This window comes from Brevibacterium renqingii, from assembly GCF_017808105.1.
GTDB lineage: Bacteria > Actinomycetota > Actinomycetes > Actinomycetales > Brevibacteriaceae > Brevibacterium > Brevibacterium renqingii.
This window is the reverse complement of the sequence record NZ_JADBHF010000002.1, coordinates 1-226,156: the sequence shown is the minus strand read 5'-3', so window position 1 is coordinate 226,156 and position 226,156 is coordinate 1. Positions and strand designations below refer to the sequence as shown.

The window sequence follows — 226,156 nt, the reverse complement described above, 5'->3', positions numbered from 1 at the left end:
GCCGTCGAGCAGGGTGGCCTCGTGGACCTGTGCCACCGAGGCGGCCGCCAGGGGCTGCGGATCGATATGCGCGAACACCTCGGCGATCGGTCGCCCGAGCCGGTCCTCGACGGCCGGTTCGATGACCGACCAGGGTTCGGGGGTGACCTGCGTCTGCAGGGTCTCGAGCTCACGGACGAACACGGGCGGGAGGATGTCGCGGCGGGTCGAGAGCATCTGCCCGAGCTTGACGAAGGCCACCCCTGCCTCGGCGAGGGACTCCTTGAGCGCTCGGGCGGTCTTGACCGCACGCCCCGGCGAGTCACCGCCGAATCCGCGCAGCTGGGAGCCCAGCCCGTGGCGGGTCGCGATGGACAGCACTTGGGCGTAGCGGCGGGCACGGCGGCGACGGGACTTCCAGCCGAAGAACACCGACTGCGGGCTCGGCAGGCTTCCGGTCGGGAATGCGGCTTCGACCATCACCAGCGCCCCGACGCCGAGGGCGAAGATCCAGCCCATGGCCAGCAGCACGAACAGAGCCGCCACACCGGGCGTGAGTTCGAGGCCGCCGTGGTTCTGGCCGGTTCCGGCCCGGTAGAGGTACTGGACGGCGACTGCCATCCCCGCGCTCATGACGAGGCCGACGACGATCGTCCGCGGCCAGCCCGTGGGCACTCCGACCACGCGTCGGACGACGGTGGCGGCCAGCCAGGACTGGAGGAAGAGGAAGACGAGCGAGGCCGCGCTCAGCAGCGCGTACCAGCCGAAGTCCAAGGCTTCCATCGATGCCCCTCCCGATCGGTCGGTGTCCCGAACAGCGTCGAACCGCTCGCCCCCAGCCTAATGCTTCATCGGTCCGCGGGATCAGCGCCGCGTCTCGGGGCGCCTTCGAACCAGAACCTCTGGGCGAACCGGCGCGCTGTGCAGGTGCGGCCGACTCTCAGGCGCGACCGCGACGGCCCGGCAGGCCGATCCGGCGGGCCCAGACGAGCACCCAGGCGGCGCCGGCGATGGCGAACAGTCCGGGGAAGAGCACTCCGAAGCGCAGGGTCGACAGCGTGATGATCAGCGACAGCAGGGTCGGGCCGCCGAGTTTGCCGCCGTTGTTGAAGATCGCCCAGATGCCGAGGAACCGCGGCCGCCCGACCGCCGGCGACAGATCGGCGCCGATGGTCATGTTCACCCCCGCACCGAGACCGTTGCCGCAGGCCATGACGACCGCGGCGATGACCATTCCCCGCAGATCCGGCAGCGCGACCATGATGACGAACCCGGCGCCGAAGATCGTCAGGCACGCGGCGAGGGTCGCGACCCGTCCGAGGCGGTCCTTGATATAGGCGCCCACGAACATGACGATGAGCTCGAGAGCGGCGCCGAGGGCGATGATCAGTGAGATCGAGGACTTGTGCAGCCCGATCTCGACGCCCCACAGCTGGATGACCACGGGCTGAGCGGCGCGCGCGGCCGCCAGAGCGATGATGGAGACCCCGACGAGGATCACAGCCCTCCACCGCACGTCGAGCGGTTCGCGGTGGCGCCCGTGAGCGCGATCAGAAGGGCCGTGAGTCGCCGAGTCGCGGCGCACGCCGGGCCCGCCGAGGTCGGGGACGCGGGCGACCGGCAGGGCCATGACGACGATGGCGGCGACCGCGGAGAGGCCGGAGAAGACGAACACCGACCACAGCGGGAAGACGAGCATGAGACCGGCCCCGACCATCGGCCCCACGAGGTTGCCCACCCGCTGTGTGCCCCCGAGCGCCGTCATCGCCTTCGCGAGATGGGCCGGAGGCATCACCTCGGCGACCACGGCCTGCCGAGCCAGACTCCAGACATCGGAGACCGGAGCGAAGAGCATGAGGGCGACGGTGTAGACGAGGAGCGACGCCGGTGAGTCCCAGAGGAAGGCCGCGACGACGGTGCCGAGGACGATGACGGCGACGATCGTGGCCGCGAGCATGGCCCGGAAATCGCCGAGGCGGTCGATGAGGATGCCGGCCGGAACCGTGGCCGCCAGAGAGACCGCGCCCATGATGCCGACGATGGCGGCGGCGAATGAGGTGCTCGACCCCAGATTCAGAGCGCCGAGGACGAGGATCGGGAGGATGGAGCCCAAACCGACGGCGAAGAGCAGCGAGGGCACGAGCACCGGCCACATGATGGGTTTGAGCACCCCTCAAGGCTAATCGACCCGCCGCGCGCGGCCGTTCCGCGCACTGCACGGGGCCCATGCACTGCACGGGGCCCGCGCCGTGCGTGAGCCGCACTGCACGGGGCCGTGCGCGAGCTGCCGGTGCCGCTCGAGTCGGATTAGACTGGCCAGGCAGATTTCCTGATCGTCCGGAGGACCCCATGGTCGGTGCGCTCCCCGCAACGCCCCGCTTCCACCTGAGACCGATGCGCCCGCGCGATCCCGAGGAGGACTCCCGGGCCGCGAGCTCACTCGAGCTCTTCTTCGATCTCGTCTTCGTCATCGCCGTCTCGATCGCCGCGTCTCACCTGCATGACACGGTCACGGCGGGCAACCTCGGCGACGGGATCATGAAGTACCTCCTCGTCTTCTTCGGCGTGTGGTGGGCGTGGATGAACTTCACCTGGTTCGCCACCTCGTTCGACACCGACGACTGGCTCTACCGGGTGCTCACGATCGTGCAGATGGGCGGAGTGCTCGTCCTCGCCGCCGGGATCGAACCGGTCTTCGCCCGCGGGGACTTCCTCGTCCTCATCCTCGGCTATGTGCTCATGCGCATCATCATGGTCACCCAATGGCTGCGCGCCTCGCGGCGGGCGGGATCGGCCAGGAGGGCGACGTTCGTCTACGCCGGGGGAATCGCCGCCGCGCAGGTGCTGTGGGTGGCCTGGCTGTTCATCAGCGATCCGGTCGTCTCAATGGTGGCCCTCATCGCCCTCATCGTCCTCGAAGTCGCGATCCCGACCGTCGCCGAGGCGCTGAGCTGGACTCCGCTGCATGCCCACCACATCGCCGACCGCTACGGCTGCTTCACGATCATCGTCCTCGGCGAGAGCCTGCTGGCCTCGGCGAATGCGGTGTTCGGGGCATTCGCCGACATCGAGGACATCGTCCCGCTCATCTCCCTCGGTGTGCTCAGCCTCATCGTCACCGCGGCGATGTGGTGGATCTACTTCTGGCCGCCGCATCATGAGGCGCTGTCGGGCATGCGCGGCACGCTCGCCTACGCCTACGGCCACTACTTCATCTTCGCCGCCGCGGGCGCCTTGTCCGCCGGGGTCGGCATCGAGGTCGACTCGCAGCTGGGGCGCAGCGCCCTCGACCCGCTGCTGGCGACGTTCACGGTCTCGGTGCCGATCGTCGTCTTCGTCCTCGGGGTTTGGCTGCTGGCGATCCGCGGCAGCGCCCACTGGGTCATCAACATCGTCGTCCCGGTTTGCGCGGTCCTCGTCCTCCTCGACCCGATCATCCCGATCCCGACGTTCCTGACGACGATCTTCATGATCATCATCGTCATCGCCCTCGTCGTGTGCCCGCCGAAGGACGGGCAGTCCCGATTCGACGCCGAGGTGGTCGCGGGCTGAGACCGGACCTATCGGTTCGCGTTCGAAAGTGAGACGCTGGAGCCATGACTGTCGATCCGCAGCACGTCGTCCCGCCCTATCTCCTCGACGCCCTCGCCGAACGCGGAGGCGAGAAGTTCCCGCGCGCCGCATCCGCCGCCCGCAGCTGTCGGATGTCCGATCAGAGCAGTCGGAGCCTGCGCCAGGTCGGACTGCGCTACACGCCGCCGGCCGATCTCGGCAAGGACGTCTCCGAGATCGGGGAATCCGCCCGTCCCTCGTCTCATCAGGAGGTGCTCGGACAGTCCGGAGCCGGCCCGCACCGCCTCATCCACGATGCGCAGAACACCGAGGTGCTGCCCGGCGAGCTCGTCCGGTCCGAGGGGCAGGGCCCGGTGGACGACGCAGCGGCCAACGAAGCCTATGACGGTCTCGGCGCCTCCTACGCCCTGTTCTCCGACGCCTTCTCGCGCGATTCCCTCGACGGGCAGGGCATGCCGCTCATGGCCAGCGTCCACTACGGCAAGGACTACGACAACGCCTTCTTCGACGGTCGCCTCATGGTCTTCGGCGACGGCGATGCCGAGGTGTTCACCGGGTTCACCGGCTCCGTGTCGATCATCGGCCACGAACTGTCCCACGGCGTCATCAGCCACACCGCCGCCCTCGAGTACTCCGGCCAGCCGGGAGCGCTCAACGAGCACTGCGCCGATGTCTTCGGGGCCCTGACCGAGCAGCACGCGGCCGGGCAGAACGCCGAAGACGCCGACTGGCTCATCGGCGCCGGGATCTTCACTCCCGAAGTGACCGGACGCGCGCTGCGCTCGATGATCGAACCCGGCACCGCCTATGACGACGACGTCCTCGGCAGGGATCCGCAGCCGGGTCACATGGACGACTTCGTCGTCACAGAATCCGACAACGGAGGCGTCCACCTCAACTCCGGAATCCCCAATCGTGCGTTCGCCCTGGCCGCCACGGCCGTCGGCGGACCGGCCTGGGAGAGCCTCGGACCCGTCTGGTACGGGGTGCTCACGGGCGAGGAGATCACCGCGAGCACCGACTTCGCCGCGTTCGCTGAGCTGACCATCGCCGAGGCGGCCGAACAGTTCGGAGAGGGATCCGACGTCCACGACGCCGTCATCTCCGGGTGGGAGGCCGTGGGGATCTCGCACGGGGCCTCGGGCCGGGGAAACATCGGGAGCAGCTGGTGAGCAGCGACGGGCCCGAGGCCGGACAGACTCCCGAGCAGGCAGGCGACGGGGGAGGCTACGGACGTCTGATCGTCGAGCGCTCCGGCGGGATCGCCGGGATGCTCATGGTGTGGGAACTCGACATCGACTCCAGCGGTCGCCGTGATGAGATCGGCAGACAGGTGGCCGAACTGCCCTGGACCGACGCCGCACGAGCCGCCGAGGCACCCGGGGCCGACGATCCCGGTGCTGCGGGCAGCGCCGGGGCCGATCGATTCGCCTACCTCATCGAGAGCAGATACGGGTCGGTGCGCTTCGGCGAAGGGCAGATGCCGCAGGAGTGGCGACGCCTCGTCGACGAGGTCCGTGAGAGCCCCGAGGCGCACAGGCGGCGACCCCGGCGAGGCTGAGCCTGCGACCGGGATCGAGTCGGTCCGTGCGACAGGCGAGCCTGCGACATGGCCCTATGCTGGAGTCCATGACCGAGAACAGAACGACTGCGGAGAAGAACGAACGCGATCTCGAGGACGAGATCCACACGGACCTCAAAGAAACCATGACCTACGGGTCCTACCTCGATCTCGACCGCCTCCTGGGCGCGCAGCACCCCGTCAGCAGGCCCGAACACCACGACGAGATGCTGTTCATCATCCAGCATCAGACCACGGAGCTGTGGTTCCGGCTCGTCATCCACGAACTCCTCGACGCCCGGAGACTCATCGCCGAGGATGAGCTCCAGACCGCACTCAAGCGCATCGCGCGCGTCAAACACATCCAGAAGACCCTGACCGAACAGTGGTCGGTGCTGGCCACGCTGACCCCCAGCGAGTACATCGGCTTCCGCGACCACCTGGGCCGCGCCTCGGGCTTCCAATCCTGGCAGTACCGGGCTGTGGAGTTCCTCTTGGGCAACAAGAACCGGGGCATGCTTCCCGTCTTCGACGGTGAGCCCGAGGCGCAGGCCCGACTCGAGCAGTATCTCAACGAACCGAGCATCTACGACGAGTTCCTCGCCTGCTTGGCCAGGCGCGGACTCCCGGTGCCCGCCCGACTGCTCGAACGTGACGTCAGCGTCGCCCACACCTTCGACGAGGAGCTTCTCGAGACCTTCCGGATCATCTACGAGAACCCGCAGAAGTACTGGCAGGAATACGAAAGCTGCGAAGAGCTCGTCGACCTCGAGGAGAACTTCCAGTTCTGGCGCTTCCGTCATATGCGCACGGTGCTGCGGATCATCGGCATGAAGCGCGGCACCGGCGGATCGAGCGGAGTCGGATTCCTCCAGAAGGCGCTCGACCTGACCTTCTTCCCCGAACTCTTCGACATCCGCACCGGCATCGAGAACGGACCCGGGATCAGCCCCGAAGGCATCTGAACCCGGCTCGCGCCTCAGCCGAGGATGAGCTGCCTGACCTGCGCAGAATACGGAGAGTCGGGATCGATGACATCGGCGTGGTCCGCTCCCGGCAGCTCGGTGCGGGCGGCGGGGAAGACGCGGGAGAATCCGACGTCGACGATGCCATCGGCGTCCCCGTGGATCGATCGGACCTCGACCCGGGCCGGGATGAGCGCCGCTCGCGAACGCGGGTCGTGGCGCAGATAGGCCGCCAGATCCTCCTCGGGGCGGACTCCCATATAGTCGAGCACCGCTCCGTCGGCGAGGCCGCCTACCACCTCGCGCAGGAGGTCGGTCACCGGCGCCAGCGGTCGCAGACGGATCCGCGGCCCTGCCTCGGGCAGATGTCCGGCCCAGGCGAGCACGAGGCAGCCGCCGGCCGAATGCCCGGACACGACGAGGTTCTCCCGCGCCTGCCGACCGACGCCCCAGTCCGGCAGTTCGGCGCAGACGAAGTCGATGGCCGCGGTGACATCGTCGAGCGGGTGCGGCTGCCCGCCGGATCGCCGGTATTCGACGAGGGCGACGAGCACCCCCGCCTCGGCCAGCGCCGCGGCCAGAGGTCGGGCATGAGCGAGATCCGTGCGGGGACGGAAGTAGCCGCCGTGGACGAAGATCACCGTCGCCGAGGCGGTCGCCGGGTCGCCGTGGACCTCGACGTACTGCTCGGGGGAGCCGCCGTAGTCGCGGCAGACCACGTTCGCGTCCGCGGCGAGGGCGGCGCCGGCGGCGCTGAGTTCGGCGATGCGTTCGTCCTCGGTGCTCATGCCTCGGCCGCTCCCGTGCCTCCGGACGTCTCGCTCGCGGCCTCTCCGGTCGCCTCGGCGGCTCCGGCTTCTCCTGCCTGCCCCTGGGACTCTGTCCGGCCTGCCCTCTCGACGAGGTCGCGCACGCGGGTGAGTTCGGGCAGCTTCGGGTCGAGGGCGTCGCCGGAGGACTGGCCGCGCAGCCGGCGCCCGACCCAGGGCCCCAGATACTGCTTGGCCCAGCGTGACTCCTCACTCATGACCTCGCGGATCGCGCGGGTCGGGCGGGCGGGGATGCCGAAGCCCTCGACCGGCAGGGAGTGGCCGCTCTCGAGTGTGGCCAGGGCCTGTTCGGCGACGAGATGGTGGCCTTTGGGAGAGAGGTGGATGCGATCGTCGGCCCACATCTCGGCGGCATAGAGCGAACGCAGCCCCCAGACGTCGATCATGTGGCAGCCGTGCCGCTGGGCGATCGACCACAGGTGGGTGTTGTAGACGCCGACTCGCGGACGCACGGCGCGGATGATCGGCGTGCTGAACTCGGTGTCGAAGCCATTGCACATGAGCACTTCGATGCCTGCCTCGCGCAGAGCGATGACAGCGCGTTCGAACTTCGCGGCCAGCGCATCGATATCGGCCTTCGGGCGCAGGCAGTCGTTGCCGCCGGCGCACAGGCTGACGAGATCGGGTCTGATCTCGAGGGCGCGCGGGACCTGTTCGTCGATGATGCGGTCGAGCAGGCGACCGCGGATCGCCAGGTTGGCATAGGACACATCCGGGCTGCCCACGGAGGACTCCGTGAGCATGAGTGCCAAGCGGTCGGTCCAGCCGCGGTAGCGGTCCTCCCCGTGCGGGTCGGGATCCATCAGCCCCTCGCTGAACGAGTCTCCGACAGCGACGTATGAGGTGATGGTCTCGAGCATCAGGGATCCTTCTCTCTTCGGCGTTTCACCCGGACCACCCAGACTATACGCAGGCGCGGCGATCCGGTCGAAACAGCACGTGGCGTAGACTCGTCTGCGCAGCCAGACGTCGTCGCCGACCACCTCGCTAGGAGCACAATGTACCGTTCGGTTCCGGTCCCCGCCCCCACAGATCTCGTGATCACCAACGCTCGGATCGTGCCCGTGGCCGACGAGAACGGCAACCGGGCCGAGGCGATCGGATCGGGCACGCTCGTGGTCAGGGACGGCCGCATCGCCGAGGTCGTCGCCGGATCGATCGAGTCCCCGCGGATCCCGGCCGACGCCGAGGTCATCGACGCCGGCGGTCGCTGGGTGCTGCCCGGCTTCATCGAGGCCCACGGCCACCTCGGCGTGCACGAGGACGGCGAGGGCTGGTCCGGCGATGACACGAACGAGATGACCGACCCCAACGGGGCCGGTCTGCGGGCCCTCGACGGCATCGACCCCACCGATCTCGGGTTCAAGGATGCGCTGCGCGGGGGAGTCACCTCGGCGCTCATCAAACCCGGTTCCGGCAATCCCATCGGCGGACGCACGGCCTTCGTCAAGACCTGGGGTCGGATCGTCGACGAGATGCTCGTAACCGAGGACCTGTCCGTGAAGTCCGCGCTCGGCGAGAACCCGAAGCGCGTCTACGGCGAGAAGAAGACCACCCCCTCGACGAGGATGGGCACCGCGAAGATCATCCGCGACGCCTTCGTCGAGGCGCGCAACTACCGCGCGAAGCGCGACCACGCAGAGTCCGAGGGCACCCCGTTCGACCGCGACCTGGTCAAGGAGACGCTGGCCGATGTCCTCGACGGCAAGCTCGCCTGGGATCAGCACTGCCACCGTGCCGACGACATCGCCACGGCCATCCGCCTGGCCGAGGAATTCGGCTACCGGCTGGTCATCAACCACGGCACCGAAGGCCACAAGATCGCCGACTACATCGCCGCCAAGGGCATCGACGTCATCCTCGGGCCCCTGATGACCTCACGTTCGAAGGTCGAGCTGCGCGACGGGACGCTGGCCACCGCCGCCGCCCTGGCCAGAGCCGGTGTGCGCATCGCGCTGACCACCGACCATCCGGTCATCCCGATCAACTTCCTCATCCACGAGGCCTCGCTGGCCGTCAAGGAAGGTCTCGACGCGGTCGTCGCCATCGAGGCGCTGACGATCAACCCGGCCGCGATCTTCGGCCTCGAGGACCGTCTCGGTTCCCTGGCCGTCGGTCGTGACGCCGATATCGTCATCTGGTCGACCGATCCGCTCGACCTCGACGCCCGTGCCGAGCAGGTCTTCGTCTCCGGCCGCAGGGTCTACGAATTCGATGCCGAGACGGGGACTGCGAACATCGCCGACCCACACGGCCCGACACTCATCAGCGAGCCGTGACCGACGAGAGTCTCGAAGACGCCACCACCGCCGAGGTGCGGGTCGAGGATCCCGCGGCGCCGGGCCCGGTCCGCGGTTCGTCCCCGGCTCCGACGGCGAACGGCAATCCTGAGGTCGGATCCCAGGCGCTGCGCGAGATGCTCGAGCGCACCCGTCTGCAGCGTTTGGCCGAACTGCGCGAGGCCCCCGACGGCACGCAGCCGGAGGACGTCGCGAAGGCCGCGGCTGCGAAGGCGGCGAAGCCGACCCGACAGGGCGGGCGAACGAAGCCGCGCACCGACCACCGCGGTGCCTCTCAGCGCATCGCGCAGAGGGTCGCCCGTCGCACCGTCGGGAAGCTGGTCTCGGGCACCACGGCGAACACCCAGCCAGTGCCCATCGTCACCGCGCTCAAGGGCACTCCGTATCAGGCACCGGTGCAGGCCACCGAGCCGAGCGAGGACGAGGCGAGGATGGTCCTCGACCTCGCCGCCGATATCGCGGCGATGATGATGCGCGCCGGCGCCGGCACCAGCGATGTCGAGGTCTCCGTCATTGCCGCCTGCACCTCCTGCGGGCTCGACACCGTCGAAGTGGACCTGACCTCGAACACTCTCGTGGTGCACTATTCGACCTCCGACGGTCGCCTCCTGACCGTGATGCGGGTCAACCGCGGCGAGTCCACGCACTATGCGAAGCTCGCCTCGGTGCACAAGCTCGTCACCGACCTCGTCGACGGTCGAGTCGAGTTCAACGAGGCGCGCAACCGCCTCGACGCCATCCGCTCCCAGCGTCGTCCGTTCCCGCAGTGGTTCACCACCGGTGCCTGGGGCCTCATGGTCGGGGCTCTCGTCCTGCTGCTCGGGGGAGGGGCCCTCGCGGTGCCGCTGGGAATCATCATGGCCATCCTCATCTTCCAGGTCGGCAAGCTCCTCGGGCGCACGCACCTGCCCTCGTTCTTCATCACCGCACTGCAGGCCGCCTCGGCGACGCTGATCGCGACCATCGCCGGCGATGTCGGCATCATCGCCTCTCCGCAGTACCTCGTCGCGGCCGGCATCGTCCTGCTCCTGCCGACGCAGTCGCTGTACTCGGCGGTTCAGGACGCGCTGACGAACTTCCCGCTCACGGCGGCCGGGCGCGTGGTCGGGGTGTTCATGACCTTGGCCGGCATCGTCTCCGGCATTGCGCTGGGCATCGTGTGCGGGCAGGCGATCGGGCTCAGCCATATCGAAGTGCTCGTGCCGAAGACGAGCCCCCATGTGGTCACGGCGATCCTGTCGATGGTGGCGGCCGCCGTGGTGTCGATGTCCGGTGCCGTGGCCATGTCGGCCAGGCGGCGCTTCATCCTGCCGGCCGCGCTGGTCGGGCTGGCTTCGCACATCACGATGATGTCGCTGACCCTGCTGCAGATCGACAATGTGCTGGCCAGTCTGCTCGCGGCCACCGTCACCGGGTTCCTGTCGCGGCCGCTGGCCCTGCGCCTCGGTGCGCCGGCCGTCGTGCTCATGATCCCCGGCATCTACACCCTGCTGCAGGGTCTGTCGATCTTCACCGCCGTCTACCAGATCGCCTCGGAATCCGAGAACGTCTCCTTCGCCGTCGGACTGTCCTCACTGTTCACCGCGATCCTCGCGAACGCGGCCCTGGCGGTCGGAGCGGTGCTCGGCAGCTATCTGGCGCTGCCGTTGAAGAACCTCAAGAGCCGCAGCTCCGCGGAGGAGACCGTCGAATCGGTGCGCAGCGGAGAGGCGACGACCACCGTCATCGACTCCGTCCAGCCCGGGGCCGCGAAGTCCCAGCCGGGCGCGGGCAAGACGCCGTCCTGAGCCGCTCGGGCCGGGGCCGGCCGCGACAGACCACGGCCGAGGCTGACGTCGACCGGGGCCAGGCGCGACCGGCCACGGTCGAGGCCGACGTGGTCCGGCGGCCGCCGGGATGCGGGCTGGGCCCTGACGATTCAGACCTGGGCCGGCAGTGCCCAGTCGATGGGCGCGATGCCCTTCTGTGCGAGCAGCTCGTTGGTGCGTGAGAACGGGCGGGAGCCGAAGAAGCCGCGGCTGGCCGACAGCGGCGACGGGTGCGGGGATTCGATGATGGCCACCTCGGCGGTGCCCGATGTCAGCAGGGGAGCGAGGTTGCGGGCGTCGCGACCCCAGAGGATCGCGACCAAGGGCTGATCCCGCTGGGTCAGCGCGACGATCGCCTTCTCCGTGATCTCCTCCCAGCCCTTGCCGCGATGGGAGGCGGGCTGGCCCGGAGCGACGGTGAGCGCGCGGTTGAGCAGCATCACGCCCTGCCTCGACCAGGCTCGCAGATCCCCGTGGGCGGCCGGAGCGATGCCGAGATCGGCCTCGAGCTCTTTGAAGATATTGCCCAGCGACCTCGGCAGCGGGCTGACGCCGGGGTCGACGGCGAAGGACAGTCCGATGGGATGACCGACCGTCGGATAGGGGTCCTGGCCGACGATGAGGACCTTCACTTCGCCAAGCGGTTCGGCGAAGGCGCGGAAGACGGAGTCGCCGGCGGGCAGGTACTCGCGGCCGGCTGCGAGTTCGGCGCGGAGGAAGTCGCCCATCGCGTGGATCTGATCTTCAGCTCCGGCCAGAGCGCGGGCCCAGTCGGGGGACATGATCTCGGTCATCGGAGGTCTCGTCATCATGCAGGCGAGTCTAGTGATGCGCAGCGGTTAGAGTGCATCTGACCCGTCGCGGGTGATATCGGACGCGGGTGTGCACGAAGCGCAGATCGGGTGTGCACGATCGCCTATCGAACCGGTGTTCTGCCCGCAGACGGCACGCGTTATGCTCGGCCTGAAGGAGTTCATCGTTGAACGAAAGGACCGCAATGTCGGAATTCCCCGAGGCCAAGAACTGGAAGATGCTCATCGGCGGCGAGTGGGTCGATGCCGCCGACGGCGACGTCACCGACGTCATCACGCCCATCGACCGCAATGTCGTCATCGCCAAGGTGCCCAACGGCAAGGAAGCCGACGCCGATCGTGCCGTCCAGGCCGCGCGGAAGGCCTTCCCCGAATGGGCTGCCCTGCCGTTCAAGGAGCGCCAGAAGAAGCTGATCGCCTGCGCCGATGCGCTCGACGCGGCCTCGGAGGAGCTCGCTCAGCTGACCGCGATCGACACCGGAAACGCGATTCGCACCCAGGCCCGCCCGGAGACGGTCGTCCTGGCCGACCTGTTCCGCTACATGGGCGGAGTCGCCGGTGAGGTCAAAGGCAACACACTGCCCGCCGGAGACAAGCAGCTGCAGTACACCAAGCGCGTCCCGCTGGGCGTCGTGGCGGGCATCCTGCCGTGGAACTCGCCGCTGATGATCGCGGCCTTCAAGACCCCTGCCGCGCTCGCCGCCGGCAATACGATCGTCCTCAAGTGCGCCGAGGACGCTCCTCTGACGATCCTCAAGATGGCCGAGGTCATCGCCGACATCCTGCCGGCCGGCGTGCTCAACGTCGTCACCGGCAAGGGCTCCGTCATCGGTGAGGCGCTCAACGTCCACCCCGATGTCGACAAGGTCTCGTTCACCGGTTCGACCAGCGTCGGGCGGCATGTCGCCGAGGTGGCCGGCGGTCGCCTCGCGCATTCGTCGATGGAGCTCGGCGGCAAGAGCCCGAACATCATCTTCCCGGACTCGAACGACGACGACACGCTCGAGCAGGTGCTGCTGTCCACGCGCTTCGCCCGTCAGGGACAGTCGTGCACCATGGGCTCGCGGCTGTTCCTCCACGAGGACATCTACGACGACTTCCTGGCCAAGCTCGTCGACGCCGTGTCGAAGATGAAGGTCGGCGACCCGCGCGACGAGGGCACCGACATCGGCTGCATCATCAACCAGAAGCAGTACGACCAGGTCGCCAGCTACATCGAGATGGGCAAGTCGATGGACGGTGTGGAGATCGCCTATGACGGCTCCGAGTCCCTCGAGGTCGGCGAACCGGGCTTCTACCACGCCCCCGTGATCTTCTCGAAGGCGAGGAACGACTGGCAGACCAGCCGCGAAGAGATCTTCGGCCCTGTCCTCTCGGTCATCCCGTGGAAGGACATCGACGAGGTCATCGACATGGCCAACGATTCCGACTTCGGTCTCGCGGCCTTCGTCTTCACCAAGGACGTCGACGCGGCTCTGACCATGGCCAACCGCATCGAATCCGGCTGGGTCCAGGTCAACCAGGGCGGCGGACAGCTGGCCGGTCAGTCCTATGGCGGCATGAAGACCTCGGGCTTCGGCCGGGAGGCCTCGCTGGAGGGAATGCTCGAAGGCTTCACCCAGATCAAGCAGGTCAACATCCGCATCCGCTGAGCCGACACGGTCGCCGAGTCGAACCGCCTCGGCGAGTGCACAGCCGTCCACCCCGTCGCCATCGTCATCGACCAGATGCGGTGCGGCGGGGTGAGGCCGTTTCGGGCCCGGTCGGTGTCGGCACTGTCGCGGCTGTCGTGCGCCGACTGCGCTGTCGCACCGCTGGCGGGAGTCGGTACCGCCGGGGCTGTCGCGCACCGCCGGTGCTGTCGTAGCGCCGTAGCGCCGGGGCTGTCCCACCGCCTGCGGGAGTCGGCACGCGCGACGGCCGCGAGCGAGCTCACAGCCGCGGCGACGCGCCGGAAATTCCTGTCCCGCCGATCGGGCGATAATATAGAAGTCCAGTCATCTCTCGAAGGAGCACACCCTCTATGCCGTCGAACAACGACACCTCAGAACTGAGCGAGCTCGAGGTGGCCGTTCTGGAGTTCGAGCGGCGGTGGTGGAAATACGGCGGCGCCAAGGACCATGCGATCCGTGAGCGCTTCGATATGTCGGCCACCAGCTACTTCCAGATACTGAACTCGCTTCTGGACAACCCTGCAGCTCTGGCCAACGATCCGATGCTGGTCAAGCGCCTTCGCCGGATCCGCAGCACGCGGCAGAGCGAGCGCGCCCAAGCCCGCGTCTCGAGGTAGACATGACTGACGAATTCGACGAGATCGAGCCCGGCCGGCGCAGCGGTGCCCATCGACAGGAATCCTCCGCGTCGTCGAACATCGGTGCCATCTCGCTGGTCATCGTGCTCGCACTGGTTGCGGTCCTGCTCGTCGTGGCCGCCATCAACATCATCTTCTCGTCGATGGGCAACCCCGAATCGAAGATCGCCGATCCGCCGGCCTCGGAGTCGGCCTCGGCCGAGCCCTCGCCCAGTGAGAGCGAGGTCAGCGTCGCCGACGACTCGATCACCGTCGATGTCCTCAACGGCTCCGGTGTCTCCGGCGCTGCGAAGAAGTTCTCCGAGGCGGTCGAGGACAAGGGCTGGACGCTCGGCCAGGTCGGCAACTACTCGACGAACCTCAGTGACTCGACCGTCTACTACAAGGGCGAGGAGAACGCCTCCCAGGCGAAGCTCGTCGCCGAATCGCTCGGAGTCTCGGCCACTGAGGCCTCCGAGGACTTTGACGCCGATGTCACCGTGGTGATCTGCTCGGACATCGCCGACCGCGGTCCCGAGCCCAGCGAGGGCGCCGAGTCGGCGGAGTCCGGCGACGCGAACGGCTGATCGCTGTCTCCAGCGACGCGAGCGGCTGATATAACGAATCTATAACAGTCGTGAACGGCCCGAAGCGGGATGCGCTGCTGCGGTAGAGTGACACCAGCTAGGCAAGCACAGCACCTTGTGTTCTATTCGTGCTTCACCGAGATTATTCTCCCGAGGTCAATGAGAGAAGTCGCGGGGTCGGTTGAGTTTTACTAGCTTCCGTATTCCAGATGCGGTCGCACGATCGCGGCTGAAATGCGGGATTTCAATGGCACAGCACTGTATGGAGAAGTAATGGCACAAGGTACCGTCAAGTGGTTCAACGCCGAAAAGGGCTATGGTTTCATCACCCTCGAAGGCGAAAACCAGGACGTGTTCGTCCACTGGAGCGCAATCCAGATGGACGGCTACCGCTCTCTCGAAGAGGGCCAGCAGGTTCAGTTCGAAGTAGGAGAAGGACAAAAGGGTCCTCAGGCGGAGTCCGTCACCCTCCTCTGAGACTGACTGCTGTAAGCATCTGAGAATGATCGCTGTCAGCACAGTTTTCTGATCCGCCGCGGACGGGCACCGGTTCCATCGGTATCCTTCCGCGCGGGGAAAGCGCCGAGCAGGCAACTGCTCGGCGCTTTTCAGTTGCCTGGGCGGGTGCGAGGTGAGGGAAGTATCGCCGAGAGCTCGGTCTGCGACTGACAGCCCGGTATGCAACCAGAGCTGTCAGTCGCAGACGGAGCTCTCGGCAGAGTCGTCAGTCGCAGACCGAGCTCTCGGCAGCGAGCGGGTGCCAGACGTTCGCGTTGGGCCGAACTGCCGACGTGGTGTCGCCGAACCGGTCATCGCTTCGACCGCCCCGGCTCTCATACGCCCCGAGAATCCGCGGAGGCTGGTCGAGGGACCGCCGATCCGACCAGCCTCCTGCGCCCAGCGAGTGCCTCGCCGCACTACTCGGTGCCCGTGACTGCAGGTGACGAATATTTGCACTCGCATGGTGAGAGTGCTAAATCTAGTACTGGTGAAAACCGATGGGTTCCCACCAGTCGTCTCGAGAGCGTGGTCCTTATGTGGAATGGAACATATGGGCTCACTCTCTGCCGTCGCGGGCGCTGACGACTGCTCTGGATTCCCACTTCACTCCATCAGGGAGGATCTAAGCCGCTATGGCAAAGATGATTGCATTCGACGAAGAAGCTCGTCGGGGACTCGAAGCTGGCCTCAACCAGCTCGCGGACGCGGTCAAGGTGACCCTTGGGCCCCGCGGTCGCAATGTCGTGCTCGAAAAGCAGTGGGGCGCACCGACCATCACCAACGATGGTGTCTCCATTGCCAAGGAGATCGAACTCGAGGACGCCTACGAGAAGATCGGCGCCGAGCTCGTCAAGGAAGTCGCCAAGAAGACTGACGACGTCGCAGGCGACGGAACCACCACCGCTACCGTGCTCGCTCAGGCTCTCGTCCGCGAAGGCCTGCGCAACGTGGCAGCCGGTGCTGATCCGCTCGGCCTCAAGCGCGGCATCGAGAAGGCCGTCGAGGCCGTCACGTCTGTCCTGCTGAACAACGCCATCGACATCGAGACCAAGGAACAGATCGCCGCCACCGCCGGCATCTCCGCAGGAGATCCCGCCATCGGCGAACTGATCGCCGAGGCCATCGACAAGGTCGGCAAGGAAGGCGTCGTCACCGTCGAGGAGTCCAACACCTTCGGACTCGAGCTCGAGCTGACCGAGGGTATGCGCTTCGACAAGGGCTACATCTCCGGTTACTTCGTCACCGACACCGATCGCCAGGAAGCTGTCCTTGAGGATCCCTACATCCTCATCGTCAACTCCAAGATCTCGAACGTGAAGGACCTGCTGCCCGTCCTCGAGAAGGTGCAGCAGTCGAACAAGCCGCTGTTCATCATCGCCGAAGACGTCGAGGGCGAAGCCCTGGCCGTCCTGGTGCTCAACAAGCTCAAGGGCACCTTCAAGTCCGTGGCCGTCAAGGCACCGGGCTTCGGCGACCGCCGCAAGGCGCAGCTGGCCGACATCGCCATCCTCACCGGTGGCCAGGTCGTGTCCGAGGAAGTCGGGCTGAAGCTCGACAGCGTGACCACCGACCTGCTGGGCACCGCCCGCAAGGTCGTCATCACCAAGGACGAGACCACCATCGTCGAGGGCGCAGGAGACGCCGAGGAGATCGCCGGACGCGTGGCACAGATCCGCGCCGAGATCGAGAACTCGGACTCCGACTACGACCGTGAGAAGCTGCAGGAACGTCTGGCCAAGCTGGCCGGCGGCGTTGCAGTCATCAAGGCCGGAGCCGCCACCGAGGTTGAGCTCAAGGAAACCAAGCACCGCATCGAAGATGCCGTGCGCAACGCCAAGGCTGCTGTGGAAGAGGGAATCGTCGCCGGTGGCGGCGTGTCGCTCATCCAGGCGGGCAAGACCGCTTTCGCCGACCTCGCACTCGAGGGAGACGAAGCCACCGGTGCCAACATCGTCAAGGTTGCCATCGAAGCTCCGCTCAAGCAGATCGCCACGAACGCCGGCCTCGAAGCCGGTGTGGTTGCCGACAAGGTCGCCAACCTCGAACCCGGATTCGGCCTCAACGCCGCAACCGGTGAGTACGAGGACCTGCTGGCCGCCGGCATCAACGACCCGGTCAAGGTGACCCGCTCTGCCCTGCAGAACGCCGCCTCGATCGCCGGTCTGTTCCTCACCACCGAGTCGGTCGTCGCCGATAAGCCCGAAAAGGCCGGAGCAGGTGCGGACGCAGCTGCCGGCATGGACGGCATGGGTGGAATGGGCGGCATGGGCTTCTGATAGCTCCCGTCGCTCGAAGAGCCGTGCCGGTGCCCGTAAGGACGCCGGCACGGCTCTTTCGCTTCCGTAAGGACGCCGGCATGGCTCTTTCGCTTCCGGGAGGGCGACCGGTTCGGTGGCGAACTGCCTGAGGCTGCTCAATCCCACGGGTTGTCGCGGTGATGGCGGCGACCGGAGCGTCGCCTGCGCCGCTCGTCGCGACGCGATATCTGACCGGGGGAGTAGGGCGGGATGGGCGGGTGCGGCGGCTGCAGCCCACTGCCCAGCTCGGGTTCGTAGTCCTCAGCTGAGTGCTCGCCCTTCTCGATTTCGCGTCGAGCTTCGGCATCGCCGAGGTGGGCCCGCGCTCGCCTCGTCAGCTCACGCTTGCGATTGCGGATGATCTCGTCCTTGTGAGCGATGCGGGAGATCCCGCCGAAGAACATCGGAACGATGACGAAGATCGGCCAGAAGAAGATGAACTGTCCATTGGCGAGCGATGTGAACGCCCAGATGGCGAGCATGAAGCCCGCGGGACCGGCGATGATGCCGAGCATGGATCCGCGCACCCGATCCCGGTAGTACTTCCGGGCCGCGGCATCGATCTGCTCAGGAGTGATCGGCACTCGGTCGGCCTCGAGGCGTGCCAGGGCCTGTGCCCGCCCCGCCTCGTCGAGTTCGTCGGATGTGAGCTCCGCCGGATCGGGGAGCACGAGATCGTCGACGAGTTCGGGGATCTCGCCCAAGGTCTTGAGCTTCGCAGCGGCCTCGGTGCGTTCATCGAATTCTGAGACGTCGAGCTGCCCGAGGGCATACGCCTCCGAGAGCACGTCGGCGACCACCGCCCGATCGGCGTCGGAGGCTCGGACCTGCCCATATGATCGGGGATCTGCGCTGAAACGCGACCACAGGGGACGAGCGTTCATGTTCCCTACTCTAACCCCGCCGCCAAGGTCGGACCTGGGCCAAAGGATGGAGAGCACTCGACTAGACTCGACCCCGTGGAACCCGTGGTCGTGCTCATCCTCTTCGCCGTGTTCCTCGGGGCCCTGTCCCAACGCGTCACGGGGATGGGGTTCGGGCTGGTGAGCGGTCCTTTCCTCGTCCTCCTCCTCGATCCGTTCAGCGGCATCGTCCTCGTCAACATCTGCGGAATCGCCGCCGCACTCTCGGTCTTCGCCCGCACCTTCGCCGAGGTGGAATGGCCGCCGCTGCGGCAGCTGGCCCTCGGTGCGGTGATCGGGACGGTCCCGGGAGCTCTGCTGGCCTCCAGCCTGCCCACTCCACTCCTGCAGATCCTCATCGGCTCGCTCATCGTCCTCTCACTCATCAGCTCGCTGACCCTTGGCAGGCTCGGCCATCGGATCCCCGCGAACTTCGGCACCCGTATGGCGACCGGACTGCTTTCCGGCGCCATGTCGGCCGCCGCCGGCACCGGAGGACCGGCAGTCAGCGCCTACGCGGTGCTGACGAGCTGGGAACAGCGGTCCTTCGCGGCCACCCTGCAGCCGTTCCTCGTCGTGGGGACCACCTCGGCGGTGGTGATGAAGGTGATCGTCAACGGCGGGGTCTGGCCGGATCTGGAGATCGGCACTTGGTTCGGATTGGCTCTCGTGCTCGTCGCGGGCCTCATCGGAGGTGACTGGCTGTCACGGCGCATCGAGACCTCGATCGCCCGGACCGGGATGCTCGTCCTCGCCTTCGGCGGGGGCATCTCCGCGCTGGTCAAAGGGGCTGCGGCGCTGGTGTGAACAGGAGCGCGGACTGAGCGGTTGCAGGGCACAGGTTCAGACGCCTGTCAGACTCATCGGGCATACTGTTCGAGGACAAAGTCAGCCGGGGGAGGCATGGATCGTGACCGAAGTATTTCTGTTGCTGCTCGTTGTGCTCGGGGCTGTCTTCTTCATCGGCCACCGCAAGGAGAAGCAGCGTCAGCGGGAGCTTCTCGCCGCCGAGCTCGAGCAGGTGAAGAGGACCGCCGAGGAGGACGTCACCTCGTTCGGCGAAGAGGTTGCCGAACTCGATGTCATCACCGCCGGGGTCGAACTCGACACCGGGGGAGCGCAGGACTACAAGCAGGCGCTGGATTCCTATGACATCGCCAAGGAGACCCTCGAGAAGGTAGACGAACCCTCCGACATCCGCAGCGTCACCGAGGCGCTCGAAGACGGCCGCTACGCCGCGAAGTGCGTGCGCGCCCGCGTCGAAGGCAAGCCGCTGCCCGTGCGCCGTCCGCCCTGCTTCTTCAATCCCCAGCACGGCCCTTCGGTCGAAGACATCGATTGGGCCCCGGCCGGCGGACAGCTGCGCCCCGTGCCCGTGTGCGCCGCCGACGCCGAACGCGTCGCCGTCGGCGCGGATCCGGCCGTGCGCAAAGTCGTCACCGCCGACGGACACACCCGTCGCGCCTACTGGGAGGCCGGCCCCGCCTACGCCGAATACAACCGCGGCTACTTCAACTCCTATGCTGGCTCCGGCCTGCTGCCCGGCGTCCTCATGGGTGCCATGATGTTCGGCGGAATGGGCGGCGGCTGGGACGGCGCCTACGGAGCCGATATGGGCGACGGCGGCGGAGACATGGGAGGCGACGGCGGTGGCCTCTTCGGCGGTGACGGCGGAGACGGCGGCGGCCTGTTCGGAGACGGCGGCGGCTTCGACATCGGAGACATCTTCTGATGGACACCATCGAGATCCGCGGCGAGTCGATCAAGCTCGGCCAGCTGCTCAAACTCCACGGCGTGGCCGAACACGGTGCGATGGCCAAAGACATGATCGCCGACGGTGAGGTCACCGTCAACGGCGAGGTCGAGACCCGCCGCGGCGCGACGATCCGCCCGGGCGATCGGGTCGCGGCCCTCGGCGAGGTCATCGAGGTGGCCACGGAGTAGCCGACACCGGTTCGAGGGAGTGGAACACCCACTCGACACGAAGGAGGGCGTCCCCGCGGGGACGCCCTCCTTTCATCCGGTGCTGCGGCCGGTCATTCGAGCTCTGGGGCCGCCGGGGTGTCGTTCATGCCCGGAGCGTCCCAGAGGGCCGACCAGTTCGAGGTGTCGTCCTCGAACGGCAGCTCACCGGCGAGGATGCCCTTGACCTGGATCTCCAGGGGATTGTCCCGCTGCTTCGGTCCCGACTGGACGAAGGGATAGAACGTGCCGCGTTTGTACTGATAGACCAGGGCCATGCGGCGGCCGTCGGGGTGGACGAAGTACACGGTGGTGCACAGCAGCATCGTGTCGAAGCCCTGGCTGACCAGCGCCGAGTTCACGGCGTGGATGTTCGTGACGAGGTTGACCACCTCGGCGTTCGCATCCGAGACGACCTGCCAGGTGAAGCCGTAGCCGTCGTTCTCCTGCCGCACCGAGGCGGCCGGATCGGAGCCGATGAGGGCGACGCTCTCGGACTCCGCCGTCTGGAATGCGGCCCCCTCGACCTGTCGGAAGGCGACGGCGCCGACACCGGTCGGGGTGAAGCCGGCGGCCGCCTGCAGGGTCAGCGCGGCAGGCGGCAGGGCGAAGAGGTCGTCGAGGTTGGCTCGCTTCGGTTTGGTGCGGCCGAGCAGTGCGTCGAAGAAACCCATGGGACTCCTAGTCGGGATGGTGCGGTGGGATGAGCCGGTGTTCGAGCTGACGTCACTCGGGGCGGGAGAGCTGGGCGGAGATCTTCGCCAGCTGATCGAGGCGCTTCTCCAGCGACGGGTGGGTCGAGAAGAGCTGGCCGATGGCGGCCTTGCCGCTGACAGCCGGAATCAGAGCCAGATGGTTCGCCGAGGCGGACGAACGCAGATCCTTCTCCGGAATCTTGCTCATGTCGCCGCTGAGCTTCGTCAGCGCCGAGGCCAGGGTCGAGGGCGCGCCCGTGAGGATGGCGGCAGCTCGATCGGCGGCGAGTTCCCGGTAGCGGGAGAGGCTGCGGATGAGGATGAAGGACAGACCGTAGACGACGGCTCCGACGAGGATGAACAGCAGCTGGATCGGGATGCCGTTGTTATTGTTGTTCGACCGTCCGAAGCTCATATAGTAGCCGGCTCGCATCATCAGGGCGGCGACGACGCCGGTGACTCCGGCGACGGTCATCACAGTGACGTCTCGGTGGGCGACGTGGGAGAGCTCGTGGGCGAGCACCACTTCGACCTCGTCGCGGTCGAGCTTCTCCAGCAGTCCCCGGGTCACGCACACCACGGACCGCTCGGGGGAGCGTCCGGTGGCGAAGGCGTTGGGGATCGACGAATTCGATACGGCGACCCTCGGCTTCGGCGAATCCGAGAGCTGACAGAGCCGGTCCACGATCGTGTGCAGTTCGGGCGCCTCCTGGACCGAGACCTCCCGGCCGCCCATGGCCCGCATGGCGATCTTGTCGGAGAAGTACCACTGGAAGAAGAACGCGCCGGCGCTGACGAGGACGGCGATGATGACGCCGCCGATGCTCTGGCCGATGATCCACCAGATCGCCAGGATGAGCACGACGTAGATGAGCCCATTGAGGAAGATCGTCCATCCCATCCGCATGGTCAGGCCGTTGTCCTTGACGAAGCGATTCTTCATCGTGATTCCTCTCTGGGAGTGGCAGAACCGGCCCACTGTCTCGTGTGAAGACAATGGGCCGGGTGCATCGTTGTGGTATTCGGTCTCAGGCCGGGTCCGGGATGAAGCCCTCGCCCGTGAGCAGCTCGGCGATCTCGGCCAGGGTGGCGTCGACGAACGGGATGACGACATCGGAGGACCCGAGGTAGTCATCGGAGACGGGGCTGCCATTGGCCTTGACGTATTCCTGGAGGGAGTTCAGTGCGCTTCGCACGGCTTCCTCGTTGCCGGCATTGACGGCGTCCTCGACCTGGTTGTCGTACTTCTGGAGCAGATCCTGATCGACATCGGCGACGTCGAACTGTCCTTCGCCCATGATGCGGATGATCATGCCTGGTCATCCCCTTCGAGCGACTTCTGCTGCTCCTTGTCGGATCCCGCAGGCAGGGATTCGCGCATCCGCTGCAGCTCCATCTCGACGTCGCTGTCGCTGGAGAGCGCATCGAGCTGCGCGGTGATGTCGTCCTTCGAGGTGCCCGTGACGTCCTCGAGGGCACCGGAGGCGAGCAGTTCGTCGACGGCGCCGGCGCGGGCCTGCAGCGAAGCCGTCTTGTCCTCGGCACGCTGCACGGCCATTCCGACGTCCCCGAGCTCTTCGGAGATGCCGGAGAAGGCCTCGCCGATCTTCGACTGGGCTTCGGCGGCGTTGTACGTGGCCTTCAGCGTCTCCTTCTTCGTGCGGAAGGCATCGACCTTGGCCTGCAGGCGCTGCGAGGCCAGGGTGAGCTTCTGCTCCTCGCCCTGCAGACCTTCGTGCTGGCTCTGCAGATCGGTGATCTGCTGGGTGAGCCCGGACTTGCGGGTCAGGGCCTCGCGAGCGAGGTCCTCACGACCGATCTCCATCGCCTTCTGAGCCTGGCCGGAGAGCTTGTCCTGCTGCTGTTCGAGCTGGTTGATCTGCAGCTCGAGACGCTTGCGGCTGGTGGCGACATCGGCAACACCGCGGCGGACCTTCTGCAGCAGCTCCAACTGCTTCTGGTACGAATAGTCAAGGGTTTCGTTGGGGTTCTCGGCTTTGTCCAGAGCCTTGTTGGCCTTGGCGCCGAAGATCGTCGCGATCCGTTGGAAGATGCTCATCCGTAGTCGACTCCTGCATTGGTTTGGCCCGACGCTGCCAAGCCGATCCACTCCGATCCGGAGATTCTTGGCCAACACCGCCGCGAACTATCGTTCTCAGCCTACTAAGAAAGGCTGATAGTTTGCCAGACGCCGACCACGAGAACGACGAGACTCTCGCGGCGAGATCGCGGGTGGTCAGGGGGCGAAGAGACGCGAGTTCGCGGCTTCGACCTCGGAGTACTGGCGGGCCGCTGTGTTCAAGGCCGCGTGGATGGAATCGAGGGACTCGAAGAGCTGCTTCTGCGCACCCTCCCACTGGTTGATCACGGCCTGGAAGTTCTGGGCCGCACTGCCGCGCCAGCATTCCTGGAGAGCGAGCAGATTGCGCAGCATCGTCTCGGACTCGGAGATTAGGTTGCGGGAAGTGCCCGCGGTCGCGGTGGCAGCGGACTGGACGCGTTCGGCATCGACTTCGAAGCTCATGATGACTCCTGGAGGCTGGGGTTCGCTTCTCCCACCGCATTCGGGTGGGTCGAGGCCAGTGTGGACAGGGCGGCGGGCGCCGCCAAAGGGAACGGAGAGAGGGTGTGGACAGCGTTCGGCTGTCCACACCCTCTGCATGGTCGAGTCGTGGCCGTGTCCCCAGATCTGAGCGTCCGAGTCCGCGGCAGCTGCTACTGCAGCACGAGCGTCACATCGAGCGTCTGCTCCTGTCCGCCGCGCACCACCGTGATCTCGACTGGGGTGTTCACCGGCTGGGCACGGACGAGAGCACGCAGGGCGATGGCATTGTTGACCTTCGTCCCGGCGACCTCGACGATGTCGTCGCCGTCCTTGAGCCCGGCCTTGGCCGCGGGCGAGCCCGCCTGGACCGACTGCACCTTCGCGGTGCCTCGGGTGATTCCTCCGTTGTTGATGTGGCCGTCGGTGAGCGTGATCCCGAGGAAGGGATGCAGGGCCTTGCCGTTGGCGATGAGCTGATCGGCGATCATCACGGCCTGGTTGGCGGGGATGGCGAAGCCGATGCCGATCGACCCCGACTGCTCACCTTCACCGGCCTGACTCAGCGAGGCCGCGGCCGAGTTCACTCCGATGAACCGGCCGTTGCCGTCGACGAGGGGGCCTCCGGAGTTGCCCGGGTTGATCGCGGCATCCGTCTGGATGGCGTTGGTGATCGTCAGCTCCTTCTCCTGCGAGCTCGCATCCTCACCGATGTTCTCCGTCGACACCGGACGGTCGAGGGCTGAGACGATGCCCGTGGTCACGGAGTCTGCGAGACCGAGAGGGTTGCCCAGCGCCATCACCGGATCGCCGACCTCGAGCTTCTTCGAATCACCGACTTCCAGCGGCTTCACGCCGTCGGGCACCTGCTCGAGCTTGATGATGGCGATATCCGTCGACGGGTCGCGACCGACGATTTCGGCCTTCGTCGTCTCACCGTTCTTCATGGTCACGGCGATCTCACCGCCCGGGGTGTCGGCGGGTGCGACGACGTGGTTGTTCGTGATGACGTGCCCCTGATCGTCATAGAGCGCGCCCGAACCCAGGCCCTGCACCTGACCATTGGTGCCGACCTGGATCGACATCACGCTGTCCGAAGTGTCCTCCGCGACCTGGGTCCAGTCGGGGGTCTCGATCGTCTGTTCGGCGACCTTGCGCGGCTCATCGCCCTGCAGGGCCGAGAGTGCGTAATTGCCCCCGAATGCGGCTCCGCCGCCGAGGAGAGCGGCGATCAGCGCGATCGCGATCGTCGCGCCCCACCCGGGGCCCTTCTTCTCTCGCCGAGGCGGCTGCTCCGGCCCGAAGGGACCGTATACTCCCGGTCCGCCCGGGCCGCCGGGCCCTCCCGGACCAGGCTGGGAGCCGATGCCCCCAGGCTGAGAGCCTGCAGGCGGCGGGTAGGAGCCCGTTCCCTGAGGATAAGCACCTGCGGCTGCCGGGTAGGAGCCGGTTCCGGTCGGCTGGGCGCCGGGAGCTGCGTCCGTGGGCTGGGCGCCGGGCGCCGCATAAGCGGGCTGTTCCCCACCCGCCGCGTAAGCGGAATATGCCTTGGCTGCGCCGGGATGCGCAGAGCCGGGTCCTGGATAGGCGGGCGGCTGCTGCGCCGCGCCGGGATACGCCTGCGGTCTGCTCTGATCGGAGTGCTGGGCCTGCTGCTGTTGCCAGGGCTGCTGATGGCCCGGCTGCTGTCCGCCCTGCGGGTAAGAGGACTGCTGCGGGGGCCGGTTCGTCTGCTCGCTGTTCTGTCCGGACGGATGGCCGCGTTCACCGGAGTGACCGTCCACCGGGTTCTGCGTCCGAGTGGGCTGGGCCTGGCCGGGGCGGCTGTCCTGCGGCGGGTATCCGGTCTGCGGGGAGGAGTGCGCATCGGGCCGTCGTTCGGGCGGTGCGACGGGCGGACTGACACGGGCGGGGCCGCCGGAGCTGGCCCCGGGAGCGCCCGAGCCGCTGGTCCCGGGGGCGCCGGCACCGTTGGCCCCGGCGGCGCTCGTTCCGCCGGCGCCGCCCGCGTCGCGCGGTGCGGCCGAATGGTTCGGGAATGTGCGCGGGACCTCGGCGGACGAGCCGCGTGAGCGGCCGGCAGACGGGCCACGGCGGTCGGATGCCGGTGACTCGCGCTCATCCGGGTTCGGGAACGTGCGGTGGTCCTGGTCCCCGTGCTGTCCTCGGCTGGGGGACGTCTCGCCCGGCTCCTGGGGATGATTGTTCTCGCTCATCGCTCGTCCTTTCGTGTGTCCGCAGCGGAGTCGCCGGTTTCGGAGATGGGCAGGTCGATGCGGAACGTCGCACCGCCGCCCGGGGTTTCGTGGACGGAGATCGCGCCGTGATGGTTCTCCACGATCGCCTTGACGATCGACAGTCCCAGACCGGACCCTCCGGTGTCCCTGGTCCGGGAGACGTCGAGGCGGTAGAAGCGTTCGAAGATCCGCGGCACCGATTCCGGGTCGATGCCCTCGCCGTGGTCCCTGACCTCGAAGCGGACCCGTCCGTTCGGGAAACCGCGCAGAGAGTCATCGACCGTGATCGAGCCCGCCGCCGTGACATCGGGGACGATGCCCGCCGGCTCCTGGGCATCGGCCTGATCGTTCCCGGTGGAGTCGCCTCGGCGGAAGATGCGGACCCCGCCGGTGACGAATCCGCGTTCGCGGGTCTTCTCCTTCGCTCCGTTCCGACCGTTCTGTCCCGTGGCCTCGCGGCTTTCGTCGGTGCTCTGGGATTCGGCTTCCGGCGCGCCCGGCAGACCGACGACGCCGACGGCGAATTCGATTGCGGCGTTTTCGGGAGTATGACGCACGGCGTTGCCGGCGAGGTTGACGATGACCTGGCGGATCTTCGATTCGGATCCGCGGATCATCGGCACCGGCTGCGCATCCTCCCCGTCGAGTCCGATGAAGCTGATGTCGCGGTCCGGTGCCTGGGCCGCGGCATCGGCTGCGGCATCGCGGACGACCTTGTGCAGGTCGATGGGACCGATCTCGGCAGGACGCTGTTCGTCGAGTCGGGCGAGGACGACGAGGTCGTCGACGAGCACGCCCATCCGTTTGGCCTCGGACTCCATCCGCTCCATGGCGTTGGCGACGTCCTCGGACTTCGTGATCGCACCCTGGCGGTAGAGCTCCGCATAGCCGCGGATCGTCACCAGCGGTGTCCGCAGCTCGTGCGAGGCGTCGGAGACGAACTGGCGGATGCGCTTCTCGGACCGGGTCTGGCCGTCGAAGGAGTCCTCGATGCGTCCGAGCATGGTGTTCAGCGCCGCCGAAAGACGACCGAGCTCGGTGTTGCGCGGATAGACGGGCACACGCTGGCTGAGGTCACCGCCGGCGATCCGTGAGGCGGTCTTCTCGATGTCGCGCAGCGGTCGGAACGTGTTGTTGATCGCCCAGTAGCCGACTCCTGCGACCATCGCCAGGGCCAGCAGCCCGATGCCGACCATCGTGTTGCGGGCGCGCTCGTTGATGTTGTCGATCTCGCGGTCGAAGGGCACCGCGATCGACACGAGCACGTCGGTGTTCTTGACCTTCATGGCGCGGGCACGCCACTGAGAATTCGTGCCGGCGACGGTGAACGGCTGGCCGCCCTGGGCGTAGACCTTCTGCTCGTTGATCTTCGGCAGGATCGGTCGGTTCTCCGGTTCCGGGGCGACGGGGTCGCGGATGGGTTCGCCGTCGGTGTTGTAGAACTGCACATAGAAGCCTCCGGGCAGGAGGCTGCGCAGCTGGTCCCAGGAGTTCGAATCGAGCGTCGTCGACGACGGCGCATCTTCGGCGTCGTCGGAGTCCGACCCGGACTGCAGCTCGGCCGGTTGGAACACATCATGATAGGCCTGTTTCGCCAAGGTCTCGGAGGCGCTGATGAGGCGTTCGTCAGTGCGCTGGACGAGGCTGTCGCGCAGGTTCTCCAACACCCATGCGCTCGTCCCCGTGAGGACGAGCAGCATGAGGAGCATCATGATGGCCAGCAGCTTGGTGGTCAGTGACCATTCTTCCCAGAAGCCGGGCCGGGTGGGGCGGGATTCTTTTGCCACGTATGTAATCTATCGCCCTTGCTTGGGCGACTACTTGGATTCCGGTGTGCGCAGCATGTAGCCGACACCGCGCTTGGTCTGGATCATCGGGGTCCATTCCATCTCGACCGGGTGGCCGGCGGCGTCCGTCTCCGGGGTGACGTCGATCTTGCGGCGCAGGTAGGAGATGTAGGACTCGACGATGCCGGTGTCGCCGCCGAAGTCGTACTCCCACACGTGGTCGAGGATCTGCGACTTCGACAGCACGCGGTTCGTGTTGAGCATGAGGTAGCGCAGGAGCTTGAATTCGGTGGGGGAGAGGTCGATGAGGATGCCGGAGCGGCGGACCTCGTGGGTGTCATCGTCGAGTTCCAGGTCGCCCGCGACGATGACGGCGTTCTCCTCGTCCTCGAGGCTGCGGGTGCGGCGGAGGACGGCGCGGATGCGGGCGACGACCTCTTCGAGGCTGAAGGGCTTGGTCACATAGTCATCGCCGCCGACGGTCAGACCGGTGATCTTGTCCGAGGTGTCGTCGCGGGCGGTGAGGAAGACGACGGGTGCGTTCATGCCGATCTGGCGCAGGCGTCGGGTGACGGTGAAGCCGTCCATGTCCGGCAGCATGACGTCGAGGACGAGGAGGTCGACGTCGGTCTGCTCGGCCAGGCGCAGCGCCTCGGCTCCGTTGGCGGCCGAGACGACGTCGAAACCGGCGAAGCGGAGACTGGTCGACAGGAGTTCGCGGATATTGGGCTCATCATCGACAACGAGCAGGGTGGCTTCGATGTCGGCATCGTTCTGTGCTGTAGTCATGGAACCAGTCTGAAACCCATTTCTGGGAGTCGGCTGGAGGTCAGCTGAATGCGATTGTGAAGTCCGACACAGAAAAGTTCTCAGGAAAGTCGATTCTGACCCCGAGCGAGGCCAGCGCTCTCAGGAACGCAGGGATGATTTCACGGAAAAAGGTGGTCGCGGTCAGCTCGCGCTCAGAAATCCTCGCCGAGGTGGCCGTGCGGATTCGTGCGCTGCTGACTGCCGTACGGGTTCGTGTGCTGCCGAGCACCATGGGGTCTGTGCCGCTGTCCGGAGGAGTTGCGGCTCCGTGCTGGAGAGCGCGGGCCAGAGATGCTGAAGCGCAGAACGCGGTGCGGGCGGCGGCGGTCGTACTGCACCTGCCCCATGGTGCCGAGCACCGTCGGGCGCTGCTGGACGAGATGACGGGCGAACCTGGCCCGGCCGGCCTCGTCGACGAACCGGATGGTGGCCAGCTGCGGGGCGGCGCCGCGAGGGAGGACGCCTGACCAGTAGTCGACGACGACGCCTTCGGCCAAGCCGATGTTCGGGCCGGGCGATCTGCGCAGGATGGGGCGGCGGGCGCTGCGGAACGCCAGCAGGGACAGGAGGCAGAGCGTGATGCCGGCGATGATCGAGGCGACCTGCCATCCGGGTGCGGCGCTCAGCATGGCAGGGGTGAAGCAGAGGCCCAGTCCGGCGCCGACGCCGATCGCCGCCAGCTGATAGCGGAAGAAGCGCGAGAGGCTGCCCCCGGTGCGGACGCGGCCGAGCGCGGCACGGATGAGCGCATGGCCGATGAGAATGAACGCGAGCGTCGCCGCGAGAGTGAGGCCGAAGAGGGGCAGGTTCGCGTCGAGGTCCTCGCCGGGGACGGCGAGCAGGACGGTCATCGGTGAGATGGCGAAGCCGGCTGCCATGCTAGTCGTGGCGAGCATGCCGGCCGAGCCGCCGGCCAGTCTCCGGGCGCCGGTGATGGGCAGGGGCTGCAGGGACATGGCCTGACCGTTCATACGGACTGTCGGGCGCGGAACGCGGCGACATGGGTGCGGTTGGCGCAGCCGCCGGTATCGCAGAAGCGCTTCGAGCGGTTGCGGCTGAAGTCGGCGAGGTAGGCGCGGCAGTCCTCGGCGGCGCAGCGACCGAGCCGGTCGAGGTCCCCGGAGCGGATGAGGTCGATGAGGACGAGTGCGACATCGGCGGCCACGCGGTCGGCGAGACTCGCTTGAGCGCCCGTGGCGTGCAAGTGCCAGTCCCAGCCGTCGTGTTTGACCAATTGCGGCACGGAGCCGGAGTCACTGAGCGTGAGATTGATCTCATCGACGACCGCGATCGTGCCGGCTTCGACCTCGTCTTCGGTCTCGGCGTCGATGCTCGAGTCGAGGGCGGCGGCGAATCTCGCACGCAGGCGCACCGTCTCCTCGATGTCGGTCTGTGTGGCGACCAGCGGGCCTGAGAAGTCGTGTCGGGCCGCGAATTCGCGGAGTGCGGCGGTCGTCGTCAGCTCGTCGCCGTCGGCGGCGACGTCTCCGGAGGTGTTGAGGAGGTCGACGAGCATCGTGAGGTTCGCGCGGATGTCATAGGCAAAGGTCATAGCGGAGCCCATTCTGCCACAGCATGTAAGTACCAAAATGCATTTGACTCATTTCATTTTCGTGATCGATACTGAAGCAGTACGACGGGTGTGTGCGAAGCCGCCCCCCGGTCCCGCGAAGCATGCAGCGTGCATACGCCGACGTCGAGTCACCTCGGCCCGGGACCCGTCCGTCGTCCCACCCATCCGCGCATCAGCACTTCAGGAGGTCAGGTATGAGTCGTTCCGTCATCGTGGGGTTCCTGCTCACCCTTGCCTCCGCGTTCTTCTTCGCGGTCTCGGGGCCGATCGCGAAGACGATGTACGCGATCGGATGGACCCCGGGGTCGGTCGTGCTCATCCGTCTGGCCGGCTCGGCGGTCCTGCTGCTCATCCCCACCCTCATCGCACTGCGCGGCAGGTGGGACGAAGTGCTCAGGCACTGGCGCACCGTCGTCACCTACGGGCTGGTCTCGATGGCCGGCGTCCAGGGCTTCTACTTCGTGGCCGTCGAACACCTCACCGTGGCCGTGGCCCTGCTGCTCGAGATGACCGCGCCGATGCTCATCGTCTTCTGGATCTGGGCCCGGACGCGGACGAGGCCGGCGACGGTGACGTTCATCGGGGTCGTGGTCTCGATGATCGGACTCGTGCTCGTCCTCAACCTCCGCAACTCCTCGATCAGCCTCTTCGGCGTCGTCATGGCGATGGCCGCAGCAGTGTGCCTGGCCAGCTACTTCCTCGTCTCGGCGAAGGACACGATCACCATTCCGCCGGTTGCGCTGACCGGACTGGGAATGGGGATCGGCGCACTGGCGATGTCGCTCATCGTGCTCGTCGGGGTCATGCCCGCTGGCGCGGTGACCGCCGATGTCGACTTCGGCGGGATCGCGATGTCGTGGATCGTGCCGATGTCGATGATCGTCGTCTTCACCGTCGGCGCCTACATCACCGGCATCCTCGGGCTGCGCTACATCGGCGCGACCGTCGGCTCCTTCGTCAACCTCGTCGAGGTGCCGTTCTCCGTCATCGTCGCCTGGCTCGTGCTCTTCGAGATGCCCGCGCCGATCCAGCTCTTCGGCGGTGTGTTCATCCTCGGCGGCGTCGGCTTCATCAAATGGGGCGAGGCCAGGCTGGCCCGCCGTGTGGCCCGGCGCGAGGTCGTCGCCCGGTCGGGTGACGCCGCCCTCGTCGAGGCCTGACCGGCAGTTCTCAGCGGACCTCGATGCTGTAGCCGTAGCCCTGCTCGGTGAGGAAGCGGCGGCGCTGCGCGGCGAAGTGCTCATCGACGGTATCGGCGGCGACCACGGTGTAGAAGGTGGCCGAGCCCTGATCGTCCTTCGGCCGCAGGATCCGCCCGAGCCGCTGGGCCTCCTCCTGCCGCGAGCCGAAGGCGCCGGAGACCTGGATCGCCACCGAGGCGGCCGGCAGATCCACGGAGAAGTTCGCGACCTTCGAGACCACGAGCACCGGAATCTCGCCCGACCGGAATTCGCGGAAGAGCTCCTGACGCTGTGATTCCGGGGTCTGGCCCGTGAGCACAGGCGCGCCCAGTTCGGCCCCGATCTCCTCGAGCTGGTCGAGGTACTGGCCGATGACGAGGATCTGCGCATCCGGGTGGTCGGCGACGAGTTCGGACACGACCGGCAGCTTCGCATCCGAGGTCGCGGCCAAGCGGTACCGGTCCTCGCCGTCGGCGCGGGCATAGGCCGTCCGCGTCCCAGCGTCGAGGCGCACCCGCACCTCATGGCAGGCCGCCGAGGCGATGTAGCCGAGTCGTTCGAGCTCCTTCCACGGAACCTCGTACTGCTTGGGTCCGATGAGGGAGAACACCTCGTCCTCCCGCCCGTCCTCACGGACGAGGGTCGCGGTCAGGCCCAGGCGGCGCCGGGCCTGCAGGCTCGCGGTCAGCCGGAAGATCGGTGCCGGCAGCAGGTGCACCTCGTCATAGATGACCAGCCCCCAGTCCTTGGCGTCGAGGAGTTCGAGGTGGAGATAGGAGCCCTTCCGCCTGGTGGTCAGCACCTGGTAGGTGGCGATGGTGATCGGACGGATCTCCTTCGTCGATCCCGAGTACTCGCCGATCTCGTCCTCGGTCAGTGTGGTCCGTGCCAGGATCTCGTCCTTCCACTGCTTCGCGGACACCGAGTTCGTCACGAGGATGAGCGTCGTCGTCTGCACCCGCGACATCGTGGCCACCCCCACGATGGTCTTCCCCGCCCCGCAGGGGAGCACGACGACTCCGGATTCGCCTGACAGCGACTGGTCGATGGCCTGCCTCTGGTAGTCGCGCAGATGCCACTTCCCGCCGTGGGCGTCATCGGACAGATCGATCTCGTGGGCCTCTCCGTCGACGTAGCCGGCATGGTCGGAGACCGGGTGGCCCAGCTGCAGCAGAGCATGCTTGAGCTCGCCGCGCTCCGAAGGATGGACGAGCACGGATTCCGCGTCGATGCGCTTGCCGAACTTGCCGACCAGATCGGGCTGTTCGCCGAGCTCATCGAGCAGCTTCGTCTCCGTCGAGGTCAGCGTCAGCCCGTGGAGCGGATGGTCGATGAGGGTGAGCACACCGAAGCGGTCCATGATGTCGACGATGTCGACGAGCAGTTCGTGCGGGACCGGGTACTTCGCGAACTCGAGCAAGACGTCGACGACGGACTCGGCGTCGTGACCGCTGGCGCGGGCGTTCCACAGTCCCAGCGGCGTGATCGTGTAAGTGTGGATGTACTCGGGGGTCCGTGACAGCTGCGCGAACGGGGCGATCGCCACGGCCGCCTCGACGGCTTGGGGGTGTCCCGATTCCAGCAGCACAGTCCGATCGGACTGTACGATCAGCGGACCATTCATTCAGACTCCCTTCCAGAGCGCGATGACACCAGAGGGGACAACGCGGACATCCCTCGAATTGTTCCCCTTCCCCGGCACGAGGTGGCAGCGGCGGGCCTCTAGGCGGTGAGGAAGGGTCAGGGGCGGGGCTCGGCGGGCTCGACGCTGACGATGCGGGCGATCGACAGGGACGCCTCGGCGCCGGTGCTCGTGACCGTTCCGCGCACCCGCCCGGCGTTTAGCGTGGCCGGCAGCATCTCGATGGCGCGCTCGCGTCCCTGCGAATCCGCGATCCGGATGAGGACCCGATGCTTGGACTCGGCGGCCTCACGGAGGCGATCCATGAGCCCCAAGGGCTCGTCCGTGCTCGCCGGCGCCTGCGTTCCGGTCGGCGAAGAGCGCAGGATCCGGATGTACTCGCCGAGGTGGCCGTCCGTCACGCGCGGACGCCTCCGCACGTTGACCTCCGGTTCGGACTGGGTGATGACCCGTCGCCTGCGCGGGGGCGTCCCCGCCGAATGGAGCAGGGCGTGATGGTCGCCGGCCTCGAGCAGGTGCATGGTCCGCTCCGGTCCGAGCTGGGCGATCGCCACCGTCGGGGCCAGTCGTTCGAGACCGGCGGGCAGCATCGCCTGATCGGAGAGGATGACGTCGAGGTCGACCGGGTCGTCGACGATGAGCACGGCTCGGGCTCCGGCCACGCGGACCCGGCGCAGCTTCGACGCGGTGTTGCGCACGAGGAAGTCCAGGGTCGAGGGCAGCTCCTCGACGCTGATCTCGGCGAGCTCTGCCAGAGCGTCCTCCGGGCTCAGCCCCGTCTGCATGCTCGCCTCGATCGTCTCTGCGTCGATGCGGTAGACCGTGCCCTGACCGCGGGCCTCGACGACCGCGAAGCGACGGAGGATGTGATGGACCCGCGGTTCGATCGGCCCGGTCGCCACGGCCGTGAGGTCGGACTGGATGAGCACCTTGTCCACTTCGCTTCCCAGTCCGTCGGTGACGGCGGCGATGACGTTCCCGGGCACTTGGACGGCTTCGAGGCCGATGCCCAGCGGTTCGATCGACGGGTCCTGGCGGGCGTGCTCGGCCATCGCCGTGTCCAGACCGGCGGCCAGGAGGAGGCCGAAGCGGCTGGGCCCGAAGTGCTCGGACTGCTGCAGGGGAGTGGTCGCCAGGCCCAGGCTCACGCACGTGTGGAGCACGGATTCGGTCATGGCGAGCTCATGGGCCTGCAGGAGCGGATGCCGGCGCAGCACCTCGGCGTGGATCCACTGCGCCGACCGTGCCGTGCCGAGGCCGATGTCGTGGAGGACGCTGAGGACGCTCAGCCGCAGCATCGGCATCGCCGGCACGGACTGCGCAGAGCCTTTGAAGAGGGCCTTCTTCGGCGAGGCGAGCACCGTGAGGCGTTCGTTCTCGCTCGCCCCGGCCGCCAGCTGCGTGGCATCGAGGGGCTCGCGCAGCCAGGCGCCCACGAGTGCGGCCCAGAGCTCGGCGCGATCGCCGGCGAGGGCCGAGTCGGCGTCGTCGGCGGCCGTCCACTGCGGGTCGAGGGCGTCGTCGAGGACGCCGATGAGGTGGAGGGACTTCGCTGCCAGCAGCAGCGTGATGGTCTGCTCGAGTCCCAGGTCGAGGGTGCGGGCGAGCCGGGACACGTCCCGTTTGGAGATCCCGCCGCTGGTCAGCCGGGAGATCGGGGCGACCGCGAGTTCGTCGACGAGGCCGCGCAGGGATGAGATCACCTCGGCGACGGCGGCCTGTTCGCTGTTGTGGATGAGCGGTCGGCCGATCGTCGCGGTGCTCGGATCGACGGAGGCCGGATCGATCTGCCACGGTCGGGCACGGGCGGATTCGGCCGCCGAGGTCGGCAGGAGGGTGATCGCCTCGGACTGGATCCGCCAGACGCCGCTGCCGGACGTCGGCCAGGCCAGGCCGAGGTCGCGCAGTCGGGGCAGGGCCGCCTCGGCGCGGGCGGGATCGATATGGGGATTCTCACCGACCGCGATCTCCGGTGTGGTGCGGGCGGCCGTGGCCAGGCTGATGAGGACTTCGAGCTCCTCGGCGTCGAGGGCCTCGATGCCGCGGGAGACGCCGATGCGCGAAGACGCAGCCGCCGCGAGGGCGCCGATCGTCGGTGACTCGGGTTGGAGGAGGTCGCGTCGCGTCCGGACGAAGGACTCGAACTCGACATCTGCACTGTGGGACAGCCACTGGCTGAAGGTCATTGACATCGCAGCTCAGTCTATCGCGAGGGGTACAATGGAGGGGCAGAACAGGAACAGGGATCACAGGGAAGGACGCGCATTGTCAGCCAATCGAGTCGACACGGCAATAGTCGTCGCAGCGGTTGCCGCCGCCGCCATCGGAGCGCTCGGCCTCATCGGTGTCCTCGGCCAAGCGTGGATGGGTCTCACACCCAGTCCGTTCCTCACCTATCTGCCCATGCTCCTCTTGCCCATCGCCATCGCTCTGGCCTGCGTGACCATGGTCCGCGCGGCACTCAGACGCAGACAGACCGAGGTGGGCCGCAGCTGATTTCACCGCCCGTGCCGCAGAACCCGGACAGGGGACCGGGCACGGGCCGAGCACACGCCGAATGAACCCGGCGTCGAGCGATACCGGCACCATCGGAACGGCCACGATCGCCTCCCCGCCGAGGCGGCCGGACCCGCAGTCCCGCCGCGCAGCCCCCACCCCCGGGAGCGCACGGAACGACTGAGCCTGTCCCCGCTGGATCGCACGCCCGGGCCTCTCTGCCGTCACCGAGACGGACGACGACGGCGGCTTGCCGCCCCCGACACACCGGACTCGCCTCAGCCGGGCACACTCGCCCGGTCCAGGCACCAGCACTGCCCGCTCTTCGCAGCGGGCGCCATGAGAAGAAAGGACATCATGCCCACCGGACGCGTGAAATGGTTCGATGCCGACAAGGGCTTCGGCTTCGTCATCGCCGAGGACGGCTCCCAGGCCTTCCTCCACTCCTCCGTGCTGCCCGAGGGATTCGACGTCACGAAGGGCACCCGACTCGAATACGACGTCGTCGAATCCCGTCGCGGAGCACAGGTGCTCAAGGCCCGCCCGCTCGGCACTCCGGGCAAAGTCGCAAAGGCCCGCCGACGCCCGGCCGTGGACATGGCGGTTATGGTTGAAGATGTCATCAAAGTATTGGATGACCTCAATAACGGACTGCAGCACGGCCGTTACCCGGACCCGACGCATGGGAACAAGGTGGCCAGCCTGCTGCGGGCGATTGCCGACGATTTGGAGTCCTGATGTCATCGCTGTTCAGTGATTGGCTGGCCCGGCAGACCGCCGCGCCCGCCGCCGTGTCCGCGCCCGAGGCGGACAAGGCGGACGCCGCGAAGACCACGAGACCCGCCCGGGCTGCGAAACCGGAGAAGATCGTCCTCGACACCCAGCTGGCCGCGGCGATCGACATCGCCCGGTCCGCCATCGCCGAGGCGGCCGGGGCCTCGGTCATCGGCGAACACCTGGGAACCGTGGCCGAAGGCACTCGCCTGGTCACCCACTACTTCGTGTGCACCGATCCGGTCTATCGCGGGTGGCGGTGGGTGGCCGTGCTCGCCCGCGCCCCCCGCGCGAAGAAGGTCACGGTCTGCGAGACCGCACTGCTGCCCGGCCCCGATGCCCTCATCGCACCCGAATGGGTGCCCTGGGAGGAGCGTCTCGAACCCGGGGACATGACTCCGCGGGACACCCTGCCCAAGCTCGATCGGGACCCGAACCTGCAGCCGGGATTCCAGCAGACCGAGGACAACTCGGCCGACAACGTCGACCAGATCCCGAACTTCGAGTTCGGGCTCGGCCGCGAACGGGTCCTGTCCTCCGACGGACTGTCCGCGGCAGCCAGCCGCTGGGAGCATTCGGAAGCCGGTGGGGAGGGCGAATTCGCCGCCCGCGCGGCCGGCCACTGCGGCAGCTGCGGCTATCTCATGCCGATCGCCGGTTCGCTGCGCCAGAAGTTCGGCGTCTGCGCCAACGCCTGGTCGCCCTTCGACGGTCGCGTGGTCGGGCTCGAATCCGGCTGCGGGGCGCATTCGGAGACCGACGTCCGGCGCCCCAACCACGATCCCGCCGAAGCCGTCGTCGACGACTATTCGGGCGAACTCGAGTACCAGGAGGGCTGAGCAGCCAGATGTCCCAGACGTTCCGGTCGCTGTCGGAGCCGAACTATCGGCACTGGTTCGCCGGTGCCCTGATCTCCAACACCGGAACGTGGATGCAGCGAACGGCGCAGGACTGGATCGTCCTGACCATGCTGACGGACAACAACGCCTCGGCGCTGGGCATCACGATGGCCCTGCAGCTGGGCCCGCAGCTCATCATGTTCCCGTTCGCGGGCAACCTCGTCGACAAGTTCGACAAACGCCGCCTGCTCATGGTGACCCAGGCGCTGCTGGGAACCATCGGACTCGTCCTCTTCGCGCTCGTCATCACCGACGTCATCGTCCTCTGGCACGTCTACGTGCTCGCCTTCACCCTCGGCATGCTCGCGACCTTGGACAATCCGGCCCGGCAGGCCTTCGTCTCCGAGCTCGTGGGGGAGAAGCTGCTGCCGAACGCGGTCAGCCTCAATTCGGCGTCCTTCAACGGCGCCCGCATGATCGGACCCGCAGTGGCCGGTGTGCTCACCGCACTCATCGGCGCCGGTCCGGTGTTCCTCATCAGCGGTCTGGGATTCGCTGCGACGCTCACGGTCCTCCTCCGTCTCGACAGGTCCCGGCTGCATCCCTCGGGCCGCAGGGGGCAGGGCGGCGTGCTCGGCGGTCTGAAGTACCTGCGGCGGCGTCCCGACATCACGATCGTCCTGGTCGTGCTGTTCATCATCGCGACGTTCGGGTTCAACTTCAACATCTACACCTCCACGATGGCGAAGATCGAGTTCGGCAAGGACGCCAGCGGTTTCGGTCTGCTCAACTCGGTGATGGCGATCGGCTCGGTCACCGGTGCGCTCGCCTCGGCGAGGCGGGAGAAGCCGCGGCTGCGCTTCATCTTCGGCGCCGCCGGAGGCTTCGGCCTGGCCGTCGGTCTGGCCTCGCTGATGCCCAACTACTTTCTCTTCGCCGCCTCGCTCATGTTCGTCGGCTTCGCCTCGCTGACGATGATGACCTCAGCGAACGCCTATGTGCAGACGACGACTGCCCCGAATTATCGGGGCCGCGTGATGGCGATCTATGCGGCGGTCGTCATGGGCGGAACGCCCATCGGCGCGCCCCTGGCCGGCTGGGTCGCCGATATGTTCGGTCCGCGGATGGCGCTCGTCGTCGGCGCCGCCTCGGGGATCATCGCCTTCGCCGTCGGCCTGCTGTGGATGATCACGGCGAAGGAGCTGCGGGTCCACCGCGATCCGAAGTCGCGGATCCGACTGCACGTGAGCTACCACGGCCGACCGTGATGTGCGCAGTCGCTGATGTGCTCTCTGTGCCTGATGTAGGTTCGCTCCCTGATGTGCGCACGGTGAGGACGGGGCACGGGCGGCACCGAGCTTCGTCGAATAGAATCCGGAGGACGACCTCGGCGATGGGAACGGACGGACTGTGAACACTGACATCATCACCTCGGTGCTGGTGGGCCTGGCGATCCTCGTCGGCTGCCTCGGCATCATCGTGCCGGTGCTGCCCGGATCGATCCTCATCGGCATCGCCGTGCTCGTCTGGGCCATCGTCATCGGCGGCCCCATGGCCTGGATCGTCTTCGCCATCGTCGCCGTGTTCGTCGCGGCCGGGATGAGCTCCTCGCTCGTGCTCACCGGCCGGAAACTCAAATCGATGGAGGTGCCGAACACCTCCGTGCTGCTGGGCGGAGTGCTCGCTGTGATCGGCTTCTTCGTCATCCCCGTGCTCGGGCTGCCGATCGGATTCGTGGCGGGGCTGTTCCTCGCCGAATATGCTCGCCTCAAAGAAGCGAAGACCGCCTGGACGTCGAGCTGGGAGTCGATCAAGGCGATCGGACTGGGCGCGGGAATCGAGTTCGTCCTCGCGCTGCTGGCCGCCATCACCTACGGCATCGGAGTACTCATCCACTTCATCGGGTGAAGCGCCGGGGCGTGCCTCATCCCTCGCTGTCAGCGGGGGGCACGAAACCAGCGCGGCGTCACGTCTCGTTCGCGAGTGCAGTGCGGCGTTCCGCCTCGTTCGCGGCAGCTTGTACACGTCAGTTTGCACCCGGAGCGGCTTCTCCTACAGGTGCTCACGCATCACGCACCGTCAGTGCGACGCCACCCCGTTGCACCAGGGTGGTGTGCGGGCAGAGGTGAGGGACGCTTCAGGCAGCTCAACGCACTGCGGCGGCGGGACGGGTTCGGGCGGTGAAGCCGGTGTCCTGACTGCAGGTATTCCGAGGCCGGCGCGCGCCGGCTTATTTCAGGGCGTCGACGACGAAGTCGAGGCAGGCCAGCAGCGCCCTGACGTCGGCCGGGTCGACCGAGACGAAGGTCGCGATGCGCAGCTGGTTGCGGCCGAGCTTGCGGTAGGGCTCGACGTCGACGACGCCGTTGGCGCGCAGCACAGAAGCCACGGCTGCGGCATCGATCGAGTCGTCGAAGTCCACGGTGGCCACGACCGATGAGCGATCGGCCGGCTCGGCCACGTAGGGGTGGGCCGCCTCGGCGGCGTCCGCCCAGTCATAGACGAGTCCGGAGGTCTCGCGCGTCCGCTCGGATGCCCAGGCGAGGCCGCCGTTGCCGTTGATCCATTCGATCTGCTCGGCGAGCAGCAGAAGAGTCGCCACCGCGGGAGTGTTGTAGGTCTGATCCTTGCGCGAGTTCTCGATCGCGGTGACCAGATCCAGCGAGGCCGGGATGAAGCGGCCGGAGTCCTTGATCTCCTGTGCCCGGGCGATCGCGCGCGGTGACATGAGAGCCACCCACAGGCCGCCGTCGGAGCCCATGTTCTTCTGCGGAGCGAAGTAGTAGACGTCGGTCTCGGCGATGTCGACGTTCAGTCCGCCGGCGCCCGAGGTCGCGTCGACGACGACGAGAGCGTCGTCGGCGATGCCGGCCGGACGTGCGATCGACGTGGCCACACCGGTCGAGGTCTCGTTGTGCGGCCAGGCGTAGACGTCGGCGGCGAGAGCACCGGAGGCCGCCTCGGCTGGGGAGGAGACGACTCCTGCCGCGGCCAGGGCCTCAGGGCTGGGGATCGCCGAGGTGCCGGGGTCGGCGGCGAGCACGAGCGAGGACTCGAGGTGGGGTGCGGTGTCGGTGGCCTTCGCGAACTTCTGACCGAACTCGCCGAAGGTCGCATGCGCGGCGCGACTGCGGACGAGGCCGAAGGCGGCGACGTCCCAGAACACGGTGGAACCGCCGTTGCCGAGCACCACCTCGTAGCCCTCGGGCAGGCTGAACAGCTCGGCCAATCCGGAGCGGATGCGAGCGACGAGGCTCTTCACCGGCGCCTGACGGTGACTGGTGCCGAGCACCGTCGAAGCCGCCTCGGTGAGTGCCTCGACCTGAGCGGGGCGGACGCGGGCCGGGCCGGCTCCGAAGCGTCCGTCGGTGGGCAGGAGTTCGTCTGGGATCGTAATCTTCGTCGCAGTCACGCTCGATATTCTACGGGCGGCCCGCCCTCGTCCCGGCACCAGCCCGTCATCCGGATTCAGAGCGCTCCGTCCGGTGCTGCCGGTGTGCTCCCCGGCTCGGGAGTATTCGCCGACCGGTTCCGCGATGACTCGGGCCCGCGCCGCGACGTAGAGTGAGGGCATGACTGAGCCCGTCGATCGCCTGCCGCAGACCCGGAAGTCCTACGATTCCGGCATCTTCGACCACCCGGACACCTCTCCGCTGACCCTGTTCAGACAGTGGTACGACGCAGCGGCCGAACACGTTCGCGAACCCAACGCGATGACCGTCTCCACCCTCGACGAATGGGGCCCGAGCTCACGCATCGTCCTGCTCAAGGGTCTCGACGAGCGCGGCTTCCTCTTCTTCACCGACTACGACTCGGCCAAGGGGCGGCAGCTGCGCGCCGATCCCCGCGTCGCCGTGAACTTCCCCTGGCAGGACATGGAACGTCAGGTCCGCATCCGCGGCCTCGCCGAGGTGGCCTCCGCCGAGGACTCGGACGCGTACTTCGCCGTCCGCCCCCGTGGTTCGCAGATCGGTGCGAATGTGTCCAAGCAGTCCCAGCCGGTGGCCGATCGAGAGCAGATGCAGGCAGAATACGACGCCGCCGCAGCCGAGTTCGAGGGCCGGGACGTGCCACGGCCCGAGCACTGGGGCGGGTTCCGCGTGCATGTCTTCGAGATCGAATTCTGGCAGGGCCAGCAGAACAGATTCCATGACCGATGGGTCTTCCGCCGCTCGGACGGCAGCCATGAACCGGCCGATCTCGCCGATGCCTCGGCCTGGTCGGCGCTGCGTCTCTATCCTTGAGGTGTAAGACAGTCGAGCACCGTCCGGTGTAAGACTGCTGAGCACCTTGAGGTGTGCGACCGCAGTGCATGGGAGCACGCCCAGGCGATCGCACAATAGGCCATCGCACAACAGGCCATCGCGCAATACAAAGGAGTATCCATGACCCAGACGCCCCAGCCCGCCGGCACGGCCCAGCACGGGCCCGACGCCGTCTTCGACAATCTCATCGGCGGCAGGAGAGTGCCCAGCGATGAGCGTTCGACCAACCGGAACCCCTCGGACCCCTCCGATGTGATCGGCCGCTATGCCCGGGCCGATGCCGCCACCGTCGCCGAGGCGATCACCGCGGCAGCTGACGCCGGCGCCGATTGGGCGGACTTCCCCTCCCAGCAGCGCTTCGCGATCCTCGACAGGGCCGGTGACCTCATCGCCGAACGCGCCGACGAACTGGCCGACCTGCTCGCTCGCGAAGAGGGCAAACAGCTCGGCGAAGCGAAGGGCGAAGTGCTGCGGGCGGCCCAGATCTTCAAATTCTTCGCCGGCGAGACCATCCGCAACACCGGCGAGATCATCGACTCGGTCCGCCCCGGGCTCGTCGCCGAGATGACGCACGAGCCAGTCGGAGTCATCGGCATCATCACCCCGTGGAATTTCCCGATCGCCATTCCCGCCTGGAAGATCGCCCCGGCCCTGGCCTTCGGCAACACCGTCGTGTTCAAACCGGCCGAACTCGTGCCGGCCAGCGCCTACGCGCTCACCGACATCCTCGTCGAGGCGGGCCTGCCCGCGGGCGTCCTCAACCTCGTGATGGGCCCGGGCTCCGTGATCGGGGGCGCGCTGACCACCTCGGCGCAGGTCGACGCCGTGACCTTCACCGGATCAGTCGGCGTCGGTCGTTCGGTCATCGCCTCGTCCGCGGCCCACCAGTTCAGGGTGCAGGCCGAGATGGGCGGGAAGAACCCGCTCATCGTCTTGGGCGATGCCGACCTCGAAGCGGCCGCCGATGCCGCCGTCAACGGCGCCTTCTTCTCCACCGGCCAGCGCTGCACCGCCTCCTCGCGGCTCATCGTCACCGCAGACGTCCACGACGAGTTCGTCGCCCTGCTCAAGGACAAGATGGCCGCGCTGATCGTGGGCGACGCTCGAGCAGATGGTGTGGCGATCGGGCCTGTGGTCTCGCAGACGCAGCTCGACCAGGATCTCAGGTACATCGAGACGGCTCGGACCGAAGGCGGTGAGGTCACCGGCGGCGAACTCATCGAATCCGACACCGGCGGCTACTTCCTCGCCCCGGCTCTGGTCACAGGCACCAAGCCCGGGGACACGATCAACGTCGACGAGGTCTTCGGCCCGGTCGCCTCGGTGATCGAGGTCGCCGACTACGAGGAGGCGCTGGCCGTGGCCAACGACACCGAGTTCGGCCTGTCGGCAGGCATCTTCACCTCGTCGCTGAAATATTCGTCCCACTTCAAGCGTTACGCGCAAGCCGGAATGGTCATGGTCAATGCTCCCACTGCCGGTGTGGACTACCACGTGTCGTTCGGGGGACGGAAGGGCTCGAGCTACGGACCCAGGGAACAGGCGCGGGCGGCACGCGAGTTCTACACCGTGCACAAGACGGCCTATGTCAACGCCGGCTGAGCCTGCCTGGACGGGCAGGAAGATATGATTGATTCAAGATAAGATTGACTGAGTTCGCAATGGCTGCGGGATCGCGGGACGGTCGAGTCGCCGTTGCCGGGTCGCGGGACCTTAAGAATGATGGACGCCTGAATGGTCCGCAGTGACCAGGAGACGAAGAGTGGAGTGGCTGGTCAGAAGTGAACGACCTCATTGATACAACCGAGATGTACCTCAAATCGATCATCGAGCTCGAGGAACAGTCGATCGTGCCATTGCGTGCTCGGATCGCCGAACGTCTGGATCACTCCGGGCCCACCGTCTCCCAGACCGTGGCCCGGATGGAACGCGACGGCCTGCTCCACGTCGGCAACGACCGTCACCTCGAGCTCACTCCCGAGGGCCGTCGGATCGCCACGGACGTGATGCGCAAGCACCGGCTGGCCGAACGGCTGCTCGCCGACGTCGTCGGGCTGGAATGGGAACTCGTCCACGACGAGGCCTGCCGGTGGGAGCACGTGATGAGCGAGCAGGTAGAGCGCAAGCTCGTCGCGCTCCTGCCCGAGACCTCCTCCGGCCCCTACGGCAACCCGATCCCCGGACTCGACGTCATCGGCGGGGACGCATCGGAGACCACTGAGGTGGTCGATCTCGCCACCGCTGTCGGCCGCGATGGTGCGAAGAGCCTGAGGATCGCCTGGCTGGCCGAGCCGCTGCAGGTCGACGTCCACCTGCTCCAGCAGTTCCAGGTCGCCGGAGTCCTGCCCGAGAGCGAGGTCGAGATCTCCCGCAACGGCGAATACATCACCGTGCAGGTTCCGGGTGCGCAGGACGTGCTCGACCTGCCGCTGGAGACGGCCTCGCACGTCTTCGCCTACCGCAAGTGAGCGCATGAGCGTTCGGCAGTGACCGCGGCGGGGTCTGCCTTCGGTAACGAAGAGGCGGACCCGAGAGTCTCGATTCGTTACAAACCAGTGTGATCCGTGACCCAGGGAGTGCCTCCGCACCCCCTGGGTCACGTCGTATAACGGTCAAATGTTACGAAATTTTCGACGAGTTTCAGGCCTATGACCTGGAGCTTTATGGAAAACATCACGGTTTCCCTCCCGTGGTTGTGACAGAAACGTGACAATTGATCACCGATTGGTTACAGTTGTGGAGGTCGTTCACGCAGAGACGACTTCGCAGCGAGAGCCGAACGCCACGCTGGCTGCGAGCAACCAAGGACCGACAGTGGCGATTGGCCCGGAAAGCCAATAGGTACGAGAGGGAAAACGTGGCAACTAAGCAGCATGGCCGCCGCGCCGCCGATGCCAAGGTCAAGACTCCGCTGACCGAGCTCACCGAACTTCTGAATGCCAACTCCGGCGTCTTCGGACGTCGCGCAGCAGTCGTTGCTGCCAGCGGTGGCCTGCTCACCGCAGCAGTGATGCCCGCCGCCGGTCAGGGCGCCGACGACAAGGCCGCCGTCTCCGCCGAGGCCGAGACCCAGACGCAGGTCGAGTTCAAGAACCAGACCGTCACCATCGGCGATGACTCGAAGGACAAGAAGTCCGAGAAGAAGGACGACTCCTTCGGCGTCGAGAGCAAGGCCATCACCGCTGAGGCCGCTCCGAAGCCCGAGCCGAAGCCCGCCCCCGCCGAAACCTCCACTCCGGAATCCGACTCCGATGAGTCGGCCGGAACCGCCGATGAGACCGCCAACAGCGGTTCGTCCGACTCGGGCAAGAGCGACTCCAAGGACTCCGGCTCGGATTCCGGTTCGATCGACGGCTCGAAGGCCGAGCAGGTTCTCGCCTGGGCAGCCAAGGGCGTCGGAACCCCCTACGTCATGGGCGGCACCAGCCAGAGCGGCTGGGACTGCTCCGGTTACACCTCGTGGGTCTACAGCCACGTCGGTGTCAACCTGCCCCGCACCTCCGGTGCTCAGAAGGGCGCCGGACAGGTCGTCTCCCAGTCGGAGGCCAAGCCGGGCGACCTCATCTGGCACCCCGGACACGTCGGCATCTACGCCGGCGGCGGACAGATGTACGACGCCGGTTCCCCGAGCTCGGGTACCTCGAAGCGCAGCTACAGCTGGATGGGCAACGTCACCTTCATCCGCGTTCTCTGATCTTCTGCATCGACAGCTCCCCGTTCGACTCGACGGTCCTCGAGTCGGGCGGGGAGCTTTTGTGTGTCCGGAAGCGATCCGACGCCGAGGCGGTGCTCATTTCGCCGGTGCCGCGTGGCTCCGCCGTCGGGCAGGGTGAACGGAATCCGAAGTCTCTGTGACTCGAACCCTATGAATTGGGTCACAGGCGCTCGCGGCGTTACCCTGGAGAGGGTTGAGTTCCAAACGCGGATCGGGCCGAAATGCTCGAACCGGACAACGGTGAGGAAAGCAGATGGGGCACAGTCGAATAGTTCGAATAGCCGCTCCAGTCTCTGGCGCGGAGTACATACATGTCTCCGTGCCCTCTTTCCAGGCGTCGTGCCCATGAGCACGGCGCCTTTTGTGTTCCCTGGGGCCGGGGCAGCCGGTTTCGGCCCGCAAGAGATGAAGATGAGGGGCGAGATATGAAGACTCTCGTGCTGAATGCCGGATACGAACCGCTGTCGATCGTGCCGTTCACACGGGCCGTGGTGCTCGTGCTGACCGGCAAGGCGACAGTGCTGGCCGCAGAGGACATCCCGGTGAGATCCGAGCACGTGAGTCTCGATCAGCCCTCCGTCATCCTGCTCACCCGCTACGTCCGCCCGCCGAACAACCGTCGCGTCTCGCTGTCGCGCCGAGGCGTCCTGCGCCGAGACGGCCACCGCTGCGCCTATTGCGGCAAGGCGGCCTCGACGGTCGACCATGTGCTGCCGCGCTCGCGCGGGGGAGTCAACAGCTGGGAGAACCTCGTCGCCTGCTGCCGCGAGTGCAACAACCGCAAGGGCAATCGCACCCTGGGCGAGATCGGCTGGACGCTCGGCTTCCGTCCGCAGGAGCCCCGGCTCGGTCAGCTGTGGATGCGCGGCATCGAGAAGCCGGTCGAGAAGTGGCGGCCGTTCCTCGAGCTCTCTCGCGCCGCGTGAAGGCTCGCGCGGCACGGAGGCTCGCGTCGTGTGAACTCTCGTGCCGCGTGAGGGCTCGCGACGTGTGAGCCCTCGTGTCGCTCCGTGGTCCGAGCATCGTCGCAGATGAACGCTGGTGCCGTCCGTACTCTGACCGGATTCGGATAACGATGTGACATAGGGCAAGTTCTCTCTGCGATTGTGTTTTAGGGTGGGGGCAAGAGAAGTCCGCCTCGACACAAGGAGCTTGCGATGAGTGAGCAGGACCGCACCCAGAACCCGGACAGCGCGCCGGCCGGCGAACCCGAGGCCGTCATCGTCGGAATCGACGGCTCCCCACCGAGCCGCAATGCCCTGGCCTGGGCGATTCAGGAAGCACGCTCCTTGGACAAGCCGATCCGCCTCGTCGGGGCCTACACGATCCCCAGCGTGGCGGCAGCCGCGATCGACGTGTCGTATGTGCCCATCGACGACAGTTCGATCCGCGCGGCCGTGACGAACACGCTCAAGGAGGCCGCCGCGGAGGTCAAATCCGCAGGAGTGCCTGTCGAAGCCGTCATCGAGATCGGCGACGCCGCAGGCGTGCTCATCGACGAATCGAAGACCGGCTGTCTCACCGTGGTCGGCTCGCGCGGTCGCGGCGGATTCGCCGGACGGCTGCTCGGCACGGTCTCCAGCGCCCTACCCGCCCACTCGGCCTGCCCCACCGTGGTGGTGCCCACCTCGTGGCAGGAGACCGGGGAACGGCACGCGCACCCGACGTCGTCCCGGCCGATCCGACAGGACGGTCGAGAGATCGAGGAATACGATCCCAACGCCGAGGCGATCGAAGGACTGCGCTTCGACGGGAAAGTCGTCGTCGGCGTCGACTCCCTCGGCGCCGACTCCCCGGCTCTGTGGAAGGCCGCCCGACTGGCGGTCCGCCGGGGATCCGCACTGCACATCGTCGCGGTGATCACGACGACGGTGATCGGTCCCGAATGGCTGCCCAGCACCGCCGATCTCGAACGGCTCGTCAACGAAGGCGCGGACAAGCTCGTCGTGGCCAAGCAGCGTTTGGCCGAGGAGTTCCCGGACCTCGATGTCACCTGGACGCTCTTCGACGGTCAGCCTGCCGAGGTGCTCGTGCGGGCATCGGATACGGCCGAGGTCCTCGTCATCGGCTCACGCGGTCGCGGCGGATTCGCCGGCCTGCTGCTCGGATCGACCTCGCAGTCGGTTCTGCCCTATTCGCAGTGCCCGACGATGGTCGTGCGCGTGGCCCGCGACCAGGGCAGACGCAGACAGCACGAGGCCCCTCCCGAGCCGGGTCTCTAGGCAGCTCAGGTCCCAGCCGGCCGGCCTCGAGCGCGCCGGAAGCGGGACCGCGACGAAAACACCGAGGCGGTCGATCGGAAAGGATCGGCCGCCTCGGTGGGTGAGATCGAAGTCGAGTGATCGGTCTGGCGCCCCCGGGCAGATTCGAACTGCCGACACCCGCTTTAGGAGAGCGGTGCTCTATCCCCTGAGCTACGGGGGCGTGATGGTCGTCGTCAACCACGATCACCCAGTGTAGCGTAGAAGAAACCTCAGTGTTCCACGGTGTGCCAGCACCTATTGTGAACAGTTTCTCGTTAGGGTCGAATTGTGTCGGATTCCGTTGCAGACGAACAGTTCCCAGAACTCGGAGATGTCTTCGCCGAGTGGAAGAAGCAGGCCGCCCATCTGGGCGGTCGCGACACCATGCTTCATTTCCGGGACTCGCGTGACGGCAGCATCGACCTATCCGGCGCACATCCCTCCGGGCTGGCACAGCTGCTGGCCGGCCGTGCGACACGTCTGTCGAGCCTGATCCGCGATCACGACATCCTCGCCGATGCCCGCCGTCGTGCGAAGTCCATCCGCTCGAAGGCCGAGCAGCTCCACAACGAGCGGGGAATCCGCACGGCTCATCTGGCGATCGGGTTCGCCTCGTGGACGGAGAAGGACGCCAAGTTCAAGTTCAACGCTCCCGTGGTCATGCGCCACATCACGCTGGTTCCCCGTGGTTCGCGCGTCGAGGACTTCGAGATCGTGCTGGGCAACGAGATCACGATCAATCCGGCTCTGGTCCAGCACCTCGCGGAGGAGTACGACCTCGACATTCCCGTCGCCGAATGGGTCGACGCCACCGGGGGACCGCACGGCTTCGACCCGGGTCCTGCTCTCGACCGGCTCCGCGATCTGGCGCAGTCGGTTCCCGGCCTGCGGATCAACCACCGCTTGATCATCTCGACGTTCGCGAACATCGCGAGCCCCTTCTCGACCGACCACCTGCCGACCCAGCACCCCGTCCTGCGGGCGCTGGCCGGTGACGAGGAGGTGCGGGCCGCGCTCGGCGGCCCCTCGTACGTGCCGCAGGCGTCGGCTGCCCCTGCTGGGGAGACCGAATCGGCGGCGACGACCGAGGCCGATAGCGCGTCGGCAGGTGCGAAGGCACCCGAGTCCGGCGCCGAGGAGGCGGGCCAGCCGCCCGCGGACGACTCCGCTGCCGCCTCGGCCGACGAGGAAGAGGAGTACGGTCAGCCGACCGTGCCGATCACCAACGAGCCCCTGCCCGCTTCGGAAGGCGAGTCCGATCCAGCCGCGCCGGCGGCCGCCGCCGCGACCGAGACTCGATCCGATGACGAGGCGTCGGCCGCCGCGGCCGACACGGACACGGCAGCCGAGACTCACACGACGGCCGAGACCGCAGCCGAACCCGACGCGGATGCTGACGCCGACGCGACGGCCGAGACGGCATCCGAATCCGATGCGGGCACGGAGGTCGAGGACGAGGACGTCGTCCCGGCCGCGCTCAAGGAGCCCGTCACCCCGCTGCCGGATCGGAAGCCCCAGGAGGAATTCCTCGTCATCGATGTCGACGGCGACCAGCAGGCCGTCGTCGATGCCGCGGTCTCCGGACAGTCGGTCGTCGTCGACACCCCGCCCGGGACGGGTGCCACTCAGGTCGCCGTCGCCGTCGCCACGACACTGGCCCACACCGGCAAGAGCGTGCTGTTCCTGGCCCAGACCTCCGATGCGCTCGACGATTTCTCGTCCCGCCTCGGCGAGGTGGGACTGAGCGACTTCGCCGTCGACACCCGTGAGGGCGCAGAGAACATCCGCAAGCAGCTCATCGGACTCATCGGTTCGGCGGAGAAGTCCGAACGTCCGGACCTGTCGAAGCTGCTCTCCGATCTCAACGAGCAGCGGGCCACTTTGGCCGACCACGTCTCCTCCCTCCACCGCAGGCGCGAACCCTGGGACGTCTCCGTCTACGAGACGATGCAGCACCTGGCCGAGCTGACCTCGGGCGAGAACTCACCGCAGACTCCGGTGCGCTTCGACGAGGACATCCTCGGCGCTAGCGAGGACCGGCGGAGCGTGCTGCGCGGCAAACTCGGCGAACTCGCCTCCCTGGGCGCCTTCACTCTCGACGTCGAAGACACCGTCTGGTTCGGCGCCGACCTCAAATCCGTCGACGAGGCCGAATCCGCCCGCACCGTGGCGGAACGCATCGGCCGGATGATCCCGGACCTCGTATCCGCGACCGAGCCCGTGCTGGCCAAGGCGAAGCTCAACCCCCGCCGCAACGTCGATGACTGGGCGCGGGCGATCCGCGTGCTGCTGCGAGTGCGCAAGACCCTCGACAGCTTCGCCCCCGATATCTACGACCATCGCCTCGACGACCTCATCGCCGCCACAGGCACGCCCGAGTACCGGGCCGAGGTCGGCATCGAGATGGGCATGATGCAGCGCCGACGCCTGAAGAAGTCCGCCCAGGAGTTCCTCCGGCCCGGCGCCGAGGTCGCCGACCTCCACTCGGCCCTCATCGACGTCCGCGCCCAGCGCGTGATCCTGCGCGATCTCGCCGGCCACGACGGTCGCCCGCAGATTCCGCGCGGCGTGCTCGAAGCCGACGAGATCCTTCAGAGCGTCGAAGCCGATATGGCCAAGCTCGCGCCGATCCTCGAGACCACCCCGGACGGCGGCGACCTCGGTTCGATGCTCATCGAGGAGCTGCAGGCCCGCACCGAGGCGATGGGCCGAGACTCGGAGAACCTCGCCGAACTGCCCGAACGCTCCCGCCTGCAGCGGGAACTCGACGCCGAGGGCCTGACCGACCTCATGGCCGATCTGCGACGCCGCAAAGTCGACGACGCACTGGTCGGCCCCGAATTCGACCTCGCCTACTGGGCCTCCGTCCTGCAGACCATGGCCGGCGAGGATCCGGCGATCGGCCGGCACGACGGCGCCGCCCTGCACGAGGTGGCCGAGGGCTTCCGTGAGAACGATCGCGCCTTCGTCGCCGCCGGAGCCTCACGCCTGCGATTCAACCACGCTCAGTCGTGGAAGCGCGGCATCGACGCCGATCCGATCGCCGCCGGCGTCGTCAAGCAGGAGCTGCTGTCGAAGCACACCTCGGTGAAGAGGATCTCCACCCAGGCGCCCGAACTTCTCACGACTCTGGCCCCGGTCTGGATGGGCAGCCCGTACACGGTCCCCGAACTGTTCTCCGCCCTTCCGCTCTTCGACGCCGTCGTCATCGCCGATGCCGGCCGACTCTCGGTCGCCGACGTCGTTCCCGGCATCACCCGCGCCCGTCAGGTCATATCGCTCGGCGACTCCCGACTGCTGGGCCCGCGCCCGTTCTCGATCGCCGTCGATCGCTTCGGGATGGACGATGGGAACCACCCGCGCTCCGTGCAGGACCGCCTCGGCGAGTTCCTGCCGCGGATGCGGCTGTCGAACTCCTACCGCCTGTCTCCGGTGGGGCTGATCGATCTGGCCAACCGGCACTTCTACGATTCGACGATCTCGACGCTGCCGACGGCGCACACGGGTGAAGGCAGCGGTCTCGAATTCTCCTATGTGGCCGATGGTCGAGGCCCCACGGATATCGGCACCGGTCGGGTCGAAAGCCCCGACGCCGAGGTCAAACGCGTCGTCGAGCTCGTGCTCAAGCACGCTCGGAACCGGTCCAGGGAGTCCTTGGCCGTCGTCGCCCTCACCCCGCACCATGCCCAGCGTGTCGCGACCGCGATCTCACGGGCGATGAAGGACCTGCCCTATGTGGCCGCGTTCTTCAGCGATTCGTCGAAGGAGCCCTTCGTCGTCACCGACGCCGAACGCGTCCAGGGCATGTCCAGAGACGCCGTGATCTTCACCCTCGGATTCGGACGGACCGTGCACGGTCGCGTCATCCACGACCTGGGCCCGCTCTCCGGGACCGACGGACGACGCATCCTCGCGGCCACGATGACACGGGCGCGGAAACGGCTGACCCTGGTCTCGAGCATCGAGGCCGAGGATTTCGACCGGAACAAGCTCAGCGGGGGAGCGGTGATGCTGCCGCGCCTGTTGGATGAGATGGCCACCGGCGGCGTCAGCCAGCCCGGCCCCCACGGCGAGGTCTACGATCCGCTGTTCAACGACATCGCCGACCGTCTGCTCCAGCTCGGCGTGGTCGCCCACGAACACTACAACGGCATCGATCTGGCTGTGGCGAACTCGGCCGAGGACGAGCACGGCATGATCATCGCCGTTGCCGGTGACGGCCCCGAATACGCCTCGATGCGCAGCCTGCGCCAACGCGACCGGGTGCTGCCCGAGCAGCTGGCCCGTCGCGGATGGAAGTTCATGCGCGTCTGGTCGACCGACGCTTTCGTCGACCCGCAGACCGAGGCCGAGAAGATCTTCGAGGCGTGGCGCGCGACCGTGGAGACGATGAGTCCGCAGGCCGTGCTCAATGCCGCCCGGGCCGCCTCCGTGGTCGTGGGGCGTACGGGCAGCCGACCGAAGCTCGTCCCCGGACTGCCGATGCACAAGTACTCCGCCGAGGGTCTTGATGAGATGATCGACTGGATCCAGTCCGATGCCGTCGTCCGTGGGGACGGGGAGATCAAGGATCTCCTCCGCACGGCTCTGGCTCAGAAGGGCAGCTCCAGCCGCGGCGATTCCCAGCTGCAGGCCGCCGTCGACCGCTATCGTGAGCGTCATGCCCAGGCGAAGAAGGTCACCGGCTCCGAGGTGTTCATCCCGAGGTCCGGTTCCACCGGACCCGTGGAGGACGAGATCCTCCCGACCTTCGACACCGGCAAGATCCGCGCCGATGAGCTCCGGTCCGCCGGTCTCGTCGAGACCGCGAGCAATGAGCAGGTCGCCGAGGCGGAGGCCGCGTCCGATGACACCGCCGACGAGGCTGCGGACAGTGCAGCGGATGCAGGGGGTGTTCCCGCTGAGTCGACGGCTGGTGCTGAATCCGGGGGCAGTGCTGAGTTGGGCACCGATGACGAGTCCCGTGCTTCCGCTGAGTCTGAGGCGAACGCCCGCTCAGGTGCCGGGCCGAAGAACGACGATGCCTGAGAGGCCCGACGAGGCTGCGAAGCTGAACGAAGCGGAGCCGGCCGTCGAAGTCGCGGAATCCAACGGGCCGGAGCGGTCCGACGCCGACGTTCACTCGACGGAGTCGGACCCCGCGGACGAATCGGGATCAGACGCCGAGGCCGAGCAGCGGCGTCTGGCTCGTCTCGAGGCGGCCAAGCGACGCTATCGCGCGACGCTGCGCAACGAGGCCGAAACGGGCGGCGGGGGCTTCAGCGAGGACTACTACCGGTCACAGAAGCCGCCGCACTGGTCATAGGCAGGCACCTTTGCCGTTCCTAGATAGACGCACATGCCGTTCCAAGATAGACGCACGTGCCACAGGACATGAGAAGGGTCCGTCTCCCACTGGCGGGAAACGGACCCTTCGTCATTCGATGCGCCGGGTGGTGAGCTTCTCTCACCCGCTCGGCAGACGGTTTCAGTGACGCGGCGGCTGGTTCGGGTCGACCGGACCGGCTTCGCTGGCGGGACCTTCGGCCGGTCCGCCGGCGGTGGCGGTCTGGTTGCGCAGGATCTCGCGGATGTCGCCGAGCAGATCCTCGGTGGTCGGAGGAACCTCTTCCTCGGGAGCTCCGCGCTTGCGCAGCTCGTTGAGCTTGTTCATCGGGACGATGATGATGAAGTACACGATGGCGGCGACGATGAGGAAGTTGATGGCCGCGGTGATGACCGCACCGATATCAAGAGTTGCCTCTGGCACGCCTTCCTTGAGCGGGATGGTCAGAGCCGGACCCTCGGCGCCGCCGACGGCGGCGATGAGCGGGTTGATGATCTTGTCAGAGAATGCGGTGACGATGGCGGTGAAAGCGCCGCCGATGATGACCGCCGTTGCGAGTTCGACGACATTCCCCTGGAGAATGAAATCCCTGAAACCCTTAAGCATTAGAGAAACCCTTTCGGTGTGATTCTTCACTGAAATGCTATTGAGAATTGCTCAATTACGTTCCAATGGTACACAGGACTAACACGCAGTCAGCAGATTTTCACTGCGAGTCTCAACACGCTTCTGTCGGCGCATTCAGCCTGAATGGGAAAGGCTTTGGGTCGGTCGTGCGGCGTCTGCGCTGATGAAAACCATGCATCCGGGGGCCTCCAGACCCAGATCCGGGTGCCGACCGCGGGGCTCAGCGGGGCAGAATTGCGAAGCTGATCGGCAGGCCGGCGAATTCCGCGACGCGACCTGCGTCCTCGGCAGAGAGGATCACAGATACAAGTTGACCTGATTCTGCGGCTATTCCCTCTGGCTTGTCGACGAGGCGGGCGATCGTCACCTTTTCGACGACGACTTCCGAACCTCCGTCGGGCAGTGAGGAGAACAGGCGAATCCTCTGCCCCGGCTGCAGGAGCGCGGCAGAGGCGTCATCGGCAAGGCGTATCGGCATGAGCAGATCCCGGCTGCCCTCCGGCAGGGCCTGCTGGTCGAGCACGATCGACTCGGTCAGGGGAGAGCCTTCCGACAGGCCGGCCGAGATGTGCCGACCCTCCACCTCGGCGATGGAAGAGAACGCCTTGTCGGGGACGAGATCAGGTGGGAAGTCCGTGAGAGCGAGGTCACCGGCGTCCAGCTCGGAGCCGGGCGCCAGGTCCGTTTTCGCGACGACGACCGCAGTTCCCGCTTCGTTCGGGGTGAGCGCCCAGACGACCAATGCGCAGGCGCAGGCGAGACAGAGCGCTGCGATTATGCGCTGCGGTCGGATGCGAGAGGTCCGCACCCAATTCGAGGATGTGCGTCGGACGCGCTGGAGGATGCCCATGCAACGAGCCTGAGACGGTCGTGCCGCATGGGCAAGAACACGAACTCAGCCTGTGGACGGACAAGAGCCGTCCACAGGCGAGCGACGTTCAAGTGGCGAGCGAGCTCAGCTCGCTGCCGGAGTGCTCGCCGGTGAAGATTCCGAGGAGCTCGAAGACGCTGAACTCGAATCCGAGGTCGAACTCGTCGAGTCCTTCGCTGACGAGGAGCCGGAGTTCGACGAGCTGACCGTGTTCGCATTGGACGAGCGTGAGTCGGTGGCGTAGAAGCCCGAGCCCTTGAAGCTGATGCCCACTGTGCCGAAGACCTTCTTCAGGCGACCCTGGCATTCGGGGCAGATGGTGAGTGAATCGTCGCTGAAGTCCTGATGAATATCAAAGGCATGACCACAGCTTTTGCAGGCGTAGGAGTAGACGGGCATTCGAGACCTTTCTTCGACGTCAAGATTATAGTGCACGTCGAGCCGTCGCATGCGCATCGGTCCCGGATATGCACAGGGTTATCCACATATCAACACGCTCGAGTGGACTCTGATTCCCGAGGAATGCCGCCGGAGGCGGGGGAGGGAATCACGTGGGGTGCCAGGGCGGTCGAAGACGAGTCAGCTGTCGTCGAATGTGTGGAGGCCGCGCTCGGTGACAGCCGCCGGGATGCGCAGGTCCCAGTCCTCGGCGACCAGACCGGGCAGCTCGAGTTCCTCGGGGAAGCAGACGCCGAGCACACGGGGTCCCTTCGCCAGCGGTGCCGCTCCAAGCGGGCCGAAGGTCCGATCGTAGAAGCCGCCGCCGTTGCCCAAGCGCGCACCGCCGGTGCCGAAGCCGAGGGCGGGGACGAATACGAGGTCGAGACCGACCTCTGATGAGAGCAGCTGTGCGGGCGTGAGCAGGCCCCCACCCTCTTGCGGTTCCCGGATGCCCCACCTGCCCTGCGGCTCCAGACCCGCCATCGCCCCCGTGACCCGACCGAAGAGCAGAGGCGCGCCGACATCAGTCACCACTGGCAGATAGACGATTCCTCCGGTCGCGAGGAAACGGTCGAGGGCAGGGTCGAGGTTCGGCTCCCCGGGAAGAGCCGCATACCCGAGCAGAGATCGCACCGGTTTCGCCCGAATGACGTCCCATGCGGATGCGGCGACTCCCACAGAAGAGCGGGGGCGGCTGGCGCGAGCGGAACGGATGCGGGACCGCAGCTGCGCCTTCGAAGATCGTGGTTCCACGACATTCAGAGTATCCGCCGGCAGCGGATTAGTTAAGATGACTTCATGAGTGATGAAGCGCAGCGCACCGTTCGCAAGGCCGTGATCCCCGTCGCCGGTCTCGGAACTCGGTTCCTCCCCGCGACCAAGGCGACCCCCAAAGAGATGCTCCCCGTCGTCGACAAGCCGGCGATCCAGTACGTCGTCGAGGAGGCCGTCGATGCGGGACTCGAGGACATCCTCATGATCACGGGCCGGAACAAGCGGCCGCTCGAAGACCACTTCGACCGCGTCGACGGCCTCGAGGCCGCCCTGGCGAAGAAGGGCGACGATGAGAAGCTCGCCGCCGTCCGCCACCCCTCGGAGCTCGCCGATATCCACTATGTGCGTCAGGGAGATCCCAAAGGCCTCGGGCACGCCGTGCTCAAAGGCCGACAGCACGTCGGCGACGAACCCTTCGCCGTGCTCCTCGGCGATGACCTCATCGACGAGCGCAGCCCGATCCTGCCGAAGATGATCGAGGTCGCGGAGCAGACCGGCGGCAGCGTCGTCGCCCTCATGGAGGTTCCGCCCGAAGCGATCCACCTCTACGGCTGCGCCGCCGTCGAGACGACTGAGGACGACGAGGTCGTCAAGATCACCGGTCTGGTCGAAAAGCCCGCCCAGGAGGAGGCTCCGTCGAACCTCGCGATCATCGGCCGCTACGTGCTGTCTCCGGAGATCTTCGATGTCCTCGAGACCACCGGTCCCGGACGCGGCAACGAAATCCAGCTCACCGACGCCCTGCAGGAGCTCGCCGGCGGGTCGGACGGGCACGGTGTCTTCGGCGTCGTGTTCAAGGGCGCCCGCTACGACACCGGCGACAAGCTCGACTACCTCAAGGCCGTCATGCAGATCGCCTGCGCCCGTGAGGACCTCGGCAAGGACCTCAAGAAGTGGCTCAAGGACTTCGTACCCACACTCGACTGACCGAGACCTCCGGGACGACCGAGACAGCGGGGCCGAGCGAGACATCGACCGTGGAACCTGAGAGCGAGGGCAGCCGTGTGTGGCCCGTCATCCTGACCGATCGGCAGTCCGATATCGTGCTGCGCCCGCTGCGACGCCGTGACGAACCGCAGTGGCGGGAGGTCCGCCGCTTCAACCGTGACTGGCTGCGGCCGTGGGACGCGACGCTGCCCGCCCCCGGCCAGGAGCTGCCGGGCTTCCGCAGCATGGTGCGGATGCAGGACAGGCAGGCCAAACGCGGGCAGAGCGTACCCTTCGCCATCGAAGTCGACGGCGCTTTCCGCGGCCAGATCACTGTCTCGGGTCTGAGCTGGGGGTCGATCCTGTCCGGTCAGATCGGCTATTGGATCGATTCGCGTGTGGCAGGTCGCGGCATCACTCCCATCGCTGTGGCGATGGCCGTCGACCACTGCTTCTTCACGCTCGGACTCCATCGCATCGAGATCAACATCCGCCCGGAGAACACCGCCAGCCTGCGCGTGGTCGCCAAGCTCGGCCTGCGCGACGAAGGACTGCGGGTCAGGTACATGCACATCGACGGCCAGTGGTGCGACCACCGCACCTTCGCCGTGCTCGCCGAAGAGGTCCCGCACGGTCTGCTCGCCGCCTACCGGCACGGGCAGGCCGGGGAAGCGGTTCGCTGACTCGGCCCCTGGTGAGAAGCTTGCCGCAGCACCGGACGCGGGTCGCGCGGCAACGTCCGACATGCACCTGGGAATTGCGTGAACTTCGAGCCGGTTCGACCGACACACCTTGCGCCTTCACGTCTTCGTCGAGGCGCGCAACTTAGGGTGGCAGTGTGGACACCAGCATCATCGTCGTCATCGCCATCGTCGTGGTCTTCGCCGTTGCTGTGCCCGCAATGATTCGGAAGTCCGCGACGGAACTCTCGCGCGCCGAAATCGACTCGGTCCCCGACAACGCGGCCGTCGTTGCCGCTGAGGCGCAGAACCCCGGACACGACCATTCGGAGCGCACTCAGGTCTTCCACGACAAGCCCCGGAAAGCGCCGTCGGTTCCGACCCCGGAACATGCCCCGGCCGCCGAAGCACCGGCCCTGAGGCTCTCGGTCGTGACCCCCGAATTCGCTGTCATCGACGGCAGCGCCGACACGACCGACACCGTCGCCGAGGCTGAGCCCTGCTCCCAGCTCGACAGCATGCCCGTGGCGGTCGGAGAGACCCACGCGGCTTTCGTGTCCGACCACGCGGCCGCCGACCACGCAGCGACCGGGCACGGTCTCGTCGGTGGTCGGAACACGGGCGGCAACGTCCGGATGCTCCACCCCGCCGTCCACGCCGTATTCAACGACAGCAGCCGCTCGACCGGACAGCCGGGCAGGCAGAGCGGGCCTGCCCAGATGGACTCTGCGCATGCGCGCCGCGCCGGCGGCGGTGATCCGCAAGCGACGATCCGCCCCGCCGCACGAGGTGGGTCCCCACGGACCGGAGAGCCTCGCACGGACCGGGGCGGTCGCCTCGGCGAGGGTGCTCGGCCGAGGCGAGCAGACGATCCACAGATTTCCAATCCGACCATCGGAGCCGATGAGGAACATGCGATGACTGAGCAAGCAACGTCCCTGCAGGACTCCCTGAAGTCGCTGGCCACGATGGTCCGGGGATTCGCCCTGGTATTCCTGGCCTCGGTGCTCGGCATTCTCGTCACGAGCGTGCTCGCACTGTTCTCGGTCGTCCACATCGCTCTGGCCGGAGTCTTCCTTGGCCTCGGCGTCGTCTCCCTCCTCATCGTGCGCACCCTCAACCTGCGCAGGCGCGAGATCAGGAAGCGTCTGCGCGGGCTCGAGCGGACATCGACGACGAAGCCCCAAGCGAAACCGCGGACCGCTCCCGCTGCGGAACCGGCCGCGCCTGTCACGCAGCGGCCCGCTCCCGCGCAGAAGCCCACCGCCGGAGTGCAGGAGCAGCGCAGCGTCGCGACCTCCGCGAACCGGACCTCGGCACGCACGCACACCGCCCGGACCGCGCCGCCGACGTCGAGCGGAACCGCCGCGCGGATCGCGGCCGCAGCTCATGGGGCGAACGGATCGACGAAGGCCGCACAGGCCCGCGCCGCGATGCAGCGCAGCACCGAGGCGAAGAAGGTCCGCGAAGAGGCCGACACCGGCGAGATCCCGCTCGTGCGCATCCGCAAGGAAGCCACAGAGGGCCACACCACCCGCCAGGTGCTGCTCACCGGTCCGATCCCCGTCGTCGAGGAGGACACATCCGCCGAGGCGTTCGCTGAGTCAGGGAGCGACACCGCTGACCGGTCCGGCGAGAAGACGCGGTCCGGCGAGAAGACGCGGTCCGCGGAGCAGGCACCGGTTTCGGAGAAAGCGGCGAGCGAGTCCATGGAAACCGCACAGGAGGAGCCGACGGAGACCGGATCGGCTCCGGTCTCACTCGGGTCCGACCTCGTCGGCGACGAGTCGGGCGCGGCAGAGACCGCGGCGAACGAATCGGACGGCGAGGCCCGTGCGGCACTCGATGCGGCGGCGCCGAAGGTCGACGACCCGTTCATGCAGCGCTTGAAGTCACGCGACGGCTGGTCGCCGACGCCGTTGCCGGTTCCCAGCTACGTCGACGCCCCCGAAGCTGAGCACCCGGTGCCCTCGGCCTCGGCCGCCGATGCGAGCTCCTATGAGACCGAGGCACGCAGCCGCGAGGACATCGCCGCCCAGTTCGCCGCTGAGCTCGGCTACCGTCCCGAGCTCAGCGACTCAGCCCGTGAGGAAGGCCCGCTCGAGCACGGTCGGAAGGCGATCAGGACGACGAAGGCCGCCGATCTCGGCGCCGTCAACGACGTCCTCGCTCGCCGTCGCGCCTGAGGGGGCACGACGCACCGTCAGTGCCTGAACACCCCGGTCCCCCGCGGTGTTCTGCTGCTCCTACGTCGTTTCGGCGCCGGCGGTGCGGGATGCCGACGACGAACGGCCCCGGCCCGGACTCTGCAGAGACCGGGCCGGGGCCGTCGGACGTACCTTATGAACGCGGCGTCGCCACGTACTTGATCTCGAGGAACTCCTCGATCCCGACGCTTCCGCCCTCACGGCCGAGGCCCGACATCTTCACGCCGCCGAAGGGCGCGGCCGGATTCGAGACCAGACCGGTGTTGAGGCCGACCATGCCCGCTTCGAGTCTCTCGGCCAGACCGAGCGCACGCTCGAGGTTCTCGCTGAACAGGTAGCTGGCGAGTCCGTACTCGGTCTCATTGGCCAGGGCGATCGCCTCGTCGTCGGTGTCGAAGGTGACGATCGGTGCGACCGGCCCGAAGATCTCGGTGGTGCGGATCTCGCAGTCGGCGGGCACATCGGTGATGACGGTCGGATCGAAGAAGAAGCCCTTGCCCTCGATCTTCTGGCCGCCCGTGAGCACCTTCGCGCCCTTGGCCACGGCATCGTCGACGAGGGTGGCCACCTTGTCCAAGGAGTCCTGATCGACGAGAGGGCCGACCTCGGTGCCCTCGTCGAGGCCGTTGCCGACCTTCATCGAACCGAGCTTCTCGGCCAGTCTGGTTGAGAACTCCTCGGCCACGGAGGAGTGGACGAACAGACGGTTGGCCGCGGTGCAGGCCTCGCCGCCGTTGCGCATCTTCGCCAGCACGGCACCGGTGACGGCCTTGTCGAGGTCGGCGTCCTCGCAGACGACGAACGGGGCGTTGCCGCCGAGTTCCATCGACGTCTTCATGACATTGTCGGCGGCCTGCTTGAGCAGGTTGATGCCGACCTCGGTCGAGCCGGTGAAGGTGACCTTGCGGGCGATACCCGACTCCATCCACGGGGTGACCACGCGGCGGGCCGAATCGGAGGTGACGATGTTGAGCACACCTGCGGGCAGACCCGCCTCGTTGAGGACGTCGACGAGCATGAGCGAGGTCAGCGGGGTCAGCTTCGCGGGCTTGAACACCATGGTGCAGCCGGCGGCGATGGCCGGACCGATCTTGCGCGTGCCCATGGCCAGCGGGAAGTTCCACGGGGTGACGAGGATGCAGGGGCCGACCGGCTCGCGGGAGATCATGAGGCGATTGTTCCCGTCGGTCGATTGCATGAAGTCGCCGCCGACCCGCACGGCCTCCTCGGAGAACCAGCGGAAGAATTCGGCGCCGTAGGTGACTTCGCCCTTGGATTCGGCGAAGGGCTTGCCCATCTCTGCGGTCATCACGGCGGCGATGTCGTCGGAGCGTTCGATGAGCAGTTCGAAGGCGCGACGCAGGATCTCGGCGCGTTCGCGGGGTGCGGTGGCGGCCCAATCCGCCTGCGCGTCGCCGGCGGCCTTGATGGCGGCCTCGGCATCGGCGGCGGAACCGTCGGCCACGGTGGTGATGACGTCACCGGTGGCGGGGTTGTGCACGTCGATGGTCTTGCCGCCTTCGGCCTCGCGCCATTGGCCATCGATGAACAGTCCGGTGTTGAGTTTGTCGATGATCGGCGTGATGTCCATGGCTGCTTCTCCTCGGTTGTCGGTCAGGAACGGCCGCCTCGTGGACGTCTTCGGACCTCGGAGCGCAGCCGTGACCAGTCTAGTGTCGTGCTCGGAATCGTGCTCTGCGAATTTCGTTGCCCGAGATCGACGTTCGACTGCTGGGCCCGGACAACCGGGAACCGGAGCGTCCCGGCGCCGCGGCTGTCAGCTGTCGAAACAGGTCCCCGCTGCGCAGACGAACTCGGGAAAGCCAGAGTCCGCGTGCGGCAGAGGTCAGGCGGCGTACTCGTCGAATTCCGTGTTCTTCTGCAGGAAGCTCATGACATAGGAGCAGGTCGTCCGGAACTTCAGTCCCGCCTCGATGCTGGTCTCGAGCGCGAAGCGCACGAGGTGACCGGCGAGCCCACGTCCGCCGTAATCCGGCGAGACCTCGGTGTGGGTGAAGGTGCGGACGGGGGAGTCGGCGGTCTCGTCGGCGCTCGGCTCGCGGTCGATGTAGTCGACGAGTCCGATGACCTTGCCCTCGTGGGAGACGGTGAAGCGCTTGTTCGCCGCATCCTCGGCGAAGGTGAAGGTCTCTCCTGAGATCTCGAGTTCCATGGTGATTCCTTTCGACGGTGGCGCCTCTGCGGTGCTCCGCGGCCGTGCCGACGAGTCGGCACTTCTGTCAGCCGGACGAGTCGGCTGTCCTGTCATCTGACACTATAGGTTCGTCACCGGTGAACCGACTACCCTGGTGGGGCACACAGCATCGGACGGAGGACCCCTCCCAGCCGGTGCCCACACCGAATGTTCATGAAGGAGTCGGTCCCATGTCCTCACCCACCCCGGTCACCACGGTCGATGCGCACGAGCTGATCCTGCGCGAAACCGGGTACGAGGTCGCCGAGCTCACCTCCGCCGACATCGCCGACTATGTCGCGCTGGTGTCCTCGGCCTACCGCGGAGAGGGGTCGAAGCAGGGGTGGACGACCGAAGCGGACCTCCTCGGCGGCCAGCGTCTCGATGTGCAGATGGCCGAGGACATGCTCGCCGAGGCGGATTCCGTCATCCTGCTCGCCCGGGACGCCGAAGGCCGGGCCGTGGCCAGCGTCTACCTGCGCGAGCCGACAGACGGTGAGGCCTACCTCGGGGTGCTCGCGGTCTCCCCGCTCGGCCAGGGGCAGGGTGTGGGCTCGGCGCTCATCAACCTCGCCGAGGCCTGGGCGGCCGAACGCTGGGGTGCACACTCGATGCGGATGAGCGTGATCGGCAAACGCGCCGAACTCATCGCCTATTACGAACGTCGCGGCTACGAACGCACCGGAGAGATCGAACCCTTCCCCTACGGTGACGAGCGCTTCGGGGTGCCGAAGTCCGACGATCTCGAATTCGTGCTGCTGCTCAAGTCGCTGAGCTGAGGGGACAGCAGCTGAGTTAAGGGGCGGGAGGCTCGGACAGCCGCTGAGCTGAGGGGCGGGAGGCTCGGGCAGCAGCCTCGCCGGACCCTGGCCACTGTTCAGATGTAGGAGACGTGGTGTTCGACCAGCGGCACACGCAGTGGCGTGACCGGTTCGCAGGTCGCCCCCGAACGACTCAGAACATCATCGCGGGCACGACGAGTCCGCCGACGAGGACGACCGGGCCGATGATGACCATCGACATGCCGAACTTCACGAGGATGCGGGTCAGACGCGGCTTGTCCTCGACCGGGGCGGTGGCGACGACGGTGGCGCCGAGCGTGGAGAACGGGGAGACGTCGACGACGGCCGAGCACACGCCCAGCGCCGCGATGAGCGCCCATCCGGGGACGCCGCCGGCCGCGATGAGAGGCAGCGCCAAGGGAACCAGCGCCGCGAGGATGCCCGTGGTGGAGGCGAATGCGGACACCAGGCCGCCGACGACGCAGAGGACGAATGCGGCCAGGAGCGGCGACCCGATCGCCTCGGCGCCTTCCCCGAGAAGGTCGACCGCGCCCATGTTCTGGAGCACGCCGACGAAGGTGATGATGCCGCCGACGAGGAGGACGGTCGACCAGTCGATCTTCGGCAGCGCGGCCTTGCCGGTCCTGGGATCGATGAGCGAGAGGATCGCGCCGAACATGAAGCACAGCAGGCCGATGTCCGGTTCCTTGCCGATCGCGGCCAGCACGACCACAGAGCCGATCAGACCGACCATCAAGACGACCGTGAGGATCTGCACGAAAGTGAAGGGGGAGGAGTCAGCGGCCTCTGAGGTGCTCGAGGAGTCGAAGAGCGCTTCGTCCTCGTCGTCTTCGCCGAAGGCCACGCTCGTCGCCGAGGCCGACCCCCGTGAGATCGTCGCCCGTCCACCGGATGCGTGCCCACCGGCAGCGTGCTCACCTGTCGCCGAGGCGCTTCGCTGCGCACCGGTGTCGGACGGGACCGCGGACTTCGAGAACAAGGAGCGTCCGTACATGAAGTACGCGACGGTGAGCATGACGAGGTAGACGACGACGGCGATGCCGAAAAGCAGGAACGGCGAGAGGTCGATGCCGGCGCCGCGGGCGGTGGAGTAGGTGACGATGCCGTAGAGGCTGGTCGGGGCGAAGCCGCCGGCACCGATCGCGAAGCAGATCGCCAGACCCATGAGCGCATAGTCGACTTCGTACTTGCGGGCGACCTGCATGCCCACCGGCATCATGACCAAACCTGCCAGAGGGGCGCCCATGGCGGCGATGGCCCCGGTGATGAGGAAGAACACCAGGGGCAGGAGCACGGCCGAGGACCCGACGCGTTCGAGGGCCCAGTCGATGATCTTGTCGACGGTGCCGTTCTCCTGCGCGATGGCGAAGAAATAGGTGACTCCGGCCAGCAGGATCATGATGTCGAGGGGGAACTCCGCGACGATGTCCTCGACGGCCATATCGGTGAGCAGCAGCCCGGTGCCGGCCGCGCCGACGAGCATGAGCACGCCGATCTGCACCCCGCGGACCGCGCCGATGGCGAACAGGGCGATGAAGATGAGCAGGGCGATGATCTGAGTGAGCATGATGTCCTTGGAAAGGCTGAGGCAGAGCTGAGCGTCGCTGGGGGTCCGCTGAGAGACACTATCAGCGTTCCCTGCCGGGACAGGGGCGTCGGCACCGTGTGGCCGGAAAATTCCCGATTACCGGAAAATCGCAGGACCGCCGAGGTGGGGCCGTCTCAGCCGAGCACGTTTCCGCTCGTGGTCGCCGGAGTCCGCAGACGGGAGAACGCGCCGAGGTCGAGCTGCCCGCCCGTGCGCTCGAGCGGGACCTGCACCGGATCGGCATCGTGGTCATGCCCGCCTTCGACGGCATCGATGAGGCTGCCCATGATCTCGCCGACCAGCGGGGCGTTCTTGAACTGATTGCCACTCGTGCCCACCGCCTGGTAGAAGCCGGCGGCTTCGGACCTGTCGTAGATCGGGGTCCAGTCGGCGGCGACGTCATAGACTCCGACGACGCCACGCGCCCGGTTCGGGACGGAGATGTCGTTGAAGCGCTTCGCGGCCCGCAGCGCCTGGGTCTCGAACTGTGCGGAGCGCACGGTCATCGAGACGCTGTCGGGGTCGGCGATCCACTCGAGTTCGTCGCAGTCGGGCTCCGTTCCGCCGATGAGCAGCTTCCCGCCCACCTCGGCGCGCATATAGGTGCCGATCCCCGCATCGAGCAGGGCCGGGATCGAGGAGCCGTCGGAGCGGGTGACCGTCGATTCGGCCGGCAGGGTGTGAACCTCCTGACGCAGAGGCGTCAACGAGACCCCGTGGTCCGAGCCGACCCCGGCCAGAGCATTGAGTCCGGCCGACCATGGTCCGGCGGCGTTGACGACGACCTCTGCGGTCAGCGTCCGCCCGTCGGCGAGGCCGACCACCCACCGGCCGGCCCCGGTCGCGGCCCCCTGGCTGAGCCCGGTCACCTCGGCGCCGTAGACGAACTCGGCACCATGGCGCCGGGCGGCAGCGGCGAAGTTCTCCGTGGCCAGCACCGGGTCGGAGATGTACCCGCCATCGGGCGTGAAGAGCGCGGTCGCGCGTTCGCTCGTCTCGGCGAGGAAAGCCGGGTCCTCGGGACGCACGGGCGGATAGTGGTTCGCCGTGTCGATGCCGGGCAGTTCGCGTTCGAGATCGGCGGCGGTCCAATCGGCGAAGGGGATGCCGAGGGCGGTGAAATCGTTACGGATCGTCGGCGGAAGCAGGCCCGGGATGTCGAGGACGGCCATGCCCGTGCGGACGAAATCGGCGACGGGTTCGGAGCCGGCGGCACCGACATAGCTGCGCAGATCGGTCCAGACGTGTTTGGACTCCCAGGCCAGAGCCATCGAGTCGCGCAGCGAATAGGTGAACCGCACGATCGCGCTGGTCGCAGCCGTCGAGCCCTGCGCCGGTCCCGACTTCTTGTCGAGCACCGTGACCGCATAGCCTCGCTTGGCCAGGGAGAAGGCGATGGAGGCGCCCATGACGCCGCTGCCGATGACGACTGCTCTTACTGCCATGACCTGTCCCTCCGCTGCCGGTCGTGGTCTCATCGTAGCGAGCCCGCGGTGCTCGAGGCGGACGGTCCCAGCACGTGAACGCGGTCCCACCGTTCAGCGGTGGGGCCGCGCTGCGGATCAGGGCGAAGGCTCTCAGGTCAGCAGGAGTGCTCCTCCGAGTCCGATGAGAGCGACGATGACTGTCACCGAGGCGGCCAGACCGATCGGTCCGGCACCGAGGTTCTTCAGCGACCGCCACTGGACACCGCGGCCGAGGGCGAACATCGCCATCGCCAGACACACCGTCTGGATCCAGCTCAGTCCGGTGATCGCGGACTCCGGCAGCAGGCCGAAGGTGCGCAGAGCGGCCATGACGAGGAAGCCGATGACGAAGAGCGGGACGATCGGAGGACGTGCGGCCTTCTGCGGCTTCTTCTCGGTCCTCGTCGACACCGTCCCCGAGGAGGCACCGTCGTCCGTCGGCGAACCGGCTGCGGCCTCGGTGGTGGCCTCGGATCCGGCCCCCGCCTCGGCGGTGGTCGACTGCGCAGTCGTCAGCGCCTTCTCCTCGCTGCGCCGCACCGCATAGCTGAACACGGCGACGGTGGGAGCGAGCATGATGACGCGGGCGAGCTTGACGAGGACGGCGATCTCGAGGGCCGCGGGACCGATGATGCCGCCGATGGCGACGACCTGGGCCACCTCGTGGGTGGAGGCACCGCCCCACATGCCCGCGGTCTCCGGGGCCAGGCCGAACGCCGTGGACAGGGCGGGGATGATCGCGATCATCAGTGTGCCGAAGAGGACGACGAGGCCGATCGCCGCGGCCACGTCCTCCTTCTTCGACTTCAGGGTCGATTCGACTCCCGCGACGGCGGCCGCACCGCAGATGCCGAAGCCGCAGCCGATGAGCACAGCGAGGTCCTTGTCGACCTTGAAGGGGCGGGCCAGGCCGAGTCCGGAGACGATACCGACTGCGACGATGACCGCAGCGAGGACGAGGACGAGCCAGCCGAGGTCGAGGATGTCGCCGAGCACCACCTGCGCACCGAGGGCGACGATGCCGAGCCGCAGGAGCGGTTTCGCCGCGAAGTTGAGACCGGGGGAGAACGTCTCGGGCAGATTGGGCACGAGATTGCCGAGCAGGATGCCGAGCACGATGGCGACGAGGAGTGGGGAGAGGACGGGCTGGAGCATGGAGATGGGCCAGGCGATGGCGGTGGCCGCGGCGGCGACTGCCAGCCCGGGCAGCAGAGAGACGATTCGATTCATGACTTCAGTCTGACAAAGCAGCAAGCAGCGCAGTAGACGGCAATTCCTTCTCAACCCATATCGATCTGATATGTCATGATTGTCATATGCACGACCTCGGGGATATGAAGAGTTGGCCCGAGCTCCAGGCTCTGGGACTGCTGGTGGCGCTCAGCGGCAACGCCCGCTCGATCGGCCAGGCCTCGGCCAAGCTCGATCTCGCGCAGCCGAACGCTTCGCGCAGCCTGCGCAACCTCGAACGCGATCTCAAGGTGCCGCTGCTGCGGCGCTCGCCGCGGGGAACCGAACTCACCGTGGAGGGGCAGGCCGTCGCCGAATGGGCCTCGAAGGTCGTCGAAGCCTATGGCACGCTCAACGCCGGCGTCAGGGCGATCCAGGAAGCCCGAGCCGGAACCGTCAAGGTCAGCGCCTCGCTGACGGTGGCCGAATACCTCATGCCCCACCACCTCACGACCTTCCGGGCCGCCCATCCGGAGATCGGCATCGGACTGTCCGTGGAGAACTCCGCGACCGTCATCGACCGGGTGCGACGGCAGAGCTGCGATCTCGGGCTCATCGAGTCCGTCTCCCCGCCGGCCGACCTCAATACTGCGGTCGTCGGCCGTGACCGTCTCATGATCGCCTGTGCCCCGAACTTCGCCGCAGCGTGGACGAAGCCGATCGGCGCCACGGCGCTGGCGGAGGTCCCGCTGCTGGTCAGGGAGCTCGGCTCGGGCACGAGGGAGGCCATCGACTCCGCGCTCTCCGCGGTCGGCGGGGTGCGCGTGGCCGGCGAGTACGGATCGAACTCGGCGCTGCGGATCGCCGCGGCCACGGCCGTCGCTCCCGTGGTGCTGTCCGAACTGGCGTTGCGCGACGACTTCCGCGCGGGCCGCCTGCTGCCGCTTCCGGTCGCCGACGACGTCGACCTCTCGCGCGAACTCCACGCCGTATGGCCGCCGACGAGGAGGCAGTCCGCCGGCGCGCGTCTGCTCCTCGAGCACATGATCAGCAGCCTCGGCTGAGCGCGGGGGCGATCGCACCTCTATATTGGGCACATGACATCGCCTGAGCCCGCAGCAGCTGCCCGTCCTGATCTCGCCCCGGACACCATCGTCGTCGAAACCGGTCGTCCGGATCGTGCCGACGGCGCTTCGGTGAACCCGCCGATCGACCTGTCCTCGACTTTCATCAGCTCCGGTGACATCGAGTCCTCTCCCTATGCCTATGCTCGCTTCGACACCCCGGCCTGGACGCCCTTCGAGGAGGCGCTGGCACAGCTCGAACACGCGGCGCTTCCCGGCCTCGTCTTCGGCTCCGGGCTGGCGGCGATCTCGGCGGTCATCGGCCTCGTGCCCGCCGGCGGCACGCTCATCATTCCCACGCACAGCTACCAGGGGGCACTGGCCTCTGCGGCGCAGATCGCCGACCGGCAGGGCTTCGCTCTCAACACCGTCGACATCGCCGACACCGAGGCGGTCATCGCCGCCCTCGATAAGGCGGCTGCGAAGGGGGCGCCCGCCTCGGCGGGGGAAGGCGAGCCCGGGGCCGCCTCGGCGCCTGCTGGGGACGCGGCGCCTGCTGGGGATGCGGCGGATGCGGGGGTCGGCGGTTCCGGTGAGGGGCCGGGGATGCTGTGGATCGAATCGCCGACGAACCCGATGCTCGAAGTCGCCGATGTGCCGGAGCTGATCGCGGCGGCCAAGGAGCGCGGCTTCCGCGTCTGCGTCGACAACACCTTCGCCACACCGCTGCTGCAGACCCCGCTCGACCTCGGCGCCGATATCGTCGTCCATTCGGTGACGAAGTATCTGGCCGGGCACTCCGACGTCGTCCTCGGCGCGGCACTGACAAGCAGCGATGATCTGCGTGAACGGCTGCACACCGAACGGTCGATGCGCGGAGCGATCGCCGGGCCGTTCGAAGTCTGGCTGGCGCTGCGCGGTCTGCGCACCCTGGCCGTGCGCCTCGACCGCGCTCAGGCCAATGCCCAGGCCATCGCCGAACGCCTCGCCGCCCATCCTGCCGTCGTCGAGACCCGCTATCCGGGCCTGCCGAACGATCCCGGCCATGCTCGTGCGAAGGCGCAGATGAACGGGTTCGGCGCGATCATCGCCTTCACCGTCGACACCGCCGAGAAGGCCACCGCCATCGCCGAGGCGGTCCGACTGTGGACTCCGGCGACCTCCCTGGGCGGGGTGGAATCGCTCATCGAGCGCAGGCGGCGCCACCCCTCGGAACCCGAGTCGGTGCCCGAAGGGCTGCTCCGGCTGAGCGTCGGGATCGAGAACCTCGACGACCTGTGGACCGACCTCGCGGCGGCTTTGGGCTGATGGGCCGGATGCCCGACTACGTCCTCGACCGCCCCGTCGAGGACGACGTCGACGAGTTCTTCGCCATCGACTCCGACCCGCGTGTGTGGACGCACCTGCCGAGCGGACGCATGACGGAGAGGGAAGAGGCCGAGGCGATCCTCGTCAAGCTCCAATCCCAGTGGGAGCTCGACGGGCTCGGACCGTGGATGGTCAGACAGGCCGTCGGCGGAGAGCTCGTCGGCCACTGCGGGTGCTCGCTGCGCGGGGTGTCCGGGCCCGGGGCGTCCCACAGCGAACCCGGGGCGTTCTGGAACCTCGGCTACCGCTTCCGCCCCGAAGCGCAGGGGAACGGCCTGGCAACGGCGGTCTCCCGCGATGCCATCGATGCGGCCGGAACCGTCGATGCCGACCTGCCGGTCGTGGCCTATCTGCTCGAGCACAACATCGCCTCGGCGGTGGTCGCCCGCAAACTCGGCCTCGAGATCGTCCACCGGGCTCCGGACGCCGGCAATCCCGACGCGGCGGCCGTGCGCCTGGTCTTCGCCGATCGCGAACTCACTGCCGCCCAGCTGGACGCGACCCTGCGCTGAAGCTGCACCACGCATCGTCTCCTGCGGGTGGATCCATCACGATTTGCGGCCGAATATCGCGGTGGATCCACCCACAGAAGACATCCATGCGCCTCGCGGTGCGGGCTTGTGCTCCGCCGCTCCGTACTTCAGCGCCCCATGCGTCAGCGGCGAGTGCCCTGGCACAGCGGACTCGTGGCTCTGAGTGCCACGGGCTCGTGGCTCTGATCACCGCGGATATGTGACGCGGATCAACTTAACGTACGTTAAAGTGAAGCCCGTGGAAGCTCAGCGAAGCACGAGCGCCACGGAAGCAGCCTCGCAGACGTACGAAGGAGTCGCATTGTCCACCAGTGTTCTCACCGAGGTCAGTGGCGATGTCACGACCATCACCATCAACCGGCCCAAGAGCCTCAACGCGCTCAACCAGGCGACGTTCCAGGCCATCGGCGATGCCGTCGCCGAGGCGGCCGCGAACTCCCGCGCACTCATCCTCACCGGCAGCGACCGGGCGTTCAGCTCCGGTGCCGACCTGCGCGGTGAAGCCGGATCGAAGGAGAACATCGAACTCGACCGCGCGAACGCGATCATCCGCTCGATCACCGAAGCGCCGATCCCAGTGATCGCCGCAGTCTCCGGACCGGCCGCCGGGATCGGCTGCTCCCTGGCGCTGGCCTGCGACTACGTGGTGATGAGTGAGGACTCCTATCTCATGCTGCCCTTCACCAAGATCGGGCTCATGCCGGACGGCGGTGCCACGGCACTCGTCGCCGCCTCGGCGGGTCGTCATCGGGCCATGCGGATGGCGCTGACGGCGGAGAAGCTTCAGTCCGCCGACGCTCTCGACTGGGGACTGGCCAGCGAGGTCGTCCCCTCCGGTGAGCACCTCAGCCGTGCCGCTGAGCTCGCCGCCGCCTTCGCTCAGGGCGCGCCCCAGGCGTTGGCCGCGTCGAAGCAGGCGATCAACCGATCGAGCCTGACGTCCCTCGATGACGCATTCGGCCGCGAGGAGACCGGGCAGACGGACCTGCGCGCGACCGAGGACTTCGCCGAGGGAGTCGCTGCCTTCGTCGGCAAACGTGCACCGGTCTTCACCGGGAAGTGACAGTGGAGCCGACGCAGGCAACCGGTGCCGTTGCTCCTTGATAACGTTCCGGCCCGATCTGCGCTCGGCGATCCCTTCGGGGATAGTCTGACGGTGACGATCGCCCACCGATCAATCGGCGATCACGGACACCCCCTGCCGCGACCACGGGGCCGAGGCAGGAACTGATCGCGAACAAAGGAGTCTCATGCTGACCGGAATCCCGTCCACCCTGGGCGACAGCTATCAGCTCAACACCACCACTCTCATCCGCCACGCGGCCACCGTCTTCGGCGAATCCGAGGTGGTCTACCGCCGCTCGGACGGCTCATGGGGCCGGTCGAACTACACCGAAGAGTTCAAGCGCATGGCGCAGCTGGCCCATGGTCTGGGCGAACTCGGCATCGGCGCGGGATCGATGGTCGGCGTCATCGACTGGAACTCCCGCCGCCACCTCGAGCTGTACTTCTCCGTCCCCGGCATCGCAGCGACCATGCTCCAGCTCAACCTGCGCCTGGCCCCGGAGGACCTCGCCTTCGTGGTCAGCCACTCGAAGTCCGACTGGATCTTCGTCGACGAATCGCTCCTGCACGTTGCCGAATCGCTGGCTCCGAAGCTCGACGTCAAGGGCTGGGTCGTCATGACGGACAAACCCGCCTCGGAGATCGAGACGAACCTGGACAATGTCGTCTTCTACGAGGACCTCATCGCCGACAAACCCGAGACCTACGACTGGCCGGTCATCGACGAGACGACCGCCGCCTACGCCGGATACACGACCGGAACCACCGGTCGTCCGAAAGGCGTCTACTACTCCCACCGGTCGATCTATCTGCACACCATGGGCGGACTGGCGGCTCTGCATGCGGACTTCGAAGACTGCGTCATGCCCATCACCCCGATGTTCCACGTTCTGTCCTGGGGCTTCCCGCAGAACGCCGTGGCCGCAGGTTCGAAGCTCGTGCTGCCGGGCAAGTTCGCCGCCGAGGAGTTCGGCGCCATCGCACAGGCCTTCATCGAGGAGAAGGTGACGCTGGCCAACGGCGCTCCTGCGATCTTCTCGCCGATGCTGGCCATGATGAAGAAGATGCCGCAGGCGCCCGACCTCAGCGGCGTCCGCCTCGTGTCCGGTTCGTCCGAGCCGCCGCTGTCGCTGATGCGCGGGTTCAAGGAGATCACCGGCGCCGAGGTCATCCACGGTTACGGTGCCACCGAGACCACGCCGCTGGCGACGACGAACTGGAAGCTCAAGCCCGGCATGGACCTCAGCGAGGAAGAGGGCTGGGACCTCAAGCGCAGCCAGGGCCTGCCGATCATCGGCGTGGAGATGAAGATCGTCGACCCGGCGGGGGAGGAGCTGCCACGCGACGGCCAGTCCATGGGCGAGATCCTCATGCGCGGACCGTGGATCACCGAGTCCTACTACAAGCTGCCGGACAATGCCGAGAGGTTCCTCGACGGCTGGTGGCGCTCGGGCGACGTCGGCGTCATCGACGAGCACGGTTACCTGAAGATCACGGACCGGCTCAAGGACGTCATCAAATCCGGTGGCGAATGGATCTCGTCCATCGACATGGAGAACGGGATCCTCGACAACCCGAACGTCAAGGAGGCCGCTGTCATCGGCGTTCCCGACGAGAAGTGGGACGAGCGGCCGATCGCTTACGTCGTGGCAAATGACGGCGCCGAGGTGACCCGTGAGGACATCATCGCCACCCTCGGTGAGCGCTTCGCGAAGTGGCAGATGCCCGATGAGGTCAACGTCGTCGATGAGCTGCCGCGCACCTCGGTGGGCAAGCTCGACAAGAAGCTCCTGCGCAAGAACTGGGACGAGAGGTGAGCTGAGCGGGGCATTGCTTTAGACAACGGCGGAGCGCCGAGACCACGGTGTGTGCACAGGGGTCTCGGCGCTCCGCCGTTGTCTCGGTGAAAGAAGTTCCCCGCAGAGGAAGGGCTGGCTCAGAACAGAAGTCGGCCCTCAGAACGCTCAGGGGTGGTGGAGCAGGTAGGTTCCGCCTTTGAGGCAGGTGTCGATGACCCAGCCGTCGGCGATGAGGCCGGTGAGTGCCTCCCGCAGCGCGAGCCGCCAGCGACTGGCCAGCTCGGCGTCCTGACCGCGCAGGTCCTCGATGTCCGAGGGGAAGTCGAGGGTGACGAGTTCGGTCTCCTTCGGCACCTCGCTGAGCAGAGGCGTTCCGTCCTCATCGGCGCGCAGGCAGGAGAAAGCCGAACCAGGATCGGCGGTCGACACGCGTGCGGGCCGGTCGAGAGGCCAGGAGACCATCATGCGATCACTGGCCTGGCCGGAGTTCACGCCGTCGCGCATCTGGCCGTAGAAGTCTTCGAGGTATTCGACCATGCCGACACCGAGGCGCTGGAAGTTGAAGTAGGCGTTGCGCGCCACCAGCGGATCGAAAGTCCAGGTCATCTCCGTGATGCCGAGATTGAGGCACCACAGACGCTGATGCAGCTTCATCGCTGATCCGGCACCGCGGCCGATGACCTGATGCCGCACGCCGGCGATGTGCGAATGCATGACAGTGCCGAGGGGCTGACCGAAGAAGCCGATGGTCACGCCGATCATCTCGTCGGGTTCGTCGACGCTGTAGGCCGCGGAGACGTAGTTGCCGGCGTGCGCGAAGGCGATGATGAGGCTGGGTTCGAAGACGTTCGCACCCGTCTCGTCGACGTTCCAGACCTCGTCGAGCAGCAGGGACGCCCTGGCCGCCTCGGTGGGGGTGTGGATCTCCCGCACCTCGATGCCTGCGGTCTCGGCCGCGGCGGCGTACTCGTCCTCGGCCAGGGCGATGATCTCCGAGTCCACTGTTCTCAGTCCTGCGTTCGCTGTCATGGTGACATTGTGCCATCGAAGCGTGCGGTCCGGCGGGCGCACACGGTCACGATTCGCACGCGGACCACGGGCCTCCCGCACCCCTGAGCACAGGTATAGCCTGGAGGCATGAGCACTGCAGTCGCTGTCATCGGTGCCGGCACCATCGGCCGGTCGTTCGCCTATCTCTTCGCTCGCAGCGGATACACGGTGCGGGTCTTCGACCCCCGCGACGATCTCGCCGAGGTGGTCGCCGGGCTCCAGGCCGATGTCACCGCCGATGCGTCCGCCCGCGGCGAGGTGGCGTCGCAGGTCGGGACCGTCGAGGAGGCCGACACCGTCGAGGCCGCGGTCGACGGCGTGAGCTTCGTCCAGGAATCCGGGCCCGAGGACCCCGAAGCCAAACCGGCGCTGTTCTCTCAGATCGCCGAGGCGGCCCCCGCCGATGCCGTGCTCGCAACGTCCTCGTCGACGATCCCGGCATCATCCATCGCCGAGCACCTCGACGCTTCGGCGGCGCCGCGGGTCATCGTCGGTCACCCCTTCAACCCGCCGCACCTCATGCCGCTGGTCGAAATCGTGCCCTCTCCGGTGACCTTGGCGGAGACGGTCGCATCCACGGTCGAGTTCTATCGCAGCTGCGGTCGTGAACCTGTTGTGCTCAAGAAGGAGGTCCGCGGCTTCGTCGGCAACCGCCTGCAGAATGCGCTGATGAGAGAAGCGATCTCGCTCGTCCAGAACGGGGTGGTCTCGGCACCCGATCTCGATGCGGTGATGAAGAATTCGCTGGGCCTGCGATGGTCGGCCGTCGGCCAGTTCGAAGGCATGCACTTCGGGGGAGGAGAAGCGGGGATCCGCGGCTTCATGGACCATATCGGTCCCGCGTTCGCAGCGATCGACGATCTGCCCGTCGACGTCGATCCCGCGGCGATGGGCGAGGTCTTCGCGCAGGTGGAGCAGGCCTATGGGCCGGCTCCGACCGCGGCGGCCGCCGAGGCCCGCGATCGGATCCAACGGGCCGTGCTCGACGCGCGCGGCCTCGATCACTGACTTGCCGTTTGCGACGGGATCCGGCGGACCGTGCTCGACGCGCGCGGCCTCGATCACTGACGGGCGCGGAGCCCGAGCCGACGAGCCCTCAGGCGCAGAGTTTCAGACCGCGGCCTGGTAGAAGTACGTGGTGCGCTCGGCGATGAGGCCGTCGGTGTCGAAGAGGAAGAAGTCGGCGAATCCCACCGAGGTCTCGGACCCGTCCTTGAGCCGGCCGTTGAACACGCCTCGGCTCGAGGCCCTGTCACCTTCGACGAGGATCTCCTGCAGGGAGTGCGCTCCGGATTCGATGACCCGCTCGCCGTGGTAGAAGTCCGTGATCTGCCGCCCGACCATCGTCGGATAGCCGGGGCGGTCATAGCTGGCATCGGCGGCGAACAGTGCCGAAGTGGCGTCCGCATCTCCTGCATCGACGGTGGTGTAGTAGCGCTTCACGAGTTCAGTCACACTGGCCATGCCCTTACCGTAGCAGTGTCGACCTGCTGATGATCGTCCGTCACAGTGCAGAACGTTGCGGCGCAAGCCGATGCAGTGCCCGATCCCCATAGCGCAAGCCGATGCAGCGCCCAATCGTCGCAGAGCAAGCCGTCGCAGCGCACAGAGAGCGCCGGCGAACTGACAAGATGCTCAAGAAGTCGTCCCGGAGGTGGTTGAGCGTTGCCGTCGCGGGGTTTCGGCCATAGCGTGGGAGGAGACTCCCGAGCCACCCCGAAGAGAAACGAGGACAGTCATGACCACCGTCTACCGCGTGACCAACCCGGCGACCGGCGAAGTCGCCGAAGAGTTCGCCACCGCCACCGATTCCGAGATCCTCGCCGCTCTCGACCGCTCAGCGACGACCTTCACCGAATGGAGCCGGACGCCCGTGGCCGAACGCGCCGCGATCCTCGCCCGCGTCGCCGAGATCTACTCCGAACGCGCCGAGGAGCTCGCTGAGGTCATCAAGCTCGAAATGGGCAAGGCCGTGCCCGAGGGCAAGGGCGAGGTCGGGCTGTGCAGCCTCATCTACAAGTACTTCGCCGACAACGCCGAGGCGTTCATGGCCGATGAGCCCCTGCGCGGGCCCAAGGACGCCACCGCGATGATCCGTCGCAAGCCCGTGGGGTCGCTGCTGGGCATCATGCCCTGGAACTTCCCCTATTACCAGGTCGCCCGCTTCGCCGCGCCGAACCTCGCCCTGGGCAACACGATCCTGCTCAAGCACGCCCCGCAGTGCCCGCGCTCGGCGCAGTTCATGGAGGAGATCTTCATCGAGGCCGGTCTGCCCGAAGGCGCCTACATCAACATCTATGCGAGCAACGAGCAGGTCGCCGACATCATCCTGCCCGATCCGCGCAACCACGGTGTGTCCCTGACCGGCTCGGAACGCGCCGGTGCGGCAGTGGCCGCCGAGGCGGGCAAGAACCTCAAGAAGGCCGTGCTCGAACTCGGCGGCTCCGACCCCTACATCCTGCTGGATTCCGAGGATGTGAAGGAGTCCGCGAAGACGTTCTTCAAGACCCGCATGGGCAACACCGGTCAAGCCTGCAACTCGCCCAAGCGCATGATCGTCATGGACGACCTCTACGACGACTTCGTCGCCTCCATCACCGAGGAGGCCAAGAAGAGAACCCCCGCCGACCCGGGCGAGGACGGCTCCCGCCTCTCGCCGCTGTCGTCGGTGGCCGCCGCCGACCGCTTCATCGAGCAGGTCCAGGACACCGTCAGTCAGGGAGCGACCCTGCTCGCCGGAGGCAAGCGCTACGAGGGCGGCGGCGCCTACGTCGAACCCGTCGTGCTCACCGATGTGAAGAAGGGGATGCGCGGCTACTACGAGGAGCTCTTCGGCCCGGCCATCATCGTCCACCGGGTCAGCAGTGAGGAAGAGGCCGTCGAGATGGCCAATGACACCCCGTTCGGCCTCGGCGCCGCTGTGTTCTCCGGCGATGTCGAGAGGGCCGAGCGCATCGGTGCCCAGATCGATGCGGGCATGGTCTTCCTCAACTCGCCCGAGGGCACCCGAGAGTACCTGCCCTTCGGCGGCGTCAAGCGCTCCGGCGTCGGACGTGAACTCGGACCGCTGGCCATGGACGAGTTCGTCAACAAACAGCTCGTGTACAAGCAGCACTGATGCGCCCAGCTCCCGACCGGTCGCACTGATCGGCACCGGTTCGGGCGGCTCCCTGCTGGACTGCCGGGCACCGCTCACTCAGGGCGCTGTTCCCTATCGGGGGACAGCGCCCTGATTGTATGCTGAGACGGTACACAGCTAACTCTCAGCGGGAGGTCTCCCCATGTCGGCACCGAAGCCGTCGTCCCAGGTCAACGCCGCAGCCTCAAAAGGGATCATGCGGCCGGTCAACCGGTTCCTCGAACAATGGATCCCATCGGCACTGACCTTCGCCATCGTTCTCACACTCATCGTCGCGGTCCTCGCCCTCATCTTGACCGATGCCGGTCCCGGAGAGGTCGTCATCGGCTGGGGTGATGGATTGGCCGGCCTGCTGGAGTTCATGACGCAGATGTCGCTGATCCTCCTGCTCGGCCACATCCTCGCCAACACCGGGCCGGTGCGGAAACTGCTCGCCCGGCTCGCCCGCGTACCGGGCAATGCGACCTTCGCCTACGTCTTCGTGTTCCTCGTCGCCGCGCTCGCCAGCCTCATCACCTGGGGCCTCGGCCTCGTCGTCGGGGCGCTGCTGGCCCGCGAGATCGCAGTCCAGTCGCGCGAACGCGGGATCAAGGTCCACTTCCCGCTGCTGGTGGCCGCCGGCTACTCGGGATTCGTCGTCTGGCACATGGGGTACTCGGGCTCCGGTCCGCTCACCGCGGCGACCCCCGACTCCTTCCTCTCCGAATCCCTCGGCGGGAAGACGGTGCCCGTGACCGAGACGATCTTCTCCGGCTGGAACATGCTCGCCATCCTCGGCGTCATCGTCGTCTGCGGCCTCCTCTTCCTCCTCATCGCACCCAAGCCCGGGGCACCGGTCTACGAACTGCCCGCCTCGGTGACCTCGGAGAAGCAGACCGAAGTCGACGAGGAGGTCGTCACCCCTGCCGACCGCATCGACGCCTCGCGCATCCTCACCCTCATCGTCGGCCTCGCCCTCGTCGTCTACCTCGTCATCCACTTCGCCCAAGGCGGGGGACTGACGCTGGACATCGTCAACTGGTCGTTCCTTGCGCTCATCCTGCTGCTCGTGCGCCACCCGTTCGAGCTCATCCACCTGACGAAGGAGGCCGCCTCCAACGTCGGCGAGATCCTCCTGCAGTTCCCGCTCTACGCGGGGATCCTCGGCATCATGTCCACCACCGGACTCATCGCGGTCTTCTCCGACGCTCTCGTCTCGATCGCCAATCCGACCTCGTTCGGTGTCCTCGCGCTGCTCTCAGCCGGCCTCGTCAACTTCTTCGTCCCGTCCGGAGGCGGCCAGTTCGCCGTGCAGGGCCCGATCATGCTCGATGCCGCGAATCAGCTCGGCGTCGACCCGTCGATCGCGATCATGGCCGTGTCCTACGGTGATCAGTGGACGAACATGCTGCAGCCGTTCTGGGCCCTGCCGGTGCTTGCGATCGCCGGTCTGAAGATGCGCGACATCCTCGGCTACACGGTCGTCACGTTCCTCGGCTCGGGGGTGGTGATGGCTCTGGCGCTCTTCCTCGTCTCTCTGTGACACCCGCCCTGTGACTGCCGCCGAGTCCGGTGTGAGAGACGCAACCTCCCCTGTGGAGTGCGAGCGCCCGGGAAAGTGACCGTAAGTGTCTCTGTGGTAACCTCCACTGTTGGCCGTCCCCTGAGCGAGGGAAGGCCGTCGAGGTTCGAACCCTCCACTACGCAACAACCGTTGATCATGCCCGGTTGCGCACACTGTTCGACCGGGACCGATGCCACGACGCCACCGCGTCCGGATAAGGAGCAGAAACATGTCAGCATCAGTCGATAGCTCTCCCAGTGGGCCGAAGGGAGATGCCAAAGCCTCGTTGCCGCCCGTGAATAAGCGAGTATTCATCGCTGCAGCGATCGGCACCCTGGCCATCACCGTCTGGGCTCTCATCTCTCCATCCAACGCCGAGGCGGTGCTCGGCGCCGTGGTCGGATGGACCTCCGACTGGTTCGGCTGGTTCTACGTCCTCCTCGTCCTGGCCGTGCTCGTCTTCGTCATCTACCTCGCGGCCTCCCGCTACGGCAACACGAAGCTCGGTCCCGAGCATTCGAAGCCCGAATTCGGGCTCGTCGCCTGGGCGTCGATGCTCTTCGCCGCCGGCATCAGCACCGACCTCATGTTCTTCGCCGTGGCCGAACCGGTCACGATGTACCTCACCCCGCCGAGCACCGAGCCGGAGACCGTGGACGCGGCCCGCGAATCCACCGTGTGGGCGCTGTTCCACTACGGACTCAGCGGGTGGGGCCTCTACGCACTCATGGGCATGGCCCTGGCGTACTTCGCCTACCGGATGAACATGCCGCTGGCGATCCGCTCGGCACTGGCCCCGATCTTCGGCAAGCGCGTGCAGGGCACTCTGGGCGAAACCGTCGACCTGGCCGCTCTGCTGGGTACGATCTTCGGTGTGGCCACCTCGTTGGGCATCGGCGTGGTCATGGTCAACGTCGGTCTCAACACGGTCTTCGGTCTGCCGATCGGCACCGCCACCCAGATCGGAATCGTCGTCGTCGGCGTCGGCGTCGCCACACTCTCGGCTGTCTCGGGAGTCGACAAGGGCATCAAGTTCCTGTCGATCCTCAACGTGGTGCTCGCCATCGGACTGAGCCTGTGGGTGCTCGTGGCCGGCAACACGAAGTTCTTGCTCAACGCCCTCGTGCTCAACGTCACCGACTTCATCCGCCTGTTCCCGAACATGGCCGGGCAGACCTTCGCATTCGAGGACACGGGAACCTGGATGACCGACTGGACCCTGTTCTTCTGGGCCTGGTGGATCGCCTTCGCCTCGTTCGTCGGACTCTTCCTCGCCCGCATCTCCCGCGGCCGGACCATCCGCCAGTTCGTGCTGGGCACCCTGACCATTCCGTTCATCTACATCTTCATGTGGATCTCGATCTACGGGAACTCGGCGCTCGACCTCATTCGCAGCGGTGACAAGGAATTCGGCGAGAAGACCATGCTCAACCCCGAGGGCGGGTTCTACGAACTGCTGTCGAACTATCCGGCGTTCGCCTTCATCGCCGGACTGGCCACGCTCACGGCGCTGCTGTTCTACGTGACCACCGCGGACTCCGCGGCCCTGGTGATGGCGAACCTGTCGTCGAACCTGCACAATCCGCAGGAGGACGGCCGTGCCGGACTGCGCATCTTCTGGGCCCTGGCGACCGGTGCACTGACCGTGGCGATGCTGCTCGTCGGCGGCATCGGAGCCCTGCAGAATGCGACGGTGATCATGGGTCTGCCCTTCGCCTTCGTCGTCATCCTCGTCATGATCGGCCTCTACAAGGCGCTTCGGGTCGAAGCGAACAGGGTCGACAGCGTCGACACGAGCCTGCCCGCCTCGCTGGCCCGCCGCTCCCGCGGGCCCGGGAACGAGACCTGGCAGAGGCAGCTCGGACGGGTGCTGTCCTTCCCGAACGCCTCGCGGGCCCGCGAGTTCGAACAGCAGGTCCTCATCCCGACCCTCGACGAGGTGGCCGCGGAGATGGAGGACCGCGGCATCAGCTCCCGCTGCGGTCGCGTCGATTCCGAGGGAGCGTTCGTCGACGACGGCGAACTCATCCAGTTCGAGGTCGACGGCGCAGGGGAGTTCCCGTTCCGGTACCAGATCTGGCCGCACAAGGTCAGTGTTCCCTCGTTCGGCGGGGTCGTCCCGCGCGGCACCGAGGACTACTACCGCATGGAGGTCTATCTCGACGGCGGCGCCGGCCAGGGCTACGACATCATGGGCTACTCGAAGGAGCAGATCATCGATGACGTGCTGGACAAGTACGAACGCCACGTCGAGTTCCTGCAGCTGCAGGAGAACATCGCCCACGGAGAGGACTGAGGCCCTCAGCCGGCGAGCACCTGTCGCAGGGTGCGGGCGACCGACAGGGCGGTGAGCCCGCTTGTGGCGGGGTTCTCCGGACTCGGCGTCGACCGGATGTCGAAGGCGAACTCGCCTGCGGCACCGGCGGCGCGGATCCGGTGAGTCGATCTGCTCTGCCCGGCGACAGCGTGGAGCTCGACCCGCACCCGGCGCAGGGAGGCCGCGAGCAGAGCGGCGTCGCTGCGGGAGGAGGCACTGCTCTGATCGGTGACGCTGTCCGCATCGGTGGCAGTGTCTGCGCCGGTTCCGATGTCCGGCAGCCCGCGCGTGGCCCACGCCAGCGCCACCGCGATATTGACGTTCGCGGGAAACTTCTCGATCGCCTCGGCGGGGTCGCCGGCGAAGACCGTCAGCGGACCGTCCTCGGGACGAAGCTCGCGCAGCCTGTCGGCCTCTGCTGTGGTCATCCACGGTCGGATCAGACCCGTGGCCTCCTTCGACGTGGTGATCTCGACCGTGTCGAGCGCATCGGCCTGCGCTGCGGCTTCGAGCACGTCGAGACCGCCGATGGCGCCATTGGTCACCAGCAGTCGACCGGGTCCGGCGAGGAGACCCGCGCGTGTATCGGGATCGGCCAGCGCTCCCACGCTCGTGAGGACCAGGGGCCGGCCCGCGACGACGACGGCCGGACCGAGCTCGGCGGCGGCCGGCACTCCGGCGCATTCGACGACGACATCGAAACCGGCGAACAGCCTCGGCGAGGGTGACTCGGTCACCGTCTCGGACAAGCGATCCGATGGTGCACCGGAACGGTCGGAGAGGGCGGCCAGGTCGACGATCTCAGCGCCGTGGTTCGGACGATCCGCGTGTTTGGACGGATCGGAGACGAGGGCAGTCAGGTGCACAGTCCCGGCTCCGAGTTCGGGCGCGAGCAGCTGAGCGACATGGCGACCGATGGCGCCGAATCCGAGGAGCAGCACAGTGGTCATGGCCGCACCCTAGCCGAGCCGGCTGACAGTCGGGTCAGTGCGACGCGATACGGTTGCAGGATGGACGAGGAACCACAGGCGAACGCAGGCGGCGCAGTGGTCGGCGAGGACGGGAAGGCCCGCACCCCCTGGGCCTACGGTGATCCGATGCTGCTGAGCTACTACGACACCGAATGGGGCATGCCGATCCACGACGAGGCCGGACTGTTCGAACGCATGAGCCTCGAAGGCTTCCAGGCCGGCCTGTCCTGGCTGACGATCCTGAAGAAGCGGGAGCGATTCCGCGAGGTCTTCGCCGGGTTCGACCCCGAGGCCGTCGCCGAATTCGGTGAGCCCGAGGTCGATCGGCTGCTCGGCGATGCCGGGATCATCCGTCACCGCGGCAAGATCGCAGCCTGCATCAACAACGCCGCACGCGTGCTCGAACTGCGGGACGAGGGCGGGCTCGACGAATTCCTCTGGTCGTTCCAACCCGCCGAGACTCCGCGACCGCGCACCGTCGCCGAGATCCCGACCACCGGAGCGGAGTCCGAAGCGCTGTCGAAGGCGCTGAAGAAGAAGGGGTTCCGCTTCGTCGGACCAACCACGATGTATGCGCTCATGGAGGCTATCGGAATGATCGACACCCATCTGCTCGACTCCCACCGCCGAGGTGCCTCCGGGGTGTGGTCGGCATGAACGACATCCGTGTCTCCGCGCTCGTCCTCCTCCATCCGCACAGGGAGGAGCTGCTCATGGTCCGCAAAGCCGGCACCACCTCGTTCATGCTCCCCGGCGGCAAACCCGAGTCGGGGGAGTCCGCCGAGGAGACCATCGTGAGGGAGATCGAGGAGGAGCTCGGGCTCGGACTGCGTCCGGATCGGCTGCGGGCTTTGGGCACCTTCACCGCCGTTGCTGCGAACGAGGCCGACCACCGGGTCATCGGCGATGTGTTCTGCTATGAGGGTCTTCCGGACCGGTTCGACGTCGACGACATCCGGCATCTGGCCGAGATCGCCGAAGCCGGATGGTTCCCCATCGACCCGCTGCCCGCGGACACCGCCGCCCGTCAGTTCGCCCCGCTGACCCGTGACCAGGTGATCCCCGCGCTGCATGCCGCCGGCCGGCTCGCGGGCTGAATCGCGAGGTCCACTGAGGCCTGCGGGCCGAAGCCGAAGTGCGGCTGAAGCCCCGCAAACCGGTGAGCCGCGAGGTCGGTGAGCCCGAGGTCGGTGAGTCTCGGCCGGGCGTCTGCAGAGGGCAGCGCTGCGGGCGGCACCGTCATCAGCCCATGCGACGCTGGAACTCGAGGTCGAGTGCGAACAGATGGAGCGCATGCACCAAGGCGAGAGCGGCGATGAGGAAGCTGAGGACGATGTCGAAGACGCCGAAGTCCGTGAGCGCCGGCGGACTGATGTAGCCAGGGGACTGCAGGAGTGTGCAGCCGATGACGACCGACCCGGTGAGGATGGCGATGAGCCCGGGGACCGTTGTTCTCCCGGCCGTCGCCAGGCACAGCAGGCCGGTGGTCAGGAGCAGCACGAAGAGAGCGAAGACATCGACGCCGCGACCGATGACGAGGACTTCCTGCCAGAGGTTGCCGTAGGTGGTCGTGCTCTCGGCCGCGGGGGAGTAGTAGGGGAAGAACGACGCGGTGATGACCAGCAGAGACAACGGTCCGTAGAAACGGGCGTAGACGGAGTTCGTCCTGCGGATCCGGGCAGTGAGTTCTTCGACTCTGGTGGTGCGTTCGGATGCGACCGTCGACGGTCCTTCGTTCTGGGGCTTCACTGCCGGCTGCTTTCGAGATCCCCGGTGCCGGGAATGAGCGCGGCAAGGCCGACGATGGGTGACGTTGTCTTGCCGGAGCCGGCGATGGGTGACGATGCCAGGACGACGAGTGCACGTCGGAACGGCATGAGCATCGGAGTCCTCCAATCACGGGATGAGCAGAGCAGGCGAGACGAGCAGAATGAGAATGGGCGCGCTCGCAGACGGTTAGCCGAAGTTGAGTGCACCGGCAGCCGAAACATATTCTGGAAATTTACAGCCGGGTGTTAGGCAGGAACAAGGAATAGGTGAGACTCAACCGCCATGCCCGCCAAATTTCACGCAATCGCACAACAGGTTCTAATTCCGATTGTGCTTTTCAGCCGGATTTGTGCGAACTCGGAACCGAATGCTCGGAATTGCCGCTCTCCTGCGCCGCACGCCCGAGGCTGTATGAGAGCTCCTGCAGGCACTCACGGAGCTCTGGGCTGTCGACGACGGTGAAATCGAGGTCCAGCCGCGCCAAGGACAGAGCCATGGTCAACACGTTCTGCCCGCCGATGGTCACCAGCGAACGTTCGCCATCGAGGGGTTCGACCGTCCCTTCGGCGGAGGCGAGCCTCGGCGTCACCTCGGAGGCCGGTGCATCGACGATGACTGTGGCCGAGTGCCGCCAGCGGCGGCCGGAGATGTGCCTCTCGACGTACTCGCCGATGTCCTCGGCAGGGAGCGGGCGAGGTTCGAAGCGGGGACCGCTCGGGGTCTTCGGCGAGATGCGTTCGGCGAGGAAGATCCGCCAATCGCCGGCGTCGGGGTCGAAAGTGAGCAGGTACCAGCGGTGCTGGCGGTTGACGACCCGATAGGGCTCGACCTCGAGGTGGGTCTCCCTCTCCTCTGCGCGGGCGACGGGGCCGTCGCTGTGATAGACGAAGCGCAGGCGTTCGCGGCGGTGGCAGTGGTCGATGAGTATGACGATGAGATTCGGATCGACGATCGGCATCGGCTGATTCCCTGCGACGGGAACGGTGAAGTGCGCGAGGTTGTGCACCCGGGCGCGCACCGCGGCGGGGAGGATGTTCTCGAGCTTGGCCAATGCTCGCGCCGACGTCTCTTCCATACCGCCGATGATGCAGCTCAGTCCCGAATGCAGACCGACGGCGACAGCCACCGCTTCATCGGAGTCGAGCAGCAGAGGAGGGACGGCCGAGCCGTAGGGGGCGAGCCGGTAGCCGCCCTCGTTTCCGCGTGTGCCTTCGATGGCGTAGCCGATTTCGCGCAACGCCCCGATATCGTTCCGGACGGTGCGCGGACTCACGCCCAGACGATCTGCCAACTCCCCGCCCGACCAGGTGCGGGGCACCATCAGCAGTGACAATAACCCGAGCATCCGTGCTGCAGTCTGTGACATCTTCAGCTGTCTTCCGACGTTTAGGAAGACCTCCTGCCTGATCTCAGAATAGCATCGTGCAGATAATTTCGGGGCTGGTCGAAACAAAGAGGTGGCCGCCCAGAATTCGGAGGAACAAAGAGGTTTATGCGAAATCAGCAGAATACTCATATTGTTTCGGCTCCTGCGAATCCGGATCCTGCGAATCCGGAGTCGGAGTTCGTCATCCGTGATTATCTCGGTCTCTATTCGTCTGCGCGGAAGAGGGACAAGGGCTGGATCCTCGATGAGATCATGATCCTCACGGGCTGGTCGCGTGATCATGCACGGCGTCGTCTCGCTCAGCTTGCCGCCAGCGAGGACGGCAGCGGGCCGGCAGTGGATGGGGCGACCGGCCCGCAGCTGAGGTGCTGCAAGTATTCGGCCGAATCCCGCGCCCTGCTCGTCAGGGTCTGGGAGTGGTCTGGATATCAGAGCGGCAAGTACCTCGCTGCGGTGATGCCCTCTCTGCTCGACGCGGCGGAGCGACATGGGGCACTGGTGCCCGGACGCGACGGGTACAGCAGGCAGGTCCGTGCCGAACTGCTGTCGGTCAGTCCGGCTTCGATCGACCGGTATCTGCGCACCGCCCGGGGCAGCGACTGCTTCGAACGCAGGGTGTCGACGAAGCGGTCCACCAATCCCAGTGTGGGGTTTCTCGACCTCGCTTCCGGGGCGAACGAGGCGGAGCCGGGCTTCTTCCTGGTCGACACCATCGCCCACGCGGGCCCGACCCGGCCGCGCAACTGCCTCTTCACCATCAACGCCACGTGTCTGCACACGGGATGGGTCTTCACCCGCAGTCTTGCGGACAATGATGCCCGTGCCACCGTGGACCTGCTGGCGTGGTCGCTCGATGAAGTCCGCGGCATCCCCTTCTGGGTGAATGCGATCGAGCTGAGCAACGAGGCGGCTGCCGTCCACGAGGCGGTCGGTCAATGGGCCGATGGCCTGGACATCCACTTCAGTCCCGTGTTCAAGGATCATCGCCGTGATCGCCTGCCCGAGGCCTCGCGCCATCAGCATCTCGTCCACGAATACGGCAGCATCCGCCGCTATGACACGGATGAGGCCAGATCCGCACTCAATGAGCTGTGGCGGACTGTCGGTGACCGTCTCAACTACTTCACCCCTACGCGCAAGCCCGTCGGGTGGGAGGATGACGGTCGCGGCGGGCACCGGCGCATCTACGACGAGCCGAGCACGCCGTTCCAGCGGCTGCGGGCCGCCGGAGTGATGTCGCCGAGGCAGGAGGATGAGCTCATCGAGTATGCGAACGAGCTCGATCCGGCGTCGCTGACCGAGGAGATCGTGTTCTGGCAGAAGCGGTTGCGGGAACTGGCGGCCTGACAGCGACGAGGCTGAGTGGAATGGATGTCGTAACCTCGGACTATGAGCTCTGTTCCCCACAGCCAGCGGACCTACACCCCGGCCCTGCTGGGCCTGGTGTGGTCCGCCATGTTCGGATTCTCTGCCTTCTTCTTCAGCTATTCGACGATGGTCACCATCGCCGCGGCGAACGGACTCTCAACGGTCACCGGCGGTTCCGTGCTGACGACGATGATGATCGGCGTCATCGCCGCTCAGCCCTTCGCGCCATGGGCCGGGCGAGTGTTCGGGTTCAAGGGATCGCTGCTGTTCGCGATCGTCCTGCAGTTCCTTGGTCAGCTCCTCGGCCTGTTCGTCGCCCCGGCCCTGCTGGCGCTCGTGCTGGCAGGCGTCTGCGGAGGTCTCGGCTTCGGACTCTTCGTCGTCCTCGCCAATGCGGCAGTGCCTGCGACGACGCCGGCGGGTCGGATCGGCAAGGCGCTCGGGTTCTTCGGCGGGATCACCTCGTTGGCGGCAGCCGTCGGCGCGCCATTGGGACTGTGGTTGGTGGAGACGATCCCGATCTGGATCTTCCGAGTCATCGTCTGCGCCTGCCTGCTGCTGGCCGTGCCCACGGTGGTGAAGTTCGTGCCCGGCCGGTCGCCTCGGCGGGAGAACAGGGAAACGGACGCGTCGAATGCCGATGACGATGTCAGCATTCGATCCGGACGCAATGAGCAGCGGAGCCTGCGGTGGGCGGGGCGCCGGGCGGGCGAGGTCCTCGGCCTCGTCCTCATGCTCTCACCGTTCCTCGTCGGCATGGTCGTCTTCGGGCTCATCGTCGGCTTCGGCCCGGGTGAGGACGTCGCCGGAGCGGCTCTATTCATTGCGGCCATGCAGGTCTCGGCGGTGATCGGGCGCTTCGTCGCCGGTGCTGTCGCCGACAGCTTCCCGCCCTTCGCTCTCAACGTCCTCGGCCTCGCGCTCGCCGCGATCGGTCTGGTCTGCGCCGTGGTGCTCTACGGTGGGTTCCTGTTCGTGGCCATGTTCATCATCGGCTTGGGGCTCGGCACCATGCAGTCGGCGAGCCTCGTCATGGCCTTCGCCGCGGTCTCTTCGCCCAGCCGCGCCAGCGTCGCCTGGAACATGAACTTCGACGTCGGTCTCGCCATCGCCGGTGTGCTCGGCGGCATAGGCTTCACCTACCTCGGTTCCGCGTCGACGTTCCTGCTCTGTGCGCTGCTGCTGATGCTGGCCGGCGCGCTGTCGTGGATCGCCCGGACCGTGGAGTCGCGGCGCCTGCAACGCAGCTGAGGGGTGCGGCGGATGGCTCGCAGAAGGAGGAGCCAACCTCTGGGAGGGCGGCGAGCTGTCGGATGAACGGCGGTCGGCGACCGGACTCGGTCAGTGCTGCTCGGCATCGTCGTCCAACCGGCCCAACAGTCCGGCTGCGGCCCGCGTATAGTCGTCGATCCAGCGATCTGATCGGCAGGGGAGCCAACGCCAGCCGTCGGGCTCGCCCGACTCTGCGGCCGGTGAGCAGCTCCGCCCGCTCGAGCACTCGAATATGCTGCAGAACGGTGGTGCGATCGAGAGCGGGAAAGGCTGGCCAGGACTCTGGTGGAGATCACGGAGAGGTCGTGGAAGCTCACCGAAGGCGGAGCGCAGGGGGCATTCGGCAACTGCATGGGCTGGACCGGGATGCTGTCGGCGCTCAAGGTCTGGATCGAACACGGGATCAACCTCCGCGAGGGCTACTACAGTTAGTCCTCGCGATTGTGCGCCTTTTCTGCCGGAGGTGGAGTTCGCGCGCCTCGGGGACTCCGGGCCCGGAGTCCGCGCAGCTCAGGGACGAGCACTGCGGCGACGGCGGCGAGGAAGATCAGCTGCAGGACGGTGCGCGGGAGGAGCGTGTCGTCCCAGGGCGGATCCTCTGCGCTGAGGGCCAGATGCACATTCGCCGGAAACATGAGAAGGAGCATCAGGCCCAGTCCGATCGCTGCCCAGATGCGCGTCGGACGAAGGAGGAGCCCTGCGGCGCCGAGGACCTCGAGGATCCCGGTGATTGTCACGAGTGCCGCAGCGGCCGGAAGCCAGGGAGGGACCATGGCGATGAGAGACTCGCGCATGCCCACGAAGTGAGAGATGCCCGTGACGGTGAACATCACTGCCAGACCCCACCGGATCGCCACCGGCCAGGGCTTGAGTCCTGGCCGGGCCAGATGCCCGATGGCGCGGACGAGTGCGGTGGTCAGCAGCAGGAACAGCAGCGGTGCCACGAAGTCCTCCCGGAGCAGTGCTGAAACGGATGACAAAAGCTTGTCACTGACAAGATTGGCATCTCGAGAGTATCTTGTCAATGAAAAGTTTGCTCGGGTAGGATCGGAGTGTGACGTATCATCATGGGGATCTGCGGCGGGCGCTGCTGGCGCAGACCGCCTCGGCGATCGCCGAGGACGGCGTGGCGAGGCTGAGCATGCGTGCCCTTGCGAAGCGTGCCGGTGTCTCGAATGCGGCGCCGACCTATCATTTCGGCGACAAGGCCGGGCTGCTCACCGCACTCGCGGCAGAGGGGTTCGACCTCTTGGCCGAGGCGATGGCCGATGCCGGCGACGGCCAGGGGCACGTGGCGCGAGGGGTCGCCTATGTGGAGTTCGCGCTGAGGTGTCCCTCGCATTTCACGGTCATGTTCCAGCCGCGGCTGCTCCACGACGATGATCCGGAGCTCGTGGCCGCTCGGCAGCGAGCGTGGGGCGCGCTCTCGGTCGGGGTCGATGAGGTCCGGTCGGGACCGGATGCCGACTTCGGAGTAGCCTCCTGGTCGCTCGTCCATGGCTATGCCACCCTCGTACTCAGCGGGGCGATCGAGCCCGACGATGCGCTCAGGCAGGCTCGCGCCGTGGCGGCCCATCTGGTGTCGGAGGCAGACGGACGAACCTGAGTCCGCGGATCGGTGATCTGTTTGGGCCCTCGGCTCAGCCGCCGGTCTGCATCCGAGGAGTCAGCGACCCGTCGACTTCTTCTGCCCCGGCTCGAGGCCATGGGAGTTGCGGCTGAAGAATGCTCCGATGATGCCGAGGATCCCGACGCTGGCGGCGACGAAGAACGCGACATTCGCTCCGTGGATGGGACCGGCTGCACCGTAGGTCTCGGGATCGCGCGCCGCGGAGGCCATGATCGTCACCAGGGCAGCTGTGCCGACCGAAGCGGCGATCTGGCGCATGGTGTTGTTGAGCGCGGTGCCGTGCGGGATGAGATGCGAGGGCAGCTGGTTCAGTGCCGCCGTGGTCACCGGCATCATCACCATGGCCACGCCGAACATCCGTACGGTGTTGACGATCGCGAGGTAGAGGAACGAGGTGTCGGGCTCCAGGCGGGCGAACATGAACGTCGTGCCCGTGAGCAGAGCGAAGCCGGGCACGGCCAGCCACCTCGCGCCGATCGCATCGAAGACGCGACCGGTCACCGGTGACATCAGTCCCATCACGACTGCGCCCGGCAGCAGGGCCAGGCCAGATTCCATGGCCGAGAACGTGTTCATGTTCTGCATGTACAGCGGCAGGACCATCATGCCGCCGACCATGACGATGAACACGCACATGCCGAGCAGGGTGTTGAGGGTGAACATGCGATAGCGCAGGATGCGGAACTCGAGGATCGGCTGCTCGAGCTTGAACTGGCGGAGGATGAAGAGCGTCAGTGCGATGGCTCCGATGACCAGGGGGACGAGCACCTCGCCGCTGACCCATCCGGCGTCACCGGCGGTGCCGAAGCCGAAGAGCAGGCCGCCGAAGCCGAGTGTGGAGAGGATGATCGAGAGGACGTCCAGGCGCGGGAAGGTTCTCTCGGTGACGTTCTTGAGCATGAAATAGGCGATGACGAGGTCGATGATCGCAATCGGCAGCATCATGTAGAACAGGGTCTGCCAGGGCAGGTGGTCGACGATCCAGCCCGAGAGGCTGGGGCCGATGGCCGGGGCGAAGGCGATGACGAGGCCGAATGTGCCCATGGCCGAGCCGCGCTTATCCACCGGGAAGATCGCGAACAGGATCGTCTGCATCAGCGGCATGATGATGCCGCCGGCCGAGGCCTGGATGACGCGTCCGATGAGCATCACCGGGTAGACCGGCGCGATCGCGCAGATGAGGGTGCCGACGATGAACAGCCCCATGGCAGTGAAGAACAGGCCGCGCGTGGTGAACTTCTGGATGAGGAACGCGGTGACCGGGATCATGATGCCGTTGACGAGCATGAAGCTCGTTGTCACCCACTGAGCGGCGCCGGCGGTGATCTCGAAGTAGTGCATGAACGCCGGCAGGGCGGTGTTGAGCAGGGTCTGATTGAGGATGATGACGAACGCACCGGAGACGAGGACGGCGAGGACGATGTTCCGGTTGATCGGGGCGCCCTCTGCTGCGTTCTGCTGGCTGCTGTCTCCGTTCGTCAATGGCATCCCCTCGCCCGTTCATTCGCTGCGTATCGTCTCTCAGGCCAGCGGCGACGGCTTCACGCCGTCCCGCTGATCCGGCCCCTCATTGCGCACAGAATTTCAATTCCCAAGTTATATAACTGTCTCATGCAGTCTAACGCACGGTCCTCGCCGAGGCGGCCCCGGGTTGGTGTGATTTCGTCAACGTCGATGCCTCAGTGGAGGGCGTCGGCACGCGGGCGGGTTTCGAAGGGAGAAGGCGGAGCTCTGCGTTGCGCAGATGGGGGAGGGTGCGGTGCGCGGTCGCAGCCATTCCGTTCAGCCATGCCTCGGTGATCTGCAGGACATCCCCATGTGCCACGAGGACGATGTCCGAGGGCGCATTCGCGCGCAGCAGCTCTTCCACCAGGCTGCGTGTGCGGAGCGCGACCTCGGCCGGCGTCTCGACCCCGGACGGAAGGGGGCTGCCATGCGTATCCGCGGCCCACACCCCGTCGTAAAGAGCGGAGGAGCCTCCTTCGAGCGATCCGAAGTCCCGCTCTCGCAGGCGGGTGTCGACGCGGGGCTCGCCCGTGCCCCAGATCTCTGCGGCGATCTCAGCGGTCTCCCGTGCGCGTGCGAAGTCGCTCGTGACGACGAGTGCATCGACCGCAATCGGATTCGCTCGCGCGCTGGCGGCGGCCTGTTCTCGGCCCAGCTCGGTCAGCTTCGCCCAGACGAACGCCTCGGTACCCGGACGGCTGACGATGATGCCCTCCTGATTGGCGCGACTCTCGCCGTGTCGCAGCGCCCAGAGCCTTGAGGTGCCGTTCTGTCCATTCGACAATGCTGATCAGCTCCTGACGTGTCGGTTCTGCTTTCGACGGTTCGGTGCTCGGCCGTCTCTTGCGTGAGTATGGCGTGGAGATGAATTCTCGTGCAGCCCGTGGATCTCGCCCCGCGATCGCTTGTGCGGCTCGCTTTCGCCAGTGTAGCGTTTAAATCGATTTAACAGCCTGGTTTTCGGGACGTTGTGCGTCCCGAAGCGCGCGCTCAGAGACGACGAGGTGGCAGGACATGAATTCCGACGGCTTCGACAGCCCCAAGACCAAACGATTCCAACGGAAGGTGACTCTCCTTTCTGCAGGCGGAACCTTTCTCGACGGGTTCGACCTGACCGTCATCGCAGTCGCTCTCCCCATGATCGCCAATGAATGGGACGTCGGTGCCTGGGAGAAGTCGCTGATCACCAGCTCGGCGATCATCGGCTCATTCATCGGCGCTGCCGTGCTCGGCAATCTCACCGACCGGTTCGGACGCAAGGCGATGTACGTCATCGACCTGGTCGCCTTCGTCATCTTCGCGGCGCTGACCGCGTTCTCCCAGGACGTCTGGCAGCTCATCATCTTCCGGTTCCTGCTCGGCGTCGGGATAGGAGCCGACTATCCGATCTCCGCGACCATCGTCTCCGAATTCGCCTCCAAGAAAGGGCGAGGGAAGCTCTCCACTTCCCTCGGCGCAATGTGGTTCGTCGGTGCTGTCGTCGCCTATCTCGTCGGACTCGCAGTGCTGCCGCTGGGAGACTTCGCCTGGCGCGCGCTGCTGCTGGTGGGAGCGGTCTTCGCGCTCGTCGTCTTCATCTTCCGCGTGCAGCTCCCCGAATCGCCGCGCTGGCTCCTCGCGCACGGGCGAGTCGAAGACGCCAAGAACGTCGTCGAAAAGGTCACCGGCGTGCGCCCGACCCAGGCGGAGATCGCGGTCGACGACCAGCCCAAGCCGGGAGAGTCCGCGAAGCTCTTCGTCGGCATTCAGCGCCGACGCACCCTTTTCGTCTGCGGGTTCTGGTTCTGCTACGCCACCGCCTACTACGGAATCTCGATGTACACACCGACCATTCTGGAGCCGTTCACCAGCGGCTCCCACGTCAGTGTGATCATCGGGTCCGGAGTCATCGCGCTCCTCGGGCTGGCCGGTTCCGTCATCGGCATGAACCTCGTCGACTCCTGGGGACGGCGTCCGCTCATCATCACATCGTTCGCCGGTCTCACAGCCGCCCTCATCGTGCTGGCATGCGTTGTTGGGCCGAGCTTCGGCTTCCTCGTCGTTCTGTTCAGCATCGCCGTCCTGTTCGCGAACTCCGGCGGCGGCATCCTCAACTTCGTCTACCCGACCGAGCTCTTCCCGACATCTCTGCGGGCGACGGGATCGGGCCTGGCGACCTCGGTGAGTCGCATCGGATCGATTCTGGGCGTGCTGGCGTTTCCGAACCTTGTAGCTGCGTGGGGGAACAACGCGGCGCTCTGGGTATTCGCCGCCGTCGGCGCGGCCGGTCTGCTGATCTGCGTGTTCATGGCTCCGGAGACGAAGAACCGCAGCCTGGAAGAAATCAACCTCGAGGAGGCCGCCCGTGTCTGAGCAGAACAGTCTCCCAGTGGTGACCTCGGTCGAATCGACGCTGGTCCCCGGCGAAGAGCGACCGTACCGTCGGCTGCACCGCGGCCCGGGCGAGCCTCACCACGAGCGCCGAGACCTGATGCCGGAGGGCTCGGTCGGAGAATCGAGAGCCGATGAGAGGTCGATGGCCGGACTCATCCATTTCACCGACTTCCAGATCGCAGATCTCGCCTCTCCGAGCAGAGTGGAGTTCCTCCAGCGGCTCGTCGGGGAGAAGGACTGGGAGCGGATGCTGCCCGCGTATCGCCCACAGGAATTCATGTTGGCCCAGGCGATCGAACTCATCGTGCGCAGCATGAATGCCTTCGCCGCGGAGGATCCCGAGAGGTGGGCTCTCGCGCTCACAACCGGCGATAACACTGACTCGGCACAGCACAATGAACTCACCACGTTCCTCAGCTGTCTCGAGGGCGGGCGGATCGAACCCGCCGTCGGCACCCGGGGATTCTCCGATGCCCCCGTGGGCCTGGGCGACGACCATTACTACAATCCGGAGCCGTGGTCGGAGGACGTCTGGAAGTCAAGCCTCGGTCTGCCCACGTATCCCGGCGCAGTCGCCGACTCGGCGCAGCCGTTCGACGCCGTCGGCCTGAAGGTTCCCTGGCTGAGCTGCTTCGGCAATCACGACTGCCTCGTGCAGGGACGTGCCGCACGACCGGAGGGCTACGACGAGATCCTCACCGGTCCGTCCAAACCGGTCGACCGTCCCGCAGACGCTCCGAGCGGTGACAAGCTCTCCGCCTATGTCGAGGACCCCACATGGGTGTCGACTGGCCGCGCTGACGAGATAGAAGCGCGGGACGACCGCCGAATGGTCTCGAAGCGGGAGTACATCGAACAGCACCTCGCCGCTCCCGGGACGCCGAGCGGCCACGGCTTCACCGCGGACAACCTCGCCACAGGGCATGCCTACTATGTCTACGACGGGCTACCCGGGATCAGGATGATCGTCTTGGACACCACCAATATCGCCGGTCACGTCGACGGCTGTGTCGACGATGCTCAATTCGCCTGGCTGGAAGAGAGACTGACCGAAGTGCACAGCCGCTATCGCGCGGTCGATGGGAGCACTGTGCAGGCGAACGGTGAGGATCGCATCGTCGTCATCGCCTCCCACCACGGCCTGTCGACGATGACGAATGACTTCGGTGGCGAAACGTCGCCTGACGGTGAGGAGAACGGAAAGCGTCACCTCGCCGCCGACGTCGAGGAGCTGCTCCATCGGTTCGGCAATGTTGCGCTGTGGCTCTCGGGCCACACTCACATCAACAAGATCACTCCGCGTCCGGGAGCGAGCGGCGGATTCTGGGAAGTGTCGACTGCGTCCATCGCAGAATGGCCGGTGCAGTTCCGAGGCATCGAGATCTTCGCCGGCGCCGAGGCGATCAGGGTGCGGACCACGATGGTGGATTCGCAGGTTCCGGCCGCGCCGGACGGCTCTCTCGATCTGGCCGATCTGGCGTCGTTGCATCGGGAGATCGGCGCAAACGATCCCGGCTCCGTCGGCGGTCTCCACGCGCAGGGCTCGCCAGCCGACCGCAACCAGGATCTCCTTGTCCCGGTGTCGCCCGAGCTGCTGAGGTCCTTGGCTCGGGAATCGCGATGAGGCGAGAGTGCTTTCCGCCTGCTCCGCGGTGATGAGAAGATGAACCGTCGAGACGAGGAGGATGGAGTGGCATCAAGGCGCTCTGGAGCACGCGCGGGGCGACGGCCCACAGTGCGGACGGTGGCTGATGCCGCAGGAGTCTCGCCGTCTCTCGTCAGCTTCGTGTTCAACGAACGTCCCGGGGTGTCCGAATCGACGAGATCACACGTCCTCGAAGTGGCAGCGGAACTCGGCTATCAGCCCGATCCGCGAGCACGCGAACTGCGCACCGGCAAAGCGATGACGATGGGGCTGGTCGTCCGCAATGTCGCGAATCCGTTCTTCAACGAGCTGCTCATGGGGATGCAGGAGAACGCCGAACCGGACGGCGTCTCCATTCTCGCCACTGATACGCAGTTCGATCCGGCACGGGAGGACGCACATGTCCGATCGCTGGCGTCCCGGAGACCTGCCGGGCTGGCGATCGTGCCGGTCGGCGACGCCGCCGCGGTGAAGCTCTGGCAGAGGCTCCAGCCGGACACGCCCCTGGTCATCGTCAATGCCACCCTGGCCGCCGCACCGGAGGTTCCCCACATCACTCCGGACGACGTCTCCGCGGTGCGTCTGGCCTTCGACCATCTCCAGAATCTGGGACACCGTCGCATCGCCCTGCTGTCGGCACCGGCCGATCTCATGCCCGATCGCGATCGCTTCGATGAGTACCTGCGTCTGTGTTCGGTCCGGGGCCTGGATCCGATGCCGATTCATGCCTCTCTCCGCGGTGACGGGCTGACCGACCACTTGAGAGGCGTGCTCGCCGCTGCGCCGGGTCAACGGCCCACCGCCATCATCACGAACTCGGACCACACCGCCGCCTACGTCTACCATGCGGTCAGACAGCAGGGGTTGTCCGTCGGAACCGATGTCTCCGTGGTCGGTCATGACGACTTGTCGACGTCGGCCCTGCTCCAGCCGGGGCTGACGACGATCAAGGCGGATCTGCGCGAAATGGGTCGGCAGACATACCTCCGACTCACCGACTCGACCTTGGGCAACCACCGCGAACCCGTGACGCTCGTCGTCCGCGGATCGACGGGGCCTCCTCGGCGGGCCTGAGATCATCGCCCCCGAGCGTGGGGTCACGGTTGTCTCCTGCGGGCACATCCGGCCCGATCCGGGCCGGCATTTCGAAGTGGATCCACCCGCAGGAGACATCGATGACGCCGCGAGCCCCGCGCGAGCCGCGGCTTCAGGTCAGCCGCGTGGGCGGTGACTGCGTCTTCGTCGGATCGGTCTCCGGAAGGTCGCCGAGGACGGCGTCGATGCGTGCGAGCACCTCGGCGTCGAGCTTGACCCCGGCCGCGCCGACGTTCGATTCGATCTGCTCGGGGCGGGAGGCTCCGACCAGTGCGGTGGCGACATTGTCGTTCGCCAGCACCCAGGCGATCGCGAGCTGCGCCATGGTCAGGCCCAGATCGGAGGCGATCGGCTCGAGCCCGGCCACCGTGTTCAGGGTGTCGTCGTTGAGGTACCGGCTCTTGATCATGTCCGCGCCGCCGCCCTTCTCATCGGTGGCGCGCGATCCCTCGGGGAAGGCCTGACCCGGCTTGTACTTGCCGGTGAGCACACCCTGGGCGATCGGGGACCATACGACCTGGGAGATGCCCAGTTCCTGCGAGGTCGGGATCACCCGTTCCTCGATGACGCGCCAGAGCATGTTGTACTGCGGCTGATTCGATACGAGCTGGATGCCGAGGTCGCGAGCCATGTGATGGGCGGCTCGCAGCTGATCGGTGTTCCATTCGCTCACGCCGATGTAGAGAGCCTTGCCGGCACGCACGATATCGGCGAAGGCCTGCATGGTCTCTTCCAGCGGCGTCTCGTAGTCATAGCGGTGAGCCTGATAGAGGTCGACGTAGTCGGTGCCGAGCCGACGCAGGGACCCGTCGATCGACTCCATCATGTGCTTGCGCGACAGCCCGGTGTCGTTATGGCCCTGCGGTCCGGTCGGGAAGTAGACCTTGGTGAAGATCTCCAGCGATTCGCGCCGCTGTCCGGCCAGCGCATCGCCGAGGACCTGCTCGGCCACGGTGTTCGCATAGACGTCGGCGGTGTCGAAGGTGGAGATGCCGGCGTCGAGGGCGGCATGCACGCACTTCGTCGCCGTCTCGTTCTCCACCTGCGAACCGTGGGTGAGCCAGTTGCCGTAGGTGATCTCGGAGATCTTGAGTCCGCTGTTTCCCAGATATCTGTGCTCCATGGCTTCAGCCTACGACGGCCCACAGCCTCATGAAACCCCTCTGAACACCGGCCTCAGTCCTCGAGCAACCCGCCGGAGTCGCGGCCCGGGGTCGACGGGGCGGCGTTTTCGGAGATGTGGCCGCGCAGAGTCCGGGCGAAGGACTCGGCATCTCCCGAGCGCAGATGGCGAGTCAGCGCCTCGTGTTCGACGATGATCTCCTCGCAGCGTGCGAGCAGGTGGCTCCTGGCCATGAACAGGGTGAAGCGGTGACGATCGGACAGCTGCGAGTACATCTCGAGCATCACTCGGTTGTCCCCGGCTTCGACGAAGCCGCGGTGGAAGGCGAGCGTGAGGTCGATGAACCGGGCGATGTCCTCCTCGGCGAAGGCGGCACGCTGCTCGACGATGGACTCCTCGAGGCGATCGGCCAGACGCTGCCGGAGGGCGTCCGGGGCACGGTCGACCGCGGTCGTCTCGAGGACGTACCGTGCGTCGGCGAGTTCGGCGATCGTGCGCGCATCGACGCCCTGGACGATGGCCCCGCGCTTGGGGTAGATGAGGATCCAACCCTCGTCCTGCAGTCTGGCCAGTGCCACGCGCACCGGGGTGCGGCTGACTTCGATCTCCGCGGCCAGGGCCGCCTCGCCGAGCATCGTCCCCGGAGCATGGACGCCGTTGAGGATCTGGCTGCGGATCACCCGATAGGCACGTTCGGCCGCGCTCAGCGTCTCCTTCTTCGCACTCATCAGTGTCCTCCGCTCATTCCCCGGCCCGGGAGCGCTCGGTCACCGTCTCCTGCTCCGTCGGCTCGGCGGCCGCTGCAGTGCCTCGGCCCGGCCAGCGCATGTGCGGGACGGCGCGGATGGAGAAGCCGACGGCGATGACCAGGACGAATGTGGCCATGAGATTGATCCAGAGAAAGCCGCCGGCGCCGAGGACGGAGCCGGCCATGGCGGCCATGACCGCCCCGCCGAGGTTCATCGCCGAATCCGAGGCGCCCTGCAGCGGCACCTTCGCATGGGCCGGCACCGAGGCGGTCAGCAGAGCCGAGCCGCCGATGAGGAACATCGACCAGCCCACTCCGAGCAGGGACAGGGCGATGCTGAGCAGGATCATCGATGACTCCGGGGCCACCGCATCGATGACGCCGAGGACGATGGTGAGGGTGAAGATGCCCGCGCCGCCGGCGATGACGAGGTCCGGCCCCCATTTGTCGGCCATCCAGCCGAAGACGGGGGAGAGGGCATACATGCCGGCGATGTGGATGCTCACGACGATGCCGATCGCCCCGAGGCTGAATGCCTGGTGGTCCATGTGCACCGGGGTCATGACCATGACATTGGTCATCATCATCTGACCGGCGATGATCGTGATCATCGCGAACAGCGGCACCGGTCGGCCCATGGCGAAGCGCAGTGCTTCGCCGAGTTTCATCGGCGCGCGGGCGGCGTCGGCGGTGGTCGCATTCACCTCGGTGGCGGTGGACGCGGACCCCTTCGCCGAGGAGGCCGTGCCGTTCGCATCGTCGTCCTCGTGGCCGGGGTGAGCGGTTCCCGCGGTGACCGATTTCGTCAGCGTCGAGGCCGACAGAGTGGCCAGGGCGAAGGCGACCATCGAGATGAGGTAGGGGCCGGCCAGACCGTTCATCCCCAACGACTGGCCGAGGTGGGCCCCGGGCGCTGTGAAGCTCGGGCCCAACACCGATCCGACGGTCGTCGCCCACACGACCAGCGACATCGCCCGCCCCGCCGCTGCGGGATCGGCGAGATCGACGGCGGCGTAGCGTGCCTGCAGGCCCGAGGCGGTCGATGATCCGCACATCATCATGCCGAGCATGAACAGCGGAAGGAACTGGAGCGCGACGCCGATGAGGACGACGACGGCACCGAGCGTGCCGATGCCGAAGCCCAAGGTCAGGGCCGTGCGGCGGCCGGACCGACCGGCGAGGACGGCAAGGGGATAGGCGATGAGTCCGGCACCGAGGATGACGCTCATCTGCGCGAATCCGGCCATCGAGGTCTGCCCGGAGATCTCCTCGGCCAGCAGTCCGCCGACGGCATACCCTGAGGCGATGCCGGCTCCCGAAAGGAGTTGGGCGGTGATCAGCTTCGCCTGTTCGCGAGCACGGCTCGTCATCGATGCCTCGTCTTCGTTCTCGGGGTTGGAGTGTTCGGGTGGTGCCGGGCACGCACGGTGTCGGGCTGGGCGTGCACCAGCCCAACCTATCTTGCATGCATCTTGGATACAAGATGGAACGGAAGGCTTCACCGAGGACAGGGGGTCGTCGACGGCCCGCAATGGCCTGAGTGTCGGACGGTGGGCCGGGACTATTGGAAAGTGGACGGGGCGCGGCCGATCTCGCGGGAGAATGCGGCCGAGAACGCCGCCGGTGAGGAGTACCCCAAGCGTTCGGAGACGTGGGTGATCGAGTGGGTGCTCAGCAGGCGCAGACTCACCAGCACGCGCGCTCGGGTCCGCCATGCCGCCGGGCTCATTCCGATCTGCGTCCTGAAAGCGCGATCGAGGCTGCGTTCGCTCATCCGCATCTGCTGCGCCCAGTCCCGGTTGCTCAGCCTCAGGCTCGGGTGTTCGAGATAGTCCGTGCAGGCCTGGCGCAGAGCGGGATCGCGGGGGAGGGGGACCTCAAGCGGCACCGCCGAGGCACGCTGGAGTTCGAGCAGGGCGAGGGCGAAGACGTGGTGCTGGTGGGATGACATCGACTCGGCGAGTTCGAAGGAGTCGGCCGAACGCAGCAGCTCGCGCAGCAGGGGCGTGACCGTGATGACCGTGCATCTGTCCGGCCACCAGGGAACACTGGTCGGTTCGATGTAGAGACTCCATGTCGTGACGTCGAGGAACCGCACGAGGTGGTCGGTCCCGGCGGGGATGAGCACGGCCTGGTGGGTGGGAACGGTCCACGAGCCCTCCTGGGTCTCGACGAGCATGACGCCCGTCGAACCGTAGAGCAGCTGCGCCCGCCGGTGCCGGTGATAGGGCAGCACGGTGTCAGGCGGATACCGGGTCCCGACCGGCAGCACCTGCCATGGGTGGGAGTCGACGTCATCGATCGCAGGAGTGCGCACGGCTCGATCATAGTGGCGAAGTCTCGCAAGAACACGACAGACTGTCGATTGCCGGCCTGGCGACGGTGGGTTGGAATGGACGAGTGGAATTTCTCGGACTCATCCTCATCGGCTGCCTCGTCGGTCTGACGACGGTGCTCTTCGGGTTCGGCGGCGGCTTCGTCACGGTCCCGATCATCACACTCGTCGATGCGGACCTCGGCGGCGACACGGCGCGGGTGGCGGCGGCCACCTCGGCGCTGGTGATGCTCGTCAATGCCGTCGTCGCGACCGTGTCGACGAAGCGATCCACTCTTGCCCACCTCAAGGGACGGTGGTGGCTGCTGGGGCTGCTGGGCCTCGGCGGGGCGCTCGGGGCCTTCGGCGGCAGGTTCGCCCCGGAAGCGCTGCTGCAATGGGGGTTCGTCGCCTATATCGCGGCCACCGCCGTCGATCTTCTGGTGCGGCCGGGGTTCTTCCGCCGCCGCGTAGCGGTCATCGAGGCCACCAGCGAAGGCGGGCGAGGGATCTCCGCGGTATGGGGGATTCCGATCGGCGGCCTGGCATCGTTCCTCGGCGTCGGCGGCTCGGTGATGACGGTGCCGATGATGCGCCGGTCCGGGGCGACGATGACCGTGGCCACAACCCTGGCCAACCCGCTGACCTTGGTGATCATGTCTCCGGCCGTGCTCGTGACGATTCTGGCACCGGCCTCGATCGAGGCGCCGGGCATCGTCGGGGCCCTCGACCTGTTCTCGGCTGTTGCACTGCTCATCGGAGGGCTGCCGATCATCGTCTTCCTGCGCCGGAGGGTGCCGAAGATTCCGGAGATCCTCCATGCCTGGGGCTATTTCATCCTGCTCATCACCGCCGGGGTCGTCGTCGCGGTGGCATGACGCCGGTCATTGCCTGCTCGTGCCCGCCGAGGGGACCACTTCGCGTCGACGGGACCGATTGTGAGGAGTCCTCTCGACGCGAAGTGGTCCCCTCGATGACGCGCGGCCCGTCTCAGCCGTCCCAGCGCCGTTTCCGCAGCACCGGCGGCAGGCCGAAGTAGATCGGCGGGCGAGCGGATGCCGAATCGCCGGCCGCACCCGGATCGCAGCCATCCGCCGGTCCCAGCGCCCACGCGCTCTCCCAGCTGATGAGTTCGCCGGCATGGCAGACGGGGTCGCCGCCGCTCGAGGGCGGTTCGGCCCACAGCCACATGTTGATCCCGAATTCGATGAGCGTGAGTCTCTCGTCGGCCTCGCGGTCGGAGTTCTCCTTCACGAGGGCTCGGCGCAGCCGCTCCGAGGCCTCCTCGAGCTCGGTCCATCCGTCCTGTCGGTGCGGCAGGAACACCCACGTCCCCGCGGGGACGCGTGCCGGCACGAGCTCCTCGAGTCCGATGACCTCGACCGAAGGCACGTCGGCATCCGCCCCGGCCACTGACCCTGCTGCCTCGACATCGGCCCGTTCGTCAGACCGCGACGTGAAGCCTTCGAGCAGTTCGCCGAAGCACGCTCGGGCGACGTCGGGAGAGGGGGCGACGACGAGCACATGAACCGCCTCGGCGCGCACCTCCTCGAGGGTGAGGTGGGTGAACACGTTCGCTCGCATCTCCGCGAGCACCTGCGTCCAGTGCCCGGGCACGGCTGCCTCGGCGACGAATCGGCTGGAGCGTGGGCGCTCCTCATCGTGGCGCATCGTTCCTCCCCTCGCCGAGGTCGGTCATCGTCCCCTCCCATCATGCCCCTTCACCCCGCCGGCGGCCACGACCGCGTGACGTAACGAATCGATCACTTCGTCCGCGTGAATGGCGTCGCCGGTGCACTGCGGGTCTAAGATCGTCCAGGTGGATCGGGAGTCGGCAACTGGGCCGACCTCGATCCACGACCGTGTTCATACTCCACCTGCCGCCTGGCTCCGAACATCACGACGGGAACCCGATGCACTTCTCTTCCCCCTCTGACCTCGCCTCGACGCGCCTATCCGCTCGCGTTCTCCTCGCGCTCGTCAGCCTCCTGACCATCGCCCTTCTGGCCGGATGTGCCGAGGGAAGCGATGCGAACGCCGGGGGAGATGACGTCTCGTGGTCGACGGAGGAGGACCCGACACCGCAGGAGACCCAGGGTTCCGGTCCGGCCGAAGACGCCGAGGCGGCCGTCGACGAGGGCGAAGACGGCACGGGCACCGAGGACAGCGAAGATGTGGGACGCGCCGGCGGCTCGGCGACGGGCACGGCAATGGCGATGCTCGACGAGCTCGCCGTCAAAGGGCGCGCACCGAAGACCGGCTACGATGCGGACCTGTTCAAATGGCGCTCTGATGCCGACCACAACGGCTGCGACACCCGCAACGATGTGCTCCGCCGCGATCTGACCGACATCACCCTCAAGGCCGGCACCAAGGGGTGCGTCGTCATCGCCGGTGCCCTCGACGACGAATACAAGGGCGAGAGCTACGCCTTCGACCGGAGCCCGAACAACATCGACATCGACCACATCGTCGCCCGCTCGAACGCATGGCAGACCGGGGCGGCGAAGTTCGACGAGGAGACCCTCAGGGAATTCGGCAACGATCCGCTCAACCTCCTCGCTGTGAGCTCGAGCCTCAACCGGCAGAAGGGCGACGCAGACGCCGCGACCTGGCTGCCGCCGCACAAGGCTTACCGCTGTGAGTACGTGGCTCGCCAGATCGCGATCAAGCACAAGTACGAGCTGTGGGTCGTCAAGGCGGAGAAATCGGCGATGGAACGTGTGCTCTCCTCCTGCGACGAGCAGCCGGCGTTCGCAGACGACGTCTCCTGGCCCGGCCCCGGCGACGGCGACAATGTCACCACGGAACAGGAGACGAAGAAGCCGGCGGAATCGAAGTCCGAACGCTCCTCCGGTTCGACGTATTTCAAGAACTGCACCGCCGCGCGAGAGGCCGGCGCCGCACCGGTCCGCGAAGGCGATCCGGGATATGGCAGGCACCTCGACCGTGACGGAGACGGGATCGGCTGCGAATAGTCGCCAGCACCGACCGGCCGCTCGCTGAAGGCCCCACCTGACCGCAGAGCAGCCATCCCCTCGCGGAGGCTCCCCGGTGTGTGCTGGATCTCAACGGCTCGGTAATCTGAGTGCTGACCCGTTGCTCTGACGCTCCGCTGCCGTCAGGGGCTCAGCCTGTATCGCCGACGATGAGGAGACCGACCATGTCCGGACTGGACACCGCCCTGACACCTCTGCGCTTCCTCGAGAGGTCCCTCGAAGCCCACCCCGAACGTGAGGCGATCATCGACGGGCCCCGGCGCTTCACCTACCGGCAGATGGCCGACACCGTCCAGCGCCTGGCTGAAGGGCTCAAACGCCGCGGACTCTCCGACGGTGACACCGTGGCCGTGCTCGCGCCCAACAGCGCCGAGGCGCTCATCGCTCACTACGCGGTGCCGCTGGCCGGTGGTGTCCTCGTCATGCTCAACACCCGCCTGGCCCCTCCGGAGGTCGACTACATCCTCGGCCACAGCGAGGTGAAGTTCCTCTTCGGCGATGCGGGGCTTCTGCAGCCCGTCGTCGACGCCGGGGCAGCGAGCGGAGTCGAAGCCATCGTCGTCCACCCGGACGAAGACGGAGCACCGGGCGAGCTGAACTCGACGGATGGTCGGATCGAAGCCTATGACGACTGGACCGCCTCGGCGCCGGAGAGTCCGCGGGTGTGGGAAGTCGAGGACGAAACCGCGACGATCACCGTCAACTACACCTCGGGCACCACCGGCCGGCCGAAGGGCGTCATGTACACTCACCGCGGCGCCTACCTCAATTCGCTCGGGGAGGTCATCACCCAGGACTTCGCCCCGCTCACCCGCTGCCTGTGGACGCTGCCGATGTTCCACTGCAACGGCTGGTGCACGACCTGGGCGCTGACCGCGGTCTCGGGCACGCACGTGTGCATCCGGGCCGTGCGCGGCACCGAGGCCTGGCGGCTCATCGACGACGAGAACGTCACCCGCATGGCCGGCGCCCCGGTCGTGCTCAACACCATCGCCGGGGCCAAGGAAGCCCACGACATGGACGGCGCGCTGTCGATCACGACCGCCGGAGCTCCGCCCTCGCCGACGACGATCGCTCTGCTCGAAGACCTCGGCATCGAGGTCATCCACGTGTACGGGCTGACCGAATCCTACGGACCCTACTCCTCATGCGAACCGCAGCCCGACTGGGTCGGCCTGCCCGTCGACGAGCGCTCGGCCCTGAAATCGCGGCAGGGGATCGGCATGATCAGCGCTGACCGCATGCGCGTGGTCGAACTGCGCGACGATGATGTGCTCAACGACGTTCCGCGCGATGGGACGACGATGGGCGAGATCGTCATGCGCGGCAACAACGTCATGAAGGGCTATCTGGGCGCCCCGGACGCCACTGCCGAGGCCTTCCGCGGCGGCTGGTTCCACACCGGCGATCTCGCCGTGATGCACCCGGACGGCTATGTGCAGATCCTCGACCGGGCCAAGGACATCGTCATCTCCGGAGGCGAGAACATCTCGACGATCGAGGTCGAACAGGCGATCGTCGCCCATGACAGCGTCGCCGAGGCGGCCGTCGTGGGCGTGCCCGATGAGAAGTGGGGCCAGCGGCCGCTGGCCTACGTCGTGCTCAGATCCGGCGCCGAGGTGGACGAAGCCGGGCTCATCGCGTTCGTCAAGACCCGCATCGCGTCCTACAAGGCACCGAGCGCCGTCGAGTTCGTCGATGCCCTCCCGACGACCTCGACCGGAAAGATCCGTAAGAACGCACTGCGGGAGCGGGCGCAGGGATAGACCCCGCCGGCCCAGGACAGGCAGCTCTGGCCGGCGAGGTCGGTGCTGCCCGGCCTTGCCGGCCTACCGGCTACTCCCCGGCGCTGGGCAGGGGGACGTTCTGCAGGCGCAGCTGACCGCGGGAGAGCTGCTTGCCCGTGGCCGAATCGCTGATGACGACTTCCCACAGCTGCTGGGTCCGCCCCTGGTGCAAGGCGCTCGCTGCGACGTCGACCCGGGCGCCCGTGCTGGGGCGGAGGAAGTCGGTCGCGTTGTGGACGCCGACGGCGAACTGCCCGGATTCGGCCACGGCGAAGCTGCCGCCGATGCTGGCGGCGCTTTCGACGATGGAAGTGTAGACGCCGCCGTGGACGACGCCCCATGGGGTGTGGTGGTCCTCACCGAGTTCGGCATGCCCCCGCACCGAGGTGGTCGTGACCTCATCGACAGTGAATCCGATGGCGTGGACGAACCGACTCGAGCCCTCCATGGAGACGCCGGCAATCGAAGTGTCCTGTGTGCTCATGGTGCCCCTTCGGTCTGGCTGAATGTTCTTGAGTCAGCCTACCGGCGCTGATCGGCGTCGAGAGCTCGTCGAAGGCGTGGGCGGCGGCGGGGAAGGGCCGATCAGGTCCTGACGCCCTATCCGATGAGGCTCAGGCACTCGGTGATGATGCCCGAGAGCCTGCGCGTGTTCGCTGCGAGCTCGGAGCCGGCCGGACTCTGCGGAGTGGCCAGCAGGAGCGAGCGGGAGAAGGCCGGATCCTCGATCGGCAGCAGGGCCACTCCCGGATGATGGCCCATCGAGGCCAGCAGCGGGACGACGCCGATGACCATCTCCGCGGCGATCATGCCGAGCATCACCGAGTAGTCGTCGGTGCGGAACTCGACCTCCAGCTGGTGACCTGCGGCCTTGAAGGCATCGACGACGATGATGTCGATCGGGTCGTCCCGAGTCGACCCGAGCAGCCAGTTCTCGTCCTGCAGCCCGACCAGGGTCTCCACATCGATGGACTCTCGGCTCGCGAGAGGATGGGAGGCCGGCAGTGCCAGGTGCACGGGTTCGCGGAACACCTCGGTCGTGCTCACCGTCTCAGTGAAGGGCAGGTCGTAGCCGGGCACCGAATAGAGCAGCACGGCATCATAGTCGTGCTGGTTGACATGAGCGACGAGCTGATGGATCTCCTCGAGGGTGCTGTCGATGTGCAGCCCGGCGAGCTTCGACTTCTTGACGATCGAGGGCAGCAGCGCCGAGGCGGCCGTGGGGAAGGTGCCGAACTTCATCCGCGACAGACCGCTCTGTGCATGCGCGCGCACATCGTGCAGAGCCCGCTGTGACAGGGTGAGGATCCGCTGGGCCCGGTCGAGCATGATCTCCCCGGCCGCCGTCAGCGTCGACCCCCTGGTCGAGCGCTCGACCAGAGTGGTGCCGCAGAGTCTGTCGAGGTTGCGCAGGTGATAGTCGACCGAGGGCTGGCTCCAGCCCAGCTGCTTGGCCGCGCGGGCGACCGAACCCGTCTGAGCCACGGCGGTCAGGGCCTGCATCTGACGAAGATCGAGCATGCCCCGATCCTACGCCGTCGCAGCCCTTCGCTCCATACACTCTATGGAGCGAACCAGGGATCTGGGGGATTCCTCCCATGGATCTGATGCGTGACGATAGCCCTATGTTGGAATCGCTCACGGATACATCAGGCGCGCAGCACCGCCTCGGGGACCACCACCGCTATCGTCTCGACCAGGACCAGGCTCCGTATTCGGCGGCCCTGAGCGCACTGGCGGCCCGCGATTCGATCAAACTCATGGTCCCCGGCCACGGCGGCACCGACGCCGGCATCAGCGACCTGCTCACCGACTTCATCGGCGAGAAGGCCGTCAGCCTCGACGTGCCCATGCTGCTCGAAGGCATCGACCTCGAGGACGACTCCCCGTTCGCCGACTCGCTGGCCCTGGCCGCCGACGCCTGGGGAGCCCGCCGCACCTGGTTCCTCACCAACGGCGCTTCCCAGGCCAACCGCACCGTCGCGCTCGCCGTCGCTGGCCTCGGCGAGAACGTGCTCGCCCAGCGCAGCGCCCATTCGAGCTTCAGCGACGGAGTCGTGCTCGCCGGCCTCCACCCCAGCTACGTCCTGCCCTCCGTCGATTCCGCCAACGGCATCGCCCACGGTGTCTCCGCCGGCTCCCTCGAGGCGGCCCTCGGCCTGGCCGAGGACGAAGGCCGCCCCGCCTCGGCGGTCTACATCGTCTCCCCGAGCTACTTCGGCTCCGTCGCCGATGTCCGCGGCCTGTCCGAGGTCGCCCACGCTCACGGGGCGCCGCTCATCGTCGACGGCGCGTGGGGCCCGCATTTCGGTTTCCACCCGAGCCTGCCCGAATCCCCGGCCCGCCTCGGCGCCGACCTCGTCATCTCGAGCACCCACAAGCTGGCCGGGTCGCTCACCCAGTCGGCGATGCTCCACCTCGGTGACGGGCCCTTCGCCGTGGTCCTCGAACCCCTCATCGCCCGCGCGATGACGATGACGGCCTCGACCTCCTCCTCGGCGCTGCTCATGGGCTCACTCGACATCGCCCGGCGCGCCCTGGCCACCGGAGAGGATCGGATCGGCGCCTCGATCGACACGGCGATGCGCTTCCGCGAGCTGCTGGCGACCGATGAGCGCTTCGCCGATGTCGGCGAGGGCTTCGGCGACTTCCCCGACATCGCCGAGACCGATCTGCTGCGCGTGCCCATCGACGTCTCCGCCACCGGAATCAGCGCCCACTGGGTCCGCGACAGGATGATGACCGAGCACGATATGTACTTCGAGATGTCGACCGACACCACGCTCGTCGCCGTCATCGGCGCCGGCAAGACGCCCGATGTCGACGCCGTCTTCGCCACCCTCGTCGAAGTCGTCGAATCACCCGAGGGCCGGGCCGAGGCCGCGCGAGGAAACGCGCGGACGGACTTCCCGGAGCTGCCCGCCCCCGGACGGATGCGGGTGCGCCCGCGTGAGGGATACTTCGCTGCCACAGAGATCGTGCCGGCCGCCGAAGCCGTGGGCCGGATCTCCGCGGACTCGCTGGCCGCCTATCCGCCGGGGGTCCCCAATGTCATGCCCGGAGAGGAGATCACCGCCGAGGTGGTCGACTTCCTCACCGCGGTCGCCGCCTCCCCGTCCGGCTTCGTCCGCGGAGCCGTGACCTCGGCCGTCGACAGCTTCCGGGTTCTCAGGGACACGGCTGGCCAGGAGGAGTTCCCCGATGCTTGATCTGCTGCTCACCGACGCCCGTGTGCGCACCTTCGACCCGAACCGACCCTGGGCCGAAGCGGTCGGCATCACCGGCGGACGCATCGCCTACGTCGGCGATGCCGCTGACGCTCCCGCCGCCCGTGAGACCCGCCGCCTCGGCGGCAATCTCCTCACCCCGGGCATCATCGACAGCCACAATCACCTGCTGCTCGGCTTCGACCCCGACGCCGTCAGCCTCGAAGGCGCGGAGACGCTGACCGAGGTGCGCTCACGCATCAGCCGCCTCGCCTCCGAATGCCCCGACCTCGACTGGGTCTGCGCGGAGAACGCCGTCTACTCCATCGTCGACGACCGCCGCCCCAACGCCGATGACCTCGCGGGGCTGACCGACCGCCCCATCTTCGTCACCACCTACGACCAGCACTCCGTATGGCTCAATGACGCCGCCCTGACCGTCCTGGGCATCCACGACGGTGCCGACATCGCCTGGGGACGGCCCGAACGGGATTCCTCGGGCCGCGCCACCGGCTGGGTCACCGACTTCTACACCTCGGCGATGACGAGCGCGGGCCTGGCCGCACTGCAACGCGACATCCCCATGTACTCGCCCGAGCGCCGGTACAAGAAGATCCTCGGCAGCCTCGACATGGCCACCCGCTCGGGCATCACCACGGTCATCGAACCGCAGGTTCCCGTGGCCGAGATCGGACTGTTCGAGCGCGCACTCAATGAAGGCCGGCTCTCCTCCCGCGTCATCGCCGCCCTCTTCCATCCCGTCGACTCCGCCCCCGAGTTCCGGCAGGAGCTGCGCACCGCCGTCGACGAGGCCCCGCGCAGCGACCGCCTGCGCTTCGGGCCGATCAAGCTCTACGCCGACGACGTCATCGAACCGCACACGGCCTGGATGCTCGAGGACTACGCCAATCGGCCCGGACTGCGCGGCCACCCCTCGGCCCCGATCGGCGAACTCAGCCGCATCGTCACCGAACTCGACCGCCTCGGCTTCCAGACCCACACCCACGCGACCGGCGACGGGGGAGTCCGGCTCGCCCTCGACGCCATCGCAGCGGCACAGGCGACCAACGGAACCCGCGACCGACGTCACGGGATCGTCCACGTCGAATGCCTCGACCCCGCCGACCTGCCGCGGTTCGCCGACCTCGGCATCACGGCCGCGATGCAGCCCCGCCACGCCTCACCGGACCTCATCGAAGGCACCTGGATGGACAACGTCGGCGAGCAGCGCTGGGACCGCGCGTGGCGCGTGAAGTCACTCATGAACAGCGGAGCACATGTCGCACTGTCGAGCGACTGGCAGGTCGGGGAGATGGATCCGCTCGTCGGCATCTACTCGGCGCTGACCCGGGCGGGACTCGACGGGACGAGCTCGTGGACGCCCGATGAGATCATCACTCTCGACCAGGCACTCTTCGGTTACACACACGAAGGCGCTTGGGCCTGGCACGCCGAGGACCGCCTCGGCGTCATCCGGCCCGGAGCCGACGCCGATCTCGTCGCGTGGTCGGCCGACCTCTACGGCCTCGATCCGTCCGCTCTGCTCGAGCAGAGGGCCGACCTCACCATCGTCGGCGGACAGATCGTCCATGACACCGGCGGCGACCAGAGCGAACAGGGACTCAACCGCATCGACATCGCGGCGAAGACTCTCAATCCCGACCGCAGCTGCTCGGGACATGGGCACTGATGATGGTACTTTGTTGTTGAACCACTATTCAGTTAGGAGATCGATGTCGATCAAGGAGTTGTGTCAGCGCAACGTCGAGGCCGCCGAGGAGGCTCTCCTCGGGATCAGCCACCGGATCCATGCCGATCCGGAGCTCGGGTTCGAGGAGTTCCGAGCAGCCCAGCTGCTGAGCACTGAGCTCGAGCAGCGGGGGTTCGCTCTCGAGCGCGGGCTCGCCGAGATGCCCACGGCCTTCAAGGCCACCCTCGGCGACGGTCCGCTCACCGTCGGCGTCTGCGTCGAATACGACGCCCTGCCGGGGATCGGCCATGCCTGCGGGCACAACGTCATCGCCGCGGCCGGGATGACCGCGGCCTTCGGGCTGGCGCCGCTGGTCGATGAGCTCGGCATCACCCTCGTCGTCTTCGGCACCCCGGCCGAGGAGAACGGCGGAGGCAAGGTCCTCCTCCTCGAGGCAGGAGCCTTCGACGGCGTGGATCTGGCGATGATGGTCCACCCCTCGAACAAGGAGCAGTCGCGCACGCACTGCCTGGCGATCGGCGAGCTGCGGGTCCGCTTCATCGGCAAGAACGCCCATGCCTCTGCGGCCCCTTATGAAGGCATCAACGCCGCCGACGCCGCGACTCTCACGCAGGTGGCCGTCGGCCTGCTGCGGCAGCAGCTGCATCCGGGCGATCAGATCCACGGCTTCATCTCCCACGGGGGCGAGGCCGCCAACGTCATCCCCGCCGAGACCGAACTCGTCTTCAACTTCCGATCCCCGAAGCTCGAGACCCTCAACCGCCTCGAGCAGCGCATCCGCGCCTGCGTCGAGGGTGCGGCCACGGCGACAGGATGCCGCTTCGAGGCCGACAGCGATGCTCCGGCGTACTCGGAGTTCAACAACAACGACGTCCTCGCCGATCTCTACAAGGCCAACGCCGAGGCGCTCGGACGGGTCTTCGACCACGAGGACGACACCTCGCCGGTCGGGTCGACGGACATGGCCAACGTCTCGCGCGTCGTTCCCGCGATCCACCCCATGATCGACATCGACTGCGGACCGGCAGTCAACCATCAGCCCGAGTTCGCCGCACACTGCGTCAGCGCCCCCGCCGATCGCGCGGCGATCGAAGGCGGGCTGTCGATGGCGTGGACGGTGATCGATGTCGCCACCGACGAGGAGGCTCGGCGCAGCTTCTCCGCCGACCGTCAGCATTCGCTGGCGGACTGAAACGAACAAAGGAGTTCACCTGTGAAGTACTGGCTCATCGGATCGATTCCGTTCATCGGGGTCTTCCTGCTCACCTGGCTGCCGTTCATCAACGGCCCGCACCTGTGGTTCGGCATGCCCGCGATCTTCGTCTGGCTGACTCTCTTCAGCACGATTCCGGTCACCGCGGTCCTCATCTACTTCGAGAAGACCCGCCGCGACCTCGGGGGTGACGACGAATGAGCATGACAGTCATCGTCGGCCTCCTCGGCATCGTCCTCATCGCCGCCTTCGGTTTCATCGGACGTCGACGTCCGGTGAAGAACATCGAGGAGTGAACCGTCGGCGGACGCAACTACGGCGTCCTCACCGCCTGGGTGCTCCAGGCAGGCGAAACCTTCACGACCTTCACCTTCCTCGGCACCGTCGGCCTCGTCGTCTCCATCGGCGCCTCGGCCTTCTACTCGATCCCCTATGTGCCCCTGGCCTACATCGCCATGTACTGGGTCGGTCCGAAGCTGTGGCGCAAGGCGAAGGAGATGGGCTATCTCACGCAGGCCGACTTCCTCCGCGGCAGTTACAACAGCCCGACACTCGGCTGGCTCACGGCCTTCTTCGGCATCCTCTTCCTCCTGCCCTATCTGCAGCTGCAGATCACCGGACTCGGCATCGTCATCTCAGTGGCCACCGGCGGTGAGATCAACGAGAACTTCGCGATCGTGCTGTCCTTCGTCCTCGTCATCGGCTTCGTGCTGTGGTCGGGCATCCGGGGAGTCGCGCTGACGTCCTACCTCAAGGACGCGCTGATGATTGTCGTCGTCCTCGGGCTCACGATCGTCATCCCCTTCCACTTCCGCGGCGGACTCGACTTCGGCGTCGAAGAGGTCCTCGACAAGATGCCCGAGATGCTGTCGGTCCAGCCCGGCGAAGTCGGCATCCCCTGGGTCGTCTCGAGCATGGCCATCAGCATCATCGGTGTGATGTTCTACGCCCTGCCCCACACCTGGCCGGCCCTGATGTCGGGCCGCAGCGAGAAGGTCGTGCGCCAGAATCTCATCTACCTGCCCATCTACAACATGCTCGCCTGCATCCCGATGCTGCTCGGCTACACCGCGATCCTCGCATTCGGGCTCAGCCAGGACGGCGATCTCGCGATGCTGAAGATGGCTGCCGCGGCGCTGCCGGACTGGCTCACCGGAGTCGTCCTCGTCGCGGCTGCCTCGACGGCCATGGTTCCGGGTGCTGCCCTGCTCAACGCCATCGCCCCCTTGGCCGTGCAGAACGTGTTCATGATCAAGGGCGATAGGAAGAAGATCGCCTACAACCGGATCTTCGTCATCGTCTTCGGTCTCGGCGCGCTCGTCCTGGCACTGACGATGCCGAATCTGCTCGGGATGATGCTTCTGCTGACCTACAGCGGTTCGACCCAGGTCGTGCCGGCTATCATCGGCGCGGTGATCCCGCGGATCACGCTGCACAAGGCCTCGGTCATCAGCGGCCTGTGCTCGGGGCTGTTCATCGTGCTCCTGTTCACGTTCTCGCCGATCCACGGCCCGAACATCAACGAGGGCATCAGCGGCCTGGCCGTCAACATCGTCGTCCTCGCCATCGTCGAGATCGCGATCCGGGCGACCTGTCCGCGCGTTCCGGTGGCTGTGCCCGAGAAGGCCGAAGAGGTCGTCTGACCGACTGCTGCCGCCGCAAGGTCCCTGCCGCCGGCACCGCACCGGTTCCCGCCGCCCCGCACCGAGAGCATGCTCCCGGTGCGGGGCGGCGGAGGTTCAGGCGAAGATCGCGAGACCGAACACGACGAAGATGATGAGGTGGGCGACGCCGTGGACGGCGGTGACGCGTCTGCCCGCGAACGCCGTGATCGACACCAGGAGGGTGATCCCGAGCAGCAGCAGGTTGATCGGCGATTCAGCGAGCACGATCCGCTGATCGGTGAGCATGCCGATGACGAGCACAGTCGGAATGGTCAGCCCCACCGTCGACACCTGGGCCCCGTGGCACAGATTGCTCACCCGCTGGATCTCGCCGTTCCACGCAGCCCGCACCGAGGTCAGCGTCTCCGGCAGGAAGACGATCATCGCGATGATCACCCCGGACAGTGCCACAGGAGCGCCGAGGCTGCCGAACCCGTCATCGAGCAGTGCGGCCATATCGTGGGAGAGCAGCACGATCGGCAGGACCGTGGCCACCAGCAGTGCCAGGCGGAGGATGATCTCGAGACGGTGGACCGAGAGGATCTCGACGATTCCCTGCGTTTCGGCCCCCTCCTCGACAGCCGCCTCGGCGGGGGAGGTGCGCGGTGTCGATGGTCCGGGTGCGACGCGGGGATCGACCTCGATGAATTCCCGGGCCTGCGGGCCCATCTGCCGGTAGAGGAAGAAGGCGTAGATGCCGACCGTGGCGATGATGATCGGAATCTCCTGCCAGGTCTCATAGCTGCCGCTTGAGCCGATGAGCGCAGGTACGGCGAAGGCGAGGGCGACGAGGACGATGATCATCGACAGGTAGTTCGAGACGCCGGTGCGGTTGTGGACCATGCTCCCGTGACGCCATCCGCCGACGAGCAGACAGAGACCGACGACCGCGTTGAGGATGATCATCGATACCGCCATGACCGAGTCCCGCGCGATCGTGGCGTGGTCGCCGGGACCCAGCAGGACCGCGGCGATGAGGATGACTTCGATGAGGCAGATCGACAGGGTGAGCACGAGGGTGCCATAGGGATCGCCGAGGCGACCGGCAAGGTGCTCGGCCTCGGTGACGACGCCGAAGGCGCAGACGAGGATGACTGCGACGATGACGACGAGCGCGGTGACGAGAACGGGCCCGGCGACCGGGGGATCGAGCAGTGACCCAGTGAGCTGGATGGCGATGAAGGCGCCCCAGCCGAGGACGAGGCGAATGATCGCAGTCGGCGTGACGATGCTGCGGAGGGCCGCGGACATGAGGGGTGTTTCCTCTCTCTGAGGCCGTCCTCATCGTGACTCTCACGCGACCGGGTCGTCCCGGCCGGTTCCTTCCGCTTCCAGAGTATCCATCGGGTGCGTGCCCCTCAAATCCGGGAGCTGCGGCCCCGCGGGCTCGGCTGCGGAACCGGCGGCGAGAGACGATCTGGTCGAATGCAGCGAAATCCGTGTGCCCGTTGCTCTCGACTGCGCCGAGGAGCTGTGGAGATAATTGGCCATGACTACGTTCGCTGGCGGCGAGGATCTCTCGGGCGCTGTTTTTGTCGATGCAGACCTGCGCGGCGCCAAGTTCGTTGAATCAGACCTGTCGAGGGTCGTGATCCGCGGGTGCGACGTCGGGGGAATGGAAGTCGACGCTCCGTGGCTGAGGTTCGGTGAGCCGATGATCGTCAACGGAGTCGATATCGGCCCGTTCGTCGAAGCGGAGCTCAACAGGCGCTTTCCGGGACGTGAAGAGCAGACGGCTGAATCACCGGAGGCACTGGTGGAGGCGTGGGCCAAGCTCGAGACAGCGTGGTCTGCTGCTGTCGAACGCGCACGCACGATGCCTCCCGGTGCCGTCGACGAGACAGTGGCCGGGGAGTGGTCGTTTGCGCAGACCCTTCGTCACCTCGTCTACGCCACCGACAAGTGGCTTCCAGGCGGCGCACTGCAGTCCGGCAAGGACCCCCATCCCCTCGGGCTGAACCACGCTGCTGTCGACGTCAGCGCCCCACCGTCTTTCGAAGAGGTGCTGTCCGTTCGCGCCGATCGTCAGGCCCAGGTGCGTGCATTCCTCGCGGCCGCGACGATCCGACTGCTCGACGAGGAACGTCCGAGTCCGAATGATTCGTCGCAGCCGGAGACCGTCCGCAGGTGCGTGCAGGTGATCCTCGAGGAGGAGTGGGAGCACCTGCGGTTCGCGACGCGCGACCTCGATGCACTCGATGCCGGGGGCGTGTGAATCGGGCGATAGTCCGATCCTTTTGCTTCAGGCGAACCGTTTCCTCGGCGCCGATGAACTTCGCGCTTGCAGCTCTGATCGAGCGGGTCAGCGCCCGTCTCGAGGGTCGCCGGAGCGGTCTGCCTCAGGCCTCGGCCGAGACCGATCTCGCTCCTGAGCTCCGCTTGCCGCGGGCGTTCTTTCTGCCGGTGGAAAGAAGGCGGTCGATGCTGAGGCGGCCCGGACCTGCGGCCGCGATGAGCAGCGCTCCGGCCGCCAGCGCTGCGACGAGTTCCCAGCCGCCCTGATCGACGAATGGCACGGGCATGAGGTGGACGATGATGAGTGCTCCGATGAGGTCTGCGGCCAAGAGGACGCCGACGAGCGGAGTCAGTGCGCCGAGGATGAGCAGCGCGCCGCCGATGAGTTCGACGAAGGTGGCGAAGGGTGCGGCGATGTCGGGAAGGGGGACTCCCATCTGCGAGAACGATTCAGTGGTTCCGGCGACGGTCCATTCGTTGAATTTCTGCCAGCCATGCGCGATGAAGATGGTGCCGAGGCCGGTCCGGGCAATGACGGTGATGATGTCGCGGGCGATGGTCGGGAATCCGGTCGTAGCGTACACAGCGTTCTCCATGATTGGTTGAAATGCAGGAGCCGGTCAGAAGCCGTAGGCGGCGTCTGCGGCCTCTCGGATCTCCGAGTAGGTGCGCGTGAGCACGATCGTGTCCTCGGCGAGCCGGTCGAGGCGCTGGATCACATCGTCGTTGACGATCTGATTCCGATGCAGATCCTTCTCCTCGACGAAGGCGTAGGGCTGGACGACCTGAGCCTTCATATAGGACAGGATCGGCTGCAGATGCTGCTGCGGGATGAGGTAGTGCTTGGCCGAACCGGCCGTGGCGACCATGCTCACCACTTTGTCCCGGAAGGCGTTGACCGGCAGCAGATCGAAGACGTTCTTCAGCGTCGCAGGGATGGAGGCCTGGAAGATCGGGGTGCCGATGATGATCGCATCGGCCTCCATGAGGGCACGAGTGATGCGACCGGTGTCACCCGTGTACTCGGTGTAGTTGCGACCGTCGCTGAAGACCATGTCGACCTCGGCGAGATCGATGAGCTCGATCTCGACCTCGGGCTCCTGCTTCATCACGGACTGCGTGATGTACTCCATCACGGTGCGCGTCTTGGTTCCGACGTTCGAGCTGGAGAGGGCGACGACCTTCATCAGTTAAGCTCCTCTGTCTTCGTGGCTGTGTACTTCTTCACGGCCGGGATGATCTCCGAGCCGATGGTCTCGATCTGCTTCATCACCTTGTCATAGGGCATTCCACCGAAGTCGATCTGCGCCAGGTAGCGCTGGTGGCCGAAGACCTCGTGCTGGTGGAGGATCTTCTCGATGACCTGCTGCGGGCTGCCGACGTTGACGATGCTCGCGGGGTCGGCGCTCTGGGCGAAGAGCTGCTTGGGCATGCCCTGGCCGTTGACCCGCTTCATCCCGTCGTTGACGTGGGGGTAGAGCTCCTTGAGCGCATCCTGCGAGGTCGGCGCGGTGTAGAGGAAACCGGCCGTGGCGACCGGCAGGGTGGCCGGGTCGTATCCCTGATGGCGGGCGGCCTGACGGTAGGCGTCGACGGTCGTCTTGAACACCGAGGTGGTCCCGCCCAGATGCGCCATGACCATGGGCACACCGGCCAGGCCCGCCTTGATCGCGCTCGCCGGGGCTCCGCCCACGGCGCGCCAGATGGGCAGGGACTCCTGCGCGGGGCGGGGGAGGACCTCCGCATTGTTCAGAGGTGCCCGGAACTGTCCGCTCCAGGTGATATGCCGATCCTGGTTGATCTTCTGGAGCAGATCGAACTTCTCCTCGAAGAGCTCCTCGTAGTCGCGCAGATCGTAGCCGAGCAGTTCGAACAGGCCCACGCGGGAGGCGCGGCCTGCGACGAGTTCGGCGCGGCCGCCCGAGATGAGGTCGATGGTGGCGAAGTTCTCGAACACCCGCACCGGATCGGAGGTGCTCAGGATCGTCGAGGTGCTCCCGATGCGGATGGACTTCGTCGCCTGGGCGATGGCGCCGAGGATGACGGCGTGGGCCTGGGAGGCGAAGTACTCCTGATGGCTCTCGCCGAGGCTGAAGAAATCGAAGCCGGCATCTTCTGCGGCTTCGGCGTAGCCGATGAATTCGCGGATGCGCTCCTCGTCGCTGACCCGTGTGCCGGCGACGGGGTCCGGCAGATGGTCGCCGAGGGAGTAGACCCCGAACTGCAGGCCCTCACTCGGGTCGATGCTGAGCTTGTCCATCATGTTCATGGCGTCGGACATGGTGTTTCCTCCTGTGCTGATCGAATGTCACTTGCCATGTCAACTGACAGGGTTCGAGGATTATTCCCGCCATTCCGATCGGAATCATTCTCCCGTCGGGGAGTCTTCGCTGCGGCGCGTGCGGCTGGAGTCGTAGAGCTTCTTCATCAGCGCGTGCAGCTGCCGCTTCTCGTCTTCGTCGAGCGCATCGAACATCGCCGACTGCTGTGCCACCTGCGCAGGGTAGGCACGCTCGATGACCTCTCTGCCCGCCTCGGTGAGTGAGATGTACTTCGTCTTCCATTCCTGCTCGCGGAGAATCAGCCCTTCGCGTTCGAGGCGGGCGAGCATGCGGGAGATGCCGCCGCCGCTGACGGTCAGGCCGTCGGCGAGATCGGACTGGGTGATCGGCTGGAAGTTGCGGATGTGGGCCAATGCTTCGAACTGGGCGACGGTGAGTCCGAACTGGTGCAGGTGCTCATTGGACAGGTGGTTGCTGTTCTCGACGAAGCGGACCATCCGCAGCCAGATGAGCGTGCTCAGCGACAAGTCCTCCACTGTGCCTCCTCGTGCTGCCCTTTCGATATCGGTCCGATCCGCGACCGACACCGCTTGCGGTGTCTCACCTCATCGATCATACGTGTACGCCGCTGACCGGCTGGCCCGCCTGTCGCGCAGTCATGCGTCCGCGCAGGGGCGGGTCAGCCTCGGCGGCGGGACTCGACGATGTCGGCGGGGCCGAGCTTCTCCAGCGCTGCCACGGCCAGCAGCACGATGACGACGAGGAAGATGAGCACGACCGCGACAGCATAGCTGTGACCGGTCCGGGCCACCTCCTGCCAGAGGCTGCCGTACGGAACCGAGCTGTCGGGTTCCGATTCGTAGTAGGCGAAGAACGTCAGAGCGAAGGTCACGATGCTCAAAGGTGCGTAGAAGCGGGCGCAGGCAGCACCGAGGCGCTGCTTCCACGCGTCGATCTCGGCGCCCTGACCTGTGGTGATCGCCTTCGGAGTCGTCATCGGATCCTCTCTCACGTGTCCGGTTCTTCGGATACCATCGTCCGGACCCGGCGGTGAGAGGGCAACGGTCGACGAGACTCATGTCGATGCCCGCGAAACCCGGCTCTCGCCTCGAGACTGGTCGTTCTCGTCGGTTTCGGGCGGCGAGTCCGGACCAGGAGGGACCGGCGGACGTGCCGCATTCCGTTCGGAGTCGCGGGCGAAGGCGAGGACGATGCCGACGCCGGTCAGCGTGGCGACCAGCGACGAGCCGCCGTAGGACACGAGCGGCAGCGGCACCCCGATGACCGGCAGCAGGGTCGTCACCACTCCCATGTTGATGAGTGCCTGCCCGACGATCCAGGCGAGGACGGTCGCGCCCAGGATCTTCGTCCGGCGGTTCCGGCTCATCAGTGAGGCACGGATGAGCCCGACGGCGATGAGACCGAACAGGGCCACGACTGCCAGTGTACCGATGAGGCCGATCTCCTCGCCGACGATCGCGAAGATGTAGTCGTTGTGGGCCTCTGCCAGCCAGAACCACTTCTCGCGGCTGGCCCCGAGACCGACTCCCGTCCATCCGCCGGAGGCGAGGGCGAACAGGCCGTGGTTGGACTGCCAGTGCTGGCCGAGTGCCTCGGCCTCGCTCTGGGAGTCACCGGCGAACATCGCCCGCACCCGCGCCATCCGATACGGGCTCGAGACCACCAGCAGTGTGACGCCCACGGAGATGACGCCGAAGGCGATGACGAAGTACCGCTTCGGCACCCCGGACACGAACAGAGCCGCCAGCCCCATGAGCATGAGCACCAGAGTCGTGCCGAGGTCGCCTCCGATGAGGATGAGCCCGGCTGCGACGATGACGGGACTGAGAGTGAGCAGGAGCGTTCGGGGACGGTAGCGCTGGGAGGTCAGACGCGTGAGAGCCACGGCGAACCAGACCGCCAGGATGGGTTTGAACAGCTCCGACGGCTGCGCCTGCAGGCCTCCGATCCGCAGCCAATTCGTGCTTCCGTTGACCGTGGTCCCCAACCCCGGCACCAGCGGGAGAGTGAGCAGCAGCAGACCGGCGCCCATCAGCGGCCACGCACACCGCTCCCAGACCCGGACGGGGGTGAGTCCGGCGAGGACCATCATCGTCAATCCGGCCACGGCGAAGACCGCCTGCCGCGCGAACACGGAGAAGGAGGAGGCCCTGGACCCGTCATACGAAGTGATCGACGTCGCCGAGAGCACCATGAGCAGTCCGAGGCCGACCAGGCACAGGCAGGCCGCGACCAGCATCGTCGTTCCCGGCAGCAGGCGCGGAGGTCGCCAGAGCATCCCGCGCAGGAAGCGCGTCTTCATCGTCGACTCGGTGTGTGCCGAGCCCATGCTGCTTTCCCGACCGACCATGAATCCTCACTGATCTCGTCCCGCTGTGACCGACCACCATTTCAGGAGTCCGCCAAAGCTGCAAGTCCAGCTGTAGTCAGGTTTCGGCCGGACCGTGCAGAGGCGTGGGACGTACGATGGAGACGTGAGCACTGCAACGAACGTGACCGACTCCGCCGACGACGACCGGGACGATGTCCTCCTGGGCACCGGGCGGTCCGCCGCCGTCATCATCGCCTCCACCTCGGCAGCCAGGGGAGAGGCGGCCGACACGACGGGGCCGATCCTCGTCGACTGGCTGCGCGCTCGCGGCTATGAGACCCCGGATGCCACGGTCGTCCGCGACGGCGAACCCGTCGGCGAGGCGCTGCGCGAACTGCTCATCGACACCGCCGCGGACGCACGTCCCCGGGTCATCGTCACCAGCGGCGGAACCGGGCTCGCCCCCGATGACCGCACCCCGGAATTCACCGCCGAACTGCTCGAGCGGCAATCCCCGGGCCTGATCTACGCCATGTGGCGCAAGGGGCTGGAATCGACCGCCTCGGCGGTGATGAGTCGCGGAGTCGCCGGCGTGCGCGGACGCAGCTTCGTCATCAACTTCCCCGGCTCGAAAGGCGGGGTCAAGGACGGGATCACGGTCATCGACGAACTCCTCGAACACATCCAGACCTCCGTCGAGGACACCACCGATCACGGTCCCCGCGTCTGAGGCATGTGCTAGGAAGGAAGCATGACTGCCCTGCCGGATTGGAACCCGCGGGGACCGCGGGTCCGACGCGATCCCATTGCCGCCTATGACGAGATGCGTTCCCAGTGCCCGGTCGCACGGGGCCCGAGCGGAGCGTGGACGCTGTTCACCCACGCCGACGTCACGGCCGCGGCAGTCGACCACCAGACGTACTCGAACGCGGTGTCCGCTCATCTGCAGGTGCCCAACGGACTCGACGAGGCGGTCCATACCGCGTTCCGCTCGGTCGTCGACCGCTATTTCACCCGTGAGCGGATGAGGGCACTCGAACCGGCGATGGAGCGCGTCGCCGCCGACCTCGTCTCCCGGCTCGAGATGCCGGGTGTGATCGACGCCGTCGCGATCGGCTCCCGCTTCGCCGTGCGAGCGCAGAGCATGTGGCTCGGCTGGCCGGCAGCGCTCGAAGAGGAACTGCTGGAGTGGATCGGGGACAACCACGCCGCCACCCGGTCCCGGGACCGGACGCGCACGGCCGCAGTCGCCCAGCGGTTCGACGAGATCATCCGCAGCCTGACCGACTCCCGCCGGAAAGCCGGCGATGCCGCACCCGATGACGTCACCACCGAGCTCGTTCGGGACCGAGTCGACGGCAGACCGCTGACCGATGAAGAGATCGTGTCGATCCTGCGCAACTGGACCGGGGGCGACCTCGGCTCGATCGCACTGTGCACCGGCGTCATCCTCAACTACCTCGCCGAGCACTCGCACGTGCAGGACCGGCTGCGCTCCGGCATCTCGACCCGCGAATTCGATGCGATCCTCGACGAGATCCTGCGCATCGACGATCCCTTCGTGAGCAACCGGCGCGTCGTCACCGACACCGTGACGGTCGGAGATCGGACGCTGCAGGCCGGAGACCGGGTCATCCTCAACTGGACGGCGGCCAACCGGGACCCGCGCATCTTCGGCGACTCCGAACAGTTCGAGCCCGAGACCAACGCCCCGTACAATCTCGTCTACGGCATCGGCAAGCACGTGTGTCCGGGCAGGCCGCTGGCCACGCTCGAGCTGCGCGCGCTGACCCGCGCCGTCCTCGAGAACACCTCGCGGATCGAGTCCGATCCTGAACGACCGCCGCAGAGGGCCCGGCCGCCCGTCGGAGGGTTCGCCACCGCTGCGATCCGCCTCGTCTGACAACCTTCGGAAAGAGCGTGGGACAATGTGAGTGGCAGGCTCGCGGCCAGAAGGAGGCACGGGCTGTGAGTACCCCGGAAGTCGCCGGTCCCGACGACGGATGAAGGATGTGAACAATGCAGATGCGCAAGGCGGTTCGCGCCAGAGTCCACAAGTTCGACGCCACCGGCGAGACCTCGGCCGGCCCCGACTCCCTGGCTGGGGAGGAACCGCTGGAGATGCAGCTGGACGGTCAACAGTACACCGTGACCATGCGCACCCCCGGCAACGATGTTGAGCTCATCGCCGGGTACCTGCTCTCCGAGGCGGTCGTGACCGCCATGGACGACATCGAGGAGATCAACTTCTCCGCCGGCATCGCCCCGGACGGGACCCGGAACTACAATGTCGCTCGCGTGCGCCTGCGTCCCGGCGTGTGGAGCCCCGAGTCGGCACCGCCCCGGAACGTCTACACCTCATCCTCGTGCGGGATCTGCGGCACCGCTGCCGCCGATGCGGTGACGAAGACCTCGGCGTTCCCGCTCATCCCCGCCTCCTGCCATCTCGAGGACGACGAGGAATACGAGTTCCCCCAGCTGATCTCCGCCGCCCGCATCGGGCAGCTGCCCGACCGGCTGCGTCAGACGCAGGAGATCTTCGACAAGACCGGGGGAGTCCATGCCGCTGCACTCTTCGCCGTCGGCGAGGACCCGGGTGCTGAACCCGAGCTCCTCATCGCACGCGAGGACGTGGGCCGGCACAACGCCGTGGACAAAGTCATCGGGTGGGCCATGACGAACCATGAAAAGGGTCTGCCGCTGCGGTCGACGGTGCTGCAGGTCTCGGCCCGCGCATCGTTCGAACTCGTGCAGAAGTGTGCGATGGCCGGCATCCCGATGATGTCGGCGGTCAGCGCACCCTCGGCGATGGCCGTCGATTACGGTCGGGGCGTGGGTGTGACCGTCATCGGCTTCAACCGCAAGGGACGGTTCAACGCGTACTCGTACCCCGAGCGCGTCGCCTGACCCGGCCCGCCGATGTGCGGGGCTCGAGCGCGGACGGCTGTGCACAAGACCGGCCGTGCACGTATGCGCACGGCCGGCCGGGTAACAGAGGTCAGTAGCGGAATGTCGCGATGACCTCGTCGGGGCGATCCTCGTCGCCCAGGGTCCGCAGGGACGCGGAGGTCCGAATGGTCGACAGGACCGCGTCATTGGCCAGCACGTAGGTGTCGGCCGACTGCCGTCGGATCCCGATCCGGGGAAGGTAGAGCGTGTCGATGCGGCCCTCCTGGCCGGCATGGGCGATCTCCGCAGGGTCAAGTGAACCCTTGCCGTTGTGGACCAGCGACATCGCTCGGTCACGTTCGACAGACTCGCGGGCGAGCTCACTGTCGTTGACCAGTCTCCACGCCGCCGAACGCAGATCCTCTGGCTGGGAGTGCTCAGGGCTGCCGGGGATGACCTGGTCGTGGATGACCGGATAGGGGCTCGCTTTGCGGAAGATCGGCAGGTATTCCGCCACCGAGGCGAGCACCAGAGGCTGCGACCGGGCGGTCCCGAGCTCGGCACCGACCGCCTTGCCCACGGCACGGATGAACTTCTCGGTGAGCATCGACTCGGTGTCCGCGGTTCCGCCCTGGCCGTAGAAGGCGGCATCACCTCCGCCGACGGCACGGAACTGCAACGACTGCTCGGGAAGATCACCGACCACCTCGTCGAAGGACTCGGGGATGGAACCGAGCGGCAGCTGTTCGATGGCATTGCGGGTAGCGTCGAAGAGGCGCACCGAATTCTTCGCCAAGGCGAGGATGTAGCACTTGCCGCTGGACTCGAGGACCGGGACCAGGGGCAGCACGTCGAAACGGCTGTCGACGACGACGGACTGTTCGACCTCGATCGGAATCCTCACCGCCGAGTGGAAGCCCGCCTCGGCGAAGATCGCCAGGCCCCGGCTCTGCTGCCTCCAGTACGAGGAGTCCGAGACGAGTTCGCGGATCGGGGACAGGATGGACTCCGTCTCGCCATTGCTCGTCCCGAGCTCATGGAAGCGTTCGGCCGCGTGGTTGATCTGGTTCTTCAGCACCGTCGCCGAGCGATCTGCTTTGGTGCCGGTGACATCGGTGGGAACGTAGAAGCTGGCTTTGGGCCCGGTCCCCACCTCACGTGAGAACAGGTCGGAGAAATCGAGCGGATCGATGATTCCCTGGGCAGTGGTAGTCATGAACAGAGGCCTCCTTGACGGTGGATCACGAATGTCCCTATCCTTTCCCGAGCCTACCTGACCCGGGCTGCAAATGGGCACGTTCGACAGGACGAGGATGCTCATCGGCCCCGATCAGCTGCAGGATCTCCTCGACCACAACGACTGCGGCCCGTCCTGTCCGCGCGCTGAGCACGCCGACCGTCCGCATCCTCCCGCCGGTTACGATGCTGAACTGAGGCGAGCGGACGAGAGGGCGTGACAGATGACCAACAGTGAGCAGAAGGCCCCGGGAGTCGGACTGCTGACGGTCCTCCTCGGCGCCGTCGCGGCCGGGCCGATCCTGCTCTACGGGCTCAGCGCCACGAGCGATTCGATCATCGCCGAGCTCGGCATCTCCGAGGCTCAGTTCGGACTGCTCGCCACCGCCTGCTTCGGCTGCGCGGCGGTCGGCAACGCCACCCTGGGCAGGCTCGCCGACCGGCATTCCGACCTGTCTCTCATGGCCTTCATCTTCGTGCTCAGCGCCCTCGCGCTGCTGCTGGTGGTCGTGCCGGCCGGATTCGGGATGCTCCTGCTTGCCGCGAGCCTCGCCGGCATCGCCCAGTCCTTCCCCAACGGGGTGACCAACCGCATCCTCCTCGAACGTGTTCCCACGGCGAAACGGATCGGCTGGGTCGGCGTCAAACAGTCCGGAGTCCAGGTCAGCCAACTGGTCGCGAGCCTGGCCTTCCCCGTACTCGCGATCGGCATCGGCTGGCGGGGCGCGGCGCTCGCCGTCGCGATCATTCCGCTGCTCCTGCTGGTCATGACCTGGCAGGCCCTGCGCACCACCCCGCTGCTTCCCATGGCGAACCCGGTCGGCGGCACCACTGCCGAGGCGGACGCCCCCGACACCAACGCCACCACCGACAGCGGCGACGCCACCGTCCCCGCCGAGGCGACCGACCGGAGCCCGACCCGGCCCGCCAGACATCCGGGTATGGTGTGGGCGCTGGCCGCCTTCGGCCTGCTCAACGGCGTCGGTGTGCAGGCGACGAACGTCTATATGCCGCTGTTCGCCGTCCGCGAGCTCGATTTCTCCCTCGTCCTCGGCGGTACCACCGCTGCGCTGGCCGGAGTCGTCGGGGTCATCGGCAGAGTGAGCTGGGCGCGGCGGATGGCCAAAGGGGCCTCGGGTCTGCACCTGCTGCTCATCCTCGCCCTCATCGCTCTGCTCGGGGCCGGACTGTTCCTCACCGCCGGCACGTTCCGGTGGTCGGTGCTGCTGTGGATCGCCGTGGCACTGCACGGCATCTCCGCGCTCGGGGTCTCCGTGGTGCTCATGTCCGCCCTGATGCGCGTGATCCCCGCCTCCTCGATGGTCTCGGCCAGCGGCATCGTCACGGCCGGCATGTTCTTCGGCTTCGCCCTCGGCCCTGTCGGCATGGGCCTGCTCGTCAGCTCAGTGGGAGGTTTCCCGCTCGGCTGGATCGCCGTCGGCATCACCTATCTGCTGTGCACGCTGCTCGCCCTCGTGCTCATTCGTGCGAACTCTCGACGCAGGCAGTGACGCCAGTCGGTGAAGACCGCCCTGTCCTGAACGCAGCCGGTGAAGACCGCCAGCCGTCGGTGGCCGACCGCAGCCCCTACTGGGTCTCGGACTCCTCGACGACCCGGTCGGTGGCCAGCAGGGTCCGATCACCGGCCCTGACGGTGCCCAGGCCCTCGGCGGTGAAGACATCGGGGATGGCCACGACGCCGGATCCGTCGGCACGGTAGCCGCGGGCCAGGCTGCCCGTGGTCGCATTGTGGACACGCAGCTTCCCACCCTCGCGCAGGTAGAGCAGACCGCCGGCGGCTGCCTCGAGGTGCACGGATTCGGCGACCGAGACTGGCAGTTCGTGTTTGCCGAGATCGTCGATCACGGTCAGCCCGTTCTTCCCCAGCGTGACCACGGACTGCGTGTTCGCGTCCCGAGCGACTCCGCGCGCGTCATCGTCGAGGAGGTCGCCGGAGTCGCGGTCGAACACGGGTCCGGTGCCATTGCCCGCATCGAGATGGATGAAACCCTCAGCGGTGGCAGCACCCGGGAACGGTCTGAGGTCCGCGGCGTCCCAGCCGTTGTCGGCCAGGGAGTGCTCCCACACGGTCGTGCCGTCTTCGCTGGCCACCAGTCGGTCGTCGACGATATCGAGGAACAGGCCCTGATACTCGCCGAGGTGACGCTTGCCGTCCGCGTCCTCATCCCTCGGCTCCCCGGTAGTCGGGTCGAGGGCGAGGGACTCGTCGGCGGGCGCATCCTCGGCGGCGAAGATCGTGCCCGGTCCCCGCAGCGGACCCGGCACCTTGACCGGGCCCCAGGCCTTCTTCCCCGTGCTCAGCTCATAGGCGGTGGCGGTGACGTCGGCCTCGCAGTCATTGCTCGACGAGGAGTCGGTGAGCACGGCCAGCGGAGTCGACTCGGGTGTGGTGACCGTGAAGCCGGTGCATCCGCTGGGGCGTGCGGCCTGCCAGCGGCTGACGCCTTTCGTGTCGACGGCGGAGAAGGTCAGCGAATCCTCCCCCGAGCGAGCGGAGAGGAAGACGGAGCCTGCGGATCGGACCGGCAGGTCCCAGCCGGGTTCGACGAGTTCGAGCGGTTCGACGATGAGCGGAAGCTGCAGGTCCGAGGTCTTCGCGGCCTTCAGCTCGGTGTCGACCTGCTCGGGTGAGCGGTCGAAGTCGTCGGGAGCCCCACCTCCCGAACACCCGAGCAGGGTGAGAGTGAGAGCGGCGGCCCCGGCCAGGGCGGCAGTGAGTCTGCTGCGGTGCATCGTCTCAGTGCCTCGCCTTCGACCGACGCGGTTCATCCCGGACATCCTCGGCGCTCTTGCGTGCCCGACGGCGTTCGTGGAGGTACCACCAGAGGAGGGCGAGTGCCGCGAGCACGCAGATGACGATGATGTCGACGGTGGTCGAGGACCAGGAGCCCACCCACTCCTGCATTCGGGCGAGAGAGCTCGTCGAGACGAGTGACGGTGCCGAGACGAGGCCGTTCGTGGTCCAGAAGAGGACGCCGATGGCGATGAGCAGCAGCCCCGTGACCATGGATACGACCGGCAGCTGCCGACCGAACAGAGTGACCGAGCCCCCGCGCAGAACGGACCTGGCTCGCTTGCCCAGGCGGGACCAGAGGGCGGCGATGGCGAACAGGGGCACCACCATGCCCGCGCCGTAGATCGCGAGCATGATCCCACCGAGGACGATGCTGCCCTTGGCCGCGGCCAGAGTGAGCACAGCGCCGAGGATGGGGCCGGCGCAGACTCCGGCGATTCCGCTCGTGGCTCCCAGGAGGAAGGTCTTCGTCCAGCCCGTCGCCGTCGCGGAACGGGTGCGGGCCGCCTCGGCGCCGGGCAGATACCGTGCCGGATCGAATCCGAACCCGAAGAACTGCACGACGCCGAGGACGATGAGCACGATCGAGGCGACGATGATGATCTGCGTGCGGTGAGCGGTGAACATCGCACCGAGCGTGCCGGCTCCCATCCCCAGGGGGATGAGCACGATCAGCATGCCCACGTAGAAGACGAGCCCGTGCGCGAGCAGTCGCGATCCGGAGCCGACCGTGGAGCCGAAGAAGGCCGGCAGCAGCAGGGCGGCGCAGGGGCTGAGCAGGGCCAGCACTCCGCCGAGGAAGGCGCTGAGCAAGGTGATGTCCATCAGCTCTGTCCTTTCTTGGCCTCTTCGATGGCGTCGACGAAGATCGATGTCGGTTGGGCGCCGACATAGGGTTGGCCGTTGAGGAGGAAGGTCGGGGTGGAGAAGGCGCCGAGATCCGTGCCCATCTTCTCGTTCTCGGCGACCGCCTCGGCGGTCTTCTCGGAGTTCATGTCGGAGGTGAACCGGTCGATGTCGAGGCCGATCTGCTCGGCCACCTCGGTGAGGGCTTCGGGCGTGAGCTCGTCGGGGGAGCGGGGCTCGCCGTCGGAGAAGAGGGCGTCGTGGAATTCCCAGTGCTTGTCCTGCAGCGCGGCCGCGTAGGCGGCCTTCGCGGCCTGCTTCGACGCGGAGCCGAAGACGTTGACTTCGCGCCATTCGATGCGCAGATCGCCCGAGTCCACGTAGTCGAGCATCTTCGGCAGCGTGTCCTGCGACCAGGCGGCGCAGAACGGGCACTGGTAGTCGGAGAACACGACGAGGGTCACCGGGGCATCGCTCGGACCGTCGGCGAGGGGGTCGTCGGCTCGGTCGGAACCGCTCGTGTCGACATCGGCCTGTTCGGGATCCTCGACCTCGGTGACGACGACATCGGGTTCTCCGGGCTCGTCGGAGGTCGCTGTGGAATCGGCGTCCTGGCCACGGTCGTTGAGGAGGATCATCGCTACGAGGGCGATCGCCACTGCGATGACCGCGGCGGGGATCCACCAGCGGTACTGCGGGCGCGGCGCCGCATGCTCGGCCATGCTCTCACTCCTTGTTTACTAAGATGCTTAGTAAACCATAGATCATCGTTTCCCTGAGTCGAAAACCCATCTGCTCCCGGCCTCATCCCTCGTCCGGGACGAGCAGAGGGCTGTCGGGGTCGCCGACGAGGCGCGCGCCGGATTCGGCGATATGGTGCGGAGCACCGAAGCGTCGGACATCCTCGGGCTCCGCTCGTCCTTCGACGATCTGCCCGTCGGAGGCCGCCCTCGTCTCCGTGCCGTTCGTCTCATGGCCGGTGGCGGCGCCGGTGACGACCAGGCCTGCGCCGACGGTCGAGAGCTCAGCGTCGTCGGCCAGTGGGGCGTCCCAGCGCTTCGTCCCGTCGGGATCGAAGCCGTGCAGCTGAGAATCGCTCGTGACCAGGGTGTCGCTGCCCGCATCGTAGCCGGCGGCGTCGACGCCGGTGGCGACAGCGGAGCCCGAGCGCAGGTCGATCAAGGTGCGCTGCCCGTCGCCGGCGCTGCCCAGAAGCGCATGCGAACTCCCGATCGCCTCCCACGGCGCCTCGCGGGCCTCGTCGACCGAGACTCCCAGGTCCTGCGCGTCGCGCGTCCAGAGCTGGTGGCCGTCGAGATCCTGCCCGATGAGATTCCCTTCCTCGGCGAGGACGAGATGGCTGCCCAGCAGCGTGATCACCCGCGGTGAGCCTGCTTCCTCGAGGGCCAATCTCTTTCCGGTCGTGGGGTCGAGTGCGGTGCGAGGCCCGCCCTCGCCGATGAAGTCCTGCGGCGGGCCGGCGAAGACGAGGCCGCTGCCGAGCAGGGGGCCGGGCACCTCGACAGGACCCCAGAGCTTCTTGCCGGTGGTGAGATCGAAGCCCGAGGCCGTCGTTGCCAGCGAGTCGTTCGATACCGACTCCTGGTCCATGAGGACGGCCACCGGTCCGGTCTCGGACTCGCTGACGAGGAAGCCGGAGCACACGCGCGGCCGCAGCGCCGTCCACAGGATCGTCCCCGTAGAATCGACGGCCCGGAATTCGAGGCCCGAGTCCTTCTCGTGCAGCGACAGGAACACGCCGTCGGCCTCTTGGGCCGCCGTGTCCCAGCCGGGATCGACGATGCCGGTTCCATCGGTCCCGGCGGCAGCGGGGTCGTGCGTCGCGGCAGGGTCGAGTGTCTCGGCTGGTGAGTGCACGGGTCTGGGGTCGGACGATCCGCTGTCCGCGTCAAGGCCCGTGCAGGCGGTCAGTGAGGCCAGGGTGAGCAGGCAGGCGGGCAGGATCATCGCGCCGGCTGCGGGGTGCCGCACGCCTCAGCCCTCGGCTCGGGCGAGCGCCTCGTCGACCGCGTCGGTGAATTCCTGCGTGGGCTGGGCGCCGAGCAGCGGCTTTCCTCCGATGACGAAGGCCGGTGTGCTCGAGACGCCGATCGACTGCCCTTCGGCGGCGACGGCGTCGAACTCCTCATGGGCTTCGACCGAATTCATATCCTGTTTGAACTGCAGGGGATCGAGACCGAGATCCTCGCCGAGGCTGACGAGCGAATCATCGTCGAGCTGCGATTTCGGGCGGTGTTCGCCGCCTTCGAACAGGGCGTTGTGATACTCCCAGTACTCATCCTGTTTGCCGGCGGCGAACACGGCGCGCGCGGCCCGCTCGGACTCCTCGCCGAACACTGCGAGGTCGCGCATCTCGATCCGCAGCTCGCCGGAGTCGACGTACTCCATCATCGCCGGCAGGGTGTCCTCGTTCCATGCGGCGCAGTAGGGGCACTGGTAGTCCGAGTACATGACGAGGGTGACCGGAGCGTCGACGTCGCCGATCGCGCTCATCTCCTCGGAGTCTCTGTGTTCGACGAACGACAGGTCGACGTCGTCCCCGGAGGAGTCGGTCTGCGAACTCGAGCTCTGCCCCTGGGCGTCGGCGTCGGAGCCGCCTTGGTTGGCGATGACGATGCCGATGAGCACGGTCGCGAGGATGATGACTGCGACTGGGATGAGCCAGAACATGGGGCCGCGTTCGGTGCGGAGCACACATACCTCCGGAGGATGGGGCGGTCGGTGTCATGGTCGGGTCTAAGACGACCACATCTACTATCCTGCATAGTATACTAACGATCATAGTAGACTCATATTCACCACGATCTTCCGGATCCGCGACGTCTTCCAGAAGGGAATCCATGTTCGTCGACGCGCTCAGAGACGCCTGCCGGGGCCTCCTGCTCTGGGATCGCAGGCGCATCGGTGTAGCGGCGGCCGCAGCCGCGGGGTCTGCCGTGGTCATCGGGCTTGCGACGGTGCTCATCCCCAATGCGCTCTTCTCCCGCGACATCCCGCCCATGTGGTGGGACTACCCGGTGTGGATCCTCACGGCGCTGCTGCTCGGAATGCTCATCGCCAGCTATGTGCGCGACCCGAACTCCGCCTCGGAGGAAGGGGTGCGCGGCCCGGAGACCGCCTTGGAGGAAGAGGCGAGCGGCCCGGACTCCGCGTCGGGGGAAGGAGCCCGCGGCCCGGAGACCGCCTCCGAGGGGCGGTCGGGTGTGCTCGGCGGTGTGGGCGGAATGCTCGGGTGGTTCGCCGTCGGATGCCCGGTGTGCAACAAGATCGCGCTGCTCGCCCTGGGCTACACTGGCGCCTTGACCTACTTCGCGCCGCTCCAGCCCCTCCTGGCCGCAGCTTCGGTCATCCTCCTGCTGGCGGCCGTGATCATCCGTCTCAAGGGCCAGTATTCGTGCCCGCTTGCCTCGCGCGAAAGGAGCGCCCGCTCATGACTCACAGCGACGACCGGGGTGCGAACTCCTCGCCGGTCCGCCTCGGCGCCCTCGAGAAGCAGGTGATGGGACTGCTGTGGGACCACGAACCGCTCACGGTTCGGCAGATCATCGAGCTCTCGGAGGCCGAACCCGCCTACACCACCATCGCCACCGTGCTGACCAACCTCGAGCGCAAGGGGCTCGTCAGGCGTGAGCGCGTCGGCCGCTCGGTCCTCCACGCTCCGGTCGTCAGCCGTGAGCAGCACACGGCACGCACGATGCAGGCGGCCCTGGTCGACGGCGGAGACCGGGCGGCCTCGATCCTCCACTTCGTAGAGGGCATCGATGCCGCCGACATCCAGCTGCTGCGCGACTACCTCGATGCGAAGGATGTCGCCGAATGAGCCTGCTGATCGGCGGCATCTGCGCCTTCGTCCTCGCCTTCGTTCTCGCCTGGGCCGGTCCGGCCCTCGTCCGTGCGGCCGCGCCGGTGCTCATGCGGGTGCCGCGCCTGGCGGTGTTCGCGCTCCTGTCCCTGCCCCTGCTGTCCTGGGCTGTGGTGTCCGCGCTCAGCCTCATGGCGGCTTGGCTGCTCAAAGGCCCCGATGTGCTGCCGATGCCCATCGGCGACGTATGCCAGCGCTGCCTCATCGCGGCGAACCCCTTCGGCGGTGCTCAGGTCGACACGCTCGTCCCCGTCATTCTCTTCCTCCTCCTGCCTCCGGCCGTTACCCTCGGATTCCTCATCCGCGCAGGTCTTCAGGCCAGGCGACGGCACCGCGAGAACGCGGAGACGGCTCGCCTCCTCGCTCGGGAGGCCGTGGGCGTCGAGGTGGCCGGACAGACCGTCAAGACCGTGACCGGGCACCGGCATCTGGCGTTCTCCCTGCCCCGCAGGTACGGGGGAGTGGTTCTGTCTGCAGATCTGTGTGCGGCCCTGGAACCCCGCGAGCTGAGGGCGGTGCTCGAACACGAGAGGGCCCATGTCGATCAGGGCCACCACGCGATCATGGCCCTGGTGGAGGCCTTCGTGCGGCCGCTGCGATTCATTCCGCTCTTCGCCGAGGTCGCCGCCTCGGTTCCGCTCTACCTCGAGATCGCGGCCGACGATCGTGCACGGAAGGTCGCGGGGACTCCCGCGCTTGCCGGCGCCCTGCTCAAGATCGGGCCGCAGGTGGGAGGCGACAGCCACCTCGGCGGGTCGTATGCGCTGAATATCGCCGGCCCCGACCGGGTCCGGCAGCTCGTCGCCCCCGTGAGGATGTCCCCGGGGCTGCTGCCCACAGCGGCTCTGAGCAGTGCGCTGGCCGCCTTCGGCGTCCTCTTCTCCTCGGTCATCGCCACCTATGCCGGCGTCCTGCTCGCAGGCTGCACTCTGCCCTGAGCGTGAGGGGTTCGCTGGGTGCGGCCGAAGTGGGGGCTGGAGCGGTCAGGCCGCTGTTGGTCTCGCCTGCCTGCGGGCCATGATCGCCATGATGATGAGGAACGCGCCGAAGACGATCGTGTAGATGCCGATGATCCACACGAGCGCCATGAGGGCGGCTGCCGGCGAGCTGAAGAGGACGACGGCCATGATGATCGCGAAGATGACGTCGATGGCGCCGAGGAGCTTCGACCAGCCCTTGAACGAGGCGGATGCGAGGCTGAAGATGCCGCGTATCAGCATGCCGATGGCCATCATCCACAGAATGAAGACACCGGAGATGAGTGCGAACGACACGGGGGCGATGGCGATGATGAGGCCGGCGAGGATGTAGGCGATGCCGGCGGCGAGCTCCCAGCCCCACGAGAGGCCGTTCTTTCGGGCCGAATTCGCATTCATGACGGTGAGGACGCCGTCGACGACGAGCCAGGCGCCGATGAGGATCCCGGCAGCCGCAGCCATGGCCGCAGGAGCCGCGAGCAGCAGGATGCCGAGGAGGATGGCGAGGATGCCGCGGACGATGACGACCCAGAACACGCCCTTGCCCACCGTGTGCAGGAGCGACTGGGCTTGGTTGAGAGGGTCAGGGGCGCCCGCGGCGGATCGTGGGTTGTTGGGGTCGAACGGGGATGACATCAGAACTCCTGAGAACGGAAGATGACCTTGTCTCCAGTCTACGACCGCCGCAGACGTTCCGGGCAGGCGGGTGCATAATAGAACGTATGAACGAATATGAGGCTCCGGACTGGCTTGTGCGGTATCGGGATTTCAAAGCTCTGTGTGCAGTTGTCTGCGGTGAGTACATCCGCTTCCATCTCACCACCGGCTGCGATCAGATCCGCTATACGCATTCGCAGATCACCGAGGGTCTGCCGACCTATTCGTGCCGTCTCGATGCCGAGGACGGCGAAGTGCTCGTGCTCGTACTTCAGCAATGGAGGCACCGGATGGACGAGGTGCCCGGGCTGGTGCGCGACTGGCTCGGGGAACATTCGGACCTGCGTGGCTGCAAGCCCGAGAAATCCCACTATCAGGGAGACCGCTACTGGTTCGCCCGCTGGCAGGAGGCCAACCCCTGGTGACTGAGGTGGCTCTGCCCTCGGCAGGAAGAGGGGTTACGGGACCGGGCGGCGCCTGCTAGCGTAGCGGGACCCGATGGCTCTTGAACGCTCACCCGATGAGGAGGCTTGTCATGGAGGCTGAGACAGTGCCGCCGATGGTGAAGACCTTCCGGGATGACATCGGCGTGCTCAATGCACTGAACAAGCTGGGGTCGAAAGGCGTGCCGAAGGAATCCCTGCATCTGTTCGCCCACGATGAGGAGTGCACCGACTGCCTCGTCGGGGACGATGTCAGCATCGACCTCGGCAACATCGACGACCTCGTCGCCGAGCGGTACAACGAAAGTGGAGACGAGCTGCGTGAGATCTTCCGAGGCTTCGGATTCAGTGCCGAGGAAGCCGATGAACTCGAGGCGAAGCTCCACGACGGGATGATCCTGCTCCTCATCGACGAGCCGTCCGGATTGTAGACGAACCGCACAGAGACGAGCCGCGCGGATTGTAGAGGCTGCGAGCCATCTGCGGAAGGGGCTGTTCGCGGCTGCAGCGCTTTGGAACCGTTGTGCTCGCCGGCGGCTGGTCCTCCGACCTTGCCGGCCCTGACGGATACCTGGAAGGAGACAGATGGATCTCAACATCCGCGATCGCAAAGCCCTGGTCACTGGAGCGAGCTCGGGCATCGGCCTGGCGACGGCGCGCCAACTGCTCGCGGAGGGCGCCGTCGTCGTGATGACCGGGCTCGAACCCGACGAGCTCAAAGCGGCCGTCGACGAACTCGCCGAATACAAGGAGCGGATCTACGCTCACGACGCCGACATCGCAGATGAGGGGTCCGTCGACGACCTCGCCGCCGCGGTCGCCGCCGAGGTCGGCGACCTCGACATCCTCGTCAACGTCGCCGGCATCCACGGTGCCGGAGGACTGTTCCACGAGATCAGTCAGGAGGGCTGGGACCGGACCATCGACGTCGACCTCATGGGACCGGTCCGGGTCACTCGCGCGTTCCTTCCCGGGCTTCGCCGAGGTGGCTGGGGCCGTATCGTGTTCGTATCCTCCGAAGACGCGGTGCAGCCCTATGAAGAGGAGCTGCCGTACTGTGCGGCCAAAGCAGGCATGCTCTCCATGGCCAAGGGACTCTCGCGCACCTATGCTTCCGAAGGGCTGCTGGTCAACACCGTCTCTCCTGCCTTCATCGCCACCCCGATGACCGACGAGATGATGAATGAGCGAGTGCAGCGGAAGGGAACGAGCTTCGACGAGGCGATCGCTTCGTTCCTGCGCGAGGAACGTCCGTTCATGGAACTCGGGCGCCGCGGTCGGCCGGAGGAGGTGGCCCGAGTCATCGCCTTTCTGTGCTCGGACGCCGCCAGCTTCGTCAACGGATCGAATTATCGCGTCGACGCCGGATCCGTCGCAACGATCTAGGACGCTCGACCGTCCCGACACCTGACCGCACACTCCAGAGAAGAGAAGAGGAGCATTCGACATGGACCAGTTCCGATATGTGATCATCGGCGGCGGAATGGCCGCCGCCTCCGCAGCACAGGGGATCCGGGAGATCGACGACGAGGGAACGATCGCGATCATCAGCGACGACGTCGACGAACCCTATACCCGGCCGGCGCTGAGCAAGCGCCTGTGGACCGATGAGAGCTTCGCTGAGAGTGACAACTACTTCGACACCGCCGAGGCGACCGGAGCCCGGATCAGCCTGCGCACAGAGGCCACCGAGGTCGACCTCGAAGCGAAAACCGTGATGACGACCATCGGCAGCTTCGGCTACGACAAGCTGCTGTTCGTCACCGGAGGACGTCCGAAGGGCATCGACCTCGACGAAGGCGAGCGGGTCATCTATTTCCGGGAATTCGCCGACTACCGCCGCCTGCGGGAGCTCGCTGGTCAGAACTCGAGCATCGCGGTCATCGGAGGAGGCTTCATCGGCACCGAGCTCGCCGCAGCCCTGGTGCAGAACGAGACCCGCACGACTCTGGTCTTCGACGACGAGACCCTCGGCGGCTCGATCTTCCCGCCGGACCTCGCCGAGCAGTTCCACGAGCTCTACCGCAGTCACGGGGTGACTCTCGTGCCGGGCACGAAGGCATCGGGAGGACGGACCGAAGGCGAGCGTGTGGTGCTCGACTACGACGGCGATTCCCATGAGTTCGATGCCGTCGTCGTCGGCCTCGGCATCGAACCGGCGACCCAGCTCGCCGAGGACGCCGGACTGGACACGGACGACGGGATCATCGTCGACGACTTCCTGCGCGCCTCGCAGCCGGACGTCTTCGCGGCCGGAGACGTCGCCCGCTACCCGGACAGGATCCTCGGTCGGCAGCGTGTCGAGCACGTCGACAATGCGACCAGTATGGGCACAGCGGTCGGGCGGATCATGGCCGGAGCCGACGAGTCCTACACGCACACACCGTACTTCTACACGAACGTCTTCGACTTCGGATATCAGGCGGTCGGAGTTCTCGACCCTGCCCTGCGCACCGTCGAGGACTGGCAGAAGCCGCAGACCGAAGGTGTGGTGTACTACCTCGGCGAGGACGGACGGGTCCGCGGAGTGCTCATGGTGAACATGGAGGGTCGGCTCGATGCGGCTCGGGAGGTCCTCGCCGAGGACTGGGCGCACTCACCGGGCGATCTCGTCAACAGGATCTCGTGAACAGAGCCTTCTGAACAGAGTCAGGGTCTGCTGAACAGAGTCTCTGCCTGGCCGGTGTCGAGCAGACAGGCCGGCCGAAGCGCCTACTGTGAGCGGTTCCGGAACGACGTCGGGTCGGCGGCGAACCAGTCGTGCGCCCACCCTTCGGGCGGTTGTGACAGCAGCTCTCCCGGTTGCAGCCAGTTGTAGAGTTCGGCATAGGAGCGATGTTCGGTGCGTCCGATGTTGCGCTGGAGCAAGTCCGGCGAGAGGTCGCGGGGATCATTGACCCCCATCGATGCCATGATCTCGACTGCCTGTTTCACGGTAGCTTCCTGATAGTTCTTCACGCGTATGCTCTTGTCTCCCACGTGCAGGGCTCGCTGCCGCTTGGGGTCCTGGGTGGTCACTCCGACCGGGCACAGGCCCGTATGGCAGATCTGAGCCTGGATGCATCCGACAGCCATCATCATGGCGCGCGCGGAGTTCGTGTAGTCGGCGCCCTGGATGAGGCGTTTGACCACATCGTTGCCGGCGGCGATCTTCCCACTGGCTCCGATGCGGATGCGATCACGCAGGCCTGTGCCGACGAGCGCGTTGTGGACCGTGAGCAGTCCGTCGGTCAGCGGTGTGCCCACATGGTCCTCGTACTCCAGGGGAGCGGCTCCCGAACCGCCCTCCGCGCCGTCGACGATGATGAAGTCGGGGGCGGTGCCGACCTCGAGCATGGCCTTGCAGATCGCGAGGACGTCGATGCGCGAACCCACGCACAGTTTGAAGCCGGCGGGCTTCCCTCCTGAGAGTTCGCGCATCCGCGCGATGAATTCGATGAGTTCGGTCGGGGTTGTGAAGACCTTGTGCGCTGATGGGCTCAAGCATTTCTCGCCTTCGGGGATGCCGCGGGTCCGCGCGATCTCCGCGTTGACCTTCGCCGCAGGCAGCACACCGCCGACTCCGGGTTTGGCGCCTTGGCTGAGTTTGAGGGAGACGCATTTCACCTGCTCCCTGGCGCTCTGGTCGCGGAACTGGGCAGGATCGAAGTCGCCGTCGTCGGTGCGTGCACCGAAATATCCGGTTCCGATCTCCCAGACCAGATCGCCGCCGTGCTCGAGGTGGTAGGGAGAGATCGCACCTTCGCCGGTGTCGTGGGCGAACCCGCCGAGGCGGGCACCTCGGTTCAGCGCCCGTACGGCGTTCGGTGACAAGGAGCCGAAGCTCATGGCCGAGACGTTGAGCAGCGACATGCTGTAGGGCTGCGAGCAGTCCGGGCCTCCCACTTCGACTCGAGGAGGCTGCTCCGGTTCGGGCACCGGAGCGGTGGAATGGAGGAGGTACTCGTAGCCGACGCCGTTGACGTCGCGTTCGGTACCGAAGGCCGTCTCCCCGTGGATTCCCTTCGATCGTTCGTACACGATGGAGCGGATATCGCGATCGAATGGTCGACCGTCCCAGTTCCGTTCGATGAAGTACTGCTGGAGTTCCGGCCTGAGCGACTCGAGCAGGAAGCGCAGATGTCCGACCACGGGGTAGTTGCGCAGAATCGCGTGCTTCTTCTGGACCAGGTCATGGACCGCCACTGCGATGATGGCCAGAACCACGCCGCCGAGGACCCACCACGCCCACGGTCCCACAGCGGCAGCCCATGCCATCGCCACCAAGGCGGCGAAAGTCGCTGTGATCGCCAGGAAACGTCCCATCGGATCTCCTCACCTATTCAATTGGAACTCAAGCCCTTCGGTGCGGCCTCCCGGCCCCCACCTCGAACTTACATCGTGGGGGCCTCCTGGGTCACTCTCCCGGCCAGTCGCCGGTGAGCTTTTGGAACACGCGTGCCCCGCTGCGGTCGACCGCCGCTTTGACGAGTGCGAAGAGCGCTCCCTGCAGCGCCGCGGCGAGAAGGACCTCGCTGAGTTTGAAATCCGAATTCAGCGCCTGGGGTGCGTCCTCGCTGTGCTCGGGGGAGACCCGCTTCCAGATCTGTTTGAAGACCACCCCTGCGACTGCGCCGCTGATGAGTCCGTTGAGCATGCCGATCGGCCGGTACAGGAGCTTGGCCGAAGTCGATTCCGTGTCCGAGGTGCGTTTCGCTGCAGTCATCTCTTGCCTTCCGTCGTTGCTGAGGGCAGCACGGTCTCGTGTCTGCCAGGCTTCTGCACGGTGCAGAAGTCTGCCCATGCGTGCCATAGGACACCCGAGATTACTGAGACGGCCCCGATGACAACAGGGGTACCGTGCCTGTTCGGATGCTGTTACTGTGCCCTGCTGTCCGGGCCGAACGACGCGCTCGGCCGGATCCGAATGACCGCTCGGCGGGCCAGTCGCCGAGGCGTATTCGCAGGTCATGGTTTCGAGGTCGGGACCGTGTCGCGGAGAAATGCGTGCGTCAGCAGAACCGATTGACGGTCTCTGGGGTCGCGCCCAGCATGGGAGACCAACGGTCGTGCGGGAGGAGCCGATGCATGGTTGATCGAATCGCAGACATCTGGGGTACGCGCACCCCGTACGCGCGTGAGGAGCAGTGGCCGAGCCGCGTCGACCAGAAACTGTCCGCCGAGCTCACTGATTCCGATGTCGATGAGTGGGTGCAGTCGGCCTGCGTGCTGTGCAGCAACGGCTGTGCCTGTGACATCGCCGTCAAGGACGGCGAGATGGTCGGCGTCCGGGGGCGAGAGACCGATGCGGTCAACCGCGGTCGGCTCGGCCCCAAGGGCCTGTTCGCGAGTTGGCAGGGGATGCGGAATCGGGCCCGACTGACACAGCCGCTCATCCGTGAGAACGGAGAGCTGGTGCCCACCGACTGGGAGACCGCGATGAGTCGGATCGTCGGACGCAGCACCGAACTGCTCGACGAGGTCGGTCCCCTCAGCCACGGCTTCTACACATCCGGCCAACTCTTCCTCGAGGAGTACTACGCCCTCGGAGTCATCGGCAAGGCCGGTCTGGGAACGCCGCATATGGACGGAAACACTCGCCTGTGCACGGCGACGGCCGCCGCGGCGATGAAGGAGAGCTTCGGCTCCGACGGGCAGCCGGGCTGCTATGAGGACATCGACTGCTGCGATGCGGTCTTCCTCTACGGACACAATATGGCCGAGACGCAGACGGTGCTGTGGGCGCGAGTGCTCGACCGGCTGACCGGTGCTGACCGTCCGGCACTCGTATGCATCGATCCGCGACGCACCGAGGTCGCCGATCATGCCGACGTCCACCTCGCGGTGCGTCCGGGAACGAATCTCGCCCTGATGAATGCTCTGGTGCGAGAGCTCTTCGTCAACGACTGGATCGACCGCGACTACATCGAGGAGCACACGCTCGGAGTCGAGGAGCTGCGCCGGGCCGTCGACGAGTGGACGCCGGAGAGAGCCGCCGAGGTGTGCGCAGTCGCGGCCGAGGACATCCGACGGGCCGCACAGATCTTCGGCACCTCGCAGCGTGTGCTCTCGACCGTGTTGCAGGGTTTCTATCAGGCTTCGCAGGCGACAGCTGCCTCCTGCCAGGTCAACAATCTCCATCTGCTGCGCGGCAAGCTCGGCACGCCGGGCAACGGGGTGCTGCAGATGAACGGCCAGCCCACGGCGCAGAACACTCGGGAGACCGGAGCCGACGGGGACCTGCCGGGCTTCCGGAACTGGGAGAACCCCGATCACATCGCCGAACTCGCGAAGCTCTGGGACGTCGACACCGATACGATCCCCCACTGGGCTCCGCCGACCCATGCGATGCAGATCTTCCGCTACGCCGAGCAGGGAAGCATCAAGCTCCTCTGGGTCTCGGCGACCAACCCCGCCGTGTCGATGCCCGAGGCCGAGCGCATCCGACGCATATTGGCCGAATCCGGCCTCTTCCTCGTCGTGCAGGACCTCTACCTCACCGAGACCGCCCGCTTCGCCGACGTCGTGCTGCCGGCGGCGGGGTGGGGTGAGAAGCAGGGCACCTTCACGAACGTCGACCGCACCGTCCACCTCGCCGACAAGGCCGTCGATCCGCCCGGCGAAGCGCGCAGCGATTTCGAGATCTTCCTCGACTACGCCACGCGGATGGGACTGTCGACCAAGAGCGGTCGGCCTCTCCTCGACTGGGAGACTCCCGAGGACGCCTTCGAAGCGTGGAAGGAATGCTCGCGCGGTCGGCTCTGCGACTACACGGGGATCACCTATGACCGTCTGCGGGGAGGCAGCGGGATCCCCTGGCCCTGCAACGAGGAGCACCCCGACGGACGGCGGCGGCTCTACGAGGACGGCTGCTTCTCGACCGGTTTCGAGGAGTGTGAGACCTTCGGCCACGATCTGCTCACCGGAGCGACCGTCGGACCGCTGAGATACCGCTCCATGGACCCTGCCGGCAGGGCGCTGCTCAAGACCGCCGAGTTCACCTCGGCGCCCGAGATCCCCGATGAGAGCTACCCTCTCCGCTTCACCACCGGGCGCACGGCCTATCACTTCCACACGCGCACGAAGACGGGGAGGAGCTCCCAGCTGCAGGGCGCCGCGCCCTCAGCCTGGGTCGAGATCTCCGAACACGATGCGCAGGCCTTCGGCATCGCCGAGGGCGACATCGTGCGAGTGGCCTCCCGCCGCGGTGAGATCCGCGTCCCGGCGCGAATCGGGTCTGTCAGCGACGGCACCGTATTCGCCCCCTTCCACTACGGCTACTGGGAGCGGCAGGAAGCAGGGGAGACTCGGCCGGAGGACGAGCCGACGGCTGCCAATGAGCTGACGCTCACGGAATGGGATCCTGTGTCCAAGCAGCCGCAGTTCAAAAATGCGGCAGTGCGCATCCAGAGAATCGCGGCCGGCAGCGGGCCGGCTCCTGCCCCGACGACGACGGCCTCGCGGCCGATCAGGCGTACATCCATGCCGCCGACCGTGGGCGGCGAGGACGGGCAGGCCGAGGAGCGGTTCCCCACCGACACCGTCAAGGAGGATGCGCTGTGAAGCTCCCTGTCTATCTCGGGATGGTCCGATCCGCGGAGTCGGTCCTCGCCTCATCGCTGCGGAAGATCGGTGATGGGCACGGCAGCGAACCGGACGTCTACTTCATCTGTCACACCCTCGCCGATCAATGCGAGGCGCACGAGCAGCTGCTGGCACCGATCGTCGATCGCTATGGAGAGCAGCCTGACGACGAGCCGGAGAGGCTTCACGCCGCCGAACTCGACGACACTCGCAGCGGTCCGCTCGGGCTGCTGCGTGACCTGCAGGACCTGCATCTGCTGACGACCTTCGTCGATTTCACCTACACCTTGGTGGAGCAGGCCGCCGCGGCGCTGCGCGATGATGAGCTGCTCGACGTCGTCGCCGACTGCGTGGGCGAGACCTCCACTCAGGCCGATTGGCTGCGGACGCGAGCGAAGCAAGCGGCGCCGCAGGCGCTCATCGCAGCCGAGTGACGGTCTGCGGATCGGTGACGGACTGGCCGACGACGGCGTTGAGGAATTCACACCCCCAGCGATGGGCGTCATGGTTCTCAACGGTTTCGACCATGGCGTCGATCCGGCGGCGCGCCTCCTCGTCGGACATGCTCAGCGCACCGGAGAGCGCCTTCCTGAGCCCATCGCCGTCGAAGGGGTTGACCATGATGGCGTGCTCGAGTTCCGCCGCCGCCCCGGCGAACTCGGAGAGCACCAGGACTCCGCCTCGGTGACGCCGTGCCGCGACGTATTCCTTCGCGGTGAGGCTCATCCCCTCGCGCAGAGGCGTGACGAGGAAGATGTCCGCGGCGGCGTAGACCATCGCCAGCGACTCCCGCGAATAGGCGCCGCAGTGGTAGTGCACTGCGGAGCTGTGCAGTGATCCGAAGCGGCCGTTGATGCGTCCGACGAGCTGCTCGGCCTCGTCACGCAGCTGCCGATCGGAGTCGACGTCATCGGAGGACATCGCGAACTGAACGAGACGCGTCTTCCGTGGGTCGATCTCTCCGGTTTCGAGGAGAACCTCGTAGGCGCGCAGCTGATTGAGCAGCCCGGTGGTGCAGTCGAGACGGTCGACACTGGCGATGAGGGTCTGCGGAGCTCCGAGCTCTCCTCTGAGCTTCCGCGCGCCCTGCAGCGTCCGGGGCGCCTCCGCCATGGCAGCGAGTGCACAGGGATCGATGGATTCCGGGTAGGCACCGACCACGGTGCCCGTGTCACTGGGATCGACGCCGGTGAAGCTGTATGCGGCTTCTCGAAAGCTCTTGACATCGGAACCGAGTTGGAAGCCGATCACGTCGGCGCCGAGCATGCCGCGAATGAGATCGTCGCGGCGCGGCAGCTGAGCGACGACCTCCGTCGCGGGAAAAGGGATGTGGTTGAAGAACCCGATGCGCACATCGGGGCGCCGCTGACGGATCATCGTGGGGATCAGCTGCAGCTGGAAGCCGTGCACCACGATGACCGCCCCGGGCGCGGCGAGTTCGATCGCCTGCTCGGCGATCCGCGCAGTGGCCGCGGAAAAGGCACTCCACGATGAGCTGCCGAACTGCGCTCTTCCGTTCCGACCGTGATAGGCAGGGCGGAGACGGTCCGCGACGAGCGACTCATAGCCTGCGGCATCCGAGCCCAGATCGACCGGCACAACCGTCATCCCGTCCGATTCCGAGGGTGTCCGCAGAGAGGATTCGGCACTGCACGGACCGATCCATGCGCCGTGGTTGAGTCGGACGAACGGCGACAGCGCCGCAGTGAGCCGTTCGGCTTCTGCGCATCGCGCTCTCTGCGCGTCCGCGACGGGCAGGTGCGCGGCGACGACGAGGAATGGATACGGCGCTTGGGGCGGCCTCATGAACACGGGTGTCCTCACGTGGATGGGAGGCCGGCTTCTTGACCCACCATCACCTTACGTCCTGGACGAAGGATGGGGTGCTGGCCGATGCCGCAGAGACAGTGCCCGCCTGGACTCGAGTGGACGCACAATACTCTCCTTCCGCAGGGAACGCCATGCCTTGTAGCCTTTGCACAGCCTGCTTAAACTTCCTGGCAATCGTGTGAACTGCGACCCAGGAGGTGGCCATGAGCAAGGACATCGAGCTCGGAACGATCAAGACGGACGTGCCCGCCAGATTGGACCGCCTGCCATGGGCGCGATTCCATTGGATGGTCGTCGTCGGCCTCGGCAGCGTATGGATCCTCGACGGCCTCGAGGTCACCATGGTCGGCAACGTCGCCGCCCGAATGACCGAAGAGGGCAGCGGCATCGACATGACGGCCGGACAGATCGGCACTGCCGGCGCACTCTATGTGCTCGGAGCCTGCGTCGGGGCGATCGTCTTCGGCCAGCTCACCGACAGATTCGGCCGCCGCAAGCTCTTCCTCATCACCCTCATCCTCTACCTCATCGCCACGGTCGCCACGGCCTTCTCCTTCGCGCCCTGGTACTTCTTCCTCGTCCGCTTCCTCACCGGAGCCGGCATCGGCGGAGAGTACGCTGCGGTGAATTCGGCCATCGACGAACTCATCCCGGCCCGGGTGCGCGGACGCATCGACCTCATCATCAACGGCTCCTACTGGTTGGGTGCCGCCGGCGGCGCCGCGACGACGCTGTTCTTCCTCAACACGGACATCCTGCCGAAGATGATCGGCTGGCGGCTCGCCTTCGCCGTCGGAATGCTGCTGGCGATCTTCGTCTTCGTCGTGCGCAAGAACGTCCCCGAGAGCCCGCGCTGGCTGTTCATCCACGGACAGAAGGATGAGGCCGAGCGCATCGTGGGTGAGATCGAAGACGATATCGAATCCGAGACTTCGCAGACCCTGCCGCCGGCGGAGAAGACCATCACCGTCCGGCAGCGGAAGACGATCACCTTCGTCGAGATCATGAAGGTCGCCTTCAAGATCTACCCGAAACGCGCCATCCTCTGCCTCGTCCTCTTCGTCGGACAGGCCTTCCTCTACAACGGCATCACGTTCAACCTCGGCACGATCTTCAACGGCTTCTACGGCGTCGCCGCCGCCACGGTGCCGATCTTCATCATCATCTGGTCGCTGAGCAACTTCGCCGGGCCGGTCATCCTCGGTCGGCTCTTCGACACGATCGGTCGCAAGCCGATGATTTCGTTCAGCTACCTCGGCTCGGCCGTCGTCGCCGTCGTCCTCGCCCTGGTCTTCAAAGGCGCAGTCGGCGGAGAGTGGCTGTTCCTCATCGTCCTCGTCGTCTGCTTCTTCCTCGCCTCCTCCGGCGCCAGCGCCGCCTACCTCACGGTCAGCGAGATCTTCCCGATGGAGACCCGCGCGCTGGCCATCGCGTTCTTCTACGCGATCGGCACCGCCGCCGGGGGTATCGCCGGACCGCTGCTGTTCGGCGGCATGATCGAATCCGGTGAGCGCTCACAGGTGGCTCTGGCGTTCTGCATCGGAGCAGGGGTGATGGCACTCGGGGGAATCGCCGAGCTGCTCTTCGGGGTCAAGGCCGAAGGCGCCGACCTCGAGGCCATCGCGCAGCCGCTCACAGCCGAGGACGCGGAGAAGCCCGAGGAGACCGAGAAGCCGGCGACGAGCGAACCCTCCGCACCCGGCGGAGCCGGTTCACCGAGCCGTCAGGGGGCCGGTTCCGAAGTCGCCTCCCGTGGCAGTCGCCTGCGCCCGGGTCCGGGATCCGCCGGTGTCTACGCTCCGTGGCCGTCGGTGTCCTCTCGCGATGTTCCGCCCGAGGTCTCGGCCAATGAGGTCAACGGCATCATCGACTTCGTCCGAGACATGGAACCCGTGGGAGACGTCGAACTCTTCCGCGCCATCGGAGCACGGAGATGGGGCCCGGGACGCTTCCGCGGAGCGGTGCGCGAAGCGATCCGGCACGGCGCCATCCGTCGCAATCGCCGAGGTCGCCTGGAATACCGTGGGGACGGTCCCCGTCCCACGGACGAGGCTGGTCCCGCCGATTCCGAACGAGGCCGCGCCGATCGCGACCATGGAGAAGGCGCTCCGGACGACAGGGGCTGATCCCGCCGCTCGTCGTATGCGTGGAGTCCTCTCAGCGCCGGCTCTTCGCAGCTCCGCTCACAGCTCCGGTTCGTTCGTGAGCGGAGCCCGCGGGGGCGGGGGAAGCATATCGATGAGTTCGTTGACCGCCTCGGCGAGGATGTCGTGCTGATAAGGCGTCATGAAGTACGCCTCGTGGAGGTAGGCGTCGAGTTCGTATTCGGTGAGCTCTCCGCCGAGGCTGACGTAGTGCAGCCACACTCCGGTGAGGGTCACATCCCAGAACTCGACCGCCTCCGCAAGCTTCCTTCTTCTCACGGCTGCGCGGTGATCCGGAAATGAGGCATCGGGAATGGCCTGAATGGGGTCCTGATCGTCCATTTCTCTGCTGGCTAGTCTCGAATGGTCCGCAACGGGTGATATGTCTTCCCGCTGCTCGGATGATCCGCGCGGACCGTTCTCATCTCAGACGCTTCTTCGGCCGCCTCGAATCTGCCTGAAGTCTATGTTCTGCTTCCCGACTGCGGCCAGAGGCAGGCGGAGACATGTCTGCCGCTTCTAAATCCCCGCGAACTCGCACGCACTGCCCCTTTCGCAGGTATTTTCGTGAGGCCCCGAATCCGGTATCGCATCCGTGGCACGTCCAATAGCGTGAGCGGATCGGAAACGGAACGAGGTGACGATGAGCGAATTCGGCATCGAAGAGGAATTCCTCCTCGTCGATCGGCATTCTCTTCTGCCTGCTCGAGCGAAGAGCAGCCTGCAGGAAGTCGAGGACGAGGTGGTTTCGAGCAGCGGAGAGGTCTGCGCCGAGTGGCTGCCCGGGCAGATCGAATTCGCCACTCCTGTGCTGGCCACCGCCGCCGAGGCGTTCGAATCGCTGCACACCTTTCGCCGTCGGCTGTCGGCAGCGGCTCAGTCGCGTGGGTTGCTCGCTGTCGGACTCGGTGCGGCACCTCAGATCCCCGAGGCCTCGCTGGGAGTCAGTGACGGCAGCCGCTACCGTGAGTTCGCGGAGCTGGCGCCCGCGATCGCGGCCGATCAGTACGTCAACGGCATGCATGTCCATGTCGACATCCCCGACAGGGAAGCGGGCGTGAGGGCACTCAACGGCCTGCGCAGGTGGATTCCGGTGCTCACAGCCCTGAGCGCGAATTCGCCCCTGTGGCGCGGAGCCGACAGCGGCTTCGCCAGCTGGCGCTCGATCCACTACCGACGGTGGGTCGTCTTCGGCATCCCGCCCCATTTTACGGATCTCGACGACTACGATGCGCAGGTCGCTGCTGCCCTGCGTTCGGACGTGGTGTTCGACGAGGCGACCCTGGGCTGGCTGGTCCGGCTCTCACCCAAGCACACGACCGTCGAGATCCGGACCTGTGACGTGCAGCTGGACACCGAGACCACTCTGACTCTCGCATTGCTCATCCGTGCGCTCGTGGACATCGCGATGGACGACCCGAGCGCGGACTCGGAACCTGCGAATCTGCTGGATATCGCCCATTGGCAGGCTGCACGCTTCGGTCTCACGGGGCCGTTGATGGATCCGGAGACGGGGATGAGCGCACCGGCCGCAGCAGTCGTCCGAAAGGTCTTCGAGCGCGCACAACCGGCCCTGCTGCGCACACACGACGCCGACCGCGTTCACCATGGACTCCGGCGTCTGCTCTGTCAGGGCACCGGCTCCGAGGAGCAGCGCGGGGCAATGGCAGGAAAGGGGGTATGGGGCCTGCTGGAATTCGCCGGACACAGATTGACAGCCACTTCTCAGGATGAGCCCGAGTACGATGCCGCGGCACTCCGGAGCGTTTCTGACCCCCCTTGACGGAACAGGGGTGGCTGAACAGATGATTGTGAAAAGGGCAGATTGCCCTTGGCTTCCGCGGAAGCCCGCAGATGCGGTCAGGAATCTGCGTCGGCCTCGGACGACAGGCGGAGACGAGTACCGGATGCCCTCGTCGCGAGGCGATTTCCCTCGAATCAGTGATCAGCACAGTGGAGCTGTACCCCATGGCATGGCAATCCCAACCCTGGGGCTGCAGCCTTCCAATTCCCATCTCGGCCCGTGCCCATCAGCACGGAGACGGAGGCAATGATGAACAACAAGATGAAACTCACCGGCCTGATACTGGCGGGCTATGTTCTCGGCAGAACCAAGAAGCTCGGTCTGGCTCTCACGGTCGCCTCGGCGGTCGCCGGAACGACTGCCGCGAAGAATCGCGACCAGCTGCTGGGCGGACTGAAGGATTTCGCTGATTCGTCGCCCGAGCTCAAGAGCCTCCAGGAGAAGATCACGGGTCGTCTGGCCGATTCCGGCAAGAGCGCGGCCAAAGCCATGGCGGCGAAGGGAGTCGACCAGCTCAGCGTCAAGCTCCAGGAGCAGACCGAGAAGATGAAGTCGACCCTCGACGATGCGGCCGACTCGCTCGATCCGGCCGTCGACGATTCCGAGGACGAGGACGAGGGCTCGCAGACGCAGGAGGACCAGGCGGACGAAGGTTCTCAGACCTCTGAGGACGAGGGCACTTCCGAGACCGCGGAAGCCGAAGCCGATCCGGAACCGCAGGAGCAGACGGAGGAGCCCCAGGCAGAGGAGGAGGCTCCGAAGAAACCGGCAGCCAAGCGCTCCTCGACAGGCAGCCGCTCCTCGAAGGGCACGCGTTCGTCGAAGTCCTCGACCGCTTCACGCGGCTCGCGCACGAAGTCGGGCGCCAAGCGCTCGACGACGTCGAAGAAAACGTCGACGTCTCGTTCCACCGCCAAGCCCGAGGAGGCCGGCGATGAGTGATGATTCGATTTTCGGAGGCCTCAAGCAGCAGGCCGGAGACTACGCCAAGACCTTGGGACGCAAGGCGATGAGTTCCGTCGGCGACAGGGTCGAGAAGATCGCAGACCGCCTCGACGGTGTGGGCGATACCCCTGCTCCCGCGGCTCAGGCCGGCGCCGAGGAGATCGCCGAAGGCAAGTCACCGGCGAAAGCGGCGATGTCTGCGGCGACGACCGGGATCAAGGACAAGATCAAGGGACTGTTCGGAGGCGGCTCGAGCGGCTCGGGCGGCTCCGGCGATTTCAAGTTCTCCAATATCGTGGAGACCGCCGAGGTCGGTGTCCCTCTGAGCGTGGCGTACAATGCCTTCACGATGTTCGAGGACTGGCCCGACTTCATGAAGAAGGTCGAGAACGTCGAACGCACCGATGACGTCACCCTGAGCATCAAGGGACAGGCCGTCTGGTCGCACCGGACCTGGGAAGCCACGATCACCGAACAGGTTCCCGATTCGCACATCGTCTGGGAATCGACGGGTGAGAAGGGCTATATCAGCGGCAGCATCTCCTTCCACGAAGTCGCTCCCAGACTGACCCGCATCATCGCGGTGGGCGAATACCACAAACAGGGCTTCATGGAAGGCGTCGGCGCTCTGTGGTTCACCGTGCCCCGGCGTTTCCGGCTCGAGCTGAAGTTCTTCGTTCATCACGTGATGAGGCAGATCATGCTCGACCCCGACAGCGTCGAAGGCTGGCGAGGTGAGATCCGCGACGGCGAACTCGTCACCTCCCATGAAGACGCCCTCGAAGAGGAGCAGTCCGAGGACGAAGAGTCCGAGGACCGCCCTGCGGAGGATGAGAGCGAACAGGACCAGCCCGCCGAGGACGAATCCGGCGAGGACGCACCCGCCGAGGACGAGGCGGAGGAGTCCGACGCCGAACCCGAAGACGCACCCGCCGAGGAGTACGAGGAGGAACCGGCAGAGGAATACGAGGACGAGGAACCGGCCGAGGCAGACGATGCGGAGCCCGCGGAGGACTTCGAAGAGGAGCCGGAAGCCGCTGACGAGTCCGAAGAGCCTGTGGAGTACGACGAATCCGAACTAGCCACCGAAGACGAAGAGGGACGCGGCTGAGCGTCCCCGACTGGGAAGTAGGCAAGGACAATGAGCACCAGCACAGTTGAACGTTCACGAGGCAGCTATGTCGACCGTCCGTCGTCGAGTTCGCTTGCGGACGTCATCGAGATCATCCTCGACAAGGGACTGGTCATCGATGCGTACGTGCGCGTCTCACTCGTCGGGATCGAGGTCCTCACCATCGATGCTCGCATCGTCATCGCCAGCGTGGACACCTATCTGCGCTTCGCCGAGGCGACGAACCGCCTCGATCTGACCCAACAGGGCGGTCGCGATCTGCCGGAGATGATGGGCGGAATGATGGAAGGCGGCTCCAAGGGCAAGACCCAGGGAGCTGTCGAAGGCATCAAGGACGCCCTTACCCCGGATGATGACGACTCCGATGAGAGTTCGAACCAGGAGAAAACGCGTCGCCGCACCAAGCGGCCGGCACGCAGCTCCTCGGAGTCCGAATGAGCGAAGAAGGCGCCCCCTCTGCAGACCGGTATCTGTATGGGATCGTGCTCGCCGATGCCGAGCTGCCGACCGGACCCGACGGCGTGCAGGGCAACGCCCTGACGGTCGTCGGGTCCGGGCCGGTGGCGGCAGTGGTGACCGAACTCGTGGATCCCGACATGCTGGGCACTCCCGAAGCGCTGCAGAACCACAGCGTCGTCCTCGACGAACTCGCCGAGAAGCAGCCGGTGCTGCCTCTGGCATTCGGCACTGTCGTCCCCGGAGAGACCGATATCGCCGATGAGGTGCTGGCTCCGCAGGCGGACGTCTTCGCCGAGGCACTCGGGCAGCTGTCGGGACTGTCGCAGTTCACCCTGAGGATCAGCTTCGATCGAGACGCGATACTGCGGGAGATCGTGCGCGGAAATCCCGAGGTGGCCGAGCTGAGGGAGAGGATCAGCGGCACGAGCGAAGACGAGACCCGGAACGAGCGCATTCGGCTCGGGGAGATCGTCGTCAAGACGATGGAGAACTGGAGGACGACGGAAGCTCCTCCGATCCTCGAACAGATCCGCTCCGTGGCCGAGGAGACCGCCATGCGCGAAGTCGGCCAGGCCGAGGACGTCGCCGAGGTGGCCGTGCTGATCCGCAAGGACACCTTGGACGAGTTCGACTCCGTCGTCGAAGGACTGGCGGAGGCGAACCAGGAGCGGATGAGGTTCCGGCTCGTCGGGCCCCAAGCGCCCTACGACTTCGTTCCCGAGATGTAGGTGAGGTCATGGGACTCCTGTCAGCAGTCTTCGGCGCCCCATTGGCACCTCTCAAGGGAACCGTCTGGGTCGCCGAACAGGTCAGAGGAGAGGCCGAGAAGCGCTATTTCGATCCCGGTGCCATCCGGCGTCAGCTGGAAGAGGTCGCCGAGGCTCGCGAGCGCGGATCGATCAGTGATGACGAAGCCGATGCCCTCGAGCGTGAGCTCGTCGGACGACTGCTCGAGGGCCGTCGGCGCAGAACCGAGGAGGACCGATGAGCGAAGAGCCCAGAGCAGACGAGAACTCTGCAGACGAGGCGGACACGACCGAGAAGCGCGCCCGCAAACCGAGTGAGAAGGAGAGCCGTGCGGAGGGAACATCCCGCCGACCGTCCGCTTCGGCTTCATCTTCACGCGAGAGGCCTGCATCGTCCTCAGCCAGGAAGAAGTCTGCGTCATCAGCCCGGGAGAAGTCTGCCTCGTCAGCCGGGGAGAAGCCGGAGGCATCCTCAGGCGAGAAGCCGAAATCGGCTTCGCCCTCGGAGAGTCGTTCTCAGGCCACGACCGGTAAGAGGATCTCTGCGGTCAAGGCCGTGAAGAAGGCGATCGAACAGTTCAGCACTCTCACCGGCAGGCCTCCGGAGTCCGTGGTCGGCACGCGGTGGAAGGACGACCACTGGTCCGTGCGCCTGGAGGTCGTCGAATCGCGACGCATCCCCGACAGTGCGGATCTGCTCGCCGAATACGAGGTCGAACTCGATGAGGACGGCGAACTCATGGCCTACGACAGAAAGGATCGCTACGTTCGCGGCCGGCCGAGCGAGTGACCGGAAGGGGCGATATGAGCATCATGAATCAGTCGAACGATGCGATGCAGCCGCAGCGCAGCCAGGAGGGCACGCTGCTGCACGTCGTGGAGACTCTGCTGGACAAGGGCCTGGTCCTCAACGCGGACATCATGGTCTCCGTGGCCGGCGTCGAGCTGCTGGGAATCCGGATCAGAGCCGCTCTCGCCTCCTTCGAAACCGCGGCCCGCTATGGGCTGGACTTCCCGGCCGGCACGGACCGGGACACCGTCGCATGGAAGGAAGCGGTCGAGCAGAAGGACACATGTCCCGAGTGCGGGAAGCGTTCCGAACTCGCCCAGCTGATGAACGACTACTGTCCCTGGTGCGGGTGGCAGAGCGCGCGCTCGAAGCGGATCGAGGCCGGGCAGTCAGCCCAATTGAACTCCGCGGATGACGGTGACACCTCCGCGGAGGAGTCCGCCGACTCCGCGGAGGAGACCGCGTCATCCTCCGAGGCAGCCGCCGCCTCGGCGGACGGTGCGGACCCAGCCGGCGACGACCGCTGAGGCGACCACATGACCGGAGACGCGATGCAGCCTACGCGCGACCCGCGTGCGACCCTGCCCGATCTCATCGAGGTGCTCCTCAACAAAGGGGTGCATCTCAATCTCGACCTCATCATCTCGGTCGCGGACATCCCGCTCATCGGAGTCAACCTGCGCGCGACGATCGCAGGCATCGAGACGATGCTCGAATACGGGATGATGCGTCAGTGGGACAGCGACACCCGCGAATGGGTGCAGAGAGCGGTCCGCACGCATCTGCCGATCGCCGACGACGAGGAGATCCTCGCGAAGATGGCCGGCGGGCACTATCAGGACAACTTCTACCGGACCTGGCGACCCGGCAGCGCTTATCTCACCTCGAAGCGTCTGATCATTCACCGGCGCGACCCGGCGGAGACTCTCTGGCAGGCGCGCCTGAACTCGATCGCCTCCGTCTCCGCCCTGCGCGAGTCCTCCATCGGAGGTGAAGAGCGCACTCGCATCCTCGTCCGACTCCAGGACGACAGCGAAGCGATCCTCTCGGCCCTCGAGCCCGACCGCCTCATCTCCCTGGTGCAGGCCCAGCTCGACCGTGCCGACGATACGGCGTCCTCGACTCCGGAGGCGAAGACGAGAGCGGACCGGCCCCTGCGTGAGGGCAGGATGTGGTTCCTCGAAACCATGGCGAGCGGAAGCACCTGGCGCGGCGGACAGGCGGCGCTGTCGAACACGGAGCTGACCTGGAGGTCCCCGATGGACGGGCGAGCCCGGGTGCGTATCTCGCCCGAGCAGCTGCAGGACATGCGCCGGGAGGAGCACAGCAACCCCACCGATGAGCCGCGGGTCCTCATCCTCGACACTGCGGACTCGACCATCACCCTGGCCGCGGACGACGCCGCCGCCTGGTCGACGGCACTCGAGGACTGGCAGACCGCGGCACTCGAGGACCGACAGTCGCCGGCGCTCGAGGCGACCACGCCGCCTGGCCGAAACCACGATGAACGTGCCGAAGAAGGAGCAGCATCATGGCGCTGAATGTCAATGAGGAGAGCCTCAAGCACGGGGTGCTCACCCTCGTCGTCACCCTCGTCGAGGTGATCCAGGAGGCCCTCGAGACCCAGGCCGTCAGGCGGATGGAAGGCGGGGACCTCACCGAGGACGAACAGAACCGCCTCGGCGAGGCTCTCCTCGAACTCGATGAAGCGATGGACCAGATCAAGGATCAGCACGGAATCACCGGGTCCGTCGAGGACCTGCACAACGGCCTCGACGACGTCGTCGATGAGGTCGTCGACAAGCTCATCAATCCGGCCAGATGGGCCGAGGAGAACGGAAAGGGCGTCGAATGAGCGAAGCGACGGAGATGCTCTACGTCTATGCCATCGTCCCCGGCGGCGACTACACCCCCGCCGTGACCGGCATCGACGGTTCCGAACTCCAGATCATCGGCCGAGAGGCGGGACCGAAGGCTGTGGTCCACCGGCACACCGCAGGCCCCTTCGACGGCCCCGACGAGGACGTGCGCAGGTGGGTGCTCGAACACAGCGAGGTCATCGATGACGCCTGGCAGTCCGCAGCGGCCATCCTCCCGGTCTCATTCAACGTCATCGTCCGCTCGGACCCCGACTCCGAGGCGACGGCGGCCGAACAGCTCCAGCACTGGCTCGACGACTCCGCCGACACACTCGGGAAGCGGCTGGAGGAGCTGCGCGACACGTCCGAGCTGCGCGTCGAAATCTCCCTGGACCGGGGCCTCCTCGAGGAGGTCGACGCAGAGGTCGGCGGGATGAAGGCGGAGATGGAGGGCCGTCCTGCAGGAGTGCGCAGACTGCTCGAGAAGCGCCTGGAGAAGACCGAGAAGGAGCTCGTCGACCGAGCCGCCGATGGCATCTATCCGGAGGTCAGGGCCAGGATCGCCTCCCACTGCCTCGACATCGAGGAGTATCGCTCGCCAAGCCGAGAACCCGGACTGACGCCGGTGCTCATGGCCTCCTGCCTGGTGCGGAGCACGGAGGTCACTGCGCTGGGAGCCGAGCTCACGGCGCTGCAGAAGGAGCAGCCCGCTCTGTCCATCCGCTTCCTCGGTCCCTGGCCGCCGTACTCCTTCGCCGACGTCTCCGTCAGCGACGACCGGGCATCGGCCACGCAGAACACAGACGCCTCAAGCACGGACGCATCGGAAACAGGCGCATCGACCACGAACCCACACGGGGAGAGAACATGAGAGTCGCAGTCATCGGAGCCACCGGGAACGTCGGCACGGCGATCCTCGAGGTCCTCGGCCGGACGCCCGAAGTCACCTCGGTGCTGGGGATCTCGAGAAGGATGCCCGACACCGAGGTCCAACCCTATGCCGGATGCGAATGGAGATCGATCGACGTCGCCGCCGCGAGCAGCGAGGCCACGGCCTGCCGCGAGCTCACGGAGGCGCTGACCGGGGCCGACGCCGTCATCCATCTGGCCTGGCTGATCCAGCCCAACAGCGACCGGGATCTGCTCCGGCGCGTCAACGTCGACGGCACCGCTCGTGTGACCGCGGCCGTGGCGGCGGCGGGCGTTCCGCATCTCGTCGTGGCCTCGTCGGTCGGCGCCTACTCTCCCGACGACAGCCTGGACAAGCGCGACGAGGAGTGGCCGACCGAGGGGATCCGCTCCTCCCACTACAGCGTGGACAAGGCCGCTCAGGAACGCGTGCTCGACAGCTTCTGCGCCGATCACCCCGAGGTCACGGTGACCCGGCTGCGCCCGGCGCTCATCTTCGGCGCCCCCGCAGCCTCGGAGATCCAACGCTACTTCCTGGGGACCTGGATGCCCGTGCAGCTGCTGCGAGCAGGCCGACTGCCGTTCCTGCCGCTGCCGGCGGGACTGCGCGGCGTCCAGGCCGTCCATTCCACGGACGTCGCACGCGCCTATGTGGCAGCCGTCGTCCACCGCCGTCCGGGAGCCTTCAACATCTGCGCCGATGATGTGCTCTATCCGAAGGATCTGGCCGAACTGCTCGACCACGGCAGACATATCCCGGTTCCCGACGGGGCAGTGCGGGCGGCTCTGGGCGTGGGACACAGCAGCTCCTTGGTTGCAGCCGATGAAGGCTGGCTCGACATGGGCCTGAACGTGCCGCTGATGGACAACGCACGAGCCCGTCACGAACTCGGCTGGGAGCCGGAATACAGCGCCATGGACGCCGCGCGCGAACTGCTCAAAGGCATGGCCGACGGCGAGGGCACCGCCTCCGTCCCGCTGCGTCCCCGCGATCCCGAGCAGCCGCGGCTGCGCACGAAGGACGGCAAGCACGAGCGGTCGGGAGCCGATCAGGAGCCCAGCGAGGTCGACATGGACCTCCTGGGCCTCTACCTCAGCGACCATTTCACCGGGGCCACCGCCGGGGCGGAGAGGATCGAACGGATGGCAGCCGACTTCGTCGATACGCCCGTCTTCGCAGCCCTGTCCGAACTCGCTGCGGAGATCCGCGGTGAGCACCTGTACGTCCAGTACCTCATCGACGAACTCGGACTCCGGCGACGCCCGCTCGCCGAGGCGGTGTCATGGGCGGGGGAGCGGGTCGGCAGACTCAAGAGCAACGGCTCGCTGCTCAAACGCTCGCCCATGACCCTGGTGCTCGAAGCGGAGCTGATGCGCAGCGCGGTCGTCGGCAAACTGGGGATGTGGCAGACGCTTGCGGACAATGCCGAGGCGCTCGGCCTGGAAACCGATCAGTTCAGTGAGCTGGCGCAGAAAGCAGAGCACCAGCGCGGTGTGCTCGACTCAGTGCACGAATACGCCCGGCGCCGAGCCTTCCGCACCGACAGCGATGTCTACGCCCACGACTCCGACAGCAGCCCGGTGAGAGACGAGCGGTGACGGCATGCGCCTGCAGCCGGCGGTGACGAGACACACTCAAAGCCAGCGGTGACGGCTCCAGGCAGGGACCGACAGCCTCTCAGCGCTCGGCGGCGGGCACGGGCTGGAGAACGACATCGGTGACGATCGGCACCTCGCGTCTGATCCGTGCTTCGATGTCCGCAAGGCACTCGAAGAGCGGTCCACTCGTCTCGCTTCCGGTGGTCTCGGCCCGACTCAGGCTGAGACGTGCGGTGACCACGAGCTGTTCGGGCCCCATGTGGAGAGTCTTGAGTTCGACCACCTGTGCCGTTGCGCCGTGCTCGATCGCCTCCGTGATCCGCCTGCGGTTGTCCGCTGTGGCTGATTCGCCCACGAGAAGGGACGTCGTCTCGACCGCGAGGAAGACGGCCACGGTGATGAGCAGCAGGCCGATCAGCGCGGTCCCCAGAGCGTCCCAGATCCCGTTGCCGGTGAGCAGAGTGGCGATGATCGCGGCGAGGGCGAAGGACAGTCCCGTGATCGCGGCCGTGTCCTCGAGGAGGACGACCGGCAGCTCCGGCGTCTTAGTTCCACGCAAGAAGGACAGCCAGCCACGGGAACGGACCCGGTTCGACTGCCGCACCGCGGTGCGCAGCGACAGCGACTCGGACACGATGGCACCGAGGAGGATGACGATCGGTGCCCACCACCATCGGTCGTCGAGAGGTTCGGGTTCGCGCCATTTCTCATACGCTTCGTAGAGGGCGAAGAGTCCACCGAGGCTGAAGAGCATGACCGAGACGAGGAACGAATAGATGTAGCGTTCCTGACCGTACCCGAACGGATGGCGGACATCAGCGGGCCTGCGCGCCCGCTTGCCGCCGATGAGCAGGAGAACCTGATTGCCCGAATCCGCAAGGGAGTGGACGGCTTCGGCCAGCATCGAGGAGGCCCCGGTGAGCAGGAACCCCGCGAATTTGAGCACGGCGATGGTGACGTTCGCAGCCAGCGCTGCCAACACCGCCCGTGTGCTTCCTTCCGCCACGGCAGGATCATCCCCTTTGGTCGAATTCGGTGTCCAGGCGCTGCCGGGAGCGCATCCCTTCCGAAGAGGGTGTCAGGGCATCAGCCCTCGACTCGTGCCCAGGCTCGATGCTCGCTCAGTCCGTCCTGCAGCTGCGAGAGTGCGGTCTCGACGTCGTCCGTGCAGTAGACTCCCGGGTCTTCGGGCTGGATGCCGTATTTCTCCAGCATGGTGCAGGAGCCGCCGCTGGCGGCGATGAACTTGAGATGACGCCAGGCCTCCGTGACGAGCAGGTCGACCTCCATCGTCAGGTCAGCACCGTCGGTGAAGTAGAAGGCATCGAGTTCGCTCGAGGACGCCGTCGTATATGTGCGTTCGATCGCGATGCTCCGCTCACCGGCGGTGATGCGTCCGCCCACCGGAGCGATGGTGATAGGGACCATTCCCGCCTCGGCGATGGTGTCGTAGGCGCGGAGCACCTGTTCCGGGTCGGTCTCGCTGCCGGTGACGATGCCGATCTTGCGGCCGTCGACCGGCCAGCGCTTCCCCACCTGAGACAGGGCCGGGCTGGGGCGGACGTCGCTGCGCGGCGCCGTCTCGGCCTCAGGGGGCTCGAGGCCCAGCCCCGCGGCGACCATACGAGCCAGCTCCGAGTCCACACGGGCGAGCACCGCGACCTCACGCGCTCGGATCGTCTCCTCGTAGCACTTGCCGAGCTCGAAGATGAACGCGTCGGCGAGGTGATCCTGCTCGACCGGGGTCAGGCTCAGCCAGAACATGCGAGGCTGCGAGTAGTGGTCATCGAAGGACTCCGGCGAACGGCGCTCCTTCTTCGCTGCGGGCACTTCCTGGGCGACCTCGACGAAGGTGTGCTCATCGGCCTTGTCGGCGGGGAAGGGGTTGCCGCCGTCGAGCGAATTCGGACGGTACGGCGCGGCACCGCGGTGGTCGGCCGTCTGGTGCATCCCATCGCGGAACATGTCGTTGACCGGGCAGCGCGGCCGGTTGATCGGGATCTGCGAGAAGTTCGGCCCGCCGAGGCGGGTGAGCTGTGTGTCCAGATAGGAGAACAGCCGGCCCTGGAGCAGCGGATCGTCGGTGATGTCGATGCCCGGAACGAGGTGCCCGGGGTGGAAGGCCACCTGCTCGGTCTCGTCGAAGAAGTTGCTGGGATTGCGGTTGAGTGTGAGCATCCCCAGCGGCTGCACGGGAGCGAGCTCCTCGGGCACGATCTTCGTCGAGTCGAGCAGGTCGATGCCTTCGAACGTCTCGCCCGGATCGTCCGGGAACACCTGGACGCCGAGCTCCCACTGCGGGCACGCGCCCGCTTCGATCGCATCGGCGAGGTCCCGGCGATGGAAATCCGGATCGACGCCGTTGACCATCTGGGCCTCTTCCCAGATGAGCGAATGGACACCGGTCTTCGGCTTCCAGTGGAACTTCACCAGCGAGGTCTCTCCGGCGGAGTTCTCGACTCGGAAGGTGTGGATGCCGAAGCCCTCCATCATCCGGTAGGAGCGGGGGATCCCGCGGTCGGACATCTGCCACATCGTGTGATGGGTCGCCTCGGTGTGCAGGGATACGAAGTCCCAGAACGTGTCATGCGCGCTCTGAGCCTGGGGGATCTCGCGGTCGGGGTGGGGCTTGGCCGCATGGACGATGTCGGGGAACTTGATCGCATCCTGGATGAAGAACACCGGGATGTTGTTGCCGACGAGGTCGAAGACTCCGTCCTCGGTGTAGAACTTCGTGGCGAAGCCCCGGGTGTCACGCACGGCATCGGCTGATCCCCGTGATCCGACCACCGGGGAGAACCGGGTGAATACGTCGGTTTCGACATCGGGGGCGAGGAAGGCCGCCTTCGTGATGTTCGAGGCTGTGCCGTAGGAGACGAACGTGCCGTGAGCCGCTGAGCCGCGAGCATGGACGACACGCTCGGGGATGCGCTCATGGTCGAAGTGGGTGATCTTCTCCCGCAGATGGTGGTCCTGCAGCAGGGTCGGCCCGCGGGAGCCTGCCTTGAGCGAATGGTCCGTGTCGTAGAGCCGGGCGCCCTGAGCAGTGGTCAGCCAGCTGCCCTGCTGCGCCTGGTCCGCCTGGCTGTCACGACTGGGCGCCCCCGTCGGCGTGGTCGGCTTCGGCCCGCTCTGATCGGGCTTCGGCGGCAGAGGCTCTCGGGGTGCTGTGGGCTCCTCGAAGTCCGGAGTGCGGGAACCGGGCTTTCCGGGAACGATCGGTCGATCTTCTGAACTCACGATTTCTCCTCACTTCTGACAGGAACGCGGAACCGTCCCTGTGGTGGCATGTTCTGACGGTAGAGGCGCTTCCCGAACGGCCGGCACCCCTTGTGTCGGAGCGGGAGGCGAACTATCATTTCGCGCTCGGATCGAGGACGACCTTGATGCAGCCGTCCAACTTCTGCTGAAACATCGCATAGGCCTCGGGCGCAGAATCGAGGGGGAGCCGGTGGGTGACGAGATCATCGACGCCCAGCGGATCCTCGGGGCTCTCGACCAAGGGCAGGAGGTCGTCGGTCCAACTGAGCACATTGCACTGGCCCATCCGCAGTTGGATCTGCTTGTCGAAGAGGGTGAGCAGCGGCATCGGCGACAGAGCTCCGCCGTAGACCCCGCTGAGGGAGAGCGTTCCGCCCCGACGGACGAGATCGATCGCCGCGTGCAGGACCGCAGTCCTGTCGATTCCGCTGGTCTCCATGATCTTCCGCGCCGCGGGAGGCGGCAGCAGACCGGCCGCCTGCTGAGCCGCCGAGGCCAATGGAGAGCCATGTGCTTCCATTCCGACGGCGTCGACCACCGCGTCCGGTCCGCGACCGGAGGTGGCGTCGCGAATCGCCGCGTGCGCGTCCTCGTCGAAGTCGAAGACCTCGACGCCGTGGCGAGCGGCCATGTCACGACGCTCGGGGACCGGGTCGAGGGCGAAGACCTTCGCGCCGAGGTGTCTGCCGATGCGGGCAGCGAACTGCCCGACCGGACCCAGGCCGTAGACGCCCAGCGAATCACCTTCCCCGATCCCGGCGTACTTCACCGCTTGCCACGCTGTGGGAAGGATGTCGCTGAGGAAGAGGTAGCGGTGATCGGGCAGTTCCGTGCCGACCCTGAGCGGACCGACATCGGCGTACGGGACGCGGAGGTACTCTGCCTGCCCGCCGGGAACAGAGCCGTAGAGCCGGGAGTAGCCGAACAGCTGCGCACCGGAACCGTACTGTCTCACCTGCGTTGTCTCACACTGGGTCTGCAGCCCCTGTTCGCACATCCAACAGTGACCGCAGGAGATGGGGAACGGCACGACCACCCGGTCATCGACGGACAGACCCGATTCGGGGCCGGCCTCGACGACCCGCCCCATCGCCTCATGTCCGATGATGTCCCCACGGTCCATGAAGGGCCCCAGCACCTCGTAGAGGTGGAGGTCGGAGCCGCAGATGGCGGTCGATGTGACTTCGATGATCGCATCATTGGCCTTGTGCCGGATCGGATCGTCGACCGTCTCCACCGAGATGTCTCTCTTGCCTTGCCAGGTGACTGCGCGCATTGCCTTCTCTCCTTCTCGATCGACAGTGAGACGCCGGCGGGAGCCATCCGCCGACCCTCTTCCTCGTCGGTCGTGTCTGAGTAGACAGCGTGGCAAAGTGCACTGCCGGTGTCAGCGTCCGCACGAGACTCATACTTCATCGCCGCTGAGTCGACGGGCAGTTGTCCGAGCCGGCGATTCGGCACGGATACAGCCCCGCCCGGGACCCGGACGGCAACATTGTCTGAGGCACGCATCGGGTGCGCCCACCCCCTGGACACTCGCCGGGAGCAGTCAGCATGATGAGTGTCCCGCGGCCGGTGAGACGGCGGTTCGGCCCTCGCCGCTGCGGCGCAGGAAGTGTCGACCGACACTGAAACCGACACGAGGAGACGATGGAAATGACCACGGCACGTGAACTGATGACCCCGGGCGCGAAGTGCGTCGGTGAGAACGAGACTCTCGAACAGGCTGCACAGCAAATGCGCGAGGAAGGTTTCGGATCCCTGCCGATCTGCGGAGAGGACAATCGGCTCAAAGGCATGATCACCGATCGCGACATCGTCGTGAAGTGCATCGCCGAGGGCGGAGACCCGAAGACCGCGAAGGCCGGCGACCTGGCTCAGGGCAAGCCGGTGACCATCGGTGCCGATGACAATGTCGGTGAGGCTCTGCAGACGATGAAGGACCACCAGGTCCGCCGTCTTCCCGTCATCGACGGCCACGAGCTCGTGGGCATGCTGGCCCAGGCCGATGTCGCTCGCAGCGAGTGGGACAACCGCATCGGCGACCTGGTGGAGAAGATGTCCGAGTGAGACCGGGTCGAGCAGCCGAAAGCCGCGACGAGAGGAGACATTGTGTCCGAAGCGACGACGACACGTGACCATGACGAGATCAGGAAGTGGGTCGAAGCCCGAAACGGAGTGCCTGCCTCGGTGAAGGGAACCGAGGCCGAGGACGACGGAGCGGGCGTCCTCCGCTTCGACTTCCCCGGCGGTGCCGGAGAGGACGAACTCACTCACATCGAATGGGACGAGTGGTTCGAGAAGTTCGATGAGAAGGGTCTGTCCCTGCTCTACCAGGACACCACCGCTGACGGCGAGCAGAGCACGTTCTTCAAACTCGTCAACGACTGAACGAACTCGTCAATGGCTGCAGCAGAGGAGAGGCGGTAACGATCATGGCAGCGAAACTGCTCAGACGCGGCGGTGCGGGAGCCGGAAAAGGCATCGCGGCGACGACTGCGATGAGTGCGGTCCTCGCCGCTGCGGAAGTGAGCGGCTTCGTCGATCGGCAGCCGCCGCGCATCATCATCGAGAAGATCCTGCCGGACCTGTCCGACTCGTCTGTGAACTTCACCGCGAGCCTTGCCCATGTCGCCTACGGGACGTCTGCGGGAGTCGCCTATTCGACCCTCGTCCCCCTGCGATGGCAGAATCGCGCCACCGGCGTCGCCTTCGGTGCGGCGATCTGGGCGCTCGGCTACGAGGGGTGGTTGCCTGCGCTGGGCATTCTGCCGCCGGCGCATCGCGACAGGCCCGGGCGGGCCGTCGCGGTTCTCGCGGCCCACCTCGTCTACGGGTGGAGGCTCGGCTCGGGCAACCGGGAGAGTTGCCAGAGGGAGAGCTGACTGTCCGGCTCCGGATCGCAGGTCCGGTCGCTGCCTCATCGGCGGCGACCGGACCTTTCCATGCTCGAACCAGCTCATTGCGGTTCGGACCGGTTCACTCCTGTTCGAGCGGGACGTTTCCGAGAAGCTCTCGCACATCGGTCTCCGTTGTCGGAGCCGCCTCCGGCGGGTCATGGAGAAAAGCCGTGACCAGACGCGGGTCGATATAGGAGTTCCGTGCCACTGCCGGAGTGTCCGTCAGGAAAGCCGCGGTGGCCTTGACCGCCTCTCGCAGCTGCGTCTGCCGCGCTGTCGGCGACGATTCCCGTGCTTCGGACCACGGCAGCTCCTGAGCGGCGACGACCGTGGCCCTCCAGGTGCGCAGATCCTTCGCGCTGAAGTCCTCCCCGGCCACGTCTCTGATGTAGTCGTTGACGGCAGGTGCGGACAGTTGCTGCCAGTCGTCGAATCGTCGACCGGCCGCAGCCTGCCCCGTCGCATAGGCGAGCAGCGGGGCGTCGGAGCTGCGCTTGAGCATGGGGGAGAGAACGCGGGCGAGGTCGGAGTCGTCGACGACGAGGTCCCACTGCTTCCCGCCCTTGCCCACGAAGCACAGGTGCAGCTCGGCGCCCGTGACGCGGGCATGACGGACCTCCAGAGTCGTGATTCCGTAAGTCCCGTTCTCCCGCGCGTATTCCCTGTTGCCGATCCGCAGACCGGCGATGTCGATGAGGCGGAACGCCGCGGCCAGAGCCTTCCCGGCACCGTTGCGTCGGGCGCGCAGATCGAGCGTCACGCGGCGTCGGGAGCTGGGCAGCGTCCACGCCAGGGCAAGGGCCCGCTCGAATTTCTCGGCCCGGCGTTCGCTCGTCCAATCGGGGTGATAGATGTACTGGCGGCGGCCGGCTGCGTCGACCCCGGTGGCCTGGATGTGCCCCCGTTCGTCGGGGCTGATCCAGACCTCCTTCCAGGCCGGAGGGATGACCAGGGAGCGGATCCTGTCGAGTTCGGCTCGTGAGGTGACCTTGCTGCCGTCGCTCCGCGTGAAGAAGAAGCCCCTGCCGGCGCCCTTCCTGCGGATCCCCTCGCCGCTGGGGTCGACGCGCACGATATGTGTCATGGTCTCAGCGTGGCGAAGCAGAGTCTGTCGCGAAAGGGGATTGACAGAGTCCTGAGACATCGTCAGAGAGCCCGGAGACGGCGTCTGCGCAGCGGAGCAGAAGGAAGCGGAGCAGAAGCATGAGTCTCGACTTTCCGTGGTCGGGGGACTTGTGCTCGCGCTACCGTGAGAATCCGTTGTGATGCCGAGGAGCAATCCGTCGTGGGATCGAAGAGCGGAGGACAGATGACGACATCTCGTGAGTTCAGCGGCGTGAGCCGCAGGTGCCTCGCCGTTGTCGTGGCCGTCGCTCTCCTGCTGCTCTCCGGCTGCGTCACCTCCGAAGGAGGGGCCCTCGGCGAGCTGAAGAGGGCAACCGAGCACGCCCAATATGCGGTCGCGACCGTCGAGGACTCCTTCGGCCAGTTCCGTCGTGACAGGACTCTGAGCACTGTGGCCGATACGACTGCCCAGGACATGCTCAGCGAGCTCGAGAAAGCGCAGAAACAGGTCTTCGAGCTCAAGGTCGACACCGCGGCCGAGGACCGGCAGAGAACAGCGGTGCTCAAGGAGATCGCCGGTGCCGCGAGAGCGATCACGGGCGCCGAAGACTGGATCGACGACAAGAGCTCGCACTCGGCCGACGAGGTGGAACGGACACTCCGGGACAGCCGTGACCGTCTGGCCTCCCGAATGGATTCGCTGGAACCGCCGCAATGAAGAAGATCGTCGGAGTTCTGCTGGGACTGCTCACCGCGATCGGCGGGTTCGTCGATATCGGCGACCTCGTCGTCGAGGCCGAGGTCGGCTCTCGCTTCGGTCTGTCCCTGGTCTGGGTGGTGGTCCTCGGACTGATCGGGGTCTGCGTCTTCACGCAGATGTCGGGACGGGTCAGCGCTGTCAGCAAACGGGCCACCTTCGACATCATCCGCGAACGGCTCGGACCTCGCATGGGCATCGCGAACCTCGGCGCCTCCTTCTTCATCAATCTGCTCACTCTCACGGCAGAAGTCGGCGGCATCGCCCTGGCTCTGCAGCTGGCCAGCAGTGTGAACTATCTGCTCTGGGTGCCTGTGGCCGCTGTGGCGGTGTGGCTGATCATCTGGCGGGTGAAGTTCTCGAAGATGGAGAAGATCGTCCCTCTCTTCGGACTCGCGCTCGTCGGATTCGCCGTGGCCGTCTTCCTCCTCGGGCCCGACTGGAACGATCTGATGACGCAGGTCACGAAGCCGAGTGTGCCCGGGGACGAGCACATGTCGACGTATTGGTACTTCGCGATCTCCCTCTTCGGGTCGGCGATGACCCCCTACCAGGTGTTCTTCTACTCTTCGAGTGCGATCGAAGAGAAGTGGTCGGTGAAGAAGATCGCGGATTCGCGGATGAATATCCTCATCGGCTATCCCATCGGCGGGCTGATCGCGCTGTCGATCGCAGTCTGTGCGACCATCGTGCTCTTCCCCCAGGGCATCGCCGTCAGCTCGCTGACGCAGACGGTGCTGCCCGTCGCCGAGGCAGGAGGCAAGCTGCTGCTGGCCTTCGTCATCCTCGGAATGGTCGCCGCCACCACGGGCGCCGCGTTGGAGACGACTCTGTCGACCGGCTATACGATCGCGCAGTTCTTCGGCTGGACCTGGGGCAAGACTCGCAAGCCCGCCGAGGCTGCGAGATTCCACGTGACCATCATCGTCTGCCTCGTTCTCGGCGTGGCGGTGCTCGCGACCGGAGTCGATCCCGTTCAGGTCACGGAGATCTCCGTGGTCTTCTCCGCCATCGCCCTGCCGTTGACGTATCTGCCGATCCTCATCGTCGCCAACGATCCCGAATACATGGGCGAGCACGTCAACGGCCGGGTCACCAACGCGGTCGCACTGGTCTATCTCGGGCTGGTGCTGCTGGCCTCCCTCGCCGCCATCCCTCTGATGATCATCACAGGAGCAGGTTCATGAATGACGACGACCGCAGAGACTCCGACGAGCGGAGTGCCGACGATGACGAGCGCACGATGGATGTGAGACTCCATCTCCTGGACCGTCAGATGCGTGACGTCAACGACCGCACGATCGGGGTCGTCGACGACGTCGAGCTCAGTGAAGTCCCCTTCGGGGAGCCTCTGGACCCAGACGCGCAGGCACCGGAGATCACCGACCTGCTGACCGGGCCGGTGCTGGCCACTCGGATCTTCGGCGGACGCCCGCCCAAGAGCCGCTGGCACCGCATCTCCTGGGACGATGTCGCGAACATCGACGTGGCCGTCGAGCTCGGCATCGACGGCGAAGAGCTCAGCGTGATGTGGATCGAACAGTGGATGCGCGATCATATCATCGCCCGAATCCCCGGAGGCCGTCATGATCCTCAGTGACCTGCTCGATTCACGCGTGTGCGACTCCGCGGGAGAGCCCCTCGGCTGGGTGCTCGACGTGCGGTTCACCAGCAGCGAGGAAAGGGACCGGATGAGTCTCGATTCGCTCATCGTCGGTCCCCATCGGAGGACGCCCTTCCTCGGCTACGAGCGCACGGGAATGGATCGTCCGAAGCTCTTCGCGTTCGTATTCCGACGGATGCACGCGGGTTCGCTCGTCATCCCCTGGCAGGAAGTCGAACGCATCGACGCGAACAGTGTCCGGCTGCGGGAGGACTTCGCTTCGGAGCCGCTGGTCACTGTGAAGGGGGCGAAGCGCCGGTGAGCAGCGGTGCGACGGTTCAGTCGAGGGAACTCTGGTGCTTGCGTCCTACGTGCTTGGGCAGCGACTGCAGCTGAGCACCGATGACCGGATCACTGTCGATGTACTTGCTCGCGATCGGACATGAGACGGTGATCGGGATCCGCCGGTTGAGGGAGTCTTCGAGGGCCAGGCGCAGGAGCTCGCGACAGTGCCGTTCCGAATCGAGGGGCTCGATGGCTTCACAGTAGACGAACATGATCTCGTCCGGAGTGATCGTGTAGTGCAGTGAGGCGACGAGCTGGCCGGGAAGGTAGAGGTCGAACTTCGATGCTTCACTGTTGTTGAGCAGCGTGTACACAATGATCCCCTTGATGTCAGGAAGGAGGCCATCTGCTTGACCGTCTTCGAGTCTAGCCCACTGCTGCTCGGAGAAACAAGTGATTCGTTCCTGGGAGGACGGGTCACTTGGTCGACGGATCAGTCGGTGATCGTTCCGGGCAGCGAGCCGGTCCGGACGAACTCCTCGGCGATCTCGCGCAGCTTCCTGTTCGTGTTCGAACTCACCTTCGTCAGCAGCAGGAACGCATCGTGCTCGTTGATCTTGTGCCGCTCCATGAGTATGCCTTTGGCCTGACCGATGAGGTCCCGTGAGGCCACTGCTTCGTAGAGCTGTCCCTGCTTCTGGGCGTTGGCCAGGGCCAGGGAGGCGTGGGCGGCGACCCCCGTCCCGATGTTCTCGGCCTCCTGGTCGAAGGCGTCAGCGCTCGTCGAGTACAGATTGAGGGCGCCGAGGCTGTCGACCTCGACGAAGAGCTGGAATGCGAGCATGCTGCGTACGCCTTCGGCGAGTGCACTCGAGGCGAATCTCGGCCAGGGAGTCGAGGCCGAGAGAGATCGGGGACCCGGACGATGCGCTGCTCACGAATGGAATCGAAGCAGGGTCCCTCCTGCAGCTCGGACTGCAGGGCGTCCAAGCGCTCGGGAATCAGGTGAGAGGGGGCGCGGGACCGGATGCAGCCCTGCCGGCTGACGATGGAGAGGGACGCGTAGTCGGCTCCCGGGATGACTCGCAGGGCCTCGTCGACCATGGCCCCGAGGATGAGGTCATCGGGCTCGAGCATGAGTGAGCGTGCCCATTCGCCGATCTCCGCAGTCAGCTGGTGCCTGTCCGAGTCGGGATTCGGGATCGCGATCTCCTCGTCGAGTCCTTCGCGGTCGTCACGAGTCGATTCTGCTGAGATGTCATTCATCAGAGTTGCCACTCCCATCGTGTCTCAAGTGCCGGCTCTGTGATCTGTTCCTTCAATATTCGTCTGCGCGGGGATCATCGTCAACGGACTCCGTACCCGGGCTCTGATCGTTCCTCGCCTTGCTCGGGCCGTCGCTGCGGTCGAGTGCATCGCTGCTGTAGGGTGCGCGCGGCGGTTCGGGTCGGGCGTCGATGAGCTCGTTGATCGCCTGGGCGAGGATGTCGTGCTGCAGGGGTGAGATCGTATAGGACGAGTTGATGTAGGCGTCGAGCTCACACTCGCCCACACTTCCGCCGAGGCTGAAATAGCGCAACCAGATGTCCTTGACAGGCATGCGCCAGTATCTGACGGCACTAGCCAGCTGCTGTCGGAGGTCGTCATCGGGACCCCGGTCTTCGGGTTCGCCGAAAGCAGGGTTGTCGGGAGACGTTCCTGTCATCTCACTCAGTCACCTCCTCGCTGCGTCGAGGCGACGATGCCCTGGGCGCAGGCCAGCAGGCTCTGCCGTCCCTCACGGGCGAGACCGATGAGCCGTGTCATGGCGGTGTCGGCATCGAGGGCGTGCTCGGCCATGAGCACTCCTTTGGCCATATTGATCGTGTCCCGGCTGGTCAGAGCCGACTGCAGGGAGTCGCTCAGCCGCGCGGGCAGATCGGTCGACTGCACGTGGGCGAGCAGCGCCGAGGCCGGACCTTCGAAGAGGCCGAGCAGACGGACCGTCTCGTCACCGAAGGCACCGGCGGACGCCGAGTAGACCTTGATCGCGCCGATGGCCTCCTCACCGTGGATGAGGGGGACGCTGAGCACAGACCTGATCGGCAGATGGGAGACCGCCTTCGACCATCGCGGCCACCGGTCGTCGCTCTCGGCATCGTCGATGAGCATGGGTTTCTGCTCCGCCCAGGCGCTCAGGCACGGCCCCTCACCCGTCGTGTACTGCTGCTCATCGGCTTCAGCGACGACTGCGTCGGTGCTGCCCGTGCTCACGGGACGACCGACGGGGTCGAGGACCGTCGTACCCGCTCCGAGCGCACGCGGTATCGCGGCCTGGGCCGCCTCCGAGAGGAGGACGACCGCGTTGTCGACGGTCCTTTCGTCGAGGAGCATGGAGTTCATCCGTGCGAACAACGTCGACAGCTCGTCCAGCGGTAGGTCGACCATTGCACTCGCCTCCCCTCCGCCACGTCCTCCCGGCGGAACAGAATCGTCTCAGCGCAGGGTCGTCTTCAGCTCTTCGATGCGCGCGGTCAGTGCGGCGATGTCGAGCTCGTGACTCTTCTCGCGCATCTCCCGAGTCTGCTCGGGGCAGAGGATTCCGGAGCTGAAGAGTCGGGAGACCGGTGTGTCGGGGCGGTCGTATTCGCGCCGGCGCTCTCCGGCGGGTGTGAGACGCCATCCCACGGGGTTCTTCACGGGCATGAAGAAGTTGAGACGGTCGCCCAGTGCCGCCCACAGCTCGTTGACCCTGTCGATCGCGGCGCCGAGGTCGCTCGGCGTGCGCAGAGGGAGGTCGAGATCGCTGAACGTCCAGTCGGGCACACGCGAGCCCTGCCTGAGGTCGCTCATGCTGTGGAACTCGATGAGGTTCTCACTCGCCCACGTCTCGAGGTCGCCGGCGGGCAGCGGCGGAGCCAACAGGATTCCGGTGACGATATAGGGGACTGCGCGCACCATGTCAGTGAGCATGTCGACGACGGGCATGCCCGGGGTGAAGGTCTTCGTGTGCACCCACCCGATCTCGACATCGGTGAATGTCACGGTGACGCAGTTTTCACCGGTCGGTGTCGTGACCATGAGCAGTTCGACGATGAAGTACCCGGGTTCGGGTTCGAGCAGCGAGCGCATGCGCTGCCGCGGCAGTGATGCACGCATCCCCGTTCCGGTGCCGGTCAGCCATGATTCATCGTGGTCTCCCGCCTTGGCGGAGCGCAGGTACCGATCTATCGTGGCCGCTGAGATGTCGAGGAGCTCGTCGCGCACGGAGGACGAGTATCCGCGCCGTCCTTCTTTGAGGTGGCCGTGCCGTTCCAGCGAATCGATGCAGTCGGACATCGCGGCCTCGAGGTACTTGCCGCAGGGGCGGCCGGAGCACTTCCAGACGAGTTCGAGAGCCCGTCGGGCGGGCGGGGAGAACTTCTTCGGCTTGAGGCGGCGACGATCGACGACCGCGTCGAGGGCGACTCCGGCCTTGATCTGGTGGATCTGGCTGCGGAGCTGGTGGCGCGCATGATCGCGCGTCCAGCCGGTCGCCGCGGTGAGTGTGTCGAGGATCGTGCCCTTGTCCTTGCGGGACGACGTCTCATACGACCTGGCGTAGCTGCGCGCCAGCTGAATGGGAGTAGCCATGGTGTCATCCTCCGATTGCTTGCAGTTCAGGGAGCCGGTACGGGCGCCTGTGATGCCATTGACGCTAATGAGGGTGATTCGGACCTGAAAGGGCCTTTACAAAGTCGATCGCTTCGTCTAGTGGTGCGTCCGAGCCGAGGCGCTCATGCGAGGTATTCGCTCACCTCGCATCGCCTCTCGGTCAGAGTCGTTGGAGATTCGAGGTGCACGGCGCCGCTGGGGATGAGGCCGGCTCCGCCGTAGCGGGACATTACGCGCCGCTGGCAGTAGACGTCCTCTCCCACATGGTCGACGGGGAGCTGGTCCCAAAAGCCGAATCCGCCCGAATCGAGGAGTTTGGCCCTGTCGAAGAGCACACAGCCGCCGACCCAGTCGACGTGGTAGAGACGAGGGTCGGCGATGCTGAAGCCCTTCTCGACTGCGATATGGGACAGGTTGGCGGCGTTGTGCAGCTTCCATCTGCCGGACTCCCCGCTGCTGCGCGGAGTCTCCGGACGCACCCGTTCCTCCCACTCCTCGAAACCTGTCCATTCCTCCGGACGGCGGTCATCGAGGAAGGACAGTCCCTGGACGGCGGCTCCGATGAACCCGCATCCGGCGGAGGTCAGCGCAGAATCCATGCGGGCCAATGTCCCGGGCTCGAGCCAGACGTCGTCATCGAGGCACAGGAGGTGCTCGGCGCTGCTGAGCATCACCAGGTGATGACGCTGCTGGGCCATGCCGCGCCTGGGCAGGTTGCGGTCGACGTCGACGTGTCGTCCCTGCGCGTGCAGGAGGTCGATCATGGCGCGCACGCCCCTTTCGTCGGCCACCGGCTGCTGAGACTGATCGCTGATGACGACGTCGAAGCTCGCATCGAGCTGCGCCGCGAGTCCTGACAGGGTGACGGCGAGTTCCGTGGGGCGGTCGCAGGTGGGGATGAGCACATCGATCCGTGCCGCCGACCTCCGCTCATCCTGCACCCGCCCCCATTCATCGCAGCGGCGAGCCTGCGCGTTCATCGCCTCGCTGCCGGCACCGGGACCTCGAGGGAGAGTGACCGTCATGAGGGCTCCCCGGTCCTCAGAGGGTCCGGCCCCCTCGTGCTTGAGACGTCGACGAGTGGGATGCCTCCGGTCTGGGGCAGGGCGATCTGCGGGCCGGTCCCACTCGAGTCGAAGGCGATGACGTCCGGGCGCAGCGACTCGATGACCTCGGAGGCGGAGAACGCGTACTCGGCGACGAGATCGACGCTCGGATGGGCATTGAGCAGCTGCATCCTCGAGCGCAGCGCCGCACCGTCCTCCCCGGCGTCCCGATCGACCGCGACGACGAGATAGTCGCCGAGGCGGCGCGCCGAGGTGAGGAACGTCCGATCCTCGCTGCTGAGCGGATCGAAATGACCGAGGGCCAGCACCGTGCGGCGAGGGCCGCCCACGAGCTGCAGCAGGTCGTCGCCGGTGCACAGGGAGGTGCCCTCCCCGCGGATGGCCACATCGGCGGCCATCTGCGCGAACTCGGCGGCCAGGGCCAGTCGCAGACCGGCGACCAGCGCCATGGTCAGGCCCGCCACGAAGGTGTCCCCGGCCCCGCTGGCCTGGCGTTCGGGCACCGGATGCGCCGTGGTCAGGTGCGCGTCATCGGTGCCGTCGACGGACACGGAGCCGTCCCGGTCGAGGGTGATCACCGCGGCCTCGGCGTTCGTTGCCTCGCGCACCGCCGGGGCGAAGCGCTGGGCGAGCTCCACCCGGCGGGGATCATCGCGGAACGACGCATCGACGAGGCGTTCGGCCTCGTCAGCATTGGGCGTGACGACGTCCGGACGCAACAGCTTCCACTGCTCGGGTTCGTGCGCATCGACGACGGTGAGGGCAGGACGCGCTTCGCGGGCCAGCCGCTCCGGCAGCTGCGCGGAGTGGATGGCCCCGCCGTAGTCGGCGATGACGAGCGCCGCGCTTCCGTCGAGGGCATGGCGAGCCCGCGAGCACAGCTCCTCCAGCCAGGGTTCGCTCACGCCCTCGGCGCTGTCTTTGTCATCGAGGCAGTCGAGTCGGAGGAGGATGTGATCGTCGACGACGATGCGGGTCTTCTTCGTCGTCGCGACCTGCTCGGAGGTGAGGACTCCGCTGACATCGACATCGGCATCGACGAGGAGGTCCTTGACGGTCCTGCCGGACTCGTCGCCACCGATGACGCCGACCATTCTGACACGGGCGCCCAGCGCGGCGAGATTCATCGCCGTGTTCGCCGCCCCGCCCGGGGAGAGGACCTCGCTGCCCTGTTCGACGACGGCGACGGGAGCCTCGCGGGCCAGACGCGAGGAGCGTCCGTGGAGCCAGCAGTCGAGCATGATGTCGCCGATGACGGTGACCGTCGGCGCGGCGGAGACGATGGCCTGGACCTCCTCGCGGCCGAGTGCCGGCGGACCCGGAGCCGCCGAATCCGTCCGTGCCGGTTCGGGCGCTCGACTGCCGTCCGGAGTGATCAGGGGCTGTTCGTTTCTCATCGTCGCTGCCCTCCTGCCGGAGCGATGTGGACGACCGAGGTCGTGGACATCTCGTCGAGGAGTTCGGGACCGAAGCCGAAGCCGGAGCCGCTCTCCCCGCGCGGTTCGGCCGAGCCGCCTGGTGCGCCGCCGAACACCTCGTTGATCTTCACCGTTCCCACGCGCAGACGATCGACGGCGTCGAGTGTGTGCCCCATATCGGAGGTGAGGACGGTCGCTGCGAGTCCGAAGGAGCCCGAGCGCGCGAGGCCGAGCGCCTCCTCGAAGTCCTCGGCGATGCACACCGGGGCCACCGGTCCGAACACCTCCTGGTCGATCACGGGCATGCCCGGTCGGCATCCGAGGAGGACCGTCGCCGGGTAGTGGGCACCCGGCCCGTCCGGGACCTGTCCGCCGGTGAGAGCTTGAGCTCCCGCGTTGACGGATTCGCTGACGAGGGAGTGGACGGTGCGGCGATGGTTGCGGTCGACGAGGGGCTGCGGGGCATGTTCGCCGTTGACCCGTTCGGCTTCTGCGACGAGGGCCGAGACGAAGTCCTCGGAGATGTCGCGATGGACGAAGATCCGCTCCACGGACGTGCAGATCTGCCCGGCGTTGGCGAAGGACCCCAGTGCCGCCTGCTGGGCCGCCCACTGCGGGTCGACCCCGGAGTCGACGATGAGCGGATCGTTGCCTCCGTTCTCCCGGATGACATGTGCCCCATGGGCTGCGCCGCGCAGGTGGATGTCGAGGCCGGCGCTGCTCGAACCGACATGGGCGCAGAGGGAGACCTCCTCGTTTCCGACGAGGACGCGGCCGACACTCTGGCCGCCGCTGACGGTGCTCATCACGCCGTCCGGGAGCACCTCCTCGCAGATCTGCCCGAGCCGCAGGCCGAGGTGGGGACACCGTTCGCTCGGCTTGTGGACCACAGTGTTCCCGCTGATCAGCGCCGCTGAGATGAGCCCCATCGCGATCGCCACAGGGTCGTTCCACGGGGTGATGATCGCGGCGACGCCGTGGGCCCGGTGCCGCGTGTAGTCCGCCGCGAGGCGGTCGCCGCGCAGACTGTGGCCGCGGTGGACCGGGCCGAGCTCGGCGTACTGGCGGACGGTGCCGATCGCCGCCTCGATGCCGCCGTGGGAGTCCTCGAGGGTCTTGCCCGTCTCCTGCCGGTTGAGCTCGGCCAGTTCGTCCGCGGCCTCGGCGAGAGCGTCGGCGATGAGGCAGAGCAGTCGGGCGCGCTCCTCGGCGCCGAGGGCCTCCCAGTCCGCCTGGGCTGCGGCCGCTTCCGCGACCGCTGCTTCGACGGCGCTGGGCGTATCGCAGTCGACCTCGCCGACAGTCGAACCGTCGGCGGGGTTCTGTATAGTGATCGTCGAGACGATGTCGGTGTCGATGGTCGTCACGTCAGGCATGAGATCCTCCTAGCGCTGTGTGAGTGGTGCGAATGGAATGTGATGGAAACGGAGTGGCGGCGATGGTCGAGGATGTGTTTCCGGATGTCGAGCGGGTCGCGGTCGTCCGCGGCGGGGGACTCGGCGATCTGATGTTCGCCTACCCGGCGCTCACGGCTCTGCAGGCCGCCTATCCGCATGCCTCGATCACCCTCATCGGCAGCGAACTCCACCGCCGTCTGCTGGACGGTCGTTCGGGTCCGATCTCCGAGGTCTGCGTGGCCGAGCCGCTGCTCGACGGGTCCGAGGAACAGGAGGCGTTCTTCGCGCAGATGCGCGCACGCGGCTTCGGCCTCGCCGTGCAGCTGCACGGCGGCGGCAAGAACTCGAACCCGTTCCTCCTGCGTCTCGGGGCGGAGCACACCATCGGGACGAAGACTCCCGATGCGCCCGACCTCGAGCGCACACTGCCGTACGTGTACTACCAGCATGAGATGCTGCGGGCCCTCGAAGTCGTCGGCCTGGCCGGGGCGAGCACTGCTCGGATCGAACCCGTCATCGCCGTCGAGGCGGCGGAGACCGCTGCCGCCGAGCGGATCATCGGGACGGGACCGCAGCCCCTCCTCATCGTCCACCCTGGCGCCACCGATCCCCGCCGGCGCTGGCCGGTCGAGCATTTCGCCCAGCTGACCGTCGCCGCCGTGGAGGACGGCTGGCGCGTCGCTCTCGTCGGTGCTGTCGAGGACGTCGAGGACGCCCAGGTCATCGTCGATGCCGCACGCGCCGGGCTCGCCCCCGAACTCGGCGACAGGGTGGACTCGCATGCCGGTCGCCTCAGCCTCGCCGAACTGCTCGGAGCCTTCACCTGCGCCGAGGTGGTCGTCGGCAACGACAGCGGTCCCCGGCACCTGGCGGCGGCCGCCGGGGCCAAGACCGTGGGCATCTACTGGGTGGGCAACGCGCTCAACGCCGCCCCGCTGAGCCGCCGCCGGCACCGGGTTCTCATGTCCTGGGTGACCCGGTGCACGGTCTGCGGGGTCGATGTGACCCAGGTCGGCTGGACGGCCGAACGCTGCACGCATGATCCCTCCCTTGTCGCCGAGGTGGCCCCGGAGAGCGTGTACGACGAGATCCGTGCGCTCGCCGCAGGACACTGAGAACGAGATCACGGCCATGAGTCCTCACCCTCGTGGGCGACGAGGACTTCGCGGATCTCGACCCGCGGCGGCTGGGTGAGTGCGAAGACGACGGTGCGGGCGACGTCGCGGGGATCGTTGAGACGGCTCCGGTCGCCGGGCGCGAAGCGTTCGTCCCGCCCCTCGAAGAAGTTCGTGTTCATTCCGCCGGGGATGAGGTTCGTGACCCCGACCCGGCCGACCATCTCCGCGGCCAGAGCCTGGCTGAAGCCGCGGACGCCGAACTTCGAGGCGGCATAGGCGGTCGCTCCGCCCGCTCCGCGCAGCCCCAGCGTCGAGCACACCGTGACCACGCGGCCGCGGTTGGCCTCGAGGTGGGGCAGCAGGGCACGGACCGTCGACACGGTTCCGAGCAGATTGACGCCGATGACCTTCTCCCACTGGTCCGGGTCGACTTCGTCGAGGTCACCGGGAATGTCGATCCCGGCGGCCGTGACGACTCCGTCGATCCCGCCGCCGGCTTCGGCCACCTCGGCGACGGCGCTCTCCACCGACTGTCGGTCGGTGACGTCGACGCTCACGCTGCGGTGGCTGCCTGCGACGGGGGCGAGGTCGAAGACGATCGGCTCGCCCCCCGCCTCGGCGATGGCCTCGGTGCAGGCGGCTCCCAGGCCGGAGCCGCCTCCGGTGACGACGATCCTGCTGTTCTCGAGATTCATGGGTGGGATTCCTTTCTGCAGTGAGTCTGCGAGCGTGCGACGACGGTGAGGAGCTGCGCTCACACCGCCGAAGAGTCGAGTCGGCGCAGCGCGCCGGCGAGGTTGGAGGTCGAATGCATGGGGACGAAGGGCACGGTGACGATGCGCCCCTCCCAGCGGGTGAGGACCTCCGCCTCTTCGAGGTCGGCATGCCGGTAGTCATCGCTCTTGACCCAGATATCGGGCCGGATCTGCTCGAGGGCGGACACGGGGGTGTCCTCTTCGAAGACGAGGACGTCGTCGACGCAGTCGAGGGCGCGCAGCAGCTCGGCGCGTTCGCCCGAGCCGACGATCGGGCGCTCGGCGCCCTTGAGCCGGCGGACGGACTCATCGGAGTTGAGCAGGACGATGAGCGTGTCGCCCATCCTCCGCGCCGCACTCAGCGCCCGGACGTGGCCGGCGTGCAGGAGGTCGAAGCAGCCGCCGGTCGCGACGACGGTGCCTCCGCGGGCCCGCACGGCCCGCGCTCGCTGCACGGCCGGGCTCGCGGTGCCCGGCTCCTCGTGAGTCCCGAGCAGGACGGCCTCGGACTCCTGGGCTCGAGTGAGTGCATCGACGCCTCCGCGGACGATGAACTCACCCGTCTCCGCGATGGCGCGGTCGACGGCGTCCATGAGATCGGTGCCGGCCGCCAGCCCGGCTGTGAGACAGCCTGCGAAGCAGTCACCGGCCCCGCACGCGTCGCCGGTGGTGGGGCCCAGCGTGGGAGAGAAGCGCGCACCGGCACCGGCTTCGAGCGTGAGCGCGCCTCTGGCGCCGAGGGTGACGACGACCGCCTGTGACTGCCACCGCTCGAGGAGCGTCTCGGCCGCAGTGTGAGCTTCGGGCACGCTCGCCTCCGATCCGTTGGGATTCTCGGTCAACGTCAGCGCCTCCGCGAAGTTCGGGGTCACTGCCGCAGCACCCGCAACGGGCGGGCCGCCCGCCGGGTGCGGATCCCAGACGACGGGAGCCTTCGCCGCCGTCTCTTCGAGCGCGGCACGGAGCCGGGTGTCCTCGCTCAGGTGCCGACCGTAGTCGGACACGAGCACGGCCTCGGCGCTGCGGACGCACGCGAGCATCTCCTCGGTGACCTCGACTCCGGCCTCAGAGCAGTTCTCGTCCATGCGGGTGACGAGCTGCCCTTCGGCCAACAGCCGTCGTTTGACGGGAGTCGGGGCGTCGAGGCGGGCGGCGACGACGTCGACCGAGGGCAGTGCGGCCTCGATGCGCTCGGCGTTCTCGTCGTTGCCGAGCACCGTCACGAGGGTGACCTCGTGCCCGGCCGCGGCCAGCAGCAGGGTCGCCAGGCCGGCCCCGCCGGGGCGATGATCGGTGTGGTCGACATCGACGACGGGGACCGGATTGTCCGGCAGCAGCCGTCGGGCGCTGCCGTGGACGTCTGCGTCGAGGAGGGTGTCCCCGACAACTGTGATCTTCATGGTGCGTCCTCTCTCAGAGTCGGGCGCCGACTGCGGCCGTCGGGCGCAGGCCGGTGAGCGGTGGACTCGCGGGCCGAGCGGGAGTGACGCCCGCCGCCGGCTCCGGCAGCGCCGCGGCGAGTCTGCCGACGTTGTCGTCGAATGCCGCGCACAGGCAGTGGACGGCCATGAGGTGGGCCTCCTGCACATGGGGTGCGGCTGCGTCGATCCTCACCGAGGAGTCGCAGACCTGCGTCAGCGGACTCGTCCCGGGGCCGGTCAGCGCCCAGGTCGTCGCGCCGATGCGGTTCGCCGCCTCGGCTGCACGGACGAGGTTCGGGCTGCGACCGCTCGTGCTCAGCAGGATGAGGATGTCGCCCGGTTTGGCATGCGCTTCGATCTGGCGTGAGAACACGCTGTCGAATCCGTAGTCATTGCTGATCGCGGTCACCGCCGAGGAGTCCGTGCTCAGCGCGATGGACGAGTATGCCGGGCGCTCGCCGGAGAATCGGCCGACGAGCTCGGCGCTGAGATGCTGCGCTTCGGCGGCGGAGCCGCCGTTGCCGGCACAGAAGAGGGTCCCGCCGGCGGCCAGCGTCTGCGCGAGCGCTTCGCTCCACCGCCGCATCGTCGGCAGCTGTTCGCGCAGGGAGTCCACGGCGCATTCCACTCCGGACAGCTGCGCTTCGAGGACGTCGCTGCCGGCGGGCGCCGTCGAGCGGCGGCGGGAGGCGAAGAGTTCGTCGCCGCCCGTCTCCTGCTCACCGCGGGCCTGTTCGTAGCTGGCCTCGGTCGCCTCGGCGACGCGGGCCCAGGTGTAGCCCTGCCGCGCGCGTTCGATGCCGGCCGCACCGAGGGAGCGGGCGAAGTCCGGGGAGGAGAGCACGCGCTCGGCGGCCGCGGCGAAGGCCCCCGAATCGCCGGGCGGGATGAGCAGTCCGGTGGTGCCGTCGACCACGGTGTTCTGCAGTCCGCCCACCGCGGCCGCGATGACCGGAACCCCACAGGCCATCGCCTCGAGCGGGACGATGCCGAAAGGCTCGTACCAGGGGGTGCAGGCGACGATGGAGGCGCCGCGGACCGCGGCTGGGATGTCCGAGCGGTCCATGTGCCCGCGGAGGCGGACGTGCTCCTCGACGCCGAGTTCGGCGGCGAGGTCCCGCAGGCGCCTGACTTCGGGATCGGCGGCGAATTCGCCGCCGTCGGCGCTGCCGCCGATGACGTCGAGGACGACATCGGTCCGGCCGGCGCGATGCAGCTTCGCAAGTCCCCGGATGACGAGGTCGATGCCCTTGCGGGGCACGAGGCGACCGAGACACACTATCCGCGGCGGGTCGGTGGGACCGTCGCCGGGCGTGAACTCGCCGAGGTCGACGCCGCACGGGACGACATCGACCTTGCTCGTGTCGATGCCCATCCTCGCCAGTTCGCCCTTCTCGTCCTCACAGGTGGAGATGATCCGCGCCGCGTCCTCGCCGATCGTGCGCTCGAGGCGGATGCGGCCGCCGGGGCTGGTGTCGGCACTGCCCTGATAGCGGCGCTTGACCGTGCCCAGCGCATGATAGGTGTGCACGAGCGGCACGTCCGGCAGGTGAGCGGCCTCCAAGGCGGCCCGGCCGGCCAGTGCCGACATCCAGAAGTGGGAATGGACGACATCGGGTCGGGCCTCGGCATAGCTGTGCCAGTATTCGGCGATTCCCCGGCCGAGGGACGGCATGTGGTCGAGGAGCTCGTCCTTGGGAACGTGGCTGTCCTCGCCGGTGGAGATGTGGACGACACGGGTGCCGGAGTCCATGACGACGACATCAGCGGGGTCGGGTGAGTCGCGACGGGTGAAGACCGTCACGTCGTGACCGCGGGCGGTGAGCTCTGCGGCGAGCTTGTCGACGTGGACGTTCTGTCCGCCGGCATCGACGCTGCCCAGCGGCGCCAGGGGGCTGGCATGTTCCGAGATCATCGAGATGCGCATTGGTCTCTCCTTGTCAGACGGTCTGGATGTGGCGGGTCGGGTCGCGGTGCGCGCAGGACCGGGCGGCGGAGGGCCCGCGGGAGACCACCGCCTCGAGCAGCTCGTCCCAGTCGCGCAGGAACCTGTCGAGGCCGTAGTGGGCGAGAGCGTGCGCTCGCGCCTGCCGGCCCATGTCGGCGGCGAGCTCGGGGTCGTCGATGAGTTGGACGGCCATGTCGATGAGCTCGCGCGGTTCGGTGGTGAGCATCCCCGCTTCCGGAGGAACGGCCCGGATCGCCTCGGTCGTCGCTAGGGCGAGCACCGGCATGCCCATGTGCATGGCCTCGAGCAGGGACAGGCCCAAGGAGGTCCAGCGCACCGGGTGGAGGTAGGCGCGGCGCTCGGCGACGAGCGGGTGGAGGACCTGCGGCGGCAGATCTCCGTACGGAGTGATCGGACTGTCATCGACCTTGCCGAGACCGCTCGGCACGTGCTGGGAGTCGAGCAGCTTCTCGGTGCCGATGCCGAAGGCATCGACGGGAACATGGGAGGAGACCTCCTCGAGGATGTCCGTGCCGAGCACCCGGCGGCGCCGCACCGGTTCGTTGCCGACGAACGCCAGGCGTCGGAGCCGGCCCGTGTAGAGCGGCCCCGGATCGTTGATGCCGTGCTCGATGACGGCCGCGGGCGTGTCCCCGCAGTCCCACATCAGGGCGTTGAAGTGGGTGACGTGGGCGATGGGGACGTCCTGCTGACCGGCCAGCGGGTGCGGACTGTCGGGCACCGTCGCCCGGGGAGTGTTGTGCTCGACGAAGATCGTGGGCACATCGACTCCGGGAGTGATCCCGAAGCGATTGCGGATCTCGTCGAGTTCCTCCGGGCGCTGGGCGATGACGAGGTCGAAGTCTTCGGCGCTCAGGGCGTCGATGGCGACCTCACGGGCGTTCGGCCATTCGCGGCCGCCGCGGCCCAAGCCCCAGGCGGAGCGCTCCTGATCGGTGGGGAGGAGGTAGTCGTGGTCTCCTCTGACGAAGGCGTCCGTCCACGAACCGTGGACGTGCCACAGCAGAATTCTCATGAGCTGCTCCTGACTTCGTATGCTGAGCTAGGGAAAGATTCCTTGTCTTCCGGAGGGGCCGGCCGGCGGGCCAGCAGCCGGTCGAGGGCGGTGACCGCGTCCTCGGCGCTGACGGAATTCAGGCAGGGGTGCCCGGGCACCGGGCAGTCCCTGGCACGTGTGCCGCGGCAGGCGGCGCTCTGGTCACCGAGCATCTCCACGTCGACGCCGTAGGGAAGCCAGCGGACAGGCGGCACCACGGGGGAGAAGAGGCTGACGACGGGGGTGCCGACAGCGGCCGCGAGATGTGCCGGTCCGGTGTTGCCGACGACCACCGCTTCGCACCCGGCCAGCAGGTCCGCAAGGCCGGCGACGTCGAGCCGTCCGCCGAGGTCGATGCCCTCGGTCCCGGCGACGAAGTCCGTGAGCCGGCTCTCATCGGGTGTGCCCGTGACGGCGAGGGTCCATCCCTGCCCGGCGAGGGCGGTGACGGTCTCGCGCATGTGTTCGGGCGACCAGCGCCGGGCCGGAACGCTCGCGCCCGGATGGACGACGACGAGGCGCTCGCCCCTGAGCATCCGGGTCTCCTCGGGGCACTGGCGCGCCGCTTCTCCCCGGACGCCGACGACTCGGGGGCGTCCGTCATCGTCGTCGGGCAGTGCGAAGCCGGCGCGGGCGGCGATCGCCAGCCCGCGTTCGACCTCGGGCAGATCCTCGGGCAGTTCGGACCCGGGTCGGATCCGCTCGTCGAGGAGGCTTCCGGGATAGTCGACGGAGACCCCGGTGATCCGGGAGATCCCGGCCAGCCTGAGGACCGTCGCCGTCGGCAGCGCGGACTGGTGGAAGGAGGTGAAGATGACCGCCTCGTCGATATCGGCGACCGTGAGGACGTCGATGAGCCGCTGGAGCTCCTCGGCCTCGACCGCCGGAGGGGGAGAGATGATCCAGGGGCAGGACCAGGTCTCGATCTCGTCGACCCCGGGCAGCAGGCGCGCGGTGGAAGCTGCGGCGGGGCTGCACAGCAAGGTGAGCTTCTCGACCTCGTCGGCAGCGGCGATGGCGCGCAGGGCCGGACTCGTCACGAGTAGATCGCCCATGCTGTCGAGGCGGACGGCGAGGACGTGCTTGTTCACCATGGCGCGCCTCCCACCAACTCGCAGTCGGCATCAGAGTCGAGCCCCGAATGGGCCGACGCGCCGGCTCCAGCAGATTCCGCGCTCCGGCCGAGGGCGGCGCACACGGCCTCGAGCAGTGTGCCGGCGACCGTCTCGGCGGCGGCGACCTCCTGGGGCAGTGTGCGCTGCGTCGGCACGAGGATGCCCCGGCACCCGGCGGCGCGGGCAGCCTGGACATCGGCTCCGATATCGCCGATCATCACTGCCTCGGCGATGGGCGCATCGAGTTCCTCTGCGGCCGAGAGCAGCATTCCCGCTGCCGGCTTCCTGCACCGGCACCCGTCCTCGGGCAGGTGGGGACAGTGGCGCCACACGTCGAAGGGACCGAGCAGCTCATCGACCCGGCGGTTGACGGCGTGCAGCTGGTCGGCGGAGATGAGCCCGCGGCCGATGCCGGACTGATTGCTGATGACCCCGATGGGGACTCCGGCAGCGCGGGCGAGAGCCACAGCCTCAGCAGCCGTGTCGGCTGCGACGACTCGATCGGGATCGCCGTTGTACGGCACATCGCGGATGAGGGTATCGTCACGATCGAAGAGGATCGCGGACGGAAGGCGGAGGCCATGACCAGGAACGTCGTGTTGGCGCTGCGCGCTCTCGGGATCGGCGATCTGCTCGTCGCGGTGCCCGCCCTGCGAGGTCTGCGAACGGCTTTCCCGGACTCCGAGCTCGTGCTCGCCTGCCCCGAGTACCTGCGTCCTCTCATCGCCGCGATCGGATGCGTCGACGAGATCCTGCCGGTCGCTCCCGAGGACATCGGCACTCCGCCGGATCAGCGAACGGATGTGTTCGACGTGGGCTGCGTGGTCAATCTGCACGGCCGCGGTCCGAGCAGCCACCTCTGGCTCGAATCCTTCGATGCGAGGCTGCGGTGGGGCCATGCTGCTCCCGGCTGGTGCGGTCCCGAATGGGCCGAGGACGTGCACGAGCGCCGTCGCTGGACGCAGATGCTCGCGCATTTCGGTGTGGAGGCCGATGCCGAGGATCTGCGCATCGATCCGGCGGCGCTTCCGGTCGCACTGCCCTCCCCGGCTGCCGTCGTCCACGTCGGCGCCTCCCAGGTGAGCCGACTGTGGCCGATCGAACGATTCGTCGACGTCGGAGTCGAACTGCTGAGGCGCGGCCATGACGTCGTGCTCACGGGCTCCGGCGCCGAACGACCGCGAGCTCAGCAGGCCGCCCAGCTCATCGCGGAGACCAGGCCGCTGTGCAGAGACGGTTCCCGTCTTCGCGTCGCGGCCGGTGCTCAGACGTTCGCCGAGTTCTGTGCGAGCATCGCCGCCGCGGACGTCGTCGTCAGCGCCGATACCGGGGCGGCTCACCTGGCGAATGCCTTCGGACGCTCCTCGGTGGTGATCTTCGGTCCCGCTCGCGTCCTCAACTGGGGCCCGCCCGAAGGTCCCCATATGGCGCTGACTCACGAGGAGCTGCGGCGAGGCGATCCTTTCGCCTCGAGCCCGGACCCGGCGCTGCTGGCCGTGACGGCCCGAGAGGCGATCGACGCCCTCGACGCCCTCGGCCTGTGACAGGCGATGGATCATCTCCGTGCTCCTTTCCTCTTTCCTCTGTCGACGACGGGTTCTGCCCGCCTCGGCAGTCGTGCTTCGACAGTCGTGGAGAGATTCCACGTTCAACCGCGTTGACCTCGGCTTCTGAACCCAACATGAAGCCGCTCCTGCTGCTTCTCAAGAGGGGTTGTGGATTCTGCTGAGTCGGCTTATGGTCGCCGGCCCTCTTGGCGGACGAAGCTCCTGGACACAGCGGTGCAACAGCTCTTCGACCCCCTCGAGGCGGTGATGTCTGAGAGGCACCGGGAAGGCTGGCGCAAGGCCGGGACCGCGGGGATCGAATATGAGGCCTCGGCCCTCATTGCGCGCAGTCGCCTGCGCTTGTTTGGCTTCTTGGGGAAGACCGTCGCCGAAGTTGGGATGCAGGTATGAGGAAGAAGAATGTGTTCGTTCCGGGACTGACCGACGTCCAACGTCGGGAGCTCGAGACCATCCGGGGAGCGGAGGAGATGAACTTCCGCGGCCTGCTCAGCTACGACGCACTCGTCGACGTCGGCACCATCGATTTCGGCAGCCTGCTGACAGCGGCTCGCGAAGAGCTCAACGCCTTCCCCGACGAGGTCGACGCGATCATCCCGCACTGGGACTTCCCGGTGAGCGTGATCTCCCCGGTGCTGGCGGAGGAGTTGGGTCTGCCCGCACCGAGCCTGGAGAGCATCCTCAAATGCGAGCACAAATACTGGAGCAGACTCGAGCAGAGGCGCTGCGTTCCCGAATGCACTCCCGGCTTCGCGGTCTTCGACCCCTTCGACGACGCGGCGCTGGACTCCATCGATCTCGAATTCCCGTTCTGGGTCAAACCTGTGAAGTCCCATTCCTCCCAGCTCGGCTTCGAGATCCGAGACGCAGAGACATTCACCGAGGCTCTGCACGAGATCAGGGACGAGATCAGAAACGTCGGCGACGCCTTCGACGCCGTGCTCTCGCGAGTCGATCTGCCGCCGGAGCTCGAGGAGTTCGGAGGCAATGCATGCATCGCCGAGGAGCTCGTCGTCGGCCGTCAGATCGCCCCCGAAGGCAGCATCCACCGAGGGGAATTCGCCGTCCACGGACTCTTCGACATGCGCAAGGACGCAGACAACATGAGCTTCGACCGGCTCACCTATCCCGCGCAGAGCACCCCCGAGGAGATCCGGGAGCGTGCGATCGAGTACACCCGCCGCTATATGGAGCACATCGGCTTCGACAACGGCTGCTTCAATTCGGAATTCATCTGGGACGAGGACAGCGACAAGCTGTGGCTCATCGAGTTCAACACCCGCATCAGCCAGTCGCACAGCGACCTCTTCGCGAAGGTCGACGGCGTCTCCAACCATCAGGTGGCCGTGGACATCGCCCTCGACATGGAACCGCGCATGCCGAAGGGAGAGGGCGAGTTCGCCGTGGCCGGACAATTCAAGATCCTGCACGACGAGGACGCTGTGGTGACGAAGGTGCCCGATGAGGACTCGCTGCTGAGGCTGCGCTCCCGCTATCCCGGCACCGTCGCCACGATCGACGTCGGACCGGGGGAGCGGCTCTCGGAGATGACCGGGCAGGACAGCTATCGGTATGTGCTCGGCAAGCTCTACCTCGGTGCTTCCGATCTTGACGAGCTCGACGAGAAGTACGAGAACATACTCGACGAACTGGACTTCGAATTCAGCTGAGGAGGTTGAAGTGAGGACCATCGACGACTTCCCCTATGACGTTCGCACAATCGAGAACGTCTTCATCCCGATGCGCGACGGCGCCCGTCTGGCGGCCCGACTGTGGATCCCCGTCGAGGCCGAGAGCACGCCCCTGCCGGCGGTGCTCGAATACATCCCGTATCGCAAACGCGACAACAGCCGGGGCCGAGACAGCCTCAACCATCCCTATATCGCAGGCCACGGCTATGTCAGCGTGCGCGTCGATCTGCGCGGAAGCGGGGACTCCGACGGGCTGCTGCTCGACGAGTACTGCTCCCAGGAGCAGGACGATGCGGAGGACGTCATCGCTTGGCTGGCCCAGCAGCCCTACTGCGACGGCAATGTCGGCATGATGGGGATCTCCTGGGGCGGGTTCAACAGTCTCCAGGTGGCCGCGCGCCGCCCGCCGGCGCTGGGAGCGATCATCTCCGCCTCGGCGACGGACGATCTCTACGTCGACAACATGCACTACATGGGGGGCGCGCTCCTGTCGGACAACCTCTCCGAAGCGACGGTGATGTTCGCGTTCAACAGCCTCCCGCCGGACCCCGAGATCGTCGGCGATCGCTGGCGGGACATGTGGCTCGACCGGCTGTCCGGCAGCGGGCTGTGGCTTGAGAACTGGCTGGGCCACCAGCGCCGCGACGAGTACTGGCAGCACGCCTCGGTCTCCGAGGACTATTCGGCCATCGACTGCCCGGTCATGGCCGTCGGCGGGTGGGCCGACGGCTACACGAACGCGATCTTCCGACTCATGGAGCATCTCGATGTGCCTCGCCGCGGACTCATCGGGCCGTGGGGGCACAAGTACCCGCATCTGGGAGTGCCCGGCCCGACGATCGGCTTCCTCCAAGAGGTCGTGCGCTGGTTCGACCACTGGCTCAAGGGGCAGGACACCGGGATCATGGACGAGCCGATGCTCAGAGTGTGGATGCAGGACAGCATCACCCCCCGCTCCTCCTACTCCGAGCGGCCGGGACGCTGGGTCGGGGAACCCGAATGGCCTTCGGACCGGCTGCGCCCCTGGCGGCTGCGGCTGAGCGAGGGCCGGCTCAGCCCCACCGAATCGACGGAGTCCGCCATGGATGCGGCCCCCGAAGCGGGGGACTCGGCCGGTGCAGCGGACGAGGATCCGTCCGATGAGCTCTCGACGGAACTGACACTCCAGTCGCCGCTGAGCGTCGGTCTGTTCGCGGGCAAATGGGCGTCTTATGCGGCCGCGCCGGATCTGCCCTTCGACCAGCGCGAGGAGGACGGCGGCGCTCTGGTCTTCGACACCGAGCCCCTCGAGGAGGACGTCGAGATCTGCGGTCGCGGCGAATGCTCGTTCCTCGTCTCCGCCGACCGCCCCAATGCCCTGCTCGCCGTGCGCCTGTCCGATGTCTTTCCCGACGGCGAGGCGACCCGCGTGACGTATGGGATCCTCAACCTCACGCACCGGGACGGCAGCGAGGAGCCCGAAGCTTTGGAACCCGGCAGGAAGTATCGGATCACGATCCCGCTCAACGGCATCGCCCAGGTCTTCCCCGCCGGACACCGGATGCGACTGTCCGTCTCGACCTCGTACTGGCCGCTGGTGTGGCCCTCACCGGCGCCTGCCGCGGTCACCTTCCACCCCGAACAGTGCACCCTCGAGCTGCCGGTGCGCCCTCCGCGCCGAGAGGACGAACGGCTCCGGGACTTCGGCGACGCCGAGGCGGCCCCCGAGCTCGAGACGACCGACCTCGAGACCGGCGACCACCAGTGGCGGGTCATCCGCGACCTCGCCACCGATGTCTCGACGCTAGAGATCATCAACGACCAGGGCGCGTTCCGCCTCGACGAGACCGGCACGACGATCCGCCGCCGAACCGACGAGTGGTACAGGTTCCGCTGGAACGAGGTGAACTCGGTGCAGGGCGAGACGAGCACCCTGCGTCGCATGGAGCGCGGCAGCTGGGGCATCGAAGTCCAGACCCGGACGGTGCTGACCTCGACCGTTGAGAACTTCCACATCGCGGCCGAACTCGACGCCTTCGAACTCAACGGCGACCTCGGCTACCAGCGGATCTACTCGCAGAACTGGAACAAGGAGATACCGCGCGATCACCTGTGAGGCGGAGGTTTGCATTGGGCACCGAGGTCTCTTGTCGCTGCGCGGACGACGGTCCTAGCGTGAGCACATGGACACCGCACTGAAGGCGACGGCACTCGTCTGCACGCTCAAACCCTCGCCCTTCGACTCCAGCAGCGACCTCATCGCCGCTCAGGTCCTCGACGAACTGGGCCGACACGGAGTCGAGGGCGAGGCCATCAGGGTCGTCGACCACGACATCCGGCCCGGGGTCGAGGCGGATATGGGCGACGGGGACGGCGCGCACAAGATCATCGCCGATTCCCATCAGGCGCTCAACGACATCGGCTTCACCATCCCGGCGCAGGGGTCGACCTACTGGAATTCCGAGGCGATGAACCCCCAGAACTTCAAGGATCTCGAAGTCACCCCGACAGCCGTCGTCACGACCACGAAGACTCTGGCGGCCAATGCCGCGCACCTCGGCTCCCTTCTGGCCCACCAGCAGTACCCGGCTGTCTGAGTCCCCGTGCACAGTCCGCACCCTGTCCCCGATTCGCTCCTCGAGCACCTCTCCCACTGAGCCGATGTCGCCGCAATCCCGCCACCCAGTCTCCGAGCTCTATCGCCGCACGGCCGAGCGCGCGGCCGAAGCCGTCATCACGAGCTATTCGACGTCCTTCGGTCTTGCGACGAAACTGCTCGGCTGCAGCCACCGGCAGCACATCCGCAACATCTATGCCCTGGTCCGCATCGCCGATGAGATCGTCGACGGACTGGCGGCCGAAGCCGGGCTGGCAGAGGTCGAACAGCGCGAGATGTTCGAGCAGTTCGCCGCCGCCACTCACGCGGCGCTGCGCAGCGGCATCAGCGACAATCTCATCATCCACGCCTTCGCCCGCACCGCTCGCAGCGCCGGCATCTGCGCCGAACTCATCGACCCGTTCTTCGCTTCCATGCGCACCGATCTCGAACCTGCGGTCAGCGGCCCGGGAGCCGAGCCGGACGCCGGCTCTCGACCCGATCGGGGAGGCGGGGAGGACGGCCGTCGGGATGTGCGCGGCTTCGATGCGCAGGCCCACGCCGACTACGTCTACGGCTCCGCCGAGGTCGTCGGACTCATGTGCCTCAAGGTCTTCCTCATCGACTGCGATCGCACTCCCGCCGAGGTCGAACGACTCGAGCACGGGGCACGTCAGCTGGGGGCGGCGTTCCAGAACGTGAACTTCCTGCGCGACCTCGCCGACGACCACCAGCGCCTGGGCCGCAGCTACCTCACCAGCAGAGACCGGCTCACCGAGGCCGAGAAAGCTGCGTGGGTGGCAACGATCCGGCAGCAGCTGGCCGCCTCGCATGACGCCATCGCCGGGCTGCCGAAGGATGCGCGCACGGCCGTCCGCTGCGCCGGCGCGCTCTTCACCGCCCTCAACGACAGGATCGCTGCCACCCCGGTCGAGGATCTCTACCGGCACCGTGTGCGGGTTCCGAACGCGGTCAAGGCGCGGCTGGCCGCGCAGGCACTCATGACCACGGCTCGCGAGGGACGCGAGTGAGCCGGCACACCAGGGCCGGCGGCGACCGCGCCGAGGACAGGCTCCGGACGGGCATCATCGGCGGGGGAGTGGCCGGATTGGCCACGGCGATCCTCCTGGCCCGCGAAGGACACTCGGTCGATCTGTTCGAGAAGAACCCCGAACTCGGCGGGCGCATCGGAATGATCGAACGCGAGGGCTTCCGCTTCGACACCGGCCCTTCCTGGTACCTCATGCCCGAGGTCTTCGAACACTTCTTCGCTCTTGCCGGCACCGGCGCCGCGGCCGAACTCGATCTGCGCACGCTCGATCCCGGCTACACCGTGTTCAGTCCACCGGGACCGGTCGATTCGGCATCGCGGACACCCGCACGCGGGAAGACGCGAGAACTGACGATCCCACAGGGCCGGGCCCGAGTGCTGGAGACCTTCGACGGCGTCGAACGCGGCGCAGGGCGCCTCCTCGACGACTACCTCGTCTCGGCCCATCGTACGAAGGACCTCGCGCTCGCCCACTTCCTCTACAACCCCTTCACCTCGGTGAGGTCCCTGCTCCATCGCGATATCCTCGGCTCGCTGCCGACGCTGCTGCGGCAGATGACGACGTCCTTGGCCGACTTCGCCGCGGCCTCGTTCCGCGATCCCGTGCTGCGGCAGATCCTCCAATATCCCGCCATCTTCCTCGGCACCGATCCCCGGCGGGCACCGGCGATCTACCACCTCATGAGCTCCCTCGACCTCGACGACGGTGTGCTCTACCCGGCCGGTGGGTTCCACACGATCATCGACGCCCTCACCCGGATGGCCGAAAAGGCCGGGGTGCGTCTGCACACCGAGACCACGGTCGTGCACATCGACACCGAGGCCGCACCGGGCCGCCGCGACCGACGCCGGGTCACTGGCCTGAGGTGGACCGACGGCACCGGAGGCGCGCACACCCACAGCGCCGATGTCATCGTCTCCGCCGTGGACCTCCATCACACGGAGACGCGGCTGCTCGACCCCGCGGACCGGTCCTACCCCGAACGCTCCTGGCAATCGGTGACCAGCGGCCCCGGTGCGGTGCTCGTCTTCCTCGGCGTCGAGGGCGGGCTCGAGCAGCTGCCGCATCATTCGCTGTTCTTCACCGAGGACTGGACCGCGGACTTCGACGCGATCTTCGGGCCGAATCAGAAGATCCCCTCACCGGCCTCGCTCTATGTGTGCCGCCCCAGCGCCACCGATCCCGCTGTCGCTCCGCCCGGGCACGAGAACCTCTTCCTCCTCATCCCCGTCCCCGCCGATGCGGGGCTCGGAGCCGGGGGAGACGACGGTGCAGGGGACCCGCGCATCGAGGCGGTCGCCGACCGCGTAATCGACCAGATCGCGCAGTGGGCCGACATCCCCGAGCTGCGCGAGAGGATCAGGGTGCGCCGCACACAGGGTCCGACTGACTTCGCGGAAGGATTCAATTCCTGGCTGGGCGGAATGCTCGGTCCCGCGCACACGCTGCGTCAGAGTGCGATGTTCCGCCGGCAGAACGCCTCGAAGAGAGTCGCCGGCCTCTTCTATGCCGGTGCCACGACCGCACCGGGCGTCGGTGTGCCGATGTGCCTCATCAGCGCCGAACTCGTCCTCAAGCGCCTCCGCGGGGACTCCGGTCCCGGACCGCTGCCCGTGTCCGAGGGCTGAACCGCGACCGGAGCGACTTCGCCGAGGACAGCGTCCTCAGCGATCGCGCGCGGACCGACGGCCTCGCAGAGCGCCGAGGAGACCCCGGCGGAGCAGACCGCGCCGAGGCGGCGACCAGATCGGGGTGCCCTCGACCCGCCAGCCGGCGAGCAGCTCGTTGGCAGCCATGAACCCCGTCGTCGCCGCCCGCTCCATGAGCGCCACCGGCGCCTCACAGCGGATGGCATCGCCGGCCAGCACCAGTCCGGGAAGCGGGGCCGAGACCCCGGGTCGTTCGTTCCACGGCCGGGTGTCGGCCAATGCGCAGTCCTCAGCGATGAGCAGCTCGCGGGCGGTGATGGGGATGTCGGCGGTCTCCGGGTAGGCCTCGTGCAGATCGGCGAGCAGCTGGTCGGCCACAGCATCCCGATCCGCCTGCTCACGCGCGAGCGTCGCAGCACGGCCGCGATGAGCGGTTCCGAGCGCATAGGCGTGGAGTTCGATGACGGAGCCGCCGTGCCTGCGCTGCCATTCGGCGGCCCCGGCTTCGAAGCGTTCGAGGACCGAGATGTTATCAAGCAGCGCGTAGCCGGTCGTGCCGAGGAAGGCCGGGCGGCTCGGATCCACCTCGGCGCCCAGCCACAGACGCAGCACCGCGAACGGCGGTGCGTTCCTCTGCGAGGTCACTTCGCTCAGCCATTGTTCGTGCCCTGTGCTCTCCAGCCCGGAGAGGAGGGCGCGAGCGCTGCGCGGATCGGCGGCGAGCACGAGCGCATCGGAGGTGATCGTTCCCTTCGTCGTCTCGACGCTCCACCCGCCGGCGCGCGCATCGGATCGTTCCGGCAGGTGGAGCGCGGTGACGGCGGTGTCGGTCTCGATCCTCACCCCCGCCTCGGCGAGGTGCTCGCCCAGGGGCGCCCACAGTGCGGTGTCGTAGTCGTCGTCGGGGACGTCGAAGAGCAGCCCCTCGGCCGAGCCCGTGAAATAGGTGTGGAACATCGCCACGAGTTCGCCGGCGGAGAAGTCCGCGGGATGGGCGAAGAACGAGCGGGCGAACACCTCGAGCGCGAGATGCCTCGCCCCGTCCGGGAACCGCAGCCGGTCGAGGAACGCCTCGGCCGACTCCCCGTCATACCGGACATAGGAGTCGGGGAAGTCGACGTCGATGAGCTCGAACGCCGTGTCGAGATCGACATCGGCCAGGCTGCGCAGCGGGAAGGACGGGCTGGTGAGGACGAATCCTGCGAGGCTCAGCGGGGGAGTGCGGGGAATGGAGGCGAAGGAGTCCCGCAGACCGTCGCGGCCCACGAGCGGATAGTCCCTCACGGGCACGAGACGCTCCAGATCGGGGTCGGTGCGCGCGAGCAGGCTGCGCAGGTTGTAGTACTGGCGGAAGAAGGCATGGAATCCGCGGCTCATCGTCCGCTCCCCGTCGAGATCCCACGCTCGGACCCGCCCGCCGAGGCTGTGCTCGCGTTCGATCAGGTGCACCGCGGCTCCGTGCTCGGCGAGCACTGCCGCGGCCGCGAGCCCGGCGATGCCGCCGCCGACGATGGTCACCCGCTTCGGCCGCAGCAGGCGCGGGCGTCCCGGGTGGGAAGGGGTGAGCACCGCGTGTCGATCGCGGGGGCTCGGCTGGGTGGGACGACGGTTCATCCGTTCTCCTGTTCGCCGGATGCAGCGGCGGCCTGCCGGTTGAGTCGCCACTGCCAGAGCATGAGGACCGCGGTGATCATGGCGAACCCGAAGCCGAAGTCCTCGATGGGGATGTCCCAGGGGAATCGGACGCCGGAGAGTCCCTGCGGGTTGTAGAGGACGATGGGATCCGAGAGCTTGGTCAGCCAGCCGTCGACGAAGCACTGGAAGAACAGGCAGATGGCCAGTGCCGCCCAGTACTTCGCCCGACGGAAGATGCCCGAGCGGAAGGCGAGCAGTTCGAGGCCGATGACGACGATCATGCCGATGACGGTCATGATCGTGTACTCAGGCACCGTCATCCTCGACCGCCTCCTTCTCGATCGGACTGCGCGACCGCAGTCGGCGCACACCCCTGAGCACGGTGCCGACCGCCTCATAGCTGAGCAGGGCGCACAGGGGGATGACGATGAAGAACACGATCTCCTCGAGCGGCAGATCGCCGAGGCGGATGCCGGTGACGAACCGAGGATTGTACGTCCAATGGTCGCGGGCGATGGCGATGACATCCCACAGGGAGAAGACGAGGATGACGGGCACGAGTGCCCACAGCGCGGTTGCCCAACGGCAGTACACCCGCGCCTGGAAGAAGAGCTCCAGGGGCAGGGTGATGAGCACACAGGCCCCCATGAGGAGCAGGTACTCGAATGCGCTCATGATCGCCTCCCTTCCCGGGCCGGTCCCTGCGCGAAGGCCAGTTCGAGGCCGCGCAGCCGGTAGCCCTCGATGACGCTGTCCCAGCCGATCGTCGGTTCTGCGACCAGGTGCGGGGAGCGGTCGAGCAGACGGTGCAGGAGCGCATCGGTCTCGTACAGCGCCAGCGTCTGCCCGGGGCACTTGTGCGCGCCGTCGCTGAAGCTCATGCCCACGGCCGGAATGGACTCGGCGGTGCTGCGGACCGGGCACAGGGACTCCGGATCGGGGCCCACGGCCTGCTCATCGGTGTTCGTCGCACGGACGCAGATGTCGATGAGATCACCGGCGGGAACCGTCACTGTCCCTCCCGGTGCCGTGATCTCGATATCGTCCTGCGCGCGCCTGAAGAGGTGGCCGACGACCGGTTCGAGGCGGATGATCTCCTCGAGGATCTCCACCCGCCGAGGCTGCTCTGCCGCGAGGTACTCCGCGGCCAGCTCTCGGTCGGTGAGCAGATGCCAGCAGGCCATCGAGATGAATTCGCGGGTCGTGACCATGCCGGCCGTGCCGTAGGTGACGCATTCGACGAGGATGTCCGAGGTGCTGTGGCCGGCCGCGATGAGGTGGGAGAGCACGTCGTCGCGGTGTCTGCGGCGCCGGGCTCTGATCGCCGGGCGGACATCGGCGAGGTGGAACCGGGCGATCGGGACGAGGCCGTTGATCGCCGCCTGCAGCCATTGCCGCCGCGTCCGTCCCCAGCCGGGAGCGCTGAGGTCGACGGGAGGCTGGGTGAAGAATCCCTCGAGCCGGCGGGACATCCCGGCGACGGTCGATTCGGTCAGCCCCACCACCTCGGAGGTCACGGCCACCGAGAAGTGCAGAGCCACCTCGTCGAGTCGGCAGCGACCGGCCGCCGCCGCCCGGCCGACCGTGTCCCGGGCGAGCTCGTCGATGCGCTCGCCGTAACGGTCGGCCACCACGGCAGGGGCGAAGAAGCGGGCGAGCTCACGGCGCTGCGAGTCATGCCCCTCGCCGTCGGAGATGAGGATCGGGTGTCGGCGGAAGACACCGCGCGGGATCCTCTCCGCGGTGAATCCGGCCTGGGTCGTCAGGTGGCGGGCCCGCAGCACCTGCCGAGCGGCATCGAAGGAGCGGACGCGCCAGATGTCGGGGCCGTGGCCGAGCGGCACGTGCTCGACCGGGGGACCGGTCGCCTCGTCCTCGCGCACCGCGCGGCGGCCGCTCATGGGGCCTCGCTCGTGCCGACTCATGAGCACCGCACACTGCAGGCGGAGGTGAGATCCTCGAACCTGCCGGCGAGAGCCTGCGGCAGGTCCGCCTCGGCGATGAGCCCGGCGATGGCCTCGCAGCGATCGTCGATCACGGATTCGACGAATGTCCTCGCCCCGGAGTCCTCGATGACCTGCTGCAGGCGGCGCCCGCCGTCGGCGTCGAGCCCTCGGTCGCCGAAGAGATGGGCGACCTCGGACCAGGAGGGATGGGTGCGCGCGGTGTTGACGAGCAGAGTCTCCTTCCCCTCACGCAGATCGCTGAGCACGGATTTGCCGGTCTCCTGCTCATCGCCGAAGAGTCCGAGGACGTCGTCCCGGAGCTGGTAGACGACGCCGATGTGCCGCCCGATGCTGCGCAGACCGGCGACCAGACCGGCGTCGCCGCCGGCGAGGACCGCGGCGATCGTCAGGGGCGCTTCGAACGAATAGACGGCGGTCTTCTGCCCGATCATCGCGAGCACGTCCTCGGCGCGGGCCTCGTCGAGGTGGAGGCTCAGCCACACATCGGACTGCTCCCCGGTGACGCTCTCGGCGATCGTGTCGTCGAAGATGTCGAGGATCTCGAACCTGCGCGGGGAATCGAGGTCGAGACGCGCCAGGAGGGAGTGGGCTTCGGTGAGCATGAGGTCGCCGGCGAGCAGAGATGATGCCATTCCCCAGGTCTGGGCCGCGGCATCGGCGGCTCCGAGGAGCATCGCTTCGGAGGAGAACTGCCCGGCGATGTTCATCTGCCCGCGACGCACGGTGTCGTTGTCGATGACGTCGTCGTGGATGACCAAGCCGATGTGCAGCAGCTGCATCGCGCAGGCGGCGTCGACGGCCGCCTCGGACTCCGTGCCTCCGAGGCTCTCATGGACGTCGATGAGCAGGTGGGGCCGGATCATCTTCCCGCCCACGGCCATCCGCGACAGCGATGCCCAGAGCTGCTCGCTCTGCGGTGTGCTTATTCGGGAGCGTTGCCGGGCCGCGGCGAGGATGTCGTCGAGACGGGTTTCGATGCTCAGTGCGATCCTCCCCTCCTCTCGTTTTCGCCAGGTGCCGGCACCCTACCCCACATCCCTGCGGCACGACAGGGGTTACGGGGCCGCAGCGGGCTTGCTACTGTGACCGCACCGTAGGGGGTTCGTCCGCCTTCTTCCCCTGGTCGGTCGAGCCGTCTTCACACCTCGCAAGTGAAGGGACAGAGTCATGTCAGAACAGACCGTTGCGCAGTTTCTGCTTCACCGATTGCGCCAATGGGACGTCGAGCGCGTGTTCGCCTACCCGGGTGACGGCATCAACGGGATCGTCTCGGCCTGGTCGGAGGGCACGGAGGCTCCGGAGTTCATCCAGTCGCGGCATGAGGAGATGAGCGCCTTCGAAGCGGTGGGCTATGCGAAGTTCACGGGCAAGGTCGGAGTCTGCATGGGCACCTCCGGACCGGGGGCCGTCCACCTGCTCAACGGCCTCTACGACGCGAAGCTCGACCATCAGCCGGTCGTGGCTATCGTCGGTCAGACGAACCGGACGGCGATGGGCGGCTCCTATCAGCAGGAAGTCGATCTGCACACTCTCTACAAGGATGTCGCCGGGGAGTACATCCAGACCGTGATGGCCCCGGAGCAGCTGCCCAATGTGCTCGACCGGGCGATGCGCACGGCGCTGAGCGAACGGGCTCCCACGGCGATCATCATTCCTCTCGATGTGCAGGAGGCCGAGTACTCGGCGCCGACGCACGCCTTCAAGATGGTGCCGTCATCGCTCGGGGTCAGCCTTCCTCAGGTCGTCGCCGACGAGGAGGCCGTCCAGCGTGCCGCGGCGATCCTCAACGAGGGGGAGAAGGTGGCGATTCTCGCCGGTGCCGGCGCCCGAGGCGCGCGGGAGGAGCTCGCGGCCGTCGCCGAGACCCTCGGGGCCGGCATCGCCAAGGCGCTCCTGGGCAAGGACGTCATCGGCGACGACCTGCCCTATGTCACCGGTTCGATCGGGCTGCTGGGGACCCGTCCCAGCTACGAGATGATGCGGGACTGCGACACGCTGCTGACCATCGGGTCGAGCTTCCCCTATTCTCAGTTCCTGCCCGAATACGATCAGGCGCGAGCCGTCGACATCGACATCGACGCGAGATTCGTCGGCATGCGCTATCCCTACGAGGAGAACCTCGTCGGCGATGCGAAGGCGACCCTGCAGGCTCTCCTGCCGCTGCTCGAGCGCAAGACCGACCGGAAATGGCGCGAGACGATCGAATCGAATGTCACCGACTGGTGGGAGGTGATGGAGGCCGAGGCCATGGTCGAGTCCGATCCCATCAACCCGTTGCGCCTGTTCTCGGAGCTGTCGAAGCGGCTGCCGGCCGATGCGATGGTCAGCGCGGATTCGGGCACGGCCGCCGACTGGTACGCGCGTCAGCTCGTGTTCACCTCCGACGTCCGCGGGTCGCTGTCGGGAACGCTGGCGACGATGGGTCCGGCCGTGCCGTATGCGATCGGGGCGAAATTCGGTCATCCCGAGCGCCCGGCCATCGCGATGGTCGGTGACGGGGCCATGCAGATGAATGGGATGGCCGAGCTCATCACGATCACCCGGTACTGGGAGCGGTGGACGGATCCGCGCCTTGTCGTGTGCGTGCTGCACAACAACGACCTGAATCAGGTCACGTGGGAGATCCGTGCGACCGAGGGTGCTCCGACGTTCCTCGAATCGCAGAAGCTCCCCGAGGTCTCCTATGCCGATTTCGCGAAGAGCATCGGTCTCGGCGCGATCACGGTCAAGGACCCCGAGGAGATCGGTCCGGCCTGGGACATGGCACTGTCGGCCGACCGACCCACCGTCCTCGATGTCCATGTCGACCCGGACATGCCGCCGATTCCTCCGCACGCGACGCTTCAGCAGGCCAAGGACACGGCGAAGTCCATGCTCAAGGGCGATCCGAACCTGCTGGGCGTGATGAAGCAGGGCATCAAGACCAAGGCGCAGGAGTTCCTGCCGCACAAGGATTCGAAGTCCCAGTGACGAGCTGTCGGCAGCTGCGGCAGCAGAGACTCTCCGCAGTCGGACTGTGCGGCCTAAGCCCAGGAGAGCTGTACGGTTGTTCGCCCCATCGGGTTTTCGCGGGAGACGATTGTCGAAATTTCGCGAGAATTCGACAATCGTCTCCCGCGAAACCAACACTCTTCTCCCTCGGAACCTCGAGCGGAAGGGCCGGAAGACTCCGAATGGAATCTTCCGGCCCTTGTCGTTCTCAGCGGCCGGGTCAATCCGCGCTCTGAGAGCGGCCTCTGCGAGCGGCGCTCGGATCAGCCGAAGATGCCGATGATGTAGGCGATGAAGAAGAGGACGATGATCGCGAGCACGCAGCTGATCGCAACGATCGTCCACTTCGTCTTCGGCGGGCGCTTGGCAGGCGGGTGCGGCGGGGTCGCAGAGGCCGACTGCGACTCCGGCGGTGTGGCACCGGGCCGCACGCTGCCGCCCGGCTCGAGGTCCGGATCCCCTGCGGGCTGCGGGTCCATATTGGGATTGCCCGTGCCGTGCCTGTCGGTGTTGGGCTTGGGCTGCTTGTCGTTGTCCGAACTCAAGTTTCTCACTCCTTCGGGGCTCTCGAACCGCCGCGGTCGTCCGCAGCCGGACGATCAGGGGCTGGGTTGCCCGCCGTTGACATTGAGAGTCTCGCCGAGGACATAGCTCGACTCCGACGAGGTGAGGAAGACATATGCGGGTGCCAGTTCCGTCGGCTGCCCGGCCCGCCCCAGCGGTGTGTTCTTGCCGAAGTGGGGCAGAGCGTCCTTCGGCTGTCCGTCGGACACCTGCAGAGGCGTCCAGATCGGTCCCGGCGCCACGGAATTCACTCGGATGCCCTTCGGCGCGAGCTGTGTGGCCAGGCCCTTCGTGAAGTTGTTGATCGCCGCCTTCGTCGAGGCGTAGTCGATGAGATGGGCCGAGGGCGAATACGCCTGGATCGAGGTCGTGTTGACGATCGTCGACCCGGGTTTGAGGTATTCGAGGGCTGCCTGGGAGACCCGGAACATCGCATGGATGTTCGTCATGAAGGTGTTCTCCCACTGCTCGTCGGTCAGATCTGCGATGTCCTCGACGGCGATCTGACGCCCGGCATTGTTGACCACGGCATCGAGCCCTCCGAGCCCTTCGGCTGCCTGCCGCACCACATCACGACAGTAGTCGCGATCGGCGAGATCTCCCGGAAGCGGCACCGCCTTCCGCCCTGCCTGGCGGATGATCTCGCAGACGTGCTGCGCATCCTCCTCCTCGGCAGGCAGGTAGGCCAGAGCGACATCGGCACCCTCACGGGCGAAGGCGATCGCCACGGCGGATCCGATTCCGGAGTCCGAGCCGGTGATCAGGGCCTTGCGGCCGCGGAGTCTGCCGGTGCCGGTGTAGCTGTCCTCACCGCGATCCGTGCCCGGAATGAGCTCTGCGTCGAGACCGGGTTCGGGCTGGTCCTGCTTCGGCGGTGAGATGTCGGGGAAGCGGTTGACGGGATCCTGGAACGTCAGCTGGTCACTCATTGTCCTTGTCCTTTGTCATCGGTGGCGTCGGTGAACCCTGACTCACGGGCGCAGTGCGAGCAGCAGAACGTCGAATCTCCCGCGCGGACTCCGTGGCCGAGGATCCGGCAACCGCAGTGCTCGCAGGTGGGCGCGGCCTTCGCGATCGCGCATTCGAAGCTGTCGAAGTTCCAGGACTGGTCCTCCAGAGTCAGGGTGAATGTCCGGTCGTAGTCGTTTCCGCAGGTGTCACAGGCGGTCATCGTCTTCTCCTCCTTGTCGGTGGGGCGCTGTCAGCAACGCATGTCGTGCATGTTCAGCGCCGCGTGGGAATGCCGGGGGCGGTCAGGGCCGCATCGGAATGCGGTGGGTCATCAGCCTGCCCGGCCCGGACGTCATTTCGGTGTGCGGGTCTCGGCGCTGATGAACCAGGCCTGCTGTTCGAGCTGTGCGATGTACTCGTGGAACAGGTCAGCAGTCGTCGGATCGGCGGAGTCGACTTCGTCATGGCACCCGCGCATGCTGGCGACCGTCGTCTCGATCGCACGCACGATGTGATCGATCGCATCGTGGGTGGTCATCTCACCGCTGGGCAGGGTGTCGAGGTCGGTCTGCGCGGCGATGACCGCGGGACGCCCGTCGGGCGAACCGTGCAGCGCTCGCATCCGCTCGGCTAGGGCGTCGCTGCCATTGCGGGCCACGGTGGTCACCTCGTCGAGGTTGCGGTGGAGGTCCCGGAAGTTCGTGCCCACGATGTTCCAATGGGCCTGCTTGGCGCCCAGGCTGAGCGCGATGAAGTCGACGAGCACGTTCTGCAGGTTCTTCGTCAGCGACTCAGGGGCGACGAACCCCTTCTCGGCGTTCTCCCTCTGCGTCCTCTCCGAACCGTGCGGGTCGGGTACGGTGACTGAGTCTGTCATGGTGCTCCAATCTTTCGTACTGGTGCCGTTCGTCAGCGGCGGACCGGATTCCTCACGTTAGCCTCGGGCCCCGAACCCCGGAAGACCTTGCCTTGCCGCTTGGGTTTCCCCGCGTCGGCCAGATCAGGAATTCTCCTTGGTCTTCCGCTTGCTCTCCTTCTCGAGCGCATCGACGAGCTCCTTCTTCGTCATCGACGAACGGCCGGAGATGTCGAGCTTCTTCGCCTGTTCGTAGAGATGGTCCTTCGAAGCGTTCGCATCGACCCCGCCGGCGGTCTTGCGGTTCGTGTTCTTGCCGCCGGAGCTCTGCTTGTCCGAGGGGCCGGAGGAGTCCTTCTCCTCCCATTTGTCGCCGACCTTCTCATAGCTGTGCTTGAGGGCCGCATAGGCCACCTGGTGGGCTCGCTTCTCATCGCCGTATTCGTCGATGGCCGAGTCGTAGGCCTTCGCGAAGGTCCGCTGCGCCTTCTTGCTCGACTTCTCCAGCGTCGAGGGCAGCTCGGACTCCTTCGGCTTTCCTGACTTCGTCGTCTTCGGCATGTGGAATCAACTCCTTATCGTGTCGCGGTTGCGGTCAGACTAGTCCAGGTCAGTGGTCTGCGTAAGGGGGTGCGTTCCGGACCGGAAGTATGCGCCCGGCGGTGCTCAGATGTCCGAGCCGGGTGTGCCCCGGTAGTGGAATACGAAGCCGCTGCGCGGCAAGGTGGGGAAGCGGTTGAGCGGTATCGACAGGTCCTGGGTGGGTACCTCCGAACCGGTGCGGGACAGCTGCCGCACGGCTCTCTTCATGAGTTCGACTGTGCTCCACTCGCCCGGGCATCGATGATCGCTGTCGTGCCGGCCGGCCCCCTGGGCGATGAGGGTGTTGGGCTGTTCGGCCCAGCTGAATCCACGGAAGCGTTCGGGCGCGAACGCTGCCGGGTCCTCCCACAGTCGTCTGTCGTGGCAGGTGGCGTAGAGGTCGAGGATGACGCGATCGCCGGGTGCGAACCGGTGCCCGCGCCATTCGAACGGGCTGCGCACCCTGGCCGGAACTGCGGGGAAGAAGGGGTAGCTGCGGCGCACCTCCTGCACGAACGCCTCGAGGTCGGATTCGTCGCCGGCGGCGAAGGTCTCCCGCCACTGCGGATGCTCTGTGAGGGCGACCGCGGCGAAGACGATGAAACGGGCCACGGCGACGGTGGGACGGAGGATGTTGATGAGTTCGACGGCCGCCGTCTCTGCCGAGAGGAGCTCGCCTGCGGAGTCCGTGTGCTCGGCGAAGACGGAGAGGGCGGTGCCCGGGCCCGGTTCCGTCTCGCCTCGGCGGGTCTTCTCGATCTGCTCGATCGCCCAGTCCTCGGTGCTGCGGCGGCGCCATTGGGCGTACCAGTTCATCGGACCCATCGAACCGGCTCTGTCGATCATCATGCCGAACTCGCGAGTCAGGCGGCGGAGGTCGGCGTCGGTGACGTCGACGCCGGCCCAGCGGCAGGCGGTGCCGGTGAGCACCTGGCGAGCGAAGTCGTGGAGGACGATCCGCCGGGGGCCCGGCAGCCGGTCGAGGGTCCGAGTCCATTCCTCGTCGAAGATCTCGCCGAGGCGGCCCATCGATTCCTCGCCCATGAGCGAGAGGAACGCCTCCTTCCGGCGCCCGTGGCCAGGTGGGTCGAGGGCCTGAACGGAACCCTTGTCCTGGAGGAGGTGCTGCACGGTCGGCGGCATCGCTGCCATCCGCGTGAAATGCTCTCCGTCGTAGAAGAGCGCTGCGGCCTCCTCGCCGAGGATGAAGGTGGTCGGCTGCAGGAAGATCCGTGTGGTGAACAGGTCCGTGCCCCAGGTCTCGCTGCGGCGTGCGGCGAAGGCGTAGCCGTCCCTGATGAGGGCGGCAGTGCTGTCAATGGGCTGTCTCATCGTGCGACTTCCTCTCCTCGGACCTCATCCGGTGCGTTTCCTCTTCGCTCCCGTCTTCCCGTCCTCCGACTTCTTCGTGCCTGACTTCTTCGTGTCCGACTTCTTGGCACCGGTCTTCTTGGCCCCGGACTTCTTCGTCCCCTTCTTCGAGGATCGGGAACTGTCCACGGACTTGCGCAGGGCCTCCATGAGGTCGATGACGTCGCCGCCGGAATCCTCCTCGGACTCCTCCTCGCCGAAGGTCTTCTCGACATCGAAGCTCTCGCCGGATTCGATCTTGGCGTCGATGAGTCTGCGCAGCTCGACCTGGTAGTCGTCGCTGAACTCCTCGGGGGTGAAGTCCTCGGAGTAGGATTCGACGAGCTTCGACGACATCTCGAGCTCCTTGTCCGAGATCTTCGCCTGCGAGTTCACGCCTTTGAAGTCGACCTCGCGGATCTCATCGGCCCAGCGCAGCGTCTGAATCATGAGCACCTTCCCGCACACTCGCAGAATGGCCAGGCGCGTGCGCGTGCGCAGGGTGATCTTCACGATGGCCGTGCGCTCCGTGTCCTCGAGCGTCTGGCGCAGGAGAAGATAGGCCTTCGGAGTCTTCGACGTCGGTTCGAGGAAGTAGGACTTCTCGAGCATGATCGGATCGATCTCATCGCTGGGCACGAACTGGAGGACGTCTATGTCGTCGTTGTCCTCCGCGGGAAGCGATTCGAAGTCCTCGTGCGTGAGGATCACGCGGTGCTCCCCGTCGTCATAGGCCTTGTCGATGTCGCCGTAGTCGACGGTCTTGCCGCATTCCTCACAGCGATGCTGATTGCGAATCCGTCCGCCGTCCTTCGCGTGGACCTGGTGCATGGACACGTCGTGGTTCTCAGTGGCCGAATACAGCTTCACCGGCACATTCACCAGGCCGAACGCGATGGATCCAGTCCAAATAGCTCTCATTCCACAATTGAAACGCAGGTTTCGACCACTGGCTAGCCCCCTCGGCATGCGGCGAGGAAGAGGAAACGGACCAGCCGGCTTCTCAGCAGCCAGGGCACTGCAGGGGGTAGACGGTAGGACTCCCTTGATTCAGGATGAAAGAATGGGATCAGAAGCGAAGGTTGTCGGGCTGATGGCCGATTCCGGTGTGCCGCAGAAGATCGCTCAGTCGGTTGCGGGGTCTCTGGAACGAGAACTGACCGATCATATCGAGGACACCGAGTGGAACGTCGAGGTCAGCAAGGAATCGTTCTCACTCACCCCTGAGGGTGACATCCCCTTCATGCACAAGGCCGAAGACCTGAGAAGTCAGTATGAGTGGGACTACATCGTGTACCTGACCGAGCTGCCCCGACACCACGACATGGAGCCGCTGCTGTGCGAAGTCAGCACCGTCAATCGGGCACTGCTGGTCTCAGTGCCGGCCCTGGGTGCCCATCGTCTTGTGGCACAGACACGGAATCTGGTGGTGGCGCTCATCTCCGCGACGCAGAAAGGAACCGGGCAGAACTCGTTGGAGGACTCCGTCCGAACGATTGCGAAGCTCAGAAGCGCGCGCGGGGACACAGGAACGGGCCGAGACGACACCGCGTACATCGTGCTGCCCGGATGGTCCAACCGGCTGCGGCTGCTGACGGGAATGGTGCGCAGCAATCGGCCCGGGCGGATGCTTCCCGCGCTGACCACCTCCGTTGCCGCGGCAGCGGCCGTGGGCACGTTCGGTGTCTTCTACAGTTCGATCTGGACATTGGCCGATTCCTTGAATCCGGCGCGTCTCCTCCTGATCGGTCTCCTCGTCATCGCGGCGCTGACCTTCTGGCTGATCTTCCGCAATCACCTGTGGACCAAGCGACGCGACGCGGTGTATGCGTGGCAGGGCGGATTGGACAACACGACCACGATCATCATGGTGGGCACCAGTGTGGCCCTGATGTTCCTGGTCCTGTTCGCCTTCCTGTTCGCACTCGGATTGGTCGTCGTCGACACGGGCCTGCTCGCAACCGAACTCATGCACCCCGCGAGCTTCGGCAATTATCCGAAGCTTGCGTGGCTGGCGGCTTGTCTGGGCACCCTGGCCGGGGCCCTCGGCTCCAACTTCGACAGCGACGATGAGATCCGGCGAGCAACGTACAGCAAGCGAGAAAACGAACGCCGGCAGCAGCACGACGACCGCAGCGACGAAGAGACCTGAGCTCCTCCGACTCAGGCGCCGGACTCGGGAAGATTGTCCTCGAGGGCGTCGAGAGCTCGGATGAAGCCGAGGTGGCTGAATGCCTGCGGGTAGTTCCCGGCCAGGCGACCGGACTCCGAGTCGTACTCCTCGGCGAACAGGCCCAGATCCGTTGCGTATCCGCACAGCGAGTCCATGAGCTTCTCACCCTCTTCGGCCCGACCGCTCTTCGCGTACTGCTCGACGAGCCAGAAGGAGCACATGAGGAACGAATACTCATTGCCGGGCAGTCCGTCGAGCCCGGCCTCGGTCCGATAGCGGCGGACCATGTTCTGTTCGTCGAGGAGGTCCTCCTCGATCTTCTTCACCGTGCCGAGCATGCGCGGATCGTCGGCAGCGACGAGTCCGGTCGTCGGCAGCTGCAGAAGGGAGGCGTCGACCTCGTTGTTGGAGTAGGTCTGAGTGAATGAATCGAGCTCCTCGTCGAAGCCGTGCTCCATGATCTCCTCGTACAGGCGGTCACGCAGTGACCTCCATCGGCCCACCGGCCCTTTCAGCCCGTGCTCCTCGACGGCTCGGACACCCTGGTCGAAGGCGGCGTACATCATCGCCCTGCCGTGGGTGAAGTATTGGGCCGAGCCGCGCATCTCCCAGATCCCGTGGCCCTTGCGGTCGAAGTTGCGTTCGACGAAGCTGAGCAGATTCTTCTGCAGCCCCCAGGAGAACTCGTCCTCCTCCACCCCCGTATCGCGCAGGGAGGCCAGGGAGAGCATCACCTCGCCGACGACATCCGACTGGTACTGGGAGTAGGCTCCGTTTCCGACTCTCACCGGCCGCGAGTTCTCATAGCCGCTCAGGTGCGGAAGCTCCTGCTCGTCGAGGTTGCGCTCGCCGTCGATGCCGTACATGATCTGCACATCATCGGGATCCCCGGCCACTGCACGCAGCAGCCAGTTCCGCCAGTGCAGGGCACCGTCGGTGAAGTCGTGATCGACGAGGGTGCCGATCGTCAGCGAAGCATCACGCAGCCACGTGAAGCGGTAGTCCCAGTTGCGCTGCCCGCCGAAGTCCTCGGGCAGCGAAGTCGTGGGTGCGGCGACGATGCCGCCGGTGGCTCCGTTCGTCAGTGCCCGCAGGACGAGGAGCGAACGGAGGACGAGCGCTTCCTGGCGGTTGCGGACCTTGACATGGGATGCCCACTCCTGCCAGTCGTCGAGCGTGTCCTCGACGGCTTTCTCCGTGTCGATCGGTTCCGGGGCGTCGAGATGTGACCGGTGCCAGGTGAGCATCCATTCGAGACGGTCGCCCTCGCTCATCTCGAACTCACCGACCAGCGCCGAGGAGATCGCGCCCTGCGTATCGTCGGGCCGGCTCTGCCCTGTGGTCCGCGTGCCGTTCGTCTGTTCACGGTTCCGGCGTCTCTGGGCATCGCTGTCCGGGTCGAGGTGAGGGCCGGTGAGGAAGAGCGCATCGGGACCGGCGATCGACAGCAGTCCCGACTCTCCGGTTCTCTCGGCCCCGACCTTCCTCGTCCACGGTGTGGTCCGGCCATAGTCGAAGACGATGCGCAGATCGTGCTCGATGGTCACGGTGCCCTCGATGCATTCGGCGCGTCTGATCACGCGGGTGCGCTCGTCGCGCTCCATCACCTGGGTATCCAGTTGCGAGGGGAGGAGGTCGGTGATCCGCACCTTGCCGGAGTCGGTCTCCCAGATGGTCTCGACGATGAAGCTGCGATCCCGGTAGCTGCGGTCGACGACTTTCCCGTTCCGGGCCGTCAGCAGCCAGCGGCCGTCGTCAGCGTCCCCGAGCAGGGCCGAGAAGACCGAGGGGGAGTCGAACCGAGGGCAGCACAGCCAATCGATGCTGCCCTCGCGGGACAGGAGCGCACCAGTGCGCATGTCCGAGAGCAATGCGTAGTCCTCGAGCGGCGTCCGATTGGAATTGCGACGATCAGTACCCATCTCGTCAGTGAAACAGATATCGGAGAGGAATTTAAGGGGGGTCCCCGAAACGGAGATTCGGGCGTAGTGTCCCGGACATGGATGCCATGAAGAATCTCGTAGTCCTGGGAGCCTCGGGTGACCTCGCCTCTCGGCTCCTGCTGCCCGGCCTCGGATCGCTGCTGACGGCTTCGCCCGACAGACGCATCTCCGTCATCGGCTCCTCACAGACATCCGATGTCGACTTCCGACAGATCGTCGCCGATGCCTTCGACTCGGTCGAAGCGAGCGGTCCGGCAGTCGATTACGCCCGTGAGAACTCCAGCTACGTCCAGTGCGACGTCACCGACGGAGATGCCCTGGCAGATCTGCTCTCGCAGATCGACACTCCGGCCTGTCTGTACTTCGCCCTGCCTCCGCAGATCACGATGAAGGCCCTGAAAGCGATGGCCGATGTCGACCTGCCCGAGGATCTGCTGCTGGCTCTGGAGAAGCCGATCGGCTACGATCTCGCCTCCGCCAAGGAGCTCAACGCCGCCGTCGGACGCCTCGTGCCCGAGGAGCAGACCTTCCGGGTCGACCACTTCCTCAATCTGCCGGCCGTCCTCGACTTCATGGGACTGCGCTTCGCCAACCAGGTCGTCGAACCGCTGCTCAACCGTGACAACGTCGAATCCATCGAGATCGTCTTCGATGAGAGCCTGGGTCTGGAAGGGCGCGCGGCCTACTACGACCGGGCAGGGGCGTTCCGGGACATGATCCAATCCCATCTGCTCCAGGTGATGGGGCTGGTGATGATGGATCCGCCATCGACCTTCGACCACGTCGAACTGCCGGCGCTGACGGCACATGTGCTGCGGTCGACGAAGCTCTGGAACGACGACCCGGCCACGGCGATCGTCCGCGGACGCTATACGGCCGGTGACATCGACGGTCGCAGCCTCCCTGACTACACGGACGAGGAAGGCGTCGATCCCGACAACGCAACGGAGACCTTCGCGCAGGTGACCGTCGAAGTCGACACATGGCGGTGGAGCGGCGTGCCGGTCACCCTGCGTTCGGGAAAGGGGATCGGCCACCCACGGCAGGAGATCGCGGTGACGTTCCGCCGCCCGCCCCACTCCTACAGCCGTTTCGGCGGACAGGACGCGCTGGCGGCCAATGTTCTGCGCATCAGCCTCGACGATGAGCGATTCGGACTCGACGTCAACCTCGGCGGGCCCTCCGATCAGCGAGGTCTGACGACGAAGACGGCGACCGCCGAAGTGGAGGAGCCGGGGCTCGAACCCTATGGGGGAGTGCTGCGGGGCATCCTCGACGGAGACCCGACCTTCAGCGTGCGCGGAGACGCCGCCGAGGAGGGCTGGCGCATCGTCGAGGAGATCCTCGACTCCTTCGATTCGGAATCCGTCCCCCTGCGTGACTACCAAGCGGGAAGCGCGGGCCCGGAAGCTGCGAACGAGGCGCTCGACCACCATGCTGCGAACACGACGGAGAGGAAACGGCGATGAAGGTTCTCAACGCGATCATGGAGATGATCGAATCGGGGCGCGCCCTCGACCAGTTCTCCGAACCGCTGGCCAAGGGCGTGCGCAGCCTCACCGAACCGAGGCTGGTGAAGAACGCACTGTCGGGCTCGTGGCTGGGCCATCAGCTGCACCCGATGCTCACCGACATTCCCATCGGGGCCTGGTCGATGGCCACCGCGCTCGACCTCACCGGCGGGCAGGACAGCGCCGCCGCTGCGAAGAGGCTTGTCGGGCTCGGCGCGCTCGCGGCCGTGCCGACCGCGCTGTCCGGAGCCTCCGATTGGAGCGAGGAGCACGGCCCTCCGCAGCGGGTCGGCCTCGTCCACGCGGCGGCGAATTCGATCGGTCTCACCCTCCAACTGGCCTCCTGGGCCGCCAGGGCCAAGGGGCATCGGAAGACGGGCGTCCTCCTGTCCTTCGCCGGACTCTCCTCGGTCGGAGTCGGCGGCTACCTCGGAGGGCACCTGTCCTATGTCCAGGGAGTCGGCGTCAACCACACGGCGTTCGAGAGCCCGGATGAGCAGTGGTGCGACATCGCCGCAGTCGACGAGGTCGAGGAGGACACTGCGCTGCGTGCGGATGCCGACGGTGTGGCCGTGATGGTCGTCAAGGACGATGGAGCGATCTGCGTCCTCTCGGCCACCTGCACTCATGCGGGCGGACCGCTCGACGAGGGCGAGATCGAGGACCACTGTGTCCGCTGCCCCTGGCACGGAAGCACCTTCTCCCTGACCGACGGCTCGGTGGTCCGCGGACCCGCTTCGGTCGACCAGCCGACCTGGGATGTCAAGGTCGAGAACGGACGGGTCCTCGCTCGTCAGGGATGAGCGGTGCCTCCTTCATTCCCGGAAGGGCACCGGTGCGGGTGAGGTCGTTCGCGATGTCGCGGAGCTTGCGGTTCGTCAGCGAGCTCGACTTCGTCAGAAGCAGGAAGGCCTCCTCATCGGTGAGCTTGAAGCGCTCCATGAGGATGCCTTTGGCCTGACCGATCGTGTCTCGGCTCAGGAGCGCGTCCTTGAGCTGGTCCTTCGTGCGCTCCTCGGAGCAGTCCGACTCCGCCTGAGTTCTGATGTCGAGACCGACGCGCTCCGAACGGGCGGTGAACGCGTTCGTCTGCGAGGAGTAGAGGCTGAGCGCGCCGAGCACGTCGTCGTCGGCGAAGAGTTCGATCACGAGCATGCTGCCGACTCCGGCCAGTCGGGCTTGGCGGGTGAATTCCGGCCACCGGACCTCGACGCTGAGATCCGGGACCCGCACGAGCCGCTGCTCATGGACCGCATCCAGGCTCGGTCCTTCTCCGAGCCGAACCTGCATCCAGTCCATGAGCAGCGGCAGAGGACCGGTCGGGGCGACCGATTCGATCATCCGCCGCTTCGTGATGACGCTGAGCGAGGCGAACTCCGCTCCCTCGACGAAGGCGACTGCCTTGTCGACGAGGGCCGTGAGCAGGCGACCGGGAGGCTTGTGGTGCTGAGCCCCCGCCGAGGCGATGCGACGGGCGCTGCTGCTGAGCCCCTCGACCCCGGGAGAGGAGGCAACGGTTTCGGCGCAGAGGTGGGGGCGGTGCATGGGAAGTCTCCTCCGGAACTGATGCGCATGGTCGAGTCGGAATGTTCGAACAGGGAACCTGTGATCAAGTCTAGCCCCGCAGGGTATGAGCAGGATTCACCCCATAGGCGGCACGGTAGGTGCGGGCGAAGCGGCCGGCGTTGGCGAAGCCCCACCGTCTCGCGACCGCGGAGACGGTGTCGCCGCGGGTGGGATCCGCAAGCTGCAGCTCCTGTCGGGCACGTTCGAGCCGAACCCGTCGCAGATAGGCGAAAGGCGTCGAGTCGAGGTGCCGCCGGAAACCGTCCTGAAGAGCACGGTCGCTGGTGCCGGCGGCCGCCGCGATCTCGTGCAGCTGCAGCGGCAGATGCGCATATGTCTCGATATAGGCTGCGGCCCGCCGGACGGTGGCCGAACCGATGGCACCCGGCCCCTGGATGTACTGGCGCGTCATCGCCGTGTTCGGGAAGGTGTGGAACGCCGCGGTGGCGACGGTGCGCGCCATGTCCTCGGCGAGCAGGGGCGAGTTCAGAGGCGAGTCCGGCTGCATGAGCGTGGAGGCGACGAAGTTCATCAGAGACTTCCAATAGCGCTTCATCGAAGCTGAGACGGGATTGACGTCATGGAACCGGAGCTGGTCGGCCGGCAGACCCGTTATGCTCTCGGAGACCTGCTCGATGCGAGCGCCGGGCAGCCGCAGCACTGTCGCATCGAAGTGGCTCGTGTCGAAGCCGATCGGCACTCCTCGGGGATAGAACGAGACATCGCCGGAGGAGCCTGTGTCCCGACTGCGCACCTCGACCCGGCCCTGATTCACCGTGAAGAACAGGTAGTCGTCGAAGCCCTGGGCCGAGGAACCGCGGTAGTCGATCGACGTGCGGATCCGGTCCGCTCCGATGACAGCGGTGTCGTGAGTCAGCGCTGAGAAATGCGCCTGATCGCGGGTGGAGCCGAAGTCCAGACGGCTGTCGGCGTACATGTGCCGGATGAAGTCGGTGATCTCGGCTTCGTCGGCGGATGAGAACTTCGTGCGCACAATCGGTACGGTCTGTGGACGTGATCCGTCCTGTGCGCAGTCCGACATCATGCCTCCTCGCCGAGCGACGTTCGTCTCCCTCTGACGGTGTTCAGGACAGTCTACGCAGGAGTAGGCCGCATTGCGAGGGCTATTCAGCGCTGAATATGACACGAGGACCATTGATGCGTGACGGTGGGAGACGGCGTCAGGTGGAAGCCCGGGATCCCACCATGACGAAGTCCGGGCGGGTTGAGAATACGGCCCGCCCGGGCGCTCCCATCACCCCTGTTGCGCGCAGTCATTGCCGAGTACGGTGAAAGCAGACACTGTGGGCAGAGGGACCGTGCGCATCGCGCACAGGAGGAGGTGCCCGTGGCGCGCCACGAGCAGAAGGTCACTGTAGACGGCCACCGGCTGACGCTGAGCAATCTCGACAAGGTGTTCTATCCCGAGACCGGCACAACCAAAGGTGAGATCCTCGACTACTGTGCCAGGATCGCGCCGCAACTCATCAGGCATGCCCGGAACCGGATCGCAACGCGCAAACGCTGGGTCGACGGTGTCGGCACTCCCGATGACCCGGGGCAGGTGTTCTTCGAGAAGAACCTTCCCGACTCCGCGCCGTCATGGATCCCCTCACGCTCGATCAAGCATTCCTCGGGATCGAAGCGCTATCCGCTGGTCAACGATCTGGCGACGCTGACCTATCTCATGCAGATGGCTTCCCTCGAGATCCACGTTCCGCAGTGGAGCGAGGCCCCGGGGGCGAAGGATCCCGGCACCATCGACTCCGAGAGCAGGTATCCGGATCGGATGGTCTTCGATCTCGACCCCGGCCCGGGCCGTGAGCTGGCCGACTGCATCGAAGTGGCTCAGCTGGTGCGTGAGCTGCTCGAGGGCATGAAGCTCGAAGTGTATCCGGTGACCAGCGGATCCAAGGGCATCCACCTCTACGCCCCACTCGATGGTTCGACGAGTTCGCAGCAGATCTCCGATGTCGCCCATGAGCTCGCTCGCAGCCTCGAATCGGACCACAAGGACCTCATCGTCTCGGCGATGAAGAAGACTCTGCGGGAGAACAAGGTGCTCATCGACTGGTCGCAGAACTCTGCGGCCAAGACCACGGTGGCTCCGTATTCCCTGCGCGGACGCTTCACCCCGACGGTGGCGGCCCCGCGCAGCTGGGACGAATTCGATGACCCTGCCTCCGTCGACCATCTGCGCTTCGAGGAGGTCCTCGACCGCGTCGACGATGACGGGGACCTCCTCGAACCCCTCGCCGAGGCGACCGGAGGAACCGCCTCGGCGCCGGTGTCCGAGGAATCGCAGGAGGTCGTGCGCGACCGACTGGAGGTCTACCGATCCAAACGGGACCCGAAGCGCACGAGCGAACCGGTGCCGGCCCAGCAGGGAACGAGCGGGGACGAGCTGTCCTTCGTCATCCAGGAGCACCACGCCAGACGGCTGCATTGGGACTTCCGGCTCGAACACGATGGTGTGCTGGTCTCCTGGGCCCTGCCGAAGGGGCCGCCGACCGATCCGGGCAAGAACCACCTGGCCGTCCAGACCGAGGACCACCCGCTGGAATACGGCAGCTTCGAAGGCACGATCCCGAAGGGGGAGTACGGAGCCGGTGAGGTCGAGATCTGGGACTCCGGAACCTTCGAACTCGAGAAGTGGCGAGAGGGCAAGGGGATCATCGCCGTCCTCCATGGACGCGAGGACGGCGGCCTCGGCGGGGTGCGCCGATTCGCGCTGTTCAACACCGGTGGACACGGGCCGAACAAGGAGCCCGAGAAGAACTGGATGATCCACCTCATGGAGGAACCCCCGAAGTCCGCGAAGACGAAGAAGACGAAGCGGGCATCGGCCAACGAGGCGAAGAAGCAGCCCCGCAAGGGCAAGCCCGAACGCGAAGCCGACGCCGACGGAGGCTCGAAGAAGCGGGAGTCTCTGCCCACGGACCTGTCGCCGATGCTCGCGAGCATCGGCGACATCTCCTCGGTCCGTCGGGAGGCCGAGGAGTGGGCCTTTGAGATGAAGTGGGACGGCATCCGCGCGCTGGCGGCTGTGCAGGCCGCCGACGGGGACAACCCGGGAAGCGTCGCGCTGACCAGCCGCAACGGCCACGATATGACCGCCACCTACCCCGAACTGGCCGAACTCGCCGACTGTGTCGACGCTGACTGCGTGCTCGACGGGGAGATCGTCGCGCTGGGGCGGGGGAGCAGACCGGACTTCGGGCGGCTCCAACGCAGGATGGGGCTCACCCATGAGCGCGACGTCGAACGAGAGCGTCAGCGCACTCCCGTGTATCTCATGGTCTTCGACGTCCTCCACGCCGACGGCTCGTCGCTCCTGCGCAGCCCCTACACCGAACGCCGCGAACGCCTGTTCGAACTCGTCACCGAAGGCGAGCACGTCTATGTGCCCGAGGCCTTCGAAGGAAGCGTCGATGCGGCGTTCGAATCCAGCCGTGAGCTCCAGCTCGAAGGAGTGATGGCGAAGCGCATCGACAGCATCTACCTGCCGGGCAAGCGCACACGCACGTGGGAGAAGCTCAAGCACGCTTCGACCCGCGATGTCATCATCGTCGGCTGGCGGACCGGAAGCGGTGAACGCGCCGGCAGCTTCGCCTCCCTGCTGCTGGCCGCCCATGACGACGACGGGCTCGTCTACATGGGGCGGGTCGGCACGGGCTTCGACGACGAAGCGCTGCGCAGCCTGCGCTCCCAGCTCGACCGCCTGTCGCGCAAGACCGCGCCGCTCAAGGTGCCCGCCACCGAAGCGCGTGATGCGCACTGGGTGCGCCCCAGCCTCGTCGGAGAAGTCCGCTCCTCGGGCCTCACTGAGGCCGGACGCCTGCGTCATCCGGTGTGGCGGGGGCTGCGCTCCGATATCGACGCCGAGGATGTGCGAGTGTGAACCGGGAACATTCGGCGGCGGCTCCCGGTCCCATCAGCTGAGTCACCGTCGACCCCCTCCCAAGGCTGCGCTTCGGTGTTAGGTTGGCGAAATGAAGACGAACCGAATGACGAAGATCGCAGTCGGCAGCGCGCTCGGTCTCGGGCTGGCGCTGTCGGGTTGCTCCAGCGATACGGAAGAGGGATCGGCGACCCAGTCACCCACGGAGTCGCAGGCTGGAGAGGAATCTGCGCCGAGCGAATCCCAGGGCTCTGAATCATCCGAGCCCTCAGCCTCCTCCGAGTCCTCCGAGTCCTCCGAGGACTCCGAAGCGAAGCTTCCCGAGGACGCGGACCTGAGCAAGACCATGCCGAAGACGACGGCGGCCGATGCCGTGAAGATCGGACAGGACAAGGTCAAGGCGAAGGACGGCACCCTCCACGCCATCGAACTCGACTACGACAGCGAGGACGGCAAGTGGGAGTACGACGTCAAGATCAAGGACGGCAGCACCGACCACAAGGTCGTCATCGACGCCGCAACCGGCAAGGTCATCCGTGATGAGTCCGAGGACAGCGATGACAAGGAGAAGGCGATCGACCTGAATTCCCCGATGAGCTACGACGAGGCGTACGACCTCGCGAAGAAGAAGGGAGAGGGACGTCTGGCCGGCTGGAAGCTCGAATACGACGACGGTCAGCGCGAGTACCAGTTCGACTTCGACGACAAGGGATCGGAGACCGAGGTCACCGTCAACGTCGAATCCAAGAAAGTCACCGTCGACTGATCCGGTTCCCATGAGGACCGGACCACAGTTCTGACAACCACTGAAACACCGAACAAAGGAGACACCATGGCTGCCATTCTCTGGATCATCGCAGCGATCCTCGTCATCTCAGGGATCTTCGCCATCTTCCGCAAGCAGCTCCTCTGGGGCATCGTGCTCATCGTCGTCGGCTGCCTCGTCGGCCCCGGTGGAGTGAGCATCTTCACCTGATGAAGGCGGACGGGCTGGGACGGATAGAGTGAGGGAATGTCTGCTCTGAGAATCTCAGCCCTCCGCCGCTTCGGCCGCCTGGGCAGAATCGCGCCGTGGGCGGCCGCCGGCCTCGTCGGCGCAGTGCCCGCGACGATCGCCGCCTCGATGGCCATCGATCTGGTCCAGCAGAGGGGGCGGAAGTCGCGGGCAGCGCCGCGTCCGGGCACCTTCAGCTCGAAGGTCGAGCAGTCAGAGCTCAATATCTACACCGACGGCGCCACCCTCTATGAGGACATGCTCGAAGCGATCGGATCCGCGCAGGAGTCGATCCTCATGGAGACGTTCATCTGGAAGAACGACGAGATGGGGCAGAGATTCATCGACGCCTTCAACGCGGCATCCGCCCGCGGCGTGGAGATCCACCTCATCTACGACGGCTTCGCCAACCTGGCCACGCCCATCTCCTTCTACCATCAGCTCTCCGATCGGATCCACGTGCTGCGCCTGCCGACCATCGCACGCAGGTTCTGGAGAGGGCCGCTGCGCCATTCCGGGTTCAACCATTCGAAGATCCTCGTCATCGACGATGATGTGGCCTTCGTCGGCGGGTTCAACATCGGCTCCCTCTACGCCAGTCACTGGCGTGACACCCATCTGCGCTCGGTCGGACCCGGCGCCTGGGGGCTGCGACAGACCATCGCGCAGGTGTGGAACGAGTTCCACGACTCGGATGAGCAGATCTCCTGGGTCCCTCCCGAGGCCTGGGAATCGCAGCTGCGGGTCTCGGCGAATCTGCCGATCCACCTCGTCTATCCGATCCGCAATATGTATCTCAACGCCTTCGCACGGGCGCGGAAGCGGATCTGGCTGACGACTCCTTACTTCATCCCCGACCAGCAGCTGCTGCGCTCCCTCATCGAAGCTGCCGAGCGCGGCGTGGACGTGCGGGTCATGGTGCCGCAGGAGTCGAACCACATCCTCGGGGACTGGCTCTCCAGGGGATTCTTCGAGGAGATGATCAATTCGAAGGTCACGGTCCTGCTCTACACCGCGAGCATGATCCATTCGAAAGTCGCCACGGTCGACGGCGAATGGTCGACCGTGGGCACGGCGAACATCGACCGCCTATCGCTGTCCTACAACTATGAGACCAACGTCGAGGTCATCGACCGGTCGTTCGCAGGTGAGATGGAGAAGGTGTTCGAAAGCGACTCCTCGCACTGCGTCGAGCTCGGATCAGGATGGCTCAACCGGCATCGGCTGACCAAGCTCGCCGAGCGTGCTCTGGTGCCGATGCGCCCGTGGCTGTGAATCGGGCTTACCGCACTCTTGGCACCTGTCCTCATGCGCGTTGCCATCGCGATCATTTTCAGGGCGGCCTGAAAGAGATGGCCTACCCGCAGAGAGGACACGAAGCCGACGGCACCCATCGTGTCTGTCTGATCTGCGAACTGCCCGAAGACTCCGTTCGCGTCAAGGGTCTGTCGGGGACGTTCCTGACGGTATAGCCTCGGCCCATGCTCGATATCCTTCCCATCGCCGTGTCACGGCTCTTCGACTCGGAGGAGCCGCAGGACGTCGCCGTTGCGACGATCATCGAAACCGAAGGGTCAGTGCCGCTCCCGGCAGGCACCTCGATGCTCGTCGATGCCGCGGGCCGAATCGTCGGCTCCCTCACCGGCGGATGCGTCGAAGGAGCCGTGCTCGAGGCGTGTCAGGACGCCCTCGCCACCGGCGACGCCTCGGTGCAGGGTTTCGGCTACAGCGACGAGGATGCCTTTGCCGTCGGGCTCATGTGCGGTGGTCGTATCGACGTGCTCATCCAGCCCTTCCGCGCTGGCTGCTCCGGGCTGCGAGCGGAGAGCGAGCCGGTCGCCGTGATGCTGCGGCTGCCGTCCGACGACGCCCATACCCCAGCGGCAGCCGTCTGCGGTGCCGCTGGCGGCGAGGTCTCCGGACCGAGCACCGACGCTCTGGCTGTCAGCCTCGATCCTCTGGTGCCCGAAGCTGTGGTGGAGACCGCCGCGCAGCGCGTCGGGGCCTTTATCCGCGGCGGCCGCACCGGCAGCATCCGCCTTGCGCCCCCGGAGGGCGGCAGCGAGCCGATCGAGCTCTTTGTCGAGACCCGCATCGAGCCGGCCCATCTGCTGGTCGTCGGAGCCAACGCCTTCAGTCTCGCCCTCGTCGAAGCGGCCAGACCCTTGGGACTGCGCATTACCGTGTGCGACCCCCGTCCGTCCTTCGCCGACCAGATATCGGTTCCCGGCGCCGAGGTGGTCCGGGCCTGGCCGCACCGATTCCTTAATGAAGCGGCCGCCACCGGTGAGTTCGACACCCGGAGCATGATCTGCGTCCTCAGCCACGACCCGAAGGTCGACATCCCCACCCTGGCCGTCGCACTCGACCTCGACGTGGCCTACGTCGGGGCGATGGGCTCGCGGCGCAGTGACCGCGACCGCCGCTCCGCGTTGCGCGAAGCGGGGGTGGAGGGCCCGGCACTGGCACGGTTGCATTCCCCGATCGGCCTCCATCTGGAGACATTCACCCCCGCCGAGGTGGCTGTGTCGATCCTCGCAGAGATCCTCGCTGTACGCGGTGGCCGCCGACAGGTCGTTCCCCTCAGCGACGAACGGGAAGATTCGCCTCTTCGCTGAGGCGAAAGGAGTCGCCAGTCGCTGGCTGCATCTTCGCATTCGACTTCGATATGTCAGTCATAGCATTCTGTTGTTCCTCGTAGTGCCTGCCCCTGGCGTGCGATACGACCTCACCTTCAGGACTGCAACTCATGACGAGCGCTAGGAAGCATTCACATGCGATGATCGCTCAGTCATGGGCGTTGGCGGACTGTGGCAGTCTTGCCGATAAGTGCGCGAGCGAGTGCTCGAGCGTGCCAGGGCCAGACAATCAACAGTTTCTCCAAGAAGCTGACGAACATGTTCTCCTCATCTCTCATCTCAACCGAACATGGTCTGGCCCCGGGGGATGCCCCGGGGCCAGAAGGGGAAGCCGTGGGCGGGCCCGCATCATTTCATCGTCATTGTGACGTCACTGCCGCGCATCTTGCGTCGAGCACACTGGTAGAAAGACTTGCGGGCGCGACCACACGGCTGCATAGCTCAACCTGGGTGTGGAAACGTCTCACCTCCTTTCAACGATGAAGTCAGCGCCTTTGAGCCGGGGAGGAGGGCGCTGACAAGCGAGGATTCGGTGGGCGATGACCTGGGTTGCTGAGAGGCCGGGCGACCGGAACAGCTGCCACGATTCGGAGTGCCTGACGACCCGGCACCTGCAGTGACTCACGGCCTGCGGTCCATCACCTGTGTGGTGACTCGTGTCGAGGTCCCGCAGTTCGCGGTCGCTGAAAACGATCGCCCAGAACGCAGCATCGATACCCAGCTGGACGTCTGGTGCACACGTCTGCATGGGAACACACCACCAGTTGTGGTTAGGCGCTGATGGCTGCCGGTTCAGCAGAGCCTGAGTTGATGGCGATCTTGCGGGGTTTCGCTGATTCCGCTACCGGGATGCTGAGTGTGAGCACACCGGCGTCGTAGTTCGCCGTGATGTTGCTGGTGTCGAGGTTGTCGCCGAGGACGAGTTGTCGGCTGAAGGTCCCGCGGGGTCGCTCTGCCGCGACTGAAGACTCCCCGTGGTCGGGGGCGGGCCGTTCAGCTTTGACGGTGACGACGTTGTTCTCGACGTCGAGGTCGATGTCGTCAGGATCGATTCCTGGCAGGTCGAGTTCGACGCGGAAAGTATCGCCGTCGCGCCAGGCGTCCATGGGCATCATCACAGGGCGGGCAGTTGTGCCGGTGGCTCCGAAGATTTCTCTGCTCAGGCGTTCGACTTCGCGGAATGGGTCAGTGCGCATCATGATCATTGGTGAAACCTCCTTTGCTGGATAGTGGATTCGTGCAGATGATATGATCTACATCATCTGATGGACATATTATTTAGTCGATCCGAATAAGAATGTCAACACTCAGTCAGGAGAAATTTTGAGAGAAGGGGAGATGGCGATTTCAGAGTCTGGTGGGCGCTTATTCTCGATTTCGCGTGTTGCGGAGTTGACCGGTGTCGGGGTGCAGTCGTTGCGGCAATACGAGGCTCGTGGGCTGGTGACTCCTGCTCGGAGTGAGGGTGGGACGCGGCGGTTCAGTCGCGCGGATATTGCTCGTCTGCGGCGTGTGCGCGAACTGGTTGACGTTGGCGCGAATCTCGCTAGCATCGGAATCATTCTCGATCTGCAGGATGAGAACACCTCGCTTCGGTACGAATTGAGGAGGATGCAATGATGACGAATGAAGCGCAGCCCGGCGTCGAGGTTCCTGAGCCGGACTGGAGCGAACAGCTCATCGACGTTGCAGCGCATATCGACGATGACGGTAACGAAGACACTGAGCCTCGCATGGGCGCAATTCGCGAAGCAGATGTGGGCGATGTTGCCGATCAATCCATCGTTGTAGAGGTTGATGATGAAGACGGGTGAGAAGCCGCGCTGATCTGATGGCGGCATTTCGGGCTATAGGGGGAAGTTGCTGTGATTCTTCCATCGGCCTTGCCGGCGTTCGAATGCGAACCGTTCCGCCCGCAACCGCCTCACCCGCTCCACAACGTCCGGGGCGTAACCGTATGCGGCGTCCGTATCCACGATCCCCTCGAGCACGATGGCGTACCTCTCTGCTGGAAGTTCGATTCGCTGGCACAACTCGTGTCGCCCCGCCGAAGTAGACGCAGTCTTCTCGAAGTCGAGGATCAACCGATCATGCTCGGACAGTTCGTGCACAGTGCCGGGGACCATGGAGACCATTGTGACACAGCAGAATTCGACACCGCGTATGTCGCTGCTCACTCTGTCTTGGTCACCTCAATTCAGGGGGACCGCTCGCCGACCAGTCCGAAGCAGTTGTCCGCGGCTGCGCTGGCGATAAAGCTTCAGACAGCGAAGCCGACGTGTAGGACTACCCCATAGTGATTACGCTCACTAGACTTCGGAACCAGAACAATCTTCTATACAACTCGCTGGTCGAGTAGCGGAGGACTTTATGCCCACCACCTCATCCCAGGCTCTTCAAGTGCTGGTCGTAGCCGACCCAGGTCTGCCCAGCAGGCGAGCGGCTTCCATCCACTCCTCGTTAGAGCGATATCTGCGTGAGGCGTATGGGGTCACAACGACGCTGTACACTCGCACCGACACGGTCTATCTGACGCCCGAGCGCGAGCTGGCTCTAGACGCAGTCGAAGATCTCCGCGCTGATTACCCCGACGTCAACATCATCCTCATCCTCACAGAGATCCCCCGGCACACCCAGGGCGACCCTCTGATCGCCGAAGTCTACTCGGACCGCAACCTTGCGGTCGTCTCATGCCCCACACTCGGCGCGTTGGCCACCAAGCGCCGCATCATCAAAGTCATGATGAGCTCGGTGAACAAGTTGGTTCCGTGGGACCCCGAAGCCACGACGCGCAAATTTCTGCTCGGATGGTCGAACTGGTCGAACAACGAAGACTCCAGCCATCAGTCCTTGCATGCCCACACCATCACCGGAGGCCCACGGCTGATTATGGGGATGACGATTGCCAACGAACCCTGGCGCACGGCTCCGAAGCTCTCAGGAGCCCTCGCGGCAGCCTCGGCAACCGGAGCTTTCGGCATCTTCTACAGTTCGATCTGGCAGATGTCGACCTACCTGTCCACCCTCCGGCTGCTCTCGATCGGCGCGCTCGCTGTCCTGGTGATGGTCGCCTGGTTGATCGCCAGTCACAAACTCTGGGATCGACCGGTCAACGAACGTCTGGCCACGGTGGTCATGTACTACAACCTCTCCACCGTCCTCACACTGCTGATCACTGTGATCGCTCTCTACGCGATATTGGTCGTCCTCATTCTCCTGGGCGGCCTCGTCGTTATCGATCCGGCATTTATGACCCAACAGATTCAGCAAGAGGCGTCGTTCACCAACTACCTCGATATCGCATGGCTCAGCGCAGCCATGGGTGTGGTCGCCGGCGGCATCGGTGCCAGTTTCGACACTGATGCCGACGTGCAGAAAGTGACTCATGGTCAGCGGATGCGGCAACGAGTCTATACAGACAACAGCACAGATGCCGACGACACGGTGGAGAGCAGTTGACTGAGATCTGCCAAGCATGCCGCTAGTCTGCACATTGGGGTGATGTGGAAGAGCCGGCTGAAATCGGGTATCTGCACCCACCTGAGATATAAGCGTGTTCAGAGCCATCACCTCCGACTGCCTCCTGCGTGTTCACTACACACCGAGTTTCGACAAGATGTTCTGCTTGAAGGACGTGAAATGGAAACCCTGTTCGACTCAACCTCGTCTCGGATCATCCCCACACCGTTCGAACCGTGGTGGGAAACTCCAGACTTCACGGATGATCTCTCCGAGGTCGTTACGAGCAGTGCGTCCGCTGTCGACAAGATCACCGCCCTTGCCCGTCTTCTGCAGCTCACAGGGTGTTCACCTCAGATCGATCAATGGGAAAGGCTGCTTCAACTGGCTGCGATCGACATCGGCGTCGCTCGTATGCTCGAACCCCACGTCGACGCTCTGGGCATCCTGGCCGAGGCCGGACACGAAACACCTGACCCCGATTCGGCCTGGGGCGTATACGCGGCTGACCTGCCCACACATCGCGTGAACGTGGTCGATGCCGGTGCGGAGAACCTCCTCACCGGCACGAAAGCGTGGTGCTCTTTGGCCGCGGAACTCACCGACGCGATCGTCATCGCCAGCGGCAGCGACGGGAACCGAGCCTACGCGGTGAATCTTCGGCACCCTCGTGTACGACCGCAGACAGGTGCTTGGCCGAGTCTGGGTCTCAGAGAAATCCCGAGCGGCTCAGTCGTCTTCGACCGAGCACCCGCGACGAGTGTCGGCCCCCCGAATTGGTACCTTGACCGCCCCTCTTTCGCTTGGGGTGGGATTCGCGTGGCAGCCTGCTGGTTCGGTGGAGCATTGGGACTGGCCCGGCGTGCAGCCCAAACCCACCTGAACAGGGCTGGGCGCTCGCCGATGGGAGAGATGCAGCTCGGGCAGCTTGATGCTGAGATCTTCGCGGTCCGCACCATGTTGGCGCAAACTGCTGCTGCAGCGGATGGGGATGAGAAGTTCTCGCGAGAACACGCGTGGAGACTGGCTCTGAGAGTTCGCAACAACATATACCGCAGTGCCCAACGGATCCAGCTTCTGAGCCGGGAGCTGGCCGGTCCCGCGGTTCTGACGAGTGATGCGGCATTTGCCAAAGCTGACGCTGATCTCACCGTTTACCTCAGTCAGCATCACGGGCCTCGGGACGAAGCTGCTTTGGGCGAGAACATCTGTGCAGAGTCAGATGTCGATGAGGTTTAGCCACCAAGACCGCAGCACCAGAGAAGCTGCCTGGGTGCAGGCGGGTGCCCTTGATCTTCCGGCGGTTCCAGAGAGCACAATCGCCAAAGGCGGAACCATCATCGTCCTTGCCGCACACCCAGATGATGAAGCGTTGGGAGCCGCTGCGCTGCTCGCACGTGCCGATGAGTGGAGCTGCCAGCTGAAAGTCCTACTCTTCAGCGCAGGCGAGAAATCGCACCCTGAGTCGCCGACGTATACCGGCGATCAGCTCAAAAGCATCCGTCTGGAGGAGTTCGATCGTGCGCTGAGCACCTTCGACAAGGCGCACTCCAGTCGTTTTCTCGATCTGCCCGACGGTCAGCTGCCCGAATATTCAAACCAGATCAGAGACGTGATCCGACAGGAGATCGCACGATCACATGGGCCGGTGACACTCGTTGCGCCTTACAGCCGGGATGGGCACTGTGACCACGAGGCGGTGGGTGCCGCGGCGCTGGACATCGGGCGATCACATCATGCCGTAGTGCTCGAATATCCCATCTGGTTCTGGCACTGGGCTGTTCCCACAGACCCTCGCTGGCAGGCCTGGGCAGTCTTACCTGACCCTCAAGGTCTTGATCGAAATGCTCTGCTCGCGTGTTACCCGTCGCAGACCGAAGCGCTGTCGGATCAGCACGGGGACGAAGCGATCCTCACCAGCGCCCATTTGGAACACTTCATCCGGAGCCACGATACCTTCGTGATCACGGATTTCAGATCCGGTGAGGCATCGGCCGGCTATGGTCAGGAGGGAATAGGCAGACCGATCAATGATGCGTCCACTGCGGCGGCGGTGTTCGATGATGTGCACAGAGAACGCAGTGATCCGTGGACGGTGTGGGAGTCCGAATACGAAATCGCCAAACGCGAGACCCTTGTGTCCCACCTCCCGTCGACCTCGTTCTCCCACATTCTCGAGATCGGTTGTTCAGTCGGCGCTTTGACTCGAGAGCTTGCCGCTTACAGCGTCAGAGTGACAGCTGTCGATGCCAGCTGCGAGGCGCTGAAAACAGCGAAACGTCTGCAGACGACCACTGCAGCCGAAATAGCCTTCCTGCACGCCACTGTCCCATACGAATGGCCCGAAGGGCATTTCGACTGCGTCGTCCTCTCAGAGACCGGCTTCTATCTGACACGTGCACAGCTGCAACGAACGTTGGAGCGCATTGATGAATCAACCCCATCGCGCTTTGTGCTCGTTCTCTGTCATTGGAAGGGCGACATCGAAGATTGGCCTCTGACCGCCGATGAAGTCCATGACGCGTGCCTGGACTACTGGCCCCGACTGCGGACCGATTTTCGCTCCGAGGCCGAGTATCGTCTCGATATCGTGACGGTGGACAAAACTGACGATTTCCTCCCTGCGGAAGCTGTTGAGTGATCACGCACTTGGGCATCGTCATCCCGGCTCACAATGAACAAGACGAGATCCTCGGCTGTCTCGACTCGGTGGCTCAAGCGTGTGCTCAGGTCCCTGACGGGCTCGCGCCGTCGTCCACTCGAATCCTCGTCGTGGCCGACGCCTGTAGCGATGAGACGGTGAGTCGCGTCGCAGACTTCGCCGAACAGCATCCACAAGTCACGATACTTGAGACGTCGTTCAAGAACGTGGGCAGTGCCCGGAATTTCGCCTGGAATCACTTCAAGCAGATGGCTGAAGCTGATCGTGATGTCAACTTCGACCTGACATGGATTGCGTTCACCGATGCGGACAGCAGAGTTCCCACCCACTGGCTGACGACGCATCTTGCCATGGCGGAAGCCGGAAGCGACTGCCTGGTCGGCACAGTGTCGCCTCGACCTGATACCAGGTCGGCAGCGCTGATCGCGAAATGGCACTCTCACCACACGTTACTTGAGGACCATCCCCACGTGTTCGGCGCGAACCTGGGCATTCGAGGCTCGTATCTCAACATCATCGGCGGCATGCCTCAGCTGCCACTCGGCGAAGATGCCGCAACCGTTGCTGCAGTGCTCGCCGCCGGGGGAAACGTGAGACGCACCGATACCTGCCGGGTTCTCACCTCGGCCCGTCTGGAGGGACGCGCGGAGGGAGGCTTCAGCAGCTTTATGCAGAGCCTTCTTTGAGACCCGACTCTGCTCACAGCACTTCAGGGCGCCTCCGGCCGAGTTGTTCCCGACAACCCAGAGCTAATCGCGAGAACTGACGACTGTCAGCCTGTGCAGGTCCTTGGGCACATCGACATCGGCCCCGTCGTCGAGGTCGGAGCAGTCGACGAGGTCGACGACAGCTCTGTGCGTCTCGAGCAGGTCGCGGGCACCGACGTCGCCGTGCGCGGCGGCCGCCGCCTGGCTCGTCCAGCTCTCGTCGAAGAGCACAGGGTGACCGCGGTGCAGCGACCCGTTCGCATCACAGTGGCCCGCAGCGGTGATCGCACGGGGACGATGGGCGGCGATGAGACGAGCGACTTCCGCCGCACAGATTCCGGGACGGTCCACAGGTGTGACCATGACGTCGATTCCGGGGCCGATCGCCTGCAGGCCGCGGCGCAGCGAGGAACCCATACCCGAAGACCAGTCAGGGTTGAACGCGACGGACACGCGGTCACACCCGGCCAGCAGGCTCGCGACCTGCTCGCTGCAGGCTCCGGTGATGACTGTGACGTCCCGGCAGCCACCGTCGAGCAGGGCGAGGACCAACGACTCCACCAGGGTGAGCCCGTCCTCCCGCACCAGCAGTGCCTTCGGCCCTCGGCCGAGGCGTCGTCCGGCTCCGGCGGCGAGGACGAGTCCTCTCGGGGGACCGGGGACGGGTCGTTCGGGAGGAGTCGACCAGGTCTCGTCGCTCACGTCGGCAGGAACGCGTCGCCGAAGATCGGCAGATCGCGGATTCGGACTCCGGTGGCGTTGAAGGCGGCGTTCGCGATCGCCGCAGCCGCCCCGACGATGCCGATCTCACCGATGCCGCGAGCGCCGAGCGGGCCGGCATGCGGGTCCTCCTCGTCGAGCCATTCCGCTTCGATCCGGGCGATGTCGGCGTTGACGGGCACATGGTATTCGGCGAGGTCGTGGTTGACGACGTGACCGAACCGCGGATCGAGCTCGCCCTTCTCATGCAGCGCCATTCCCACGCCCATCGTCATGCCGCCGATGAACTGTGAGCGCGCGGTGCTCGGGTTGACGATCCGACCTGCGGAGAACATCCCGAACATGCGTCCGAGCCGGATCTCTCCCGTGGCTGGATGGATGCGGACCTCGGCGAAGTGCGCACCGAAGGAGTGCAGAGCGAACTTCTCCGCCGCCGGATTCGCCTCGGCCTCACCCTGCGCCTCGGCGCCGACGGCCGGGTCGGTTCCGTGTTCGGCTCGGAACGCTTCGGTCGCGGCGAACACCGCCGCGCTCCAACTGACCAGACCGGTCGAGCCGCCGGCGACGGTCGCGTTCGGCAGGGCGGTGTCGCCGATGCGCAGCTCCACCTGCCCGATGGGGACATCGAGCGCATCCGCAGCGACCTGGGACAGGGCAGTCCATGTGCCGGTGCCGAGATCCGCGGCGCCGATCGCGACTTCATAGCCGGCAGGCATGCGGCGGATCCGCGCGACGGAACCCGGCTGACGGCCTGCCGGATACGTCGAGGCGGCCACCCCCATGCCGATGAGCCACCCGTTCTCCCGGCGAGTGCGCGGCTGCGGGTTCCTCTCCTCCCAACCGAAACGCTTCGCGCCCTCGCGCAAGCAGTCGACGAGGCGGCGCCGGTTGAACGGCAGCCCCGTGTCCGGGTCGGTCTCCGGTTCATTGCGCACCCGCAGCTCGATCGGGTCGAGGCCGGCGGCGACGGCGAGTTCGTCCATGGCGATCTCGAGGCCGACCATGCCGGGAGCCTCTCCGGGGGCGCGCATCCATGACGGCACCGGCACATCGAGGGGCACGACTCGCTGGGTGAGGCGACGATTGTCGCCGGCGTACATCATGCGTCCGGGCTTCGTCGCCTCCTCGGGGAACTCCTTGGTCTGCGAGGACAGCGACACCGCATCATAGGCAAACGCCGTGAGCGTGCCATCGGCTCGTGCACCGAGGCGGATGTGCTGGAGAGTCGGTGCCCGGTAGCCGGTGATCGAGAACATCTGCTGCCGCGACACGGCATATTTCACGGGACGTCCCGGCGCTGCGATCGCGGCGAGTGCGGCGAGCATCATATCGGCGTGGGGCACGCCCTTGGATCCGAAGCCGCCGCCGACGTGCGGGGAGATGATGCGGATCCGGTCGGGATCCAGGCCGAGGATCGGCGCCAGTGTCGATCGGGCCGGATGTGCCCCTTGCGTCGAGGTCCACAGGGTCAGCTCGCTGCCGTCCCAGCGGGCGACGGTCGTGTGCGGCTCCATGGGGTTGTTGTGCTCCATCGGAGTGCTGTAGCGCTCGTCGATGCTCACGGCCGCCTCGGCGAAGGCGGCATCGAAATCGCCGGCGAAGACGTCCCCGCTGCCGGACTCCGGTTCGCGGGAGGCGGGATGGTCCTCCCGCAGCTCGACGTCATGCTCCTCCTGCTCGTAGCCGATGTCGACGAGGCCGGCGGCATAGCGGGCCTGTTCCGGGGTGGTGGCGATGACGGCGCCGAGGTACTGTCCGCGGAACCCGATCTCCGCCGAGCGCAGGATCGCCAGTTCCCCGTCCTCGGTGTCCTCCAGGTCAGGAGCATTGGTATGGGTGAGCACGTGGACGACTCCGTCGGCCGCCTCGGCGGCGGAGGTGTCGATGTGCGCTGCCCGTCCGCGTGCGATCTCCGCCTGCAGGGGATAGAGGTAGAGGGGATCGTCGAGGGGGTGCTCGTAGGCGTAGGGGGCGCGGCCGCGCACCTTGTCCGGACCGTCGAGGCGCACCTGGTGGGTGCCGATGGATGTGGTCGGCAGCAGGTCACTCATGGGTGTCCTCCGTGGTCGTCTCAGGCTCGTCGGTTCCGGTGAGCTCGCTGAGGACCGTGGCGATCGCCCCGCGGGTCATCGGCACCTTGAAGCGATTGCCCTCCAGGGGTTCGGCGGCCTCGAGCTCGGCGTCGGCCGCGGCCAGGAACGTCTCCTCGTTCGGTTCCGCGCCGCGCAGGACCGCCTCGGCGGCACGGGCGCGCCACGGTTTGTGGGCGATGCCGCCGAGGGCGATCGCGGCCTCGCGGATGACAGGTGTCGGTCCCGAGGTGTCGACGTCGACGGTGGCTGCGACGGAGACCAGGGCGAAGGCGTAGGAGGCGCGGTCGCGGATCTTCCGGTACGTCGAGCGTCCGGGACGTGGCGGAGGCAGTTCGAGTGCGGTGATGAGGTCCCCGTGGTCGAGGACCGTGTCCTGCTCGGGATGATCGCCGGGCAGTCGGTGGAGCTCGGCGACGGGTATCCGCCGCTCACCGGCTGCCCCGAGGACGACGACCGTGGCATCGAGGGCGGCCAGCGCCACTGCCATGTCCGAGGGATGGGTGGCCACGCACTCCGGTGAGGCGCCGAGGATCGCGTGATAGCGGGTGTACCCGCCGATCGCCGAGCAGCCGGAGTCGGGTTCGCGCTTGTTGCACGGGGTGGAGGTGTCCTGGAAGTACACGCACCTGGTGCGCTGCAGCAGGTTCCCGCCCATGGTGGCGGCATTGCGCAGCTGGCCGGAGGCGCCGGAGAGCAGCGCTCGCGAGAGCATCGGATAGCGGCGCCGGATTCGCGGGTCGGCGGCGGCGTCGCTGTTGCGCACCATCGCTCCGATCCGCAGCCCCTCGTCGTCGAGTTCGTCGATCTCGGTCAGGTCGAGTCGGTTGATGTCGACGACGAGTCGCGGCTCGGCGACGCCGAGCTTGAGATGGTCGACGAGGTTGGTCCCGCCGGCGAGGAACACCGCATCCGGTCGTTCGGTCAGGGTGGCGACGGCACCGGCGGTGTCGGTGGCGCGTTCATAGTCGAAGGGTCTCATCGTGACTCCTCGGCGGCTTGGCTCACGGCTGCGACGATGTTGACATAGGCTCCGCACCGGCACAGGTTGCCGCTCATCCGCTCGCGGATCTCCGCATCGGAGAGCTCGATCGGCCCCTCGAGGTCCTCGGTGACCACGCTGGGTGCGTCTTCGGCCGCTTCCTGGAGCATGCCGGCGGCCGAGCACACTTGGCCGGGTGTGCAGTAGCCGCACTGGAACGCATCCTGGGCGAGGAACGTCCGATGGAGGGTGGAGAGCTCGCCGGCCGGTGCCAGACCATCGGAGGTCGTGACCTCGCTGCCGTCATGGGTCAGGGCCAGCGCCAGGCAGGAATTGAGCCGGCGACCGTCGACGAGGACGGTGCAGGCGCCGCATTGGCCGTGGTCGCAGCCCTTCTTCGCGGACATCACCCCCAGCCGGTCCCGCAGTGCATCGAGAAGAGTGGTTCGGGGATCCACGGCCAGTTTGTGCTCCTGGCCGTCGACGGTGAGGTGCAGCGAGTGTGCCATAGGGCAGCCTCCAGACAGCGTTGTCGACGTCCGTCAAATCTAACCCCGCAGGTGGAGGCGGACAAGGCCCGGTCGCGGAAATCCGACGGGAAGCGGTGCCTGCGACAAATCGCCGCGAGTGGCCGCTGCTCTCAGGAGGCTGTGTCCTTCCCGGCAGCTGCATCTTCCTCGGGGCTGTCGTTGAATCCGATGAGCTCGTAGCCCATCTCCGCGAGTTCTTCGTCTTCGGAGCCCGGGGGAGTGTCGCCGTTGATCGGCCGTCCGGCGGTCTCATTGAAGAAGTGGATGCCGATGAGGCCGATGATGCCGGCCGCGACCAGATAGAAGGCCGGGAAGAGATCGAATCCCGTCTGTTTGATGACGAAGGTGTTCACCGCCGCGGTCGTGCCGCCGAAGATCGCCGTGGAGATGTTGTAGCCGATGGCGAAGCCGGAGAAGCGCACCTGCGTGGGGAAGATCGCCGGCAGGGTCGCGGAGACGCAGGACTGGAGCATCACCTGGAGCAGGGCGATGATGCCCAGGCCCAGGATCTGCCATCCGGCTGCCTCGGCGTGCATGAGCATGAACGCGGGCACGGAGAGGAGGATGAATCCGATCGCCGAGGTGTAGAGCACCGGCTTGCGGCCGATAGAGTCCGTCAGTCGTCCCAGCGGAGTGATGACGATCATCATCGCCGCGAGCAGGCCGATGAGCATGAAGTTGCTCTCGATCTCCGAATGACCCAGCGTCTCGGCCAGATAGGTCGGCATGTACGTCAGCACCATGTACTGGCCGATGTTGAGCAGCACGACGAAGGCCATGAGCATGGCGATCTGCTTCGAGTATCCGCGGAACAGCTCCCGGAACGGCTTCTTCGCCGTCTTCTGCCGTGAGGTCGCTTCGGAGAAGGCCTCCGGTTCGTCGAGCTTCAGCCGCAGCCACAGTGCGATCGCGCCCAGCGGCAGGGTGAGGAGGAACGGCAGGCGCCACCAGCCGGCGTCCATCCCATCGCTGCCGACGAGCACGAGGAGGATGGTGCAGACCAGGGCCGCCGAGGCGGTCCCGGCGACGGTGCCGAGTTCGAGGAAGGAGCCGCAGAAGCCGCGCCTCTTGTCCGGTGCCGATTCCGCCATGTACACGGCCGCGCCGCCGTACTCCCCGCCCGTGGAGAAGCCCTGGACCATCCGGCACAGGAGCAACAGGATCGGGGCGAATGCGCCGAGGGTGGCATAGGTGGGCAGGACGCCGATCAGCGTCGTCGGGATCGTCATCATGATGATCGTGAGGACCATGACGTGCTGGCGTCCGATCTTGTCGCCCAGGGGTCCGAGGACGAATCCGCCCAGGGGCCGGAAGACGAAGGACAGGGCGAGGAAGGCGAAAGTGAGAGCGATGCCCCATTCGCCGGGGAAGAACGCATTGGCGATGTAGACCGATACGTATGAGTACACGCCGTAGTCGAACCATTCGACGGCGTTGCCCAGCGCGGACCCTCCGATGGCCCGCTTGAGAGTGCGTTTGTCCTCCGGCGGCATCTTGCTCATGTCGATGCCGTCCGGGGTAGGGATCTTCTCGTCGTGCGAGAACTCGCTCATGTGTCTCAACCTCCCGACTGTCATCGGGTGCGCTGTCGCACCCTCTCCGCGTCGCTCAACTGAGTCGGACCGCCTCGGCCCGAAACCATGCCTGACGCATGGTCGGCGTGTGCTGGGCACGTTACCACTGAGCAGGAGCGCTGTGTCCGCCCGTTACATTCATTGTCAAGCAGCAGCTGGGGTCTTCGCCTCGTAGAAGGCCCCGGTCTTGACCATCGCGAAC

General features: G+C 66.5%; 217 protein-coding genes, 1 tRNA gene and 1 pseudogene (1 of these 219 cut by a window edge). 116 read left to right on the top strand and 103 right to left on the bottom strand.

Translation table 11 applies throughout. The features are described from left to right. Together IHE57_RS03560 and IHE57_RS03555 are read right to left on the bottom strand one after the other, a co-directional pair. Positions 1–762, bottom strand: the 5' end (the start) of a protein-coding gene (locus IHE57_RS03560; RefSeq protein ID WP_253719868.1) for an ABC1 kinase family protein. It extends 1,251 nt beyond the left edge of the window; only the first 762 of its 2,013 coding nucleotides appear in the window; its start codon is at positions 760–762; its stop codon lies beyond the left edge, outside the window. A gap of 157 nt (positions 763–919) precedes the next feature. Next, the gene (locus tag IHE57_RS03555; RefSeq protein WP_366933839.1) at positions 920–2,149 is read right to left on the bottom strand and encodes an MFS transporter; all 1,230 of its coding nucleotides are present in this window, start codon (positions 2,147–2,149) and stop codon (positions 920–922) included. A gap of 179 nt (positions 2,150–2,328) precedes the next feature. Here IHE57_RS03555 and IHE57_RS03550 point away from each other — a divergent pair, with 179 nt between their 5' ends. From IHE57_RS03550 to IHE57_RS03535, 4 genes are all read left to right on the top strand, one after another. Next, entirely contained in the window at positions 2,329–3,531 is a 1,203-nt protein-coding gene (locus tag IHE57_RS03550) for a low temperature requirement protein A (protein WP_209370844.1), read from the top strand. A gap of 44 nt (positions 3,532–3,575) precedes the next feature. Then, positions 3,576–4,724, top strand: coding sequence for a M4 family metallopeptidase (locus tag IHE57_RS03545; protein ID WP_209370842.1), 1,149 nt, complete (start codon positions 3,576–3,578; stop codon positions 4,722–4,724). Next, the gene (locus IHE57_RS03540) at positions 4,721–5,113 is read left to right on the top strand and encodes a protealysin inhibitor emfourin (RefSeq protein WP_209370840.1); all 393 of its coding nucleotides are present in this window, start codon (positions 4,721–4,723) and stop codon (positions 5,111–5,113) included. The genes IHE57_RS03545 and IHE57_RS03540 overlap by 4 nt, the downstream gene beginning before the upstream one ends. Before the next feature lie 68 nt (positions 5,114–5,181). Beyond that, on the top strand, positions 5,182–6,078 hold the full coding sequence (locus IHE57_RS03535) for a tryptophan 2,3-dioxygenase (protein WP_209370838.1): 897 nt from the start codon (positions 5,182–5,184) through the stop codon (positions 6,076–6,078). A gap of 14 nt (positions 6,079–6,092) precedes the next feature. Here IHE57_RS03535 and IHE57_RS03530 read toward each other — a convergent pair whose 3' ends face one another. Together IHE57_RS03530 and IHE57_RS03525 are read right to left on the bottom strand one after the other, a co-directional pair. After that, positions 6,093–6,866 (bottom strand): alpha/beta hydrolase, encoded by a 774-nt coding sequence (locus IHE57_RS03530; protein ID WP_209370836.1) that lies wholly within the window; start codon positions 6,864–6,866, stop codon positions 6,093–6,095. Continuing rightward, positions 6,863–7,768, bottom strand: a complete 906-nt coding sequence (locus IHE57_RS03525) for an SGNH/GDSL hydrolase family protein (protein WP_209370834.1) — start codon at positions 7,766–7,768, stop codon at positions 6,863–6,865. Before IHE57_RS03525 ends, IHE57_RS03530 begins: the two co-directional genes overlap by 4 nt. 138 nt (positions 7,769–7,906) lie before the next feature. On the opposite strand from IHE57_RS03525, the gene IHE57_RS03520 reads away from it, so the two are divergent. Together IHE57_RS03520 and IHE57_RS03515 are read left to right on the top strand one after the other, a co-directional pair. Beyond that, the gene (locus IHE57_RS03520) at positions 7,907–9,187 is read left to right on the top strand and encodes an amidohydrolase (RefSeq protein WP_209370832.1); all 1,281 of its coding nucleotides are present in this window, start codon (positions 7,907–7,909) and stop codon (positions 9,185–9,187) included. Continuing rightward, a complete protein-coding gene (locus IHE57_RS03515; RefSeq protein ID WP_209370830.1) occupies positions 9,184–10,995 on the top strand; it encodes a threonine/serine exporter family protein in 1,812 nt (603 codons plus the stop codon). The genes IHE57_RS03520 and IHE57_RS03515 overlap by 4 nt, the downstream gene beginning before the upstream one ends. Positions 10,996–11,126: 131 nt before the next feature. On the opposite strand, the gene IHE57_RS03510 is transcribed toward IHE57_RS03515, so the two are convergent. After that, entirely contained in the window at positions 11,127–11,828 is a 702-nt protein-coding gene (locus tag IHE57_RS03510; RefSeq protein WP_209370828.1) for a uracil-DNA glycosylase, read from the bottom strand. A 185-nt stretch (positions 11,829–12,013) separates the two neighbouring features. Here IHE57_RS03510 and IHE57_RS03505 point away from each other — a divergent pair, with 185 nt between their 5' ends. The 5 genes from IHE57_RS03505 (at position 12,014) to groL (ending at position 17,482) form a co-directional block, all read left to right on the top strand. Beyond that, positions 12,014–13,480 (top strand): aldehyde dehydrogenase family protein, encoded by a 1,467-nt coding sequence (locus IHE57_RS03505; protein WP_209323851.1) that lies wholly within the window; start codon positions 12,014–12,016, stop codon positions 13,478–13,480. Between the two features lie 371 nt (positions 13,481–13,851). Continuing rightward, a complete protein-coding gene (locus tag IHE57_RS03500; RefSeq protein ID WP_209370826.1) occupies positions 13,852–14,118 on the top strand; it encodes a DUF3263 domain-containing protein in 267 nt (88 codons plus the stop codon). A 2-nt stretch (positions 14,119–14,120) separates the two neighbouring features. Then, a complete protein-coding gene (locus IHE57_RS03495; protein WP_209323850.1) occupies positions 14,121–14,705 on the top strand; it encodes a LytR C-terminal domain-containing protein in 585 nt (194 codons plus the stop codon). A 273-nt stretch (positions 14,706–14,978) separates the two neighbouring features. After that, the gene (locus tag IHE57_RS03490) at positions 14,979–15,182 is read left to right on the top strand and encodes a cold-shock protein (protein ID WP_152346823.1); all 204 of its coding nucleotides are present in this window, start codon (positions 14,979–14,981) and stop codon (positions 15,180–15,182) included. A 656-nt stretch (positions 15,183–15,838) separates the two neighbouring features. After that, positions 15,839–17,482, top strand: a complete 1,644-nt coding sequence (groL, locus tag IHE57_RS03485) for a chaperonin GroEL (protein ID WP_209323849.1) — start codon at positions 15,839–15,841, stop codon at positions 17,480–17,482. 137 nt (positions 17,483–17,619) lie between these two features. Here the strand turns inward: groL and IHE57_RS03480 are convergent, their stop codons facing one another. Beyond that, positions 17,620–18,387 (bottom strand): DUF1707 SHOCT-like domain-containing protein, encoded by a 768-nt coding sequence (locus tag IHE57_RS03480; protein ID WP_209370822.1) that lies wholly within the window; start codon positions 18,385–18,387, stop codon positions 17,620–17,622. A gap of 75 nt (positions 18,388–18,462) precedes the next feature. On the opposite strand from IHE57_RS03480, the gene IHE57_RS03475 reads away from it, so the two are divergent. The 3 genes from IHE57_RS03475 (at position 18,463) to IHE57_RS03465 (ending at position 20,349) form a co-directional block, all read left to right on the top strand. Next, positions 18,463–19,212, top strand: a complete 750-nt coding sequence (locus IHE57_RS03475) for a TSUP family transporter (RefSeq protein ID WP_209370821.1) — start codon at positions 18,463–18,465, stop codon at positions 19,210–19,212. Positions 19,213–19,315: 103 nt separating this feature from the next. Continuing rightward, entirely contained in the window at positions 19,316–20,137 is an 822-nt protein-coding gene (locus IHE57_RS03470) for a hypothetical protein (RefSeq protein WP_209370820.1), read from the top strand. After that, the gene (locus IHE57_RS03465; protein ID WP_209370818.1) at positions 20,137–20,349 is read left to right on the top strand and encodes an RNA-binding S4 domain-containing protein; all 213 of its coding nucleotides are present in this window, start codon (positions 20,137–20,139) and stop codon (positions 20,347–20,349) included. Before IHE57_RS03470 ends, IHE57_RS03465 begins: the two co-directional genes overlap by 1 nt. Before the next feature lie 92 nt (positions 20,350–20,441). On the opposite strand, the gene pspAB is transcribed toward IHE57_RS03465, so the two are convergent. The 10 genes from pspAB to IHE57_RS03415 all read right to left on the bottom strand — a co-directional run bounded on the left by pspAB (position 20,442) and on the right by IHE57_RS03415 (position 29,990). Then, complete coding sequence (gene pspAB / locus IHE57_RS03460; protein ID WP_209370817.1) at positions 20,442–21,041, bottom strand: PspA-associated protein PspAB; 600 nt, start codon at positions 21,039–21,041, stop codon at positions 20,442–20,444. 52 nt (positions 21,042–21,093) lie between these two features. Then, entirely contained in the window at positions 21,094–22,005 is a 912-nt protein-coding gene (htpX, locus tag IHE57_RS03455) for a zinc metalloprotease HtpX (RefSeq protein ID WP_209323843.1), read from the bottom strand. Positions 22,006–22,090: 85 nt separating this feature from the next. Next, complete coding sequence (pspAA, locus tag IHE57_RS03450) at positions 22,091–22,375, bottom strand: PspA-associated protein PspAA (RefSeq protein WP_209370816.1); 285 nt, start codon at positions 22,373–22,375, stop codon at positions 22,091–22,093. Next, on the bottom strand, positions 22,372–23,121 hold the full coding sequence (locus tag IHE57_RS03445) for a PspA/IM30 family protein (protein WP_209323841.1): 750 nt from the start codon (positions 23,119–23,121) through the stop codon (positions 22,372–22,374). The genes pspAA and IHE57_RS03445 overlap by 4 nt, the downstream gene beginning before the upstream one ends. 177 nt (positions 23,122–23,298) lie before the next feature. Continuing rightward, positions 23,299–23,586: a WXG100 family type VII secretion target gene (locus tag IHE57_RS03440; protein ID WP_209323840.1), complete on the bottom strand. Its 288-nt coding sequence runs from the start codon at positions 23,584–23,586 to the stop codon at positions 23,299–23,301. A gap of 191 nt (positions 23,587–23,777) precedes the next feature. Then, a complete protein-coding gene (locus IHE57_RS03435) occupies positions 23,778–25,820 on the bottom strand; it encodes a trypsin-like peptidase domain-containing protein (RefSeq protein ID WP_209370815.1) in 2,043 nt (680 codons plus the stop codon). Further along, positions 25,817–27,628 carry a sensor histidine kinase gene (locus tag IHE57_RS03430; protein ID WP_209370814.1) on the bottom strand — a complete coding sequence of 604 codons (1,812 nt, stop codon included), beginning with the start codon at positions 27,626–27,628 and terminating at the stop codon, positions 25,817–25,819. The genes IHE57_RS03435 and IHE57_RS03430 overlap by 4 nt, the downstream gene beginning before the upstream one ends. 30 nt (positions 27,629–27,658) lie before the next feature. After that, positions 27,659–28,417 (bottom strand): response regulator transcription factor, encoded by a 759-nt coding sequence (locus IHE57_RS03425; RefSeq protein WP_209323837.1) that lies wholly within the window; start codon positions 28,415–28,417, stop codon positions 27,659–27,661. Between the two features lie 173 nt (positions 28,418–28,590). Further along, complete coding sequence (locus tag IHE57_RS03420) at positions 28,591–29,394, bottom strand: hypothetical protein (protein ID WP_209370813.1); 804 nt, start codon at positions 29,392–29,394, stop codon at positions 28,591–28,593. 11 nt (positions 29,395–29,405) lie between these two features. Then, the gene (locus IHE57_RS03415; protein WP_209370812.1) at positions 29,406–29,990 is read right to left on the bottom strand and encodes a CGNR zinc finger domain-containing protein; all 585 of its coding nucleotides are present in this window, start codon (positions 29,988–29,990) and stop codon (positions 29,406–29,408) included. A gap of 215 nt (positions 29,991–30,205) precedes the next feature. Between IHE57_RS03415 and IHE57_RS03410 the strand changes: the two genes are divergently transcribed. Next, positions 30,206–31,171, top strand: coding sequence for an EamA family transporter (locus IHE57_RS03410; protein WP_216629506.1), 966 nt, complete (start codon positions 30,206–30,208; stop codon positions 31,169–31,171). 10 nt (positions 31,172–31,181) lie between these two features. Here IHE57_RS03410 and IHE57_RS03405 read toward each other — a convergent pair whose 3' ends face one another. Together IHE57_RS03405 and IHE57_RS03400 are read right to left on the bottom strand one after the other, a co-directional pair. Continuing rightward, positions 31,182–32,816, bottom strand: a complete 1,635-nt coding sequence (locus IHE57_RS03405) for a DNA repair helicase XPB (protein WP_209370810.1) — start codon at positions 32,814–32,816, stop codon at positions 31,182–31,184. A gap of 116 nt (positions 32,817–32,932) precedes the next feature. Further along, positions 32,933–35,026: a helicase-associated domain-containing protein gene (locus IHE57_RS03400; protein WP_253719867.1), complete on the bottom strand. Its 2,094-nt coding sequence runs from the start codon at positions 35,024–35,026 to the stop codon at positions 32,933–32,935. A 73-nt stretch (positions 35,027–35,099) separates the two neighbouring features. On the opposite strand from IHE57_RS03400, the gene IHE57_RS03395 reads away from it, so the two are divergent. The 5 genes from IHE57_RS03395 to IHE57_RS03375 all read left to right on the top strand — a co-directional run bounded on the left by IHE57_RS03395 (position 35,100) and on the right by IHE57_RS03375 (position 38,851). Then, entirely contained in the window at positions 35,100–35,330 is a 231-nt protein-coding gene (locus IHE57_RS03395; protein WP_209370808.1) for a hypothetical protein, read from the top strand. A 357-nt stretch (positions 35,331–35,687) separates the two neighbouring features. Beyond that, on the top strand, positions 35,688–36,068 hold the full coding sequence (locus IHE57_RS03390) for a cold-shock protein (RefSeq protein WP_209323831.1): 381 nt from the start codon (positions 35,688–35,690) through the stop codon (positions 36,066–36,068). Next, entirely contained in the window at positions 36,068–36,943 is an 876-nt protein-coding gene (locus IHE57_RS03385; protein ID WP_209370806.1) for a DUF3027 domain-containing protein, read from the top strand. The genes IHE57_RS03390 and IHE57_RS03385 overlap by 1 nt, the downstream gene beginning before the upstream one ends. Before the next feature lie 8 nt (positions 36,944–36,951). Further along, positions 36,952–38,211 (top strand): MFS transporter, encoded by a 1,260-nt coding sequence (locus tag IHE57_RS03380; protein WP_209370804.1) that lies wholly within the window; start codon positions 36,952–36,954, stop codon positions 38,209–38,211. Between the two features lie 142 nt (positions 38,212–38,353). Beyond that, entirely contained in the window at positions 38,354–38,851 is a 498-nt protein-coding gene (locus tag IHE57_RS03375) for a DUF456 domain-containing protein (RefSeq protein WP_209323828.1), read from the top strand. A gap of 322 nt (positions 38,852–39,173) precedes the next feature. On the opposite strand, the gene serC is transcribed toward IHE57_RS03375, so the two are convergent. Further along, positions 39,174–40,355: a phosphoserine transaminase gene (gene serC, locus IHE57_RS03370; protein ID WP_209370802.1), complete on the bottom strand. Its 1,182-nt coding sequence runs from the start codon at positions 40,353–40,355 to the stop codon at positions 39,174–39,176. 160 nt (positions 40,356–40,515) lie between these two features. Here serC and pdxH point away from each other — a divergent pair, with 160 nt between their 5' ends. The 6 genes from pdxH to IHE57_RS03340 all read left to right on the top strand — a co-directional run bounded on the left by pdxH (position 40,516) and on the right by IHE57_RS03340 (position 47,145). Beyond that, positions 40,516–41,187 (top strand): pyridoxamine 5'-phosphate oxidase, encoded by a 672-nt coding sequence (gene pdxH, locus IHE57_RS03365; RefSeq protein WP_209370800.1) that lies wholly within the window; start codon positions 40,516–40,518, stop codon positions 41,185–41,187. A gap of 141 nt (positions 41,188–41,328) precedes the next feature. After that, entirely contained in the window at positions 41,329–42,810 is a 1,482-nt protein-coding gene (locus IHE57_RS03360; RefSeq protein WP_209370798.1) for an aldehyde dehydrogenase family protein, read from the top strand. Positions 42,811–42,989: 179 nt separating this feature from the next. Beyond that, a complete protein-coding gene (locus IHE57_RS03355) occupies positions 42,990–43,676 on the top strand; it encodes an iron-dependent transcriptional repressor DtxR (protein ID WP_209323824.1) in 687 nt (228 codons plus the stop codon). 389 nt (positions 43,677–44,065) lie between these two features. After that, a complete protein-coding gene (locus tag IHE57_RS03350) occupies positions 44,066–44,902 on the top strand; it encodes a C40 family peptidase (protein WP_209370795.1) in 837 nt (278 codons plus the stop codon). Between the two features lie 446 nt (positions 44,903–45,348). Then, positions 45,349–45,849, top strand: a complete 501-nt coding sequence (locus IHE57_RS03345; RefSeq protein ID WP_209323822.1) for an HNH endonuclease — start codon at positions 45,349–45,351, stop codon at positions 45,847–45,849. Positions 45,850–46,080: 231 nt separating this feature from the next. Then, positions 46,081–47,145, top strand: a complete 1,065-nt coding sequence (locus IHE57_RS03340) for a universal stress protein (protein WP_209370793.1) — start codon at positions 46,081–46,083, stop codon at positions 47,143–47,145. Between the two features lie 126 nt (positions 47,146–47,271). Here the strand turns inward: IHE57_RS03340 and IHE57_RS03335 are convergent. Continuing rightward, positions 47,272–47,347, bottom strand: a tRNA-Arg gene (locus IHE57_RS03335). Positions 47,348–47,454: 107 nt separating this feature from the next. On the opposite strand from IHE57_RS03335, the gene IHE57_RS03330 reads away from it, so the two are divergent. Next, positions 47,455–52,194: a PDDEXK-like endonuclease domain-containing protein gene (locus IHE57_RS03330; protein WP_366933838.1), complete on the top strand. Its 4,740-nt coding sequence runs from the start codon at positions 47,455–47,457 to the stop codon at positions 52,192–52,194. After that, positions 52,187–52,471 (top strand): hypothetical protein, encoded by a 285-nt coding sequence (locus IHE57_RS03325; RefSeq protein WP_209370791.1) that lies wholly within the window; start codon positions 52,187–52,189, stop codon positions 52,469–52,471. The genes IHE57_RS03330 and IHE57_RS03325 overlap by 8 nt, the downstream gene beginning before the upstream one ends. 162 nt (positions 52,472–52,633) lie before the next feature. Here the strand turns inward: IHE57_RS03325 and mscL are convergent, their stop codons facing one another. Together mscL and IHE57_RS03315 are read right to left on the bottom strand one after the other, a co-directional pair. Then, a complete protein-coding gene (gene mscL, locus IHE57_RS03320) occupies positions 52,634–53,098 on the bottom strand; it encodes a large conductance mechanosensitive channel protein MscL (RefSeq protein ID WP_209370789.1) in 465 nt (154 codons plus the stop codon). Positions 53,099–53,339: 241 nt separating this feature from the next. Continuing rightward, complete coding sequence (locus IHE57_RS03315; protein ID WP_209370787.1) at positions 53,340–53,969, bottom strand: SAF domain-containing protein; 630 nt, start codon at positions 53,967–53,969, stop codon at positions 53,340–53,342. A gap of 121 nt (positions 53,970–54,090) precedes the next feature. Here IHE57_RS03315 and IHE57_RS16650 point away from each other — a divergent pair, with 121 nt between their 5' ends. Beyond that, the gene (locus IHE57_RS16650) at positions 54,091–54,234 is read left to right on the top strand and encodes a hypothetical protein (protein WP_366933846.1); all 144 of its coding nucleotides are present in this window, start codon (positions 54,091–54,093) and stop codon (positions 54,232–54,234) included. Positions 54,235–54,248: 14 nt separating this feature from the next. On the opposite strand, the pseudogene IHE57_RS16645 reads toward IHE57_RS16650, so the two are convergent. Next, positions 54,249–54,389, bottom strand: a pseudogene (locus tag IHE57_RS16645) (FmdB family zinc ribbon protein); the annotation flags it as partial. A 180-nt stretch (positions 54,390–54,569) separates the two neighbouring features. Then, a complete protein-coding gene (locus IHE57_RS03305; RefSeq protein WP_366933837.1) occupies positions 54,570–55,184 on the bottom strand; it encodes a 5-formyltetrahydrofolate cyclo-ligase in 615 nt (204 codons plus the stop codon). Between the two features lie 45 nt (positions 55,185–55,229). Here IHE57_RS03305 and galU point away from each other — a divergent pair, with 45 nt between their 5' ends. The 3 genes from galU (at position 55,230) to IHE57_RS03290 (ending at position 58,998) form a co-directional block, all read left to right on the top strand. Then, positions 55,230–56,132 (top strand): UTP--glucose-1-phosphate uridylyltransferase GalU, encoded by a 903-nt coding sequence (gene galU, locus IHE57_RS03300; protein WP_209370783.1) that lies wholly within the window; start codon positions 55,230–55,232, stop codon positions 56,130–56,132. Between the two features lie 50 nt (positions 56,133–56,182). Next, complete coding sequence (locus IHE57_RS03295; protein ID WP_366933836.1) at positions 56,183–56,815, top strand: GNAT family N-acetyltransferase; 633 nt, start codon at positions 56,183–56,185, stop codon at positions 56,813–56,815. 155 nt (positions 56,816–56,970) lie between these two features. Beyond that, a complete protein-coding gene (locus IHE57_RS03290; RefSeq protein ID WP_209370781.1) occupies positions 56,971–58,998 on the top strand; it encodes a TMEM165/GDT1 family protein in 2,028 nt (675 codons plus the stop codon). Between the two features lie 154 nt (positions 58,999–59,152). Here the strand turns inward: IHE57_RS03290 and IHE57_RS03285 are convergent, their stop codons facing one another. After that, positions 59,153–60,610, bottom strand: a complete 1,458-nt coding sequence (locus IHE57_RS03285) for an NAD-dependent succinate-semialdehyde dehydrogenase (protein WP_209370780.1) — start codon at positions 60,608–60,610, stop codon at positions 59,153–59,155. A gap of 255 nt (positions 60,611–60,865) precedes the next feature. Then, entirely contained in the window at positions 60,866–61,192 is a 327-nt protein-coding gene (locus IHE57_RS03280; protein ID WP_209370779.1) for a GNAT family N-acetyltransferase, read from the bottom strand. Positions 61,193–61,404: 212 nt separating this feature from the next. Here IHE57_RS03280 and IHE57_RS03275 point away from each other — a divergent pair, with 212 nt between their 5' ends. Beyond that, the gene (locus tag IHE57_RS03275) at positions 61,405–61,992 is read left to right on the top strand and encodes a GNAT family N-acetyltransferase (protein WP_209370778.1); all 588 of its coding nucleotides are present in this window, start codon (positions 61,405–61,407) and stop codon (positions 61,990–61,992) included. A 175-nt stretch (positions 61,993–62,167) separates the two neighbouring features. Here the strand turns inward: IHE57_RS03275 and IHE57_RS03270 are convergent, their stop codons facing one another. The 3 genes from IHE57_RS03270 to IHE57_RS03260 all read right to left on the bottom strand — a co-directional run bounded on the left by IHE57_RS03270 (position 62,168) and on the right by IHE57_RS03260 (position 66,300). Continuing rightward, positions 62,168–63,583, bottom strand: a complete 1,416-nt coding sequence (locus tag IHE57_RS03270) for an SLC13 family permease (protein WP_209370777.1) — start codon at positions 63,581–63,583, stop codon at positions 62,168–62,170. A gap of 155 nt (positions 63,584–63,738) precedes the next feature. Continuing rightward, the gene (locus IHE57_RS03265) at positions 63,739–65,049 is read right to left on the bottom strand and encodes an NAD(P)/FAD-dependent oxidoreductase (protein WP_209370776.1); all 1,311 of its coding nucleotides are present in this window, start codon (positions 65,047–65,049) and stop codon (positions 63,739–63,741) included. Positions 65,050–65,181: 132 nt separating this feature from the next. After that, positions 65,182–66,300 carry a YeiH family protein gene (locus IHE57_RS03260; RefSeq protein ID WP_209370775.1) on the bottom strand — a complete coding sequence of 373 codons (1,119 nt, stop codon included), beginning with the start codon at positions 66,298–66,300 and terminating at the stop codon, positions 65,182–65,184. A gap of 104 nt (positions 66,301–66,404) precedes the next feature. Between IHE57_RS03260 and IHE57_RS03255 the strand changes: the two genes are divergently transcribed. The 5 genes from IHE57_RS03255 (at position 66,405) to IHE57_RS03235 (ending at position 72,087) form a co-directional block, all read left to right on the top strand. Further along, entirely contained in the window at positions 66,405–67,304 is a 900-nt protein-coding gene (locus tag IHE57_RS03255; protein WP_253719866.1) for a LysR substrate-binding domain-containing protein, read from the top strand. A 33-nt stretch (positions 67,305–67,337) separates the two neighbouring features. Next, positions 67,338–68,612, top strand: coding sequence for a trans-sulfuration enzyme family protein (locus IHE57_RS03250; RefSeq protein ID WP_209370773.1), 1,275 nt, complete (start codon positions 67,338–67,340; stop codon positions 68,610–68,612). Positions 68,613–68,620: 8 nt separating this feature from the next. After that, a complete protein-coding gene (locus IHE57_RS03245; protein WP_253719865.1) occupies positions 68,621–69,184 on the top strand; it encodes a GNAT family N-acetyltransferase in 564 nt (187 codons plus the stop codon). Between the two features lie 322 nt (positions 69,185–69,506). Then, positions 69,507–70,268 (top strand): enoyl-CoA hydratase, encoded by a 762-nt coding sequence (locus IHE57_RS03240; RefSeq protein WP_209370771.1) that lies wholly within the window; start codon positions 69,507–69,509, stop codon positions 70,266–70,268. Between the two features lie 187 nt (positions 70,269–70,455). Further along, complete coding sequence (locus IHE57_RS03235; RefSeq protein WP_209370768.1) at positions 70,456–72,087, top strand: long-chain-fatty-acid--CoA ligase; 1,632 nt, start codon at positions 70,456–70,458, stop codon at positions 72,085–72,087. A gap of 147 nt (positions 72,088–72,234) precedes the next feature. Here IHE57_RS03235 and IHE57_RS03230 read toward each other — a convergent pair whose 3' ends face one another. Then, positions 72,235–73,098, bottom strand: coding sequence for a hypothetical protein (locus tag IHE57_RS03230; protein WP_209370766.1), 864 nt, complete (start codon positions 73,096–73,098; stop codon positions 72,235–72,237). Positions 73,099–73,206: 108 nt separating this feature from the next. Between IHE57_RS03230 and IHE57_RS03225 the strand changes: the two genes are divergently transcribed. Beyond that, entirely contained in the window at positions 73,207–74,127 is a 921-nt protein-coding gene (locus tag IHE57_RS03225; protein ID WP_209370764.1) for a 3-hydroxyacyl-CoA dehydrogenase NAD-binding domain-containing protein, read from the top strand. Between the two features lie 102 nt (positions 74,128–74,229). Here IHE57_RS03225 and IHE57_RS03220 read toward each other — a convergent pair whose 3' ends face one another. After that, positions 74,230–74,583, bottom strand: coding sequence for a nuclear transport factor 2 family protein (locus IHE57_RS03220; RefSeq protein ID WP_209323802.1), 354 nt, complete (start codon positions 74,581–74,583; stop codon positions 74,230–74,232). Positions 74,584–74,857: 274 nt separating this feature from the next. Between IHE57_RS03220 and IHE57_RS03215 the strand changes: the two genes are divergently transcribed. The 3 genes from IHE57_RS03215 (at position 74,858) to betT (ending at position 80,097) form a co-directional block, all read left to right on the top strand. Then, positions 74,858–76,237, top strand: a complete 1,380-nt coding sequence (locus IHE57_RS03215; RefSeq protein WP_209370763.1) for an NAD-dependent succinate-semialdehyde dehydrogenase — start codon at positions 74,858–74,860, stop codon at positions 76,235–76,237. Between the two features lie 163 nt (positions 76,238–76,400). After that, positions 76,401–77,780, top strand: coding sequence for a short-chain fatty acid transporter (locus IHE57_RS03210; RefSeq protein WP_209370761.1), 1,380 nt, complete (start codon positions 76,401–76,403; stop codon positions 77,778–77,780). Positions 77,781–78,030: 250 nt separating this feature from the next. Beyond that, positions 78,031–80,097, top strand: coding sequence for a choline BCCT transporter BetT (gene betT / locus IHE57_RS03205; RefSeq protein WP_209370759.1), 2,067 nt, complete (start codon positions 78,031–78,033; stop codon positions 80,095–80,097). A gap of 5 nt (positions 80,098–80,102) precedes the next feature. Here the strand turns inward: betT and IHE57_RS03200 are convergent, their stop codons facing one another. Further along, positions 80,103–81,068: an aspartate dehydrogenase domain-containing protein gene (locus IHE57_RS03200; RefSeq protein WP_209323798.1), complete on the bottom strand. Its 966-nt coding sequence runs from the start codon at positions 81,066–81,068 to the stop codon at positions 80,103–80,105. Between the two features lie 60 nt (positions 81,069–81,128). Here IHE57_RS03200 and IHE57_RS03195 point away from each other — a divergent pair, with 60 nt between their 5' ends. Both IHE57_RS03195 and IHE57_RS03190 read left to right on the top strand, forming a co-directional pair. After that, on the top strand, positions 81,129–81,746 hold the full coding sequence (locus IHE57_RS03195; RefSeq protein WP_209323797.1) for a DNA-3-methyladenine glycosylase I: 618 nt from the start codon (positions 81,129–81,131) through the stop codon (positions 81,744–81,746). Beyond that, positions 81,743–82,186, top strand: coding sequence for an NUDIX hydrolase (locus IHE57_RS03190; protein ID WP_209323796.1), 444 nt, complete (start codon positions 81,743–81,745; stop codon positions 82,184–82,186). The genes IHE57_RS03195 and IHE57_RS03190 overlap by 4 nt, the downstream gene beginning before the upstream one ends. A 145-nt stretch (positions 82,187–82,331) precedes the next feature. Here IHE57_RS03190 and IHE57_RS03185 read toward each other — a convergent pair whose 3' ends face one another. The 3 genes from IHE57_RS03185 to IHE57_RS03180 all read right to left on the bottom strand — a co-directional run bounded on the left by IHE57_RS03185 (position 82,332) and on the right by IHE57_RS03180 (position 84,225). After that, positions 82,332–82,838 carry a hypothetical protein gene (locus IHE57_RS03185; protein ID WP_209323795.1) on the bottom strand — a complete coding sequence of 169 codons (507 nt, stop codon included), beginning with the start codon at positions 82,836–82,838 and terminating at the stop codon, positions 82,332–82,334. Continuing rightward, a complete protein-coding gene (locus IHE57_RS16525) occupies positions 82,835–82,966 on the bottom strand; it encodes a hypothetical protein (RefSeq protein ID WP_301541212.1) in 132 nt (43 codons plus the stop codon). Before IHE57_RS16525 ends, IHE57_RS03185 begins: the two co-directional genes overlap by 4 nt. Positions 82,967–83,196: 230 nt before the next feature. Continuing rightward, positions 83,197–84,225 carry a helix-turn-helix transcriptional regulator gene (locus tag IHE57_RS03180; protein WP_209323793.1) on the bottom strand — a complete coding sequence of 343 codons (1,029 nt, stop codon included), beginning with the start codon at positions 84,223–84,225 and terminating at the stop codon, positions 83,197–83,199. Positions 84,226–84,351: 126 nt separating this feature from the next. Here IHE57_RS03180 and IHE57_RS03175 point away from each other — a divergent pair, with 126 nt between their 5' ends. The 3 genes from IHE57_RS03175 to IHE57_RS03165 all read left to right on the top strand — a co-directional run bounded on the left by IHE57_RS03175 (position 84,352) and on the right by IHE57_RS03165 (position 87,318). Next, positions 84,352–85,593, top strand: coding sequence for an integrase (locus IHE57_RS03175; protein ID WP_209323792.1), 1,242 nt, complete (start codon positions 84,352–84,354; stop codon positions 85,591–85,593). Between the two features lie 42 nt (positions 85,594–85,635). Beyond that, the gene (locus IHE57_RS03170; RefSeq protein WP_209323791.1) at positions 85,636–86,865 is read left to right on the top strand and encodes an MFS transporter; all 1,230 of its coding nucleotides are present in this window, start codon (positions 85,636–85,638) and stop codon (positions 86,863–86,865) included. A 306-nt stretch (positions 86,866–87,171) separates the two neighbouring features. Then, complete coding sequence (locus IHE57_RS03165) at positions 87,172–87,318, top strand: SRPBCC family protein (protein ID WP_343071774.1); 147 nt, start codon at positions 87,172–87,174, stop codon at positions 87,316–87,318. On the opposite strand, the gene IHE57_RS03160 is transcribed toward IHE57_RS03165, so the two are convergent. Beyond that, positions 87,315–87,830: a DoxX family protein gene (locus tag IHE57_RS03160; protein ID WP_209323790.1), complete on the bottom strand. Its 516-nt coding sequence runs from the start codon at positions 87,828–87,830 to the stop codon at positions 87,315–87,317. The genes IHE57_RS03165 and IHE57_RS03160 overlap by 4 nt on opposite strands. A 110-nt stretch (positions 87,831–87,940) precedes the next feature. Here IHE57_RS03160 and IHE57_RS03155 point away from each other — a divergent pair, with 110 nt between their 5' ends. Continuing rightward, on the top strand, positions 87,941–88,492 hold the full coding sequence (locus IHE57_RS03155) for a TetR/AcrR family transcriptional regulator (RefSeq protein ID WP_209323789.1): 552 nt from the start codon (positions 87,941–87,943) through the stop codon (positions 88,490–88,492). 60 nt (positions 88,493–88,552) lie between these two features. Here IHE57_RS03155 and IHE57_RS03150 read toward each other — a convergent pair whose 3' ends face one another. Both IHE57_RS03150 and IHE57_RS03145 read right to left on the bottom strand, forming a co-directional pair. Then, positions 88,553–90,004 (bottom strand): MDR family MFS transporter, encoded by a 1,452-nt coding sequence (locus tag IHE57_RS03150; RefSeq protein WP_209323788.1) that lies wholly within the window; start codon positions 90,002–90,004, stop codon positions 88,553–88,555. A gap of 130 nt (positions 90,005–90,134) precedes the next feature. Beyond that, complete coding sequence (locus IHE57_RS03145) at positions 90,135–90,806, bottom strand: histidine phosphatase family protein (RefSeq protein ID WP_253719864.1); 672 nt, start codon at positions 90,804–90,806, stop codon at positions 90,135–90,137. Between the two features lie 230 nt (positions 90,807–91,036). Here IHE57_RS03145 and IHE57_RS03140 point away from each other — a divergent pair, with 230 nt between their 5' ends. From IHE57_RS03140 to IHE57_RS03130, 3 genes are all read left to right on the top strand, one after another. Then, the gene (locus IHE57_RS03140) at positions 91,037–92,374 is read left to right on the top strand and encodes an MFS transporter (RefSeq protein WP_209370757.1); all 1,338 of its coding nucleotides are present in this window, start codon (positions 91,037–91,039) and stop codon (positions 92,372–92,374) included. Next, positions 92,367–94,019, top strand: a complete 1,653-nt coding sequence (locus IHE57_RS03135) for a TIGR03767 family metallophosphoesterase (RefSeq protein WP_209370755.1) — start codon at positions 92,367–92,369, stop codon at positions 94,017–94,019. Before IHE57_RS03140 ends, IHE57_RS03135 begins: the two co-directional genes overlap by 8 nt. 120 nt (positions 94,020–94,139) lie before the next feature. Further along, the gene (locus tag IHE57_RS03130) at positions 94,140–95,114 is read left to right on the top strand and encodes a LacI family DNA-binding transcriptional regulator (RefSeq protein ID WP_209370753.1); all 975 of its coding nucleotides are present in this window, start codon (positions 94,140–94,142) and stop codon (positions 95,112–95,114) included. A gap of 133 nt (positions 95,115–95,247) precedes the next feature. Here the strand turns inward: IHE57_RS03130 and IHE57_RS03125 are convergent, their stop codons facing one another. The 4 genes from IHE57_RS03125 to IHE57_RS03110 form a co-directional block, all read right to left on the bottom strand. Further along, positions 95,248–96,258 carry an aldo/keto reductase family protein gene (locus IHE57_RS03125; RefSeq protein WP_209370751.1) on the bottom strand — a complete coding sequence of 337 codons (1,011 nt, stop codon included), beginning with the start codon at positions 96,256–96,258 and terminating at the stop codon, positions 95,248–95,250. Between the two features lie 53 nt (positions 96,259–96,311). Continuing rightward, entirely contained in the window at positions 96,312–96,986 is a 675-nt protein-coding gene (locus tag IHE57_RS03120) for a GntR family transcriptional regulator (RefSeq protein WP_209323783.1), read from the bottom strand. Positions 96,987–96,999: 13 nt separating this feature from the next. Further along, a complete protein-coding gene (locus tag IHE57_RS03115) occupies positions 97,000–98,376 on the bottom strand; it encodes an MFS transporter (protein WP_209370749.1) in 1,377 nt (458 codons plus the stop codon). A 191-nt stretch (positions 98,377–98,567) separates the two neighbouring features. After that, a complete protein-coding gene (locus tag IHE57_RS03110; protein WP_209370747.1) occupies positions 98,568–99,323 on the bottom strand; it encodes an AraC family transcriptional regulator in 756 nt (251 codons plus the stop codon). 83 nt (positions 99,324–99,406) lie between these two features. On the opposite strand from IHE57_RS03110, the gene IHE57_RS03105 reads away from it, so the two are divergent. After that, complete coding sequence (locus IHE57_RS03105) at positions 99,407–100,198, top strand: sulfite exporter TauE/SafE family protein (protein ID WP_209370745.1); 792 nt, start codon at positions 99,407–99,409, stop codon at positions 100,196–100,198. Positions 100,199–100,310: 112 nt separating this feature from the next. On the opposite strand, the gene IHE57_RS03100 is transcribed toward IHE57_RS03105, so the two are convergent. After that, positions 100,311–100,991, bottom strand: a complete 681-nt coding sequence (locus tag IHE57_RS03100; protein ID WP_209370743.1) for a hypothetical protein — start codon at positions 100,989–100,991, stop codon at positions 100,311–100,313. A 242-nt stretch (positions 100,992–101,233) separates the two neighbouring features. Between IHE57_RS03100 and IHE57_RS03095 the strand changes: the two genes are divergently transcribed. After that, complete coding sequence (locus IHE57_RS03095; RefSeq protein ID WP_209370734.1) at positions 101,234–102,298, top strand: GmrSD restriction endonuclease domain-containing protein; 1,065 nt, start codon at positions 101,234–101,236, stop codon at positions 102,296–102,298. Positions 102,299–102,483: 185 nt separating this feature from the next. Then, positions 102,484–104,085 carry an AMP-binding protein gene (locus IHE57_RS03090; RefSeq protein ID WP_209370732.1) on the top strand — a complete coding sequence of 534 codons (1,602 nt, stop codon included), beginning with the start codon at positions 102,484–102,486 and terminating at the stop codon, positions 104,083–104,085. A gap of 70 nt (positions 104,086–104,155) precedes the next feature. On the opposite strand, the gene IHE57_RS03085 is transcribed toward IHE57_RS03090, so the two are convergent. After that, positions 104,156–104,590 carry a PaaI family thioesterase gene (locus IHE57_RS03085; RefSeq protein ID WP_209323772.1) on the bottom strand — a complete coding sequence of 145 codons (435 nt, stop codon included), beginning with the start codon at positions 104,588–104,590 and terminating at the stop codon, positions 104,156–104,158. A 116-nt stretch (positions 104,591–104,706) separates the two neighbouring features. Then, complete coding sequence (locus tag IHE57_RS03080; RefSeq protein ID WP_209323770.1) at positions 104,707–105,627, bottom strand: LysR family transcriptional regulator; 921 nt, start codon at positions 105,625–105,627, stop codon at positions 104,707–104,709. Between the two features lie 104 nt (positions 105,628–105,731). Between IHE57_RS03080 and IHE57_RS03075 the strand changes: the two genes are divergently transcribed. The 6 genes from IHE57_RS03075 to IHE57_RS03050 are packed head-to-tail and all read left to right on the top strand — an operon-like array spanning position 105,732 to position 111,879. Beyond that, positions 105,732–107,315 carry an aminotransferase class I/II-fold pyridoxal phosphate-dependent enzyme gene (locus IHE57_RS03075; RefSeq protein WP_253719862.1) on the top strand — a complete coding sequence of 528 codons (1,584 nt, stop codon included), beginning with the start codon at positions 105,732–105,734 and terminating at the stop codon, positions 107,313–107,315. Continuing rightward, positions 107,308–109,002: an amidohydrolase gene (locus IHE57_RS03070; RefSeq protein ID WP_209370730.1), complete on the top strand. Its 1,695-nt coding sequence runs from the start codon at positions 107,308–107,310 to the stop codon at positions 109,000–109,002. Before IHE57_RS03075 ends, IHE57_RS03070 begins: the two co-directional genes overlap by 8 nt. A gap of 43 nt (positions 109,003–109,045) precedes the next feature. After that, a complete protein-coding gene (locus IHE57_RS03065) occupies positions 109,046–110,215 on the top strand; it encodes a M20 family metallopeptidase (protein ID WP_209370729.1) in 1,170 nt (389 codons plus the stop codon). 21 nt (positions 110,216–110,236) lie between these two features. Then, entirely contained in the window at positions 110,237–110,437 is a 201-nt protein-coding gene (locus IHE57_RS03060) for a hypothetical protein (RefSeq protein WP_209323759.1), read from the top strand. Further along, positions 110,434–110,532, top strand: coding sequence for an LPXTG cell wall anchor domain-containing protein (locus IHE57_RS03055; RefSeq protein WP_209370728.1), 99 nt, complete (start codon positions 110,434–110,436; stop codon positions 110,530–110,532). The genes IHE57_RS03060 and IHE57_RS03055 overlap by 4 nt, the downstream gene beginning before the upstream one ends. A 39-nt stretch (positions 110,533–110,571) precedes the next feature. Next, on the top strand, positions 110,572–111,879 hold the full coding sequence (locus IHE57_RS03050) for a sodium:solute symporter family protein (RefSeq protein WP_209370727.1): 1,308 nt from the start codon (positions 110,572–110,574) through the stop codon (positions 111,877–111,879). A gap of 96 nt (positions 111,880–111,975) precedes the next feature. Here the strand turns inward: IHE57_RS03050 and IHE57_RS03045 are convergent, their stop codons facing one another. Next, positions 111,976–113,151, bottom strand: coding sequence for a calcium:cation antiporter (locus IHE57_RS03045; RefSeq protein ID WP_209370726.1), 1,176 nt, complete (start codon positions 113,149–113,151; stop codon positions 111,976–111,978). Positions 113,152–113,389: 238 nt separating this feature from the next. On the opposite strand from IHE57_RS03045, the gene IHE57_RS03040 reads away from it, so the two are divergent. Then, positions 113,390–114,115, top strand: coding sequence for a DinB family protein (locus tag IHE57_RS03040; RefSeq protein ID WP_209370725.1), 726 nt, complete (start codon positions 113,390–113,392; stop codon positions 114,113–114,115). Positions 114,116–114,239: 124 nt separating this feature from the next. On the opposite strand, the gene IHE57_RS03035 is transcribed toward IHE57_RS03040, so the two are convergent. From IHE57_RS03035 to ftsW, 6 genes are all read right to left on the bottom strand, one after another. After that, a complete protein-coding gene (locus tag IHE57_RS03035; RefSeq protein WP_209370723.1) occupies positions 114,240–114,719 on the bottom strand; it encodes a DoxX family protein in 480 nt (159 codons plus the stop codon). 36 nt (positions 114,720–114,755) lie between these two features. Then, the gene (locus tag IHE57_RS03030; protein WP_209370721.1) at positions 114,756–115,322 is read right to left on the bottom strand and encodes an NADPH-dependent FMN reductase; all 567 of its coding nucleotides are present in this window, start codon (positions 115,320–115,322) and stop codon (positions 114,756–114,758) included. After that, complete coding sequence (locus IHE57_RS03025; protein ID WP_209370719.1) at positions 115,322–116,416, bottom strand: LLM class flavin-dependent oxidoreductase; 1,095 nt, start codon at positions 116,414–116,416, stop codon at positions 115,322–115,324. The genes IHE57_RS03030 and IHE57_RS03025 overlap by 1 nt, the downstream gene beginning before the upstream one ends. Before the next feature lie 84 nt (positions 116,417–116,500). Beyond that, positions 116,501–116,953, bottom strand: a complete 453-nt coding sequence (locus IHE57_RS03020) for a MarR family winged helix-turn-helix transcriptional regulator (RefSeq protein WP_209370716.1) — start codon at positions 116,951–116,953, stop codon at positions 116,501–116,503. Positions 116,954–117,096: 143 nt separating this feature from the next. Then, positions 117,097–117,414 (bottom strand): hypothetical protein, encoded by a 318-nt coding sequence (locus IHE57_RS03015; protein WP_209370714.1) that lies wholly within the window; start codon positions 117,412–117,414, stop codon positions 117,097–117,099. A gap of 78 nt (positions 117,415–117,492) precedes the next feature. Further along, entirely contained in the window at positions 117,493–118,788 is a 1,296-nt protein-coding gene (ftsW, locus tag IHE57_RS03010) for a putative lipid II flippase FtsW (RefSeq protein ID WP_209370712.1), read from the bottom strand. Positions 118,789–118,912: 124 nt separating this feature from the next. Between ftsW and IHE57_RS03005 the strand changes: the two genes are divergently transcribed. The 3 genes from IHE57_RS03005 (at position 118,913) to fdhD (ending at position 121,656) form a co-directional block, all read left to right on the top strand. Beyond that, positions 118,913–119,479 (top strand): MogA/MoaB family molybdenum cofactor biosynthesis protein, encoded by a 567-nt coding sequence (locus IHE57_RS03005; protein ID WP_366933835.1) that lies wholly within the window; start codon positions 118,913–118,915, stop codon positions 119,477–119,479. 21 nt (positions 119,480–119,500) lie between these two features. Next, positions 119,501–120,652 (top strand): cytochrome P450, encoded by a 1,152-nt coding sequence (locus tag IHE57_RS03000; RefSeq protein WP_209370710.1) that lies wholly within the window; start codon positions 119,501–119,503, stop codon positions 120,650–120,652. Between the two features lie 116 nt (positions 120,653–120,768). Then, complete coding sequence (gene fdhD, locus IHE57_RS02995) at positions 120,769–121,656, top strand: formate dehydrogenase accessory sulfurtransferase FdhD (protein WP_209370708.1); 888 nt, start codon at positions 120,769–120,771, stop codon at positions 121,654–121,656. Positions 121,657–121,747: 91 nt separating this feature from the next. On the opposite strand, the gene IHE57_RS02990 is transcribed toward fdhD, so the two are convergent. Beyond that, on the bottom strand, positions 121,748–122,854 hold the full coding sequence (locus tag IHE57_RS02990; RefSeq protein WP_209323737.1) for a baeRF3 domain-containing protein: 1,107 nt from the start codon (positions 122,852–122,854) through the stop codon (positions 121,748–121,750). A 244-nt stretch (positions 122,855–123,098) separates the two neighbouring features. On the opposite strand from IHE57_RS02990, the gene IHE57_RS02985 reads away from it, so the two are divergent. Further along, positions 123,099–124,385, top strand: coding sequence for an MFS transporter (locus IHE57_RS02985; protein WP_209370706.1), 1,287 nt, complete (start codon positions 123,099–123,101; stop codon positions 124,383–124,385). 76 nt (positions 124,386–124,461) lie between these two features. On the opposite strand, the gene IHE57_RS02980 is transcribed toward IHE57_RS02985, so the two are convergent. The 5 genes from IHE57_RS02980 to IHE57_RS02960 form a co-directional block, all read right to left on the bottom strand. Continuing rightward, complete coding sequence (locus IHE57_RS02980) at positions 124,462–125,628, bottom strand: hypothetical protein (protein ID WP_209323735.1); 1,167 nt, start codon at positions 125,626–125,628, stop codon at positions 124,462–124,464. Between the two features lie 4 nt (positions 125,629–125,632). Continuing rightward, entirely contained in the window at positions 125,633–126,514 is an 882-nt protein-coding gene (locus IHE57_RS02975) for a cytochrome c biogenesis CcdA family protein (RefSeq protein ID WP_209323734.1), read from the bottom strand. Then, positions 126,514–127,257, bottom strand: a complete 744-nt coding sequence (locus tag IHE57_RS02970; RefSeq protein WP_209370704.1) for a DsbA family protein — start codon at positions 127,255–127,257, stop codon at positions 126,514–126,516. Before IHE57_RS02970 ends, IHE57_RS02975 begins: the two co-directional genes overlap by 1 nt. A gap of 82 nt (positions 127,258–127,339) precedes the next feature. Continuing rightward, positions 127,340–128,527 (bottom strand): hypothetical protein, encoded by a 1,188-nt coding sequence (locus IHE57_RS02965; RefSeq protein WP_209370701.1) that lies wholly within the window; start codon positions 128,525–128,527, stop codon positions 127,340–127,342. 3 nt (positions 128,528–128,530) lie between these two features. Continuing rightward, positions 128,531–129,250 (bottom strand): DsbA family protein, encoded by a 720-nt coding sequence (locus tag IHE57_RS02960; protein ID WP_366933834.1) that lies wholly within the window; start codon positions 129,248–129,250, stop codon positions 128,531–128,533. A gap of 146 nt (positions 129,251–129,396) precedes the next feature. On the opposite strand from IHE57_RS02960, the gene IHE57_RS02955 reads away from it, so the two are divergent. From IHE57_RS02955 to IHE57_RS02945, 3 genes are read left to right on the top strand one after another with little or no spacing between them, the layout of a single operon-like run. Then, on the top strand, positions 129,397–129,990 hold the full coding sequence (locus tag IHE57_RS02955) for a hypothetical protein (RefSeq protein ID WP_209370699.1): 594 nt from the start codon (positions 129,397–129,399) through the stop codon (positions 129,988–129,990). Continuing rightward, the gene (locus IHE57_RS02950) at positions 129,987–130,376 is read left to right on the top strand and encodes a BlaI/MecI/CopY family transcriptional regulator (RefSeq protein WP_209370697.1); all 390 of its coding nucleotides are present in this window, start codon (positions 129,987–129,989) and stop codon (positions 130,374–130,376) included. The genes IHE57_RS02955 and IHE57_RS02950 overlap by 4 nt, the downstream gene beginning before the upstream one ends. Then, a complete protein-coding gene (locus tag IHE57_RS02945; RefSeq protein WP_209370695.1) occupies positions 130,373–131,356 on the top strand; it encodes a M56 family metallopeptidase in 984 nt (327 codons plus the stop codon). The genes IHE57_RS02950 and IHE57_RS02945 overlap by 4 nt, the downstream gene beginning before the upstream one ends. 45 nt (positions 131,357–131,401) lie before the next feature. Here the strand turns inward: IHE57_RS02945 and IHE57_RS02940 are convergent, their stop codons facing one another. Next, the gene (locus tag IHE57_RS02940; protein WP_209370693.1) at positions 131,402–132,031 is read right to left on the bottom strand and encodes a DUF308 domain-containing protein; all 630 of its coding nucleotides are present in this window, start codon (positions 132,029–132,031) and stop codon (positions 131,402–131,404) included. A gap of 86 nt (positions 132,032–132,117) precedes the next feature. On the opposite strand from IHE57_RS02940, the gene IHE57_RS02935 reads away from it, so the two are divergent. The 4 genes from IHE57_RS02935 to IHE57_RS02920 all read left to right on the top strand — a co-directional run bounded on the left by IHE57_RS02935 (position 132,118) and on the right by IHE57_RS02920 (position 135,124). Beyond that, entirely contained in the window at positions 132,118–132,477 is a 360-nt protein-coding gene (locus IHE57_RS02935; RefSeq protein ID WP_209370691.1) for a hypothetical protein, read from the top strand. Positions 132,478–132,587: 110 nt separating this feature from the next. Beyond that, the gene (locus IHE57_RS02930) at positions 132,588–132,926 is read left to right on the top strand and encodes a general stress protein (RefSeq protein WP_209370689.1); all 339 of its coding nucleotides are present in this window, start codon (positions 132,588–132,590) and stop codon (positions 132,924–132,926) included. Between the two features lie 154 nt (positions 132,927–133,080). Then, complete coding sequence (locus IHE57_RS02925) at positions 133,081–133,881, top strand: SDR family NAD(P)-dependent oxidoreductase (protein WP_209370687.1); 801 nt, start codon at positions 133,081–133,083, stop codon at positions 133,879–133,881. Between the two features lie 61 nt (positions 133,882–133,942). Beyond that, positions 133,943–135,124 carry an NAD(P)/FAD-dependent oxidoreductase gene (locus IHE57_RS02920; RefSeq protein ID WP_209370685.1) on the top strand — a complete coding sequence of 394 codons (1,182 nt, stop codon included), beginning with the start codon at positions 133,943–133,945 and terminating at the stop codon, positions 135,122–135,124. 83 nt (positions 135,125–135,207) lie between these two features. On the opposite strand, the gene IHE57_RS02915 is transcribed toward IHE57_RS02920, so the two are convergent. Further along, the gene (locus IHE57_RS02915; RefSeq protein WP_209370683.1) at positions 135,208–136,800 is read right to left on the bottom strand and encodes an FMN-binding glutamate synthase family protein; all 1,593 of its coding nucleotides are present in this window, start codon (positions 136,798–136,800) and stop codon (positions 135,208–135,210) included. A gap of 91 nt (positions 136,801–136,891) precedes the next feature. Continuing rightward, on the bottom strand, positions 136,892–137,200 hold the full coding sequence (locus tag IHE57_RS02910) for a DUF4235 domain-containing protein (protein ID WP_209323717.1): 309 nt from the start codon (positions 137,198–137,200) through the stop codon (positions 136,892–136,894). Positions 137,201–137,562: 362 nt separating this feature from the next. Here IHE57_RS02910 and IHE57_RS02905 point away from each other — a divergent pair, with 362 nt between their 5' ends. Both IHE57_RS02905 and IHE57_RS02900 read left to right on the top strand, forming a co-directional pair. Continuing rightward, positions 137,563–140,037: a molybdopterin oxidoreductase family protein gene (locus tag IHE57_RS02905; RefSeq protein ID WP_209323716.1), complete on the top strand. Its 2,475-nt coding sequence runs from the start codon at positions 137,563–137,565 to the stop codon at positions 140,035–140,037. Next, on the top strand, positions 140,034–140,492 hold the full coding sequence (locus IHE57_RS02900; RefSeq protein WP_209323715.1) for a hypothetical protein: 459 nt from the start codon (positions 140,034–140,036) through the stop codon (positions 140,490–140,492). Before IHE57_RS02905 ends, IHE57_RS02900 begins: the two co-directional genes overlap by 4 nt. Here the strand turns inward: IHE57_RS02900 and IHE57_RS02895 are convergent. Continuing rightward, complete coding sequence (locus IHE57_RS02895) at positions 140,476–141,864, bottom strand: alpha,alpha-trehalose-phosphate synthase (UDP-forming) (RefSeq protein ID WP_209323714.1); 1,389 nt, start codon at positions 141,862–141,864, stop codon at positions 140,476–140,478. The two genes, IHE57_RS02900 and IHE57_RS02895, sit on opposite strands and share 17 nt — an antisense overlap. A 227-nt stretch (positions 141,865–142,091) precedes the next feature. Between IHE57_RS02895 and IHE57_RS02890 the strand changes: the two genes are divergently transcribed. Continuing rightward, the gene (locus IHE57_RS02890; protein WP_209323713.1) at positions 142,092–144,014 is read left to right on the top strand and encodes an MFS transporter; all 1,923 of its coding nucleotides are present in this window, start codon (positions 142,092–142,094) and stop codon (positions 144,012–144,014) included. 57 nt (positions 144,015–144,071) lie between these two features. Here IHE57_RS02890 and IHE57_RS02885 read toward each other — a convergent pair whose 3' ends face one another. Further along, positions 144,072–144,374, bottom strand: coding sequence for a hypothetical protein (locus tag IHE57_RS02885; protein ID WP_209323712.1), 303 nt, complete (start codon positions 144,372–144,374; stop codon positions 144,072–144,074). Positions 144,375–144,675: 301 nt separating this feature from the next. On the opposite strand from IHE57_RS02885, the gene IHE57_RS02880 reads away from it, so the two are divergent. From IHE57_RS02880 to IHE57_RS02825, 12 genes are all read left to right on the top strand, one after another. After that, positions 144,676–145,815 carry a carboxylate-amine ligase gene (locus IHE57_RS02880; RefSeq protein WP_209323711.1) on the top strand — a complete coding sequence of 380 codons (1,140 nt, stop codon included), beginning with the start codon at positions 144,676–144,678 and terminating at the stop codon, positions 145,813–145,815. Positions 145,816–146,085: 270 nt separating this feature from the next. Next, positions 146,086–146,778, top strand: coding sequence for a hypothetical protein (locus IHE57_RS02875; protein ID WP_209323710.1), 693 nt, complete (start codon positions 146,086–146,088; stop codon positions 146,776–146,778). Then, positions 146,771–147,892: an SRPBCC family protein gene (locus tag IHE57_RS02870; RefSeq protein WP_209323709.1), complete on the top strand. Its 1,122-nt coding sequence runs from the start codon at positions 146,771–146,773 to the stop codon at positions 147,890–147,892. The genes IHE57_RS02875 and IHE57_RS02870 overlap by 8 nt, the downstream gene beginning before the upstream one ends. Before the next feature lie 30 nt (positions 147,893–147,922). Beyond that, positions 147,923–148,351, top strand: a complete 429-nt coding sequence (gene gvpJ, locus IHE57_RS02865) for a gas vesicle protein GvpJ (protein WP_209323708.1) — start codon at positions 147,923–147,925, stop codon at positions 148,349–148,351. Continuing rightward, positions 148,348–149,100 (top strand): GvpL/GvpF family gas vesicle protein, encoded by a 753-nt coding sequence (locus IHE57_RS02860; protein ID WP_209323707.1) that lies wholly within the window; start codon positions 148,348–148,350, stop codon positions 149,098–149,100. Before gvpJ ends, IHE57_RS02860 begins: the two co-directional genes overlap by 4 nt. Positions 149,101–149,108: 8 nt before the next feature. Further along, the gene (locus IHE57_RS02855) at positions 149,109–149,360 is read left to right on the top strand and encodes a gas vesicle protein GvpG (RefSeq protein WP_166822426.1); all 252 of its coding nucleotides are present in this window, start codon (positions 149,109–149,111) and stop codon (positions 149,358–149,360) included. Further along, entirely contained in the window at positions 149,357–149,908 is a 552-nt protein-coding gene (locus tag IHE57_RS02850; RefSeq protein WP_209323706.1) for a gas vesicle protein GvpO, read from the top strand. The genes IHE57_RS02855 and IHE57_RS02850 overlap by 4 nt, the downstream gene beginning before the upstream one ends. Before the next feature lie 14 nt (positions 149,909–149,922). Beyond that, positions 149,923–150,435, top strand: a complete 513-nt coding sequence (locus tag IHE57_RS16520; protein WP_281389044.1) for a gas vesicle protein — start codon at positions 149,923–149,925, stop codon at positions 150,433–150,435. A 9-nt stretch (positions 150,436–150,444) separates the two neighbouring features. Continuing rightward, a complete protein-coding gene (locus IHE57_RS02840; protein WP_209323705.1) occupies positions 150,445–151,449 on the top strand; it encodes a gas vesicle protein in 1,005 nt (334 codons plus the stop codon). Further along, complete coding sequence (locus IHE57_RS02835; protein WP_209323704.1) at positions 151,440–151,763, top strand: gas vesicle protein K; 324 nt, start codon at positions 151,440–151,442, stop codon at positions 151,761–151,763. Before IHE57_RS02840 ends, IHE57_RS02835 begins: the two co-directional genes overlap by 10 nt. Continuing rightward, positions 151,760–152,638 (top strand): GvpL/GvpF family gas vesicle protein, encoded by an 879-nt coding sequence (locus IHE57_RS02830; RefSeq protein WP_209323703.1) that lies wholly within the window; start codon positions 151,760–151,762, stop codon positions 152,636–152,638. Before IHE57_RS02835 ends, IHE57_RS02830 begins: the two co-directional genes overlap by 4 nt. Next, positions 152,635–154,275 carry an NAD-dependent epimerase/dehydratase family protein gene (locus IHE57_RS02825; RefSeq protein ID WP_209323702.1) on the top strand — a complete coding sequence of 547 codons (1,641 nt, stop codon included), beginning with the start codon at positions 152,635–152,637 and terminating at the stop codon, positions 154,273–154,275. Before IHE57_RS02830 ends, IHE57_RS02825 begins: the two co-directional genes overlap by 4 nt. A 79-nt stretch (positions 154,276–154,354) precedes the next feature. Here IHE57_RS02825 and IHE57_RS02820 read toward each other — a convergent pair whose 3' ends face one another. From IHE57_RS02820 to IHE57_RS02810, 3 genes are all read right to left on the bottom strand, one after another. Next, positions 154,355–155,281 carry a cation diffusion facilitator family transporter gene (locus IHE57_RS02820; protein ID WP_209370681.1) on the bottom strand — a complete coding sequence of 309 codons (927 nt, stop codon included), beginning with the start codon at positions 155,279–155,281 and terminating at the stop codon, positions 154,355–154,357. Between the two features lie 80 nt (positions 155,282–155,361). Further along, positions 155,362–157,515, bottom strand: coding sequence for a catalase (locus IHE57_RS02815; protein WP_209323700.1), 2,154 nt, complete (start codon positions 157,513–157,515; stop codon positions 155,362–155,364). Positions 157,516–157,630: 115 nt separating this feature from the next. Continuing rightward, entirely contained in the window at positions 157,631–158,812 is a 1,182-nt protein-coding gene (locus tag IHE57_RS02810) for a zinc-dependent alcohol dehydrogenase (RefSeq protein WP_209323699.1), read from the bottom strand. A gap of 380 nt (positions 158,813–159,192) precedes the next feature. On the opposite strand from IHE57_RS02810, the gene IHE57_RS02805 reads away from it, so the two are divergent. From IHE57_RS02805 to IHE57_RS02795, 3 genes are read left to right on the top strand one after another with little or no spacing between them, the layout of a single operon-like run. Beyond that, complete coding sequence (locus IHE57_RS02805) at positions 159,193–159,606, top strand: CBS domain-containing protein (RefSeq protein ID WP_209323698.1); 414 nt, start codon at positions 159,193–159,195, stop codon at positions 159,604–159,606. Positions 159,607–159,648: 42 nt separating this feature from the next. Next, positions 159,649–159,927: a hypothetical protein gene (locus tag IHE57_RS02800; protein WP_209323697.1), complete on the top strand. Its 279-nt coding sequence runs from the start codon at positions 159,649–159,651 to the stop codon at positions 159,925–159,927. Between the two features lie 44 nt (positions 159,928–159,971). Further along, positions 159,972–160,421, top strand: a complete 450-nt coding sequence (locus IHE57_RS02795) for a hypothetical protein (RefSeq protein WP_209323696.1) — start codon at positions 159,972–159,974, stop codon at positions 160,419–160,421. A 94-nt stretch (positions 160,422–160,515) separates the two neighbouring features. On the opposite strand, the gene IHE57_RS02790 is transcribed toward IHE57_RS02795, so the two are convergent. Further along, positions 160,516–161,520: a DNA topoisomerase IB gene (locus IHE57_RS02790; RefSeq protein ID WP_209323695.1), complete on the bottom strand. Its 1,005-nt coding sequence runs from the start codon at positions 161,518–161,520 to the stop codon at positions 160,516–160,518. A gap of 225 nt (positions 161,521–161,745) precedes the next feature. Between IHE57_RS02790 and IHE57_RS02785 the strand changes: the two genes are divergently transcribed. The 4 genes from IHE57_RS02785 to IHE57_RS02770 are packed head-to-tail and all read left to right on the top strand — an operon-like array spanning position 161,746 to position 164,183. Further along, entirely contained in the window at positions 161,746–162,219 is a 474-nt protein-coding gene (locus IHE57_RS02785; RefSeq protein ID WP_209323694.1) for a hypothetical protein, read from the top strand. After that, positions 162,216–163,445 carry an NRAMP family divalent metal transporter gene (locus tag IHE57_RS02780; protein ID WP_209323693.1) on the top strand — a complete coding sequence of 410 codons (1,230 nt, stop codon included), beginning with the start codon at positions 162,216–162,218 and terminating at the stop codon, positions 163,443–163,445. Before IHE57_RS02785 ends, IHE57_RS02780 begins: the two co-directional genes overlap by 4 nt. Next, on the top strand, positions 163,442–163,858 hold the full coding sequence (locus IHE57_RS02775; RefSeq protein WP_209323692.1) for a hypothetical protein: 417 nt from the start codon (positions 163,442–163,444) through the stop codon (positions 163,856–163,858). Before IHE57_RS02780 ends, IHE57_RS02775 begins: the two co-directional genes overlap by 4 nt. After that, on the top strand, positions 163,845–164,183 hold the full coding sequence (locus IHE57_RS02770; RefSeq protein ID WP_209323691.1) for a PRC-barrel domain containing protein: 339 nt from the start codon (positions 163,845–163,847) through the stop codon (positions 164,181–164,183). Before IHE57_RS02775 ends, IHE57_RS02770 begins: the two co-directional genes overlap by 14 nt. A 16-nt stretch (positions 164,184–164,199) precedes the next feature. Here IHE57_RS02770 and IHE57_RS02765 read toward each other — a convergent pair whose 3' ends face one another. The 8 genes from IHE57_RS02765 to IHE57_RS02730 form a co-directional block, all read right to left on the bottom strand. Next, on the bottom strand, positions 164,200–164,520 hold the full coding sequence (locus tag IHE57_RS02765; protein ID WP_209323690.1) for a hypothetical protein: 321 nt from the start codon (positions 164,518–164,520) through the stop codon (positions 164,200–164,202). Positions 164,521–164,639: 119 nt separating this feature from the next. Further along, on the bottom strand, positions 164,640–164,990 hold the full coding sequence (locus tag IHE57_RS16270; RefSeq protein WP_246475657.1) for a GAF and ANTAR domain-containing protein: 351 nt from the start codon (positions 164,988–164,990) through the stop codon (positions 164,640–164,642). 474 nt (positions 164,991–165,464) lie between these two features. Beyond that, positions 165,465–165,851: a hypothetical protein gene (locus IHE57_RS02755; protein WP_209370679.1), complete on the bottom strand. Its 387-nt coding sequence runs from the start codon at positions 165,849–165,851 to the stop codon at positions 165,465–165,467. Positions 165,852–165,856: 5 nt separating this feature from the next. Continuing rightward, the gene (locus IHE57_RS02750; protein ID WP_209323688.1) at positions 165,857–166,573 is read right to left on the bottom strand and encodes a GAF and ANTAR domain-containing protein; all 717 of its coding nucleotides are present in this window, start codon (positions 166,571–166,573) and stop codon (positions 165,857–165,859) included. Positions 166,574–166,621: 48 nt separating this feature from the next. After that, complete coding sequence (locus tag IHE57_RS02745) at positions 166,622–167,758, bottom strand: hypothetical protein (RefSeq protein WP_209323687.1); 1,137 nt, start codon at positions 167,756–167,758, stop codon at positions 166,622–166,624. A 143-nt stretch (positions 167,759–167,901) separates the two neighbouring features. After that, on the bottom strand, positions 167,902–168,804 hold the full coding sequence (locus IHE57_RS02740; RefSeq protein ID WP_246475655.1) for a glycosyltransferase family 2 protein: 903 nt from the start codon (positions 168,802–168,804) through the stop codon (positions 167,902–167,904). Beyond that, positions 168,801–170,243 carry a PfkB family carbohydrate kinase gene (locus IHE57_RS02735; protein WP_209370677.1) on the bottom strand — a complete coding sequence of 481 codons (1,443 nt, stop codon included), beginning with the start codon at positions 170,241–170,243 and terminating at the stop codon, positions 168,801–168,803. The genes IHE57_RS02740 and IHE57_RS02735 overlap by 4 nt, the downstream gene beginning before the upstream one ends. After that, a complete protein-coding gene (locus IHE57_RS02730; protein WP_209370675.1) occupies positions 170,240–171,640 on the bottom strand; it encodes an aldehyde dehydrogenase family protein in 1,401 nt (466 codons plus the stop codon). Before IHE57_RS02730 ends, IHE57_RS02735 begins: the two co-directional genes overlap by 4 nt. Before the next feature lie 62 nt (positions 171,641–171,702). Between IHE57_RS02730 and IHE57_RS02725 the strand changes: the two genes are divergently transcribed. Further along, positions 171,703–172,776, top strand: coding sequence for a glycosyltransferase family 9 protein (locus IHE57_RS02725; RefSeq protein WP_209370673.1), 1,074 nt, complete (start codon positions 171,703–171,705; stop codon positions 172,774–172,776). 8 nt (positions 172,777–172,784) lie between these two features. Here IHE57_RS02725 and IHE57_RS02720 read toward each other — a convergent pair whose 3' ends face one another. Genes IHE57_RS02720 through IHE57_RS02690 form a run of 6 tightly spaced genes read right to left on the bottom strand, consistent with a single transcriptional unit; the run spans position 172,785 to position 179,599 of the window. Continuing rightward, the gene (locus tag IHE57_RS02720; RefSeq protein ID WP_209323683.1) at positions 172,785–173,474 is read right to left on the bottom strand and encodes an SDR family oxidoreductase; all 690 of its coding nucleotides are present in this window, start codon (positions 173,472–173,474) and stop codon (positions 172,785–172,787) included. A 59-nt stretch (positions 173,475–173,533) separates the two neighbouring features. Beyond that, entirely contained in the window at positions 173,534–174,934 is a 1,401-nt protein-coding gene (locus tag IHE57_RS02715) for a PfkB family carbohydrate kinase (RefSeq protein WP_209370671.1), read from the bottom strand. A gap of 13 nt (positions 174,935–174,947) precedes the next feature. Next, positions 174,948–176,882 (bottom strand): glycosyltransferase, encoded by a 1,935-nt coding sequence (locus IHE57_RS16265; protein ID WP_253719861.1) that lies wholly within the window; start codon positions 176,880–176,882, stop codon positions 174,948–174,950. 13 nt (positions 176,883–176,895) lie between these two features. Continuing rightward, positions 176,896–177,939, bottom strand: coding sequence for a glycosyltransferase (locus IHE57_RS02700; protein WP_209370669.1), 1,044 nt, complete (start codon positions 177,937–177,939; stop codon positions 176,896–176,898). After that, positions 177,936–179,054 carry a glycosyltransferase family 9 protein gene (locus IHE57_RS02695; RefSeq protein ID WP_209370667.1) on the bottom strand — a complete coding sequence of 373 codons (1,119 nt, stop codon included), beginning with the start codon at positions 179,052–179,054 and terminating at the stop codon, positions 177,936–177,938. Before IHE57_RS02695 ends, IHE57_RS02700 begins: the two co-directional genes overlap by 4 nt. Further along, on the bottom strand, positions 179,048–179,599 hold the full coding sequence (locus IHE57_RS02690; RefSeq protein ID WP_436627477.1) for a D-glycero-alpha-D-manno-heptose-1,7-bisphosphate 7-phosphatase: 552 nt from the start codon (positions 179,597–179,599) through the stop codon (positions 179,048–179,050). Before IHE57_RS02690 ends, IHE57_RS02695 begins: the two co-directional genes overlap by 7 nt. A gap of 57 nt (positions 179,600–179,656) precedes the next feature. On the opposite strand from IHE57_RS02690, the gene IHE57_RS02685 reads away from it, so the two are divergent. The 6 genes from IHE57_RS02685 (at position 179,657) to crtI (ending at position 187,586) form a co-directional block, all read left to right on the top strand. Continuing rightward, positions 179,657–180,619, top strand: coding sequence for a glycosyltransferase family 9 protein (locus IHE57_RS02685; RefSeq protein WP_209370665.1), 963 nt, complete (start codon positions 179,657–179,659; stop codon positions 180,617–180,619). Positions 180,620–181,029: 410 nt separating this feature from the next. Next, positions 181,030–182,310, top strand: a complete 1,281-nt coding sequence (locus tag IHE57_RS02680) for an ATP-grasp domain-containing protein (RefSeq protein ID WP_209370663.1) — start codon at positions 181,030–181,032, stop codon at positions 182,308–182,310. A gap of 10 nt (positions 182,311–182,320) precedes the next feature. Further along, a complete protein-coding gene (locus IHE57_RS02675) occupies positions 182,321–184,426 on the top strand; it encodes a CocE/NonD family hydrolase (RefSeq protein WP_209370661.1) in 2,106 nt (701 codons plus the stop codon). 67 nt (positions 184,427–184,493) lie between these two features. Beyond that, positions 184,494–184,907, top strand: coding sequence for a hypothetical protein (locus tag IHE57_RS02670; protein ID WP_209370659.1), 414 nt, complete (start codon positions 184,494–184,496; stop codon positions 184,905–184,907). Positions 184,908–184,971: 64 nt separating this feature from the next. After that, on the top strand, positions 184,972–185,937 hold the full coding sequence (locus IHE57_RS02665) for a phytoene/squalene synthase family protein (protein WP_209370657.1): 966 nt from the start codon (positions 184,972–184,974) through the stop codon (positions 185,935–185,937). Beyond that, positions 185,934–187,586, top strand: coding sequence for a phytoene desaturase family protein (gene crtI / locus IHE57_RS02660; RefSeq protein ID WP_209370656.1), 1,653 nt, complete (start codon positions 185,934–185,936; stop codon positions 187,584–187,586). The genes IHE57_RS02665 and crtI overlap by 4 nt, the downstream gene beginning before the upstream one ends. Positions 187,587–187,622: 36 nt before the next feature. Here the strand turns inward: crtI and IHE57_RS02655 are convergent, their stop codons facing one another. The 5 genes from IHE57_RS02655 to IHE57_RS02635 are packed head-to-tail and all read right to left on the bottom strand — an operon-like array spanning position 187,623 to position 192,084. Further along, on the bottom strand, positions 187,623–189,221 hold the full coding sequence (locus IHE57_RS02655; RefSeq protein ID WP_209370655.1) for an FAD-dependent oxidoreductase: 1,599 nt from the start codon (positions 189,219–189,221) through the stop codon (positions 187,623–187,625). Then, a complete protein-coding gene (locus tag IHE57_RS02650) occupies positions 189,218–189,562 on the bottom strand; it encodes a lycopene cyclase domain-containing protein (RefSeq protein WP_209370654.1) in 345 nt (114 codons plus the stop codon). The genes IHE57_RS02655 and IHE57_RS02650 overlap by 4 nt, the downstream gene beginning before the upstream one ends. Next, entirely contained in the window at positions 189,549–189,917 is a 369-nt protein-coding gene (locus IHE57_RS02645; RefSeq protein WP_209370653.1) for a lycopene cyclase domain-containing protein, read from the bottom strand. The genes IHE57_RS02650 and IHE57_RS02645 overlap by 14 nt, the downstream gene beginning before the upstream one ends. Continuing rightward, a complete protein-coding gene (locus IHE57_RS02640) occupies positions 189,914–191,143 on the bottom strand; it encodes a cytochrome P450 (RefSeq protein ID WP_209370652.1) in 1,230 nt (409 codons plus the stop codon). Before IHE57_RS02640 ends, IHE57_RS02645 begins: the two co-directional genes overlap by 4 nt. A 20-nt stretch (positions 191,144–191,163) precedes the next feature. After that, positions 191,164–192,084: a polyprenyl synthetase family protein gene (locus IHE57_RS02635; protein WP_209370651.1), complete on the bottom strand. Its 921-nt coding sequence runs from the start codon at positions 192,082–192,084 to the stop codon at positions 191,164–191,166. 292 nt (positions 192,085–192,376) lie between these two features. On the opposite strand from IHE57_RS02635, the gene IHE57_RS02630 reads away from it, so the two are divergent. Then, the gene (locus IHE57_RS02630) at positions 192,377–194,179 is read left to right on the top strand and encodes a thiamine pyrophosphate-requiring protein (RefSeq protein WP_209370650.1); all 1,803 of its coding nucleotides are present in this window, start codon (positions 192,377–192,379) and stop codon (positions 194,177–194,179) included. A 284-nt stretch (positions 194,180–194,463) separates the two neighbouring features. On the opposite strand, the gene IHE57_RS02625 is transcribed toward IHE57_RS02630, so the two are convergent. The 7 genes from IHE57_RS02625 to ku all read right to left on the bottom strand — a co-directional run bounded on the left by IHE57_RS02625 (position 194,464) and on the right by ku (position 199,424). Beyond that, complete coding sequence (locus IHE57_RS02625) at positions 194,464–194,745, bottom strand: DUF6480 family protein (RefSeq protein WP_209323667.1); 282 nt, start codon at positions 194,743–194,745, stop codon at positions 194,464–194,466. 54 nt (positions 194,746–194,799) lie between these two features. After that, positions 194,800–195,693 carry an SDR family oxidoreductase gene (locus IHE57_RS02620; protein ID WP_209323666.1) on the bottom strand — a complete coding sequence of 298 codons (894 nt, stop codon included), beginning with the start codon at positions 195,691–195,693 and terminating at the stop codon, positions 194,800–194,802. Then, positions 195,690–195,935, bottom strand: a complete 246-nt coding sequence (locus tag IHE57_RS02615) for a metallothionein (protein WP_209370649.1) — start codon at positions 195,933–195,935, stop codon at positions 195,690–195,692. Before IHE57_RS02615 ends, IHE57_RS02620 begins: the two co-directional genes overlap by 4 nt. 132 nt (positions 195,936–196,067) lie before the next feature. Beyond that, positions 196,068–196,592: a Dps family protein gene (locus IHE57_RS02610; RefSeq protein ID WP_209370647.1), complete on the bottom strand. Its 525-nt coding sequence runs from the start codon at positions 196,590–196,592 to the stop codon at positions 196,068–196,070. Positions 196,593–196,715: 123 nt separating this feature from the next. Beyond that, positions 196,716–197,132, bottom strand: a complete 417-nt coding sequence (locus IHE57_RS02605) for a ChaB family protein (RefSeq protein ID WP_209323663.1) — start codon at positions 197,130–197,132, stop codon at positions 196,716–196,718. 105 nt (positions 197,133–197,237) lie between these two features. Next, entirely contained in the window at positions 197,238–198,485 is a 1,248-nt protein-coding gene (locus IHE57_RS02600) for a cytochrome P450 (RefSeq protein WP_253719860.1), read from the bottom strand. Positions 198,486–198,509: 24 nt separating this feature from the next. Further along, positions 198,510–199,424, bottom strand: coding sequence for a non-homologous end joining protein Ku (gene ku / locus IHE57_RS02595; RefSeq protein ID WP_209370645.1), 915 nt, complete (start codon positions 199,422–199,424; stop codon positions 198,510–198,512). Between the two features lie 142 nt (positions 199,425–199,566). Between ku and IHE57_RS02590 the strand changes: the two genes are divergently transcribed. Next, positions 199,567–200,655, top strand: coding sequence for a hypothetical protein (locus IHE57_RS02590; RefSeq protein WP_209370643.1), 1,089 nt, complete (start codon positions 199,567–199,569; stop codon positions 200,653–200,655). Positions 200,656–200,666: 11 nt separating this feature from the next. On the opposite strand, the gene IHE57_RS02585 is transcribed toward IHE57_RS02590, so the two are convergent. Next, entirely contained in the window at positions 200,667–202,598 is a 1,932-nt protein-coding gene (locus IHE57_RS02585; protein WP_209370642.1) for a glycoside hydrolase family 15 protein, read from the bottom strand. Between the two features lie 86 nt (positions 202,599–202,684). Here IHE57_RS02585 and IHE57_RS02580 point away from each other — a divergent pair, with 86 nt between their 5' ends. Both IHE57_RS02580 and IHE57_RS02575 read left to right on the top strand, forming a co-directional pair. After that, positions 202,685–204,088 carry a glucose-6-phosphate dehydrogenase gene (locus tag IHE57_RS02580; protein WP_366933832.1) on the top strand — a complete coding sequence of 468 codons (1,404 nt, stop codon included), beginning with the start codon at positions 202,685–202,687 and terminating at the stop codon, positions 204,086–204,088. After that, the gene (locus IHE57_RS02575) at positions 204,085–204,933 is read left to right on the top strand and encodes a Rieske (2Fe-2S) protein (RefSeq protein WP_253719859.1); all 849 of its coding nucleotides are present in this window, start codon (positions 204,085–204,087) and stop codon (positions 204,931–204,933) included. Before IHE57_RS02580 ends, IHE57_RS02575 begins: the two co-directional genes overlap by 4 nt. On the opposite strand, the gene IHE57_RS02570 is transcribed toward IHE57_RS02575, so the two are convergent. After that, a complete protein-coding gene (locus IHE57_RS02570) occupies positions 204,893–205,675 on the bottom strand; it encodes a GAF and ANTAR domain-containing protein (protein ID WP_209370638.1) in 783 nt (260 codons plus the stop codon). The genes IHE57_RS02575 and IHE57_RS02570 overlap by 41 nt on opposite strands. A gap of 70 nt (positions 205,676–205,745) precedes the next feature. Next, positions 205,746–206,690: a helix-turn-helix transcriptional regulator gene (locus tag IHE57_RS16640; RefSeq protein WP_209370636.1), complete on the bottom strand. Its 945-nt coding sequence runs from the start codon at positions 206,688–206,690 to the stop codon at positions 205,746–205,748. 354 nt (positions 206,691–207,044) lie between these two features. Between IHE57_RS16640 and IHE57_RS02560 the strand changes: the two genes are divergently transcribed. From IHE57_RS02560 to IHE57_RS02540, 5 genes are all read left to right on the top strand, one after another. Next, complete coding sequence (locus IHE57_RS02560) at positions 207,045–209,597, top strand: ATP-dependent DNA ligase (RefSeq protein ID WP_209370634.1); 2,553 nt, start codon at positions 207,045–207,047, stop codon at positions 209,595–209,597. 106 nt (positions 209,598–209,703) lie between these two features. Further along, on the top strand, positions 209,704–210,363 hold the full coding sequence (locus IHE57_RS02555; protein ID WP_209370633.1) for a PepSY domain-containing protein: 660 nt from the start codon (positions 209,704–209,706) through the stop codon (positions 210,361–210,363). Between the two features lie 66 nt (positions 210,364–210,429). After that, complete coding sequence (locus tag IHE57_RS02550) at positions 210,430–210,573, top strand: GPGG-motif small membrane protein (RefSeq protein ID WP_209323654.1); 144 nt, start codon at positions 210,430–210,432, stop codon at positions 210,571–210,573. A 36-nt stretch (positions 210,574–210,609) separates the two neighbouring features. Beyond that, positions 210,610–211,866 carry a phospholipase D-like domain-containing protein gene (locus tag IHE57_RS02545; RefSeq protein WP_209370628.1) on the top strand — a complete coding sequence of 419 codons (1,257 nt, stop codon included), beginning with the start codon at positions 210,610–210,612 and terminating at the stop codon, positions 211,864–211,866. Between the two features lie 206 nt (positions 211,867–212,072). Further along, positions 212,073–213,209: an XdhC family protein gene (locus IHE57_RS02540; protein ID WP_209370626.1), complete on the top strand. Its 1,137-nt coding sequence runs from the start codon at positions 212,073–212,075 to the stop codon at positions 213,207–213,209. Positions 213,210–214,000: 791 nt separating this feature from the next. Here IHE57_RS02540 and IHE57_RS02535 read toward each other — a convergent pair. Beyond that, entirely contained in the window at positions 214,001–214,432 is a 432-nt protein-coding gene (locus IHE57_RS02535) for an Hsp20/alpha crystallin family protein (protein ID WP_209324119.1), read from the bottom strand. Positions 214,433–214,568: 136 nt separating this feature from the next. On the opposite strand from IHE57_RS02535, the gene IHE57_RS02530 reads away from it, so the two are divergent. Together IHE57_RS02530 and IHE57_RS02525 are read left to right on the top strand one after the other, a co-directional pair. Then, a complete protein-coding gene (locus tag IHE57_RS02530; protein WP_181272603.1) occupies positions 214,569–214,850 on the top strand; it encodes a MerR family transcriptional regulator in 282 nt (93 codons plus the stop codon). Further along, positions 214,847–215,044, top strand: coding sequence for an Rv3202a family protein (locus IHE57_RS02525; protein WP_209323651.1), 198 nt, complete (start codon positions 214,847–214,849; stop codon positions 215,042–215,044). The genes IHE57_RS02530 and IHE57_RS02525 overlap by 4 nt, the downstream gene beginning before the upstream one ends. A gap of 33 nt (positions 215,045–215,077) precedes the next feature. Here IHE57_RS02525 and IHE57_RS02520 read toward each other — a convergent pair whose 3' ends face one another. After that, positions 215,078–215,356 (bottom strand): DUF3263 domain-containing protein, encoded by a 279-nt coding sequence (locus tag IHE57_RS02520; RefSeq protein WP_209370624.1) that lies wholly within the window; start codon positions 215,354–215,356, stop codon positions 215,078–215,080. Between the two features lie 244 nt (positions 215,357–215,600). On the opposite strand from IHE57_RS02520, the gene IHE57_RS02515 reads away from it, so the two are divergent. From IHE57_RS02515 to IHE57_RS02500, 4 genes are all read left to right on the top strand, one after another. Beyond that, on the top strand, positions 215,601–216,689 hold the full coding sequence (locus IHE57_RS02515) for a hypothetical protein (RefSeq protein ID WP_246475650.1): 1,089 nt from the start codon (positions 215,601–215,603) through the stop codon (positions 216,687–216,689). A 180-nt stretch (positions 216,690–216,869) separates the two neighbouring features. Next, positions 216,870–217,928 (top strand): acyl-CoA dehydrogenase family protein, encoded by a 1,059-nt coding sequence (locus IHE57_RS02510; protein ID WP_209370622.1) that lies wholly within the window; start codon positions 216,870–216,872, stop codon positions 217,926–217,928. Then, a complete protein-coding gene (locus IHE57_RS02505; RefSeq protein WP_209370621.1) occupies positions 217,918–219,330 on the top strand; it encodes a PIG-L family deacetylase in 1,413 nt (470 codons plus the stop codon). Before IHE57_RS02510 ends, IHE57_RS02505 begins: the two co-directional genes overlap by 11 nt. Next, on the top strand, positions 219,327–220,037 hold the full coding sequence (locus IHE57_RS02500) for a glycosyltransferase family 2 protein (RefSeq protein WP_209370619.1): 711 nt from the start codon (positions 219,327–219,329) through the stop codon (positions 220,035–220,037). The genes IHE57_RS02505 and IHE57_RS02500 overlap by 4 nt, the downstream gene beginning before the upstream one ends. A 63-nt stretch (positions 220,038–220,100) precedes the next feature. Here IHE57_RS02500 and IHE57_RS02495 read toward each other — a convergent pair whose 3' ends face one another. The 5 genes from IHE57_RS02495 to IHE57_RS02475 all read right to left on the bottom strand — a co-directional run bounded on the left by IHE57_RS02495 (position 220,101) and on the right by IHE57_RS02475 (position 225,933). Further along, positions 220,101–220,760, bottom strand: coding sequence for a nucleotidyltransferase family protein (locus IHE57_RS02495; RefSeq protein ID WP_209370618.1), 660 nt, complete (start codon positions 220,758–220,760; stop codon positions 220,101–220,103). Further along, complete coding sequence (locus IHE57_RS02490; protein ID WP_209370617.1) at positions 220,757–222,829, bottom strand: xanthine dehydrogenase family protein molybdopterin-binding subunit; 2,073 nt, start codon at positions 222,827–222,829, stop codon at positions 220,757–220,759. The genes IHE57_RS02495 and IHE57_RS02490 overlap by 4 nt, the downstream gene beginning before the upstream one ends. Then, positions 222,822–223,850 (bottom strand): FAD binding domain-containing protein, encoded by a 1,029-nt coding sequence (locus IHE57_RS02485; RefSeq protein WP_209370616.1) that lies wholly within the window; start codon positions 223,848–223,850, stop codon positions 222,822–222,824. The genes IHE57_RS02490 and IHE57_RS02485 overlap by 8 nt, the downstream gene beginning before the upstream one ends. After that, entirely contained in the window at positions 223,847–224,359 is a 513-nt protein-coding gene (locus IHE57_RS02480; RefSeq protein WP_209370615.1) for a (2Fe-2S)-binding protein, read from the bottom strand. Before IHE57_RS02480 ends, IHE57_RS02485 begins: the two co-directional genes overlap by 4 nt. Positions 224,360–224,490: 131 nt before the next feature. After that, on the bottom strand, positions 224,491–225,933 hold the full coding sequence (locus IHE57_RS02475; protein ID WP_209370614.1) for an MFS transporter: 1,443 nt from the start codon (positions 225,931–225,933) through the stop codon (positions 224,491–224,493). Between the last annotated feature and the right edge of the window lie 223 nt (positions 225,934–226,156).

Excerpts from the sequence above, each read along its gene's own strand:
- IHE57_RS02830 (WP_209323703.1), top strand. The coding sequence starts at position 151,760 with ATGAGCGAAGCGACGGAGATGCTCTACGTCTATGCCATCGTCCCCGGC.
- IHE57_RS02545 (WP_209370628.1), top strand. The coding sequence starts at position 210,610 with ATGTCTGCTCTGAGAATCTCAGCCCTCCGCCGCTTCGGCCGCCTGGGC.
- IHE57_RS03070 (WP_209370730.1), top strand. The coding sequence starts at position 107,308 with ATGCTTGATCTGCTGCTCACCGACGCCCGTGTGCGCACCTTCGACCCG.
- IHE57_RS02570 (WP_209370638.1), bottom strand. The coding sequence starts at position 205,675 with ATGCACCGCCCCCACCTCTGCGCCGAAACCGTTGCCTCCTCTCCCGGG.
- IHE57_RS03390 (WP_209323831.1), top strand. The coding sequence starts at position 35,688 with ATGCCCACCGGACGCGTGAAATGGTTCGATGCCGACAAGGGCTTCGGC.
- IHE57_RS02735 (WP_209370677.1), bottom strand. The coding sequence starts at position 170,243 with ATGAGAAACGAACAGCCCCTGATCACTCCGGACGGCAGTCGAGCGCCC.
- IHE57_RS02725 (WP_209370673.1), top strand. The coding sequence starts at position 171,703 with ATGGTCGAGGATGTGTTTCCGGATGTCGAGCGGGTCGCGGTCGTCCGC.
- IHE57_RS02790 (WP_209323695.1), bottom strand. The coding sequence starts at position 161,520 with ATGACACATATCGTGCGCGTCGACCCCAGCGGCGAGGGGATCCGCAGG.
- IHE57_RS03550 (WP_209370844.1), top strand. The coding sequence starts at position 2,329 with ATGGTCGGTGCGCTCCCCGCAACGCCCCGCTTCCACCTGAGACCGATG.
- IHE57_RS02795 (WP_209323696.1), top strand. The coding sequence starts at position 159,972 with ATGGCAGCGAAACTGCTCAGACGCGGCGGTGCGGGAGCCGGAAAAGGC.
- IHE57_RS02585 (WP_209370642.1), bottom strand. The coding sequence starts at position 202,598 with ATGGGTACTGATCGTCGCAATTCCAATCGGACGCCGCTCGAGGACTAC.
- IHE57_RS03215 (WP_209370763.1), top strand. The coding sequence starts at position 74,858 with ATGACCACCGTCTACCGCGTGACCAACCCGGCGACCGGCGAAGTCGCC.
- IHE57_RS02810 (WP_209323699.1), bottom strand. The coding sequence starts at position 158,812 with ATGCGCGCAGTCACCTGGCAAGGCAAGAGAGACATCTCGGTGGAGACG.
- IHE57_RS02670 (WP_209370659.1), top strand. The coding sequence starts at position 184,494 with ATGGACACCGCACTGAAGGCGACGGCACTCGTCTGCACGCTCAAACCC.
- IHE57_RS02920 (WP_209370685.1), top strand. The coding sequence starts at position 133,943 with ATGGACCAGTTCCGATATGTGATCATCGGCGGCGGAATGGCCGCCGCC.
- IHE57_RS02955 (WP_209370699.1), top strand. The coding sequence starts at position 129,397 with ATGTTCGTCGACGCGCTCAGAGACGCCTGCCGGGGCCTCCTGCTCTGG.
- IHE57_RS03325 (WP_209370791.1), top strand. The coding sequence starts at position 52,187 with ATGCCTGAGAGGCCCGACGAGGCTGCGAAGCTGAACGAAGCGGAGCCG.
- IHE57_RS03405 (WP_209370810.1), bottom strand. The coding sequence starts at position 32,816 with ATGAATGGTCCGCTGATCGTACAGTCCGATCGGACTGTGCTGCTGGAA.
- IHE57_RS02620 (WP_209323666.1), bottom strand. The coding sequence starts at position 195,693 with ATGAGTGACCAGCTGACGTTCCAGGATCCCGTCAACCGCTTCCCCGAC.
- IHE57_RS03360 (WP_209370798.1), top strand. The coding sequence starts at position 41,329 with ATGACCCAGACGCCCCAGCCCGCCGGCACGGCCCAGCACGGGCCCGAC.
- IHE57_RS03055 (WP_209370728.1), top strand. The coding sequence starts at position 110,434 with ATGAGCATGACAGTCATCGTCGGCCTCCTCGGCATCGTCCTCATCGCC.
- IHE57_RS02775 (WP_209323692.1), top strand. The coding sequence starts at position 163,442 with ATGAATGACGACGACCGCAGAGACTCCGACGAGCGGAGTGCCGACGAT.
- IHE57_RS02840 (WP_209323705.1), top strand. The coding sequence starts at position 150,445 with ATGACCGGAGACGCGATGCAGCCTACGCGCGACCCGCGTGCGACCCTG.
- IHE57_RS02590 (WP_209370643.1), top strand. The coding sequence starts at position 199,567 with ATGGGATCAGAAGCGAAGGTTGTCGGGCTGATGGCCGATTCCGGTGTG.
- IHE57_RS02950 (WP_209370697.1), top strand. The coding sequence starts at position 129,987 with ATGACTCACAGCGACGACCGGGGTGCGAACTCCTCGCCGGTCCGCCTC.
- IHE57_RS02520 (WP_209370624.1), bottom strand. The coding sequence starts at position 215,356 with ATGGTCCCCGGCACTGTGCACGAACTGTCCGAGCATGATCGGTTGATC.
- IHE57_RS02940 (WP_209370693.1), bottom strand. The coding sequence starts at position 132,031 with ATGTCATCCCCGTTCGACCCCAACAACCCACGATCCGCCGCGGGCGCC.
- IHE57_RS03125 (WP_209370751.1), bottom strand. The coding sequence starts at position 96,258 with ATGGAGCACAGATATCTGGGAAACAGCGGACTCAAGATCTCCGAGATC.
- IHE57_RS02750 (WP_209323688.1), bottom strand. The coding sequence starts at position 166,573 with ATGGTCGACCTACCGCTGGACGAGCTGTCGACGTTGTTCGCACGGATG.
- galU (WP_209370783.1), top strand. The coding sequence starts at position 55,230 with ATGAGTGATGAAGCGCAGCGCACCGTTCGCAAGGCCGTGATCCCCGTC.
- IHE57_RS03425 (WP_209323837.1), bottom strand. The coding sequence starts at position 28,417 with ATGACTACAGCACAGAACGATGCCGACATCGAAGCCACCCTGCTCGTT.
- pspAA (WP_209370816.1), bottom strand. The coding sequence starts at position 22,375 with ATGATCATCCGCATCATGGGCGAAGGACAGTTCGACGTCGCCGATGTC.
- IHE57_RS03340 (WP_209370793.1), top strand. The coding sequence starts at position 46,081 with ATGAGTGAGCAGGACCGCACCCAGAACCCGGACAGCGCGCCGGCCGGC.
- IHE57_RS02695 (WP_209370667.1), bottom strand. The coding sequence starts at position 179,054 with ATGGTGAACAAGCACGTCCTCGCCGTCCGCCTCGACAGCATGGGCGAT.
- IHE57_RS03415 (WP_209370812.1), bottom strand. The coding sequence starts at position 29,990 with ATGACCTTTGCCTATGACATCCGCGCGAACCTCACGATGCTCGTCGAC.
- IHE57_RS03200 (WP_209323798.1), bottom strand. The coding sequence starts at position 81,068 with ATGACCACTGTGCTGCTCCTCGGATTCGGCGCCATCGGTCGCCATGTC.
- IHE57_RS03100 (WP_209370743.1), bottom strand. The coding sequence starts at position 100,991 with ATGCGCCACGATGAGGAGCGCCCACGCTCCAGCCGATTCGTCGCCGAG.
- IHE57_RS02605 (WP_209323663.1), bottom strand. The coding sequence starts at position 197,132 with ATGCCGAAGACGACGAAGTCAGGAAAGCCGAAGGAGTCCGAGCTGCCC.
- IHE57_RS16525 (WP_301541212.1), bottom strand. The coding sequence starts at position 82,966 with ATGCCGTTCCGACGTGCACTCGTCGTCCTGGCATCGTCACCCATCGCC.
- IHE57_RS02930 (WP_209370689.1), top strand. The coding sequence starts at position 132,588 with ATGGAGGCTGAGACAGTGCCGCCGATGGTGAAGACCTTCCGGGATGAC.
- IHE57_RS02825 (WP_209323702.1), top strand. The coding sequence starts at position 152,635 with ATGAGAGTCGCAGTCATCGGAGCCACCGGGAACGTCGGCACGGCGATC.
- IHE57_RS03040 (WP_209370725.1), top strand. The coding sequence starts at position 113,390 with ATGACTACGTTCGCTGGCGGCGAGGATCTCTCGGGCGCTGTTTTTGTC.
- IHE57_RS03175 (WP_209323792.1), top strand. The coding sequence starts at position 84,352 with ATGCGAAATCAGCAGAATACTCATATTGTTTCGGCTCCTGCGAATCCG.
- IHE57_RS03510 (WP_209370828.1), bottom strand. The coding sequence starts at position 11,828 with ATGATGACGAGACCTCCGATGACCGAGATCATGTCCCCCGACTGGGCC.
- IHE57_RS03230 (WP_209370766.1), bottom strand. The coding sequence starts at position 73,098 with ATGACAGCGAACGCAGGACTGAGAACAGTGGACTCGGAGATCATCGCC.
- IHE57_RS02780 (WP_209323693.1), top strand. The coding sequence starts at position 162,216 with ATGAAGAAGATCGTCGGAGTTCTGCTGGGACTGCTCACCGCGATCGGC.
- IHE57_RS02745 (WP_209323687.1), bottom strand. The coding sequence starts at position 167,758 with ATGGCTACTCCCATTCAGCTGGCGCGCAGCTACGCCAGGTCGTATGAG.
- IHE57_RS02580 (WP_366933832.1), top strand. The coding sequence starts at position 202,685 with ATGAAGAATCTCGTAGTCCTGGGAGCCTCGGGTGACCTCGCCTCTCGG.
- IHE57_RS03465 (WP_209370818.1), top strand. The coding sequence starts at position 20,137 with ATGGACACCATCGAGATCCGCGGCGAGTCGATCAAGCTCGGCCAGCTG.
- IHE57_RS03000 (WP_209370710.1), top strand. The coding sequence starts at position 119,501 with ATGACTGCCCTGCCGGATTGGAACCCGCGGGGACCGCGGGTCCGACGC.
- IHE57_RS03095 (WP_209370734.1), top strand. The coding sequence starts at position 101,234 with ATGCACTTCTCTTCCCCCTCTGACCTCGCCTCGACGCGCCTATCCGCT.
- IHE57_RS02575 (WP_253719859.1), top strand. The coding sequence starts at position 204,085 with ATGAAGGTTCTCAACGCGATCATGGAGATGATCGAATCGGGGCGCGCC.
- IHE57_RS02505 (WP_209370621.1), top strand. The coding sequence starts at position 217,918 with ATGAGGTTTAGCCACCAAGACCGCAGCACCAGAGAAGCTGCCTGGGTG.
- IHE57_RS02655 (WP_209370655.1), bottom strand. The coding sequence starts at position 189,221 with ATGAACCGTCGTCCCACCCAGCCGAGCCCCCGCGATCGACACGCGGTG.
- IHE57_RS02885 (WP_209323712.1), bottom strand. The coding sequence starts at position 144,374 with ATGGACGATCAGGACCCCATTCAGGCCATTCCCGATGCCTCATTTCCG.
- ftsW (WP_209370712.1), bottom strand. The coding sequence starts at position 118,788 with ATGGTCGGTCGGGAAAGCAGCATGGGCTCGGCACACACCGAGTCGACG.
- IHE57_RS03530 (WP_209370836.1), bottom strand. The coding sequence starts at position 6,866 with ATGAGCACCGAGGACGAACGCATCGCCGAACTCAGCGCCGCCGGCGCC.
- IHE57_RS02975 (WP_209323734.1), bottom strand. The coding sequence starts at position 126,514 with ATGGACATCACCTTGCTCAGCGCCTTCCTCGGCGGAGTGCTGGCCCTG.
- IHE57_RS03490 (WP_152346823.1), top strand. The coding sequence starts at position 14,979 with ATGGCACAAGGTACCGTCAAGTGGTTCAACGCCGAAAAGGGCTATGGT.
- IHE57_RS16520 (WP_281389044.1), top strand. The coding sequence starts at position 149,923 with ATGAGCATCATGAATCAGTCGAACGATGCGATGCAGCCGCAGCGCAGC.
- IHE57_RS03120 (WP_209323783.1), bottom strand. The coding sequence starts at position 96,986 with ATGAGTGCGAAGAAGGAGACGCTGAGCGCGGCCGAACGTGCCTATCGG.
- IHE57_RS03380 (WP_209370804.1), top strand. The coding sequence starts at position 36,952 with ATGTCCCAGACGTTCCGGTCGCTGTCGGAGCCGAACTATCGGCACTGG.
- IHE57_RS02530 (WP_181272603.1), top strand. The coding sequence starts at position 214,569 with ATGGCGATTTCAGAGTCTGGTGGGCGCTTATTCTCGATTTCGCGTGTT.
- IHE57_RS03210 (WP_209370761.1), top strand. The coding sequence starts at position 76,401 with ATGTCGGCACCGAAGCCGTCGTCCCAGGTCAACGCCGCAGCCTCAAAA.
- IHE57_RS03085 (WP_209323772.1), bottom strand. The coding sequence starts at position 104,590 with ATGAGCACACAGGACACTTCGATTGCCGGCGTCTCCATGGAGGGCTCG.
- IHE57_RS02945 (WP_209370695.1), top strand. The coding sequence starts at position 130,373 with ATGAGCCTGCTGATCGGCGGCATCTGCGCCTTCGTCCTCGCCTTCGTT.
- IHE57_RS02715 (WP_209370671.1), bottom strand. The coding sequence starts at position 174,934 with ATGAAGATCACAGTTGTCGGGGACACCCTCCTCGACGCAGACGTCCAC.
- IHE57_RS03400 (WP_253719867.1), bottom strand. The coding sequence starts at position 35,026 with ATGTCAATGACCTTCAGCCAGTGGCTGTCCCACAGTGCAGATGTCGAG.
- IHE57_RS03075 (WP_253719862.1), top strand. The coding sequence starts at position 105,732 with ATGTTGGAATCGCTCACGGATACATCAGGCGCGCAGCACCGCCTCGGG.
- IHE57_RS03140 (WP_209370757.1), top strand. The coding sequence starts at position 91,037 with ATGAATTCCGACGGCTTCGACAGCCCCAAGACCAAACGATTCCAACGG.
- IHE57_RS02755 (WP_209370679.1), bottom strand. The coding sequence starts at position 165,851 with ATGACAGGAACGTCTCCCGACAACCCTGCTTTCGGCGAACCCGAAGAC.
- IHE57_RS02740 (WP_246475655.1), bottom strand. The coding sequence starts at position 168,804 with ATGACGGTCACTCTCCCTCGAGGTCCCGGTGCCGGCAGCGAGGCGATG.
- IHE57_RS02895 (WP_209323714.1), bottom strand. The coding sequence starts at position 141,864 with ATGAGGCCGCCCCAAGCGCCGTATCCATTCCTCGTCGTCGCCGCGCAC.
- IHE57_RS03385 (WP_209370806.1), top strand. The coding sequence starts at position 36,068 with ATGTCATCGCTGTTCAGTGATTGGCTGGCCCGGCAGACCGCCGCGCCC.
- IHE57_RS03260 (WP_209370775.1), bottom strand. The coding sequence starts at position 66,300 with ATGAATCGAATCGTCTCTCTGCTGCCCGGGCTGGCAGTCGCCGCCGCG.
- IHE57_RS02980 (WP_209323735.1), bottom strand. The coding sequence starts at position 125,628 with ATGCACCGCAGCAGACTCACTGCCGCCCTGGCCGGGGCCGCCGCTCTC.
- pspAB (WP_209370817.1), bottom strand. The coding sequence starts at position 21,041 with ATGGGTTTCTTCGACGCACTGCTCGGCCGCACCAAACCGAAGCGAGCC.
- IHE57_RS03345 (WP_209323822.1), top strand. The coding sequence starts at position 45,349 with ATGAAGACTCTCGTGCTGAATGCCGGATACGAACCGCTGTCGATCGTG.
- IHE57_RS03545 (WP_209370842.1), top strand. The coding sequence starts at position 3,576 with ATGACTGTCGATCCGCAGCACGTCGTCCCGCCCTATCTCCTCGACGCC.
- IHE57_RS03525 (WP_209370834.1), bottom strand. The coding sequence starts at position 7,768 with ATGCTCGAGACCATCACCTCATACGTCGCTGTCGGAGACTCGTTCAGC.
- IHE57_RS02510 (WP_209370622.1), top strand. The coding sequence starts at position 216,870 with ATGGAAACCCTGTTCGACTCAACCTCGTCTCGGATCATCCCCACACCG.
- IHE57_RS03420 (WP_209370813.1), bottom strand. The coding sequence starts at position 29,394 with ATGTCCCTGCAGCCCCTGCCCATCACCGGCGCCCGGAGACTGGCCGGC.
- IHE57_RS02550 (WP_209323654.1), top strand. The coding sequence starts at position 210,430 with ATGGCTGCCATTCTCTGGATCATCGCAGCGATCCTCGTCATCTCAGGG.
- IHE57_RS02835 (WP_209323704.1), top strand. The coding sequence starts at position 151,440 with ATGGCGCTGAATGTCAATGAGGAGAGCCTCAAGCACGGGGTGCTCACC.
- IHE57_RS02490 (WP_209370617.1), bottom strand. The coding sequence starts at position 222,829 with ATGAGTGACCTGCTGCCGACCACATCCATCGGCACCCACCAGGTGCGC.
- IHE57_RS03225 (WP_209370764.1), top strand. The coding sequence starts at position 73,207 with ATGAGCACTGCAGTCGCTGTCATCGGTGCCGGCACCATCGGCCGGTCG.
- IHE57_RS03495 (WP_209323850.1), top strand. The coding sequence starts at position 14,121 with ATGACTGACGAATTCGACGAGATCGAGCCCGGCCGGCGCAGCGGTGCC.
- IHE57_RS02665 (WP_209370657.1), top strand. The coding sequence starts at position 184,972 with ATGTCGCCGCAATCCCGCCACCCAGTCTCCGAGCTCTATCGCCGCACG.
- IHE57_RS03265 (WP_209370776.1), bottom strand. The coding sequence starts at position 65,049 with ATGGCAGTAAGAGCAGTCGTCATCGGCAGCGGCGTCATGGGCGCCTCC.
- IHE57_RS03015 (WP_209370714.1), bottom strand. The coding sequence starts at position 117,414 with ATGACGACTCCGAAGGCGATCACCACAGGTCAGGGCGCCGAGATCGAC.
- IHE57_RS02475 (WP_209370614.1), bottom strand. The coding sequence starts at position 225,933 with ATGAGCGAGTTCTCGCACGACGAGAAGATCCCTACCCCGGACGGCATC.
- IHE57_RS03255 (WP_253719866.1), top strand. The coding sequence starts at position 66,405 with ATGAAGAGTTGGCCCGAGCTCCAGGCTCTGGGACTGCTGGTGGCGCTC.
- IHE57_RS03445 (WP_209323841.1), bottom strand. The coding sequence starts at position 23,121 with ATGAGCATCTTCCAACGGATCGCGACGATCTTCGGCGCCAAGGCCAAC.
- IHE57_RS02700 (WP_209370669.1), bottom strand. The coding sequence starts at position 177,939 with ATGAGAATTCTGCTGTGGCACGTCCACGGTTCGTGGACGGACGCCTTC.
- IHE57_RS02970 (WP_209370704.1), bottom strand. The coding sequence starts at position 127,257 with ATGGCCGAGCATGCGGCGCCGCGCCCGCAGTACCGCTGGTGGATCCCC.
- IHE57_RS02515 (WP_246475650.1), top strand. The coding sequence starts at position 215,601 with ATGCCCACCACCTCATCCCAGGCTCTTCAAGTGCTGGTCGTAGCCGAC.
- IHE57_RS03030 (WP_209370721.1), bottom strand. The coding sequence starts at position 115,322 with ATGAAGGTCGTCGCCCTCTCCAGCTCGAACGTCGGAACCAAGACGCGC.
- IHE57_RS03220 (WP_209323802.1), bottom strand. The coding sequence starts at position 74,583 with ATGGCCAGTGTGACTGAACTCGTGAAGCGCTACTACACCACCGTCGAT.
- gvpJ (WP_209323708.1), top strand. The coding sequence starts at position 147,923 with ATGAGCACCAGCACAGTTGAACGTTCACGAGGCAGCTATGTCGACCGT.
- fdhD (WP_209370708.1), top strand. The coding sequence starts at position 120,769 with ATGCAGATGCGCAAGGCGGTTCGCGCCAGAGTCCACAAGTTCGACGCC.
- IHE57_RS02850 (WP_209323706.1), top strand. The coding sequence starts at position 149,357 with ATGAGCGAAGAGCCCAGAGCAGACGAGAACTCTGCAGACGAGGCGGAC.
- IHE57_RS02645 (WP_209370653.1), bottom strand. The coding sequence starts at position 189,917 with ATGAGCGCATTCGAGTACCTGCTCCTCATGGGGGCCTGTGTGCTCATC.
- htpX (WP_209323843.1), bottom strand. The coding sequence starts at position 22,005 with ATGAAGAATCGCTTCGTCAAGGACAACGGCCTGACCATGCGGATGGGA.
- IHE57_RS02805 (WP_209323698.1), top strand. The coding sequence starts at position 159,193 with ATGACCACGGCACGTGAACTGATGACCCCGGGCGCGAAGTGCGTCGGT.
- mscL (WP_209370789.1), bottom strand. The coding sequence starts at position 53,098 with ATGCTTAAGGGTTTCAGGGATTTCATTCTCCAGGGGAATGTCGTCGAA.
- IHE57_RS02785 (WP_209323694.1), top strand. The coding sequence starts at position 161,746 with ATGACGACATCTCGTGAGTTCAGCGGCGTGAGCCGCAGGTGCCTCGCC.
- IHE57_RS02610 (WP_209370647.1), bottom strand. The coding sequence starts at position 196,592 with ATGACAGACTCAGTCACCGTACCCGACCCGCACGGTTCGGAGAGGACG.
- IHE57_RS02770 (WP_209323691.1), top strand. The coding sequence starts at position 163,845 with ATGATCCTCAGTGACCTGCTCGATTCACGCGTGTGCGACTCCGCGGGA.
- IHE57_RS03535 (WP_209370838.1), top strand. The coding sequence starts at position 5,182 with ATGACCGAGAACAGAACGACTGCGGAGAAGAACGAACGCGATCTCGAG.
- IHE57_RS03500 (WP_209370826.1), top strand. The coding sequence starts at position 13,852 with ATGCCGTCGAACAACGACACCTCAGAACTGAGCGAGCTCGAGGTGGCC.
- IHE57_RS02685 (WP_209370665.1), top strand. The coding sequence starts at position 179,657 with ATGACCAGGAACGTCGTGTTGGCGCTGCGCGCTCTCGGGATCGGCGAT.
- IHE57_RS03150 (WP_209323788.1), bottom strand. The coding sequence starts at position 90,004 with ATGCCATTGACGAACGGAGACAGCAGCCAGCAGAACGCAGCAGAGGGC.
- IHE57_RS02925 (WP_209370687.1), top strand. The coding sequence starts at position 133,081 with ATGGATCTCAACATCCGCGATCGCAAAGCCCTGGTCACTGGAGCGAGC.
- IHE57_RS02640 (WP_209370652.1), bottom strand. The coding sequence starts at position 191,143 with ATGAGCGGCCGCCGCGCGGTGCGCGAGGACGAGGCGACCGGTCCCCCG.
- IHE57_RS03520 (WP_209370832.1), top strand. The coding sequence starts at position 7,907 with ATGTACCGTTCGGTTCCGGTCCCCGCCCCCACAGATCTCGTGATCACC.
- IHE57_RS02630 (WP_209370650.1), top strand. The coding sequence starts at position 192,377 with ATGTCAGAACAGACCGTTGCGCAGTTTCTGCTTCACCGATTGCGCCAA.
- IHE57_RS03270 (WP_209370777.1), bottom strand. The coding sequence starts at position 63,583 with ATGCTCACTCAGATCATCGCCCTGCTCATCTTCATCGCCCTGTTCGCC.
- IHE57_RS02915 (WP_209370683.1), bottom strand. The coding sequence starts at position 136,800 with ATGGGACGTTTCCTGGCGATCACAGCGACTTTCGCCGCCTTGGTGGCG.
- IHE57_RS02890 (WP_209323713.1), top strand. The coding sequence starts at position 142,092 with ATGAGCAAGGACATCGAGCTCGGAACGATCAAGACGGACGTGCCCGCC.
- IHE57_RS03315 (WP_209370787.1), bottom strand. The coding sequence starts at position 53,969 with ATGGGCATCCTCCAGCGCGTCCGACGCACATCCTCGAATTGGGTGCGG.
- IHE57_RS02880 (WP_209323711.1), top strand. The coding sequence starts at position 144,676 with ATGAGCGAATTCGGCATCGAAGAGGAATTCCTCCTCGTCGATCGGCAT.
- IHE57_RS03170 (WP_209323791.1), top strand. The coding sequence starts at position 85,636 with ATGAGCTCTGTTCCCCACAGCCAGCGGACCTACACCCCGGCCCTGCTG.
- IHE57_RS03195 (WP_209323797.1), top strand. The coding sequence starts at position 81,129 with ATGGACGAGGAACCACAGGCGAACGCAGGCGGCGCAGTGGTCGGCGAG.
- IHE57_RS02485 (WP_209370616.1), bottom strand. The coding sequence starts at position 223,850 with ATGAGACCCTTCGACTATGAACGCGCCACCGACACCGCCGGTGCCGTC.
- betT (WP_209370759.1), top strand. The coding sequence starts at position 78,031 with ATGTCAGCATCAGTCGATAGCTCTCCCAGTGGGCCGAAGGGAGATGCC.
- IHE57_RS02650 (WP_209370654.1), bottom strand. The coding sequence starts at position 189,562 with ATGACGGTGCCTGAGTACACGATCATGACCGTCATCGGCATGATCGTC.
- IHE57_RS02990 (WP_209323737.1), bottom strand. The coding sequence starts at position 122,854 with ATGACTACCACTGCCCAGGGAATCATCGATCCGCTCGATTTCTCCGAC.
- IHE57_RS03025 (WP_209370719.1), bottom strand. The coding sequence starts at position 116,416 with ATGTCCGACGCCATGAACATGATGGACAAGCTCAGCATCGACCCGAGT.
- IHE57_RS03410 (WP_216629506.1), top strand. The coding sequence starts at position 30,206 with ATGAGTCGTTCCGTCATCGTGGGGTTCCTGCTCACCCTTGCCTCCGCG.
- IHE57_RS02855 (WP_166822426.1), top strand. The coding sequence starts at position 149,109 with ATGGGACTCCTGTCAGCAGTCTTCGGCGCCCCATTGGCACCTCTCAAG.
- IHE57_RS03435 (WP_209370815.1), bottom strand. The coding sequence starts at position 25,820 with ATGAGCGAGAACAATCATCCCCAGGAGCCGGGCGAGACGTCCCCCAGC.
- IHE57_RS03065 (WP_209370729.1), top strand. The coding sequence starts at position 109,046 with ATGTCGATCAAGGAGTTGTGTCAGCGCAACGTCGAGGCCGCCGAGGAG.
- IHE57_RS02875 (WP_209323710.1), top strand. The coding sequence starts at position 146,086 with ATGAACAACAAGATGAAACTCACCGGCCTGATACTGGCGGGCTATGTT.
- IHE57_RS16265 (WP_253719861.1), bottom strand. The coding sequence starts at position 176,882 with ATGCGCATCTCGATGATCTCGGAACATGCCAGCCCCCTGGCGCCGCTG.
- IHE57_RS03480 (WP_209370822.1), bottom strand. The coding sequence starts at position 18,387 with ATGAACGCTCGTCCCCTGTGGTCGCGTTTCAGCGCAGATCCCCGATCA.
- ku (WP_209370645.1), bottom strand. The coding sequence starts at position 199,424 with ATGAGAGCTATTTGGACTGGATCCATCGCGTTCGGCCTGGTGAATGTG.
- IHE57_RS02555 (WP_209370633.1), top strand. The coding sequence starts at position 209,704 with ATGACGAAGATCGCAGTCGGCAGCGCGCTCGGTCTCGGGCTGGCGCTG.
- IHE57_RS03505 (WP_209323851.1), top strand. The coding sequence starts at position 12,014 with ATGTCGGAATTCCCCGAGGCCAAGAACTGGAAGATGCTCATCGGCGGC.
- IHE57_RS03440 (WP_209323840.1), bottom strand. The coding sequence starts at position 23,586 with ATGAGCTTCGAAGTCGATGCCGAACGCGTCCAGTCCGCTGCCACCGCG.
- IHE57_RS03245 (WP_253719865.1), top strand. The coding sequence starts at position 68,621 with ATGCCCGACTACGTCCTCGACCGCCCCGTCGAGGACGACGTCGACGAG.
- IHE57_RS02860 (WP_209323707.1), top strand. The coding sequence starts at position 148,348 with ATGAGCGAAGAAGGCGCCCCCTCTGCAGACCGGTATCTGTATGGGATC.
- IHE57_RS03250 (WP_209370773.1), top strand. The coding sequence starts at position 67,338 with ATGACATCGCCTGAGCCCGCAGCAGCTGCCCGTCCTGATCTCGCCCCG.
- IHE57_RS03235 (WP_209370768.1), top strand. The coding sequence starts at position 70,456 with ATGCTGACCGGAATCCCGTCCACCCTGGGCGACAGCTATCAGCTCAAC.
- IHE57_RS03080 (WP_209323770.1), bottom strand. The coding sequence starts at position 105,627 with ATGCTCGATCTTCGTCAGATGCAGGCCCTGACCGCCGTGGCTCAGACG.
- IHE57_RS02905 (WP_209323716.1), top strand. The coding sequence starts at position 137,563 with ATGGTTGATCGAATCGCAGACATCTGGGGTACGCGCACCCCGTACGCG.
- IHE57_RS03275 (WP_209370778.1), top strand. The coding sequence starts at position 61,405 with ATGTCCTCACCCACCCCGGTCACCACGGTCGATGCGCACGAGCTGATC.
- IHE57_RS03285 (WP_209370780.1), bottom strand. The coding sequence starts at position 60,610 with ATGGACATCACGCCGATCATCGACAAACTCAACACCGGACTGTTCATC.
- IHE57_RS03180 (WP_209323793.1), bottom strand. The coding sequence starts at position 84,225 with ATGTCACAGACTGCAGCACGGATGCTCGGGTTATTGTCACTGCTGATG.
- IHE57_RS02480 (WP_209370615.1), bottom strand. The coding sequence starts at position 224,359 with ATGGCACACTCGCTGCACCTCACCGTCGACGGCCAGGAGCACAAACTG.
- IHE57_RS02935 (WP_209370691.1), top strand. The coding sequence starts at position 132,118 with ATGAACGAATATGAGGCTCCGGACTGGCTTGTGCGGTATCGGGATTTC.
- IHE57_RS02540 (WP_209370626.1), top strand. The coding sequence starts at position 212,073 with ATGCTCGATATCCTTCCCATCGCCGTGTCACGGCTCTTCGACTCGGAG.
- IHE57_RS16270 (WP_246475657.1), bottom strand. The coding sequence starts at position 164,990 with ATGCTCGCATTCCAGCTCTTCGTCGAGGTCGACAGCCTCGGCGCCCTC.
- IHE57_RS02730 (WP_209370675.1), bottom strand. The coding sequence starts at position 171,640 with ATGCCTGACGTGACGACCATCGACACCGACATCGTCTCGACGATCACT.
- IHE57_RS02985 (WP_209370706.1), top strand. The coding sequence starts at position 123,099 with ATGACCAACAGTGAGCAGAAGGCCCCGGGAGTCGGACTGCTGACGGTC.
- IHE57_RS03090 (WP_209370732.1), top strand. The coding sequence starts at position 102,484 with ATGTCCGGACTGGACACCGCCCTGACACCTCTGCGCTTCCTCGAGAGG.
- pdxH (WP_209370800.1), top strand. The coding sequence starts at position 40,516 with ATGACTGAGCCCGTCGATCGCCTGCCGCAGACCCGGAAGTCCTACGAT.
- IHE57_RS02870 (WP_209323709.1), top strand. The coding sequence starts at position 146,771 with ATGAGTGATGATTCGATTTTCGGAGGCCTCAAGCAGCAGGCCGGAGAC.
- groL (WP_209323849.1), top strand. The coding sequence starts at position 15,839 with ATGGCAAAGATGATTGCATTCGACGAAGAAGCTCGTCGGGGACTCGAA.
- IHE57_RS03190 (WP_209323796.1), top strand. The coding sequence starts at position 81,743 with ATGAACGACATCCGTGTCTCCGCGCTCGTCCTCCTCCATCCGCACAGG.
- IHE57_RS02720 (WP_209323683.1), bottom strand. The coding sequence starts at position 173,474 with ATGAATCTCGAGAACAGCAGGATCGTCGTCACCGGAGGCGGCTCCGGC.
- IHE57_RS02910 (WP_209323717.1), bottom strand. The coding sequence starts at position 137,200 with ATGACTGCAGCGAAACGCACCTCGGACACGGAATCGACTTCGGCCAAG.
- IHE57_RS03115 (WP_209370749.1), bottom strand. The coding sequence starts at position 98,376 with ATGACGAGCCGTGCTCGCGAACAGGCGAAGCTGATCACCGCCCAACTC.
- IHE57_RS03045 (WP_209370726.1), bottom strand. The coding sequence starts at position 113,151 with ATGTCCGCGGCCCTCCGCAGCATCGTCACGCCGACTGCGATCATTCGC.
- IHE57_RS02525 (WP_209323651.1), top strand. The coding sequence starts at position 214,847 with ATGATGACGAATGAAGCGCAGCCCGGCGTCGAGGTTCCTGAGCCGGAC.
- IHE57_RS03280 (WP_209370779.1), bottom strand. The coding sequence starts at position 61,192 with ATGGAACTCGAGATCTCAGGAGAGACCTTCACCTTCGCCGAGGATGCG.
- IHE57_RS02600 (WP_253719860.1), bottom strand. The coding sequence starts at position 198,485 with ATGAGACAGCCCATTGACAGCACTGCCGCCCTCATCAGGGACGGCTAC.
- IHE57_RS02680 (WP_209370663.1), top strand. The coding sequence starts at position 181,030 with ATGAGGAAGAAGAATGTGTTCGTTCCGGGACTGACCGACGTCCAACGT.
- IHE57_RS02615 (WP_209370649.1), bottom strand. The coding sequence starts at position 195,935 with ATGACCGCCTGTGACACCTGCGGAAACGACTACGACCGGACATTCACC.